Origin of the sequence: Hydrogenophaga sp. 5NK40-0174 (assembly GCF_040372165.1) — a bacterium.
GTDB lineage: Bacteria > Pseudomonadota > Gammaproteobacteria > Burkholderiales > Burkholderiaceae_C > Hydrogenophaga.
Map to the genome: position 1 here is coordinate 57,672 of NZ_BAABWG010000003.1, position 230,686 is coordinate 288,357.

Below are 230,686 nucleotides of genomic sequence, written 5' to 3' on the forward strand. Positions count from 1 at the left end.
CGCAGCACCTGAAGAATGCGCTGGGTCTCGCTGTGCGAGCGCACCGTCACGAAGTCGAACTGCCCCAGGGCTTTAGCCGCCAGACCCGACTTCTTCACCTGGCGCAGCAGGGGATGCCCTGCCCTCACCATCAGCGCGTAGCGGTCCTTGAGCAGCTCCACCTTCAACGTGCCCTGCACCAAGGGCAGATAGCCAATGGCCAGGTCCAGCGCCTGGCTGTGCAAGGCCTCGGCAATGTCGGGCTGTGGCCAGGGGCGGGTGATGACATGCACGCCCGGTGCCCGCTCCCGCAAAGTCGACATCAGCCTCGGCAAGAAGCGCATTTCGCCAATGTCGGTCAGGTGCAGCTTGAGTTCGGCCCGGCTGGTCGCCGGGTGAAAGGCCTCGGGTTCGCGAAGGCCTTCTTCGAGCATGGCCAGCCCGCCCTGCACCGAGCGGGCCAGCTGGTGCGCGCGTTCGGTGGGCTTGACGCCACCGGCTGTTCGCTCGAACAGCGGATCGTGCAGCAACACGCGCAGGCGCCCCAGAGCCTGGCTGCAGGCGGGCTGGGACATGTCGAGGCGCTCGGCGGCCCGGCTGATGTTGCGGGCCGCGTAGATGGCGTCGAACACCCTGAGGAGATTCAGATCGACATTCAACAGCGAAATCTATTATTGATAAATCGAATATGACTTAGTTGGCTCATTGTATTGGCGTATTGAATGCCAAAGCCGACACTGGCGCGGCTCCCCTTCACTCTTATCCCTTCTCCCTTCTCCCGCCTCCCTTCGCACGGCCATGTCAGAACCAGAACACGACAAGGCCCACAACACCCAGCCCCAGAGACAAAGGCGCCCGATGCCCTCCCCCAACACCCCCGCCCGCCCCACCGTCCGCGACGTCGTGCTGCAGCTGTTCCGCGACCTCGGCATCGACACCATCTTCGGCAACCCGGGCTCGACCGAACTGCCCCTGTTCCGGGAATTTCCGGAGGACTTCCGCTATGTGCTGGGTCTGCAGGAATCGGTGGTGGTGGGCATGGCCGACGGCTACGCCCAGGCAACCCGCAACGCCGCGGTGGTGAACCTGCACTCTGCCGTGGGCGTGGGCCATGCGATGGGCAACATCTTCACGGCGTTTCGCAACCAGACACCCTTGATCGTGACGGCCGGCCAGCAGGCGCGGTCCATCCTGCCCTACGACCCCTTCCTGTTTTCAGCTCAGGCCACCGAGTTGCCCAAGCCCTACGTGAAATGGGCTTGCGAGCCGGCCAGTGCTGCCGACGTGCCCCGCGCCCTGGCCCGTGCGTACCACATGGCGATGCAGCCCCCGTGCGGCCCGGTGTTCGTGTCCGTGCCCGCCGACGACTGGGACCAGCCCGCCGACTGGTTGCCCGCCCGTGAGGTCAGCCATGCCTTCGCGCCCGATCCGAAGGCCATCAGCCCGTTGGCCGCAGCCCTGAATGCGGCGAAACACCCGGCCTTCGTGGTGGGCGCCGGGGTGGACCGCGACGGCGCCGTGGACCGACTGGTGAACCTGACCGAACAGCACCAGGCCAATGTGTACATCGCCCCGATGAGCGCCCGCGGAGGTTTCCCCGAACGCCACGCATTGTTTGGCGGCTTCCTGCCGGCCATGCGCGAGCGCATCGTCGATATCCTGAACGGCCATGACCTCATCGTCGTGCTGGGCGCGCCGGCCTTCACGTACCACGTGGAAGGCAACGGCCCGCACGTGCCCCCTTCGGCCACGCTCTGGCAGATCGTCGACGACCCGCAGGTGGCGGCCTGGACGCCCGCTGGCAACAGCGTGGTCTGCAGCCTGCACCTGGCCGTCGATCACCTGCTGGCCCACAGCCAGCCTGCCCCCGGCCGCCAGGCCAGGGTGAAAGCCCCCCTGCCCCCGGCCGAGCCCAGCCTGCCCATGAGCGTGGACTACGCGCTGCAGACCCTGAGCGAGGTGCGCGGCACCGACGACGTGGTGGTGGAAGAAGCCCCGGGCTCGCGGGCGGCCATGCAGCGGCGCCTGCCCATGGCGGGTGCCGACAACTTCTACACCATGGCCAGCGGTGGCCTGGGCTATGGCATGCCAGCCGCCGTGGGCGTGGCCCTGGGCCGACAGAAGCAAAGCCTGCCGGGCCGCACGATCGGCCTGATTGGCGACGGCTCCAGCATGTACTCGATCCAGGCGCTCTACACCGCCGCGCAGCTGCAGTTGCCCATCACCTTCGTGGTGCTGAACAACCGGCGCTATGCCGCGCTGCAGGACTTCGCTCCTGTGTTCGGCTACGCACCGGGCGACATTCCGGCCGGCACCGCCCTGCCCGACCTCGACTTCGTGCAACTGGCCCAGGGTCAGGGAATGAATGCCTCGCGGGTGGAACAGCCCGCTGAACTGGCCGCAGCGCTTGCACAAGCCCTGCAGGCCGATGGCCCCTGTCTGATCGAACTCGTCGTCAGCTGATTCCGCTTCCAGCCTCGCTCCCCTCCATTTTTCGCTGCCTCTCTCATTCCAACCCAGGAGACAAGACATGACCCAATCGAACACCATTGCCATGCTCATCAACGGCGAGCAGCGCCAGGCCGCCGACGGCAAGACTTTTGAACGCCGCAATCCGCTGGATGGCGAAGTCGCCACCACTGCGCCGGCTGCCTCTGCAGCAGACGCTGTCGCGGCCGTGGACGCCGCCGCTGCCGCCTTCCCGGCCTGGTCGGCCACGTCACCTGGCGAGCGTCGCGCGTTGCTGCTGAAGGCTGCCCATGCCCTGGAAGCCCGTGCCGCCGACTTCACCGCTGCGATGGCCGCCGAGACCGGCGCGTCCGGCATCTGGGCCGGCTTCAATGTGCATCTGGCCGCCGACATGCTGGTCGAGGCCGCCGCACTGACCACCCAGATCAACGGTCAGGTCATCCCCTCCAACGTGCCGGGCAGTCTGGCCATGGGCACGCGACAAGCCGCTGGCGTGGTGCTGGGCATGGCTCCCTGGAATGCGCCGGTGATTCTGGGCGTGCGGGCTGTGGCGGTACCACTGGCCTGTGGCAACACCGTGGTCCTCAAGGGCAGCGAACTCTGCCCCGCCACTCACGGCCTCATCATTCAGGCCCTGCAGGAGGCCGGTTTGCCAAAAGGCGTCGTCAACTTCGTGACCAACGCCCCCGCCGATGCCGCCACCGTGGTTGACGCCATGATTGCGCACCCGGCCGTCAAGCGCGTGAACTTCACCGGCTCCACCCACGTGGGCCGCATCATCGCCGCGCGTTGCGCCGAACACCTCAAGGCCTCGGTGCTGGAGCTGGGTGGCAAAGCGCCGCTGCTGGTGCTGGACGATGCTGACCTCGACGCAGCCGTCAATGGCGCTGCCTTTGGCGCGTTCGCCAACTCGGGCCAGATCTGCATGTCCACCGAACGCATCGTTGTTGACAACGCCGTGGGCGACGCCTTCGTGGCCAAGCTCGCCGCCAAGGCCCAGGCCCTGCCGCTGGGCGACCCGCGCAAGGGACCGGTCGTTCTGGGGTCGGTGGTCGACATGGCCACCGTCAACCGGGTGAATGCCCTGATCGATGATGCACTTGCCAAGGGTGCCACGCTGGTGTGCGGCGGCAAGGCCGACTCCACGCTGATGCCGGCCACCCTGATCGACAAGGTCACGAAAGACATGCGCATCTACAGCGAAGAAACCTTTGCCCCGGTGAAAGCCATCGTGCGTGTGGATGGCGAAGAGGCGGCCATTGCCTGTGCCAACGACAACGCCTTTGGCCTGTCGGCTGCGGTTTTTACCGCCGACACGGCACGCGGCTGGCGCGTGGCGCAGCGCATCGAATCCGGCATTTGCCACGTGAACGGCCCCACGGTGCATGACGAGGCCCAGATGCCCTTCGGTGGCGTCAAGGCCAGCGGCTGGGGACGCTTCGGCGGACAGGCCGGCATTGAGGCCTTCACCGATCTGCGCTGGATCACGTTGCAGACGGCGGCGCGCCACTACCCGTTCTGATGGCAGCCCAACAGTCATACAGACAACAACATGAAGTACACGATTCTTGGCGCGGGGGCCATGGGCTCCTTGTTTGGCGGCAAGCTGGCAGCGGCCGGCCATGACGTCGAACTGCTGGACATCAATGAAGCCCACCTGGAGCAGATCCGCCAACACGGTCTGCGGCTCGAGACCGACGCGGGCAACCGGGTGGTCTACCCGGCGGTTGCCCTTCCCGCCGACGCCCGGCAGATGCCCGACTGGCTCATCGTCTTCACCAAAACCATGCACACCGAAACGGCCCTGCAAGCGGTTGAGCATCTGCTCGGGTCAAAGACTTGTGTGCTGAGCCTCCAGAACGGCCTCGGCAACCTGGAACGGCTGCAGGCCTGCGTGCCACTGGACCGCATTGCCATTGGCGTGACCACAGTGCCCGCCGACATGAAAGGCCCGGGCCACGTGGCATCGCACGGCTGGGGAACGAGCAAGTGCATGGCCGCCGATGTTGCATCGTCCGATGCAAAAGCCAGGGTGCAGCAACTGGTCGATGACTTCAACGCCGCAGAGCTGGAGACCACCGTATCGGCGGACGTAATGTCGGACATCTGGCGCAAGGTGGCCTTCAATGCTGCGCTCAACACCATCTGTGCGGTCACCGGTGCCACGGTCGGCATGCTCGGCCGTGTGCCATCGAGTCGAGAGCTGGTGCACCGCGCGTCGGGTGAAGTGATCCAGGTCGCACAGAAGCAAAGTATTGGCATCGACGCCGACGGGGTTCACCGGGATCTGGACGACGCCATGGACCACCACTTGCATCACCAACCGTCCATGCTGCAGGACCTGCTCGCCGGCCGTGCCACTGAAATCGACGCCATTGCTGGCGCAGTGGTTCGCGACGGAGAACGCCTCGGCATCGGCACACCGGTTCTTCGGGTGATGCACGCCCTGGTCAGGCAAAAGGAATCTCAAGCAGCAGTGACCCCAACCACAAGAACGATCGCGAACACGAACTCAAGCACAACGGCCACGGCCGCTCCCATTACGACGACCACCCACCACTGATCCGAGGAGACACCACATGACAACCAACCACACCCCATCCAAGCCCAAACCCAAGCACACAATCACCCGCCTGGCGCTGGCCACCGCCACCTTGCTTGGCGCCGCCCTGGCGCAGGCCGAACCCGTCACCCTGCGCGTGCACCACTTCCTGCCCGCGACCTCCAGCGCACACACCAAGCTGATCCAGCCCTGGTGCGACAAGATCGCCCAGCAGTCCAAGGACCAGCTCAAGTGCCAGATCTACCCGTCCATGCAGCTGGGCGGCACCCCTCCGCAGCTGTACGACCAGGTCAAAGACGGTGTTGTGGATGTGGTGTGGACGATCCCGACCTATGCCGCTGGCCGCTTCACCAAATCCGAGGTGTTCGAGCTGCCCTGGATGACCACCACTGCCAAGGGCGGCAGTCAGGCGCTGTGGACCTACGTTGACCAGTACGCGCAGGACGAATTCAAGGGTGTGCACCGCATCTTCATGCACGTGCACGATGGCGCACTCCTGCACTTCAAAGGCAAGACACCCAAGACGCTGGAAGAAATGAAAGGCATGAAGGTGCGTGCGGCCACGCGCTCCAACGCCAAGATGGTCGAGGCCCTGGGCGCGGTGCCGATCGCCATGCCCTTGCCGATGGTGCCCGAGGCCTTGTCCAAGAGCGTGGTCGACGCGGCTGCCGTCCCCTGGGAAGGAGTCCCTGCGATTCGGTTGGCCGATCTCACCAAGTACCACCTGGATGTGCCCGCTGGCGCTCCGCGCATCTCCAACACCATCTTCCTGTTCGGCATGAACGAAGCGAAGTACCAGTCACTGCCGCCCGAGCTGAAGAAGGTGATCGACGACAACAGCGGCATGGCCGTCTCGGCCTGGGCCGGTGAAACCGGCTTCGATGCAGTGGTCGAGCCTTTCCGCAAGGCGGCCATCGACGGCGGCGCCACGGTCTACACCATGCCCGATGCCGAATACCAGAAATGGGTCAAGGCCACCGACAGCGTGGACGACGGCTGGGTCAAGGATGTGAGCGCCAAGGGCGCGGACGGTCAGAAGCTGCTGGCCGCCGCCAAGGCACTGGTCAAGCAATACTCGAAATAGACCAGCAAGCCAGACAGCCAGCATGCAAAGGTCCGTTTCCAGGACCATCAGCACAGCCTGAACACAAAAAAACGCCCAGCACATGGCTGGGCGTTTTGACTGGTGGACTGTTGCGCTGCAGGCGACTGATCAGCCGCAGCTGCCCAGGTGTCCGCACGAGGTGCAGTAGTCGCAACCGTCCTTGCGGATCATGGCGTGCGCACCGCACTCGGGGCACTTCTTGCCGGCCATCACGCCTGAAGGCATGCCTGCCAGCTCGGGGGCTGCCGGCGCAGCGGCCACTGGCGCGGCAGAAGCGGCAGAAGCTGCAACAGCCTTGGCCCGCTGAGACAGGATGTTCTGGATGGCAAAGGCAATGGCAGCGACTTCGGAGTCGTGCCACATCGGCACATGGGTGCCATCCGCCTTCTGATACGTCCCCAGGCGGACCGGACCACGGTCCCATGCCACTTTGCGCATGTCCTTGAGCGCGCGCTCGAGGAAGCCGCCGCGAGCCGCCAGCGACAGAATGCGCATGGTGGAGGTGATCCACTGCTGCGACTCACCACTTTGGCCCACCGGCATGAAGAATTCGATGGCGCGCTCGATGACGCCTTCCTCATCGGCCGTCGGGATCGGCAGGAAGGACACCACGATGTACAGCGTCTGGTGGCCTTCCTGAGTCCAGTATTCGATCTTGTCGGCCACGGCAGACAGGCCGCCCTTGGGCCGGCTCTCGATCACGGTGCGCATCGGGTCAACCGGTGCAGGCGCTTCCACTTTCTGGGCGGCGTCGGTCGCCGCGCTGCCAGTGTCCAGCACCGAGCCCAGGATATTGTTCGGCCGGTAGGTGGCCATGCCCTTGAGGTGCGCCTTCCAGGCCTGCTGGTACAGGTTCTTGAAGTCGTCGTAAGGGTAGTCGGCGGGCACGTTCACCGTCTTGGAAATCGACGTGTCCACATAGGGCTGAACGGCTTCCATCATGGCGATGTGTTCGCCCGCCGTCATGGCCAGTGCGTTGACGAAGTAGTCGGGCAGTTCATCCACATTGCCGCCGAGCTCGCGGAACAGGCGCCATGCGTGGTCTTCCACGGCATATTCGCTGGTGGAACCGTCTGCCTCGCGCTTCTTGCGGCGGTAGGTCCAGGAGAAAGGTGGCTCGATGCCATTGGAGGCGTTGTCGGCAAAGGCCAGGCTCACCGTGCCGGTGGGCGCGATGGAGAGCAAGTGGCTGTTGCGGATGCCTTTATCCCGAATGAGCTGCTTGAGGTGCTCTGGCAGGCGGCTGGCAAACGTGCCTTTGCCCAGATAGCCCTTGGCGTCGAACTTGGGAAAGGCGCCCTTTTCTTCGGCCAGCGCCACCGATGCGGTGTAGGCAGCGTCGCGCATGCGCTCGGCAATGCGAGCGGCCATCACGCGGCCATCTTCACGGTCGTATCGCAAGCACAGCATGGCCAAGGTATTGCCCATGCCGGTAAAGCCCACACCAATGCGGCGCTTGGCGTGCGCTTCAGCCCGCTGCTGCTCCAGCGGCCAGAAGGTCAGGTCCAAGACGTTGTCGAGAGCGCGCACCTGCGTGGCCACCGACGCCTCGAAGGCTTCGAAGTCGAACGACGGCACGCCGCCGAACCCGAAGGGGTTTCGCACAAAGCGCGTGAGGACGATGGGACCGAGGTCGCAACAACCGTAGGACGGCAGCGGCTGTTCACCACAGGGGTTGGTCGCCGCAATGCCTTCGACATAGCGCAGGTTGTTGTCCTGATTGATGTGGTCCAGGAACAGAATGCCCGGCTCGGCAAAGTCGTAGGCCGAGCGCATGATGGTGTCCCACATGTCGGTGGCGGCCACGGTCTGATAGACCCAGAGACCGTCATCACGCTGGTAGGCACCACCATCGAGCAGTTTCTGGCCCGGCTTGGCGCGGTGCACCAGATCCCATGGCTGGTCGTCCTGAACGGCCTGCATGAAGGCATCGGTCACACCGACCGAAACGTTGAAATTGTTCCAGCGGCCGGGGGTGCGCTTGGCCACGATGAAATCCATCACATCAGGGTGATCGATCCTCAACACGCCCATTTGCGCGCCACGGCGGGAGCCTGCGCTTTCCACGGTGGAGCAGCTCTGGTCAAACACATTGATGTAGCTGCAAGGGCCCGACGCCATCGAGGCCGTGCCTTTGACGTAGGCGCCCTTGGGGCGGATACGGGAGAAGTCGTAGCCCACGCCACCGCCACGGCGCATGGTCTCGGCCGCTTCGCGCAGCGCTTCGTAGATGCCAGGGTAGCCTTCATCGTCTTCGCCCTGGATGCAGTCACCCACGGGCTGCACAAAGCAATTGATCAGGGTGGCCTGGATGTCGGTGCCGGCAGCGCTCATGATGCGGCCAGCGCCAATGGCGCCCGCATGCATGTTGGCCAGGAACTTCTGTTCCCATTCGGCACGGAGCTCTTCCTTTTCCACCGACGCGAGCGCCTGCGCCACGCGACGGAACAGGTCTTCCTGACTGTTCTCGCCGGCTTTGAGGTATTTTTCCGCCAGAACGTCGAGGCTGATGGGTTGGGTATTGGTGAGGTCTTGGGCGCGCAAAGGATTGTCTCGCTTCATGGCAGGCGTCAGGGGCTAGATAGGTCTTCAGTCAACAAACAGGTTCGATGGGGCGCAGGCACGGACGCCCGGATGGGAGGCATGGCTGTCTGGTCAGGCCACAGCAGAAGGCCTGACACCGGAGAGCAGGCACTGCAGCAAGTCCTGCACCGACCGGATTTCGCTGCCGAAAGGCAGCTGGCCGGCACCCCGAAAGAACAGACCTTTCTGGGCAGAACCGGCCCAGGCGTGCACCAACTGCTGGTTGATGCAGAACTGACCCATCTCGGATTTTCCGTCGCGCAGCCCACAGCGTAGCAGACAGTCGAAGGCCATGTTGCAACGATCTTTGACGTGAGCGGCCGCTTTCATCTTGGGCTCGATACGCAGGTACTTCTCCAGCCACGGGGTTTTCACGGCTCGGGCCGGCAGACCGGCCACACTCAGGAATTCCACCAGCTCGCGGGGGTCGGCTTCAGCCAGAACCTGTTTGAAAGCCGGGTCGGCGTCGCTTTCCCGGGTCACGGCGAAAGCGGTACCGAGCTGCACCGCGCTGGCACCAAGAGATTGCAGGCGCGCGATGTCCTCACGGCTGCCGATGCCGCCAGCGGCCACCAGTGGCACGGCGTTCTCAATGCCCGCTGCACGGAGACTCTCTCGCACCTGAGGGATCACCGTCTCAAACTCGAAGCGTCCGTCGTGTACCTCACTGATGCGGGCAGCGCCCAGATGACCTCCCGCCCTCCCCGGGTGCTCGATGATGATGGCATCAGGCAGGCGGCCCTTCTTTTCCCACTTGCGCAGCACCAGTTGCACGCCGCGCGCATCGGAGAGGATCGGTATCAGCGCCACGTGCGGATGGTCGGATGCCAGATCGGGGAGGTCCAGCGGCAAACCGGCGCCCACGACGATGGCATCAATGCCACTCTCCAGTGCCTGTTGCACGTATTCCTCGTAAGCCGACAGCGCCTTCATGATGTTCACTGCCAGCAGACCCTTGCCCTGCGCGATGGACTGTGCGCGCCGAATCTCGCGATCCAGCGCCACCAGATTGGCCTTGTCGATGCGCGCACGGGCATCAGGCTCTTTTTGCAAATGACCGGTTGCTTCCATCAGATCAGGATGCAGGCGCCGCAGGTCCACTGCAGAGACGGTTCCCACTGCGCCATAAGACGCCACCGTACCGGCCAACCCACCAGCAGAAACGCCAACACCCATCCCGCCTTGCACCAGTGGCAAAAGATCGCGCCCTGCCAGACGCCAGGGCTCGAGGGCCCCGTCAACATCCGGCTTGTCACTCCCTCCCGCTTTCACCATGCGCCACAAGCGCTCGGAAACCGATGCGGGAAATGCAGCAAGGCTGGATGTGTTCATGGTGAATACGTCTCCTGGACGAGGCAAAACCGGTCAACGCACGAAAGGCGCACGAACTCTGGAGCTTAGGCAGTGGCTCAGCCTTGGTCCTTGTCCTGGGTCAAATACCGGGCCATCCATCTCTCCTCATCCTGTATTTGCGCCACCTGTGCGACACCGTGTCTCCCTGGCGATTCACCTGGTGAAACACTGCTCAACAGAATGCGTCATGGACTTCTCACTCAGCCCCCTCGCCCTGTCGCTGCAGCAGCAGTTGCAGTCATTCATGCAACGCTATGTGCTGCCGTACAACGCAGCCTGGTACCAAGCCGTACAAGACGGCGATTTTCCGCCGCCGTTTGTGGAGGATCTGAAATCACTGGCCCGCGACGAAGGTTTGTGGAACCTGTTCCTCCCGGGCCTCAGGGACGACGAACCTGGCACCCGACTGTCGAACCTCGACTACGCACCGCTGGCCGAAACCATGGGGCGCCTGCACTGGGCATCAGAAGTGTTCAACTGCAGCGCGCCAGACACTGGCAACATGGAGCTGCTACACCGCTTTGCCACGCCAGTGCAACGGGAGCGCTGGCTGAGCCCTCTGCTTGAAGGTGAGATCCGGTCGGCGTTTGCCATGTCCGAGCCTGACGTCGCCTCATCGGACCCGACGAACTTGCAGACCACGGTGACCCGTGACGGTGACGATCTGGTCATCAGTGGTCGCAAGTGGTTCATCACCGGTGCTGCACACCCGCGTTGCAAAGTGCTGATCGTGATGGCACACAACGCCGACCACGACCCGGCAGACAAAACACCTGGCGCACGCCACCGCAGTCACAGCATGGTGCTGGTGCCCATGGACACACCGGGCGTTGAGCTGGTGCGCAATATTCCGGTGGTGCACCACCACGCACCCGAGGGGCATTGCGAGCTGGTGTTCAAACAGGTGCGCGTGTCCGCCGCCGAGCACTTGCTGGGCGAATGGGGTGCCGGTTTTGCGATGGCGCAGGCCAGGCTTGGCCCGGGCCGTGTTCACCATTGCATGCGCACCATCGGCCAATGTGAACTGGCGCTGGAGCTGGCCACTGAGCGCGCCCTGGAACGCCGCACCTTTGGCCACTACCTGAGCGACTACGCCAATGTGCAGGACTGGATCGCGCAGTCGCGCATCGAAATCGATCAGGCGCGATTGCTGGTATTGCGCTGTGCATGGCTGCTCGACCACCCTGAGCAGACCACTCCCGGCGAAGTGCGCGCCCAGGTGGCCGCCATCAAGGTCGTCGCCGCGAACTTGCAAACACGTGTGGTCGACCGCGCCATGCAAGTGTTCGGTGCCATGGGCTTGTCGCCCGACACACCGCTGGCCCACTTCTGGACCTGGGGGCGTGCGCTGCATTTGCTCGACGGGCCAGATGAAGTGCATTTGCGCAGCGTGGCGCGGTACGAGTTTGAGAAGGCGAAGAAGACGATGGGGGGGACAGCGGCGTATTTCACTACGCCGGAGCAGATGAGGGCGGAGCCGAGGATTAGTTGATTATTGGACCTCAGCCAAGGGCGTGGCAGGTCCGGGTTTCCCGGCCTGCACCATGCCGTCCCCCAGTGGGGGAAGCTGCGCACGCAGCGCAGGGGGCGTCTTTTCTTCCCCCCTATCCCCCCAGCCCCCTTTCCACCCCGCCGGGCGGAAAGGGGGAGCTCTCATTTGGTTTCTGGTCTCCGACTCGGCTTCTACGGCTCGATGCGTCGCCACCATTGCTTGGGGTACAGAGATTTCTCCACAGCTGTCGTAGATGCCTCTACCTTGTTCTTCACGCCCACGGCGCCCATCTGACTTTGCCGCTTCGCGGCTTGTCAGATGGGCGCTTGCTTCACGCGTTGCCAATCTCGATGGCCTGCAATGTCTCGCTCGCAGGCAACCGGCGAGCCGCGCAGCGGCAATGCTGGTCGACTGCCGTGGGCGCATCAAGGGCAGGCGAAGTCTCTACGACAGTGGCTTTTGCATGAAGCCGCCTCAGGTGAGGCGGCGCAGTCAAACCGAGGGTGCGGCGGATCCGGGTTTCTCGGTCCGCATCGCGCCGCCCCCTTGAGGGGGACGCGCGAAGCGCGGCGGGGGTGCTTCTCTCCATCGCCCCGGCGGGGGTGGAAAGGGGGTTAGGGGGATAGGGGGGGAAAGAAAAAGAAGAATGGAAGCAAAAACCTATGCGCCGCAGGCAAAGAAGAACAAGAAGAAGTGAACCGCCAGCCTTGCCAAGGCCAGCCTCAACGCTCACTTCACTCACACATCCTGAATCTGCCCATCATGCTCCACATAAGGAACATATGGCCCTGTGCCACTGTGGGGCGATTCGGAGGCTCTCAAAAATTCTCCGCGCAGGGCATCGAACACATACACCTCACCTTCCTCGATGACGTAATGCCAACCATGGAGAGAAAGCTTGCCCGCTTCAACCGTCCGGCGAACCATGGGGTACTCCATCAGGCGTTCAAGTTGCAACACGATGGCACGCTGCTCTGTCCGCCTCAAAGCCTCGGGCCCTGGTTGCACAGGAAGCAGTGCTTCATCGACCAGCTTGAGCCAGCTTTGCAACGCGACGGCTTCTGCTGGCGCACCTTCATACGCTGCTCGAATAGCGCCGCAGTGACTGTGACCACAGATGATGATGTGCTCGACCTTGAGTCCCAGAACGGCAAACTCGATGCCGGCAGTGGTGCCATGCAGGCCGTGCGTGCCATCGTACGGGGGCACCAACGCGCCCACGTTTCGAACAATGAACAGATCGCCCGCTGATGCCCCCGTCAGCAGATGGGGGACAAGTCTCGAATCAGAGCAGCCGATGAAGAGTGTCTTGGGATGCTGCCCTTGTGCAACGAGGTCCTGGAATCGTTGTTGATGGCGCGGAAAGTAGTCTTCGTGAAAGTCTCGCAAGCGAAGCAGCAACTCATCCCCGCCGTCGGCCCCTTCTCCCGTGCTTGCAGACGCCACCACATCAACCTCCCGCAGCAAACCTGAAGAACAGTGCACCATTGGACTCCTTGGTTGTCGGCACGAAGGGCGCCTATTGGACCAGTGGCGACGCACTGGCGTCGATGGCCACACCGTGAACGGCGGCCTGTCCTGCCAGCAACTGCATGTACTGACGAAGCGCCGTCACTTCGCACTGCGCTCTCAGGCGCTGAGAGATGCCAGCACGCACGTCTTCAAACCTTTGATGGGTACCCTTGCGTCTGCGCAAGACTTCAATGACGTGCAAACCATGACGCGTTCGCACCAACCTGGGATGGACGCCCATTCCGCCTCGAGAGTCGCGTTGATGAAAGAGCTCGTTGGCCAACTCGGGGGCACAGTCGTGCGGTGACACCCAGCCAAGATCTCCCCCTTGCACAGACGAAGGGCAGTTTGACAGCTCCGTGGCCAAGGCCTCAAAGCGACCTGCGGGTACGTCCTTGCGCGAGAGCTCCAGCAGGGCCTGCTCAGCACGGTGCGTGAGCGCATGCACGTCGACGCCAGGCGTCACCGCGAAGAGAATGTGGCGAACATGCAGGGCCTGCCCTTCGACGAAGTCTTTTTGGTGAGATTCGAAGTAGCGGCGACATTCAAGCTCGGTTGGCTCGGGCACGACAACTTCCTTGGCCAGCATCGATTCGATGACCGCATGGTCCTCGGCATTGAGCACGGGCGCTAGGGTGCTCGAGCACAAAGGCAGCAAACCCAATGCGACTGCCCGCTGGCGAAGCAGCTCGCCCCAGGCGCGCTCGCGCAACTCGGCTGAGTCCACTGCATCGCCAGGCGCATGCAGCCATACACCATTGATGGAAGCCACACCATCGATGGGTGCGGAACCGGAAGCACTCATCTGTGCTCCCTCAAAGTCCTCGGACAAGGCAGTCATTTCGGGTCTCCAGTGAAATCCACAAGCGGGAACGAACCGTCAGCAACATCGGCGCCAGTTTCAACGCCGCCCTTGCTCGCATCAGGCAGGGCGCCCTCCGCGTGAAGCAGGCTCTCGAGGTGTCAACCCGACCCGACGGCTGCGAACCACCTGATAGGGGCGAACCACATAGGCCAGGGTTCCAAATCCACTCCAGACATGGACCAGACGGGTGAAGGGGAAGATCAGGAAGATGCTCATGCCCAGGAACATGTGGGATTTGAACACCGGGCTGGTCTCCAGCAGCAATTCGGCGGCACCACTGCGGAAAGTCACCACACGTTGCGCCCACTCGGCCAGCTTGAGCATCTCGCTGCCGTCCAGATGCTGCGCCGACAGCGGAATGGTGGCCAGGCCCAGTGCAAACTGCGCCCAGAGCAACCAAAGCAGAACGATATCGCTTGTCTTGCTGGTCGCACGGATGCGGGCATCTGTCAGGCGACGGTGCAGCAACAGCGAAATGCCGATAAAGCCCAGCACTCCGAACAGACCACCAGAGACCATCGCCAGCACTTGTTTTGCACCCGCCGTCATAAAGGGCTCATACACGAAGTGCGGCGTGAGCATGCCCACGCTGTGGCCAAAGAACAGGAACAGGATGCCAAGGTGAAACAGATTGCTGCCCCAGCGAAGCTGTCCCTTGCGCAGCAGTTGCGAGGAGTCGCTTTTCCAGGTGTACTGGTCACGATCAAAGCGCAGCAGGCTGCCCAGCAGGAAAACGGTCAGGGCAATGTACGGGTAGTACCCGAAGATGAACTGATTGATGTAGGCCATGGTATGGGTCCTCCGAGCGTCAAGCAACGCGCTGCTGTTGCCCGGCAGCGTCGCGACGAACGATGTGAATGGGTTGTGTCTGTCCGGGACGGGCCTGTCCGCGCGAACTACAGCCGTTGAAGGCCTCCGGTTCTGCCCAGGCTTCGTCCAAGGGCTCATCGGCAGCGAAAGGCACGGCTTGCGCCTTTTGCCCCGCCAGTTCCAGCACGGCCGCCACCACCGAAGCGTAGGGGCTCTCGCGCTTGAGCAGCGCACTGAAAATGGCATTCAGAATGTGTGCCACCTCGCTCAGAAAGGCCTTGGCCAGCGCTGCCGGTTGCGTGGAGGCGAACTCCAGCACGGCTCCCAGGTGATCGGGCAGCTCTTCCGGTGACAGGTACAGGCCAGCCTTTTCGTAGGTCTGCACCAGGTCGATCATGGCCGGGCCGCGATCCCGGGAGTCACCATGCACATGCTCGAACAAGTGAAGGGATGTGGCTCGACCTCGGTCAAACGTCTCCACATAGCCTGACTCGATCTCCAGAGGATCGCTGCGCAGCATGGTGCTGACCAATGACCGCAGTTCCATCATCCGCGCTGCAGGCAACACGCCCTCTGATTCAATCGCATCCACGATAGCGACGGCCTGGCCTCGCCACTCGGCATCCGGGTATGACAGCAGGCGGGCCAGGGCACGCAGGGAATATTTCATGTCTTTCATGCTGGACTCCTCAGACAACGGACTTGATCGGGATCGTGCGGGGCTTGTCGCCACCGAACAGGCTGGTGTCGGTGCTGCCTTCGGAACAACCGTTGCCGAAGGAGAAGCCACAACCACCGCGCATGTCGAACGCGTTCTCGGCGTACTCCCGGTGCGAGCTCGGGATCACGAAGCGGTCTTCGTAGTTGGCAATCGCCATCACGTGGTACATCTCTTCGACTTGCTCCAACGTCAGACCGACCTGTTCCAGCACCTTGAGGTTGTCCTCGCCATCCACATGGCGGCCGCGCTGGAAGGCGCGCATCGCGAGCATGCGTTCGAGGGCCTTGACCACGGGTGCGGTGTCGCCGGCGGTGAGCAGGTTGGCCAGGTACTGCACCGGAATGCGCATCTGGGTGAAGTCGGGCAGCTCCCCGTTGACGCCCATGTGGCCCGCGTTGGCAGCGGCCGTGATGGGCGAGAGCGGCGGCACGTACCAGACCATGGGCAGCGTGCGGTACTCGGGGTGCAGCGGCAATGCAACCTTCCAGTCGATCGCCATCTTGTAGACCGGACTGTTGCGGGCGCCTTCCAACCACGACTCGGGGATACCATCCTTGCGGGCCTGTTCGATCACAGCCGGATCGTTCGGGTTGAGGAAGATATCGAGTTGGGCCTGATAGAGGTCTTTCTCGTCTTCCACGCTGGCGGCTTCGCCGATGCGATCGGCGTCGTACAGCACCACGCCCAGGTAACGAATGCGACCGACGCAGGTTTCCGAGCACACGGTCGGCTGGCCAGCCTCGATCCGCGGATAGCAGAAGACGCACTTCTCAGCCTTACCCGATTGCCAGTTGTAGTAGATCTTCTTGTACGGACAGCCACTCACACACATGCGCCAGCCGCGGCATTTGTCCTGATCGATCAGCACAATACCGTCGTCTTCGCGCTTGTAAATCGAGCCCGATGGGCACGAAGCCACACAGGCGGGGTTCAGGCAGTGCTCGCACAAACGCGGCAGGTACATCATGAAGGTGTTCTCGAACTGGCCCACCACGTCTTTCTGGACCTGCTCGAAGTTCGCCAGATTGGCGTCCTGGCTGCGCTTGCTGAACTCCCCCCCCAGGATCTCTTCCCAGTTCGGACCCCACTCGATCTTCTCCATGCGCTGACCGGTGATCAGGCTGCGCGGCCGTGCTGTTGGCGCAGCCTTGGTTTCCGGCGCCGACTGCAGATGGTCATAGTCGAAGGTAAAGGGTTCGTAGTAGTCGTCGATCTGGGGCAAGTTGGGGTTGCTGAAGATCTTCATCAGCAACGACCACTTGCCACCCTGCTTCGGCACGATCTTGCCGTCGGATCTGCGCTCCCAGCCGCCGTTCCACTTGGTCTGGTTTTCCCAGTCCTTCGGATAGCCAATGCCGGGCTTGGTTTCCACGTTGTTGAACCAGGCGTACTCAACGCCGGAGCGACTGGTCCAAACGTTCTTGCAGGTGACCGAACAGGTATGGCATCCAATGCACTTATCCAGGTTCAGCACCATCGCGATTTGGGCACGTACTTTCATCGTGTTTCTCCTAATTCTGTCTGTGCCTCAGGCCTCAGGCCTGAACGCTGTCGGTGCCTTCGTTGTCGAGCCAGTCGACCTTGCGCATCTTGCGCACGATGACGAACTCATCACGGTTGGTGCCGATGGTTCCGTAGTAGTTGAAGCCGTAGCTGAACTGGGCGTAGCCGCCGATCATGTGGGTGGGTTTGGTCACGATGCGGGTTACCGAGTTGTGGATACCGCCACGCGTACCGGTGATCTCCGAGCCCGGGGTGTTGATGATCTTCTCCTGCGCGTGGTACATCATCACCATGCCGTTCTTGACCCGCTGGCTCACCACCGCGCGCGCCGCAATGGCACCGTTGGTGTTGAACAGCTCCACCCAGTCGTTGTCTTCAATGCCGGCCGACTTCGCGTCGTCTTCGCTCAGCCAGATCACCGGGCCGCCACGGTTGAGGGTCAGCATGTGCAGGTTGTCGCTGTACGTGCTGTGGATACCCCACTTCTGGTGCGGCGTGATGAAGTTAAGCGAGATCTCCTTGTGGCCGTTGGGACGGCGATCGATCATCTCGTCCACCGTCTTCAGATCAACCGGCGGACGGTAGCTGGTCATGTTCTCGCCGAACGCCGTCATCCAGGGGTGATCGAGGTAGAACTGCTGGCGTCCGGTCAGCGTGCGCCATGGAATCAGCTCATGCACGTTGGTGTAGCCGGCGTTGTACGAGACCTTCTCGCTTTCCAGGCCCGACCAGGTCGGCGAGGAAATGATCTTGCGCGGTTGCGCCTGGATATCGCGGAACCGGATCTTCTCGTCTTCGCGGTGCAGGGCCAGGTGGGTGTGGTCTCGTCCGGTCTGCTTGGACAGAGCCTCCCAGGCCTTCACCGCCACATGACCATTGGTCTCGGGCGCCAGCTGCAGGATGACCTCACAGGCGTCGATGTCGCTTTCGATCTTGGCGAAGCCCTTGGTCACGCCTTCGGTCTTGACCTTGCCGTTGAGCTCCTTGAGCTGGCCGACTTCGGTCTGGGTGTTCCACGCAATACCCTTGCCACCGTTGCCCACCTTGTCCATCAGCGGGCCAAGCGAGGTAAAGCGCGCATACGTGTTCGGGAAGTCGCGCTCGACCACCGCAATTTGCGGCGCTGTCTTGCCCGGGATCAGTTCGCACTCGCCCTTCTTCCACTCGGCCACACCAAAGGGTTGTGCCAATTCGGCTGGCGAGTCGTGCATCAGCGGGGTCAGCACCACTTCCTTCTCGACGCCCAGATGACCCACGCACACTTCGCTGTACGCTTTGGCAAAGCCTTTGTAGATCTCCCAGTCGCTCTTGCTCTGCCACGCCGGGTCCACGGCCGTGGACAAGGGGTGGATAAACGGGTGCATGTCGCTGGTGTTGAGGTCGTTTTTCTCGTACCAGGTGGCCGTGGGCAGGACGATGTCGGAATACAGGCAGGTCGTGCTCATGCGGAAGTCGAGCGTGACCAGCAGGTCCAGCTTGCCTTCCGGGGCCTTGGCGTGCCACTGCACTTCGTGCGGCTTGGCCTCGTCCGGCCCCAGGTCCTTGCCCTGCACACCATGGGTGGTGCCCAGCAAGTGCTTGAGGAAATACTCATGGCCCTTGCCCGACGAACCCAGCAGGTTGGAGCGCCACACGAACAGATTGCGCGGCCAGTTGTTGGGGTGGTCCGGGTCTTCACAGCTCATGCGCAGCGAGCCGTCCTTGAGGGACTGCACGGCATAGTCCTTGGCATCCATGCCGGCGGCCTGCGCGTCTTTCACCAGCTGCAGCGGGTTGGTCTGCAACTGTGGCGCGCTGGGCAACCAGCCCATGCGCTCGGCGCGCACGTTGTAGTCGATCAGACTGCCGCCGAACTTGGATTTGTCGGCCAGCGGTGAAAGGATCTCTTCCACGCCCAGCTTCTCGTAACGCCACTGGTCGGTATGGGCATAGAAGAAACTGGTCGAGTTCTGCTGGCGCGGCGGGCGCACCCAGTCGAGCGCGAAGGCCAGCGCCGTCCAGCCGGTTTGAGGGCGCAGCTTCTCCTGGCCCACGTAGTGGGCCCAGCCACCACCGCTCTGGCCGATACAGCCACACATCATCAGCATGTTGATGATGCCGCGGTAGTTCATGTCGCTGTGGTACCAGTGGTTCATGGCCGCGCCGATGATGACCATGGACTTGCCCTTGGTCTTGTCGGCGTTGTCGGCGAACTGGCGGGCCACGGCGATCACCTGGTCGCGCTTGACGCCAGTGATCTTTTCCTGCCAGGCGGGCGTGTACGGCAGATCCTGGTCGTAGTGGGTGGCGGCGTTCTCGCCCGGAAGGCCGCGGGGCACTCCGTAGTTGGCCACGGTCAGGTCGAACACGGTGGCCACCAGGGCGTAACGCTCTTCGCCTGCCTTGCCCAGCTTGATGCGACGCACCGGCACCTTGCGCACGATCACGTCGTCGGTTGCGCTGGCTTGTTTGTTCGAGTCAAAGTTCGGTGTATCGATGCCGCCGAAATACGGGAAGGCCACATCGCCCACCTCGTACTCGCTGCCTTCGCCCTCCATCAGGCTGAGCTTGAGCTTGACCTGGTCGTTGTCGCGGGCTTCCTTGTCTTCCAGGTTCCACTTGCCCAGGTCCTCGCGTTCTGCAGCGCCCCATCGGAAGCCGATGGAACCGTTGGGCAGCACGATCTTGTCGGCCTGGTCCACTGCCACCGTCTTCCACTCGGGGTTGTTCTTCTGGCCGAGCTTGCCGTTGAAATCGCTCGCACGCAGGTAGCGGCCCGGCACGACCACCGTGCGGCCATCGGGCAGGGTGCGTTCTTCCAACTGCACCAGGTTCGGCATGTCGGTGTAACGACGCACGTAGTCGTCGAAGTACGCCGATCTGTAATGCCCCCCCTGCGCGCCTTCCGGCGCTTCCCCCGAGGGGACGGACGAGCTTGGGGCGGCCCTGCGCTCGTCCTGCTTGCCAAAGTAAAACTCCTTGAGGATCACGTGGCCCATGGCCATGGCGATGGCCGCGTCGGTGCCCTGCTTGGGGTGCATCCACAGGTCACACAGCTTGCTGATCTCGGCGTAGTCAGGTGTGATCGCCACCGTCTTGGCGCCCTTGTAGCGCACCTCGGTGAAGAAGTGGGCGTCCGGCGTACGCGTCTGGGGAACGTTGGAGCCCCACGCGATGATGTAGGTGGAGTTGTACCAGTCGGCCGATTCGGGCACGTCGGTCTGTTCGCCCCAGATCTGCGGGCTGGCCGGGGGCAGGTCGCAGTACCAGTCGTAGAAGCTCATGCACACACCACCGATCAGCGACAGGTAGCGCGAACCGGCGGCATAGCTGACCATGGACATGGCCGGGATCGGCGAGAAGCCGATCACGCGGTCTGGACCGTACTTCTTGGCCGTGTACACGTTGGCGCTGGCAATCAGCTGGTTCACCTCATCCCAGGTAGTGCGCACCATGCCACCCAGCCCCCGCTGCTGCTGCCATTCGCGGCGGGCGTCAGCGTTCTCGACAATGCTGGCCCAGGCATCGACCGGGCTCTTGGCCACGGCCAGCGCCGCACGCCAGTGCTGCAGCAGTTTGCCGCGGATCATCGGGTACTTCACCCGGTTGGCCGAATACAGGTACCAGCTGTAAGAGGCCCCACGGGCACAGCCGCGCGGTTCGTGGTTGGGCAGGTCGGCCCGCGTGCGTGGGTAATCGGTCTGCTGGGTTTCCCAGGTGACGATGCCACCCTTGACATAGATCTTCCACGAGCAGGAGCCCGTGCAGTTGACGCCATGGGTCGAGCGCACGATCTTGTCGTGTGCCCAGCGGTCGCGGTAGGCATCTTCCCAGGTACGGTCTTCACCCGTGGTGATGCCGTGATTGCCCGAAAAGTTCTCTTTGGGAGCCGTGAAATGGCTCAGACGATCGAGAAAGTGACTCATGTATGACCTCCAGAACGGAGCGATGGATTTCAGATTCGAGGCTTACCGCGGAACCGGCTTTGCCGGGCCGCTGGTAAGGTCCCCCTCGCAGGGGGAAGCCGCGAAGCGGCGCAGGGGGTGGTCAGGCTCTAGGGGTTCTTGAACTCAGCCTTCGGGCCAAGGTAGAACCACCAGTTCAGCAGCAGGCATACGCCGTAGAAAATGGCGAATCCATACAGCGCGTTCTCAGGCGTGGCAGCCTTGATCTGCTCACCAAACACCTGGGGAATCACAAAAGCGCCGTATGCAGCCACTGCCGAGGTCCAGCCCAGCACCGGGCCAGCCTGCTCCTTCGGAAACACCATGGCAATCGTGCGGAAGGTCGAACCGTTGCCAATGCCCGAGGCAGCAAACAGCACCAGGAAAAGCAGGAAGAAGGGAACGAAGAACACTTCAGGCGTGGCCGAGACGTAAGCGGCATGCATGTAGTAGGCAGTGCCCAGCGAGGCCACCACCAGCACCACCGACACGATCTGCGTCACCAGCGCACCACCGACCTTGTCGGCGATCCAGCCACCCACCGGGCGGATGAAGGCACCGATGAAAGGGCCCATCCAGGCATACATCAGCGCGCTGGGGGCGTTCGGGTTCACAGCGGTGTGCACCATCACGCCGTCAGCACCCATCACGTGAGTGAAGCCGAAGATCACCTTGATGGCCAGGGCGAACGCCGCCGAGAAGCCGATGAAGCTGCCGAAGGTCATGGTGTAGATCACGCTCATGACCCAGGTATGCCGGTTGCCGAAGATCTTGAACTGGCGCTGCAGGTTGGGCTTGATGTCGCCCGGGATGAGTTTCATCAGCAGCACGGTCGATGCGATCACCGCAGCCATGACGATCCACTTGGCCCAGCTCGGAGCGCCCAGACCGGTCGGTGCAGGCAGGATGATGTACAGGCCAATGGCGGCCGTCAGGAAGCCGATGGCCAGCATGCCGATGATCTTGGAAGCGCCGCCAATGAAAGAGCCAGGATTGGGTGTGACTTCATCGCTCTTGATGGTGTTCATACCGAACCAGCCGGCAAAGGCCAGCGGCACCAGGAGCAGCAGCCAGACGAAGCCGGCGTTCTGGATCCAGGTTTGCGAGCCAGCGGCGGCCTTGCCGATGAGCGAACCAGACGCCTGCACCAGTGTGGTGGACTCACCACCAAAGCTGCCGAACAGGCCGAAGGTCATGACCAGCGGCACCAGGATCTGCATCGTGGTCACGCCAGCATTGCCCAGGCCTGCGTTCAGGCCCAGCGCAAGTCCTTGCATCTTCTTGGGATAGAAGAAGCTGATGTTGGACATCGAGGAAGCAAAGTTGCCGCCGCCAAAACCTGAGAGCAGCGCCAGCAACTGGAACATCCACAACGGCGTGGTCTTGTCTTGCAGCGCAAAGCCCAGGCCCACCGCCGGAATCATCAACAATGCCGTGGTGAAGAAGATGGTGTTGCGGCCACCGGCAATGCGGATGAAAAAGCTGGACGGAATGCGCAGCGTGGCGCCCGTCAGACCTGCGATGGCTGCGAGCGTGAACAGCTCGGCCGGTTTGAACGGGAAGCCCGCGTTGAGCATCTGCACGGTGACCATGCTCCAGATCACCCACACGGCAAAGCCGCAGAGCAGACTGGGAATGGAGATCCAGAGGTTCCGCGAGGCAATGCGCTTGCCTTGTGCGTTCCAGAAGCGCTCGTCTTCCGGGCGCCAGTCGGTCAGCTCATGCGAGCCGCTGGCCTTGGGGGATGGGGTGTTCATGGTGTTGACTCCGGTTGCCATGGTTTCAGGCCTCCACTGCCAGTTGGTTGTTATTGCCGCCGCGAACCACATCGGTGCGACGGACTTCGGTCCAGTACATCCAGATCAGCGAGACCCAGACCACGCCGTACATCAGCATGAAGGCACTGGAGCGGATGCCTGTGTAGTCCAGCAGCGCGCCGAACATGATGGGAAGAATGAAGCCGCCCAGACCACCGGCCAGTCCGACGATGCCGGAGATGGTGCCGATGTTGCCGGGGTAGTCATCGCTGATGTACTTGAAGACGCTGGCCTTGCCAAAGGCCCAGGCCATGCCCAGGATGAACATGAGGCCGGTGAACACGTACACGTTCAAACCGATGTGGAAAGTCGTCGCGCCGTTGACCGTGTTGATGGTGAAATCGGTCTGGGGATAGGACAGGATGAACAGGCAGATCCAGCTCACCCACATGACCCACCAGGTCACACTGTGGGCGCCGTATTTGTCGGACATCCAGCCACCGATGGCACGCAGCACACCACCGGGCAAGGAGAAGCAGGCGGCCAGCAAAGCGGCCACGCGGATATCAAGGCCGTATTCGCCCACGTAGTACTGCACCATCCACAGCGACAAGGCCACGTAGCCACCGAACACGATGCTGTAGTACTGGCAGTACTTGAGCACACGGGGATCTTTCAGTGCCTTGAGCTGGTCCATGAACTTGGTGTTCGATGGCACCAGGTGGGCTGGATCGCTGGCGCTACCGAACCAGAAAATGATCAGCGTGCCGAGCATGATGGCGGCATAGACCTTGGGCACCATCGTCCATCCGAAGGCCACCAGAATGGCTGGCGCCACAAACTTGTTGAAGGCAGCGCCCGAGTTGCCGGCACCGAAGATGCCCATGGCCATGCCCTGGCGGTTCTTGGGGAACCAGCGGGCCACGTAAGGTGTGCCCACCGAGAACGAGCCACCGGCCAGACCCAGCACCAGGCCGATGACCAAGAAGTGCCAGAACTCGGTGGCATAAGCCATCAGCCAGATGGCAGGCACGGTGATCGCCAGCAACACGGCCATCACGATGCGTCCACCGAACTTATCGGTCCAGATACCTAGGGGCACTCGAACCAGAGCGCCCGATAGCACGGGCATGGCGGTCAGCAGACCGAACTCGGTGGCATTGAGACCCAGTTCTTTTTTCAGCGGGATGCCAATCACCGCGAACATCATCCAGACCATGAAGCACACCGTGAATGCCCATGTGCTCACGATCAGAACGGACCAGGCCTTGCGTTGGTTTCTCAGTTCAGAGGCCATTTCTTTCTCCAGAAAGTCATGGCATGTACTGTCCCGCGATGCGGCGCAGGCGACCATCCGTCAATGGTGTGGTCGAGTTTGATCAGAAGAACGATGCGCGCCCGCTGGCGCATCGTTCGAAAGAACTAGTCCGTCCGGAATTTCCTGATCAATTGATCTGGATCAACCCGATCCAGATGCGGATGGAGGCCGTCAGACCAGTCCGTGGTTCGTCGCGTAGACCGCGGCCTGCACGCGCGAATTCAGCTCCAGCTTGCGCAGTATGTGTTGCACATGGATCTTCACCGTGGTTTCGGCAATATCGAGCCCACGTGCAATCAGCTTGTTGCTCTCGCCTTTGGCAATGAGCACCAGAATCTCGCGTTCACGGGGAGAGAGGCTGGACAAGGCTTCATCTTCAGGACCATCGGCCGCCACTGCCGCAGCCCCGGCTCCCTGCGCTTGAGCCTCTGTCGCCTGTGGCGTTTGTGCCCCACCGACACCTCCTGGCGTCGACGCAGGTGACCGACGCGCCCGGAACACCGACACCAGCTTGGTCATCATCTCGGGGCTGATGACCGACTCCCCGTCAAGCACCTTGAAGATGGTGTCGATGAGCTGGTCCGATTCCACGGTTTTGAGCAGGTATCCGTCTGCCCCTGCCTGCAAGGCAGCCGCAAGATCCTTCTCATCTTCACTGACTGTCAGCATCAACACTTTGGCTGTCTGAGCAGATTCCTTGATGGAAGCAATGCCGTCCACCCCTCTGACGCCCGGCAGATGGTTGTCCAACAAGATGACATCCGGTTGGTCTTTTTCGAGGCAACGAAGTGCCTCGCCCACGTCCCCTGCCTCGCACACCACCTCCAGCCGGTCATCTTGCGCCAGCAGCGCGCGCAAGCCCCGGCGAAACAGGTTGTGATCGTCAACCAGCATCAGACGGACACAGGTTGGCATGGCGGCGTTGTTGGCAGCAGAGGTGTCAGCAGGAGGGAGCGGGCTCATGAGAGAAAAGCAGAGTCACGGAAAACGTCAATGCCCATGGTACCCACATTGCTCGCAGCAACGGGATAAGGCGGCAACTCCAGTGTCACCGAGGTTCCCTGCCCTGGTGCCGAAACCACATCGACCTTGGCGCCAATGCGCTCAGCACGTTCGCGCATGATCTTGGTCCCCACATGGGTTTGCGCCAGCGATTGCCCTGTATCAAAACCATCGCCGTTATCGCGCACGGTGAACACCCACTGCTCGCCTTTGACCACTTCCAGACTCACATGTGAGGCCTGGGCATGCTTGCGCACGTTCGACAACGCTTCCTGCACCACATGCAGCACTTGCACCTGAACGTCGGCAGGCAAGGGCAAACCTTCGCCTTCCACGTGCAAGCGTGTCGTGATGACGGTCTGGTGCTGGAATTTCTGGAGCGTTTCCTGCAGGGCCTGCTCAATGTCGTCGGTATTGGTGCGGGTACGGAAGTGCACCAGAAGCTCTCGCACGTCTCCGATGCTGCCCTTGAGCCCTTCGTCCAGCTCGTCCAGTGACTGCCTGACCTTCTCGCTCTGCCCCTTGTCAATGGAAGTGCGCAGCAACTGCGCCTGAATCTTCAAAAACGCCAGCGACTGCGCAATCGAATCGTGCAGCTCACGCGCCAGCAAAGAGCGCTCTTCGCCCACTGCTGCCTCTCGCTCCAGCGCAGCGGCGCGCAGACCCTCCAGTGCGCTCGCCAGATGGCTGGCCAGCGCATCCAGCAACTCCACCTCTTCTGCGGTCAGACTGATGTTCCCCCGATAGAAGAGATCGATCTCCCCGATGAGGCGTTGCTGCAAACGCACCGGAACGCTCACCAGCTGCTCATAGCCAATGCGGGCGCATCGTCGCAACGGCGCCTCCTCGGCTTTGTGGATAGGAATCACACGTGTCGTGGCATTCGGTTGCAGGGAGCCACAGGCACACGCACCCGCCATCAGGCTTTTTTCTTCATCGCGCAATTCACTGGGGAAGCAGTCCGAAGCCAGCATCAGGTAGCGCTGATTGGCCTCATCCGACCACCGCACGGCCACAGCATCGGCGCCCATGACGCCTCGCACCCGCCGGGCAAAACCGTTGGACAGCTCCTCAATCGAATTGGCCGTGGCCAGAAAGGCGCTCACCTCATAAAGCGCCTCCAATCGGGCACGCTGCGCTTCAATGTGCTGCGTCTTCTCCGTAACCTTGGCCTCCAGCCCCTGATACAAGCCCTGCAAAGTCACGGCCATCCGGTTGAAGCCATCAGCGACCTGCCCGAACTCGTCCTGAGTGTCCACGTCTACCCGTGTCCCGAAATCTCCCGCCTCCAGTTGCTGCAAGCCTCGATGCAAATGGGCCAGCGGGTTGATGACGTAAAGGTAGCCGGTGTAGAGCATGACCACGGCGCCGCCAATGGCCAGGGCCATCATCATGAACTGGAACAGGTTCAGTATCGCCGTGAAGCCAGAGAGCTGACGTTCGATCTCCAGAACAAGTTTGTCAATGGCGGCCACAAATTCGGTTGTCGGCCCCAACAAGCCAACGCCCGCGTCGGGCGACCAGTTCAGCAAATGTTCTCTTTGCGCGACCCAGCCTTGCTCCACCAGGAGAAACTCGCGTCGCACATCGGCATCCCAGGGCACGAACAACGGGCGTGCCGCATCACCCGAGCGCAACAAACTCAGGCTCCGATCAAACTGGCCAACGAGGTCAGCCACCTTTTCCTCGGGCAACTGTGCCTGAACCGCACTCGCCAGTCGCCATGTCTGCATGCGCATTCGGCCCGCCTCATTCACGGCCGCAGCCCCACCCTCGAGCTGATACGTCACCCACAAGGTCAGACCAATCGAGGCCAGAGCAGTCAAAAACAGTCCGGCGCCAATGCGGATGAGCTTGGTAGAGAGAGATGCCTTTTGGGTCACGAGGCGTAGCTTAGCGCCGAAGCGGTAGATGGGGAAGTTTGAGAAGGCGAAGAAGACGATGGGGGGGACAGCGGCGTATTTCACGACGCCGGAGCAGATGAGGGCGGGGCCGAGGATTAGTTGATTATTGGACCTCAGCCAAGGGCGTGGCAGGTCCGGGTTTCCCGGCCTGCACCATGCCGTCCCCCAGTGGGGGAAGCTGCGCACGCAGCGCAGGGGGCGTCTTTTCTTCCCCCCTATCCCCCCAGCCCCCTTTCCACCCCGCCGGGCGGAAAGGGGGAGCTCTCATTTGGTTTCTGGTCTCCGACTGGGCTTCTACGGCTCGATGCGTCGCCACCGTGGTTTGGGGTACATGCATTTCGCTGAGGCTGTCGTAGATACCTCGGCATCGGTCTTCTCGCCCACGGCGCCCATCTGACTTTGCCGCTTCGCGGCTTGTCAGATGGGCGCTTGCTTCACGCGTTGCCAATCTCGATGGCCTGCAATGTCTCGCTCGCAGGCAACCGGCGAGCCGCGCAGCGGCAATGCTGGTCGACTGCCGTGGGCGCATCAAGGGCAGGCGAAGTCTCTACGACAGTGGCTTTTGCATGAAGCCGCCTCAGGTGAGGCGGCGCAGTCAAACCGAGGGTGCGGCGGATCCGGGTTTCCCGGTCCGCATCGCGCCGCCCCCTTGAGGGGGTCGCGCGAAGCGCGGCGGGGGTGCTTCTCTCCATCGCCCCGGCGGGGTGGAAAGGGGGCTGGGGGGATAGGGGGGAAGGGCGAGGTCGTCGCAAGACAGCGCCGCAGGCAAAACGAGCCTGCATCGCAAATCGGAGATAGGGGGAAAGAGAAAAAGGTAGGAATGAAGGAGAAGTGGAAAAGCACACAGATGTGGAAGGTACAAAAGCCCAAAAGCCTCACCCCTTCATCACATCCCCTGCGATCGACAACGACCGCAACCGCAAATCCAGATCAAACACATCACTCACCAGCACAAGCTCATCCGCCTCCGTCGCATTCGCCAACTGCTGCAAGCCAGACTTCACCGTCTCTGGGCTCCCCACCACCGCACAAGCCAGAAAATCCGCAATCGCAGCACGGGCGCGCTCATCGAGTTGCTCCAGGAAACCTTCCAGCGGCTTGGGCAGCAAGCCACGTCGCCCGGTCAGAATGCCGAGCACGCGCTGATAAGTGCTGCTGGCCAGGTACTCGGCTTCTTCATCCGTGGGCGCAGCAATCAGCGGCACGCCAATCGCCGCATAAGGCTTGTCCAGCGTCGCCGATGGCTTGAAGTTGGTCCGATACACCTCCAGCGCCTGCAGCAGGTAGCGCGGTGCAAAGTGCGAGGCGAACGCATAAGGCAAACCCAGGTGCGCGGCCAACTGCGCCGAAAACAGGCTCGAGCCCAGCAGCCAGATCGGCACTTGCGTACCGGCGCCTGGCGTGGCCACCAGCGGCTGGCCCGGCTGTGCTGGCGAGAGCAAGTGCTGCAACTCTGCCACGTCGCGCGGAAAATCGTCTTCGCGTTCCACCCGGTCGCGCCGCAGTGCCCGCATGGTCATCTGGTCGGTGCCGGGCGCGCGGCCAAGGCCGAGGTCGATTCGGCCCGGGTACAGCTCGGCCAGGGTGCCAAAGGCCTCGGCCACCACCAGCGGCGCATGGTTGGGCAACATCACGCCGCCAGAGCCCACGCGAATACGCTGCGTGCCGCCGGCAATGTGGCCCACCAGCACCGCCGTGGCGGAACTGGCGATGCCGATCATGTTGTGGTGCTCGGCCAGCCAGTAGCGTTCAAAGCCAAGTGATTCAGCATGCTGCGCCGTCTTCATCGCAATGCCCAGGGCGTCGGCCACCGTGCCGCCTTCGCGCACCGCCACCAGGTCCAGCATGGACAGCTTGATCTCGTTCAAGGGCTTGTATCCGGTATTCATGCCCGAATTGTGGCCAAAAGCCTGGCGCTTGTGTGTCACCTTCCAATTGCCCCTTCGCACAGAAAGCAGTCATCCGTGTGATGGAAGGTCTTTGGGTTTCGGATTAGTCTGTGGTTTTCAAGGGCTCAATGCCGACATTCCGTTCCCCCTCACCTCACATCCCAACTGTGACAACCCGATCAACAGACAGACAGACAGACAGACTGATTGATTGATTGTTGATTGATAGAAAGATAGAAAGATAGAAAGCGAGAGACCTCTTCATGTCCACGACCACCACCTTGTTCGACCCCACCGAAGTCGGCGCCTGGCGCCTGCACAACCGCGTCGTCATGGCGCCGCTGACTCGCAACCGCGCGCCCGACGCCATTCCCACCGACCTGATGGCCACCTACTATGAGCAACGGGCCAGTGCAGGCCTTATCATCACCGAGGCCACCGCCATCAGTCCCACAGCGCAAGGCTATGCAGATGTTCCCGGCCTCTATGGCACCGAGCAGATCGACGGCTGGAAGAAGGTGACCCATGCCGTGCACAGGGCGGGCGGCAAGATCGTGACCCAGCTGTGGCACGTCGGGCGCATCTCTCATGTGGAGCTGCAACCTGATCACCAAAAGCCGGTGGCGCCTTCTGCCATTCGCGCCGAAGCGCAAACCGTGCTCATCAAGGAAGGCAAGCCCGAGTTCCAGCCCACCTCCGAACCACGCGCCCTGCGCTCCGAGGAGATCCCGGGCATTGTCCAGGACTACCGCCATGCGGCCCAGAATGCCATCGCGGCCGGCTTCGACGGTGTGGAGATCCACGCCGCCAATGGCTACCTGATCGACCAGTTCCTCAAGACCGGCGCCAACCAGCGCAAGGACGACTACGGCGGCCCCATCGAGAACCGAGCCCGTCTGCTGCTGGAAGTGGTGCGCGCCATCACGGAGGCCATCGGCGCAGATCGCGTCGGCATTCGCCTCTCCCCGGTGACGCCGGCCAACGGCATCGATGATGCCGACCCACAACCCCTCTTCGAATATGTGGTCAAGCAGTTGGCCCCCCTGCACCTGGCCTACCTGCACATCATCGAAGGTTCCACCGGCGGCCCGCGCGAGCTGCCCGAGCGCCCCTTCGACTACGGTGCACTCAAGACCGCCTACCAGATGGCGGGCGGCAAAGGCGCCTGGATGGTCAACAACGGCTATGACCTGCCGCTGGCCAATGAAGCGCTGGCCGAAGGCGCCGACCTGGTGGCGTTCGGCCGTTCGTTCATCTCCAACCCTGATCTGGTGGCGCGCCTTCGCGCCGGCGGACCATTCAACAAGGCACACCGGGTCACGTTCTACGGTGGTGGCGCAGAAGGCTACACGGATTACCCGACGCTGGATCAGGCAGGCTGAAGCGTGGGCGGCCGCAGATCGCCTCTGCCGGGCCGATGAAAAGAAATGGGCGTGAAAACACGTACAGTTGTTTTGGCGCCCGCCACCCTCACCGCCTATGATGGGGCCTCATACGATTCAATGAGGCCTCTTTTTTGTTCATCACACGCGCCTACCCGCTTGTCCACGACGCCCACGTTTTGCTGGTCGGTCTGAGCGGCGCGTTGTTCGCTGCTCGTGGCCTCGGGGTACAGCTTGGTATGGCCTGGGCCATGGCTCGAAAGGTGCGCATGGCCAGTGTCTACATCGATGTCGCCCTTCTGGCTGCGGGTGTCTGGCTATGGTTCATGCTGGGGTTTCACCCACTGCACGACACCTGGTTGGGCGTCAAACTGGGCTTGCTGGTGGTGTACATCCTACTGGGCACCATGGCGCTCAAGCGTGCCAAGGGGCGCTTGAACAAGGCCGCGTTTTTCTTGCTGGCCCTGGGTTGCTATGGGTGGATGATTTCCATTGCGGTGACCAAACACCCACTGGGCTTTTTCAAAGGGGTACTCGCATGAGTGAGCGCGAGAGCTCAACGGCCAACACCGTCTCTGGCTACGTGCCAGGAGAGTGTCCTGCCAAGCCACCTGCGCGCAAGCTGGTGCGGGTGCTGCTCGCGATCGCCGGGGGTATCTCGCTCGCACTCGGCGTCGTCGGCGTGGTGTTGCCCGGCTTGCCTACTACACCCTTTATTCTGCTCACAGCCTTCTGCTGGGCCAAAGCCTCACCACGACTGCACCGCCGGCTGCTCGATCACAAATGGACCGGCCCCTTGTTGCGCGACTGGGAAGCCAACCGAAGCCTCACTGTGCGCACCAAAGCCATCGCCGTCTGCTCGATGCTGGTGATGGTGTGTATCTCCGCCTGGGGCTTTCGCGAACGCCCGCTGGCCGTGGCCACGCTGCTGGCCTTGGCGGCGGTAGGTGCCTGGGTTGTGCTTCGGATTCCGACAAGAAAATAGGGCCCCCACGCTCCGCCGCTGCGCGGGTCGCTGCCCCCCGAGGGGGCGCGATTTGCCTTGGGGCGGCCCGGCGGCAAATCCTTCTTCCCCAACGCCACCGTTGCGCTGCGACGCCGACCGGGAAACCCGGATCGGCCGCACCCTCGGTTTGGGGTATTTCGCTCCGGAAAGTCGACTCCCCCGCCGCGCTGCGCGCGTCCCCCTCTAGGGGGCGCTACGATCCGGACCGGGAAACCCGGGTCCGCCGCACCCTCGGTTTGGGGCACTTTTCACACCAACAAAAAAGGAGCCTCCTGGCTCCCTTTTTGTTTTGCTGAAGGAATTCTTCAGCCTGCGCGGCGAGCCAGCACTTCAAATGCGGGCAGCGTTTTGCCTTCCAGCACTTCCAGGAAAGCGCCGCCGCCGGTGGAGATGTAGCCCACCTGCTTTTCGATGCCGTATTTGGCAATCGCTGCCAGCGTATCGCCACCGCCGGCGATGCTGAAGGCGTCGGATTCGGCGATGGCTTTGGCCACTTCCTTGGTGCCGTTTTCGAACGCATCGAATTCGAACACGCCCACAGGGCCGTTCCACACAACAGTGCCAGCGGCCTTGAGCTTCTCGGCCAGGATCTTGGCGGTTTCAGGGCCGATATCGAGGATCATGTCGTCCTCGGCCACGTCGGCAGCCTTCTTGACTTCGGCCTTGGCCGTGGGGCTGAATTCCTTGGCCGTCACCACGTCCACCGGGATCGGCACTTCTGCGCCGCGTGCCTTCATCGCTTCGATCACGGCCTTGGCGTCGCCCACCAGATCGGGCTCAGCCAGACTCTTGCCGATGGGCAGGCCAGCGGCGAGCATGAAGGTGTTGGCAATGCCGCCACCCACAATCAGGCCATCCACGTTCTTGCTCAGCGACTGCAAAATGGTCAGCTTGGTCGACACCTTGGAGCCAGCCACAATGGCCACCAGCGGACGCTTGGGATTGGCCAGGGCTTTGGAGATGGCATCCATCTCTGCCGCCAGCAGCGGACCGGCACTGGCCACCGGCGCAGTTTCAGCAATGCCGTAGGTCGTGCCCTCGGCGCGGTGAGCGGTTCCGAACGCGTCGTGCACAAACACATCGCACAGGGCACCCAGCTTCTTGGCCAGCTCAGGGTCGTTTTTCTTCTCGCCTTTGTTCAGGCGACAGTTTTCCAGCAGCACCACTTCGCCCGGTGCCACAGAGAAATCGCCGTCGATCCAGCCAGAAATCAGGCGTACCGAGCGATCGAGCAGCTGGCCAAGGCGGGCAGCCACAGGCTTGAGGGAATCTTCAGGTTTGAATTCGCCTTCCTTGGGGCGACCCAGGTGAGAGGTCACCATGACTGCAGCGCCAGCCTTCAGTGCCATTTCAATGGCCGGGACACTGGCACGCACCCGCGTGTCTTCTGTGATGTTGCCCTGATCGTCGAGTGGAACGTTCAGGTCGGCACGGATAAAAACCCGTTTGCCTTCAACTTTGCCCTGGGCGCACAGATCGGAAAAGCGAATGAATTGCATGAAGAAACCTTTTCGAGCCGGCATCGGCCGGTGCTGTGAGAAACACGTCAGTCCAAGCCGGCCATTGTAGGAAATTTGAAACGGCTAGGCACACGACCTTTGTCACCGCCAGCATCACAGCGCAACTCGCTCGAGTTCAGGTTTTCTCACGCTTGGGAAGGCTGCAACAAAGCACCTTCTCCATCATACCCCCCAGAGCATCAAGTCGGCCACCGCAGACCGCAGCCATTGACGATGTCGAGGTCTGGGTTGTAAGCCGTGGTTCGCACCCCGGTCAGCCTGAGGACCGTGTGAAACACGTTGTCGTGCGAATATGGCTCGTTGGCATGGCGTCTAAGGCACGGCCAGTCGTAGCCCCGATGATTGCGCGTGCTCTGTGAAGCCCACATCGCCATCGGCACATGGGTTTGCTCTTGCGGTGCAAACGCATAAGGCACACCATGCAGATACACGCCACCCTCACCCAGTGATTCGCCGTGGTCGGAGACGTACACCCATGTCACGTCGTTCAGGCCCCTGTCCGAACGCCGCTGCGCCCATTCCAGCGTTTTGCCCAGAAAGTGATCCGTGTAGGCGATCGAGTTGTCGTAGGCATTGCGGATGGATGACTCGTCACACTCGCTCAGAGACTGGCGATCGCACTCCGGCGCGAATCGTTTGAAGGCTTGCGGGCTGCGCTTGTAGTAGGCAGGGCCATGGCTGCCCATCTGGTGCATCACCACCACCACACCGCGCGCTGCGCGCACCGGGTCCAGTGCAGCGATCCTCTGCTCAAGCCCTTCGAGCATGATCTCATCGTGGCACTCTCCCGTTGCACAGTAGCGCGGGTCCTCCGCCTCTCGTGTGCTCACGTGGGTCACCCGGTTACAAACACCTTTGCAACCCGACTGGTTGTCCAGCCACAGCACGGCCAGTCCGGCTCGCTGCAACACATCCAGCAGGTTTTCCTGATGCTGTGTCTCGTCACCCCCGTTGTCCTTCGTCAGTGGTGAGAAGATGCAGGGCAATGACACATGCGTGTTGGTGCCGCACGATGACACCTGGTCAAAGTAGATCAGGCCACGCTGCGATCGCCACGTCTTGAGTTCAGGTGTCGTCGCGCGCTCATACCCCCCGATGCCGAAGTTGTCCGCGCGCGCAGTCTCCCCAACCACCAGTAGCAACATGGGCGGGGGTGCCAAGCTGCTGCCCGAGGGCACAACAAGCTCGGCATCCTGCCCGACAGGCGTCATGGCGATGGCTTTGCTCGGCCAGCTCTCGGCGAGCAAAACGCCCCCACCCCAGACCGAGTTGAGCGGGTTCATCATGAATCGAACAGGCTTGTGGTTGCGCATGAGCGACGCCACACCCTGGTATTGCACCATGACGGCTGCCACCGCCACCGCCAGTCCCGCCACCATGCCCAGCACATTGGTCAGACACTGCCGCCCCAGGGTAAGCCGCGCCACGGGACGGCGCCATATCCACCACAAGGGCAAGGCGCTCAAGAGGCCGGTGACCAGAAAGAGTCGGACGCTGAGCAGATCCTGCACTTCCCGGGCGTCTGTGTGAACCACATTGACCAACATGGTGCTGTCGATGACAACGCCATATGTCCACATGAAGTAGGAACTGAAAGCGGACGCCAGGACCAGGCCAGTGGCCACGGGGCGAAGCAGCCGCGACCAGTTCACTGCAGCCAGCAGTACCACGACCAAACCCGCAATGGCCACCGCCATAGAGGCCGTCATGGCCCAGCGTTGCACCGAAGACCCTGCAATCTCGCCGATACGCTGCCACAAGGGAAGATTCCCCGCCAAGGCCAGGTACGCTGCCAGCAAGGATGCAAAAAGCCAGAAAGGCGTTGAAGATGAGGGGGGCCGTGCCTCCCGGAAAGCAATGGACATCGACGGGACGACGCGAACAGCGTGTTGCCAGGGTCCCGGAAGTCTGTTGTCGAAACCTTAAATGAACATTAGGAAGCCTCAGCGCCCGGGCCAGCTCAGCCAGAAGCGGGTGGTCATGGGGGGCTGACCGGTATCGCGTCGCAATTGCGCACCGCAGGCGTCGGCCAGACGCTCCACCAGCCTCAGCCCCAGCCCCAGCCCTCCTCGCTCGGCGCGATCGGAGGCGGGTATGTGCGCGTCCTGACCGCGCTGTCCGTCATCGCTCACCGTCACGTGGGTGCTGCCGTCGTCCTGCCAGATGTCCACCCTGACCTGCGTCCCCTGCGGCGTATGGCGAACGGCGTTGTCAATCAGGTTGCGCATGGCCAGTTCCACCAGCAAGGGCGGAGCGGCCACCTTCACCGGCGCCTCTGGCGATTCAAGCGAAAGGTCATGCCCTGAGGCCATGTCTTTTGGCGCGATATCGCTGAGCAGCGCCACGGCGATCGCACCGAGATCAGCTTCTTCACGACTGTCTTCACTGGAGCGTTGTGCGCGGGCCAGATCGAGCAGCTGCTGGAGAATCCGGCCGGCCCGCAAACTCTGCTGCTGCAAGACTTCCAGCTGTTCGGGGGTGGGGTTCTGCTTCGCCGCCCGCGCCTGAAGCGCAATCGCAGACAGGGGCGTGCGCAACTCGTGCGCGACATCGGAGGCGAACGCCCTCTCGCGCTCGGCCTGCTCCTGCAAGGAGTCGACCAGGGAGTTGATGGCGTGAACTGTGCTGGCAAACTCCGAAAACGCCTCGCCTGTCTCAAGGCGCTCCCCTGACCGCAGATTCAACGCGGCAATCCGGGAAGATAGCCGGTCCAACGGCCGCAGCCCGCGACCCATGGCCCACCACAGCAAGGCAGCCACCAGAGGGAACAGGAGCACGGCCGGCTCGACCACATGCGAAGCAATTTCGTAGCCCACCTCATACCCGTGTTGCGTATCGAGCAGCACCGCCACTGCACGCACTTGACCAAGCGCATCCTGCCCTCGCGTCATGTACATGCGGTAGAGGACATCTCGTCCTGTGCCTGGCGATCGCCAATGCATGTCTTGCAAGCCCAGCGCCATGTCGGGCCGCAAACCCAGGCGGTCAACCATGCCATGGGAGTCACGCACCACCTGACCATCACGCCACTGCACATAGGCCAGGTCCAGCGCATACTCCTCGTGTTCCACCCGGTGGGCTTCCTCCGTGACGGAGATCGGCGCATCTTCTTTCGGCCAGGGAGCGAACAGAACGCCACGCCCCACCGAGATCAGCTGCCCGTCCGGAATTTCCTCATCGATTTCATGGTACGCCGTCCACCAGGCGAGCAAACCGGTCACCAGCCAGACCAGCACCACCGCACCCATGGCCCACCGCAACAGGTATCGCTTGAGGGACGGCAGGCGAAGGACGTCTGATGACTTGCCCAAGGCGCTTCACCCCTCATCGGGGATGAAGTAACCCACCCCCCGAACAGTCTTGATCAACTGGTCGCCCAGCTTCTTTCGCAAGTGGTGCACATGCACCTCGATGGCATTGCTCTCGACAGACTCGCCGAAACCGTACAGAGCAGATTCCAGGCGAGAGCGGGACATCACCCGTGGACTCGCCTGCAGCATGGCCAGCAGCACAGCGAACTCCTTCGCGCCGAGCGGCACGACCACGCCGCCTTTTTCGACCACGTGCGAAGCCGGGTCCACCACAAGATCACCTCGCTGGATCACAGGCCGGCTGCGTCCCGCAGAGCGCCGCAACATCGCCCGCATGCGCGCCTGCAGTTCATCCGCATTGAAGGGCTTGATCACGTAATCATCCGCACCCGTGTCCAGGCCGATGATCCGGTCTGTCACGCCGTCGCGTGCCGTCATGATCAGCACCGGCAAATCCGGGTGCGGCAATGCCTCCTGTACGCCACTCTTCGAGCCAGCCTGGCTTCTCAGCCTCTGAAGCAAGTCCAGGCCTTCGCCGTCGGGCAGCCCCAGGTCCAGCAGCACGGCATCAAAGGGCTCAGCCTGCAGGGACAGCCATGCGTCCTTCACCGTCGAGCAAGCATCCACCGCATAGCCGGCATTGCGAAGGTTGTCGCTCAGGCCTTGCGCAATGGCAGCGTCGTCCTCAACGATCAGAACCCTCATGGCTACAACACTCCTGTTCGGTCAACGGCTCAATGAGCCAGGATTCGCCAGCTGCCTGAATCACTCACCTGGCGATCCGGTGCGTGGATAGTATGTACGGTACCACTCGACAAAGCGCTTCACACCCTCTTCGATCGGCGTGCCGGGCACATCGCCGATCAACGCTTTGAGGGCAGTCACGTCGGCCCAGGTCTCCGGCACGTCGCCCTGCTGCATGGGCAGCATTTCCTTGATCGCCTCTGTCCCCAGCGCCGCCTCGATGCATTCGACAAATCGCATGAGCATCACGGGCGAACTGTTGCCCACATTGAGCACCCTGTGTGCCGGCTCCTTCCCCGATGCAACGGGAGGTCGCGACAGCACGCGCACAACCGCATCCACCACATCGTCCACATAGGTGAAATCGCGCCGCATCTGACCATGGTTGTACACCTGGATGGACTCTCCTGCCAGGATCGCGCGCACAAACTTGAAGATGGCCATGTCGGGACGACCCCATGGCCCATAGACGGTGAACAGACGCAACCCACTGGACGGGATCCCGAACAGGTGGCTGTAGCTGTGCACCATGAGCTCATTCGCCTTCTTGCTCGCAGCGTAGAGCGATACCGGACGATCGGTGACCTTGTCTTCCGACAGCGGCATGGTGTTCGATGCGCCGTACACAGAGCTTGACGAGGCATACACCAGATGTTTCACACCCTGATGACGGCAGCCTTCGAGCAAGGTCATCATGCCGGCCATGTTGCTGTCCACGTAGGCCATCGGGTGATCCACCGAGTAGCGGACCCCGGCCTGTGCCGCCAGGTGCACAACCTCATCGAATGGCTCCGCCTTGAACAATCGGGCCATGCCTTCCCGGTCGGCAAGATCGAGATGTGCAAACCGGAACCCCTCGCGCGCCGTCAACCGGGCCAGTCGATCCTGTTTCAGCTGCAGGTCGTAGTAGTTGTTGAGGCTATCGAGCCCCAGCACGTCAGCCCCCATGTCGAGCAACCTGTGCGCAACATGGGAACCGATAAAGCCTGCGGCGCCGGTCACCAGGACGCGCCGCTCAGGCCCGCTTGTTTGCTCTTTCATTCCAGAATATCCATTCGCTGCGGCGCATAGTGGTATCGCCTCGATGTCTCAGGGAGCTCGCAGGACTCCCGCATGGCCGACGCATCCAGCCACAGCCAGTCGCGTCGATGCGCATTGTCCAGCCGCTGAGAGCGGCCCATGTTGAAGCAGGAAAGCTTCAAACCATCAGGCACCACGATACCTCTGCTCGCGGGCGCTTCCTTCATCCATTGCCATGCGTTACGTTCCTGCGCTTGCACCGGCGCCAGATAGCTGAAGTGCGTCAGCGGCCGGTGCGTGAACAGCAGCAACTGCTCCTTGAACTCGATCAAACCCACTTCAGTTGATGCAGGCACCTTCTGCTCCAGCGCATCCATCACATTGCGCGGTGTGCGGTGAGGGTCCATCAGCGGCCAGATCCACAGTGCGACGAACACCCAGCAAAGCACGGACACCCATGCGAGTTGCTGAAACAGTCCTCGCCGCCAGGTCAATGCCACGGCGGCGAAGACGACCGCCCCCAGCACCATGAAGGGCCATGCCATGGACTGCAGCGCCTCGCCATACTCCCGGGCCTTGGCAACCAGTTCACCCGGACTGACCAGCAGCCATGCGCCCAGGCCCAGCAAAGCCGCCCCCAACAGCAACACGACAAGGCGCAACAGGCCTGCCGTCCAGCCGCCACGCCCGGCCATCTCAACCCGGTCCCAGGTGGCAGCCACCACCAGGCTCAGCATGGGCAATGCAGGGAAAATATAGACTTCACGCTTGCCGCTGCTGAGCGAGAAAAACAGCACCACCAGGGCTACCCAGCCCAGCAGCACGCGTGCACGCGCGTCTTGCCGCGAGAGTTGCCCCAGCATTCGCCACTGCGGCACCAGCAACAAGACCAGCGGCAGCCACACCACCGGGATGCCCTGGCTCAGGAAGTAGTGCCAGGGCCGGATGTGCCCCCATGCATTGGCGTAGCGCTGCGCGGTTTGCCTGAACAGAATGTTGTTGCGGTAGGCCTCCAGCTCTGCAGTGCCTTCGGCCTGTACCGTCAGCAGCATCGGCACCAGCCAGCAGGCCAGCGTCAACAGCAGCAAAGCCAGGCCCCACCAGGCGCGCGCCGACCAGACCCGACCCGTGGCGTCCGCACTGACCTCTCGACGCCAGATGGCCAGAGGTATCAGCATCAGGACTGGCAAGAAGCCCACGCCTTTGGTCATGATGCCCAGCGCCATGGCCACAAACGCCACACCGTACCAGCGCCAGCTCGGGCCAAGGACAAAATGGCGGATCAGCCCATAACACCCCAGGGTGATCCAGAAGCACACCAGCGCGTCAATCTGTGCCGCCTTGGCCTGCAACAGAAATTGCGGAGTGAACACCAGTGCCAGCACCGCCAGGGTGGCCACGCGTGTGCTCCACAGCCGGCGGCCAAGATCGAACACCAGCGCCGCCGTGCCCAGCCCGGCCAGGGCACTGGGCAGCAAAAAAGCCAGCTTCAGCGATCCGAGCAACTGATAGCACGCGGCCACCAGCCACATGAAGACCGGCGGTTTGTCGGGATAGTACTCACCACCACGTGTGGGAAACAGCCATTGCCCGGACTCCACCATTTCACGGGCGATCTGGGCAAAGCGTGGCTCATCCGCCGGCCAGGGTGCGCGCATGCCCATGCCGGCGAACAAGGCCACCAGGGCCAGGGCGAACAGCGCGACACTCCAGGCATCCAGACCCCGGTTTGCAGGTGTATCACCAGCGCGCAACTCAGACATCGGCCCGGGGCCTGCGCAGCGCACCCATGCGCTGCTTGAAGCCATTGTGATAGAGGTAGAGCGCCAGTGCACTGGACCCCACCAGCAAAGCCAGGCTGATGTAGATCTGCGAGCTGTCATGGAGCGCCACACCGGCACCGGCATAGGCAAACAGCAGGCTCTGCGGCAGATACCCCAGCAGGCTCCCCAGCAGCACCGACGATGTGCGCAGGCCAGCCAGCGCTGCCGCGACATTGGTCGCCAGGTTGCTGCCCACGGGCATCAATCGCACGATGCACACCCATAGCCAGGTGTCCTCCGCCAGGACTTCTCGAACGCGCTCGACTTTTTCTCCGTGTTTGCGCATCACCCAGTCCATGCCAACCTGTCTGACCACCATGATGGCCACCCAGGCGCCCGCGCCCGTCAGCAGAGCACTCACCACCCCACCGGCAAAACCGCCGAGCAAGTAACCACAACTGAAAGCCAGTACTTGCCTGGGCCCTCCCAGAGCGGTGTAGATGATCGAGCCAGAAACAAACACCGGCCAGGCCACCATCCAGTGCTGCGCAAACAGACTGCGAAGCAGGGCTTCTTCAGTCACATCGCCAAACCAGCCGAAATGCAGCGCAGCAAAGCCCACGGCCAGGACGACCGAGAGGAGAAAGGGTTTGAGAATCAGCTTAGCGCCCGACTTCACGAATCGATTCCGTCTTGGCCACCACCGGACACTTGCTTCGCTGGATGAGCCAGCGCACCCCGAACATGTCCACAATGCCGACCCACACCCGATTCCAGGCGGTGTATTTGGAGACCCCCGCCTGACGGTGGCGGTGGTTGACCGGCACCACAGCGATTTCCCCGCCAAGGCGACGCACCAGCGCAGGAATGTAGCGATGCATGTGATTGAAGTACGGCAGCAACACCCAGCTGGCACGCGGGATCAGCTTAAGGCCACATCCCGTGTCAGGCACGCCATCATCCAGGATTTGGCGCCGCACCGCATTGGCAATCTTTGACTGGATCTTCTTCCACTCCGTGTCCTTGCGCTTGTGGCGAAAGCCGGCAATGCAGAAATGCTCGGACCGGGCCGCCAGTTCTTCGGCCTGGCGCACCAGCGCCGGAATGTCGGCCGGGTCATTCTGGCCATCGCCATCGATGGTGACCAGGTAGCGCCCTTTCGCGTGGCGCGAAGCCGTCCACATCGCCGTGCTTTGTCCGCAGCTTTGCGCATGTGTGATCAGTTGGGCATTGATGCCAAGTTCCCTGCCATGCCTGAGAAACACGTCGGCGGTGCCATCCGTGCTTCCGTCATCCACCAGCACCACTTCAAACGTGCAGACCGGGCGCAAGGCAAGGGTGATCTCGTCCACCAGTGCGCCGATGTTTCCCGACTCGTCCTTGGCCGGAATCAGCACAGAGACCAAAGGCGTATCGGCGCTGAGGGCTGGTGATGGGTTGGCTGAAGACATGGTTTGGGGGGTTTCGGACCAGATTGAACACGGGGTCGCTTGTGGCGCCCCAGGTGGCAAAGCCCTATATTGTCGCTCCAAAATGGGGCGACCTGACCGACCCGGCACGCAGAAGCCCTCTTTTGCGTCACGATGAGCGCACTTAATCCGGATTTAAGCATGCCATGCCAGCATCGCCGGAAATGACCGTCGTCCGCCCTCACCCGCTCAGCCGACCCTGGGCGATTTTCCTTGCCTCCATGCTGTTGGCCATTGCCTGGGACCTGTCAGGCCTCGACATTCAGGTGGCGCATCTGGCGGGTACCCCCGACGGGTTTCCTCTCCAGCACGCCTGGTGGGCAGAACACATCCTCCACCATCGGTGGCGCCAGGTCTCTTTGGTGGGTGTGGGGCTGCTGGGCCTCTGGGCGTTCCGGCCCGGGCTGCGAACGGGTCAGCGACTGGAGCGCCGCACTGCCCTCACCTTGGTGGTGCTGTGTGTGGTGTCCATCAACATCATCAAATGGTTGAGCAGCACCAGTTGCCCATGGTCACTGGCTGTGTTTGGCGGCGAGGCGCAATACGTGTCCCACTGGGCTCTTGGCGCACATGATGGCGGATCTGGCCGTTGCTTCCCCAGCGGACATGCCACCACGGCTTTTGGCTTCCTCCCGTTGGGCCTGCTGTGGATAGCACCTTTGTCCGACACCAAACGAAAGCGCAGCACAGGTTGGCGTTGGATGGCCGGCTGTCTGTTGCTGGGCGCCGTGGCTGGCACGACGCAAGTGATTCGGGGCGCACATTACCCCAGCCATGTGGTCTGGACCGGCGTCATCTGTGCCGGCATCAGCCTGACCGGCTGGCACTGGCAGCTGGCCAGGCTGCGCCCCAAGGGCCTCACCACCCCAGTGCGAGATGCAAGGGAAGGTACACAGCCATCCCTGCAATGATGGTGCCCAGCACGCCGCGCCGCCAGAAGAACCAGGCGGCACCGGCCACGGCCGCAAACAGGCGGGCATCCTGCCAGGTGTCCACGAGTTGGCCCTTCACCGTGACGATCTCCGGTATGACCACCGCAGCCAAGGCCGCAATCGGCGCATACTGAAGGCCACGCTGAGCCCAGTGCGGCAGGGTCCAGTCGCGGCTGGAGATGAAGAACAGGCCACGCGTGAGCACCGTGATGGCGCCCAGCGCAATGAAGGTGACGAGGTTCCAGAAGTCAAGCTCAAGCATGGGCGCCCTTTCCACCACCTCCACCCATGGGCGTCTTCTCCAGCACCAGGCACAAAGCCACGGCACAAGCGATTGCGGCCAGGATGTTCAGCTTCAGGGGCAGCGACCAGGCAGCCACAGCCGCCGCGCCAGCGACCGCCGCCGAGACCACACGTAACGACGAGCTGGCCAGCGAACACAGCACGCCCAGCAGGGCCAGAATGCCGGCAAAGCCCAGGCCCCAGCTCAACGGGACAAAATTGGCCAGTGCAATACCCAGCAAGCTGGCGGACATCCAGGCCACGTAATTGACCAGACAGTTGCCCATCAGATAGGCCTGTTGCCGCTGGAGTGTCACTTCGTCCTGACCCGGGGCAGGATAGCGTTTGACGAAGAACACATAGCTCAGATCTGCAGTGAGGTACCCGGTGACCATTCGCTGCCACAGCGGCAGATGCATCACGTAGGGGCGCATGTGCGCCGAGAAAACGACGAAGCGCAGGTTCACGCAGAGCGCAGCGGCCAGAATCACCCACATGGGCGCTCCCGCAGCGAGCATTGGCAGCGCCGTCAGCTGCGCGCTGCCCGCATACACGATGAGGGTCATCAGTACCGCCTCCAGCGGTGACAACCCGCTTTGGACGATGGCGACACCCGTCATCAGACCCCAGGCAGCGATGCCCAGGCCCGTCGAGGACTGGTCACTCAGTCCTTCACGAAACTCGCGGTATTGGCGGTGTTGCGCTTGCCAGAACATACAGTCAACAAAAAAGAAAAAAACGGAGAAGAGGCAGCAAGACCACATACTGGCGACGGCCAGCATGCTCGGGCTCAGGACCCGGCGACCGCCCCCGGTGATGGCGACGACAGCACCTGACCAGTCGTCAATGCGAAGCCACGCAGGAATGCGTCAGCCGGCATGCGCTTTGCCCCTGCACGCTGCAATTCCGTCAGGCGAAGCTGGCCTTGGCCGGTCTGAACCACAATGCCTGACGCATCGGCCTGCAGGACCGCCCCCGGTGCGCTTTCGTCTGGCATGTCCCCAGCAAGCTTTTCCGCTTGCCAGACTTTGATCAATTCCTCGCCAAGGTGTGTCGTGGCTGCTGGAAACGGGTTGAAAGCCCGCACCCGACGTTCAATGACGTCGGCGCTCTGCGACCAGTCGATCTCCGCCTCAGCCTTGTCGATCTTGCTGGCGTAGGTCACGCCTTCTGCAGGCTGCGGTTTGGGCGCCAGAGCGCCGTCGGCAGCCAGGATCAGGGCTTCGACCATCATCTGCCCGCCAACATCGGCCAGCTGGTCATGCAAACTGCCCGTGGTGGCTTGACCGTCAATCGGCAGCCCCCGCACCAGCAGCATGTCTCCGGTATCGAGCCCCGCATCCATCTGCATGATGGTGACACCCGTCTCGGCATCGCCGGCTTCGATGGCCCGGTGAATGGGCGCCGCGCCGCGCCAGCGCGGCAACAAGGATGCATGGATATTGAAGCACCCCAAGCCAGCCAGGCCATGGGCGCGGCCACCTTCGGCCATTGTGTCGAGCACCCATTGCGGCAGGATCAGGCCATACGCGGCCACCACCATGGCATCGGCCTTGGCCGCCTCGATCGCCGCCTTGCCCGCCGCCGCATCGTCGGCAAATTTGCCATCCAGGCGCAGGCTGCGCGGCTGCGCGACCGGCATGCCATGGGCCACCGCATATTGCTTGACTGCCGACGCCTGAAGCTTCATGCCCCGGCCGGCCGGCCGGTCGGGCTGGGTCAGCACCAGTGCAATTTCATGACCAGCCTGGTGCAACTGCTCCAGGGCCACGCGCGCGAATTCGGGCGTACCCGCAAAGATCAGGCGCATGGTCGCATCAGGGCCGTGCAGCTTCGCGAGCGGCTTTGACCATTTTTGTCTTGATGCGCCCTTGCTTGAGCGGCGACAGGTATTCCACAAACACCTTGCCCATCAGGTGGTCCATTTCGTGCTGGATGCACACGGCCAGCATGCCCTCGGCCTCAATGACGCGGGACTCACCTTTTTCGTCCAGCGCTCGGACCTTGACGCCGATGGAGCGCTCGACACCGTCATAAATGCCGGGCACCGAAAGACAGCCCTCTTCGCCTTTGCGCTTTTCGTCGCTGGCCCATTCGATTTCAGGATTGATCAGCACCAGACGCTGATCCCGGCTCTCACTCACATCGATGACGATCAGCCGCTCGTGCACATCCACCTGTGTGGCCGCCAGACCGATGCCATGGGCGTCGTACATGGTGGCAAACATCTGCTCGATCAGGTCACGAATGCGCCCATCCACCGCCTCCACGGGCTTGGCGACTTTGTGCAGGCGCGGGTCTGGATAGCAGAGGATCGGGAGTAAGTCAGCTTGGCTCATAGGGAAATTGCTCATGTTGCAAGGCAGCATGCATGGCGTCCAGATGCATGGTTTACGCTCAGCACTTGCCGTTTTGTCGTTATTTTCGCCACTTTTGGGCTGCGCTGTGCGGCCAGAAAGCTATAAACATTGCCTAATCAAGGGCTTGGGCGCAAAATCAAAAGCGGATTGTCAAGAAAAACCGCCCTGGGTTTTGTCCGTCGAGTCCAGAATTCCGCCAGATGAAATGCAGGGCGCCTGCCCCAGGGGCCCCAACATGCCAATGAAGACAGAAATGACCGCATCCACACGCAAACAACACGCTGCCCGCACCTTGATCGGGGCAGCCGTTGCACTGACCGTGCTGACCACCGGCACCGCGTGGGCCCAGAAATACCCCATCACGGCCGGCCAGCGGGCCACCGCCAACCAGGTCGCCCAAGCGGGCGTGCCACTGAGCGAGCTCTCCCCCAGCGCACCTGATGAATACAAGGTCAAGCGCGGCGACACCCTGTGGGACATTTCCAAGGTCTTCCTCAAGAGCCCATGGCGCTGGCCTGAGCTCTGGGGCATGAACCTGGACGACATCAAGAACCCGCACCTGATCTACCCTGGCCAGATGCTGTATCTGGTGCGCGACGGCGATCGCGCGCGCCTGACGACACGCAAGGGCGGCACGATCAAGGTCTCGCCACGCGTGCGAACCGAAAGCCTGAAAGAATCGGCCATCCCGCCCGTCAACCTCCAGGCCATCCAGACCTTCCTGGACGAGCCTCTCATTGTTGATGAAGGCACCTTTGCCAAGGCGCCCCGCATTGTGGCCACCGAAGAAAAACGCGTCCTGCTCAGCCAGGGTGACCGTGCCTATGCCCGATCCGGCTACGGCCAGGAAGTCAGTGGTGAGGAACACCCGCTCCTGATCGGAAATGGTCTGCCACGCGACTATCGCGTGTTCCGCAACGCCGTTCCGCTCAAGGACCCTGAGACTGGTGAAGTGCTAGGCTACGAAGCGCAGTACGTTGGCAAGGCCCACCTGGTGCGCCCCGAAAGCAGCGAAAAAGCGCCTGTCGATCCGGACAAGCCGACTGGTGACGACGTCTACGAGTCCAACTACGAGAAGACCAGCCACAACGTCGAGCGCACCCAATTGCCCGATGCGAAGAAGGACAAGAAGGACGACATCCTCGTTCCTGCCACCATCGACATCCTCCACGCCAAGGAAGAGATGCGCACCGGCGACCGCCTCCTGCCGGAGCCTGACCGCGACTTCAGCACCTACGTGCCCAGCGCGCCAGATCCCGAGATGAAGGGACAGATCGTCTCCGTCTACGGAAACGGCGTCACCTATGCCGGACAAAACAACGTGGTGGCGATCAACCGCGGCACCAAAGACGGCATTCGTCAGGGACATGTTTTCTCCCTCCTGCGCGATCGCAAGATGATTGTCGACAAGACGGACGAGGCCCGCCCGGACATGCAGTTGCCAGGCGAGCTCAACGGCTTGATGATGGTTTTCCTGACGTTCGACCGCGTTTCCTATGCGCTGCTGCTGGAGACGTCGGATACCGTCGAGGTAGGCGACCACTTCGTCGCTCCCTGATAGCTGATGCCAGAGCGCATGGCCAGCGATGAGCTGGCCGCCTGGCTTCAAATGCTGTCGGTTCCCGGCCTCGGCCGGGGATACGCACGCCGCCTTCTGGCGGCGTTTGCGCTTCCACAGGCTGTATTTCGCCAGAACACAGATGCATTGACTGCCGTGGTAGGGCCCAAACTGGCCCGCGCCATGGTGCAGCACGTCGTTACCGAGGCGTCGGCCAGACTCATCGAACAGCATCAGGGATGGCTGACGGCCAGCGATGCCCGAGCCCCCAGACAAGTGGTGGCCATGGGCGACCCGGCGTACCCGACAGAGCTGCTCGAAACCGCCGACCCTCCGCTTCTGCTGTTTGTCGAAGGGCAGCTCGACCTTCTCAAGCACCCGACCCGCCTGGCGATGGTGGGCAGCCGAAACCCCACGCCTCAGGGCGTCGAGAACGCACGCGCTTTCTCGCACGCCTTGGCCAGCGCCGGCCTGTGTGTCGTCTCCGGGCTGGCCCGAGGCATTGACGGCGCTGCCCACGAGGGGGCACTGGACGCCGCTGGTCCCACCATTGCGGTGGTCGGCACAGGGCTCGACCAGACCTACCCCAAGCGCCACGCGGGGCTGGCCGAGCGCATCGTGACCCAAGGTGGCGCGATTGTCAGCGAGTACCTGCTCGGCACACCACCCCTCGCAGCGCACTTTCCGCAACGCAACCGCATCGTCTCTGGCCTCAGCCAGGGCACGCTGGTGGTGGAAGCCACCTTGCAGTCAGGCTCCCTCATCACCGCGCGGCAGGCGCTCGAACAAGGCCGGGAGGTATTCGCCATTCCGGGCTCGATTCACGCCCCCCAGGTCAAGGGTTGCCATGCCTTGATTCGGCAAGGCGCGAAATTGGTGGAGTCGGCACAAGACGTGCTGGAGGATCTGAGACTGGCCCCCGCCAAGGGCGCGAAGAATCAAGACCCGTCACTTGGTGACCACTCGCAGCCCTCCTTGCTACCAGCAGAAGCGTGCGACAACTCCATCCTCGAGGCCATGGGCTTTGACCCCATGGGACTGGATGCGATCCAGGCTCGCACGGGATTGGGAACAGCCAAACTGCAGGCGGATTTGCTGGAGCTGGAGCTGGATGGGGTGATTGCCCGGTTGCCAGGTGGGCTGTGGCAGAGGATGGGGACGGGCTGAGAGCTCTGGCCTTTCGCACGCTGAGGCGACTCGTAGAACTGTGCTACCTGCCGCTGCTGCCTCATTCTCAAGCATCCTCCTGTTTCACGTTTTTTTCTTTTCCCCCCCCCCTATCCCCCCAACCCCCTTTCCACCCCGCCGGGCGGAAAGGGGGAGCTTTCATTTGGCTTCTGGTCTCCGACTCGGCTTCTACGGCTCGACGCGTCGCCACCGTGGTTGGGGGTACATGCATTTCGTTGAGGCTGTCGTAGGCGTCTCGGTGTCGGTCTTCACGCCCACGGCGCCCAGCTGACTTTGCCGCTTTGCGGCTTGTCAGTTGGGCGCTGGCTTCGCGTGTTGCAAATCTGCTGGAAGTTGCGTCTCTCGCCAGCAGCGTGCCAACAAGCCGCGCAGCGGCAACGGTGGCAGGCTGCCGTGGGCGAACCATGAGCAGGCGAGGTCTCTACGACAGCGGTGGAGAAACCGTGGTGAGCCAGAAGCAGTGGCAACCTCCCGCCAGTAGCCACCCGTCCAACTCGCAGAAGTCGAATGTTTAAAGGCTCCCCTTTCCGCCCCGGCGGGGGTGGAAAGGGGCGGGGGGGATAGGGGGGGAAGAAAAAAGCAACGAAATAAGAAAGGGAGCTTGAAGGCAAACACCACGGCGGGGCAAGTCCGCGACTGGTTCACAAAGCTGAACCTTCAGGCGTCAACCCACCGCTGAAGGCAAACAAACCCCTCCATCCGAGATTGCGACGGATCCGGGTTTCCCGGTCCGTACGCAACGTCCCTCAGTGGGGGACGGCGCGCAGCGCCGCAGGGGGCGTCCTAGCTCAGTCAAACAGTCGTTCGGGATTCGCTTCCAGCTTCGCCATCGCATCCCGCGTGGCCCGCACGGTCAGGGTTTCTTCCTCGCTTGGCAGGAGCAAGCCCGCCTGGAGGTAAGACGCCACCCGGGTGGCCTGGACGAGATAGCAACGGCCGGAATTGGTCACAAACATGTACAGCTGCCCGCGCTCACTGCGCCAGGCCAGTTGCACGCTGTTCAGACGGCTGTTGTGGTCCAGGCTGAACCACGAACCGATCTGCAGCTCGGCCGCCCAGGCGCGCATGGCGGCATTGGGCTGGCTGCCACCCTGGTTGATGACCTCGATGTTGCTGGCATCGACACCCGTGATCATCTCGATGCTGTCGTTGTCGAGATCCAGGTCGCCCACACCGCTCTCGGGCAGGAACTCCTCGAGATTGGACAGGCGTTCGGCCAGGTGGTCCAGACTCTCCTGCGGGATCGGGTCAGTGCGTGACATGAAGGCCTCAGCCAACGTATCGCTGATGCGCTTGATGTGCCCGTCCTGCACACTGGGAGGCAGGCCCAGCAGGCCCATGCCATGTCGCATGCGCTGCAGCACGTTGGGCAACTGCTGGATCACACGGGCGCGATCATTGCGGTCAGGTTTGGCGCTCGCTGCCCAGAGGAGTTCGGACGCCACCTGCTTGAGGGACTGGGTCTCTTCATGCTTGAGGCCATGCTTCACGCTGGCCACCGCCAGCACATCCACCCAGACATGGAACAGGAAGTCGCGCACCTCATCTCGCACGGGCATGTCGTCGAGCAGCTTGCGCAGCTCGATGGTGTACTGAACAGAGAGCGTTTCCTTTTGCTCGATCTGCTGTGCCACAGACACAAACTTCTTCGCCGGTGTCTTTTCGCTCAGATAGGTCGACAAGAACTTCTGGAACTCGTCGTAGACAAGCTGGAAAACTCGGCGGCCGGTCTCCGGGTATTGTTCGATCACCTGCACGATGCGTTTGATCTCGGCCTCCAGGGCTTCCGAGGCGATGTCGGATTCAAACCCCATCACGCACGCACCCATGCGGTCGATCAGGCGTCGGGCCGGATGTTGCAAGGCGCTGAAAAATTCAGGTTCGGCCAGTGCCACACGCAGCACCGGAATCTGAAGACGCGCAAACCAGACCCGGACACTCGGCGGAATCCGCTCTTCGGCCAGGATGCTCTGGAACATCAGGGCCACCACTTCCACAATGGCCTTCTCAGAGTGGGTTTCTGCAGCTTCCTTGAGATCACGCGTCCGCTCACGCAGGGCCTCGCTGGCCTGCTTGACCTGCTGGGTGCCGATGACCATGGGCGCTGAGCCCGAAGCACCGCCCAGCGCAGAGGTGGACGTGCTGACCACGGGTTTGGCGCGCTGAATCGCCTGTTGCAGGCGCGGCGACGTTGGCAGCAGTTGGGTGGCTTCGAAGTCGTCACCGACCTTGTCAGCCAGGAAACGCCTCAAGCGCCCGACCACCCCTTGAGCACGCATTTTCGCGCGCGCCAGGGGCGAGGCACTGGTCATCAGCCGTGTCTCTTCGTGTACGCCAACGTCTGTGCCGCCCAGATTGGCCGGTGATTGAGCGCCGCTGCGGCGGCTGCCGGCGTTGTATGACGTGCCCCCCGAACCACGGGTGGACGACCCCATCACCGACTGCTCACCACGCCCAGATGCGACTTCGTCGGTACGCTTAGCCTGGTCGCGTGGGCTGGCCGGTTGTCCGCTCCCCGCCTTTCGGCGGACCATGTCCTGCAGGTTGATTTCCTTCATCACGCCGCTGGCGACGAGGAATTCATTGGCTTTTTTGTAGGACGTGAGCAGATGGCGGGAGAGGAAATCGGCAATCGTGTCCTGCACCAGCTGCCACGCTTCCCGGGACATGTCGCAATCGAGCCATTGGTCAACCAGCAGGCGGGTCACCACATCAGGCAGCAGCACATCGTCACGCGCGAGCTCCTGGCGATTCTCCAGATGCTGAACACGCAAGCGCAGATCGTTGAGTTCGGAGGATGCCAGATCGAGCACCTTCATGGCCAGACGAGAGGCCATGATCTGGTCGTCCATGGCCCCTTCAGCCAACAGCTCCAGTCTGCCTGGCGCGGAGTTGCGTGCACCTCCGGCACTGCGCTGAGGCAACAGCGTGCGTTGCAGCGCTTTGCGGCTCTTGGCCAGCCAGTCATTCTGCTGTTTCTGAAACGCCATCCAGGCATCGCGCCGCTCCTGAACCTCCGGAGCAGAACCCGGCATGTCGATCAGCTCGGACAGCTTGGCCGATACCACCTTGACCAGGTCAGGCAAACCGCGCCCGACATGGACAACAAAATGCTCACGCGCCTGCTTGGCGAGTGACGATACATGCTGATCGGTTGGCAAAGCCATTGTTTCAGTATGACACGAAAGGCGTTCGGACCCCGACTCTAACCCGGTTTCAGCGCCCTGTTATTTCTTCTTTTTGGCAGACTTGCGACAGGTCACACGACAGCGCCCGCGTTCGGATCATCTGGATCGTCCGCTTTGCGGGCAGCCGGCTGGATCAGGTCTTCCCTGCGAATGCCAAGCCACATGCCGATCGCCGCAGCCACAAAGATAGACGAATAGATGCCGAACAGGATGCCGATGGTCAGGGCCAGCGCGAAATAGTAGAGGGTCGCGCCGCCAAAAAGCAACATTGACAGGACCATGATCTGGGTCGAACCATGGGTGATGATGGTCCGGCTGATGGTCGAGGTGATGGCGTGATCGATCACTTCGGTGGTCGACATCTTGCGCTGGCGCCGGAACGTCTCGCGGATCCGGTCAAAAATCACCACCGATTCGTTGACCGAGTAGCCCAGCACAGCCAGCACGGCAGCCAGCACAGCCAGTGAGAACTCCCACTGGAAGAAGGCGAAGAAGCCCAGGATGATCACCACGTCGTGCAGGTTGGCCAGGATGGCCGAAACGGCGTACTTCCATTCAAAACGGAAGGCCAAGTAGATCATGATGCCAACGATGACAAGGCCCAGCGCAATCAAGCCGCTCTCGACCAGTTCAGAGCCGACCTGAGGCCCGACAAACTCGACCCGGTTCCGCTCGACATCCGGGTTCTGGGTCTTGAGCGCGGCCATCATCTCTTCACTCTGCTGGCTGGCCGTACGTCCTTCCACGGGCGGGAGTCGCAGCAGGACAGCCGTGGAAGAGCCGAAGTTCTGTACGGGTACCTCTTTGTAGCCCTGCGCTTCGACCACTTGGCGGATCGCGGGCAGGTCGGCCGCCTCTTTGTAGGCAAGCTCCATCACCGTGCCGCCGGTGAACTCGACCGACAGGTTGAGCCCGCGGGTGACAAGAAAGAAGACGGCAGCGATGAAAGTAAGCCCTGAAATCACGTTGAAGATCAACGCGTTCTTCATGAACGGGATATCGCTGCGGATTCTGAAGAATTCCATGGAAGTGTCCTGGCGAATTCGCTAATGAGGCTGTTGAAGCAAACGGGTCTGTTGCAGGCTGGCCGATCAGACGGCGCCCGGCGCCTTGGGTGTGTTTTTCCAGACGGTGCCGATGGAGATCGACTTGAGTTTCTTGTGGCGGCCATACCAGAGGTTGGCCAGGCCACGCGAGAACACCACCGAAGAGAACATGCTGGTGATGATGCCCACACAGTGCACCACGGCAAAACCCTTGACCGGTCCGGAGCCAAAGATGAACAGAGCGATACCGGCAATCAGGGTGGTGACGTTGGAGTCGAGAATCGTGCCCCATGCGTGCTCGTAGCCGGCGCTGATCGCGGTCTGCGGCGCAGAGCCATTGCGCAACTCCTCGCGAATGCGCTCGTTGATCAGCACGTTGGAATCGATGGCCATGCCCAGCGCCAGCGCCATGGCGGCGATACCGGGCAAGGTCAGCGTGGCCTGCAGCATCGACAGAATGGCCACCAGAAGAACGAGGTTCACCGCCAGCGCGAGGCTGGAGAACACGCCGAACATTGCGTAGTAGATGCACATGAACACCACGATGACCAGGAAACCCCAGATCACGCTGTTGAAGCCTTGCTCGATGTTCTGCTTGCCCAGGCTCGGGCCCACCGTGCGCTCTTCGATGATGTCCATCGGTGCGGCGAGCGAACCGGCCCGCAACAGCAAGGCGGTATCGTGCGCTTCTGCCGTGGACATGGCGCCGCTGATCTGCACTTGGCCTCCACCAATCTCGGTGCGGATGACGGGCGCGGTCACGACCTTGCCCTTGCCCTTTTCGAACAGGATGATGGCCATGCGCTTGTTGATGTTGGCGCCGGTCACATCACGGAAGATACGGGCACCCTTGGAATCGAGCCGGAGGTGAACAGCGGGTTGGCCGTTGTTGTCAAAGCCGGCTTGCGCGTCGGTGAGGTTTTCGCCGGTCAGAATGACTTCGCGTTTGACGATCACGTCACGGCCATCGGTCGAGGGGTAGCGCTCGGCCCCGAACGGCACCGGGCCCGTTCCACGCTCTGCCGACCGCCCTTCAGCGCTTTCGTCCACGAGCCTGACCTGCAATGTGGCGGTACGACCGATGATGTCCTTGGCCTTGGCCGTGTCTTGCACGCCAGGGAGCTGCACCACGATCCGGTCGGCACCTTGCTGCTGGATCACCGGCTCGGCCACGCCGAGTTCGTTGACCCGGTTGTGCAGCGTCGTGATGTTCTGCTTGAGGGCCTGCTCCTGAATGGTTCTGGCCGACTCGGGGCGCAGGCTGGCGACCACCGTGGCACCGCCATCGCCGGCTTGTTCGTCGAGCGTGAGATCCGAGAAGTCCTTGTCGATCAGCTTGCGGATTTCTTCTGCGGTTTCAGCGTCCCGAGCCTGGATGGTGATGGTCTGGCCCTTGAGCGTCATACCGTTGTTGCGGATGCGGGCCTCCCGCATCGCCGTGCGCAAGTCGCCGACAAACGCGTCCGAGCGCTGGTCCAGAGCCGCCTGCATGTCGACTTGCAGCATGAAGTGCACACCACCCCGAAGATCGAGGCCGAGGTACATCGGCTGCGCGTTCAGGGATCGCATCCATTGCGGCGCCAGTGGCTCCAGGTTCACCGCGACCAAAAAGTCAGGCTCCTGGCTGGCTTGATTCAGGCCGGCGTCGATCACGTCCCTGGCCTTGAGCTGGGTGTCTTCGTCGGCGAACCTCGCCTTGATCGAGTTGCCTTCGCGCGCGATGTTGACGGCCTGGATGCTCTTGGCTTCCAGCAGGGACGCCACCTGCGTCACGGTGTTGTCGTCCACCACGACGGTGGAGCTGGCACTCGAGACTTGAACCGACGGCGCCGAACCAAACAGGTTGGGTGCGGCGTACAAGAGGCCGACGACGAGCGCCACGGCGATGATGGCGTATTTCCAGAGCGGGTATCGGTTCATGGCGGGCGGGGACTGATGGGTCCGTACAAACGCGTGGGTTTCAGGTGCGGGGCCAGCCGGCTGGCCGGCACGCATTGCTCTCGCAAGCGAGGTTGGAGCGTTGCCAGCCGGTTTTGTTCAAACCAGCCGGTGCGCTCCGGCTTTCGCTCAGGGCTTGAGCGTGCCCTTGGGCAGCACCTGAACCACGGCGGTGCGCTGCATCTGCACCACCACGTTCTCGGCCACTTCAACGCTCACATAGGTTTCTGCAACCTTGGTGACCTTGCCCACAACGCCGCCAGCGGTCACGACTTCATCGCCTTTGGCCAGGGCTTCGATCATGGCCTTGTGCTCTTTCTGGCGCTTCATCTGAGGGCGAATCATGATGAAGTACAGGACACCGAACATGGCGATCAGTGGCAGGAAGCTCATCAGGGAACCGGCGGTGTCGCCACCGGCAGCAGCCGTCTGGGCGTAGGCAGAGGAAATAAACACTGGATAACTCCGTTGGACTTGAATCGTTCATTCACGACCCTGGCTGTCCGAGCGGCGCGCAGCAACGCACCGACCAAGCCAGCTTGGCCGAATCCAGCATTGTAAAGCGCGGGGCCCGACCGCCAACCGGCACGGCCCAAGAGTCCCGCGCATCAGAAAGGGCGAGGCGGGAGTGCTGCCTCGTCACTGGCCAGGCGCCCAGGCCTGCAACTGGGCATCCCGCTCCCGCCGTGCCGCTGCCAAGGCCCGGGCTTTGACATGCCCGAAACCCTTCACTGAAGAAGGCCAGCCCAGCAACGCCATGGCCTGGGCGTGCCGCTCCTCCGTGAGGCTGGCGACGACCAGATTCACGTCCGACAGGTAGTCTTCCAGGAGTTTGCGCTCACTTTTACGCTCTTCTGTGCGCCCAAAGACATCCCAGAAGGTGCCTCGCAGGCCTTTGAGGCCAGCCAGCCAACGCATGGCCGTGAAGGTGCCAGGGCCGTATTTCTTCTTGATGGGGTGGCCCGTGACAGGGTCGTGGCGGGACAGCATCGGCGGCGCCAGATGGACCGATAGCTTGATGTTGCCCTCGAACTGGCTGGCCACTTTCTCCAGGAAGGCCGGGTCAGTGTGCAGGCGGGCGACTTCGTATTCGTCCTTGATGGCCATGGCTCGGAACAGCTCGCGGGCCACCCGTTCGGTCAGCGCCGTTTTACCCATGGGGGCTTCCACTTGCCGCACCCGGTCCACCATGGACTGGTATTGCCTGGCGTATTCGGCGTCCTGGTAGTCGGTGAGGTAAGCGAAGCGGCGAGCCACCACGTCTTCCAGCGACTCGCGCTTGTGCACCTGAATCACCTGTGTCTGGCCACCGGCCTTTTCCAGCAGGGTTTGCATGGCGGCGGGGTCGCTCGCTGCGCGTCGCCCCCAGTCGAACGCCACCAGGTTTTGTGCCACCGCCACATTGTTCAGCTCGATGGCGCGGTGCAGGGATGCCAGCGACAGCGGTACCCAGCCACGCTGCCATGCGTAGCCGAGCATCATGGGGTTGGTGAAGATGGAGTCGCCCATCAGGCGGCTGGCGGCCACCTCGGCATCAAACAGCCCCACGGCGTCTTCGCCCAGCAGTTCGGTCACCGACTCGGTGCACTGGGCCGCCGGGTTCTGCCACTGCGGGTTTTTCACAAAGGCCGCGGTGGGCGTGGCGTCCACATTCAGTGCCACATGGCTGCGGCCGCGCCGCACGCGCAGCAGCGTCTCGCTGTTGGCCACCACAATCGGGTCGCAGCCGATCACCAGGTCGGCCGAGGCCGCTGCCACACGGGTGGTGCGGATTTGCTGCTGGGTCTTGCCAATGAGGATGTGGCTCCAGGTAGCGCCACCTTTCTGCGCTAGGCCAGCTGCGTCCTGCGTGACGATGCCCTTGCCTTCAATGTGCGCGGCCATGCCGAGCAACTGTCCGATGGTGATGACACCGGTGCCGCCCACGCCAGCGACGATGATGCCCCAGGCCTGCTCATCCAGTGCAGGCAAGTCCGGCTCTGCCGGTTCAGCGCCAGCCCAGGCAAAGCCCGCCGCATCTTTCTTGCTTTTCTTGAGCTGTCCGCCCTCCACACTGACAAAGCTGGGGCAGAAGCCCTTCACGCAGGAGTAGTCGAGGTTACAGGTGCTCTGGTTGATGCGGCGCTTGCGACCCAGCGGCGTCTCCAGCGGCTCGACCGACAAGCAGTTGGACTGCTCGCTGCAGTCACCACAGCCTTCGCACACCGCTTCGTTGATGACGATGCGCTCGGTGGGTGTGACCATGGTGCCGCGCTTGCGGCGGCGGCGTTTTTCGGTGGCACAGGTCTGGTCGTAAATGATGACCGTCGTGCCTTCGATCTCGCGGAATTCGCGCTGGATGGCATCGAGCCGATCGCGGTGCTGGATGGCAATGCCATCCGGGATGCCCACCACGCCAGCGTACTTTTCAGGTTCGTCGGTGACGATGGTGATGCGTGCCACGCCTTCGGCCCGCATGCTTTGCGCGATCTGCACCACGCTGTGGCCTTCGGGGCGCTCGCCCACTTGTTGGCCACCGGTCATGGCCACGGCGTCGTTGTAGAGGATCTTGTAGGTGATGTTCACACCCGCTGCAATGCTCTGGCGAATGGCCAGGATGCCGCTGTGGAAGTAGGTGCCATCGCCCAGGTTGGCAAAGATGTGTTTGTCTTTGGTGAAAGGCTGCTGCCCCACCCATGGCACGCCTTCGCCACCCATCTGGGTGAAGCCCTCGGTGCTGCGGTCCATCCAGATGGTCATGAAGTGGCAGCCAATGCCGGCCATTGCACGAGAGCCTTCCGGCACTTTGGTGGACGTGTTGTGCGGGCAGCCCGAGCAGAACCAGGGCTGGCGCTGGGCGTCGGCATTGCCCGAAACCACCACCTGGGTTTCGCGCTCCTGCGCGTCCAGCATGTTCAGGTGGCGCTCCATGCGCTCAAGCACATCCGCAGGTGGGTCGAAACGGCGCAAGCGCTTGGCAATGGCACGGGCAATCAGGCGCGGTGTCAGATCGGCATTGGCCCTTAGCAGCGTGTTGCCCGTGGGGTTGGGCATGGACCATTCGCCACCGGTGTGGTCAGCGCCGGCTTCGTCGAATTTGCCCAGCACGTCGGGGCGAACGTCTGAGCGCCAGTTGTAGAGCTCTTCCTTGAGCTGGTATTCAATGACCTGGCGCTTTTCTTCCACCACCAGAATTTCGCGCAACCCGGTCGCGAACTCGCGCGTGGTCTGCGCTTCCAGCGGCCAGACCACACCCACCTTGTGCAGGCGAATGCCCAGACGCCGGCAGGTTTCGTCATCCAGCCCAAGGTCGAGCAGGGCCTGGCGGGTATCGTTGTAGGCCTTGCCGCTGGCGATGATGCCGAAGCGATCGTTCGGGCCTTCGATGACGTTGTGGTTGAGGCGGTTGGCGCGGATGTAGGCCAGCGCGGCGTACCACTTGTAGTCGAACAGGCGGGCTTCCTGCTCCAGCGCGGCGTCGGGCCAGCGCACGTGCACTCCGCCGGGCGGCATCTCGAATTCCGGCACCACAATCTGCACCCGCTCCGGGTCGATCATGGCCGTCGCGCTGGACTCCACGATCTCCTGAATCGTCTTCATGCCGGCCCACACACCGGCAAAGCGGCCGAGGGCAAACGCATGCACGCCCAGGTCCAGGATTTCCTGCACGCTGGCCGGAAAGAACACCGGCAGGCCACAGGCCTTGAAGATGTGGTCGCTCTGGTGCGCAGCGGTGGAGCTTTTGGCCACATGGTCATCACCGGCCACGGCGATCACGCCGCCCCAGGGTGTGGTGCCGGCCAGGTTCGCGTGCTTGAACACGTCAGCACAACGGTCCACGCCCGGGCCCTTGCCATACCAGATGCCGAAGACGCCATCAAAGCGATTCGTTCCCGGGGGCGCAAAGCCCAACTGCTGGGTGCCCCACAGGGCCGTTGCCGCCAGCTCTTCGTTCACACCCGGCTGGAAAACGATGTTCTGCGCCTGCAGATACTTCTGCGCTTTTTGCAGTGCCTGATCGTAGCCCCCCAGCGGGGAGCCACGGTAGCCACTGATGAAGCCGGCGGTGTTCTTGCCAACCAGGGCATCGCGCTGGCGCTGCAACATGGGCAGCTTGACCAGCGCCTGTATGCCGCTCATGAAGGCGCGGCCGTGGTCGAGTGAATATTTGTCGTCGAGGGTGACGGTTTCCAGCGCTTTGCGGATGTGCTCTGGCAGTGGGGCATTCATGGGGCAACTCTCCTGTTGAGAAAGGTGGGGCTGTCCGCGAGCCACCTTGTGGGCAGGCGCGGCCTGTGCCCTACATGCAGCAAAGTTTATGCCGTGTGGGGCGACAAGAGATTGCGAAATCTCTCCGTGATTACCCGCCAATCAGAAATATTCTTTCTACAATTGGCCAATTATGGAAATATTGGATAAGTTCGATCTGGCCATCCTGCAAGAATTGCAAACCGATGGGCGCCTGACCAATGCCGAACTGGCCCAAAGGGTCGGCTTGTCGGCCGCACCTTGCTGGCGCCGCGTTCGGGCACTGGAAGAAGCGGGGTTCATTCAGGGATATCGCGCCATCCTCAGCCGCGACAAGCTGGGGCTGGGGGTGCTTGCATTTGTGAGGCTGGATGCAGAGCGCAACAGCGGAGACGTGACGCGGCGGCTGGAGGCCGCGATTCTGGCCATCCCCGAAGTGGTGTCATGCCATTACATCAGCGGTGCGGGCACGTTCGAGTTGCATGTGGTGTGCACCGACCTCGAGCATTTCAGCCGTTTGGCGCGCGAGGTGCTGATCAACCTGCCCAATGTAAAGGACATGCACACCAGCTTTTCGCTGGGCGAGGTCAAGGCTGGTGGTGCCTTGCCACTGGGGCATCTGGGCAGCTCCCACGGCGGCACGCGACGCTGAGCCCGTCTGGCCCGGGCATGGCCCCGGAACCGGTATCAGGCTTGTGCGAGTCCGGGCAGACCCAGCCCCATCCACACCAGTGCAGCGGCCAGTATGAACTGGCCCAGTTTGCGCCCCCAGTGGTTCTTTTGCGCGGTATAGATGGGACGGCGGCGCGCGCCATCCAGTGAGATACGTGTCATCTGGCATTCCCCGTCACTGCCTTGCAGTCGATGACCCAGACCTTAATGCCCGGGCAAACCCAGCAAAGCGCAGAAATACGCCGCAGAAACCACGCTGCTCCTCTGACAGCGCCGCCCATGCGGAGCCGGAAGGCACTTGTTCGGCCATTGCGCTGAAATCTTGAGCGCCGCAGTCAGGCGAGACAGGGTTTCGGCCATTGTTCATGTGAACAAAAAGTACCCGCGACGGCACGCAGAGGCTCAACTTGAGGATTTTTTTGTGCGACGCGTCACGAAACATCGAGTCATTTACCCGAATCCACTCCTAAGGCTTTGAAATTCGTGACTTTTTTGATTGTTCTGCAGCCACACCAGCCCTACTATCTCAACATCGAATGACCCCGGGGGCACCTCTCAAATGCCCACAAAAGTCTTCAATTCCGGACCAACTCCATTTTTTTGCACTTCCCGAAGGAGGTCACACCATGAAAAAGCACATCGCTCTCGCCGCCCTGGCCGCTGCCACCCTCGCAGCGCCCATGATGGCTTCGGCAGAGTCCACCGTTCGCAATGGCAATGGCGACGCCACCGCCCGCCTGAACTTCCGCGTGGTGGTTCCACGCGTCCTGTTCCTGGGTGTGGGCACCGGCGCCGGGAACATTGGCGACGCCACCACCCGCGTCAACACGGTCGACCGTCTGACCTTCAACATTCCGTCGGCTGACGTGGGCAACGGCGTCGGCACGGCAGCACAGGTGGTGGACGTGCGCGTCAAAGGCAACAGCGGCCAGATTGCTCTGGCGGCGAATTCGGGCTCTCTCGGCCCGACCAATGCCACGTCTGACGTGATTCCATGGGGCGACTTCACGATGAGTTCGTCTGACGCGACCAATCTGGCCGTGCCCGCCGTCGGCACTTCCATCAACGTGGCACCCGACTCGGCTGGCGGCAAGTTGACCGAACGTGTTGCGCAGTGGAGCTTCAGCTACAACAACACCGCAGCGATTCCGGCCGGCCGCTACGACGGACAGATCACCTACACCGCATCTGCACCATGATCGCAGGCAACGCCTGAACGACCTGAAAAGGGCTGCGCAAAGCAGCCCTTTTTTCATGGCATGGCTTGCCGCCTGTGTGACCTTTCACGCCCACTGTCGTTCTTGCGCAAAGTCAGTCCCTGCACACCGGGGAAACGCGCTATGGTTGAGGCAAAGGGTATTTCATCGGTGGGCTGACCGTGCCCGCCGCTTCCTGCGCCGCCACGTGACAACGCAGCTTGAGGTCTTGATCATTCGCCCCAAACGTCAACCGATTGCCCCCCAGCGCATACGCAGCAAGCCCGGACGCTCTCCACGCGTCTGCCGGCTGACGCTGGCCATCGGTTTTGCCGTCACTGTCGTGCTGCCCGGAATCGCTTCTGCCTGGGAAATACAGCTGCAGGCGGCGCCCCGCCGGGTCTTTCTTTCCGTGGGCAACGGCAGCTTCGAAGCGGACAGCGGCACGGTCAACCTGGTGCAGGTCGATATTCCCATGGGACAAGTGGGCAGCGGCGTGCCTCTGACCATGAGCAGCGACAGCACACAATCGCGAAGCCCGCTGGACAACTACCTGACCTGCCCGGACCCGAGCTCGCAAGTCCTCATCGGAGCGTCCTACCGACGACGCTTCGGCTTCGAACCTGCCGAGGCCACCTTGCGGGTGACCGCGCCGGCCTTCCTGGTGAACGGGGCCGGAGACACCATACCCATCAACGAAATCAGCTGGACGGTGTCAGCGCCGGGCAGCGGATCGCCGGGCATCATCCCGGCCGGTACTTTCACACCAGGCACACAGACCCTGACCACGGTTCGTGCCAACCGTTACATCGAAAACTGCCACTCGTTCCACTTCGCCAACAGCGCTTTGCGCGCCGCCGGCACGTACACCGGGCAGGTCACCTACACCATCAGCAGCCCCTGAGAATGATGACCATGCTCCAGACTCTCCGCCTTGCCTGCAGCCGCCTCCACCCCAAGCAGATGGTGGTGACCGCACTCGCTGCCATGGCATGGGGCCTGGCTGGCATGGGCCATGCAGCCAACCCCGTCACACTCGACGATTCGCGCACACAGACGGTACCGCCCGACGTGCAGATGCAATGGCGCCCGCAAACACCTGAGAATCCCACGGGTGGCATGCAGGCGTGGTTGCGCGTGAATGTGCATCTGGACACCAGCCAGTGGAGAGGGCAGAACGTGCGCGTCTACCTGGCCCTGCCCCCGGATGACCGAAGTCGCGTCGAAGCATCATGGACAGGAACCGGGCGCTTGCGCGATGGTACGGTTTATTCTGGCGAGCGAACCCTGATCTACGCTGGCACCATCAGTGCGAATGCGCTCACCGACCAGTGGACCCTGCGCCTGCGCACGGGCACCGACTGGCAAAGCAATGCACGCCGCCTGCAGTTCAGGTTTGAACTGGAGCCCAACTGAATGCCCGTCGGCGCCAAGCCTGCTTCGACCACTCTGCTCTTCCCTTGACTTTGCCCATGCTGACGCCCTTTGCCGCTCCTTTCGCCAGACGCCCGCATCTCCTTCGCTGCATGGGCCAGCCTTCCACGCCGCTCTTGTCCGTGCTCGGCAGTGGTCTGACGGCCTTGGCACTGTGCTTCTCGCCAGTGCCGGCCAAGGCACAGGGGTTTGCTGCCTATGTGTCGCCGCCGCGATTCGAGTTCGCTGTCGAGCCGGGCCAGCGCTCGCGTCAGGTCATCGAGATCCAGCATGTGGGACAGCAAAAAGGCAATTACCGCATCTACACGGCTGACTGGACGCTCGGACCCGACTATTCGGTGAATTTCTCCAACGAGCTGGCCGCGGACAGTTGCCGCCCCTGGGTGGCCATCGAGCGCAAGCAGCTCACCCTCAACCCGGAAGACAAATACCGGTACCGATTTGAAGTGGCCCCACCAGCCGACGCTCCTGCCCGCGAATGCCGGTTCGCCATCATGATCGAGGGCATCGACACCACGCAAGTTCAGCAAGGCGCCATCAGTTTTCCGGTCAGTGGCCGCATTGGCGTGATCGTCTATGCCCGCATCGGTGGTGCTGCCCCGGTGCTCGAGCTGGTCAGTGCCAGCGCGCTGCCTGGCAAAGACGCCGCAGGCGTGGCGCTGGCCGTGCGCAACACCGGTAACGCCCACGGTCGCCTGATCGGGTTCGTCAATGGCAGCGATGCCCAAGGGCAGTCGATGGAACTGGCGCCAGCTGATTTGCCGATCCTCCCTGGCGAGACCCGGACAATCCCCCTGCAGGCAGTCGCTTCCGAAGAAGGCAAGCGGGCACCCAGAATAGAGTTTCCGATCCAGATCCGGGGGGCGCTGGAATGGGGCGATGGACAGACATTGCCACTGGAGGCAACGGTCGCCCCATGACATGGGAAGGCGCTCTGGACATGCGCTTGCGCCGGATCTTCTGCGCGCTGGTTTGCCTGCCACTGAGCACGGTCGCTCTCGGAGACCAGAGCACCGCCAATGCATCGGCCTCCAGCCGCCCTCGCAGTGCCGATGCCACGGGGTCTTACGAAGACAAGGTCATCGAAGGCCTGGCGGACGGAACCGCCAGCAACCAGAATGATGAAGGCGACGAAGCGCCTCTCTATGACCGAAGCGGCTGGCCCCGGTACTTGCAGCTGGAGACCCGAATGGGCACCCGGCCATTTGACAGCCAGCACCGGTCCACTACCGGCTTCTCGGCTCAGGGCATGCTGGAGACGCCTGCCCACGGCGTCCTGACCGTCAATGGCGCATGGTCAACTGCCGACAGCAGCGGCTCAAGTGCCACCGGTGGCGGCACCGACCCCGGCACGCTGACCCTGCGTCAGACGGCAGTTCCGATGGGCGAAGGCGCACTGCTGAATCTGGAGGCGGGCATCGGGTACCCCAACCAGGTTCCCTTGATGCAGCTGCCTTCACGCATCACCCTGCCCTCTCCCGTTCAGCGAGGCGCACAGATCGAATGGGTCGGCAGCGACAACCGTTACCAGCTCGATGCACGTGTCGGCCAGCCGGGCATCCTCGGCACCGGCCCCAGCGAGAGTTTCACCCGATATCCCGGCCGGCGCACCGGTTTGGCGGCGCAGTGGCGCTGGGGGACGATTCATGCAACAGCACCCGGTGCGAGCGAAGCAGATGACGGCGGCAGCATACTCCCGTCTCCCTATGCACGCCTGCCCGGCTGGACAATGGCGTGGCAGCTTGAAGCGGCCCGGGGTGTGCTGGCACCCATCACGATTCAGGCGTCGCCCGCCAATGTTGCGGACGACAGCAGCCGACTGACCGACGCCCGTTCGCAGCTGGTGGCGCTTCGTCATGAGCAACGCAACTGGGCGGTGCAGGCCAAATGGCTTGTCGGCCAGTCAACCGCATTGGAGAGCAACAGCACAAGACAGGCCGCCTGGATCGACGCCGAATGGCGGGAAGGGCCTCGCAACCACAGCCTGGGCATTTACCGGCTGGACCCTGGTCTGTCCTGGGGGGGCCAGGGTCTGGCCAACGATTTGCAAGGGGTCTACTACCGGGGCGGCTGGCGTCGCCGGCAGTGGTCTGCCGATGGCTCCTTTGACTGGCTCAAATCCATCTCAGGCCTTCGAGACGATGGCTGGTACGTCACCCTCAGTGGACAGCGACGCCTCAATTCACGCCACTACATCAGTGGTGGCTTCAATGCCCGTCAGTTCAGTACCCGGGCCTGGGCAAGCTATGCCGATTGGCGAACGAGTCACGACTGGGGCAACTCCGGACTGCGGCTCGATCTCTACGGCGGCGAACCCGAAGCGGAGCACAGCACCACGCTCACCTACGATCAGGACTGGAAGACACCTGTGGGCTGGTCACTGGGGACTTCCCTTGGTGTTTCCAGAATTGAGGACAAAGTGCAGTTGACGCAGGACACCGTCACCGCTTTGGCGATCTCTGCGAGTGGCCCGTTGGGGCGACGTGCCGAATGGGGAACATCTCTCTCGCTGGAGCAGTCACGGCTCGACCGTCAACGCAACCACAACGTCAGCATCAACGCCAGCTGGGCCATCAATCATCGTTGGCGACTGACGGCCAACTACACGCGCCAGGTCGGGCAAAGCCGGGTTCGAAACAGCCTCGACCCCTTGGCCACGCCATCGTTCACCCGTCTCACCACCACCGATGACCTCACCTATTACGTCGGGTTGAGCTACACATTCCAGGCTGGCAGCCGCTTGCTTCCCATCGGCGGGCCGGCCAGTGACGGCGGCGGGCGCGTGGTTGGCGTGGTGTTCTTTGACGCCAATGGCAGTGGTCGTCAGGAGGCGAGCGAAGCCGGTGTGCCGGGCATACCCGTCATGATCGACAACCGCTACGCCGTGCTGACCGATGAGCAGGGCAAGTTTGAGTTTGCGCTGGTCTCGCCCGGCGCGCATGCCATCACGGTTCGCAGCGACACGTTGCCCCTGCCGTGGCGGGCGCCCGAGCTCAACGATGGGCAAGTCCCGGTTTCCGTACAGCTGCGCGGCGAGCACAAAGTGTTTGTCGGGGTGATCCGGGACTGACAAGGCCATGCCCGCCAACGCCCGCCCGACTCCCCGGCGTGAAGCGCTTCACGCTAGGCGGCCAAACATGTCCTGACGGCTGATGCACGGCAGAACTGGCGGCATTTCACGCTTCATTTCCTGCTTTAGCCTCCGATACAGGAGGCATGCCTGCCGTCTTTCGCTCCATTCTTGCCCGCATCCAGTCCGCCGCCGTTGGCTTGACGCTGGCGGTGCCGCTGAGTCTGGTCTTTGCACCATCCGCGCAGGCAGATGCCCAGCTCGCCCAGGGCGGCAACGGCAGCGCAAGCGCAAGCCTCAATATCCGGGTCATCATCCCCGCCGTGATGCGACTGCTGGAGAACAGCCACCCGAGGCAGTTGACCGTGGGCCCGGACGGTAGCAGCGCTGGTATGCAACGCCTGGTGGTCATGTCCAACATGAAACGCGGCTTCTGCGTCTCCCTCAGCCGCCCGGCCGGCATGGAAGGCGCCTGGCAGCTGCGCCAGCTCGACAGCTCACCCGTCTATGTACAGGCGGTGGCACAAGGCTACAAGGTCTGCACCATGCGCCCGGGGCGGTACACCCTGGAGCTGGAACACAGCTTCACGCCTGCCCAAGCCGATCCGGCACAGAAGATCGCCAGCCTGCCCTGGCCGGTCCAGACCGACGTCAACGCCATCTGAGGTCTCTCCGGGGTTTGAGTCGCTAATATTGCAGCGCACCATTTTGCGCGCGCCAAGCGCCCGAAACAGCCCCAGATTCGACCATCAGGCCCCTTCGTGGCGCACCACCATGCCCTTGCTTGCAGTTGACTCATTTCGTAAGTAGATGCTACGAATGACACAGCAAACAAACAAGTGAATTCGCAGTCTGAACGAGATTCAAATTTAAAAAATAACAAAATCAACAAGTTGAGATCACAGGAAATCTCAGCCTACAAATCGCCACAGTATCAAATAGTTCTTTAGAACTACTGTCTACGCAGGTTTCAGCGCTATTGTGTGCGTAAGTTGGCAGTTAGATGCCGATCTGGCACATCACTTGCAGAACAAATTACAACTAAAGGGTGCACCACATTGGGGAAAGGTGCCCATCACGGTTTGTGACAGTGCAAGGTAGAAGTTTTCAAGGTAAACGACTACGCTGCGATGCAACAAGCCATCAACTGCAAGTACCGGCCGCGAGGCCAGAGTTCACTCTGGAGGACCACCGTATGACTGCCACAGCACCACTGGCCACAGGCCATTTCCGCCCCCCCGGCCCATTGCGCCATCCGGGTTCCCCCTGCGATGCAGCTGCCCAAGCGCTGACGACAAAGCGTTGAGCCGCCGGCCGGGCAAGAGCCCCGGCCACACCATTCCCACTCACTCTCCGTACGAGCCGGATCGACCTTCGACCGGCTCGCGATGTTCTGTTTTTTGGTGAAAGAGGTATCGACATGAGCACGGTGCGCATCAGCAGAAAGCAAGAGGTCTTCAAGCGATCCGGCGACCGCGCGGCGCAGCGGGGCGAGACGGTCGTGCCGCTTCGCAATCATCAGGATCTCGCACGGGTACTGGCGCCATGCAAAGAGCTGGCAGCCCGGCAGCAATGGGTCAAGGCCTGGCTGATGCTCAATGACGTTCTGGTCATGGCCGCCTGCTTTGTGGCCAGTCGCCTGCCACTGGTGCTGCGCGGCGAAGGCTCCATGGCTGCCACATCGAGCGCCTGGTGGACCCACAACGGAGAGCTGCGCACCACGCTGTTTGCGGGCGTTGTGATGGCCATGGTCGCCTGGATGTGGGCGGTACAGGGCCAGTACACCGCTACCCGCCGCAAACCCTGGTGGGATGAAGTTCGCCAGATCATGAATGTGGTGGTGGCTGCCGCCTTGCTGGATGCCCTGATCATGTACATGGCCAAATGGCCGCTCTCGCGGCTCTGGACGGGGTTCACCTGGGCACTGATCCTCGTCATGCTGCCCATCTCCCGCCTGCTGGCGCGTCACTGGTTGCTCAAAGCCGGCATGCTGACCCAGCCCTATGTCCTGATCGGCAAGCCGCAGGACGTCGAACAGGCTGCTGCCGCCCTGGCATCCGAGCCGCTTATGGGGTACAAGCCGGTCGCCGTGGTCTGTCCCGATCCAGGTGAGCGAAGAGTGAGGCTCAAAGGAGGCAAGGTCTTCGCGCCCACAGCATTGACCCCCGAAGTTCGCTCGTTTCTGGCCACACCAGGCCACTACCAGATCGTCGGCGTCATGGGCGCGGAAGGCAATGCATGGCTTCGCGAACTGGCACAGGATCTCATGCTCACCCGAGATGACTTCGTCATCGTGCCTGCGCTCAATGGCCTGCCCATCTACGGCATGGCGGTGTCGCATTTCTTCAGCCACGAAGTGTTGTTGCTCAGGGCCAGAAACAACCTCAACCGACGTGCCCCTCAGGCGCTCAAGCGCATGCTGGACATCGTGGGGGCATCTCTGCTGCTCATCGCACTTTCCCCACTGTTCGCCTATGTGGGTTACCGGATCCGACGCGAAGACAAAGGTCCTGTCTTCTTTGTCCAGAAACGTGTCGGCCGGGACGGCAAGGAGTTTGACTTCATCAAGTTCCGCAGCATGGTGACCAATGCGGATGCCGCGCTGGAGTCGTGGAAAAAGACCAACCCAACGCTTTGGGAAGAGTACCGGCAGAGCAATTTCAAGCTGGCAGCAGACCCACGCATCACACCCATCGGACGCCTGATCAGGCGAACCAGTATTGACGAGCTGCCGCAGCTGATCAACGTGCTGCGGGGCGACATGAGCCTGGTCGGACCTCGCCCGCTGCTCTCGCGTGAGCTGGGCGAATACGGCAACAGCGTGGCCGCCTACAACAAGGCCAGGCCGGGCATCACCGGGCTTTGGCAAATCAGCGGTCGAAGTGCAAGCACGTTCGCACACCGCATTGCCATGGACCTCTGGTACGTGCGTAACTGGTCGCTCTGGTACGACCTGGTGATCATGCTCCGGACCGTCCGTGTCGTGCTCCGCCAGGAAGGCGCGTGTTGAGCCAGGGACTCTTGTCCTCTCCACCCGATGTCTTTTCAACTTCCTTGAAGAAAGCCCGCTCCATGATCATTCCTGTCATTCTTTGCGGCGGTTCGGGAACGCGCCTCTGGCCTCTGAGCCGCAAGAGCTACCCCAAGCAGTTCGTCCCGATCATTGGCGGCAAGAGCCTGCTGCAACTGACTGCCGAACGTGTCGCGCCCCTTGGGCCTCAGCTCATGCTGGTGGCCGCGGAGGCGCACCGCTTCCTCGTCGCCGAAGCACTGCAGTCCATCGACAGTCCGACCCAGGCGATCCTGGAACCGAAGGGCCGAAACACGGCTGCCGCGATGGCACTGGCCGCATTGCAAGCAGCCCATATCGGCCAGAAAGACGCCTTGCTGCTGTTCTGTCCTGCCGATCATCACATCCCCGATGCCGAGTCGTTCAGGGATTGCATCGGCGGCGCCATTCCTGCGGCAGAGGGCGGCGCCATCGTGACGTTCGGCGTTGGCCCCAGCTTTCCAAGCACTGCCTATGGCTACATTGAAGCTGGCGATCCGCTGCCTGGACAAAGCCATGCGCTCCGGGCCGTTCGCTTCATCGAGAAGCCGGATGCAGGCACAGCGCAAGACCTTCTCCTGCTAGGTTCGTTTCTCTGGAATGCCGGCATCTTTCTTTGCCGCGCAGACACGCTGATCGCGGCACTGCACCGGCATGCCCCCGACATTCTCGCGGCCTGCCAGGCAGCGTTGCCCGAGAGCGCACCTGCCGAGCAGTTACCCCAGTCGCAAAAAGACTTGTACTGGGTGCGGCCGGCGAGCACCGCCTTCGAAGCCTGCCGATCGCAAAGTTTCGACTACGCGGTCATGGAACATCACGACAGCGTGGCTGTTGTCCCGTTCAAGGGATCATGGAGCGACGTCGGATCATGGAACGCTGTGGCCGACCTGGCGCCGGCAGACGAGCGAGGCAATCGCATCGAAGGCATGGGATACGCCATCGACGCCAGCAACACCTTCGTCCATGCGCCTTGCCGACCAGTGGTGGCCCTTGGCACCCGCGACTTGCTGATCGTCGACACACCCGATGCCTTGTTGGTCACGGACCGCGATCACGCTGAAGCGGTCAAGACCGCCGTGAGCCTTCTGGAAGGTGAGGGATGCACGCAAGCCGTCACCCACCGCAAAGTGGCTCGCCCCTGGGGCTGGTACGACAGCATCGACATGGGTGAGCGGTTCCAGGTCAAGCGCATCGGCGTCAAACCGGGTGCCAGCCTCAGCCTGCAAAAGCATCACCACCGCGCCGAGCACTGGATTGTGGTCAAAGGCACTGCTGAAGTTCAGTGCGGCGAAGAGAGATTCCTGCTCACCGAGAACGAATCGACCTACATCCCCATCGGCGCCACACACCGTTTGCACAACCCGGGAAAGCTCGAGCTCGAAATGATCGAAGTGCAGTCGGGCGCCTACCTGGGTGAAGACGACATTGTCCGGCTCGAGGACACCTACGGCCGAACAGAGACCAGCAAGACATGAGCGCACAAACCTCTGCCGAACACGATTCACGCATTTACGTCGCCGGTCATCGTGGCATGGTCGGGTCAGCCATCGTGCGCCATCTCCTCTCGCACCAGGGCGTTTCACCCGAGCGCCTCGTCACGCGTAGCCACGCAGAGCTGGATTTGACCGACCAGGCTGCCGTGCGACGCTTCTTCGCACAGGAGAAGCCCGACCAGGTCTATCTCGCTGCCGCCAGGGTCGGTGGCATTCACGCCAACAACACCTACCCCGCCGCTTTCATCTACGAGAACCTGATGATCGAAGCCAACGTCATCGACGCGGCGTTTCGCAGTGGCGTGAAGAAGCTGCTGTTTCTGGGCAGCAGCTGCATATACCCCAAGCTGGCCGAGCAACCGATGGCAGAACAGGCCTTGCTCACCGGCGCACTCGAGCCCACCAACGAGCCATACGCCATCGCCAAGATCGCAGGCATCAAGCTCTGCGAAAGCTACAACCGCCAATACGGTGAAAGCCACGGCATCGACTATCGCAGTGTGATGCCCACCAACCTTTACGGGCCTGGCGACAACTATCACCCGGAGAACAGCCACGTCATCCCCGCCCTGATCCGGCGCTTTCACGAGGCCAGGATGGCAGGTGCCGCCAGCGTCGCGATATGGGGCACAGGAACCCCCCGCCGGGAGTTTCTCTACGTCGACGACATGGCTGCGGCCAGCGTACACGTCATGCAACTGACGCCTGACGCATACCGGCAGCAGACGCAACCCATGCTCAGTCACATCAATGTGGGGTGTGGCAACGACCTGACCATCTCCGAACTGGCCCGGCTGATCGCGCAGGTGGTCGGCTTCAAAGGCGATATCGCATTCGACACCAGCAAACCAGACGGTGCACCACGCAAGCTGATGAACAGCGCCCGGCTTCTTGCCCTTGGTTGGCAGCCTGCAGTGGATCTCGCAAAGGGGCTGGCTCTGGCATACGACGACTTTCTTCAACAAACCGGCGAGGCTCGATGACCATGACTGACACGACCAACGCGAAGCGTAAAGTGGCCCTGATCACCGGTGTGACCGGTCAGGACGGTTCCTACCTGGCCGAGTTCCTGCTGGACCAGGGCTATATCGTTCACGGTCTCAAGCGACGCTCGAGCCAGTTCAACACTCAGCGCGTCGACCACATCTATGAAGATCCGCATGTCGAGAACGCTCGCTTCAGGCTGCACTATGGCGACCTCACCGACACGAGCAACCTGATCCGCATTGTTCAGGAAACCCAGCCGGACGAGATCTACAACCTGGCCGCTCAAAGCCATGTGGCGGTGAGTTTCGAAAGCCCTGAATACACAGCCGATGTCGATGCCATCGGGACACTGCGCTTGCTGGAGGCGATCCGCATCCTCGGGCTTGAGAAAAAGACCCGCTTCTATCAGGCCAGCACGTCCGAACTCTACGGACTGGTGCAGGAAATCCCACAAAAGGAAACCACACCCTTCTACCCACGCAGCCCCTACGCAGTTGCCAAGATGTACGCCTACTGGATCGTGGTGAACTACCGCGAGGCCTATGGCATGTATGCCTGCAACGGCATCCTCTTCAATCACGAGTCGCCCAGGCGCGGCGAGACGTTCGTGACCCGCAAGATCACGCGCGGCATCGCCAATATTGCTCAGGGCCTGGAGCCATGCCTCTACATGGGCAATCTCGACGCCAAGCGCGACTGGGGGCACGCGAAGGACTATGTGCGCATGCAGTGGATGATGCTGCAGCAGTCACAGGCCAAGGACTTCGTGATAGCAACAGGCGTTCAGTTCAGCGTTCGCGATTTCATTTCCATGGCGGCCGCGGAAGTGGGCATCAGGCTGACGTTCCAGGGCAAAGGCGTTGAAGAGCACGCCGTCGTCTCTGCCGTCGAGGGTCGCATGGCGCCCGGCGTCAAACCGGGCGACGTCATCGTCCGGGTGGATCCGCGCTACTTCCGTCCGACCGAGGTGGAAACACTGCTGGGCGACCCTTCCAAGGCCGCTCGCGAACTGGGTTGGACCCCACGCATCACCCTGCATGACATGGTGCGGGAGATGATGTTCAACGATCATCAGGAAGCCTTGCGTCACTCGCTCTTGCGAGAGAACGGCTACAAGGTGCCCGTGATGACAGAGCACTGAGCCTGCACATCGGTGACTCACATGGATCACGCAACGCTGCGCCACAGGAAACGGGCTCTGCCTTTCCTCCACGGGAAGGAGGCACGCCAATGAAAGCACATGTCCAGCTTCTTCGCAGGGCAGGCGTCTTCCTGAGTGGCAATGTAGCGGCGCAAGCCATGTCTGCAGTCACCGGCTTGCTGCTGGCCCGCTGGCTGAGTGTTCCCGACTATGCGGTCTACACCGTCTTCATCACGGTCATGGGCGCCATCGCTGTGGTCACGAAGGGCGGCGTCCATCTGGGTTTTACCGGCATTCTGGGGCGTCACTGGCCCAACGCGCACAGGGCGGCGCAGGCGGTGGTCGCCATGACCAGAGTCAGGCGCCGCATCTCGTTCTGGCTACTGCCCCCCATCCTGCTGCTCTCGGCCCTGCTGGTCTATCGCGCCCAGCCAGTGTGGAGTCTGGTGCTGGGTGTGGTCGGCGCTTTGCTTCTTTTCTGGCTGGCGGACATGCGCTCACGCATTGTCGACCAGGTGTTGTTCTTTGCACAGCAGACGGGGCGTGTTCAATGGCTCGACACGGGCCTGGCTGCGCTTCGCCTGCTACTGATTGGCGGGCTCTTCCTGCTTGGCGGCCTGAACATCCATGCCGCACTGGCAGTAGGCGCGCTGATTGCCCTGTTGCGCATTCGTCCGATTCTGCGCTGGGTACAACGCATCGCACCAGCTGGCCCGGCCACTGCTCTTGACGAAGACGTCAGAGAGATCACCTCGAACGCCCGACGCCAGATTCCGGTCGAGCTTTTCTACATCATGCAAGGCCAGGCTGTTCTTCTCACCCTGGCGCTCTGGGGGTCGGCACAGGAAACGGCAGGGTACGGCGCGCTCACCCGGATCGCGCAACTGCTGCTGCCGGTACAAGCATTCACCTATGCCTTCTGCGTGCCCTACTTCGCCAAGGCCCAGGACCGGATCGTCAAACGCTTTTTTCAGCTCGTGTTCATGCTGTCACTGCCAGGCATCACGCTGGCGACCCTGGTGGCGCTGTTCCCCCAATGGGTGCTCATGATCATCGGCCCGAACTACGCCGGGCTGGAAAAGGAACTGCTATGGGCCGCGCTGGCGACCGGCTTCACCAGCATTGCCGGAAATGCATGGAGCCTGGTCGCACACCGGGGCTGGGTCCGCTGGAGCTGGATACAGATACCGATCGGCGCGCTGTGGTGCCTCGTTGCCATCCTCAACCTGCCCCTGGGCTCCATCGCCGGCGCCCTGATCTTCCAAGGTGGATTCGCCATCGGCCTGGTCGCTGCCACAGCTTTGGAACTCTTTTCGCAAACAGGAGCCACGCATGAACGACACAATGCGCAACACACTCTCGGCTAGCGTGATCATTCCCACCTACAAGCGCCTGGACATGCTCCAGCGCTGCCTCCCGGGTGTAGCGGCAATGGACACCACGCCGCGCGAAGTCCTGATCACCTACCGTCCGGAGGCCGATCCGGAAACCACCGCCTGGCTGCTGGATGAGGCCCCCAAACACAGCGACTGGGTGTTGGTGCCATCGCACGAGCCAGGCCAGGTGGCGGCGCTCAATCTGGCACTGAGGCGCGCCAGCGGCGACATCGTGGTGATTTTCGATGACGACGCCATTCCGCGTCGCGACTGGTTGAGCAAGGTCCTGAGCCACTTCCAGTCCGACCCGGGCGTTGGTGGTGTCGGCGGCCGGGACTTTGTCCATGAGCATGGTGGCACGACCCTGTCGCCCGAGCGAAAGGTCGCGGGCATCCGCAACCGCTGGGGGCAGTATCTGGGCAACCACCATCTGGTCGTGGGGGCGCCACGAGAAGTCGATGTGCTCAAGGGATGCAACTGGGCGGTCCGCAGGACAGCCCTGGGCTCGCTTCATTCCGACACGCGGCTGCTGGGCTCGGGCGCACAGTTTGCCAACGACTCCTGGTTCTGCATCAACCTGCGCCAGCATGGATGGAAGCTCGTGCTCGACCCTTCGGCCAACGTCGACCACTACCCTGCCGAAAAGCCCGACCATGCCCGGCACGGATGGAACCGCCTTAAGTGCCACGAGATGACCACCAACAAGGTGTTCTCCGAACTCTATTTCGCCACGTCCTGGGAGCGCACCAAGTATCTGGCCTATTTTGTTCTGAAGGGCACGCGCTACTGCCCTGGCCTGTATTTCCTGGCGCACGGATTGCTCAAGCGTCCACTGCAGCTGCCGGCCATCGCCTGGGGCGGCTGGACGGGCTATGTCAAAGGCTGGCGCATGTGTCACAGGTATGAGCCACCCGGGCAGCCTGCCACGCCCGGGTCGTTGAGCCACTCTGCGGCCTGATTCCATCCGCCACTTTCAGGAAAGTCATGCTTCCCCGCGTATTTGTCGCACACCCCATGTTGCAACACGCCCATCAGATGGCGATGGGTTTGTACGAGCATGGAATGCTGCAGGCCTTCTGGTCGGGCACACCGTTGCTCGGCCCAGGCGAGAGGCCGCCGGCCTGGATGCCGGCCGCGTTCGCACGTCGACTGCGCAGCGTGACCATACCGGCTGCGCTTCGCCGCCACGCCATCTGGACACACCCTGCAGCCAGAACGGCCACCTTGCTGGCCGGGCGCCGCCATGGCAATGAAGACGTGCACCGGATATTCCACGCATTCGACTACTGGGTGGCCAGACAAATCAGCCGCCTCAAGCCGGACATTGTGGTGGGCTTCGAGAACTCCGCCTTTCATACCTTTCGGGCGGCCCGCGAACTCGGTATCCGGTGCGTTCTGGACGCGCCATCACTGCATCACGGTGCAGCCGACGCCATGCTCGGCACCCCTCAAACACCGCTGCGCAAGGAGATCAACCGGCGCAAGAACGCAGAAGTGGATCTGGCCGATACGGTGATCACCTGCTCATCCCTGGCGGCCCGGTCCTACCTCGATCACGGCACGCCGGAGCAGAAACTGCAACCCATGCTGCTGGGCGCGGAGCTGTCAACGCACACAGCTACCGCCAGGCAAGGCGAAGCTTGTGTACCCCGTTTCATCTACGCAGGCGGACTCATTCCGAGAAAGTCCATCGACCTCATCCTCCAGGCCTTCGAAAATCTGCACGCCCAGGGCCATGCGTTCGAGCTGCAGTTTGTCGGCGGATGCCAGAACGCCGACTGGCTCGATCGCATCGATCGCTTGCCCGGCGCCAGCCACTTGCCACAGCTGGCGCAGTCGGAGTTGTTCGCCGAGTTCGCCAAGGCCGACTGCCTGCTGCTCCCCTCCCGGTTCGATTCGTTCGGGATGGTCGTGGCAGAAGCGATGGCCCACGGCGTGCCTGCTCTGGTCTCCACCATGACGGGCGCACGCGAGATCATTGAAAGGCACCCGGGCAGTGGCTGGATCACCGAGCCAACCGCGGTCGCGATTGAATCGTCGGTCAGGCAATTGCTGCTGAACCCTGCCATGCTTGCCGGTGCCCGACAGCAGGCCCTGGCGGCCTCGCGCGAGTTCACATGGGCGGCATACAGGGGGCGCATCGCCCAGCTGTTCATGAACCTGGGAGCGACCCAATGAGCAGTGTCGCCGTGCTCCCCATGCCGGGACTCTCTCTGGCCAGAGAGCGAGTGGCGCCTGTACGCCCGGGCGCACCTGCCTGGCGATTGCGACACGCTCACTGGGCATCGGCATCCCTGATCGCCATGCTGCTGGCGCTCACCATTGAAGGTGCGCTGCGCAAATGGATCTCACCATCCCTGACAGGTCCACTGATCGGCATTCGCGACCTGCTGGCCCTGGGGTTCGTCTTGCTGGCGATGCAGTTGGGCTACCTCTCGCCGAGGAAGCCTCTCAACGCCATCATGCTGCTCTGGATCTGTGTGGTCACGCTGTGGGGCATTCTTCAGGTGATTGCGGGCGTCAGCTCTCCGATGATGCTGGCAGTGGGGTTGCGTTTCTGGTGCCTGTATCTTGCATTTGGGCTGGCCGTCGGCCAGATGATGGACCGGGACGGATTGCTCCGCTTCATCAGGGTGTGCATGTGGATCGTCATCCTGACGGCACCCCTGGCCGTCTTCCAGTTCTTCTCACCACCAGCGGCTTTCATCAACAAGCAGGTCGACGGTGATGAATCGAGTGTGTTTCTCGTCTCCATGGGGGTGGTCCGAACCACCGGCACCTTCAGCTTCACTCTGGGCTACACCACGCTGCTGGCATTGGTCACACCCCTGATCATGGCGGCGTTCATGGAGCATCGCCGGCTCGGCATCCGGTTTCCCCTGGCACTCGCCTCGCTCGCCGCACTGGCCATTGCCACCGGCGTCTCGGGGTCACGCGCAGCCGTCGTGGCATTCGGTGGATTCGTCGTCTTCGGCGGCCTGTTCGCCTTTCTGTTCGGGCGCGGTGAGTTGAAGCTGCGCGCACTGTGGATGCTGATGAGCATCGGCCTGCTCGCCATGGTGCTGGTCTCCGTTTTGCCAGGAGCCGTGGACGCTCTGCTCAGCCGTTTCGAGCAGGCGGCTCGCTCGGAAGACTTTGTTGCCCGGTTGTCGGTGATGTTCTTCGGCGAAGACCAGGCCTACCGGTCTCTGTCCCTGCTGGGTCAGGGTCTCGGAGCCGGCTCGGGCCTGGCGTCAGTCATCTCCACCGGGGAACGTCTGTTCCTGGCAGGCGAAGCAGAAAATGCCCGGGTGCTGGCTGAAGGCGGTGCATTGGGCGTCTGCTACCTGGGATTCAAGATCATGATCATGACTTTCGGTGGATGGGTAGCCATCAAGGAGTCCGTTCGAACCAACAGCAGCTTGCCGGTACTTGTCTGGTCCGGACTGTTCCTGGCCCTGTTCACCTGGCCATCGATCGGGCAGCTCACCTCGCACGGAATGATGGGCGTCTACGTTGCCTTGGGCGTCTTCGTCGTCAGACAGGCCTGGTTTGCCGGGCGATTTGCTGAACTGGGGGTGCGATGAAAGTCGTTGTCTTCACCCACCCCCTGTTCGTGGACTCCACCAGCATGCCCCTGTTCGCCAGGTTTGTCCTGGACGGGCTCAAGCGTCACGGCGTCGAATTTCAGGTCCTCACCGCCAAGGCCTTCTTCCACCGGCTACCCGCCCCAAGCCGATTCAAGAAATGGCTTGGCTACATCGACCAGTATCTGGTTTTTCCATGGGTGGCACGCTGGCGCACGCGAAGCGCATCGCCGGACACCTTGTTTGTCTTCACTGACCAGGCACTGGGCCCGTGGATGCCCGCCCTTGCGCGCCGGCCTCATGTTGTGCATTGCCACGACTTCCTGGCACAACGCTCCGCCCGTGGCGAAATTCCCCAGAATCCGGTTGGCCGAACGGGGCGCATCTACCAAGCCTTGATTCAGCGTGGCTTCAGTCATGCGCGCCACTTCATCTGCATTTCCAGCCAGACGCTGAACGACCTGAACCGATTCCATCGCCGTCCGTCCGAGCTTCAGGCAAGAGTGGTTCTCAACGGCCTCAACGACACATTCGCCCGACTTTCCAGGTCAGAGGCGCTTGCATGCCTTGAAGCACACGACATTGCGCTGGATGATGCGCTACCGTTCGTCCTCCATGTTGGCGGCAACCAGTGGTACAAGCACCGAGACGGAGTGCTGGCTGTGTACGGAGCCTACGCAAAGGCAGCAACCAACCCGGTTCCACTGGTGATGGTGGGAGCGCCGCCCACTGAGCTCTTGCGTTCGCTCGCAGCAGCAGCACAGGCACAGGGAGGCCGGGTGCATTTTCTGATCCGGCCACCTGTCGAGGTTCTGAAAGCGCTCTACAGTCTCGCGGGCGCTCTGCTGTTTCCAAGCCGTGCCGAAGGTTTCGGCTGGCCCATTGCCGAAGCCATGGCATGCGGGTGTCCGGTACTGACCACCGGTATCGCACCCATGACAGAGGTCGGTGGCGAAGTCGCGACCTACTTGCCGGAGCGCGGACGGGACAACGAAGCGAGTTGGCTGGCGCAATGCAGCGAAGCACTGCTGTCGGTTCTGCAGCGATCAGAGGCTGAGCAGATGCACGCCCGGTTGGCGGCCATGCAGCATGCGCGCCAGTTCGATGCACAGCGCGTCTTCGAGCGGTACCTCGCCATCTACCAGGACGTTCTGGACGACGCGCTCTGTCGGGCGCAAGAGCGCGTCAAGCGACAAAGTGCGTGGGCCTCCAGTGTGAGGAGCGGTCCATGAAGCCTTCCAGTGCGATCCTCACATCCACCAGCGCAGATGCGCCTCACTGGGTCTGGCCGGACGTGTTTCGCGGCCTGGCTGCACTGGCCGTTTGCGCCAGTCATTTGCGCGCCAGCCTGTTTGTCGATCATGCGCAGACCAGTCGCGCCGATGCATTTGGTTCAGCTTTCTATGCTGCCACCGGACTGGGCCATCAAGCCGTGATGGTGTTCTTCGTGCTCAGCGGTTTTCTGGTCGGAGGCGCCGTCATGCGGCAGGCCGGCAAGCTCTCGCCGGCCCGGTATCTCACCGCGCGACTGTCCCGCCTGTGGACCGTGCTTCTTCCCGCGCTGCTGCTGACCCTGGTGGCGGACATGCTGCTTCAGGCGCTGGCGCCCCAGGTGCTCGACGGCAGTCTGCGCGCAGCGTGGGGGTCCACGCCGCTGGCGGGCAAGCACAATCTCGACTGGACCACTGCCCTGGGCAACGCCCTGTTCCTTCAGGCCTGGACGGTGCCGGTGTTCGGGAGCAACGGGCCACTGTGGAGCCTTGCCTACGAATTCTGGTACTACCTGGCGTTCCCGCTTCTCGTGGCAGGGTTTCACAAAGACACGCGGGGGCGTGTGGCCTTGCTTCTGTTCGCAGTCTGGCTGATGGTCGCTCCCCGTCCCATGCTGGCCGGTTTCCTGATCTGGCTGATGGGTGTCGGCGTCTGGTGGTCGAGCCGGCAGCCTCGTGCCTGGCTCCAGCACCCTCTGACAGCACTGATCGCATGCCTGATTTTCTTGCTGGCCTTGCTGGGCTCTCGCTGGCTGCCCGCACGCTTCACCGGCGACCTCGCGGATCAGGTCCTGGGTCTGGGTTTCGCTTTGCTGCTGGCCTCCTGCCTTCAGCAGCCTTGGCAGCCAGTGCTGGAAGGATTGGCCAGGCCGTTTCGCTGGCTCTCCGACATTTCCTACTCGCTGTATGCCACCCATTTCCCGCTCGTTCTGCTTCTCGGGGTGGTTTGGGGTACCGATGCCATGCAGTGGGAATGGTCTGCCAGTACCGCCGCGTTGTTTGCGCTGAGTCTTGCTGCTCTGCTGCTGGCTGGCTGGATGGTCTGGTGGTTGACCGAGCGCCACACGGCGTTGGTGCGGCAATGCATGCAATCGATGGGTCGCCTTGCCTGGCGCATCCCGGTCCAAAGCGAGGAGAGGCGTCCATGAAGCTGTTGAGAGTCTTGCCCACACTGGATCCGCGTGCAGGTGGTCCGGCCTCGGGCGCGCGAATGATTGATGCAGAACTCATCCAGAAGGGCAACGAAGTGACCGTCCTGACGCTGGATGCGCCGGACTGCGACTTTCTGTCGCAGCACCCGGGGCGCGTGCATGCCTTGGGGCCCTCACGGTGGGGCTACCGCTACAACGCCAACTTGACACCGTGGTTGCGCCGTCATGCCAAACAGTTCGACGCTGTGATCGTCAACGGCATCTGGCAATACCACGCCCTCGGCACCTGGCGCGCCCTGGCAGGCTCCGGGGTGCCTTACTTCGTCTTTGTTCACGGCATGCTCGACCCTTGGTTCAAGCGCGCCTATCCACGCAAACACCTGAAGAAGTGGCTCTATTGGCCCTGGGCTGACTATCGCGTCCTGCGCGACGCCGCCGCCGTGTTGTTCACTTGCGAAGAAGAACGCCGGCTGGCTCGTGAGTCGTTCTGGCTCTATCGTTGCCATGAGGAGGTGGTGGCCTACGGCACCCAGGCACCACCTCCCGCTGAAGACGGTCGCCTGGCGAGGCGTTTCGTTGCACGCCACCCGGAGCTGCAAGGCAAGCGCATATTTCTCTATCTCAGCCGCATCCACGAGAAGAAGGGGTGCGACCTGCTCATCGACGCGTTTGCCCGGATCGCCCGCACCCACCCCAAGGCCCATCTCGTCATGGCCGGACCGGATCAGAGTGGATGGGTCGCAGCCCTCAGGGCACAGGCCAAATCGCTGGGCATCGCCGGCCGAATCACGTGGCCCGGCCTGCTTCAGGGCGAAGACAAATGGGGAGCCATGCGCGCAGCTGAGGTCTTCTGCCTGCCCTCACATCAGGAAAACTTCGGCATCGTGGTCGCCGAGGCCCTCGCGTGCGGCACACCGGTCCTGATCAGCGACAAGGTCAACATCTGGCGTGAGATCGACGCGGACGGTGCGGGCATGGTCCATCCCGATACGGCACAAGGCACCTACGAAGCACTCGTGCGCTGGCTCGACCTGCCGCCTGAAGGTCAGCAACGCATGAGGATCATGGCCCGCCACAGCTTCGAGCAGCGCTTCCACATCGAGCGTGTCGCCAGCAGCCTGCTGGACACCATGCAGCGGTGCCAGAGCGCCACATCCCCTGTCTTCAACGGATCCATCGAAAGCGCACATGAGCCTTCTTGACGCCCGATTGAACAAACCCCTGGAAGGAGGCCCCAGCTTCAGCGTGGGCCATCGGACCTATCGCGCACTCTGGCGCCTTTGCTGGGCCCTGTTCGCCGCATGGACCCCTGCACCTTTGCACCGTTGGCGCAACGGATGGTTGAGGCTGTTCGGTGCCGAGGTACACCCCACTGCCCGGGTCTACGGCAGCGCTCGCATCTGGTATCCCCGCAACCTGAGCTTGCACGCCCACACCACCATCGGCCCCGGCGCCACGCTGTACTGCATGGGTCACATGGAGATTGGTGAGAAATCCGTGATCTCGCAAGGCGCCCATCTCTGTGGCGGCACACACGACATTCGCAGCCCCGATTTCCAGTTGCAGGTTCGACCTGTCGTCATCGGGCAGCACGCATGGGTGGCGGCAGAGGCCTTCATCGGGCCCGGTGTCACTGTTGGCGACGGTGCAGTCATCGGCGCAAGAGCGGTGCTGATGCGCGATGCAGAGCGCGCCACCGTCTATGCAGGGAACCCGGCTCAACGCATCAAGCACGTTCCGGAGCGCGCCAGATTTCAGGGGGAGGCCGCATGAAACCGATGAGGATTCTGCTCTACAGCATCAACTTCGCACCAGAACTCACTGGCGTCGGAAAATACACCGGCGAGATGGCCGAGTGGCTCGCGCTGCAAGGACATGATGTCCGCGCAGTGACGGCGCCTCCCTACTACCCGGAGTGGAAGGTGGCCAGTGGCTTCAGTGCCTGGCGATTCGCCCGCGAGCGATGGAACGGGGTAGAGGTGTTTCGAGCACCGCTGTGGGTGCCCGATCGCCCGGGTGGACTCAAGCGCCTGCTGCACCTGGCCAGCTTTGCCGCGTCCAGCGCCCTGAGCCTGTTCCCGCAATGGCAGTGGCGCCCCGACGTGGTGTGGGTGGTCGAGCCGCCGCTCATGTGTGCGCCGTCTGCGCTGGCCTTCGCCCGACTGACCGGCGCCAAGGCCTGGCTCCACATTCAGGACTACGAAGTCGATGCGGCTTTCGATCTGGGGCTGATCAAAGCACGCCCGCTCCGCCGAACAGTGCTGCGCGCAGAGCAATGGCTGATGCGACGCTTTGACCGCGTCTCCACCATTTCAGGTCGAATGCTCGAGCGCGCCACCGACAAGGGTGTGTCTGAAGAGCGGCTGGTGTCGTTTCCCAACTGGGTGGATATCGGCGCCATCGCTCCACTGGCTGGCGTCAGTCCGTACCGCAGTTCGCTTGGCATACCCGAGGATGCAGTGGTTGCCCTGTACTCGGGCAACATGGGCAGCAAGCAGGGACTCGAGGTGCTGGCGGATGCCGCGCGCGCACTGGCCGGGCATCCGGACATTCACTTTGTCTTCTGTGGCAACGGCGCCGGCAAGGCCGATCTGGAAGCCCGCTGCCAGGGCTTGAACAGAGTGACGTTCCTCGACCTGCAGCCGCTTGAAAGGCTCAGCGAACTTCTGGGGCTGGCCGATATTCACCTGCTGCCCCAGCGCGCCGACGCAGCAGACCTGGTCATGCCATCAAAGCTGACCGGCATGCTGGCCAGTGGCCGGCCGGTGGTTGCCACCGCCAGGCCCGATACCGAGCTCGGGCGAGTCGTCGAAACAGATGCCGCCTGCGGCCTGATCGTGCCTCCCGAGGATGGCCATGCACTGGCCAATGCCGTGCTGCAACTTGCCAGCGATGGCGCTAGGCGGCAGTCCATGGGCCAACGCGGCCGTCAGTATGCCGAACATCAGCTTGACCGGGATCAGGTGTTGCGGCGCTTTGAGCAGGCGCTCTACGCATGCACAGACCCCTTGTGGCAGGAGGCGCACCAGTGAAAACGGATCCGTGGCGCCTGATGTTCTGCGGGGCCGTCCTGATGATGGCCTACCAGTTCTCGCAGTGGCAAACCCTCAGGGAGGTGTATGCGCAGTGGGACAAGCCGGTACACGCCATTGTGTTCTTCGCGGCGTGGTGGCTCATGCGCTGGTGCCTGCCCTGGCGCGCATGGGTGGTGTCACTGGCGGCATTGCTGGGCGGAGCCGCCGTGGAAGTTCATCAGTACTTTCTTCCACGGTCCACGCCCAGCCTCACGGACTGGCTATCCGATCTGGTCGGTGTCGTCGCGGCACTGGCTGTCTACTGGGGCTGGCAGAGCGCCCAACGCTGGAACCTGCAGCGCAGGTCGCAACAGGCCGTGTAGGAAGGGCACAGGCGAATCATGCAACAGTCCACTGCCGCTTCACGCTCAATCGGCTTGCCTGGCGCAAGCCTCATCGCCTGCGTCTGCCTGTTTCTCTCGGCACCCTGGATTCGCGGAGGCAATCGGCACCTGGCGATGGCCGTGCTGGAGTGCATGGGACTGCTGGTCCTGACCGGCCTGGCCTATCGCGCCCTGCTCGGCCCACGAAACCTGAGGCGCTCGCACCCGGACGGCACTGGGACAAACTTGGCGACATGGACGCCCTGGCTGCTCGTCATCGTGCTCAGCTCACCCATCTGGATCACGGCACTGCAGCTGGCGCCCATCTGGAATGGTGTGCCACTGTCAGCCACCCCCCAGGCCACGTTGGCCAGCGGTTTGGTTGGCCTGCTGTGCGCCATCTGCATGCTGACGGGCTTGTCCGTCACCCATGATCAGGCACGTGTGCTCATGCTCGCCTGGATGCTTGGCGCCGTCCTGCAGGCAGGCATCGGTCTGCTTCAGCTCGGTGGCCTGTCCGCTCTGGACTTCGGCTTGATCAGTCCTGAGAAGGTCAAGGGAACATTCGCGAGCAAGAACTCGTTCGCCAATTTCCTCGTCTTGTCATTGCCCATGGTGTGCCTGTTCGGGTTGCGGGCACTGGACAGTCGCCGCGAGGCAAGGCCTTGGCTGCCTTGGGCATGGGGCTTCGCATTGATGGTGATTCTTGCGGCGCTTTTTGCCAGCGCATCCCGAACCGGAATCGCGACGGGCATCCTGGTTCTGTTCCTGTCTTTTGTCATGCTGACGCCATCTCGCCACCCTGCGCACGCATGGGTGAATGGGCGAGTCGCCGCGCTCGGCTTTGGCATCTTCCTGGTGCTCGGCCTGATCCTCGGCGGCATTGACTGGCTCGCCCGGTTCGATGTTCAGCAGCTCGCAGCCGACAGCTCCCTGCGCGCCATCAATCGGCAAGGAGCTTGGCTGGGTGCTGTTGACGCCTGGCCCACTGGTGTCGGTCTTGGCGGGTTTCGCAGTGCTTTCCCCCACTATCAGGCACCTGAGCTGGGCCTGTTTCTGGTAGACATGGCACACAACGATTACCTGCAATGGTTGATGGAAGCGGGCGTGGCATTCGTCGTGGTCGCGGTGGCCGTGATCATGCTCGTGGTCAGGCAGTTCATCTCCCTGACACGCCGGCCTTCGAACATCAGCCGCAACCACCTGATGCAAAGCACCCAGCCCATGGCCATCGCCGCCGGGCTGGGCTTGCTCGCCATCGCATTGCACGCCATGGTGGATTACCCGGCGCGCATTCCTGCAAACGCCATGCTCGCGTCATTCCTGATGGGGTTGTTCCTCAGGGGAAATCGCTTGCCCCAAGTGCGCGGCCGCGTCGCAACACCTGCTGCAACGGAGGCTCAGGCATGACGGCACCGACCAGTCAACGTCCCGTGATGCTCACCGGTGGCGCCGGCTACATCGGCAGTCACACCTGCGTTGCCTTGCATGAAGCCGGTCATCCGGTGGTGGTGGTCGACGATTTCTCCAACAGCCATCCGCGCGTGCTCGACCGGATTGAAACGATCTCCGGCGTCCGCCCGTCCCTCGAACGTGGCGACGTACTGGATACCGCATGGCTGTGCTCCGTCTTCGAACGTCACGACCCGGCCGCCGTCATACACCTCGCCGGTGTCAAGGCAGTGGGCGAAAGCGTGGCGAACCCCATCAAGTACTTTGACATCAACATTGGCGGCAGTATCAGTCTGATGAAGGCCATGCAGGCTCATCGGCAGCAGGTCGGTCGCTTGTCACCACTGGTTTTCTCCAGCACGGCCACCGTCTACGGAGAGCCCTCACGTGTTCCGATCACGGAGGACTTTCCCCTCACATTCGAAAGCCCGTACGCCCATACCAAACTGGTGGTCGAGCAGATGCTCGGCGCGGTCGGTCGGTCCGAGTCTTCATGGAAGGTCGCCGTCCTCCGGTATTTCAACCCCGTCGGCGCTCACCGCAGCGGCTTGATCGGCGAGGACCCCAGCGGCACGCCCAACAACCTCATGCCATTTGTATCGCAGGTGGCTGTCGGGCGGCAGGCCCACCTGAATGTCTTTGGCGATGACTACCCGACCATCGACGGCACGGGCGTCAGAGATTACCTGCATGTCATGGATCTTGCCGAAGGCCATGTTCGTGCCACGCAAGCGCTCATGGATGGATGTGACAGCTTCACGGTCAATCTCGGCACAGGCATCGGGCACAGCGTGCTGCAAGTGGTCAAGGCGTTTGAGGCTGCATGCGGCAAACCCATTCCCTATCGCATTGCAGCGCGCAGGCCTGGTGACGTGGCAGCCTACTTCGCGGACCCGGGCAAAGCACACAAGCTGCTGGGTTGGCAAGCCAGGCGCGACCTCGGGCAAATGTGCTCGGACGCGTGGGCATGGCAAAGCCTCAACCCCAAAGGTTACAGGGAGCAAGAGTGATGAAAACGGTCAACCGGAACAGCCCACCTGTTGGATTTGCAAACCAATGCTTACGTCCACAGGCACAGATCATGCTGCAATGCAATACGACAAGTTCAGCCCCCTCGAACTCAATCTCCCGTCAAGCGCGCACCGCAGCAGTGCGCCCGGCCCCGATGTTGGTCGCCCGTCACGCCTTTGGCCTGTCTTCCGTGCAGCGCAGCCTGAGAAGCAAGGAGTTGTCATGAAATCAGATGTCTTCCGCCGAATCACCGTCTTCTCCCCATTCATGCTCGCCCTGGCATGTGGCAGTGCATCGGCGCTGGCCCAGGCCACACCTGCTGCCGGCGCCGGTCATGCGGTTGTCGCGATCGATCCCGGACAGGCCCGAACCGACGTCAACCAGAGACGAAGCCCTCAGGTTCCGCGACCGGAAGCTGTCGGCCAGGATCCTGCCTTTCAGCAGCCAGTCCAGGAGCCGCCAGCCAGCGCCGCCGAACCGCTTCCCCTGGACTCACTGGCACAGGTCAACAACGACTACAAGATCACCGCCAACGACCTGATCGAGTTCGATGTCTTTGGCATCCCCGATATGCGCCGCGATGTTCGCGTCAACGCATCAGGCATGGTGACATTGCCGCTCATCGGCTCTGTGATGGTGGCGGGCATGACAGGCCAGCAAGCCGAAGACGCCATCGCTGCGCGATACGGCGAGCGCTACCTGCAAAACCCCCAGGTTTCCATCTTCATCAAGGAGTTCACCACGCAGCGCATCACTGTGGAAGGAGCGGTCAACAAGCCCGGCATCTACCCGGTCGTCGGCAAGGTGACGCTCTTGCGCGCGCTGGCACTGGCGGGCGGTCAGGCGAAGTTTGCCGATCTCGAGCAGGTGATGCTCTACCGATACGGCACCGATGGTGATCGCCGCGTCGCGACATTTGATCTGGAGAAGGTCCGTGCTGGCGAAGTGCAGGACCCGGAAATCCTGGCAGATGACGTCATTGTGGTCCGACGTGACCCGAGTCGTACCGCCTTGCGCGACTCGTTGTTCAGCGATGTGCTGGACACGATCAACCCGTTCTCTCGCTGAGTTGGCCTTGATACCGGAGTCCATGCCATGACCCACCCCAACCACCTCCCCGCCATGCCGCAGCCACCGGGCAGTGGCGCCCGTGCCCTGGCATTGCCGGGCGAAGCCGCCCTCATGCAACACGCCATGCCCGGGCACGAGCAAACCATGCTCTCTGGTGACAATATCCTGAGTTTCAGGCAGCTCTGGCGCTCCGTCCTGAAGCACCGGTGGATGATTCTTGGCATCACCGCCGTGTGCGGTCTGGCAGCGACGACCTACACCTTGAGGCAAACGCCGCAGTACCAGTCCGTGGCCGTGTTGCAGATCGACCGGGCCGCCAAGAAGGTGGTGGGCTTCAACACCGAGATGGAGGTCGATGAAGGGGCCTTGTCCGATCAGGTGCAACTGCGAACGCAAGTGGAGCTGCTCAGCAGCAGAAGCCTGGCTGAAAGAGTCATCGACGAGCTGGGCCTGTACCAGACCCGCTCCGGCGAGCCGCTTCCGGGCGAGCAGACGGCAGAGACCTCGCCTCTGCCCGGCGAGCCCTCCCAAGCCGAGAAAACGGGTTTCATGGACAGGATTGAGGCCAATGTCCATTCGCTGTTCAATCCGTCCGTGAGCGATCAGGAAGTGCTCGACCGGACCCAGACAATCGCCGCGTTTCAAAGAGCGGTCCATATCGAGCCCTTGCGGAACTCCCGCCTTGTCGAGATCAAGGTCACCAACAGCGATGCCACCCTCTCCGCTCGCATCGCCAACACCATGGCTCAGGCCTACATCGCCGCCAACCTCGAGCGCAAGGTCGATTCATCTCAGTACGCGCGCCAGTACCTCGAAAACCAGATCGCCAGCACCAAGGCCAAGCTCGAGGAAAGCGAGCGGGTCATCAACGACTATGCCAAGCGCAACGAAATTCTGAACCTGGGCGAAAACGAAAGCGCCACCACGCGCAACTTCGTGGACTTCTCCAGCGCGCTGGCCAAAGCCGAACAGGAGCGCATCCGTGCAGAGGCGCTCTACAACGAGGTTCGCACCAACCCGGACAGCGCGCCTGCCGTTCTCGACAATCTGGCCATTCAGGCTTACAAGGAAGAGAAGGCGCGACAGGAAGCGGAGTACGCCAAGAATCTGGCCATCTACAAGCCCGACTTCCCCAAGATGCAGCAAACGCGGGCGCAGATCGAACGGCTTGACCAGCGCATCCGTACCGAGGTGGCCATGGTCCTGCAGTCGATTCGCAGCCAGTACGTCGCTGCCAAGAGCCAGGAAGAGAAGCTGCGATCCAAAGTCAACCAGTCACGCGATGAGGTGCTCGCCGTGCAGGACCGAAGCGTTGACCTCAACCTGCTGCAAAGAGAGCTGGACACCAACCGGCAGGTCTATGACAGCCTGTTGCAGCGGCTCAAGGAAGTGAGCGTCACTGCCGGCATCACCACCAACAATGTGAGCATTGTCGATGAGGCCCAGGCTCCCCTGTTCCCAGACAGACCCCGGCCACTGATCAACCTGGGTATGGGCCTGGTCGGCGGCTTGTTTCTCGGGGTGATCGCCGCACTCCTTCGGGAGCAGCTTGACGACTCGGTCAAACGCGCGGACGAGATCGAGCAGACCTTCGGCATTCCACTGCTGGGCTGGATTCCCCAGACCAAAACCGACTCTGGCAAAAGCAATGAATCGGTGGCCTTGCTGGCACACACTGATCCGAGAAGCGCATTTGCCGAGGCCTACCGATCCATGCGGACCGCCTTGCAGTTTTCCACTGCCGACGGCGCGCCTCGTCGCCTGATGGTCACCAGCTGCGGCAAAGGAGAAGGCAAGACGACGTCTGCCCTGGCATTGGCCATCAATTTCGCGCAGCTGGGTCGCAAGGTGCTGCTGATTGACGCGGACATGCGCAAGCCCGCCATTCACAAGGCACTGCGCATGCCCAATGAGCGCGGCCTGTCCAATGCGCTGACGGGCAACCAGGTCGCTGACGGCCTGATCCAGCCATGCAAGGTACCCAGCCTGTCGGTCCTCACTTCCGGGCCTACGCCCCCGGATCCGGTGGAGCTGCTGATGGGCCCCAAGCTCGGCCTGTTGCTGGACAAGGCAGACGAAATGGGCTTCGACCATGTGATCATCGACGGCCCCCCCCTGCTGGGGATTGCCGATGCCATCGTGCTGGGCAACCAGATTCACCACATGGTCTTTGCCATCAAGGCGTCCAGCACCAAGAAGCAAAGCATCCGCGATGCGCTGCGCAGGCTTCGCCACGCGGGTGTCGTGCCGATGGGCGCCGTGCTGACACAAGCCCGCAGCGAACACCTGTCCGACTACGGATACGAGTCCTATTACGGCTACGGCGATCTCGCCGAAGCCGCGCCGGAAAAGCTTGCACAGCCCGCTGCGGGCGGACGTCAGCCGCTGCCCGAGCCGGTGGCAGGCTGAGCGACCTTTGTCAATGGAACGACGGCCCATGGACCTCGACCGCGACCTGTTCAGGCAACTGGTGCTGACACTGCTGGACTTTCAGCGGCGTCCGGGTCGTTACGCCGTGCTCAACCGCAACCCTCGCCTGCTGTTCGACAACCTCTACACCATCTTGCTGCTGGCCTCCGGGAAAGAAGTTCTCTTGCTCAAGGAAATGCGGCCCGGCCCAAAGCGAGAAGTCAGGGCCAGGCGTGCCGCCCGGTATTTTGTGCGGACCGTTTTGCTCAGACCTGGAGCCAGCCCTGAACTGCTGCTCGGATTGCCCGAAACCTTCGATGCCCGGACAGTGCGGGAGCACTACAGGCTGATGATGCGCATGACCCATCCGGACATGCATGCTGCCAGCGCCGCCACACCACCGTCTTGGCCAGCGGATGCAGCGCAACGTATCAACCTGGCGCATCAAGTCTTGTCGAGCGCTGCTCGAGGGCACACGCCTGATCGGGAAGCGGCTGGCGCACTCAATGTAAACCGCCCCAGAATGATTGGCACGGGGCTCGGAGCGCCACCAGCGCCATTGGACCTTCCCGATGCGGGCCCCTGGTCCCGATGGCGAGCATGGCAACAGCAATGGCAGGCCAGCCCGCCACTGGTACGGGCCACGACGATCGGCGCAGCGGCAGCCGTGGGCCTGACCGGGCTGGTCGTATGGGCGCCTTTCGACAATGCCGCCTCGCTGCAGGTCAGGCCGTCGGCACTGGCAGACCGGCCAAGCCTCAAAGTGGCTCAGAAGATGTCCATCCAGGAAGCAGTGGTCTCCACCGCCCAGCCACCGAGCGGCTCGAGCATTGCCAACGAAGAGACCCTGGTACTCATGACCAATCTCATCACAGGCCTGCACAGCGGACGCGGACAGCACTTGATGGAGTGGGTCGACCCTTCCTACCGGACCGCCCCCCACAACCAGGATTTCGTCGAACGCATCGATCAACTCACCGGTGGCCGCCCGGTCAGAAGAGTGCAGACACTGTCGATGACCGCCACGCCCATCGGCGAGGCATTGCAAGTCACCGCAGTGGTGGAGGTCGAGCTGGAGGATGCGGAACTCACTTCCGTGCGACGCAGCCTGCGCATCAACGCCCATTTCGAACGCAGCAACCAGCACGCGGCACTGGTGCGTGTATCAGCCATCCCACGCTGAATCACCATGCCCGAGTCCACCATGACGCCCACCCCTCCACAGGCCATCCGTCCTGCTGCCTGGCGGTACCTCGCGTTCCTGCTCGTCGTGGGCGTGTGTCTGGCAGGGGCGCGGCTTGCATGGAAAACCCATCTCGAGCTCTCCTGCTGGGGCGCCGAGTGGCCTCATCTGTCCGCATGTGGCGCCATGACCGGCGCAACACCACATGAACGATGGCAGGCACGCGTGCAGCGGCTGAGCAAAGAACCGGGCGAGACCCAGACATTGATCGAGGCACTGGTGTTTGCACAGGACGACAGCCTGACCACCAGCGAACAACGCTCGGCCATGCTGAAAGAAGCCGTTGACCGAGCCCCGCAAAACGTGGATGTGCTGCGGATTCAGGCCAACAGTGCCATCGGCGCGTCCGACTGGCCTGTCGCCCTGAGCGCCCTGACCCGGCTGGCGCTGTACCACAACGACCCCGCTGCCAGCCAGATGGTGGCAGGTCTCATCTCCCGCGCGGGCGAAGATGTCAGCCTGCAAGGTGCCCTGATCACTTCCATTGAAACCAACCCTGCCTGGCTTGACCCGGTCGTCTTTGCAGCGCCAAGGGCGGAAGTGCCCATGGCTGCCTTGCTGCCACTGGTCCAGTCGGTCATGTCCAGCCCCGGGCATCGTCTGTCGCCAAGGACCGGTCAGTTCCTGATCGAGCGGCTCAATGCAGAAGGCTGGTGGGAGGCTTCGCATGAGATTTGGCGTCACCTGTGGCAACGCTTCATCCCGTTTGTGTTCAATGGCGATTTCGAACAGACCTTTGTGCGCGGCGGATTTGACTGGGAGGTTGGCGACAGGGACAACGATCACCGATCTGGCGCAATGGTCGATCGCACCTATCGGCAGTCCCAACGCCACTCCATGCGTGTGCGGTTCACCGGAAAACCCATCCATTCACCCATCGTCTGGCAGTACCTCATGCTGCCACCCGGCCACTACCGCTTGCGCATCAAGTCGCAGACCGGAAGTCTGCACAGCGACAACGGCCTGAGCTGGCAGCTGCTGTGCCCTGAAGACGACACCGTGCTGGCGAGCATTTCGCCCAGGGGCGGCACCGCCCAACAGTGGCAAGAGGATGGCGTCGACGTGCTGATCCCCGAAGCCTGTGGCCAGCCAGCCCGACTTGTGCTGGTGCCAGCAGCCAGCTACGAGTCACGCACTGGCATGCGCGGCGAGGCGCTGTTCGACGACATCACGCTCAGCCGGCTGCCAGCCGAAACCGACACCGCCAAGGAGTCCCTGCCATGATTGATCTTCATTGCCACATCCTTCCCGGCATCGATGACGGAGCACCACATCTGGACGTCTCGCTCCAGATGGCCCGAATGGCTGTGGAAGACGGCATCCACACCACCGCGTGCACGCCACACATCTATCCGGGTATGTACATGAACGACGGCCCTGGCATACGAACGGCCGTCAGCGCCTTGCAGCAAGCCCTGGACGACAATGGCATCGCGCTTCAACTGGTCGTTGGTGCGGACGTGCATCTGGTCCCCGGCCTCACGGAAGGCATTCGCACCGGTCGTGTCCCGACCCTGCATGACTCCCGCTACTTCCTGCTCGAGCCATCACACACAACCCCACCCCCAGGCTTTGAGGATGCCGTTTTCAATCTCATTGCAGCCGGGTACACGCCCATCATCACCCACCCGGAACGCCTGACCTGGGTTGAACACCACTACGAAGCGTTCGAGCGCCTGGTCGAAGAAGGCGCATGGATGCAGATCACCGCAGGCAGCCTGACCGGCGCTTTCGGACAACGCGCGAAGCACTGGGCCGAGCGCTTCATCATTGACGGCCACACTCACCTGCTGGCATCCGACGCTCACTCCACCGGTCGGCGCTGCCCTCGTCTGTCGGACGCTCTCGAGTGCGCACGCAGACTGGTGGGCGAGGTCGAGGCACGACGCATGGTGGTCGATCGCCCGCAAGCAGTCCTACTCAATCAGACCCCCGACCAATGGCCGCCGGGTGAGCAGCGAAAGTCTTCACCCAAGGCACCTCAAGGCTGGCTTCGCCGGATCAGCGCACTGGTCGGCTCCTGAGGTCCGCCACACGCCACACACCACACGCCACCTGCACCGTCATGCTGTTTTTCCGTTCGTCAGTCCAGCTGACCCCGCCTGCGGTTGCATCAACGCACCGCAACATCAAACCTACCATTGCCATAACTTTTGGAGGGTTGTCTATGAAAGCACTTGCTATTGCACTGGCCGCCACGGCGGTCTCGCTATCCGCGCACGCCAGCTCGGATGCCAGCAAGGATGGGTACACCGCGTCCAAGGAGAGCGGGCGCACCTACTCCTGGTATTCACACGATCACAAGAAACCGCGGCATCACCGCCACCATCACTTCGTGGTTGACAAACCGACGAAGTGCCCACCGATCAGCAACAGCTGATCCTGCCGGGCTGACTGAACGGGAACGGAGCCCCTGGGGCTCCGTTTTTTTACGCGCAAGCCGGCTCAGTTTCGCGGCAGCAGCACCCACAGCTGCAGCGGCTGCTTGAGGCCAGCGGCGAGGAGGAAGGCTTCGTCCTGCTGCGTTCCCCACCCGGTGAACAGATCGGCGCGCACCGAGCCTTCAATGGCCCCACCCGTATCCTGCGCCAACACGAGCCTGCGGTCATTCAATGCCTCGCCCTGCGTGGCCATCCAGACAGGCGTGCCGTAAGGGATGCTCTTGGGGTCGACTGCAATGGAGCGCCCCGGCGTGAGTGGCACGCCTTGCGCTCCTCTGGGACCAAACTGAGCGTCCAGATCACTCAGGGCTTCCTCCCTGAAAAAAACTGTACGCGGGTTGCTCCACAACATCTCGTTGAGGCGTTGGGGGTTTCTGGCGGCCCAGTCCTTGATCGCGTCCCATGACCCTTCGGAGATGGCACGTTGACGCAGCAGCCATTTGCCCACGCTCTGGTATGCATGACCGTTGTGGCCAGCAAAGGCCAGACGCACTTCACGAACCTGTCCGTCAGGCTCACTGATGCGCACCCGGCCTGAACCCTGGATTTGCAGAATGAGTGCATCGATCGGGTCTTGCACCCAGGCAATGGCGCGGTCCTTCAATGCGGCCTTGGCCACCGCCGAGGTGTCAATCTCCTTGCGGCTGTACCAGCGCCGCTTGGCGCTCAGCCCGGGCGGAGGCGCATAGAGCGGCGTCCTGTGTGAGGCGGTCGGTTGGCGGCTGGCAGACATGATGGGCTCGTAGTACCCCGTGAGCAGTCCCGGTGGTTCGACGCCATCGCGCTGCACCACGCGGTAGGGACGAAACCGCTTCACCACCCAGTCCTGCTGTTCTGCCTGTGATGCGATGGAGAGCATGCGCACCTCATCGCACAAGGCCCCATGACCTTGCAAAGGCCGCTCACAGCCCTTGATCCAGGCGTTCCAGGCCGCGTGCAGATCATCCTGCCCCCAGCCAGGCAACTCGTTCCATCGAATGGGCTCCCACCGGCTGAGCCCGTGATGTTGCACCGGAGGCAGCGGCTCCACATCCACGATCGGCGCGGGCGCCCGTGCCGAAGGGGATGTGGGCGACGGCACGCCGCCGGGTGCCGGCCCGGTCGGCGTGGGCGTGGTGTCACAGGCGACCAGGGTGCCTACAATGGTCAGCGCGGCACACCAGCGCCACAGCCTCTTGTGCGTTCCAGTCCGGATTTGATTCATGCTTTTGTTGTTGCTCGAAGCGCTCGCAGCGCTGTTCATTCTGTTGTTCATCGTCTGGTGGACCATGTTTTCCGGTCGGGACAAGGGAGAGTTGCGACGGGAAGAACATCCCTCGGAAACCGGGGAAGACCGGTCAGAGGACGACGGCCCAGCTTCGCGTTGAGTTCTTTCACCTGGCCTCAGCTGCATCGCGCAGTGCGTTGGCCAGTTCCACCGCAGACTTCACGCCCATTTTTTCGAATACGCGGGCCCGGTGCACTTCGACCGTCCGTACGCTGATGTGCAGCGCATCGGCCACGAGTTTGTTCGGCATGCCATCCACCACCAGGCGCATGACCTCCCGTTCGCGCTCGGTCAATCCTTCGAGCTTGCGAGCCAGCTCCTGTTGTGCCCGCCGTTGCGCCAGCACCTCGCCCGACTTCGCCAAGGCCTGCTCCACGCGATCGACCAGCGCATTGTCGGAAAAGGGTTTCTCGCAAAAATCGAACGCTCCCCGTTTGACCGCATCCACCGCAGTGGGCACATCCGCATGACCGGAGAGAAAGATCACCGGCATTGCGGCCTGCCAAGGCTGTGCCAGCAACTGTTCGAACAGCGCCAGACCACTCAAGCCCGGCATCCGAACGTCCAGCAGCAGACAGCAAGGCGTCTTCGGTTCAGCAGAGGCCAGAGGATCGCCCAGCGAGGCCAAAAAGGACTCGGCACTCTCATGACAGTCGCTGAGCAGACGCCGCGTGCGCAACAGCCACGAGAGGGCGTCGCGCACGCTGCCGTCGTCGTCGACGATGTGGACACGGGCGTCTGATTGCGGCGTCATATCCGGATCATAATATGCGGAGCCGTGCGCGAGAGGGGAGGACGCACCCGGCAAGGGCATTTCATCAACCGATGAGGGGTGTTGCCCGGGCCAAGCCGAGCACCGCCTCGCGCCTGACCAGGACCCAATCTGGCACACACAATCACATAAATCCAAATACAACGACAGGCAGGACGGACAATCATGCTGGTAGGCATTGATCTGGGCACGACCCATTCCCTCATCGGGCGCTATGGCCCCAACGGCCCCGAGCTGGCACCCAATGCACTCGGTGAAATGCTGACGCCCTCTGTGGTGTCCATTGACGAGGCCGGTCATTTGCTGGTGGGTCAGGCGGCCAAGGATCGCCTGATCACGCACCCCGGCCAGACCGTTGCCGCGTTCAAACGCTGGATGGGCTCGAACCGGACCACTCAGCTGGGCGTGCACAACTTCACCCCTGAAGAACTTTCGGCTCTGGTATTGAGATCACTCGTTGCAGACGCTGAAGCCCATTTCGGAGAGCCCGTCAACGAAGCTGTGATCAGCGTACCTGCGTACTTTTCGGATGCCCAGCGCAAAGCCACCAGAACGGCGGGCGAAATGGCTGGCCTGAAGGTAGAGCGCCTCATCAACGAGCCGACAGCAGCTGCCCTGGCTTATGGCCTGATGGAAGGACACGAAGAAGCGCGTGTGCTGGTGTTCGATTTGGGCGGCGGCACGCTGGACGTATCGGTTCTGGAGATGTTTGAAGGCGTCATCGATATCCACGCCAGTGCCGGTGACAACTTTCTGGGTGGAGAGGATTTTCTGGATGCTTTGTTGACGGCGGCTTGCAAGGAACTGGAGATTGACCTGGAGTTACTTTCTCCGGACGTGCTCGCCCAACTTGAGCGCAGACTAGAAGCGGCCAAGCGGGAGCTGACACAAAAGTCAGAGGTGTTGGTCTCGCTACCGATCGCCATCGGCGACAGGGCGAACGATGGCTGGCTGATCACTCAAGACCGATTTGTCACGATTTGCGAACCTCTGATCCAACGCATGCGCCAGCCAGTCGAGAGGGCTATGCGCGACGCTGAATTGCAGCCAGGAGATCTGAACGAAATCATTCTGGTGGGTGGCGCTTCGCGCATGCCCATGGTCGCCCAGACACTGACCAGAATGGTGGGTCGACTGCCGCTGCGACACGTCAACCCTGATCTGGCGATTGCACTGGGTGTGAGCATTGCGGCGGGAATGAAGGCACGTGACGCGAGACTGGAAGAAACGGTCCTGACCGATATCTGCCCTTATACGCTGGGGACAGAGGTGGCAAAGACCAGCAGTGATGGACAACATTTCTCTGGTTATTTCCTGCCCATTATTCCGCGCAACACTACCGTGCCGGTGAGCCGGGAAGTGTCGGTGTTCCCACTCTATGACGGCCAAAAAGAAATGAAGATCGAGATCTTTCAGGGGGAGAGCCCTTGGGTGAAGAACAACATCAGGCTGGGGCGCATCACCGTGGCTTTGCCCCCCTCTGCCCAGCGCGGAGACTCAGGTGTCGACCTTCGATACACCTATGACATTGACGGACTTCTGCAGGTTGAAGCCAAGGAACAATGGACGAGCAAAGTGCACTCGCTGGTGCTTCAGCAGAGCGAACATCAGCTATCCGAGGCTGAGGTTCAAGAGCGGCTGAAAAAGCTGGCAGCCATCAAAGTGCACCCCAGAGCGCAACAGGCCAACCTGGCAGTGATGGCCAGAGCAGAGCGCGCATACATGGAGTCGATCCATGATCGCGAGGAAATCCAGCACTGGATGTCGATGTTTCAGCAGCTTCTCGAAACACAGGATTTGAAGAGAATCGAGTCTGCACGCAAAGAACTCAATCAACGATTGACAGGCGTGGAGGCGAACCTGTGAGCTCGCCTTATGAGGTCCTGGGTATTGGCCCAGAGGCTGACGAGCGCGACATCAAGCGCGCCTATGCACGGCTGCTGAAGAAGACGCGTCCGGACGACGACCCTGAGGGTTTTCAAAGGCTGAACGAAGCCTATCAAGCCGCGCTGCGTTTTGCTCAGACACGTTGGCCTGAGGCCGGCGATGAAGCAGTGGCCGGGATTGAGGCTGGGGAAGAGGTTGAAGCTGCGTCATACAAACCTGCCCTGCCAGAATTGGACGGCGATACGGCCCCGGACATCAATCCCGCGATCTTGAGGGTTGAGCCCCTCAGGACGTTCGAACCCGTCGAGCCGAAGCGAACACCGCAGTTCGGCCAGAACCCCGCCAACCCGGCCCGTTTTCTCTTCAAGACTCCAGAGCAGCAGGCGGGCGGGGGCGCCTCTTCACCCAAGCGGGTGATCCAACCCTATGAGTTGGCCAGGGAATGCGTGAGGCAAGCCGAGGAGGCTTCGTCGGCTCAGGCGTTGCTTGACCGGCTTGAAGACAACGAAGCGCTTTGGGATCTGACGGTCAAGGCAAATGTGGCCAAAGTGATCGAGAGCGCCGTGTACGCAGAGGCGAGTGCCATTGACGGTGCAGTCTTTGACGCTCTCTTGGCCTTCTTCGGACGCGACGGGGCCGAATGGTACAGCAACCCCTTCACAAGGATTGAGAAACGCGCACGGCTGGATTCGGAATATCAGTTGACCAAAGGTGACCAAAGCAGGTTGTACAAACGCTGGTACGAGGAAACCAACAGGGCAAACACGAGTGGAGAGGCCGCTTTTGTCGCCGCCGTCAGTTTCCTGAAAACCCCGTTTTCACAGCGGAAGGCCTTTCTGTACTCGATCGGTTTTCACGAGAAGCCAAGGCTGCTCTTCTGCATCCTGAAATGGATCACGCAAAACGGCACCAAACCGCTTCCCGCCAGCATTGACCAAGAGCACTATGACTACTGGACGGTGGTTGGAAACCACACCAGGATCTCCGTTGCCCGACTCAAGATGCACTTGACCAACTGGCTCATCATCTACGGAGCGATTTGGGTCCTGCTGTCGTTCATGATGTTGGCTTCTAATCAGCCCAAAGGGGTTCTCATCGTCGTGCACGGCGCGCTGGCATGGGCGTTCTCGGTGTGGGTGCTATGGACCTACGTATCGAAGCTGTTCTCTTGGCAAGCGAAGCCCGAACAAAAGCTATCCAGGAGGGAGAGCGTCTGGCATTGGGGGTTCCTCCCGTTCCTGCTTGCAGCTTGGCTTGTGCTGTACGCGACGGTCGATCACTTCTTCTGGCGAAGCATCCCGTTCGCCTTGTCGGGGCTGTTTTTTGTGATCCGCCTGGGTTCTCAGATGCTGTACCGGCATGGTCGCACGCTGACAGAAGGCGCGAGCCGGGCAGGCACGGCGTTCGGAGTGGTGTTGTTCGGCATCTACTGGATCGTCAAGGCGTTGGACCACCACGTCGGCATCGGAGACTTCCTCCCAGTCGTCTTCATGTCGGCCTTCATTGCGATCGACACCGCCTATCGTCGACCTTTGGCGATGTTGCGTCGAGACTCAGATCATTGAACGGCCCCTACGCCGCCGGCAGCGTGAACCTGAAAACCGTGCCGCGCGGCTGAGCCGGTTCGTCGATCAGCACTCCCCCGTGCTGCTCCACCACCGTGCGGCACAGGCTGAGACCCAGGCCCATGCCATCGGACTTGGTGGTGAAGAAGGGCGTGAAAATCTTGTCACGCATCTCGGGTGACAGCCCTTGCCCGTGATCGGTAATGCAAAACTCGACCCAGGATTTGGCGGTGGCATGGGTTGATGGGTGAGCCAAGCGAGCTTGCATCTTCAACGCTCGCAGGCCGGATGACGAAGCAGGGTCTCCCTCTGGCATCGCCTGCATGCCATTGCGCGCCAGGTTGAACAGCACTTGCTCGATCATCGTGTGGTCGCACAGCACTTCTGGGCAATCGGGTGACACGTGCATGTCGAGCTGAATGGCCTGCTGCCTAGCCTGCAGCGCCAGCAGCGGCTCGACCGAGTCGAACAGGGCCTGCGGGGAGACAGGTTCGCGCCGGCTCTCCCGGCGGCGGACAAAGTCGGCCACGCTGCGGATGACTCTTCCCGCCCGTTCGGCCTGCTCGCCGATGCGCTGCATGGCCAGCCGGATGTCGTCCATCGGTGGCGCAGTGTCCTGCGCCGGCTGGGACAACAGATTGGCTGTGCCGGTGACGTAGCTGGCAATGGCTGCCAGCGGCTGATTCAGCTCATGACTGAGCAGTGAGGCCATTTCGCCCATGTTGGCCAGTCGGGCCGTGTTTTGCATGCGCTCCTGCGTGGCGCGGTTGATTTCTTCAATGCGGCGTTGCTCGCTGATGTCGACCACCGCACTCATCCAGCCTGTCTGCTCACCCAAAGCGTTGATCAGCGGCGCTTCGAAGATGAGCACCGGAAAGCGGCGACCGTCGCGATGCATGAACTCGGACTCATAACCCACCCGTGGCAATGGCGTGCCCGAGATTCGCACTTCCTGACGGCGCTGGTATTCGTTGACCCGGTCAGGCGGCCACCAGGGTGAGGGCAGGCCCGAGCCCAGCAACTCATCGGCACTGAAGCCGACCATCTGGCAAAAGCCCGGATTCACATAGGTGATGCGGCTCTCCATATCCCTGGCACGCAAGCCCGTGATGAGCGAGTTCTCCATGGCCTTGCGAAAGGCCAGCGCCTCGGCCACCTCACGCTCTGCCCTCTGGCGCAGCCGCATGTCGCGAGCGAGCAGGAAGACCACCAGGAGCAAGGCGAGCGAGACCACGCTCACCACAGCGGTCAGGACATTGGGAAACAGGCCACTGATGGTGCGAGGGCTTTCCAGGCGCAGCATGAGAGCGTTGCCGGGCAGGTCCAGCAAACTGCTGGCCACTTGCGAGCGACGCGCACTCACCGTGCTGGCCACCGCCAGACGCGTGCCATCTGCTTCTGTAAAGGCCAGGCCCTGGCCCCGCACCCACTCTCGTGGTGCCAGTTCGGCCAGCATGCCTGGCAAGGAATAGCTGGCCACCAGAAAGCCCACCGGCTCACCTGCATGGCTCACCGGAATGCACATCTCCATCAGCTCCAGGCCCTGTCCGCCAGAAGTCGGCCAGAAATAGCTGGGCGAAAAGGCCGGACCAGACAATCGCTCGGCCTGGTTGCACGCCTGGAGCACATCTGGCCGGGCCTGCTGGCGACGGCGGGAGGCAAACAGATTGGCCTGATAAGCGCTGTTTTGCGCGGCGACCACATTGAGGGCCGGATCGCGCCATTCAAGGCGGACCAGTTCCCGGTGTTCTGCCATCACGTCAGGAGCGGCAGCCTCCCATCGAACCGTCTGGTTGTCGGCCTGGGATTGCAGTGCCTGAAGCGTCTGCACATTGCGCAGCAGTGCGCCGCGAATGTCCGAGACCACTGTACGGCTTTGCTGCTCGAGCTCCGCCTGATCCCGCCCTTCTTCGTATTCGCCAGCCAGAAACACCAGCACCGCCAGCAGCGAGAGCACAAGCAGCAGCATGGCCCCCCATAGCCACCAGCGCCCGTGGCCTGTCGACGGACCGGGCTTTGGGGTGGTTGCTGCAGCCGGCTCCGTCATCCCAGACGTCGGTGCTCGAGCGCGGGCAGTTGCTGACGAACCTCCTGCAATCTCGCCATGTCCAGATCGGCGACCACAACGCCCGGGCCTTCCGCGTGCATGCCCAGGACCTCACCCCAGGGGTCGATCACCATGCTATGACCCCAGGTGCTGCGTCCGTTCTCATGCCGGCCGCCCTGTGCACTGGCAATCATGAAGGCCTGACTCTCGATGGCGCGCGCGCGCAAGAGCACTTCCCAGTGCGCGCGTCCGGTGGTGTAGGTGAAGGCGGCAGGCATCAGGAGCACGTCGGCCGCCAGCTCACGGTAAAGCTCGGGAAAACGCAAGTCATAGCAGACGCTTTGTCCGATGCGCCAGGACTGCCCGCTGGCGTCGGTCACTTCGAACACCACCGGCGTGTCCCCGGCAGCCAGCACCTCCGACTCGTCGTAACGCTCCTTGCCATTGTCGTACCGGAACAGGTGAATCTTGTCATAGCGGCTGACACACTTGCCTTTGGGCGAATACACCAGAGAAGCATTGGCAGCATGGGTAGGGTCATCGGTGGCCATGGGCATGGTTCCGCCCACGACCCACAGCTTGTGGGCACGGGCGGCATCCGACAGGAAGTCCTGCACCGTTCCCAGCCCCGGCGTCTCTGCGATCACCAGTTTGTCGGCGTCCTGATGACCCATGAAGCAGAAGTACTCCGGCAGAACAGCCAGTTCGGCGCCAAGTTGCGCTGCCTGCCTGAGCAGGCGCATGGCTTCGTTGAGGTTGGCATCCAGACTGATGCCGGAGACCATTTGAATGGAGGCGACTTTCATGCAGAACTCCTCAACCGTGCTGACTGCCAGCGACGCAGCTGGCCATGAAAAAAACAATGTACCGCGAATTCACCTGCCCCATGCATCAGGGGCGTTATTCAGCGGTCGGCACGGGCGCAAGGGCTTCGCCGCCAGGCACCGTCGCGGTCACAGGCTTCTCCAGTTTGACCACCTGCGGATCGGCCCAGCTGCCGGTGACATTGAATACCTGCGTATTGGCGCTTTGCAGTGGCTCGCGCAAGATCAACTGTGCCAGGAACGTGCCCAGGCCCACCACCGGATTGACGGTGGCCGCCAGCAAGGAAAGGGTCCCGGCGTTGACCTCAGGCACCACCACCACCTCCAGCTCCTGGGTCTCTTCGGCCAGATCGGCAGAACCTGCCATCACCACTGCCGCGTTGACGCCTCTCATCTGCAGGTTTCGGGTATGAATGACGCCTTGCTCAATGGTGGCATCCCCGCGCACGGAATCGAAAGCAAAGCCCTCGGCAAACACATCCCGAAAATCAAGAAGCAAGCGCCGTGGCAGGGACTGCAAGCTGAGCACGCCCAGCAATTTGGCCGCACCAGGCTCAACCTTGAGAAACTGGCCACGTTCGATATCCGCGCGAAGTTTCCCGGACATGGACGGGTAGTCCACCTTGAATGGCGAACCCAGCCAACCGATCGTCCCCTGGATACGGCCCTTGCCACCACGCACAGTGCCTTCCTTGCCGAAGCGGGTGAGCAGGCGGCCGGAGTCCTGGATCTGAAGATCGAAGTCCAGACTGGCCCGCCTGGGTCCTGTCTGGTCACCCCCTGAAAACGCCCACAAGCCACTGCCGTTGAGCGTGGCTTCCGGCACCATGAGCGCCAATCGCCTGAGCAGCCATTGCGAGCCCTGATTGACGGCCTCAACCTCCACCCGCCCCAGCTTGCGATCCGAGACGGTCAGGTTCTCGACGGCAATATCCAGGGCAGGAAGACGCGTCGGCTGCTGCAACAACTCTTCCACGTCGTCCGTGTCGCTCGGCGAGAGCGACAGTCGCGCCAGGCGGGCGTAGACGCTGCCCGCAAAGTCGGCTTTCGGCTGACGAAACTCCATGTAGCCATTGAGCTCACGCGAATCGATATTGGTTCGCCAATGCGATCCTTCGCGCGATCCACCCACCACCACATCATGGAAGCTGCGTCCATCGCGCACCAGCTTTGCTGCGCGAACACCCATGACGGTGGGGAGGTAGCTCAGGCCGCTGTCGCTGGCGGCGTCCTCGCGAGCGGAGTCTCGCACGGCCTGTCGCACATCCACCCCGGTGGCCGACGACAGCACGCGCTCCCAAGCATCCATGTCGAGCGTATCGAAGCGTGCGTTCGCCAGCACCCCGGATGCAGGCATGGGCGCCTCTTCGCCACCTCTGAGCCCGATGGCGACACTGCCCCGCCGCACCACCGCTTCTTCACCGACGATATCGCGCAGGTACACAATGCGCGCAAGCGGAATGTCCTCGCGGGCAATGTCGATGCTCATGCGGTCGTTGAGCGCCACCGGGCCCTGGGCATCGGCCACCACGTTACCCACCGTGTTGATGAAACGCACGGCCACCCGCTCGTCTGCGCGTTTGGTGAACGGCGCAGGCAGGTTGACCGCCATGCCCTGAAGGTCGGTGCCGATATCAAACTCAGGGATGCCCGCCTTGAAGCCCAGTCGCATGTTGTAGCGGGCAGCGCCCTCAGCCTTGGAGAACAGCTGGGAGGCAAAGCCCAGGCCGGCCCGGCTCAGGCCCTGTGCCGTCGCTGTCCCTTCTCCGGAAAACTGCAAGATGCCCGCCCCGCCATCTTCGGGTACAGTCATCCCGCCCCGGAAACTGGCTTCACCACCGAACGCGATGGCCGTCGCTTTTTTGACTTCAAACCCGCGGTTTGAAAACGTCACCACCCCCTTGGACTTTTCCAGCAACGGGGTTTCCGGCCGGATGCGCACGTCGTTCCCGGCAAGGCGAACATCTCCCTGGATCTGCGTCCTGGCCGTATCGGCCAGCGGAATATCGATGTCAAACCCCACTTGCGCCGTGCCTGTCAGGGTGGCTTGATCCAGCGCTTCACTGGTGAGGTAGTTGATCGGGGAATCCTTGACGATGCGCAGCAACTGGTCACCAGGGCCATTGAGGCGCGCCGCCACTTCAACGTGCATGTTCTCCTTCAGCCTGGGCAGCACCACACTGCCACCGCTGAGCTCGACCTGTGGAACGTTTTCCACCCCTGTGACGATATTCGTCAGGGACAACCGGTCTCGGTCCAGCAACAGTTGCACCTTGGCGCCTTTCAACGCAGGCCATGGTTTGTCGCCAGACGATTGAAGGTAGGACGGGACGTACTGAAAATCCAGGTTCTTGAGTTGTGCGGCAATGCGGAAAGTGCCGGGCACTTTGGGGTCGCTGTAGGGGATGTCCCAGATGTTGCCGTCGATGGTGAAGTTCACACTCTCTGCCTGCCCGCCCCGCACGGCCTCCTGCACATAGCGCCTGGCGTCCGCCGAGACCCCCAATGGCATGTACCGGTAAACCGCAGTGGCATCAGCCCTGGACAGGGTGGCATTCACACTCAGCACACCTGGGAAACGCTTGCCCGAGGCCACATCGCCGGTATGCCAGTGGGCCTTGCCGCCGCCCTGTGCGTCGGCATTGACCAGATTCAGGGAGTCCACCCACACATCCAGCCGCTCACCTTTCATGGACCAGCGCAGCGCAGCGTCCAACGCATCCAGCGGCATATCTTCCTGCTCAAAGACGCCGGGCAACACCAGCTTGCCGTCAGTCAGTGCGACCGAAGCCTTGCCGCCGTTCTGTCCGATCTCGAAGACCACAGTGGCGTTGTCAATGCCTGGACGGCCGGGCAAGGCCCGCGAGCCATCTTCGGACTTTTCGGCACTGGGCTGCTCGTCCAGGTAGAGGTGTTCAGCCCGGCCAGAAGCCTGATATTGAACGGGCTTGCCGGGCGCAGTCCGCCATTGGCCCTCAAAGTCCTGCACCTGCCCGCGTGAATTGAAGCTCTCCAGCTGCTGGCGAACCTCGTCATCAATGGGCAAACGAATGGCCACATTGGTCAGGGCGGCGAGGTCAATGCGATCGGCGCTGAGGGTGCGCACGATCGCCTCGGCCTGCGCCTTGTCATGACGCTCTTCAAAGCTGATCGCACCACCGGGCCAGGCATCACCTTGCTGCGTCCTGAAACGCAAATCAGGGGTTGAAATCCGATAGCCGTCTTCGAGCCAGTCCACGTCCAGGCGCCCACTGGCTTCCGCCAGTGCCAGGTCTGGCAGATCAGGGCCCAGACGGGTCACGATGTCACTGAGCTTCCCCTGAGCCGTTACTCGCCTGGCCTGCCCCATGTCCAGATCAGCCCATGCCTTGAGCGCCCCCTGGCCGGAGCGGACATCGAGCTTCCAGCGCTCGAGATCCACATAGTGACGAAGCCGGGATACATCGACCTGCGTGAAATCCGCATACGCCTGCCCCTTCCAGCGCATCCAGGGCTGCTTGCGAGCCCGGCCCACTCGCGCCAGCTCCAGCAGAGGCTCACGGAACTTTGCCACGGCCGTGAAGCGTTCGCCCCAATCCGGCGGGGGCGTCGCATCCAGCCGGAAATCATGGCGCTGGGTGGAGTTGCGGATCACCAGATCGAGATCCGAGAGTTCTAGTGGCGGCTGGTCGCGCATTTCATCGGTCCAGCGCAACTCGCCTCCGTCAATCACGAACGAGCGCTGGGACAGGAACCAGTCGAGAACGGTGTAGTCTTCGCTGTGCGTGCCGCCCAGGCGCAGCCCGGCCACTTCGATCTCGCCACCCTTGGTGCGCCGGACGTCCAGCACGGGTCCGGCGATGCGCATTTCCTCAAACCCCAGCCGCCAGACCGAACGCACCGACAAGGCCGTGTCGACCAAGGGCAGCCGAAGTGCCTCCCTTCCAGCCTCGTCGAGCAGGCGGACATCCTTGAGCGCCATGCGAGGTACCATGGACGGCACAAATTTGGGCAACCAGGGGTGCCGAACGGGTTCGCTGTGGGCCTCGATGGAACCGACCCTGACCTCAACCCCGAGTGCCTTGGTCGCCCATCTTTCGAGGTCCGGGCGCCATTGGTCGACCCGGGGCACAATCCAGAAATGAATGGAGGCCCATGTGAGGACGAACAGGACCCACAGACTCACCACCAGCCACAGCAGCGCACGCGCCATCCCGGCAAGGAGTCGCCAGAGACGCGGAACAGCGTGGTAGGTATCGATGTCGTCCGAGTCGACGACGGCGTTTTGAGTCATGATCAGGTCAAATTATGACGGCCCGGGGTCCCACAGGTTCCGCACGGCACACATTCTCTCCATCATCAGTTGTAGACAGACCGAAACCCCAAGTCCCTGACATGAGTCAACTCGCCCCGGCAGATCATGCCCGTTTCGTTCAGCGCGTCCGGCGGCGCTACGGGTCAGAGCTGCCTTTGCTGCCGGCCGGCCAGCCTGACAAGGCGACGATGGCCCAGTGCCTTGACGCCCTGGCCGGGCAGGGTTACGAGTTGCCGGCCGCGCTTCGCGTGCTTCGCCACCTTGTGCTGGAACGGCTGGCCGTCGTCGATTGCGAGGAGCAGGCATCTTTGGAGGCGGTGACCGGCGCCATGACCGAGCTGGCCGAACTGGCGCTGGACCAGGCATGCCAGCTGGCATTCAATGAGCTTGACGAGCGGCATGGCGCGCCCATGGCCACCAACGATGCCGGTGAACTGACCCGGGCTCGGATGTGGGTCATCGGAATGGGAAAGCTGGGCGCCCGTGAGCTCAATGTCTCGAGCGACATTGACCTCATCTACGTCTACGACCTGGACGGCGAAACAACGGGCAATGCGCAAGGCCGTGGACACATCAGCATTCACGAGTACTTTGCCAAGGCCGTCAAGCACATCTACAACACCGTCGGGGAGACGACCGAACACGGCTGCGTCTTCAGGGTCGACCTGGCATTGCGGCCCAATGGCAATTCAGGGCCATCCGTGGCCTCGCTCAGTGCCCTGGAGGAATACTTCCAGGTCCAGGGGCGCGAGTGGGAGCGTTTTGCCTGGCTCAAGAGTCGGGTCATTGCGCCGCAAGCCGAAATCGACAATGGCGGTGCTCAGGCCTTGCGCGGCCCGGTACTGCCTTTTGTGTTCAGGCGCTACCTGGACTACAACGTCTTCGAGAGCCTGAGAAACCTGCACCGGCAAATCCGTGACCACGCCACCAAGCGCGCGGCGGGCAACCCCGGCCGCACCAACGATGTCAAGCTCTCCCGGGGTGGCATCCGGGAAATTGAGTTCACTGTTCAGCTGCTGCAGGTGGTGCGTGGAGGGCAGTTTCCCGAATTGCGGACCCGTCCCACGATCGGAGCGCTTGAGCGGCTGGCCAAGGCCGGACTGATGCCAGAGAAAACGGCTGAGGCCCTGGCCGCGGCCTATGTCTTCCTGCGCCGCGTCGAGCATCGAATCCAGTACCTGGATGACCAGCAAACCCATGTTCTGCCGACCCGGGACGACGATCTGGCCTGGATCGCACACGCCATGGGCCATGCCGACATCGCCAGCTTTCTTTGTGAGCTGGACAGCCACCGCGAAGTTGTCGCAGAGGAATTCGACATTCTGCTCGGGGCCGAGCAGGGCAAGCCTTGCCAGGGTCGCATGTGCAAACGCCAGCAAGGCGTCTCGCCCATGGAGGCACTGGAGCAGGCCTTGCCCGATTTGCCACCGGAGTTCAGGGACCGGGTTCGCCAGTGGAGCCAAGAGCCCAAGGTCCAGACCATGCGTGAAGAAGCGCAAATGCGCCTGGTCTTTCTCGTCGAGCGTACCGGTCAATGGGTGGCCAACGGCGAGGTCAGCGAGGAAGCGGCTTTGCGCCTGGTGGACTGGGCCGACAATCTGCTGCGGCGGGAGAGCTATCTGGCCCTGCTGCAGGAACGGCCGTCGGTGCACAAGCGCCTGCTTCGCATGCTGGGTGCGGCCCGGTGGCCAGCACGATACCTCGCCAAACACCCCGGGGTCATCGACGAACTGGCCAGTCGCGAGCTGATGGACGAGCGCTTCAACGGTGAGCAGTTTGAAGCGGAGCTCGAAGCCCGGCGCAAGGCATTGGCCTCGACCGGCGAAGACGACGAAGAAGCTTTGCTCAACCTGCTGCGACGTGCGCACCACGCCGAAGTGTTCCGGACGCTGGCTCGCGACATTGAAGGAGTCCTGCGCGTCGAGCAGGTGGCGGATGATCTCTCGTCGCTGGCCGATGCCGTGCTCAAGGTCACGGCCCGGTGGTGCTGGGGCCTGGTCAGAAACCGGCACCGGGAAACACCTTGCTTTGGCATCATCGGCTACGGGAAGCTTGGCGGCCGGGAGCTGGGTTACGGCAGCGATCTTGACATTGTTTTTGTCTACGAAGACGAGGACGACAGTGCGCCAGAGGTGTACGCCACCTTTGTCCGCAAGCTGATCAACTGGCTCACGGTCAAGACCGGGGAAGGGGACCTGTTCGAAATCGATACAGCGCTGCGCCCCAACGGAAACCAGGGGCTTCTGGTGACCAGCTTCGACGCATTCGCCAACTATCAGCAGAAGCGAGGCAGCAACACTGCCTGGACCTGGGAGCACCAGGCCATGACCCGGGCCCGCTACGTGGTGGGCATCCCGTCTCTGGGCCCACGTTTCGACGAGGTGCGTGAGTCCGTCGTGGCCGCCGAGCGGGACCAGACTGCACTGGCATCCGAGATTCGCAGCATGCGCGAACGGGTATATGCTGCGCACCCCGTGCGCCCGGGCGTCTTTGACGTCAAGCACAGCCGGGGCGGTATGGTCGATGTCGAGTTTGTCGTCCAGTACCTGGTTCTGGCCCATGCCGCCCGGTTTGAGACCATGCGGGCCAACCGGGGCAACATCACCTTGCTCGGCTTTGCCGAAGCGGCTGGCTTGCTGCCCAAGGGTCTTGGCCAGGAAGCAGCGGACGCTTACCGCGAACTGCGCTACATCCAGCACAGGGCCCGACTGGACGAGGTACCGACCCAAATCGAAGACGAACGCGCGGCGCCCATGGCCCGTGCGGTGATCAGCCTGTGGGATCACGTACTCGGCTCAAAGGACTGACTGGCCGCGGCGGCTGGCTGGTGCTGTGCATTGCCCACGGCACGGTGAGCATGATGCTGTGGTGGGCCGGGCTCGGGCCTGACAGTTTTCTCACCTGGCGGGCAGACCATTGGCCAGCCACACCATGGACTGCCTGGTCAACCGCATGGGTTCATCCTGGCGCAGCGCAACTCATTGTCAATCAGTTGGCGCTGGGCACCCTGACAGGCCTGGTGTGGTGGACGCGCCCAGGCGCACTCAGCGCCACCGCCTGGCTGCTGGCCTGGCCCCTGGCCCATACCAGCCTGTTTTTCTGGCCGCAGATCGGCTACGCCGTCGGGCTGGGTCCGGTTCTTCACGCCGGGTTCGCGGCCATTGCGTGCGACCTGGCGATCCGGGCGGATGCCTCTGGCCGATCCCGCCAATGGGGCTTGGCCCTGCTGGCCGCTCTGACCATCAAACTGGGCTACGAGCAAGGGTGGTCGTCACCCGTGGTCTGGGATGCTGCCAACGAAAGCTCCGTCGTACTGGCCGCTCGCCTGACCGGCGCCTTGATGGGCGCAGGCCTGACCCTGCTCCTGCACGCAGCACTGCGCAGACGCTGAGCTTCGCCACAGGCTGAGGGCGCCGGGCCGGCTAGCCTTTAGGACCTCTCTTTTCTTTTCCACACTGCCGCCATGGTTTAAGTGAAAATACCGAGGCCATTTTGTGACTGATCAGTCACACTATGACCATTAAGTAAATTTCACCCGCCTCAAAACCGCGCCAGACGCTGGAAAGGTAGATGACATGGAAGCCCTCATCCAACGGAACTTTTTTTGCAACGACACCCTCTATAAGTCGTGCAAGCTGCCGATAAAGCTCTTGCACAGCAAAAGTTTTCGACTGCGAAGCCTTCCTGTCCATCGGCGACAGGCTGAAAGCCCGGAGCGCTTTTCCTCCTCCTCCCTCCCTCCCTCCTTCGTTTCGGGGCGCTTCGCAGTCTTTTGTCCATCAGCCGTCCGGCTGCAAGAGGTCTGAGCCATGAGAGCAGACCCTCGCGGCAACGGTGTCTTCCCGCCTCCCAGCCCATCGCCAGCTCAAGCCACACGCCCCCGTGTGGCGGTGATCGGGTCTGGCATCGCCGGCCTGGCAGCAGCGCACACGCTCAAAGGCCTCGCCCACGTCACCCTGTTTGAAGCCGGCACACGCTTCGGCGGGCACGCGCACACGGTCGATGTGACCATGCCGGATCGCCATACGCTGGCGCCTGTCACCTTCGGCGTCGACACCGGCTTTCTGGTGCTCAACGAACGCACCTACCCCCACCTGCTGGACCTGCTCTCCGAGCTCAACGTCGACATCGCACCGTCGGACATGTCGTTTTCCGTGCAAGCAGCGGGTCAGGGATACAAGGGGGAGATGCTTGAGTGGAGCGGCAGCGACCTGAACACCGTCTTCAGCCAGCGTCGCAACCTCATCCGTCCTGCGTTCTGGCGCATGCTGTCAGACATCGTGAGATTCAACCGGATGGCCACCCAGCTGGCTCGTCAGGGCGCCGACCTGGGACACCAAAGCCCATTGCACCAGCCGTTACGCGACTTCCTTGCCCAGCACAGGTTCAGCAGCGAATTCGTCGACTGGTATCTGCTTCCCATGCTGGGCTGCATCTGGAGTTGTCCAACCGATCAGATGCTGGCGTTTCCAGTCGCCACCCTGATTCGCTTTTGCCACAACCACGGCCTGATCCAGGTCAGCCACCGGCCACAGTGGTTCACAGTTAAAGGCGGATCACGCAACTATGTGAACAAGATCATCGCCCAGGTTGATGACGCCAAGGCCGGGTCGCCGGTGCACCATCTGCAGCGATACGGCGGCCGGGTTCACATCACCACGGACACTGGCACCGAGTCGTTCGATGGCGCCATCCTGGCCTGTCACACAGACCAGGCGCTGGACATTCTTGGTCCGGGCGCCAGTGCAGCCGAGCGGACGATGCTCGGCGCCATCCGGTATCAGCGCAACCACGCTGTCCTGCACACCGACGCAAGCGTGCTGCCGAAGTCCCGCCGGGCCTGGGCGGCCTGGAATTACGAACGCTCTCCCCAGGCGCAGCGCGAGGAGGCCGACGTCTGCCTTCACTACCTGATCAACAAACTGCAGCCCATTCCCACCGATGAGCCGGTGGTGGTTTCGCTCAACCCACGCCGCACCATCGGCGCCAGCCAGGTCATTGGAGAGTACGAATACGACCACCCAGTCTTCGACCTTCGCGCCATCGAGGCACAAGGCAACCTGGCCACCATCCAGGGATCAGGACAGGTCTGGTTCGCCGGTGCCTGGGCAGGCTACGGGTTCCACGAGGACGGATTGAAGTCCGGCCTGCAAGCCGCTCGAAGCCTGATTCGGCATTTCGACCAGGCGCCGGCGCCGGCAGCAAACACAAGCTCGCCGTCGGCTCAAATGCGCGAGGTCGCATCCTCATGAAGGCGCAGGCGCACATCGGATTCGGGCAGGTCCGACACACCCGGTCGCGACCGAAACGACATGCGTTCGCATATCCGACCTTCTTTCTCTACCTGCCACTGCGCGCACTGCGGGCAAAGGCCGACCCGGCACTGGCCCGGAACCAGCGCGCAGCTTTTTCTTTCCACGACACCGATCACGGAGACGGCCGGAAAGACTGCCTGGCCTGGATAGACCAGTTGCTGGCGGGACACGGCATACAAGACGCGCAAGGGGAAGTCTGGCTTCAGACCTTCCCCAGAATCCTGGGCTATGTCTTCAAGCCCGTGAGCTTCTGGTACTGCCATCGAACCGACGGTAGCCTCCGCGCAGTGGTCGCAGAGGTCAACAACACCTTTGGTGAGCGACATTTCTATCTGCTCGACCAGCCCAGGGACGGCCAGCCCTGTCGCGCCGACAAGGCTTTTCACGTCTCGCCTTTCTGCCCCGTGACGGGACAGTATGAGTTCAACTTCATGCGAGCCCGCGATCGTGTGGTCATGCGCATCGACTACCACGATCTGTCGGCGTCCCCCGCACTGCTGCAAACCAGTGTCAGCGGACAACTCCAGCCGCTGAGCGTCGCCACCAAGCGGCACGCCCTGTGGCGATATCCGGCCATGACCCTTGGCGTCATCGCGCGTATCCACTGGCATGCACTGCAACTGTGGCTGAAGAAGACGCCGTTCTTCCGCCAGCCCGGAGCACCCGCCGAACCGGTCACTCGCGCCCGCCCTGACCCAGCCACCACCACTTCGGTCCCGCAGTCACAACCATCAGCAAGAGCATGAGCACGAACACCACCATCGCACCCCAGGTCAATGGCGCTGGCTTCTCTTCACCCCGCCACACGCCCGCCGCTGGCAAGGCGGTCCTGCAGCTGCTGCAAGGTCTCCAGACCGGCTCCCTGACTCTCGAGCTGCCCGACCGCAGCCATCGACAGTTCGGCAGCACAGCGGAAGGCGCACAGGGGCACAAAGCCCATTTGCGCATGAAAGACTGGTCGGTGTGCGCCTCGGTCCTGAAGTCCGGCGACATCGGTTTCGGGGAAGCCTATGCCGACGGTCTCTGGGACTCCCGCGACCTGGTCGACCTGCTGCGCATGCTGCTGGCCAACCGCAACACCATCGAACGGGTGGTGTACGGCCACTGGTGGGGCCGCCTCTGGTACCGCGTCCAGCACCTGCTCAACCACAACTCCAAAGCCAACAGCCAGCGAAACATCCACGCCCACTACGATCTGGGCAACGCTTTCTACACCCTCTGGCTCGACGAAACCATGAACTACTCGTCGGCCTGGTTCCAGACGCCAGAACAAAGCCTGCCCGACGCACAACGCGCCAAAGTCGAACGCGCATTGACGCTGGCCAACGTCGGTCCTGGCGACCGCGTGCTGGAGATCGGGTGCGGATGGGGTGCCCTGGCAGAGATGGGCGCCCAGGACTTCGGCGCCCACGTCACTGGCGTGACCCTCTCCACCGAACAACTGGCCTACGCCCGCCAACGCCTGGATCGACTGGGGCTTCTCATGGACGAGAGCGCAGGGGCAACGGACCTCGCGCACCGGGAGAGCATGGGGGCCACACCCGATGCGCAGCGGGAAAGCGTGGGGGCCAACAATTCCGGGGCCACATTCAGACTACAAGACTACCGCGATATCAAAGACGAATCCTTCGACGCCATCTGCTCGATCGAGATGGTGGAAGCCGTGGGCCAGGCCTATTGGCCCGAGTACTTCAACACGGTTGCCCGCCTGCTCAAGCCCGGTGCACGCGCCTGTATCCAGTCGATTGTGATCGACGACGCCCTGTTTGACCGCTACGTCTCCGGCACCGACTTCATCCAGCAGTACATCTTCCCTGGCGGGTGCCTGCCCAGCCCCAGCCGCTTCAAGCAGCAAGCTGAAAAGGCCGGGCTGGAAGTGATCGACACCTTCGAATTCGGCCACGACTACGCCCGAACGCTCAAGCTTTGGCGCGAGCGATTTCTCGAGCAGCAAGAGGCTGTGCTGGCGCAAGGCTTCGACCAACGTTTCATGCGGCTGTGGGAGTTCTACCTCGCGTACTGCGAGGCCGCCTTTTGGGAAAACAACATCGACGTCGTTCAGTTCACACTGCGCAAGCCCGAGTGAACGCACACAGGGCAACACATCATGCACCGCCTAACCTGCACTGCCCAAGCGCCAAGAAGGCGCTCTGCGTTGCTGATGGTTTGCCTGGTCACCATGCTGGCCAGCGTCTCTTCGTCACTGCTCGCCAAAGAGGCAACGGCTGAAACGCCACAAGCCGCAACGGCAGCCACAACACCGGTGGAATGGCCCGTTCGCGGTCGGACCTTGTTCAAAGTGTGGGGATTTGAAATCTACTTCGCCACGCTCAAGGCACCGCCCGGCTTCGTGCCTGATCTCTACGCAGAAACGCCTTTTTCGCTCACGCTGGAATACCGCCGCAGCTTCACCGGCGTCGACATCGCGCGACGCTCCATCGAAGAGATGCAAAAACAGTCTGCCCTCAGCGAAGAAGAGGCGAAGCGCTGGGGCTTGCAGCTGCAGCAGCTGTTCCCCGACGTCGCCAAGGGAGACAGCATCACGGGCCGCTATGTGCCCGGAAAGGGCGCCGATTTCACGCTCAACGGACGTGCGCTGGGGCGCATTGACGACCCCGCTTTGGCGCAGCGCTTCTTCGCCATCTGGCTCTCGCCCCGCACCAGCGAACCCGAAATGCGCCAGGCGCTCATCGGACCCAAGGGGAACGGACGATGAACGCGCCTGTGGTCACCACGCCCGCTTCAGCCTTCGGCTCGAGCGGAGGGTGGCGTCATGGCGTGCGCTACGGATTCATGGGTCTGCCCCTGGCCTTTCTGGCCCTGCCTTTGTATGTGATCCTGCCCAACCTGTATGCCACCCAGTTCGGCGTTCCTCTCGCAGCCCTTGGCGCGGTGCTGCTGTTGGCACGGCTGAGCGACGCCCTGCTCGACCCATGGATCGGCCGCTGGTGTGACCAATGGTTCGAGCACTCACATGCGCGCGTGCTGCGGGCGGCGGCCATCGGTGCTGTGGCCATGGCACTGGGTTTCTGGGCCGTCCTGCAACCGCCGTCACACCTGCAGCAGAACAACGAAGCGGCCTTGCTCACCTGGCTCACCTTGTGCATGGTCGCGCTCTACGCGGCCTACAGTGTGACCAGCGTGGCACACCAGAACTGGGGCGCCCGGCTCGGTGGTGACGCGCTGGAGCGTAGCCGCATTGTGAGCTGGCGCGAGGGTTTCACGCTGGTCGGTGTGCTGCTGGCAGCCGCTCTGCCCACCTGGCTGTCGGTGGACTGGATGCTGGGCAGCTTTGCCTTGCTGTTGACGCTGGCCTGGTGGCTTTGGCGACAGGCACCAGCGCCAGAGCCGACGCAAGCGGTTGGCGACGGCGGCGACCGGCGCATCAAGACCATCATGAACGCCGCGCCCTGGCAGGCCACCGGTTTTCGGCGCCTGCTACTGGTCTACGTGGTCAATGGCACGGCCGCAGCCATTCCTGCCACGCTGGTGCTGTTCTTTGTTCAGGATCGCATCCAGGCCACGGCCTCTCAGGAGCCGGCGTTTCTGGTGGCGTACTTCCTGGCTGCGGCCGCCTCCATGCCAGTGTGGTTAGCCCTGGTCAAGCGCTTTGGCATCGCACCCACCTGGTTGGCGGGCATGTGCCTGGCGGTGCTCAGCTTCGTGTGGGCCTTCGGCTTGGGCGCTGGCGACCAGACAGCTTTTCTTTGGGTGTGCATCGCCTCTGGCATCGCGGCAGGCACCGACATCGCTTTGCCTCAGGCGCTGCTCAATGGTTTGCTGGAGCGGCTGGGTGCGCGCGGCCGTCACGAAGGCGCCTACCTGGGGTGGTGGAGCCTGGCCACCAAACTCAACCTCGCGCTCGCAGCCGGCCTGGCGCTGCCCGCCCTGGCCTGGTTTGGCTATGAGCCTGGAACGCGCGAGCCCCATGGCCTGCAGGCCCTCAGCCTCGCTTACTGCTTGCTGCCTTGTGCCTTGAAACTGGTGGCAGCGGCCCTTCTCTATCGACTGGTCATGGTTTCACCGACCGCACGAAAGGACTTCTCATGAAACGCCGTGCCCTGCTGTTCAGCGGTGCCGCCGCACCCGTGGTACTCAGCCTTGGCGCCTGCTCCACGCAAGACATCAAGAGCTATGCCAGTGAGCAGCCCAGCCTGGATCTGCGAGAGTACTTCAACGGCACCATCGACGCCTGGGGCATCTTCACCGATCGCAGCGGTCAGGTCGTCAAACGCTTCATTGTCGTCATGGACTGCCGCTGGGAAGGAGACGCCGGTGTGCTGGACGAAGCTTTCACCTACTCAGACGGCACGACGCAACGGCGCATCTGGCGCCTGCGGCATCTGGGCAACGGACGCTACGAAGGCGAAGCCGATGACGTTGTTGGAAGGGCCAGCGGGCAGACCGTCGGCAACGCTTTCAACTGGACCTACACCATGCGGTTGCCCGTCGACGGCTCGGTTTACGACGTCGACTTTGACGACTGGATGTACCTCATGGACGAGCGCGTGATGCTCAACAAGGCGGTGATGAGCAAATTCGGTGTTCGCCTGGGTGAAGTCACGCTCTCTTTCACACGTCGCACATCATGAGCACCTCAGCCACCCACCACTCACCCCGGCGCGAATCGATGGCACAAGCCCAGCGTCCTGCACGCGCCTGGTACGGCCTGCGGCCGTTCAACACGCCCATCTCCAACTGGGCGGGCAAGACCGTGTGGCTGGTGGGCGCCTCTAGCGGCATTGGCGCGGCACTGGCCAGACAACTGGCCCATTCGGGTGCTCGCGTGCTGGCGTCCGCCCGTCACGCAGACGCGCTGAAAGCTGTTGCCCGAGACGCGCAAGGAGCGCCGGGCAAGATCCACGCTGTTCCCCTGGACACCACCGACCCGGCGTCCATCGAGCGCGCCATGGCAGACATGGCTCGTCTCACCGGTGGCAGCCTGGACCTGGTGGTGTACTGCGCAGGCCACTACCAGGGCATGCGCGCGACCGACATGGACCTCTCGCAGATGATCCGACACATCGACGTCAATCAGATCGGTGCCCTGCGGGTGCTCGATGCCGTTTTGCCCGGCATGCTGGCACGCCAACAGGGGCATATCTGCCTGATCAGCAGCGTTGCAGGCTACCGCGGTCTGCCACAAAGTCTGGCCTACGGCCCGACCAAGGCAGCGCTGACCAATCTCGCCGAAAACCTGTACCTGGACCTGCACGAGCATGGGATCGGGGTGAGCGTGGTGCATCCAGGGTTCGTGCAAACACCACTGACAGCGCAAAATGGTTTTCACATGCCCGCACTGATCACGCCCGAGCAAGCGGCTCAAGCCATGACAGAGGGATGGGCCAAAGGACACTTCAACATCCACTTTCCCAAACGTTTCACCCGCTGGATGGCCTTGCTTCGCATCTTGCCGCTGCGCCTGTACTTTCAGCTGGTCAAACGCGTCACCGGTCTATGAGCCAAGCCACCGCACCAGCCGCTTCAGGCACCGACGCCACACCCGCACACCTGCAGCGGATTGCCGCCTGGTTTGAAGCCATGACGCCCGAGACACTGACTGACATAGGCCAGTGCTATGCCGCACAAGCGCGCTTCAAGGACCCTTTTTCCGAAGTCCTCGGCCACGACGCCATTCGCCGCGTGTACGCCCACATGTTCGAAACCCTGGTTCAACCCCGCTTTTCGGTGAACCAGATCATGGGGCAGAACGGGCAGGGATTTCTCGTCTGGGAGATGCACTTTCAATTCGAGCGCTTCCACAGAGGTGAGGAGCAGTGCATCCGGGGCGTCTCGCATCTCAAGCTCAACGCCGAGGGGCTCATTGTGAACCACAGGGACTACTGGGATGCCGCCGAAGAGCTGTACGAAAAACTCCCAGGGCTTGGCGTCCTCATGCGCTGGCTCAAACGCAGGGCCACCACCTGAGGCAAATGGCCAGGAGCCAGGGGCTCAACTCGGCAGTGTGTCGGTAAAACTCTGGCGCAATGCGAGCTTGGTCGCCAGTTTCTCCAGCGCCGGGTGGCGGGCGCGCCAGTCCAGAGCAGGGAAGCGGAAGTCCAGATAACCGAGCGCACAGCCCACGGCGATGTCAGACAGGCTGAAATGGATGCCTGAGCAAAACGGCTTGTCGCCAAGCCCTTTGTCCATGGCGACCAGGGCCAGATCGATCTTCTCCATCTGACGGTCGATCCACGCCTGTGAACGCTCATTGGCCTGACGAGAAGGCCAGGTGGCTTCCAGCCGCGCCAGAATGGAGGCGTCGAGCAAGCCGTCAGCCAGCGCCTCCCAGGTCTTGACCGCAGCGCGATCGCGCCCGCCCTGAGGAATGAGCTTTCCCACTGGCGACAGCGTGTCCAGGTACTCGACGATCACCCGCGAGTCGAACATGGCTTCGCTGCCTTCCATGATCAGGCATGGCACCTTGCCCAGCGGGTTGGACGAAGCAATCTGGGTCTGCTCAGACCAGACGTCCTCGGCCTCGAAGCGGTAGTCCAGCTTTTTCTCGGCCATGACGATTCGCACTTTGCGAACGTATGGACTGCTTGTGGAGCCAATCAGTTTCATGCAGATGCGGCCAAAATGGACCAAAGCTGGTCCGGGCCAGCCATTTTATCCATAGCAGACGACCTGTGCCTGACTGGTCGGTCTTCAGGGCTCTCCTTCATCGCCGATGCCACGCCCCAAGAGCGCCGGGAAACAAGGTGCCAAACCCGGCGACCAGGGCTTCCAGGGGGCGATTGCCGGCGTTCCAGCCGAAGCGAACCATCCGCCAGCCCGCCACCGGCTTCGGTTTCGGGCCCAAACCGCAGGTTTCACCTGCTCGGGGGCTGACGCTCCTACAATTGCAGGATATGCGAGCCAATAACCCACCTGCAGGGGCCAGCAACCCCGCGCAAACCCTATCCCCGATTTCCGCCTTGTCCCCTCTGGATGGACGCTACGCCGGCAAACTGGCCAGCTTGCGCCCCTTCATGAGCGAACACGGCTACATGCACCGTCGCGTCCAGGTGGAGGTGGCCTGGTTCATCGCCCTCTCAGATGCCGGCTTCGACGAGTTCAAGCCACTCAGCCCTGGCGCCCGGACCTACCTGATGGGTCTGATCAAGAACTTCAGCGAAGACGACGCCCGCGCGATCAAAGAGATCGAGAAAACCACCAACCACGACGTCAAGGCGGTCGAGTACTGGATCAAGTCCAAGTTCGAAGCCCGTCCGGAGCTCGAAGCAGCGGCCGAGTTTGTGCATTTCGCCTGCACCAGCGAAGACATCAACAACACCAGCCATGCCCTGCAGCTCAAAGGTGGCCGTGACCAGGTGCTGCTGCCCGCGCTGGAGCAGATCATCACCAAGCTGCGCGAGATGGCACATGCTTTCGCCGCCGTGCCCATGCTCAGCCGCACCCATGGCCAGACCGCCAGCCCGACCACCGTCGGCAAGGAGCTGGGCAACGTGGTGGTACGCCTGTCCACCGCCCGCGACCGCATTGCCGGCGTCAAGCTCATGGGAAAGATGAACGGCGCCGTGGGCAACTACAACGCCCACCTGTCCGCCTGGCCCGACTTCGACTGGGAAAACTTCAGCCGCAAGGTCATCGAGACGGAAGAGCCTGTGGGCCTGGGCCTGACCTTCCAGCCCTACTCCATCCAGATCGAGCCACACGACTACATGGCCGAGCTGTTCGACGCCATCGCCCGTGCCAACACCATTCTGGTCGACCTCTCACGCGACATCTGGGGCTACGTGAGCCTGGGTTACTTCAAGCAGAAGCTCAAGGCGGGTGAAATCGGTTCGTCCACCATGCCGCACAAGGTCAACCCGATCGACTTCGAAAATGCCGAGGGCAATCTGGGCCTGGCCAATGCCGTGCTCAGGCACCTGTCGGAGAAGCTGCCAATCAGCCGCTGGCAGCGCGACCTGACCGACTCCACCGTGCTGCGCAACATGGGCGTGGCCATGGGCTACGCCGTGCTGGCCTATGCATCGCTGATGACCGGCCTGAACAAGCTCGAACTCAACGAAGAGCAACTCGCAGAAGACCTTGACGCCTCCTGGGAGGTCCTGGCCGAACCCATCCAGACGGTGATGCGTCGATTTGGTGTGCAAGGAGCCTACGAGAAACTCAAGGAAGTCACCCGAGGCAAGACCGTCACGGCCGAGGCTTTGCACCAGCTCATCAACGGGCTGGAGATTCCACAGGCAGAGAAGGACCGTTTGCTGGCCATGACACCGGCGACCTATGTTGGCAAAGCGTCCGAACTGGCCCGCCGAGTCTGACGCCACTGACGTTGACGACAGCACAAACAGAAAAAAGCCGCCCGGCAGACGCCGCGCGGCTTTTTTCTGTTTGAAGCTTGGCTAAAGCGCGGAGCGCACCTTAGAAGTTCAGTTCCTTCTCAACGTCCTGCACCTTGCGACGGGCCATGGCCAGGTTGGAGCGGGCCTTGTCCAGCACCAGGTAGATGAAGGTGCCTTCCTTGCGGGCCGATGGACGGATGATGTGATAGTGCTTGCCCAGCGTGATCAGGATGTCCTCGATCACATCGTTCAGGCCCAGTGCCTTCATGGTCTTGATCTTGGCACGGACGACTTCGGTGTTACCGGCAGCGGCCACTTCCAGATCCACTCCCGAGCCTGCGGAACCCAGCATCATGCCGCTGGTGCTGTCCACCACAGCGCCGCACAGAGCGCCATCGAGTTCGAGGAGTTCATCGAGGGTTTGTTTGATGTTTGCCATGTTTTTTTCCTTAGGGTGAGGTTCAAGAGCGCTATAAACGTCGGACCCCTGTTGCCTGCGCTCATCAAACAAGGCAAAGGGCATTGAAACTGAAACCGGTGCGAAGGCCTACAAATCGTTGACCCTCTCGGCAATCCGGGCGTGCAGGACCTTCCAGGTCTCCCAATCCACAGCACGCAGCTGGTCCATCACGGCGACGAGCAACATGCCTTTGCCACACTCGGAAATGATCAACTGGCCTTTTGCGTGCACCAGCATCACCAGGCGCAAATCCCCGAGTGCCGAAAAGCTCCCTTGCACCCGGCGATTGAGCCGCCAGTAGTCGGAGCAGGTTGAGCCGATGCCATCCAGGTCATCGATCTGCCCAACCGAATGCCAGGCCATGCCGGCATCCACATCCACCAGAACACAGGCGGCGACACCCGGTCGGCTTGCCATCTCCTCGATGGCCTCTCGTAGTCGCGCTGCTTTCATGCCGCCAGCACTCCTTTGACAAAGTCATTGGCCTGGTACATCACCTGCGCCAGCAGGGACTGCTCGTCAGCGACAGAGATCACCACCAGGTCGTGGCCATGAGCCGCAAATTGCCGAACCACCGCAAAACCTTTTTCGGTGTTGAGAATGACACTGGTGCAACGGCCAAGTCCGGCTTCCTGCGTGGCCACGGCTCCAATGCTGGAGATGGAGCTCGCCAGCGCCGCCATGCGTTCGCTGTCCGCGTCGTCCGGCAAGGCTTGCGCCACCGCAAAGCCATCCACGGTGGCAAGCACCACGGCACGGGTGCCGATACCGGCGTCAACCATCTCCCGCGCCTTGCGCGAGCAGAAGTTCAGAAAGGTAGGCGGAAAAAGGTCAGAGGGATTCATAGATCGGCTTCGAGTTGCGACAGCAGCACATCGATCAACAGGACAACATCGTCTGCTTCGCGGACATCAACGGGAACAACAGGAAACACATGGCCCATTGACTCCAGCACATCGGCATAGGCTTGCAGGTCGGGCGCCTGCGCTTCTTCGGTTCGCCCGACGCCAACCACGCAGGGCAACGCGTCCAACTCGGCCTCGAACCCTTTGAGGTAAACCTTCAGATCAGCCAGCGGATCTTCACGGGTGTTGTCCGAGAGGATCACCAGGCCCAGCGCACCTTTGGCCAGCACGTTCCATACAAATCGAAACCGCTCCTGACCCGGTGTGCCAAACAGTCGCACCCGGTCTCCGTTGTCGAGTGTCAGAAGCCCGTAGTCAAAACCCACGGTCGTCAGCTCTTTGTTGACCGAGCGGTCGTTGTTGGCCACATCGGTCATGATCGGCTCAACCTCGCTGACCGCGCGGATGGCCGTGGTTTTTCCGGCACCCATGGGGCCGGTCAGGATGATCTTGTGTTCTTTCATGCGCGGATCAGACAATGCCGAAACGTTTGCGAATGCTGCTGATCAGCGAAGCGCCAAAACCCATGCGGCCCTTTTTGGCTGCCGGTGTATCTCTCGCATCGCTGGCGGCGATGCCCGCCGGACTCTCTGGCGGGGCTGCAGGTGGCGCAGCACTGGTTTGCAGGTAACCGCTCTCACCCAGCGAGGCCAGAAAACCCTGGCACAGCGCCCTTGGCACCCGAGCCATGGACGCCACTTCCTGCACGCACATGGGCCGGCGGGAAATCATGGTGGCGATCCGAATCCTGCCGACATCCTTGCCCAGCAAGGTCGCCGATGGCCAACGCGCCAGTTTCACCGCGACCGACTCATCCGCCAGCTTCGTCAGCCATTCGCTCGAAGCGGCGGCTACCGTGGACACCGATCCCAGTGACATCGCAGGTCGCGAGTGTCCGATGCGTGAAGGTGCTGCGGTGGACGCAAAATGGTCGCCAGACCCATGCAAGAGGGTCACCTCGATCGCATTGAGCCAGTTCACCAGGCGATCAGAGCGCAGAGGGCGCGAGAGCTGGTCAGGGTCGGAAGTGCCATGCAAGGCCAGACGCTTGACCTGGGTACGGCTGCCGCACACAGCGGCCAGCGCCTCATCGGACACGCGGGCATCTGCCAGCACGGCGTCATACGGCTGCGCTTCGGACAAGCGCCATATGAACGACGGCTCCACCTGGTGCAGGCGGAACAGCGTGGCCACCAGACGCATCTCAGCGTCGGGCAATCCCAGCAATCCAAGCTTCAACCATTCCACCGCAATTCACCTGACGTTTTGTTCATTTCCAGCTCTTTCGAGCACGAGTTGCCTGCTTCCGGCCTGCCCTCTTTGCCTTTTCTTTTGCTTTTGCTTTTGCTTTTGCTTTTGCTTTTGCTTTTGCTCTTGGCAACGACCGGATCAAGTCAATCCACCCATCAAAAATTTCATCTCTTGTTCATGGAACGGTTGTCAGTATGAGGCGTCACCGCACATGCGAAAACACATCAAATAAGAAAAACGGATCTAATGTGAAATACGCCCACGACTGAGGTGACATACCGCACAGTCAGACATGCTCGAGCCTTCATAGCGCGCCGCACCAGACCAGCACTGCATCGTCTTCGCATGCCACCACAATTGCGGCATCGCACGAACAACTGAAAACACATTCGCGATGGAATCGCTCAGTAATCGGATTGACTGACATTTCCCATCCGGACCTGTTCTGCCCGCCACACACGCAGCACATGCCTGATCCGGCTTCGTTTGATCTTGCGCAAATTCCGTGACAGATGACACACGTACAGTGACGACCCTGCGTACGGCGGAGACACGCCAGGCAGGTGCACGAATCAGCAAGTCTTTTATCGGCACCTCGACAAAAACGTGAAGAATGGAGGAAGGAAAAAGCTGTGATTGGCGTGGAAATCCGGTGTTGATTTCGCTTTGACGGCACAGCAGCTATCGGCAAGATCAACAACACACCTGCAGCTTTGCGCTGCTCGGAGGCGCACCACCATGGCCATAGAACTGTTCAACCAAGGCGGACACGTTTGCCTGATGTTCTCCCACCTCGGCGACGAGGAGGGCAATGCGGTGCAGGCCAACCAGTTCCTCGTGATTGACGGCGACCAGGGCGCCATCATCGATCCGGGCGGCAATACCGCCTACAACGAGTTGCTGCTCACCATTGGTCGCTTCTTCGCCCCCCAGAAGCTCTCCAAGATCCTCGCCTCTCATGCCGACCCGGACATCATCGCTTCGCTGGACCGCTGGATGACCAGCACCCAGGCCCAGCTCTACATCTCGCGGCTGTGGGAGAGGTTTGCCCCTCACTTCTGCAAGCCGGGCAAGACCAAGGGCCGCATCGTGGGCATTCCCGACGCCGGCATGCGCATCCCGCTGGGCAAAAGTGAACTGATTGCCTTGCCCGCACATTTCATGCACGCCGAAGGCAACTTCCAGTTCTGGGATCCCGTCAGCCAGATTCTGTTTTCCGGTGATCTGGGCGTATCCCTGGGCACCTCAGCGCAGGCCGCCGAACGCATCGAAAGCCTGGGTGAGCATCTGCCACGCATGGAGGCCTTCCACCGCCGCTACATGGTCAGCTCCAAGATCCTGCGCCTGTGGGCCAACATGGCACGCCAGCTGCCCATCCGCATGATCGTGCCCCAGCATGGCGCGCCCATGCAGGGCAAAGCGGTCGGTGAGTTCATCGAATGGGTCAGCGATCTCTCCTGCGGGATCGATCACATGACCCAGGCCAACTACGCGGTGCCGGCCTGAGGATCTGCCGAGCCGGCGTCAGGCGAGCCTGATGCCGAGTCTGCTTCGGAGACTGGCGCCTCCTCCAGTGCCCGTTCGGCATAACGATTGAAGCGCCAGGCCTGCGCTTCCAGGGTGATCCGCCGCCAGGTGCGTCGTTTTTCGCCGGGGCTCATTTCGGTCCACAGCTGCACCTCGTCAAAGGTCCGCCCGCACCCCTTGCAGATGTCATCGCCCTGACTGGTCGAGCAGATCGCAATACAGGGTGTGTCCGGCAGGCTTTCAAACCAGTCCATCCAGGCCCGCCGAGCGTCGGGAGGCATCGAGTCTTCATCGGCCTCCGTCTCCCGGTAGAACACCAGCATGGCATACACCTCGGCCAGCGCGCGCAAGGGCGCCGCCAGCTCAACGCCGTCGGGAGATGGTGAGCGCGCACGCCAGAAGTTGATCGCCGCCTCGATATCAGCAATGTGAATACCGGCCATAGGGACTGGAATCATAGCCACTGATGCCCGGGCATGTCCGCGCCAGTCACTTGCCAGCGCTGGCACAGAGGTTAAGGGGTGCCCGATACAATCCACTGCAAGCCCCACTTTCGCCGCCTCCGCGGTCAGCTTCGTCCCGCCTGCCATTCATGGACTTCCTCACTTCGCCCGAATTCTGGATCGCCCTCGGCCAGATCATCATCATCGACATCCTGCTCGGTGGCGACAACGCCGTGGTGATCGCGCTGGCCTGTCGGCAGCTGCCACCGGCCCAGCGCACCAAGGGCATCATCTGGGGAACGGCGGGTGCCATTGTCCTGCGCGTCATTCTCATCACCATGGCCATGGTGCTGCTCGACATCCCGTTCCTCAAGGTCACCGGCGCCTTGCTGCTGCTGTGGATCGGCGTCAAACTGATCGCACCGGGGGACGAAGAACATGGCGATATCGCCGGCAATGACCGCCTGTTCGCCGCCATCAAGACCATCATCGTGGCCGACCTGGTCATGAGCATCGACAACGTCATTGCCATCGCCGGTGCCGCGCAGCACGCGGGCGAGCATTCGTTCCTGCTGGTGGTGCTTGGCTTGCTGATCTCGATCCCCATCATCGTCTGGGGCAGCCAGCTGGTCATCAAGCTCATGGCCCGATTCCCGGTCATCATCTTCGCTGGCGGCATGTTGCTCGGCTGGATCGCTGGCGGCATGCTGGTCTCCGACCCCGCCGTGGCCGATACCGGGCGCTGGACCTGGATGCTCAAGTTGCCGCAAAACGCCTGGGTGCACTATTCGGCAGCGGTCGCCGGCGCCCTGCTGGTGCTGGTTGTGGGCAAGATCACGGCCGCAAGACACCCGGCACCGTCCGACAACGAGCCTGAAGAACCCGCCGCCACCTGAGCACCAGCACCTCGCCCTGGCGAGGCTGCTTCATTTGGCCCGAGGTGCTATGCTGAACCCATGAAACTGATCCTGACCTGGTTGCTCGCGGCCTGCGCCTTGCTGATGGTCGCCTATCTGTTCCCCGGCGTGTCCGTGCAGAGCTTTGGCTCGGCCATGATCGCTGCGGCCGTCATCGGCCTGTTCAACATGATCTTGCGGCCGGTCCTGGTCATCCTGACACTGCCGGTCACCGTGGTCACGCTCGGCCTGTTCCTGTTCGTGATCAATGCGCTGCTGTTCTGGGCCGCCGCCAGCATCCTGGACGGCTTTGCCGTCACCGGCTTCTGGGCGGCCATGCTGGGCTCGCTGATCTACTCGGCCATCATGGTCGTGGTCAACGTGGCCCTTAAATCAGCGCTCGGCGGCAGCGACTGACTCCTTGCGCAAACGCTCGGCTTCTCTCAACCGGGCATCCACAATCGCCTGCTCCATCGGGTCGGCATTGCGCTCGGCCAGGGGCAAGGCCTGCGCCGCCTTGAAGCGAGCCACCGCACCGGCATAGTCCAGATACGCCATTTGCGCTTCAGCATCTGCCCTGACGCTGCGCAACCGCTGTCCCAGCGCAGCATAGGCTCGCGACAGCTGCTGCCAGATGAGCGCGTCACGCGGGTGCAGGCTGCCGTAGGCACGCAAGGCGTCCACCGCATCCTGGTGGCGCCCCATGGCCATCAGCGCCTGCGCCCCCAGCAGCACGGAGCTTCGGTCAGTTCGAGCGGCCATCTGGCGGGCCAGGCCTTCGTAGCCGGGCGAACGCGCAGCCGCGCCGGCACTTCGGGACGCGCCTATCTCCAGCAGCAGCCAGTCCACCACAGGTTCATCCACCCCCTTGACGCGCGACTTCAGGCGATTGGCCAGCGTCAGGGCATTGTCCAGTTGCCCCAGGCGCATGGCCGACAAGGCACCCGCATATTGCTCGGCCACACTGGCTTTGTCTGCCAGCCCCTGGGCCTCCCACGCGCGCCACAGGTCCGGCTTGCTCTCGGCCAGCACGCGCGCACGCGCAGCCATCAGCAAATGCTGCGCATCCACTGCCCGGGCAGGTGAGCCCCCCATGGCTTCAGCCGCCGCCCGAGTCGGACCCAGCTGCGCCAGCGGAATGCGCGAGCGCATGTCGGCCATCCGCTCGGACGTCAACGGGTGGCTGCGCAGATAGGGGAAGGCCCCGTCGTCGTTCAGCCGGGACGCTTGCTGCAGCTTGTCGAACATGCTGACGAAGCCCTCGCCCTCGTAACCTGCTTCCGTCATCACGCCAAAGCCAATGCGATCGGCCTCTCGCTCCATGTCCCGAGAGAAATTCAGCTGTGCCTGCACCGCCAGCGCCTGCGACCCCATGATGGCGGCATTGGCCACGTCCACATTGGTCCCGGCAGCGATGGCGCCCAGCACCATGGCACCCATCAGCAGGGGCGCGGTACGGTCCTGCTGCGTGATCATTCGCGCAATGTGGCGTTGAGACACATGGGTCAGCTCGTGGGCCAGCACGCTGGCCAGTTCCGAGCGACTCTCGGTCACCGCGATCAGGCCCAGGTTGACGCCCATGTAGCCGCCGGGCAGGGCAAAGGCATTGACACGCCGGTCCCGGGCGATCATCAGCTCCCAGGCCATTCGCCCGGAAATTTCGGCCGGCACATCCCCCCTCGCCTGCGCGGCCCGCACCAGCGGCATCCAGGTCTGCAAGAGATACTGGCTCAGGACCGGGTCATCCAGATAGTCCGGGTCCTTGTAGATTTCGCGGGCGATCTCGTCACCCAGGCGGCGTTCGGCCGAGATCGTCAGAGAAGCACCATCGCCCAGCGAGGGCAGGCCAGAGGGACTGGTGGCGCCAGGTGACTGCTGCGCCCACAAAGGCGCGGGAAGGGCAAAAGCGAGCGCCATGGCCGAGGCAATGGTCAGGCGGGTGGCACGAGATGAGAAGTTCATGTGCGTATGATGCCTGCAAACGGCCTCTGGTTCCGCTCCTGCGCTATGCTGTGGCCTCTCTCCAGTGTTACCACCTTCCGCCTGACGCGCCGCACGATGTCCAACGCCAAGACCCCGACGACCACTGCCCCCAGCCCCCTGACCCATTTCGACGCTGAAGGCCAGGCCCATATGGTGGACGTGGGCGACAAGGCGCACACGCGACGGGTGGCGGTGGCCGAAGGCCGCATCAGCATGGAGCCGGCCACACTGGCCCTGATTCAGAGCGGCACAGCCAAGAAGGGCGACGTGCTCGGCATCGCCCGCATCGCCGGTATCCAGGGCGCCAAACGCACGAGCGACCTGATTCCCCTGTGTCACCCCATTGCGCTCACGCGCGTGGCGGTGGAATTTGAGGTGGAAGCAGCCACCCACAGCGTGCGCTGCCAGGCCACGGCCGAATGCACCGGCCAGACCGGCGTGGAAATGGAAGCCCTCAGCGCCGCCACGGTCGCTTTGCTCACCATCTACGACATGTGCAAAGCCGCCGACCGCGGCATGACCATCAGCAATGTCCGCCTGCTGGAGAAATCAGGCGGGAAAAGCGGTCACTTTGTGGCGGGTGGCTGATCAGACGCGCACTTCAAAAGCTGTCGATGGGCAGGTAGCCCACAATTTCCAGCGAATCTGCCCTGAGCACTGCTGTCCAGATGGTCTTTGAGGCCGTCAACGGGAGATAGGTCAATTCTTCGATAGGTTGCTTGCTCTCCTGCAACCACTGGTTCACCAAGCGTGCATCTTCCTCAGATCGGTCGACCAAGACTTGCAAGGGTTTTGCACGTTGCCGTATGACTTCCCTATTGGCCTCGCTGAGGGGTTGCCAGTATTCGGGGCGCAACGAAAGATCCTTGCCAGCCAGCGCCAACTCGAATGACTTCATGCGCTCCTCACCGTTGCGGATGTCTCGCAAACCAATCAAGGGGACGCCAACAAAAGGGAGTTTGCGAAAGGCGGGTTCCGCATTGGGCAAATCTGCAGGGTCGACATCGGCAGCCGCCACCGCCACCAGCCGGTCCACCTCGTGAACCAGGTAGACCGGGCGAGATTCGTACACCGACCACAAACCATATGCCAGCGCGGCCATCTGAACGCTGCCAATAATGAAAAGGTCGCGAATCAGTTCCGAACGTGGCTTGCGCAGGTTGAAGACAACCAACGTCAGCATGGGACCAAGTACGACATCCACTGACACCATTAGCCAAAACAGGTCTTGCCCACCTGCGATGACACGGTAGGGGTATGGAAACCAGAACAGAAATACCAGGGCCGCAGCGAGGGTGGCCAACAGGGCGGAAACGGCTAAATGAATGCCGGCAGCGCGCAAGCGCGATGGCCAGTTCCAGCGCGCAATGGGAGCTTCGCTCATGATGGAGTGATGACTGTCAAGAAAGAAAAGGGCGCTCAAGAGTCACCCGGGGGCAACATCCGGCCCCCTATTCTCTACCAGAACGAAATCTGTCTTGTCAGCGGCATTCGCTGGGTGCGTATTTGGCAGGCAGAGTGCCAAGGCCGCCCACCTGAGGAAGGCCACGGCCACCTGACACTCCGTTTGTCGTCGAGGCGCACCCCCAATCGATGGAACCTGTTTGGTTGCCTGCCAATGCAGCCTGGAGTTGGGAAGGCCCTCCCGCCACATGAATGTACGGCGTGTATACCAGAGTCGATGCCGGTGGAATGGAGCCGATGTTGACCTGGTTGAACTGCACGGTCACTTCACCTGTGACCCCATCGATCTGCACTTGGCTCACATACTTGGACACGGCACCCAAGCCACCCACCTGCGCATTGAAGGTTGCGGAAGAAGCCACCAGATCGGCCTGCGTCGTGGCCTCTGTGGCCACCAGCAGACGGGCACCTTGAGCCACGGCAATGCCTTCTGTCACCCGCGAACGAACCGTATAGTCCTGATACGCTGGCAGCGCCACCGCTGCCAGGATACCGATGATGGCTACCACGATCATCAGCTCGATCAGCGTGAAACCCTGAGAACGGTGTTTGGAAAACATGACGGAACCCACCTCTCTTTGTCGCAGAATCGCCTAAGCCAGCGAAAAAATACCTATGGAAACAAAGAGCAGAAGCCATGCCAGTCGAGCCACCTGCATTAGTGTGAGGTAGGTCACGATCTAACGAAGATCTGTTGACAATTTGTGTCAGGTCCGTGTCGCATGCGACACATCTCGTCAGAACATTGACAGAGAGCGTACGACTGAGAGGTTGCCACAACAATGCCGCTCGGCTCCCACACTGGCACCCACCAGCGCTCCCAGTGGCAACACGGAATCAAGAACGAACAAAGCGACGTGTCTCACGACACGTCGCTTTTGTTACCGATTCGGAAAGGCGGCCGGTCAAGCTGCTCTATGGCAGCCCACCAAGGCACCTCTCAAGAGATCAGCGGCACTCGCTGGGAGCGTACTTGGCAGGCAAGGTTCCAGCGGTCAGGGTCGGCAGAGCACGGCCAGCCGATACAGCGTTGGTCACCGAAGAGCAGCCCCAGTCCATCGTACCCGTATCGATGCCAGCGTAGGAAGTTTGCAACTGCACAGGGCCACCAGCCAGTTGGATGTATGGGGTGTACACCAGGGTGGAGGCGGCAGGGATGGAACCGATGTTGGCTTCGTTGAAGGTCACCGTCACTTCACCGGTGTTGGGGTCAATCTGGGTTTGGGTAACGTACTTGGAGACAGCGCCGGCGCCACCGACCTGAGCGTTAAACGTATTCGCCAGAGCGGTCAGTTCGGCAGCGGTGTTGGCATCCACTTCGACTTGCTTCTTGGCGCCGCTAGCCAGCGCGATACCTTCCGTCACACGCGAGCGGACGGTGTAGTCCTGGTAAGCAGGCAGTGCGACAGCAGCCAGGATACCGATGATGGCCACCACGATCATCAGTTCGATCAGGGTGAAACCTTTTTGAATGGAACGCTTCATGTTGTGAACTCCTTGATTGGAATGAAAGAGGAGAAAAAGACTCTGACGTCTTGGGTAACGCACTTCGCGTGCCAACTCCTCAGTCAGAAATTCTGGCCTGTTTTTTGCGGCTTATTTCACAGATTAGGACTATCGGGTGACATTTTGTGACCCGGATTGTCGAATGTGGCTGACAAATTTGGTCACCGCCGATCTGTGCGACAAAAATTGTCACAGCTCAAACGTGTCGCCGGCGCTCAGCCAGCGGATGTCGTGGCGGACATCGTTGGCCCGGTTCGGGGTCTCGTCGAAGCGCTGGATCTCTTGCATGATCAGCCCGGTTTCGGCCGGCTTGGTGTGGGTGATGTACACCGGGAAACGCCGCCCGGGCCCAATCTGGTCCAGCTCCTCGGCCAGTGAAGCCGGTGCCAGGTGCAGGCTGCGCCGGGCCAGCTCGCGCTCGCGGTCGCTGAAGGCGGTCTCGATCACCAGCATCTGCACCGGTAGCTTGTTCACCCGCTCCCAGAAGGCCGGATTGCGCCAGGTGTCGCCACTGAACACCCAGCAACCTTTGTCGGCATGGACCGCAAAACCCACGGCCGGCACCGTGTGGACGGCGGGCAACACATCGACCATCTTGCCGCCCACATGCAGGCGCTCGTCCACCACAAAAGGAACGAATTTCAGCAAAGGCGTGTCGGCGCTGGGGATGGAGGCGAAGTCTGGCCAGATGACGTTGTTGAAGATGTGGGTGCGCAGCGCTGCAATGGTCTGCGGCAGTGCGTGCACCTGCAGCGGAGGGCGGTTGTCCGCCATGCGCGTGGACGCCACCGAGTCCAGCATCAGGGGCAGACTGGCCACGTGGTCCAGATGGGAGTGGGTCAGCAGCACATGGTCGATGCGCGCCATCTCTTCCAGCGGCAGATCGCCAACACCGGTACCGGCATCGACCAGCACGTTGTCGTCCAGCAGGAAAGAGGTGGTCCGGCAGCCTTGCGCAATGGCACCAGAACACCCCAATACGCGAACCTTCATCGGACTTTGAGTCAAATCTGTTGTTCCGGCGACGCGCCTGGTCAGGTCACATGGTCGAGCACCATGCCTGGCCCTGGCCCGTCATTTGGTTTCAAACACGCTGGTCCCATCCCAATTGTCTTGGGCCGGCACCTCCCTCATCGAGGCTAACCGCTGTGCATACAGACGGTAAAGCCCTTTTTGTCCATTGTGCTGCTGGAGCACACGGATGTGTTGCTCACAAGCGTACCAGTCACCCCGACGCCACGCCATGAGAAATTGCTCCCATACCAGCAATTCTTGCGCCAGCGCTGGTTCAGAGGCCGCTTCGGCGGCCAGGGGCGCGTAAATCGTCACGGCCTGATCCTTGCCTTTGACCTTGACCTTGTCCAGCTCCTGCCAGGTGAAGCCCGGGGCCTGGGCACGAGTGAACTCGCTGGCAATGATGTCCACGTCATAGACCCGCGTCAGCGCCTCCAGGCGCGAAGCCAGGTTCACCGAATCGCCAATCACGGTGTAGCTGCGGCGCACGTCCGATCCCATATCGCCCACACTCATTTCACCGGTATTCAGTCCGATGCCTACACCCAGCGGCTCCTTTTCCGGGTGCTCGGCGTTGAATTGCCGGATGGCTTCGACCATGGCCAGGGCCGACGAGACGGCGCGTCGGGCATGGTCTTCCAGTGTCACGGGCGCGCCCCAGAACGCCATGATGCAGTCACCCATGTATTTGTCGATCGTGCCCTGCCCGTCGCGAATGCAGCGGGTCAGGCGTGAGAAGACATCGTTGAGGAGCGACTGCAAGGCCATGGGTGCCATGCTCTCGGACAAGCGTGTGAAGCCCCGCATGTCGCAAAACAGGACCGTGAGCTCGCGTGACTTGGCCTCCATGCTGTAGCGCTGGGGGTCGCGAACCATCTTGCGCACCAGCTCCGGAGGCACATACGAGCGGAAAATCTCCGCCAGCTCGCGCTTGGCGCGGCTCTCGAACAGGTAACCATGGCTCATGTTCAAGGCCAGAGAAGTCAGCGCCACCAGCAGCGAAGCCGCCAGCGGGACCACCAGGTCATTGGCTTCGTACATCCAGATCGTCAGACCCACCAGCGCCACCACCACCGACAGGCCCAGTGCCATGCCTCTTTGCGCATTGAGGACGGGCAAGACCAGCCCCAGCATCAGACCCACCAGCACAACCGTGAGCAGCTCATACCCCGCGGCATAGTCTGGCCTGGACTTGATGCGTCCATCGAGCAGACCAGCCAACAGACTGGCATGGGTCTCAACGCCGGGGTAGACACGCCCCACCGGCGTGGTCCGCAAATCCAGCAGGCCAGGCGCGGTGGAACCGAGCAGCACGATCTTGTCGCGCAACATCGCCTGCGGCACATCGCCGTTGAGCACTTGCGCAGCCGAGACGTAGTGGAAGCTGCCACCTTCCGGCCCGCCCCGCCCGGGGAAGGGCACCAGCACCGACGCCCAGTCGTCGACAGGAATGTCCGTCGTGTCGCCCGCCTGGCGAAGGCGAACCGCACTGACCACACGGTGACCACCGATGGTCAGGCCACCCGGTGCCGGCACCACATCGACATCCGGCATGCCAAGCACCTGGCGGTACATGGCCAATGCCAGGGACTCGTAGTAGTGGCCGTCGAAACTGGCCAGCAATGGCAGCGAGCGCACCACACCATCCGCATCGGTGACCGAGTTGAAAAAACCCGACTGCGCCGCTGACCGGGCCAGCATGGGAAGGTTGGCGCCGTACCCTGTCCACTGTGTGGCCCGAAAGGACTCGCCTGCACCGGCTTGGATCACGGGCGGCGGAAGCACTCCCGACTGGTGACTCACGCCTTCGCTCGAAAAGTAGTAGCCCAGGACCACCGGGCGATTTCGCAGCGCCCGGGCCAGGCGGCCATCATGGTCCAGCACGGGCCGCAGCGACCGGACCTGCTGGACAAATTCAGGGTAGGCGGCCAGCTCCTTGCCCGCCAGTTGTGCCAGGCGCTCGAAGCCGGAGCTGCGGTCAGGCTCGGCCAACACCGTGTCCAGGCCCAGAACGGCAATGCCGTAGCGGTCAAAGAGCTGGTCGACCAGATGCGCCATCCGGTCGCGTGGCCATGGCCATTGGCCCAGAGTGGCCAGACTGGCCTCATCGATATCGACGATGACCACCCGCGCGTCAGGCTCAGGGGCCTGGTGGAGCCTCAGCCGCAGGTCGTAAATGAAATGGTCCAGGCGGCGAACGGGCTCGTCGGGCAACCAGCCGAGCAGCATGGCCAGCACCACCGCCAGCGGCAGGCATGAGAGCAGCCAGCGCGTCCCCTGTTTGCCTGCGATCCGCATGCGGAAGAAGGCCTCAAATCAGCAGCGGCGTCGGTGCAGGCAGGTCACCGCAGCCGCTGCAAGCTTCATCAGGACTGGATGAACTGCATCTGGGTGCCAGCCAGATCGATCAGGTCGCCGTTCTTGAGGTTGATGACCTCGGACCCGATGTCGTTGCCATTGATGGTCGGGCGCTGGGCACCCTCGACCAGAGCGATCACAAAACCGTGCTGGCGACGGGTGATGGCGGCCACCGCAACACCCGGCTTGCCAATCGTGGTGACAACCTTGACCAGTGGCACTTCACGGCCGGTTGCAGGGCCGGACATGACCTTGATGGCGGCTTTGAGGCTGCCACCACCAGTGGAGGCGCCGGCCGCGGCCTGCTCTTCCATGTTGCCGGAGTTGATGACCATGGTCTTCTCGGCAGGCGCACCAGCGCCATCATGGATGAACTTGATCTTGTACTTGCCAATCTCGACCGTGTCGCCGTTTTGAAGCTGCTGCTTCTTGATGGCTTTTCCATTGACATACGTGCCGTTGGTGCTGTTCAGGTCCTCCAGGAACACATCGGCACCCGACATCTGCAATACGGCGTGCTCGCCGCTGACGGCAAGGTTGTCGATGACGATATCGTTGTACGGACGCCGACCCAAAGTGGTCCTGTCCTTGGTTAGCTGAACTTCCTTGATGACGACACCATCAATGGAAACAATCATCTTCGGCATGGCCGACTCCTGTGGCACCGCTTGAAAACGGTTGCGAGTTATCAAAAATTACTACTGACCCAGCATCCGGGACAGGAAACCCCGGCGCGCTGGCTTTGCCCTGGCAGACGCAAGTATTACAGAAATGTTATCCCGGCCACCCGCTTCGTTGGCAGCATCTACCAGTGCAACCCCCTTGTCTTCCAATGGGGCACTTCCCCCGAGTATGAAGGCGATCTGCTCGTCCGAGACCATATCGGTCAGTCCGTCCGAGCAAAAAAGGTACAGATCGCCGTCATCAACCCGGAATTCGTTGACTTCTAACAACACCGTGTCTTCTACGCCCAACGCTCGCGTCACCAGATTTTTGTGCGTTGCAAACATGGCCTGTTCGGGCGAGATGAGGCCGGCATCGATCTGCTCCTGCAGCAGGGAGTGGTCCCGCGTGAGCTGCTGAACCTGGCCTTGCCGCAAACGGTAGCAGCGAGAGTCGCCCACATGGCCCACCAGCACTTTCTGGCCGATGAACAAGCCCATGACCAAGGTGGTGCCCATGCCGGCGTACATGGACGAAGCGTTGGCAGCGTTGAAAATCGAGCGGTTGGCATTGTCCACGCAGATTTCCATGGCGCGCTTGACCTCACGGCCTGACGCTTCTTTGCCGCCTTCAGCAATCCACTGGCCGAGTTCATTCTTGACGAAGGATGTCGCCATTGCGCTGGCGACTTCGCCAGCGTTGTAACCACCCATGCCGTCGGCCAACACCAGAACCTGGCGGTCGGCATCGACCGCCACGGAGTCCTCGTTGTTGTCGCGCACCAGGCCCGGATCGGTCAGGCTGTAAAACTCGAAATTCATGTTGTTGCCAGTGATAGCTGGTACTCGCCGCTTTCTTTCGGCAAAGCCTTTCAATTATGGCTTGTTGCAAGCCGCTCAGCGCCAGTTCGACTGACAAATTTCGACTTCCTGGAAGAGATTTTGCACACTGGGCCTGATCTGGCCGTATCAAAAAGAAAGGGTAGCCAAGCCTGGCTACCCTATCGGCACAAAACACGCTCAGTTAATCAGAGCATGGCTTTGAGCAGCTTGCCCATCTCGGATGGGTTGCGCGTGACCTTGAAGCCACACTCTTCCATGATGGCCAGCTTGGCGTCGGCCGTGTCGGCACCACCGGAAATCAGTGCACCAGCGTGGCCCATGCGCTTGCCCGGAGGGGCTGTGACGCCAGCGATGAAGCCAACGATCGGCTTTTTCATGTTTTCTTTGCACCACACGGCGGCTTCGGCTTCGTCCGGACCACCGATCTCACCGATCATGATGACGGCGTCGGTATCGGGATCGTCGTTGAACGCCTTCATGACGTCGATGTGCTTCAGACCGTTGATGGGGTCACCACCGATACCGACGGCGCTGGACTGGCCAATGCCCAGTTCGGTCAGCTGTGCCACAGCTTCATAGGTCAGCGTACCGGAGCGTGAGACCACACCGACGCGACCCTTCTTGTGGATGTGACCGGGCATGATGCCGATCTTGATCTCTTCGGGCGTGATCAGGCCTGGGCAGTTGGGGCCGAGCAGCAGGGTCTTCTTGCCGCCGGCGGCTTCCTTGGCCTTCATCTTGTTGCGCACTTCCAGCATGTCCTTGACCGGGATGCCTTCGGTGATGCAGATGGCTAGGTCCAGATCGGCCTCAACGGCTTCCCAGATGGCGGCAGCAGCGCCGGCTGGCGGTACGTAGATCACGGAGACGGTGGCGCCGGTTTGCGCGGAAGCCTCTTTCACCGAGCCGTAGATGGGGATGTTGAAGATGGACTCGCCCGCTTTTTTCGGGTTCACGCCAGCCACGAAGCAGTTCTGGCCGTTGGCGTATTCCTGGCACTTTTCCGTGTGGAACTGACCGGTTTTGCCGGTGATGCCCTGGGTGATGACTTTGGTGTCTTTATTGATGTAAATGCTCATGATGAATCCTGTTCCTGTCGCAATGGGGTGGGCGAACAAGGCCCCCTAGCCAGCGGCCACCGCAGAACCGGCTTTGCCGGGCTGCTGGTGGCGCCCCCTACAGGGGGAAGCGCCGCAGGCGATGCGGGGGTGGGTCATTATTTGACAGCTGCGACCACTTTTTGAGCGGCTTCGGCCATGGTGTCGGCGGAGATGATCGGCAGACCGGATTCGGCCAGCATCTTCTTGCCCATTTCTTCGTTGGTGCCCTTCATGCGGACAACCAGCGGCACGCTCAGGTTCACGGCCTTGCAAGCAGTGATCACGCCGGTGGCGATGGTGTCGCACTTCATGATGCCGCCGAAGATGTTGACCAGGATCGCCTTGACCTTGTCGTTCTTGAGCATGATCTTGAAGGCTTCGGTGACCTTCTCGGGGGTGGCACCGCCGCCCACGTCCAGGAAGTTGGCTGGCTCGGCGCCGAACAACTTGATGGTGTCCATGGTGGCCATGGCCAGACCGGCACCGTTGACCAGGCAGCCGATGTTGCCGTCCAGGGAGATGTAGGCCAGGTCGAACTTGGAGGCTTCGATTTCGGCAGGGTCTTCCTCGTCCAGATCGCGCAGGGCGACGATGTCGTCGTGGCGGTACAGGGCGTTGGAGTCGAAGTTGAACTTGGCGTCCAGGGCGATGATGTTGCCCTTGGAGTCGCGGTTCAGCGGGTTGATTTCCACCAGGGAAGCATCGGTGTCCATGTAGCACTTGTAGAGCTTCTGGCACACGTCGATGAATTGAGCTTCAGAGTCTGCTGGCAGCTCGATGCCCTTGGCCAGCTCCTTGCCTTGCTCGGTGGTGAAGCCGGTCAGCGGATCGACAAAGATTTTGACGATCTTCTCGGGGGTGCTGTGAGCGACTTCTTCAATGTCCATGCCGCCTTCGCTGGAGGCAATGAAAGCCACCTTCTGCGAGGCGCGGTCGGTCACGACCGACAGGTAATATTCCTTCTGGATGTCAGCGCCGTCTTCAATGTACAGGCGGCGGACTTTCTGACCTTCCGGACCAGTCTGGTGCGTCACGAGCTGCATGCCCAGGATGTCGCCGGCCAGCTTTTGCACGTCCTCGATGGACTTGGCGACTTTCACGCCACCGCCCTTGCCTCGTCCACCAGCGTGGATCTGGGCTTTCACGACCCAAACGGGACCGCCGAGCTTTTGTGCAGCTTCCACCGCTTCCTGGACCGTGAACGCCGGGATTCCGCGTGGAACCGGCACACCAAATTGACGCAAGATTTCCTTGCCTTGGTACTCGTGAATCTTCATGAGGCTTCTCTCAGACTGGGGGGTTGGTCATTCCGACTGGAAAGAATCGGCCAGTCACCGGGCGGATAGCGCCAGTGACAGCAATCGCGGACTGTATCATGTTGCGACGCGGCAACCGCCATTGGCTGCCATACCCAAGCGCGCCACGACCGCTTGCGGGTAATACATAATTATAGAAACTTTTCCCTTTACCGTCACTGACAGCGTGGCTCGCGAGTGCAAATTCGCTGGGAGATCGCCCCCTCATGGCCGGAAAAACGCGTCAGTCTGGCACTTGGGAAACCATGGCTCGTGCACTCTGATGTAACCTGCTTGCATTGCGCGTTGGCATAACAGAAAGTTCGGAAAAAAGGACAAACAGAGATGGTCAAGGTCTTTATTGACGGCGAAGCCGGCACCACCGGCCTGCAGATTCGCGAGCGGCTCGACCCGATGGGCGACGTCGAATTGCTGAGCATCGCGGCCGAGCGACGCAAGGACCCTGAGGCCAAGCGCGAGTTGCTGGCCCAGGCAGACATGGTCATCTTGTGCCTGCACGATGACGCTGCGCTCGAAACCGTGGCCTTGGTCGACGAACTGGAAAAGGCTTCCGGCCAGGCGACTGGCCCCAAGATCATCGATGCCTCCACCGCGCATCGCGTGGCCGATGGCTGGGTCTATGGCTTTCCTGAACTCACCCCCGACCACGCGAAGGCGGTCGCTTCGGCGCGGCGCGTGGCCAATCCGGGCTGCTATCCCACAGGAGGCATTGCCTTGCTGCGACCTCTGGTCGATGCAGGTCTGCTGCCACCAGACTACCCGGTGGTGCTCTCTGGCTACTCCGGCTATTCCGGTGGCGGCCGCCAGATGATCGAAGCGTATGAAGTCAGCAAGTCGGCTCCTCCCATGGAGGTCTACGGCTTGGGCCTGACGCACAAGCATTTGCCTGAGCTGCAGAAATACAGCCGCCTCACCCGCCGGCCGATTTTTGTCCCGACAGTGGCCAACTTCTACGCCGGCATGATCGACCAGATCCCGGTGCAGTTTGATCTGATGAGCTGCGTGAGCAAGACGTCTCAGCTGGAAGAGGCTCTGCGCGCCCATTACCAAGGCAGCGAATGGGTGAAAGTCGTGCCCCCTGCGGCAGGTGGCCGGCTGGAGCCGACGGGGCTCAATGGCACCAACAGCATGGAGCTGAGCGTTTTTGGCAATGATGAACTGGGCCAGGCGGTGCTGGTGGCCAGGCTGGATAACCTGGGCAAGGGTGCCAGCGGGGCGGCTGTGCAGAATTTGAAGTTGATGATGGGGATTTGAGGGGGTAGGGGGTTTAGCGCCCCAGGCCGCTGAGTCTGCAAAAGCCTGCCTTTTGGCAATTCGTTGCCTGAGACTAGCCTGCCGAGATAGGCTTTTGCCTGCGGCGGGCTTTTCTGTTTTTGAACTTCCTTTCTTTCCCCCCTATCCCCCCAACCCCCTTTCCACCCCGCCGGGCGGAAAGGGGGAGCTCTCATTTGGCTTCTGGTCGCCGACTGGGCTTCTACGGCTCGAACCGTCGCCACCGTGGTTGGGGGTACATGCATTTCTCCGAAGCTGTCGTAGGCGCCTCGGTTTTGGTCTTCACGCCCACGGCGCCCAGCTGACTTTGCCGCTTTGCGGCTTGTCAGTTGGGCGCTTACTTCGTGCGTTGCAAGTCCCTTTGCCCGCAATGTCTCGCTCGCAGGCACCCGGCGAGCCGCGCAGCGGCAAAGCTGGCTGCCTGCCGTGGGCGCACCAAGGGCAGACGATGTCTCTACGACAGCCGCTACCTCCGACAGCCGCCTCAAGTGAGGCGGCGTGGCCAAGCCGAGGGTGCGGCGGATCCGGGTTTCCCGGTCCGCATCGCGCCGCCCCCTTGAGGGGGACGCGCAAAGCGCGGCGGGGGTGCTTCTCTCTATCGCCCGGCGGGGTGGAAAGGGGGCTGGGGGGATAGGGGGGAAAGAAAAATGGATGAAAGAAGGGGAGTTTGAGATTCAGGAGCCAGGTAAGAGCTAAGAGAGAAGGAGAAGAACAGGAATGGTGAGACCAAGCCTCAAACATCAATCCTCATCCCCTCCACTCACCACTTTCCGAATCGCCCCAGGTGCAAACCCCCTCGATGCCAGAAACCGCATTTGCTTTGCCCGCCCCTGAGGGTCATCGGCGGGCTCGCCGAACTTTTTCTTCCAGACCGCCCGAGCGCGCTCGACTTCGGTCTCTTCCAGGGCAGACACTGCTTCGGCAATCGCCTCCTGACTCAGTCCCTTGGCTTGCATTTCCTGCCGGACTCGCCCTGCGCCCAGGCGCCTGGCTCGGCGGTTGACCACTGACTCCACCACGCGCTGCTCGTCGATGAAACCTTTGGCTTCCAACTCGTCCAGAATGCGGGGAAGGTCGTCGCCTTCCTCCACATGGCGGGTCAGTTTGCGCGTCAACTCCTGACGGGAGTGCTCCCGGGAGGCGAGCAGTTTCAGTGCCCGCCCCTTGAGGGACAGTTTGGCAAAGCTCACTCGGTTGCAGCGGCTTCTTCAGCCTCTGCTGCTTCAGCAGCAGCCTTCTTGCCTTTGGCGCCTTTTCCTTTGCCGCTACTGGCGGCTTCCTCTACAGGCAGAAGCGGCACACCCAGGGCTTCGCGAACCTTGTTCTCGATTTCGAAGCGAAGCTCGGGATTTTCTTTCAAGAACTCGCGGGTGTTGTCACGGCCTTGGCCGATCTTCTCGCCGTTGTAGGAGTACCAGGCGCCGGATTTCTCCACCACGCGTTGCGCGACGCCGAGATCCAGAATTTCGCCTTCGCGGCTGATGCCTTCGCCGAACATGATGTCGAATTCAGCGGTCTTGAACGGAGGGGCGACCTTGTTCTTGACGACCTTGACCTTGGCTTCGTTACCGACCGCTTCGTCGCCCTTTTTGATGGTGCCGGTGCGGCGAATGTCGAGTCGAACCGAAGAGTAGAACTTCAGCGCGTTACCGCCGGTGGTGGTCTCTGGGCTGCCGAACATGACACCGATCTTCATGCGGATCTGGTTGATGAAGATGACCGTGCAGTTGGTCTTTTTGATGGTGGCGGTGAGTTTGCGCAGTGCCTGGCTCATCAGGCGTGCCTGCAAACCGGGCAGGGAGTCGCCCATTTCGCCTTCAAGTTCAGCCTTGGGCGTCAGCGCCGCCACCGAGTCCACCACGATCAGGTCCACAGCGCCGGAGCGCACGAGGGAATCCACGATCTCCAGTGCTTGCTCACCAGCGTCCGGCTGGGAAATGAGCAGGTCAGACAAGGTGACACCCAGCTTCTGGGCGTACTGGATGTCGAGCGCGTGCTCGGCGTCCACGAAAGCACACTGGCCGCCCAGCTTCTGCATTTCGGCAATGACTTGCAGGGTCAGCGTGGTTTTACCGGAGGACTCAGGGCCGTAGATTTCCACCACGCGGCCGCGGGGCAGGCCACCAACGCCCAGAGCAATGTCCAGGCCCAGCGAACCCGTGGACACCACCTGAATGTCCTCCAGTTGCTCGCCCTCGCCCAGCCGCATGATCGTGCCTTTGCCGAACTGCTTCTCGATCTGGGCCAGTGCGGCCTGCAGTGCCTTGGCCTTTTCGCCGTTGATGTTCTTTGCTGCTGCGTCCATTTTTCGCTCCTGTTTGCGTGAGTGTGTGTTCGCTTCAGTCGGTGGGTTTTTGTACAGACTGGATGCTTGAACAGGAGTGTATGACGAAATACTTTTTATAAAAGCATATTTTTGTTCAGTTTACCTGACTATTTTTTAGAATGGACTTTTTGTTGTCTTCAGTTATGTGAGGCTTGCTTCCTTCAATCTTCTTCTCTTTCGTTTCATATTTCTTCCCCCCCTATCCCCCCACCCCCCTTTCCACCCCGCCGGGCGGAAAGGGGGAGCTCTCATTTGGCTTCTGGTCTCCGACTGGGCTTCTACGGCTCGATGCGTCGCCACCGTGGTTGGGGGTACATGCATTTCGCTGAGGCTGTCGTAGGAACCTCGGCCTTGGTCTTCGCTCCCACGGCGCCCATCTGACTTTGCCGCTGCGCGGCTCGTTAGATGGGCGCTCGCCTCATGCGTCGCCAATCTCGTTGGCCTGCAATGTCTCGCTCGCAGGCCCCCGGCGAGCCGCGCAGCGGCAATGTCGGTTGCCTGCCGTGGGCGCACCAAGGGCAGGCGAAGTCTCTGCAACAGCGGTGGAGAAACTGTGGTGAGCAAGACGCAGTGGCAACCTCCCGCTCGTAGCCACCCGTCCAATTAGCAGAAGCCGAATGTTTAAAGGCTCCCCTTTCCGCCCCGGCGGGGGTGGAAAGGGGCGGGGGGGATAGGGGGGGGGGAAGAAAAAGAAGAACGAAGGAAGAGAAGTTCAAAAACAGAAACGCCGCGCCGCAGGCAAAGGACCACCTACTCATGCCAACCGAAACCCAAAACCCCACCACTCCTGACGATCGTTGGCGCATCAGCCACCTCGGCCGCCTCATGGGCCTTGCCCTGCGGCGCTTCGACGAACGCGTCCTCTATCTCATGGCGCACGACGCCCAGGTGCCCTTGGCGCTGTCCAACCTGGCAGCCAGGGCGCAGGTCGGCGCAGCGCACGTGCACATCACCCGCCACCTGGACCTCAAAGGCTCACGCTTGAGCGAACTGGCACAGCGAGCCGACATGACCAAACAGGCCATGGGGGACCTGGTTGATCAATGCGAGGCCTGGGGACTGGTAGAGCGCCGGCCCGACCCCACCGACGGCCGGGCGCGCGTCATCATCTTCACGGACACGGGGCTGGCATGGCTCAACGCATTCCGAAAAGCGGTCAAACAGGCCGAAGCAGAATTTGCCGAGCAAGTGGGCAAAGAAGTGGCCACGGTCGTTGCCATCGGGCTGGAAGCCTACGGAAGCCCATGAGATCGACGGGTCAAGCAGAAGACCCGAGGTCTTCGCTCCGGGAAGCCCCGCAGAGAGCTACCGGCCAAATTGCCTAGAATTGAAACACGTTGAGGAGACTGATTCATGCGCATCCTGATTGCAGAAGATGACCAAGTGCTGGCCGATGGCCTGATGCGCAGCCTGCGCGCTGCTGGTGCAGCCGTTGATCATGTGGCCACGGGCACAGAGGCCGACGCCGCGCTGATGACCACCGACGAATTTGATCTGCTGATCCTGGACCTGGGCTTGCCCAAGCTGCATGGGCTTGAAGTGCTCAAGCGCCTGCGCTCACGGGGTTCGGCCGTGCCTGTGCTCATCCTCACTGCCGCCGACAGCATCGAGGAACGTGTGCAGGGGCTGGACTACGGTGCGGACGATTACATGGCCAAGCCGTTCTCGCTGCAGGAACTGGAGGCCCGCGTGCGTGCGCTGGTGCGCCGAGGCATGGGCGGCGCCAGCTCTACCATCAAGCATGGGCCACTGGTGTACGACCAGGCGGGGCGCGTGGCCACCATCGACGGCAAGATGGTCGAACTCTCGGCACGCGAGCTGGGTCTGCTGGAGGTGCTGCTGCAACGCGCAGGCCGCCTGGTCAGCAAAGACCAATTGGTTGAACGCCTCTGCGAATGGGGCGAAGAAGTCAGCAACAACGCGATCGAGGTGTACATTCACCGCTTGCGCAAGAAGATCGAGAAAGGTCCGATCCGCATTGCGACCGTTCGGGGTCTGGGCTACTGCCTGGAGAAAATTCCCGGCTGAACGTACCCGACGCCATGCGCACGCGCATCACAAGACCTCGTGAGAGCATGCGCATGGACCGGGCTTGTCCGGGCCTGACCATCATCACGACATGAACAGCAAACCTGAAGAGGAAGTCGCCAGCGACAAGACACAGGTTTCCTTCGGGCTGTTTCAGCGCGAACAGCGCAGTTTGTTCGGTGAGATTCTGGACTGGATGCTCACCCCATTGCTGCTGCTGTGGCCACTGTCCCTCGCATTGACCTGGTTTGTGGCTCAGGGCATTGCCAACAAGCCGTTCGACCGGGCTCTGGAGTTCAACCTGCAGGCCCTGACCCAGTACGTGGTGAGCGAGCAGGGACAGGTCAGCTTTCGACTCACACCGCAGGCGCGCGACCTTCTGCGCGCAGACGACAGTGACCTGGTGTACTACCAGGTGCTCGACCCGCGCGGTGACCTCATCAGTGGCGAAGGCGACTTTCCTTTGCCCCATGACGACCGCCCCGCTGTCCCGGGTCAGATTCTGCTGCGTGACGATGTTCTGCGCGGCGACGAAGTCCGTGTCGCCTATGCCTGGCTGGCACGCAATGATGACTCCGGTCGGCTGGTCCTCATGCAGGTGGCAGAGACCAAAGGGAAGCGATCCACTTTGGCCACTGAAATCATCAAAGGCGTGATGGTGCCGCAGTTTGTCATCTTGCCCCTGGCAGTGCTATTGGTATGGCTGGCCCTGGTGCGAGGTATCCGTCCATTGAACTCGCTGGAGCAGCGCATCCGCGCGCGGCGGCCCGACGACCTCAGCCCGATCGAGGAATCGTTCATTCCTCAGGAAGTGGCCCCTCTGGTCTCATCAATCAATGATTTGCTCACTCGCCTGAAGGCCTCGCTCACCACCCAGCGCCGCTTTCTTGCCGACGCAGCTCACCAGCTCAAGACACCGCTGGCCGGTCTGCGTATGCAGGCCGAACTTGCCCAACGAGAAACCGATCCTCAGGACATGGTCGGAACCTTGCAGCAAATCGCACGCTCGAGCACCCGTGCCACGCATACGGTCAATCAGCTGCTGGCGCTCGCCAGAGCAGAAGGCACAGGACGTTCGTTGCCCAGCGAACCACTCGACGTTGCCCCTCTGGTCACGCAGGTGGTGCAGGATTCGGTGCCACGCGCGCTTGAGCATGGCGTCGACCTGGGCTACGAAGGTCCGCAACAGACGCCCGACTCCTGTCGCCTCGAAGGCAACGCCACCTTGCTGCAGGAAATGACTCGCAACCTAGTGGACAACGCGATCAACTACAGCGGCAAGGACGGGGTCGTCACCGTCAAGGTGCTGGCTGACCGGTTCAGCGGTGTCGTGGTGCTGCAGGTGGAAGACAATGGGCCGGGCATTCCCGAACACGAGCGGGCCATGGTGCTGCAGCCCTTTTACCGCGCGCTGGGCACAAACGTCGACGGGTCAGGCCTGGGCCTGGCCATCGTCCACGAGATCGCCCAGCAGCATGGAGCGACGATGTCGATGGAAGATGCACACAATGACCCCGCCCGGCGAGGCCTTCGCGTGTCCATCCGTTTTGCCCCCTTGCCCCACGCGGACGCCAGCGCGGCCGAAGCGCAGGCGCACCACTGAAGCGACTCAGCCCTTGAGCATGTCCAGCTGAAGGCGCTCGCGCTCTACGGCGCGGGAAACCGCAGGCAGCGCGGCAAAACGCCGCGCAATGTCGCAAGCTGCCTTGAAAGGTGAGGTGTCCATGCCGACCAGCCCGCCCCAGCGCATCAGCACCAGGGTATAGGCATCGAGGGCTCCGGGGTGCTCTCCGCCAACCCACGGCGAAGCTTTGGCCGCCAATGCATCGATCTCGGCCATCAGGCCTGGATAGGCGCTCATGGCCTGAGCCTTGACCGCTTGCTGCGCGGCCTCGTCACCGGTGAACTTCTGGGGCATGAAGATATGGGTGAAGGCAGGGTGAACCGTGTTGTTCATCCATGCGAGGGTAGACAGCGCCCGGGTTCGCTCCATGCCGCCGGCAGGCAGAAAGTGCGCGTCAGGAAACTTCGCGTCCAGATGCAACACGATGGCCATGATCTGCGTGATGACTGTGCCATCATCCACCAGCACCGGCACTTGCCCGCGCGGATTGAGTGCCTTGTATTCCTCGGAGAGCTGCTCACCCTTGTGGAGCTTGATCAGCTTGGCCTCATACTCGGCACCGGAGAGCTCCAGCAAAGAGTGAGGGACGAAGGAACAGGCACCGGGGCCGAAATACAGTTGCAGACTCATGAGTGTCTCCTCGAATGGAATGGCGAGGGCCCACGATAGCGCAGCCCCAATACCCCGTCAGTCGCTCAGGTGTTTGCCGACAATGCCTGCAATCTCGAACATGGTGACCTGGTCTTTGCCAAAAACGGGTTTGAGCTTGTCGTCTGCATTGACCTTGCGCTTGTCAGATGCATCCTGCAGCCCGTTGGCCTTGATGTAGTCCCACAACTTCTTGACGACTTCGGTTCTCGCCACGGGCTCTGCCCCAATGACGGCGGCCAGCTCCGTGCTCGGCTTCTTGCCAGGCGCGCTGGAAGGCTTGCGGGTCTTCTTGGCTGCAGCCTTCTTGGCTGGTGCTGCCTTTTTGGCCGCTGCCTTCTTGGCTGGAGCCGTTTTGCCGCCTGCGGCCGTCTTGCGCGCCGGGTATTTGGATTCACGCTTTTCGAACTCGAATGCCACCTTGCCGGCTTCTCCATCCCAGACCAGAAACGCCTTGAACGGGCGTCGCGTCCGCATGGAGATGAACTTGTCGAGCAAGTCCGTCTTCCCTGTCTCGAGCAGTTTGGCGATCTGTTCGCGTTCCACCGGTTGCTGCAGGATGATCTTGCCGCTCTTGAACTTGCAGGACGGCGTGGGCTGTGCGGCTGTTGGAACAGCCTTTTCACACACATAGTTGCTGCCGTGCTCGAACACGCTGGCGCCGCATGACGGACATTTGCCCAGCGGATCGCGGTCGGAGAAGTCCACCAGCTCGCCGGACTCCTCTTCCTTGTCGTCGCCGAAATCGAACTCGAGCTTCCAGTTCTTGTCGTCTTCGCTGAACTTCAGCACCAGCTCAGCCGCGAAAGGCCAGCCGGCTTTTGACCGGAAGCCTTGCAACGGACCAATGTGCTTGTCGCGCAGAAAAGCTTCCGACTCCTCGATTTCGAATGTTCGGCCCGCGGGCGACTTGGTAAAGGAAAAGCCACAGCCTTCGCCACCGTCTGACTTTCCGGTACAGGCATAGCGACGGTAGTTTTCTTTCACAACCCCACCACAATTCGGACAAGGCGTCGCCAGCGTGGCGTAGTTGCCGGGAATGGTGTCCCGGTCATACTCTTTGGCCTTTTTGACCATGCGCTCCGTCATGGCAGCGATTTCGGCCATGAAGGCGTCCCGGCTCAATCGGCCCTGCTCCATCTGGGAGAGTTTGTATTCCCATTCGCCCGTGAGCTCGGGCTTGGACAGCTCCTCGACCTGCAAGCCACGCAACAAGGTCATGAGCTGGAAAGCCTTGGCTGTCGGGATCAGCTCACGGCCTTCACGCAGCAAATACTTTTCAGTGAGCAGGCCTTCAATGATGGCGGCGCGGGTGGCAGGCGTGCCCAGGCCTTTTTCCTGCATGGCCTCGCGCAGCTCGTCATCGTCAACCAGCTTGCCCGCACCTTCCATGGCACCGAGCAGCGTGGCTTCCGAATAACGTGCAGGCGGACGGGTTTTCAGCCCCTTGGCCTCGATGCTCTCGGTGCGAACCGTCTCACCGGGCTCCACCGGCACCAACACCTTGCCGCCTTTGTCACCGTCTTTGCCATCCTTGCCTTCGGTTTCGTCTGCCGCTTCCTTGCCGTAGACGGCCATCCAGCCCGGGCGGACCAGCACCTTGCCTTCACTCTTGAAGTGATAGACATGCCTTGCCCCCACGCTTGCCACTTCGTGTGCATCGCTGCCCCCCGAGGGGGCGCCTCCTTGCTTGGGGCTGCCCGGCGCGGCGGAGACCGAGCTGATGCGCGTGGTCACCTGGAACTCGGCGCTGGGGAAGAACACCGCGATGAAGCGGCGCACCACCAGGTCGTAGAGCTTTTGCTCCGCCTCGGACAGGTTTCCTGGCGCCTGGAGTGTCGGAATGATGGCGAAGTGATCGCTGATCTTCTCGTTGTTGAAGATGCGCTTGGACGGCTTGATGTAGTTGTTGTCCAGCGCGGTCTTCGCGTGCGGCGCCAAGTGCTTCATACCGCTGCCGGCCAGCATCTGGAACGTGTCCTTGACGGTGCCCAGGTAATCCTCGGGCAACGCACGTGAATCGGTACGCGGGTAGGTCAACGCCTTGTGCCGCTCATACAGGCTTTGAGCCAGTTGCAAAGTGGTCTTGGCTGAAAAGCCAAAACGACCATTGGCCTCACGCTGGAGGCTCGTCAGGTCATACAGCAGGCCGCACGCCTGCGTGCTGGGCTTGGACTCTTCCTTGACGCTGGCGGTTTTGCCTTTGACGGCCTCGACAATGGCCAGCGCTTCCCGGTGGTCCCAGATGCGGTCGGCCCGGACATCCGGGTCGGCATCGTCGCCTGTGGGCTTCTTGAAATCAGGGTTGAACCATTTGCCCGGGTATTCACCTGCATTGGCCAGAAAGCTCGCGTGCACTTCCCAATAGTCGCGCGCCTTGTGGGCGCGGATCTTCTCTTCTCGTTCAACGACGATGGACAGGGTCGGGGTCTGCACCCGGCCAACCGTGGTGAGGAAGAAGCCGCCATCACGCGAGTTGAAAGCCGTCATGGCGCGTGTGCCATTGATGCCCACCATCCAGTCGGCCTCGGACCGGCTGCGCGCGGCATTGGCCAGCCCCATCATGTCTTCGTCGGAGCGCAGTTGCTCAAAGCCGTCGCGAATGGCCTGCGGCGTCATGGACTGCAGCCACAGCCTTTTGGCAGGCTTTTCGAGCGCCTGATACTGGCCGGCCTTGACGCTGCCAGCGTACTGCTGGATCAGGCGGAAGATCAGTTCACCCTCGCGGCCCGCGTCACAGGCGTTGACCAGATCGCCCACGTCCTTGCGCTTGGCCAGTTTGACCACGGCCTTCAGGCGCGACTTGGTTTTTTCGATCGGCTTCAGATCGAAATAGGGGGGCAACACGGGAAGATGGGCAAAGCTCCACTTGCCCCGCTTCACGTCGAACTGTTCGGGCGCAGCGATTTCCACCAGGTGACCCACGGCGGATGTGACCACATAGCGGTCATTTTCGAAGTGGTCGTCCTGTTTGTCGAACTTGCCTGCCACCGGCGTCAGGGCGCGAACGATGTCTTGCGCCACAGATGGCTTCTCGGCGATGACCAGAGTTTTGGAAGAGCCTTCGGTTTTCATCTCTACAATCGGTTGACACGCGTGCACGCACGCGCAGGTGCACAGGCGCCCGCGCACGCGCGCACCTGCATGCAACAACCTTACCAAAATTTCCGACCGTGACGACAAACAACCGCCGCCCCAATGCCAAGCCCCCAGCGGGCCGACGCCTCCAGACCCGACGCTCAGGCGTCCACGGCAAAGGCGTTTACGCCGTTCAGGACATTGCAGCGGGTAACCGTCTGATCGAATACACAGGTGAGGTCATCACGTGGAAGGAGGCCTTGCGCCGGCATCCGCACGACCCCAAAGACCCCAACCACACGTTCTATTTCCACATTGACGACAAACATGTCATCGATGCGAAGTATGGCGGCAATTCTGCCCGATGGATCAACCACAGCTGCAATCCCAACTGCGAAGCCGATGTCGATGGCGGCAGGGTGTTCATTGAGGCACTGAGGGACATCAAGGCCGGTGAAGAGCTTTTCTACGACTACGGCCTGGTCATCGACGCCCCCCAGACACCTGAACTCCTGGCGGAGTACCCCTGCTGGTGCGGCTCGGCCAATTGCCGCGGGACCTTGCTATCACCACCCGATGAGGATGAGAGCAGCGTCGGCAAGGGCGATAAGAAGAAAAAGAAGAAGAACAAGACCAAAGACAAAGCCAAGAAAGACAAGAAGAAAAAGAAGTCCAAAGGCGGCAGCAAGGCCTGACGACTACTGCGACCATGCCGCCCACCCCCCTGACCCTCGCCCACCACGCCGAAAACCTCTGGCAGGCCCTTCACCCGCTCTGGCCCGACTTCTCGGTCGAGGTACTGCCCAGCATTGACTCCACCAACACGGAACTCATGCGCCGGGCCCGCCAGGGCCTGGACCGTCCCGAGTTGCTGGTCGCTGAGGTGCAGACCGCGGGGCGCGGCCGCCTTGGAAAGTCCTGGCACAGCGAGCCAGGGCAGTCACTTGCGTTCTCCCTGGCGGTGCCCATGGCTCCTCAAGACTGGTCGGGGCTGTCTCTGGCTGTGGGCGTCAGTGTGGCCCAGGCGCTGGGCGAAGACGTCATGCTCAAGTGGCCCAACGATCTTTGGTACCAGGGCAGAAAACTCGGTGGCATTCTGGTAGAGACAGCCATGCCGGCCCAGCCGGCAGCGAGCGGCTCGGCGCGAGTGGCCGTGATCGGTATCGGCATCAATATCGCCAGACCGCCCGGTACGGCCGTGCAGCTGGCGCCACACGCAAATGGCTTGCCACCCGTCGCTCCGGCAGGACTGGCGGAGATCCAGATGGGTGTCACGGCAGGAGAAGCGCTGGAAGCCGTCTGCAAGCCCCTGGCCACCGATATCGGTCACTTTGTCCAGGACGGCTTTGCAGCGTTCCTGCAACGCTTCAGAGCGCGCGATGCCCTCGCTGGATGCGACGTGGTACTGTCGGACGGCACCCAAGGCGTGGCATCCGGCGTCGATGCCGACGGCGCTCTTCTGGTGCGAACCGGTTCGGGCATGCGAGCCATCAACAGTTCTGAAGTGAGTGTAAGACCATGCTGAGATGGACGGTGGGGCTTCTTTTGGCAGCGAACGCCTTGTACTTTGCCTGGACTCAGGGGTACCTGGGCGGGCTCGGGTTCGCACCAGCGATCGAACGCGAACCCGAACGCATCAGCAATCAGGTCAACCCGGACACCATTCGGCTGCTCAACGGCATGCCTGCCGTGTCATCGGAAAGCAGCGCCGAGACCGGTTCCATGCCGGTGGCCCAGACTGTCGAGGCTGCCACGCCGGACGCTACTGCCGACTCCGCACCTGCTGAGCCAGACGATCCGCCTGCTCCGGCTGAAACCGGAGCGGTGGCCGGAGAAACCAGCATTGCCGCAACGCCTGTGTCCAACGTAGCCACGTGCTGGGTCGCTGACGGGCTGTCGGTAGAGCAAGGCAACGCTTTGCAGCAGGTCCTCGCCTCGCGAAGCGACCTGCAAGGGCTCTACGACTTCAAGTCGGAAAAGGGCGGCGGGCGCTGGATTGTGTACATGGGAAAACTGGGCGAGCAGACCATGCAGCGAAAGAAGAAGGAGCTGCGCGAGTTCAAGGTGGAGTTTCGCGAAGTGCGCAACTCTCCACTGTCGCCAGGGCTGGCGCTGGGCACTTTCTCGACCGAAGAAGCAGCTGAACGCGGCCTGGAGATCGTGTCAAAGAAGGGCGTACGGACCGCGCGGGTCGCCCAGGAACGCCCCGAAAGAGACTATGTCACGATGACACTGCCAGCCGTGACCAGTGACCAGAAGGCCAGGTTTGACGAAGTGCTGGCTGCTTTTGAGGGCACTGCACTGGAGCCGTGCAATCCGGCAGAAGAGCAGCAGTGATCGCTCGGGCTTCGGCCCGGCACGGCACCACCGCAGACCGCGCACCCTACCAGCCGGTCAGGCGAGCCCAGATACTGCGTTTCTGGTTTTCCGCCGCAAAGAACGGGTCGGCGCGCACCCGCTCGTCAACCGCTCCGCGTGATTTGGCCAGGGACTTGGCCGCTTCCACCATGGGCGGTGGCCCTGCGACAAACACACTCGCCCCGGACAAATCGGCGTGATCTTCGGCCACGGCTTCATGAAGCATGCCGGCACGCGCCGGGATGTCGCAGAAGCCATCGTCGGAGAGCACAGGCACGAAGGTGATGCCCCGGGTCTCCACGATTTTCTTGAGGTACTCATAGGCATAGAGGTCCCGCTGACCCCTGACGCCGTGATAGAGATGGATCTGCTCCCCCGGAACACCCTGCATCAGTGCGGCTTCCAGCACGCTGAGCATGGGCGCCAGACCAGTCCCGCCTCCGAGCAGCAACAAAGGACCTCCTTCGCTGGCGTGATGCGGCTCCCAATGCGCTTCTCCAAATGGTCCCTGCACCTCCACGGTTTCACCCGGCTCCAGAGCGGAAGCCACAAACTGACTGACTTGACCGTTGGGGACGATGCGCATGTGAAAACTCAGCTTCCCTTCGGCCCTGGCGGTCGCCATGGAATAGCTGCGGGCCGGCAGGCCGGGAAACCGCAACTTGGCAAACTGGCCCGGATGGTATTCAAAGCAAACACCCTCGGGCACGGCCACCTCGACAGCCACCACGTCGTGTGCCACCTTGCTGGCCGAAAGCACTCGCGACTTGAACTTCAACACCGGGTAGATGATGCTGGGGTTGTTCAGCCAGCGCAGCGCAATGTCTCCATCTGCTTTCGAGCGACAGGCCAGGATCTTTCCCTCCTCGCGCTCCTCGGGCGTGAGTGCCAGAGGGCTGTGCTTCTCCATCGTGACCTCGCCACTGAGGACCTGGCACTTGCAACTGCCACATTCACCGGTGCCGCACCCATGCGGAAAGGGAACGCCCGCATCCAGCGCGGCGTCGAGAATACGCTGCCCTTTCGTCTCAAACGTCTGTGGCCACTGATCGATCCGAACCGTACCCATGGTCTGGCTCCTCCCTGAACTGAACGATGCTGAAAAGGCCTGCCTGCGCGGCGGGCCACCCGAGGCGACAGGCCCGCTCAGGGCGCAACCGCGAGACGCAAGGGGTGAACGTGACGGGTATGGCGAACCTGGTTGTGATCGAACACCGCCACCCACATGAACACATCGCTGGCAATGGCCTGGTCATACTGGCTGCCCGTGTCCAGTGCTCGCGACGCTTCAATGGTCCACCACCCGTCTTTCCACTGGGCGTGGGCCTGGACGTCGCCGCGGTCGCCTTCGAATGGCTTGTCAGATACAACCGACGGAATCACTGTTCCAACGGGAATGTTGGCGTCGAGCTCTTCCGTATAGGGAACGAGTTCACCCTTTGGAATCGCGTACAACTCACCCATGTCGCTGACATCCGGGTTGGGATCAAACGAGCCCATTCTCTCCAGCACCAGATTGATGTCATTTGGCAGGGCCTTGAGCTTGACGTAGTCGCTGTCAGGAATTTTCTCGAAAAGCGATTCGAAGCCTCCGGCCGTCTTCGGGTCCTGGGTGTAGCCCGCGGTATAGCGGCCCGAAGGCTTGGGCTCCATCGGAGCCCCAAAGTAGTTGTCATCAAACTGGTTCAAGGTGCCTGACCGCACGCTCTTCCAGTGCCACACATCGGCCAGACTGCCATCGGTGGTGGCGTGCAGGCCCAGCCCGTTGCCCGGACCGGGTTTGTCCTTGAATGGCTTGGGGCCAATGTTCATGGTATTGCCGCCTGCAATCGGCGAAGGCGCCAGCATCACGGCGAACTTGTCTTCGTAATAGTCGTTTTCGTCGTTGATGAAATACTGAGAATGCATGAGCTTCCAGCCTTCAGCGGTTTTCTGAAGCGGAATGTGCTTCTGGCTGCGGGTGGCATCCTGCCAGCGGAACAGGAAGTAGGCGCGGTTGTCATCGCGCACCGCCTTCACGTGCACGGCCACCTCACCGCTGTCGTTGGCCAGATTGAAGCCACGCGACGTATGAACAATCGCCTCGGGCGCATCTGCCCAGGCCTTCTCTTCACCATTGCCATCGAGCACGGGCGCCGCCTCAGTGCGCACCACACTCAATGTGTCCTGTGCAGAGCGATCAGCCAGATAGGCCAGCGCCGTACCCGCCAGGCCGAGGGTCAGCGCCGTGACCGCCCCCATGCCATAAGCCATGCGAGGAGAGACGATCTTCAGCAGCTGACGCAATCCGCCCATGAGCAGCTGCGCCACAACGTGCAGAACGATGTAGAAGACGAATGCCCAGGAAACGAGCTTGTGCACCACTACCAGCGCTTCGGTGGGCAATGCGCCAGGGAAAAAGTACAACAGTGTCCCGGTGATGGCGGCCAACGCCAGCAGGGCCAGCGCACCCCAGTAGATCAGTTTGTTGATGGCTGTCCAGCGCGCGTGGCGATCAGGGCTGCGCAGACTGCTGCCGCGAAAACTCAAACGGCCGCCCAGACCCTGGGTCACCAGAAAGCCCAGATAAGCGATCACCAGCCCTGTGAGCAAGCTGGCGCTGACAAAGTGCCAGTGCTCGACGTTGCCCTGGAGCACAAAGAAATCCACCCACCGCATCCAGTTACCTGTATCGGTCATGCTGACGATGCGCCAGCCGGTGGAAACGCTCACCAGAAGCGCAATCACCATCCCCCAGTGCAGGACCATCGTGGGCAGGTCCGACTTCTTGTTGGTCAGATCGTTTTGGTAGTTCATATCCCTCTCACATTCCTCGCAAGGTTGCAACGCGTGACATATTACCGATTCGATCCGTAACAAGACGTACCTTTGTCGTCATTTCTGACAGGCCTCTATCCCAAAAATAATTCCTAAGTCCTATGAAAAACAATGATATTTGGCGAGATGACCACCGTTACAACTGGTTTGACGGTGTCAAATGGAACCTAACATTACCTCACATGAGCGACGCAACGGGCTGGCCGCAAGCACAAAAAAAGAGCGCCACTAGGGCGCTCCTTTATTTCGCAATGTCATCCGCCAACAGGCGGATCCACGAAAGTTGGGACCAACTTACTTGCTGACCACACGTGCCATTTCCAGGCACTTGTTGGAGTAGCCCCACTCGTTGTCGTACCAGCTCACGACCTTGATGAAGGTCTTGTCCAGGGCGATACCGGCTTCGGCGTCAAACACCGAGGTGCAGCTCTCGCCACGGAAGTCGGTGGCCACCACTTTGTCTTCGGTGTAGCCGAGCACGCCCTTCATGGCGCCTTCGCTCTGGGCCTTCATTTCGGCGCAAATCTCTTCGTAGCTCGCGTCTTTGCTCAGCTCCACGGTCAGGTCGACCACGGAGACGTCAGAGGTAGGCACGCGGAAGGACATGCCGGTCAGCTTCTTGTTCAGCTCGGGAATCACCACGCCCACTGCCTTGGCAGCGCCAGTGCTCGAAGGAATGATGTTCTCCAGAATGCCGCGGCCGCCGCGCCAGTCTTTGTTGGACGGGCCGTCAACGGTCTTTTGCGTGGCGGTGGCAGCGTGCACCGTGGTCATCAGGCCGCGCTTGATGCCCCACTTGTCGTTCAGGACCTTGGCCACGGGGGCCAGACAGTTGGTGGTGCAAGAAGCGTTGGAGATGATGGCCTGGCCAGCGTAGGTGCTGTCGTTCACGCCATAGACGAACATGGGGGTGTCGTCCTTGGACGGCGCAGACATGATGACCTTCTTGGCGCCCGCGTCGATGTGCTTTTGCGCGCCTTCCTTGGTCAGGAAGATGCCGGTGGACTCGATGACGACGTCGGCACCGATTTCACCCCACTTGAGCGCCGAAGGATCCTTCTCGGCGGTCAGGCGGATCTTCTTGCCATTGACGACCAGGTTGTTGCCGTCGACGCTGACCTCACCCTTGAAGCGGCCATGCACGCTGTCGTACTTGAGCATGTAGGCCAGGTAGTCGGGCTCGAGCAAGTCGTTGATACCGACGACTTCGATGTCCTTGAAGTTGGCAATGGCGGCGCGGAACACCATGCGGCCAATGCGGCCAAATCCGTTGATACCGACTTTGATGGTCATGTCCTCTACTCCTGTTGGATGGATGAATAAATGGGGAAGCGAAATAGGAATCCGGGGTTTCAGCGAGCCAGCGCGGCGCGCACGGTGTCGACCACGTTCTCTGCCGTAAAGCCAAAGTGCTTGAACAGGTCGCCAGCCGGCGCAGACTCGCCAAAAGTATCAATGCCGACCACAGCGGCGACGCCGTACTTCCACCAGCCGTCGGTGGAACCCATCTCGACGGCCACGCGTGGCAGGCCTTGCGGCAGCACGGACTTCTTGTAGGCCACGGTTTGCTGGTCGAACGTGGTCGTGCTGGGCATGGAGACCACGCGCACGGCAATCTTGTGTTCCTTGGCGAGGAGTTCCTGGGCCTTGAGCGCCAGCTGCACTTCGGAGCCGGTGGCGATGATGACGGCCTGGGCTTTCTTCTTCAGACCCACCTCGGCTGGCTCGGCCAGCACGTACGCACCTTTGCTAATGTCGGACAGATCCTTCTTCGGGGCATAGGGCAAGCCCTGGCGAGAGAGCAGTAGCGCGGTCGGCTTCTGGGCATTGCGCAGTGCCACCGCCCAGGCCACCGAGGTTTCGGCAGTGTCGGCCGGACGCCAGACGTCGAGGTTGGGGATCAGGCGCAGGCTGGCGGCGTGCTCGATGGACTGGTGGGTCGGGCCATCTTCGCCCAGACCGATGGAGTCGTGGGTGAACACGTGGATCACGCGCTTCTTCATCAGCGCTGCCATGCGGATGGCATTGCGGCTGTAGTCGGAGAACGTGAGGAAGGTGCCGCCGTAAGGAATGTAGCCACCGTGCAGCGCTACGCCGTTCATGATCGCGGCCATGCCGAACTCGCGCACGCCGTAGTTGATGTGACGGCCCACATGACCTTCTTCCGTCTTGACGACCTTGCCGCTCTTGTCCATGCGCAGGGCCGGCGTGGAGGGGGTGTTGGTCAGATTGGAGCCGGTGAGGTCGGCAGAACCTCCGAGCATTTCAGGCAGGTTGGCCGTGAAGTGGCCCAGGGCGATTTGGCTGGCCTTGCGGCTGGCCACGGTTTCGGCTTTCGTGTGGGCTTCGACGGCGGCGTCAACAGCGACCTGATCGAAGCTCTTGGGCAGATCCCCTGCCATGCGGCGGGTGAACTCGGCTGCCAGTTCAGGGTAAGCAGCAGCGTAAGCAGTGAACGCAGTCTCCCACTCGCCCTGTACGGCTTCGCCGGCGGCCTTGGCATCCCATGCCGCATAAACCTCAGCCGGGATTTCGAACGGTGCGGCCGTCCAGCCCAGAGCTTCGCGGGTCAGGGCAATTTCTTCGGCACCCAGGGGTTCGCCGTGGGCTTTGGCGGTGTTGGCTCGGTTGGGGCTGCCCTTGCCAATGTGGGTTTTGCAGCAGATCAGGGTGGGCTTGTCCGAGGCGGCCTTGGCTTTGGCAATGGCCGTGTCGACGGCGTCGACGTTGTGGCCGTCCACGTTGCGGATCACATTCCAGCCGCAGGCTTCGAAGCGCTTGGGCGTATCGTCCATGAACCAGGGGGCCACCTGGCCGTCGATGGAGATACCGTTGTCGTCATACAGCGCAATCAGCTTGCCCAGCTTCCAGGCACCGGCCAGGGCCACCGCTTCGTGGCTGATGCCTTCCATCAGGCAGCCGTCACCCAGGAACACATAGGTGTGGTGATCGACGATGGCATGGCCATCACGGTTGAACTCGGCTGCCAGCAGCTTCTCGGCCAGTGCCATGCCCACGGCGTTGGTGACGCCTTGGCCCAGCGGGCCAGTCGTGGTTTCGACACCAGGGGTCATGCCCACTTCAGGGTGACCGGCGGTCTTGCTGTGCAGCTGGCGGAAGTTCTTCAGCTCGGACATCGGCAGGTCGTAGCCCGTCAGGTGCAGCAGCGAATAGATCAGCATGGAGCCGTGACCATTGGACAGGACGAAACGGTCACGGTTGGCCCAGGCCGGATTGGTCGGGTTGTGTCGCAGGTGACGCCCCCACAGCGCAACGGCCATGTCGGCCATGCCCATCGGCGCGCCGGGGTGTCCCGACTTGGCTTGTTGCACGGCATCCATGGCAAGCGCACGGATGGCATTGGCTTGTTGGGTCGGGGTGGCGGTGGAGGTGGCGTCGGACATGTGGGCTGGCGAGGTCGTCGGGTGGTCGGGGCTGTCGGGCAGGTTGCGCAACAGGCGATAGGGGAAAACCCATGATTTTATCGGTCTCTGGATCGGCGTCGACCCCTGGGGCCTGGCGGCGCGCATTCCGCTCGGGCTTTGCGGCGGAGCCGACTGGGAAATAATGGGGGCTGTCACACCACTGAAGAAGACTCACACCCACAGCCATGAGCCAAGCCATGTCAACGGACGCCAGCATGAACGCGATCATCCTCGCCGCGGGCAGAGGCAAGCGCATGCGGCCATTGACCGACGCCACTCCCAAACCTCTGCTGGCCGTGCATGGACGACCGATGGTGCAATGGCTGGCAGATGCTCTGTCCGAAGGCGGCCTGGACCGACTGGTGGTCAATACCGAATGGCTGGGTGAGCAGGTCACGGCCTTCTTTGAGAGCTGGAACGTGGCGCACCCCAACGTAGCCCTGCAGTTTTCGCACGAAGGGCTGGATTTCGGCTACGCGCTGGAGACCGCCGGCGGCATTTCCCGCGCCTTGCCCATGCTCGGAGAGGTTTTCTGGGCCATGGCCGGCGACGTCTACGTGCCGGAGTTCGATTTCTCGTCGAGTACTGCGGCTTCGTTTGCCCAAAGCGACCAGCTCGCGCACTTGTGGCTGGTGCCCAATCCGGAGCACAACCCGGGCGGTGATTTCGGCTTGGATGACTCGGGGCGCGCCCTGAACGTCGATGCGGACCAGGCCCGGCAAGCCGGCATTCCCCGCTACACCTTCAGCACCATCGCCCTGTACAAGCGGGCTTTGTTTGAAGCGCCCTGGAGCGACGTGCTGCCCGGCAACCCTCAGGGCACATCGGCTCCGCTGGCGCCGCTGCTGCGCAAGGCCATGGATGCCGGCCGAGTCAGCGCGGAGCTGTTTGATGGCGCGTGGATGGACGTGGGCACGCCCGAACGGCTGGCCCAGATCAACGCAGCAGGACAATCCCATTTCTGATGACAGGGGCAGCGCAAAACGCTGACAATGGCCTATATGGATGCCCACAACGCTTATTCCGTCTATGCCAAGCGCCGTGCGCGCGTGGCAGCACAGCTTGGCCCCGGTGGGGTCGCCATCGTGCCCACCGCGCCCGAGCGCACCCGCAATCGGGACAGCGAATATCTGTTCCGCTTCGACAGCTACTTTTATTACCTGACCGGTTTCACCGAGCCCAATGCCTGGCTGGTGATCACGGCAGAAGGGCAGACCACCTTGTTTTGCCAGCCCAAAGATCTGGAACGCGAAATCTGGGACGGCTACCGGCTCGGCCCCGAGGCGGCTCCGGGCACGCTGGGTGTGGATCAGGCACTGTCTGTCGCTTCATTGGCAGCCGATATGCCCAAGCTGCTGGAGAACCGATCGTCGGTCTGGTTCCCGTTTGCCACCCATCAGGGCATGACGGCGCAGGTCGACGGCTGGTTGCAACAGGTCAAGGCCCGTGTTCGTTTTGGTGCTTTGTGCCCTGAAGCACAGCGGGACTTGTGCAGCGTGCTCGACGAGATGCGGCTGATCAAGGATGCGCACGAGCTGGCCATCATGCGCCGGGCCTCACAGATCAGCGCCAGCGCCCATGTGCGTGCCATGCAAACCTCGGCGCGGATGATTCGTGCTGGCGAGGATGTGCGCGAATACCACCTGGACGCCGAGCTGCTGCATGAGTTTCGCCGCCATGGATCGCAATACCCCGCCTACTCCAGCATTGTGGCGGCAGGTGCCAACGCCTGCGTGCTGCACTACCGGGCCGACAATGCCCCGGTGCGCGATGGCGAACTGGTGCTGATCGACGCCGGGTGCGAGCTGGATGGCTACGCCAGCGACATCACGCGAACCTTCCCGGCCAACGGACGGTTCAGCGGGCCGCAGCGCGAGCTGTATGACCTGGTGCTGGCCAGCCAGGAGGCCGCTGTCAAGGCTACCCGCCCGGGTGCGCGCTTCATCGAGCCCCACGATGCCACTGTGCGCGTGCTGGCACAGGGCATGCTCGATCTGGGTTTGCTCAACAAGAACGACGTGGGGCACCTGGACGACGTGATCGAGAAGCGCCATTATTTCCGTCACTACATGCACCGCACCGGCCACTGGCTGGGGCTGGATGTTCACGACTGCGGCAGTTATGTGGAGCCTTCGGAGCTGGGGCAGACCAGCGAACGGCTGGACCCTTTGTCCAATGAACTGATCAAGGATCGGCCCAGCCGCATCCTGCGCCCCGGGATGGTCCTCACCATCGAGCCTGGGTTGTATGTGAGCCCTTCTGAGGACGTTCCCAAGCAGTTCTGGAACACCGGTATCCGCATTGAAGACGATGCGGTGATCACCGAGACCGGGTGCGAGTTGATCACGCGCGACGTACCGGTCGATGGTGACGAGATCGAGGCTTTGATGCGTGGTTGATACTGCCCGCCAGATTCAGGTCGTGGCTGTCTGCACCGGTGAGGCTGCTCCGCTGAAGGTGAGCGACCGGGCGGTGCTTTCTGCCTTTCGCAAGACGGTTCGGCAGGGGCAGGTCGCGGTAGGTGCTTTGGGCCTGTCTGGCGACGAACAGGCCGACCTGAGCGTACACGGAGGGATTTCCAAGGCGGTCTACGTCTATCCGTCCGAGCACCTGCCGGGCTGGGCGAAGGCCCGCATAGAGAACAGCCTGGAGGTTCCTGACCAAGGTTTGCCGCCGGGCTTCATGGGTGAGAACCTGCTCATCAGCGGCCTGCTGGAAAGTGAAGTGTGGGTGGGCGACACTTTGCGCTTGCCTGGGTGCGTGCTGCGCGTGACCGAGCCACGACAGCCTTGCTACAAATTCAATGCCGTGATGGGTTATGCCCGGGCAGCGAAAGACATGGTTCAGCATTCAAGCAGTGGGTTCTATTGCTCGGTGGTTGAAGCTGGCGTGGTGGCGGCGGGCGATGCCATCGTCGTGGAGCCTGGCCAGCGAGGTCTGTCGATCAGCGACGCTTTCTCTGCCAAGAAGCTCAAGCATTTGCGCTGAGGCGCCGTTCGGCCTGCTCACCCCCGAGATCGCTGTGGTGTACAAACAGGCATGCGCCGACAAGCTTCCTCCTCCTCTTCTTCGTCCAAGGGCCCATCGCTGAGCGTTCTGACGCTCACCATGAACCCGTCCGTGGACCTTTCGACCGACACACCCAAGGTGGAACCAGTGCACAAGTTGCGCTGCTCCGAAGGCGTTCATGACGCTGGAGGCGGCGGCATCAATGTGGCTCGAGTGCTTCATCGGCTGGGAGCACCTTGCATCACGCTTTGCCCCAGCGGCGGGCCCACGGGCCACTGGCTGGAAACCCGCATGCGAGAGGAAGGGCTGGTGTGCCAGTTTGTCCCGATCGCGGGCGAGACCCGCGTCAGCTTTACCGTGCACGAAGCCAGTACCGGCCAGGAATACCGTTTCGTCATGCCCGGCCCCACCCTGAGTGAAACCGAGTGGCGTGCCTGTGTGCAAACCATCGAGAAGCTGCCGGCCATGCCCGACATCATCGTCGCCAGCGGCAGCCTGCCCCCGGGGGTTCCGGTGGATATCTATGCCCATCTTGCCGAACTGGCACGGGCCAAGGGCAGTCGACTGGTGCTCGACTCCTCTGGCCCGGGCCTGCAGGCTGCGCTGACCTCAGGCGGAGTGTTCATGGTCAAGCCCAACTTGCGCGAGCTGGGCGATTTTTGTGGTCGCAAGCTGCAAACACCCGAGGAAGGGCTGGCTGTGGCCAAGGAGCTGGTGGCCCAGTCAAAGGCTGAGGTCGTGGCACTCACGCTAGGAGAGCAGGGCGCCTACCTGGTCTGCCATGAAGGGGCCTGGTTCGCTCCGCCACTGAGTGTGCCGATCGCCAGCGCCGTCGGGGCTGGCGACAGCTTCGTAGCCGGCATGGTGTGGGGCCTGCGCAGCCAGCAACCCATTGAAGAAGCCTTTGCCTGGGGCGTGGCAGCGGGCTCAGCCGCCCTCATCACCACGGGCACCGGACTTTGCAAGACCGACGACGTGCAGCGACTGAAGCCGGCTGTGGCCCTGCAATCCCTGTAACTTGTCATTGACAAAGTTAATTTTGTTGCAAATAATTCGCATTTGCGATTAGAGCGCCGTTACGTCGCGGTCCAAGCCATCGGGTCGACCGCGATACCAATGCGCTCTCCTTCCCCCAGCCAGCCAAGGCACGGCCTCAGCGTCACCACCCGGTGACCGCCGGCACATTCGCCCTCGCCAGCCAGGTGTCATCCCAACCTTTGCTGACGAAACCATGTCGAATGTCGTTCTGGCCAAATCGGGCCGATCTGTTGCTTCCCCTGTTGCTTTCTCTCTGGCATCGCCCGTTGTGGCCGCCGCACTGATGGTGGTCCATCTTGGGTTCGGCTCTGCCGCCTGGGCCCAGTCGTCGGACGCCCAGGCACCGGTCGATGGCAGCGCCGAAGAGCTGCCCGCCGTGGTCATCAAGACCAAGCGCGAAAACCGCGTATCCAAAGGCGCGACCAATCTCCCCATCGAAGTCAAGGACACGCCACAGTCGATCAGCACGATCGACAAGGACACCTTGCGCAACTTCGGCGCTTCGGACAGCAATGATGCGTTGCGCCATGGCACCGGTCTGACGGTCGACGAATGGGAGACCAACCGGACGTCCTACAGCGCTCGCGGATTTGACATCATGCTCACCCAGATCGACGGGCTGGGCATGACCAATGACTGGGGCATTGCAGAAGGTCAGCTCGATACCTATCTGTTCGACAAGGTCGAGCTGATCCGGGGCGCCAACGGCCTGCTGACTGGCGTTGGCAATGCATCGGGCACCATCAACTACGTGCGCAAGCGCCCCACCAACACCGACGGCGGCGAGGCTCTGGTGACCTTGGGAAGCTACGGGCAAAAGCGCGTTGCCCTGGACTACAACAAGGTGCTGACAGAGGACGGCCGATGGGCAGGGCGCATGGTTCTGGCGCAGGAAGACAAGGACTCCCATCTGCGTGCCCTGTCCAACAAACGCACCGCTTTCTCTGGCATCGTCGAAGGGCAGGTGGGTGACAACGGGATTCTGGCGCTGGGCATGACCTATCAGGACGCAAAACAGCGCTCGCCCATGTGGGGCTCCCTGACACTGCCTTATGCCGATGGCACGCTGGCCGAGTTCGACGTTTCGGCGTCGACTTCGCAGGACTGGACACGGTGGGACAACGAGACCACCACGGCATTTGTTGAATACACCCACGCACTGTCATCCGACTGGGAAGCCAAGGTCACCTACAACCATGCCGAGACGAAGAGCGCAACACGCCTCTTCTACGCCTATACCGCCACGGGCTACCTCAACAACGACAACACCGGCCTGCTGGGCTGGCCGTATCGCAGTGAAGGCTCATCGAGCAGCGACATTGTTGACGCCAACCTCAGTGGTCAGTTCCAGGCCTGGGGGCGCAAGCATGAAGCGCTGGTTGGTCTGAGCCACTCCCGACAAGAGAGCCTCACCGAGTCCTACGCGGGCGCGACCTTCCCGGTGATGCCGGCATTTCCCTATGGCGGCGACGTCTACCCCGAGCCCGCATGGGGCGAGAAATCGGTGTCTGCCGATGGTGAACAGAGCATCACTCGCCTGTACACCGCCGGACGCCTGCAGATCACCGACCAACTCAAGGGGATTGCAGGCATCAACGCCATCAGGCTCGTGCGCGATGGCACAGCCATTTACGGCGGAGGAACCAACCTGGACAATGAAACCACCCAGAAGGTCAGCCCGTATGTCGGTCTGACCTATGACCTCACGCCGCACGCGCTGGCCTACGCCTCCTATTCCGATATCTATCAGGCACAGGATCAACGCGACATCCATGGCGCTTTTCTCAAACCCATGAAAGGGGTGAACACCGAGGTGGGCGTCAAGGCCGAATGGCTCGGCGGCAAGCTGCTGACCACGGTGGCCTTCTTCAATGCCGAGCAAAAGGGCCTGGCCACCGTGGCAGGCTTCGATGCTGTGGCCCAGCAGTCCTACTACGAGCCCAAGGACGTCACTACCAGAGGGTTCGAGATCGAGGCCACAGGCCACGTCAGCGAAGACACCAAGATCACCGCCGGCTTCACCTCCATGAAGCTCACGGGGCCTGATGGTGGCGACATTTATGAGTGGATTCCACGTCGCACCGTCAAGCTGCTGGCCGAGACCCGCGTGCCCGTGATGCCCAAGCTTCGTGTGGGGTCGGGCGTGCGCTGGCAGTCAGGTATCTCCAAGCTCGCCGGCGCCCGTCAGAGCGCCTATACCGTGGCTGATGCCTATGCCGCTTACGAGCTGAGCGACCAGGCCACCGTGCGCCTGAACGTGAACAATGTGTTCGACAAGAAGTACATCCGGTCTGTGACGTATGGCGCGATCTACGGTGCGCCGCGCACAGCGTCGGTCACGCTTGAGTACAAGTTCTGATCAACGGTGTGAAAGCACAAGCGAACATGAGCCACCCTCACGCGCCACTTCGGTGGCCAGTCATCACTGCCCGGGTTCTGACCGGTATCTTTGGCAGCTACGCCTTCACCTGGGGCTTTGCTGCCGCGAGCACTGCTGCTCTGGTCGGTCTGGGCACCGACTACCACGATGCTGAGCAAGGCGTGGTGATGTTCGCCTTTGTGCTGTTTCTCGCTCTGTTCCTGTGGTCATTCTCCGAACGCAGCCTGAAGCGTGTCGGGGTGGTACTGGTGGCTGGTGCGGCGCTACAGTTCACGGCGGCATGGGCCATCCAGCGCGCCATTCTGGCTTGAAGGGAAGGCACCATGCTACAGAATTTCCGGCTGTCCATGGCCTGGCTGCACACCTGGTTTGGCCTGGTGATCGGCTTTGTGTTGATGGTGGTGTTCTTCTTTGGTTCTCTCTCGGTCTTTGACCGCGAGATCGACCGCTGGGCCCTGCCCGAGACACGCTTCGACCCGCAGCCAATGCCCTCGTTTGACAAGGTGCTGCTGCCGGCATTGAACAAGATCGAGCCGAGCGAAACGGACTATGCGGCCAACATGCCGCTGCTCCACGATGCGGCCCGAGGGCCCATGACGCCTCGATTGCAGCTTCCGGCTGCGGAGTACTGGGCCTACACGACGCACCGCGATCCCGTGCTCCGCATGGGCGTGGGGTTTGGCGTTCCGCAGCCCAAAGACCCGGCGGCCCACAACCACATCCATGGCGACGCCACCATCGATCCGCGCAGTGGCGCTTTCGTGCGGGCCGACCAGCTCAAGATCGGCAGCGAGTGGTTCTACCCCATGCATTACAGCCTGAACTGGCAATGGAAGAACCTGGGGATTTTCATTGTCGGCCTGAGCGCACTGGTCATGCTCGCCGCGCTGGTCTCCGGCGTGGTGATCCACCGCCGCATCTTCCGTGAGTTCTTCACCTTTCGCCCGAAAAAGCACATTCAGCGCAGCACACTCGATCTGCACAACATGACCGGAGTGGTCGCGTTGCCTTTCCATTTTTTCTTCGCGTTCACCGGCCTGGTGATCTTTGGCGCTGCTTACTTCTTGCCGGTTTCGCAGTTCCAGCTCAAAGGGCTGCACGACCGGCATGAGGTCATGGAGGCCGCAGCCACCGGCTTGCCTCATCAGCCCTCCGGTGTTCGCGCACCACTGGCTTCGGTGGACGCCATGGTGGCCGACGCCAAGCGGCGCTGGGCCGCACGGGACATGGCTGGCGAGGTGGGCTATCTGGAAGTTCACCATGTGGGCGATGCCAACAGCTACGTAAGCATCTATCGCGCGGGCAGCGACCGGGTGGCGCTGGTCGGCGAGGGCATTCATTTCAAAGGGAGTACTGGCGAGCTGCTGCGCGAGGATCCACCCCGAAGCCCGGTGGCCAGCACGCACGAATTCCTCACAGGCCTGCATTTGCAGCATTTCGAACATTGGCTGCTGCGGTGGCTGTACGTGCTGGGTGGCTTGCTGGGCTGCGTCTGCATCGCAACAGGCTTTGTGTTCTTTGTCGAGAAGCGCAAGCGACAGCACGCCAAGGCCGGGTCGCAGGCCAGCCGCGTCGTTGACGCGCTCGCAGTCACAACCGTCACCGGGATGGTGATCGCCACGGTTGGCATGTTGGCGGCCAACCGTTTGCTGCCGGAGGAACTCGCGGGCAAGGGCGATTGGGAAAAGGGCGTGTTCTTCGGGCTATGGCTGCTGGCCATGGCTCATGCCTTCGCGCGCAGTGCCCCATTGGCCCAGGGCGGGATGAACCCTGCCTGGAAGGAACAGTGCTGGGCCATTGCCTGCCTGGGCTTTGTCGCGGTCATCGCCAATGCCCTGAGCACAGGTGAGCATCTGGTTCGCAGCATCTTCATTGAGACGAATTGGGCCGTCGCGGGCGTTGACTTGAGCCTGATGGCCACGGCTGTTGCGGCAGTCTGCTCGGCGCGCGTCATGGCCAGCCGGGAAAGTGGTCGCAGCCATGAAAGCACTTCAGAAGGCCAGGCGGAGGCTTCCCATGCCTGAGTTCGCCTACCTTCTGCTGGCCGCCGTATTCAACCTCTCGGGCATGGCCTGGCTGGCCTTGTCCATGGAGGTGCACTGGGAACAAGTCATGCACTCGGTCAGCAAGAGACGCTCTGCACGTCCACGCTGGACGCGCTTGGCAGGCGCTACTGCCCATGGCGGCTCGCTGATGGCTTGTCTGGCCGCCGACCGTCCATCCATGGCCGTGCTGGTCTGGGTCATGCTGCTGGCCGCCAGTGCCTTCGGCGTGGCCATGACACTCAGCTACCGACCCAGGTGGCTGACCTGGTGGGCCTCACTGCATTTTCAGGCATCGCAGGGGCACTCCCCGCAGGCCTGACGGACGCGCAGCGATGCGGCGGGAAGCCATGCTTCCTGCAGAAACTGACACGCCCTAAAATTGAATGTAAAATAGAATCATTCTCATTTGTCTTTGATTTACAGGAACTGACACGACCATGAAACTGCATTCCGTTGCTGCCGCTGTTCTGGCCGCCTCCACCCTGACCCTCGCGGGTCTTCCTGCCCACGCGCAAAGCGCCCAGCCAGTGGCCAGCGCCTCAAGCGCCAAGGTTGATCATGCGTCCGTGGCTCGCCACTATGCGGACGTGGTGTATGCCAACTACACAGACACCCTGGCTGGCGCCAAAAGCCTGCAAACTGCCATTGACGGTTTCCTTGCATCCCCTTCTGCAGAAGGCCTGGAAAAAGCCCGTCAGGCCTGGCGCAACGCTCGCGAGTTCTACGGCCAGACCGAAGCTTTCCGTTTCTATGGCGGGCCCATTGATGACGAGAACGGCCCTGAGGGTCAGATCAATGCCTGGCCGCTGGATGAAGCCTATGTGGACGCCGTGGAAGGCAAGCCCAAAAGCGGCCTGATCAACGATACGAAGTTCAAGATCACCAAAGCCAACCTCACCAAGTTCAACGAGCGTGGCGGCGAAGAAAACATCAGCGCCGGCTGGCACGCCATCGAGTTTCTGCTTTGGGGTCAGGACCTGAGCGAAACCGGCCCCGGCAACCGCTCCTTCGAGGACTTTGTCGATGGAAAGGCACCCAATGCCGATCGCCGCCGCCAGTACCTGTCAGAGGCCACCGCACTGCTGGTGGACGACCTGAGCGGCCTGGTCGACGCATGGGCGCCTGGACAAAAGAACTACCGCGCCAAGTTTGAGAAAGGTGGCAAGGAGTCTGTGCGCAAGATGATCGTCGGCCTTGGATCGCTCTCACGCGGCGAGCTCTCTGGCGAACGCATGGAAGTGGCCTTGAACTCCCAGGACCAGGAAGACGAACACTCCTGCTTCTCTGACAACACCCACCGCGACGTCGTGACCAACGCCAAGGGCATCCAGAACGTCTGGACCGGCAGCTATACACGCGCCGACGGATCCACACTCACCGGTCCATCCTTGCAAGGGCTTGTGGCCGCCAAGGATGCTGCGCTGGCAGAAAAGCTCACAGCGCAGATCGCCGGATCGGTGCAATCCGCCGAGAGCATTCCAGCACCGTTCGACCGCGCAATCGTTCAGGGTTCTGCCGGTCGCCCAGCCGTCGAGAAGACCATTGCCAGCCTGGTTCAACAATCCAAGCTTCTGGTCCAGTCGGCCGGTGCAGTGGGTATTGCCAAATTGACACTGGTCGAACCTTGATCGTCTGCCATGCCGCCGCGGCGGTATGGCTTGCATCATCAGGCGCCGCATGCGAACTTCCGGACCGATCCGGGGCGGTTCGTGTGTGTCGCGCACACTGCCCGGTCCTCTGGACCCACTCTCACACCGGCGATGCCGGTACAGCTTTCCATGCTCATCTCTCCCACAGCCATGCGCCTCGCGCTAGCCACTGGGGTTGTCACCCTCGCTGCGTCAGCGCTCAGCCTGCAGGCTGCAGATCAGCCAGCGTCCGACAACACCCCCGGCAAGTCGCTGGGCGAGGCCACTGGTGGCAAGACCACTGTCTGGGCCAACGGTCGCAACGCATTTTCGTTCCCTCTGGCCAATCTGACCGATCCTGAGCGGACGCGTTTCGTCATTGGCAACTCCTTTTTCAAGCGCAACTGGGTTGAAGCCCCGGCGTCCACCACCGCTCGCGATGGTCTTGGGCCTCACTTCATTGCGCGATCCTGTGGCGGCTGCCATGGCATGGACGGCCGCGGCGAGCCACCGGAGTGGGACAAGACCATTGGTCCCGAGCCCGACAAGACGGTCAGTCTTCTGATTCGCCTGTCGCTCCCAGGGAAGCCTGCGGCTCATGCAGGTGTCGTTCCAGAGCCCCGCTATGGCGACCAGTTCAACAACGCCGGCATACAGGGCGTACAGCCCGAAGGCCATGTAGAGATCCATCGTTCCAGCATCGAGCGCCAATTCGCCGACGGAACACGGGTGACGCTCTCCAAACCTGAATACCGACTCACCAACCTGGCCTATGGCCCGATGCACGAGAACGTGCTCATCAGCCCTCGCATCGCTCCGCATCTGGCCGGACTTGGACTCATCGAAGCCATCGACGAGCAAGACATCCTGACCAATGCCCGTGAACAATATGCGGCGAACGGGCCGATCAAAGGCATGCCGAACCGCGTGTGGGATGCTTTTGCCAAGAAGGAAGTCATCGGCCGCTTCGGCTGGAAAGCCAACACCGGCACCATTGCCCATCAAAGCGCCGGCGCTTTTCTGGGGGACATGGGCATCACCACCAGCGTCTTTCACCAGGAGGCCTGCACGTCTCATCAGACCGATTGTCTGAAGGCACCCCATGGGGGCGGCCGCACCAAGGGCAAGAATGGCATCGTGCCTGCCCGAGACGCCAAGGCTTCACGCCCGGAGATCGATGACAAAACGCTGGGGGATGTGATCTTCTATACCTCCACGCTCGCCCCTGCTGCCCGCCGCAAACCGGAAGACCCCCAGGTATTGCGCGGACAGGCGCTTTTCCATCAGGCACAGTGCGCGGTGTGCCACCGTCCCAGCTATCAGACCACTGGCACCCTGTTTCCACGCCTGACCAGCCCGGCTGTGAAAAACCAGACCATCTGGCCTTACACGGACTTGCTCCTGCACGACATGGGTGAAGACCTCGCCGATGGCCGACCAGATTTTCTGGCCAGTGGCCGCCAATGGAAAACGCCGCCTCTGTGGGGTATTGGCCTGATTCGGGCTGTCAACGGACACCAGCGCCTGATGCACGACGGCCGCGCCAACGGCGTGCTGGAAGCTGTGCTCTGGCATGGTGGTGAAGCCGAGGCATCTCGCCAGATGGTGGAGCAATTCACTGACGCTGATCGCCAGGCCCTCGTGGCATTCGTGGAGTCGCTGTGAGCCAGACCAACTTCAGACCTGGCCCTGCGCCGACATCGCAGCGTTTTGTTCGTTCGATATGTTGCGGTGCGCTTCTGCTCGCGGCGACCATGCTTGCTCCATTGCATGCGCAAACCCGGGAAGCAACGCCCATGCCCTACTACTCCGCCGCGCAAGCGGTCAAGGGCTTGTACGTTCACGATCTCCCGATCAGGGCACAAGCCTTTGCGAATGAAGCCCATGAGCTGGTGTCTGCCACACAAGGCTATTGCGCCGGCAAGGTACAAAACCAGGCCTTGCAAGAGCGATGGGTGACGGCGCTTGAGCTGTGGCAACGGCTGGCAACACCGGCCATCGGCCCTTTGGTGGAACGCCGATCGCAAAGGGCCATCGACTTTTGGCCCAGCCGAGACAAACTCATTCGGCGTGCTCTGAAAAAGGCTCCCAGAACGCTCCAGGACATGGGCATGGTCGGCACACCGGCCAAGGGCTTCGGCGGTTTTGAGCGGCTTCTCGCGCCAGCTGGCGATGCAGGTGCGGACTGGCCCAGCCTGCCATTGCGCGGCTCGGCCTGCAGCTACCTTCTGATGGTGGCCAAGGACATCGACCGGGAGGGCTCCGCCCTGCTGGAACGTTCCAACGCCATGGCTGCAAAGGACTGGTCGGATGCGGAGGAAGACGTCTCCCGTCTGTTTGCGGAGTGGGTCAATCAATGGCTGGGTGGGCTGGAGCGCTTGCGCTGGGCCTACATTGGCAAGCCGCTGGCACAGGCTGAGACCGCGCGTGAAGTCAATCCAGGGGCACCGCTTTCCCTTGCCCGATTCAACTGGGCGCACAACGTGCGGGACTGGCGAGCACAATGGGCGAGCCTTTCGGCGATGGCGGTTCTCTCTGATGCACAGCGTTTGATTCCGCCGACCGGCGACGATGGCGTACCGCCAATCGAGGCCCTTCTGCTCGGCAAGGGTTACATCGATCTGGCCGGCCGATGGCATTCTGCCGTCGCCCGGGTGTCTTCGTTGGTGACGGACCTGGACACCAGCCAACCCGCTTCACATGAGAAGCTCAAGACACTGACCGATGCCATGCAGGCGGTCGCCAACTTGTACCAGGATGAAGTCGCTTCGGCCCTGGATGTCCCATTGGGTTTTTCGGATGCCGACGGTGACTGAGAAATTGGGCATTTCCCGTCGCACGTTCACGCGGCTTTGTGCCGCCAGGTCCTTGGCGCTTGTTGGAGCAGCCCATGCTTGGGGGGGGCCGCCGGCTGTCGAAGCCGGGCAAGGCGTCTGGCTCGCCGCCACATGGCAGCTCGGACCGCACTGGTTTGCTGGCGTGATGGGCTGGGACGCTGGCGCGCCCGACAAAAAGGCAGTGGTGCGCGCTCAGCTACGGCTCCCATCAAGAGCCCATGGAGTACATGTCGAGCAGGATGGCAGCATTCTGGTGGCCGCGCGCCGGCCTGGCGACTGGTTGTTGCGGTGGAATCCATCGAGAGCGGACGATACTGCGCAGTGGTTCTGGATCGATGATGATCATCGTTTCACTGGTCACGTGCTCGGCTCGGATGATGGCAACATCTGGACGACCGAGACCCGGCTGGAAGACGCACGGGGCCTGGTCTCTCGTCGCGACCCACACACCTTCGAACGCCTTCAAAGCTGGCCAACCGGAGGCTTCGATCCGCACATGATGTTGCGGCTTCCGGTGGCGCTTGGCGCTCTGCCTGCCGGAACACTGCTGGTGGCCAATGGCGGCATTCCGACCCTCGCCGAGACTGGCCGGCTCAAGCGCGACCTGGATCGGATGGATGCTTCTCTCGCTGCCTTCCATGGCAGCACCGGCGAAGCGTTGGGGAGGTGGACATTGGGCGACCCTCGCCTGAGTATCCGGCATCTGAGTTTCGACTCACAGAGCCAACAGGTCGGGACCGGATTGCAGGCCCAGCATGACGCCGATTCACTTCGGCTCGCCGCTCCAGTGCTTGCGCTGTTTGACGGTTGGTCGTTGCGTACCGCCACAGGGCAGCCCGGTCTGGACGGGTATGGTGGCGACCTGTGCGCGCGGCCGGGCGGTGGCTTTCTGGTTGGTTGTCCGAAATCCAATCAATTGGCGGCTTTTGACGCTGAGGGTCGTTGGCTGGAGCAGTGGCCCATGGCGTCTGCGTGCGCCGTCGATCAACGCGACGGTCGCTGGTGGGCGGGCGGTGAGAATGCGGTATTTCATGGCGTTGATGCCAGTTCCGGCCTCTCCCGGCGAGTCAGCGACCAAAGCGGCTCAGCTACGTCAGTGCGTTTGGACAACCACTGGCGCCTGTGGTCGACCGCTTGATGCGGGTTGAGCAGCGTTGGCTGGCGTGGCGGCACACAAGCCGCGTCTCTCGTCACACGGTGAAGCGGTCCTTCACTCGTGCAGTCATTCGGAATGGTGCGACTCGGGGGTAGACGAGGCGGCAGTCACATGGCACGCGTCGCCCGTTCGGCTGCAGTTTCCGTCTGCCTCCAGCCAGGGATGCGCATGCCCGGCACATCCCGTCTGGCAGATGACTTGTTGGGCGGCTTGAGATTGGCGTGGCAGCGGCACCCGTGCGCGTGCTGGCGCGGTGGCTGAACGTTGCGGCACGGCTTGACCGAGGTTCCAGTACACCGCCGTTCGGATGATGAGCAGCTCCGCTCGCAGGCGCATGGCTTCTGCGTCAGCCGCGTCTGCCCTTTGCCTGAGTCGCTCAAATTGTGCGGTGACCTGGTGCTGAATGTTGCCCAGGTGCCTGACCAATGCAATGTGCTCGGCTTTGAGTTGTACAGCTCTTTCCTGCGATGCTTTGCGCTTGTCCTGCGTTGGCATGGTCCCTGGCGCGATGTTGAGCAATGATTTCACATTCGACTCCTGACGTTGACCTGGGCGAAAGGGGGCTGTTGTTCAATGAACGCTCTCTGGTGCCTGATGCCATAGTGGCGTCTGCTGCCTTGCCAGGGTATCGGACTTGCCTGACTCAGCCACCAGTTGCCATCGTGTGCGCAAGTTGGACAGCATGGTGCGCATTTGAGGCGTGATGTCCGGATGATTGGCGAGGAAGAACAGGTTCGAGATGAGTTTGCGGACCATGAGCTGCCGGTTGGGGCACGACTCCGCGCTCTGTGCGTAACCAGTCATCAATGCAAAGGTTCCCGCCATCAAAGCCTCGGTCGAAGGGAGAAGGTACTCCTCTTCGTCGTGGCCGCCTTGTCCTGATTGGGTGCTGGAATTCATGGGGTTCTCCAGTTCGGCGCGGATCACGCCGGAAAAAAGATACGGACCAGGAGCAAAAGGGCTCTCCCGGCATGCAGGCATTTGGCTGGCCCCCGTCCCAAAGGACCGAAGTGGGTTGGCTACGGACGAATTATATGCGAATGATTCGTATTTAGGAGAATTTTGGGTGACTTATTTGCAAGCTTCTGTTCCGAGTCAGGCACACTGAAGCCTGGAACCCGTTTTTTCTTCACGAGAGGTATTACCCATGAAAGGCGACCCACAGGTCATTTCCCATTTGCAAGCGCAGCTCAAGAACGAACTGACCGCCATCAACCAGTACTTCGTCCACTACCGCATGCTCAAGAACTGGGGTCTGGACAAGCTGGCCAAGAAGGAATACGACGAGTCCATCGGAGAGATGAAGCATGCTGACTGGCTGATGGATCGCATCTTCATGCTCGATGGCCTGCCGAACCTGCAGGACCTGGGCAAGCTCGGCATTGGTGAGACCGTGCCCGAGATCCTGAACAGCGATCTCGCATTGGAGAAAGGCGCGCAGGCTACCATCAAGGAAGGCATCGCCCACTGCGAAACTGCACGCGACTATGTCTCACGTGACCTGCTGCTCAAGATTCTGGATGACACCGAGGAGCACATCGATTTCCTCGAGACCCAGATCGACCTGATCGACAAAGTCGGCCTGCAGAACTACCAGCAGAGCATGACGGGCGACCTCAGCTAAGCCCTGTTGGCTGGCGCCAGCCCCGCCCCGGCACACCGTTTGTCAGGAACACTGCCGAGGGTGGGGTTTTCAGTTGCCAACGCGAATACGAGTGGTTATCATTTGGCTCATTAACCACTTTGAGGTCAGGTGTCACCATGATTGTCTGTGTCTGCCATCGCGTGAACGATCACACCATCGCACGTGCGGCTCGAATGGGCATGGACTTTGACGACCTGCAGCTGGAATACGGCGTGGCCACCCAGTGCGGCAAATGTGAAGGGTGTGCTCGCAGTATCTGGTCCGAGTGCGCGGCGTCCCAGAGCCTCGCGCACATCCGCAACGCCGTTCTCCCGCGCGAACCCAAGTCCTCTCAGCCAGCCTGAGAGCACCGCGAGAAAGCGGTGCCCCCATTGCCCTCCACGCTCCACTCCGGAGCGTTTTTTTTTGCCTGCGGCGCTCTCCAGCTCCACAATGACCAAAGGGATTGTGGTTACCCACATGTACGCGGACGCCTGCGCAAACTATAATGCGCAACTGCGTTTCATATCATAGAAGCAGGAGACTGGCATGAGCACAGATCAACACCAGACCGACGACAAGCGTGCTCAATTGCGGCGTTCCGCGCTTGAGTACCACGAGTTTCCGGTGCCGGGCAAAGTGGCCATCACGGCCACCAAGCAACTCACCAACCAGCGTGATCTGGCACTGGCCTACTCGCCTGGTGTGGCCGCCCCCTGCGAAGAAATCGTGGCCGACCCGGCCAATGCCTTCCGCTACACCAGCCGGGGCAATCTGGTGGCGGTGGTCACCAACGGCACGGCCGTGCTGGGCCTGGGCGACATCGGCCCACTGGCCTCCAAGCCGGTGATGGAAGGCAAGGGCGTCCTGTTCAAGAAGTTCGCTGGCATTGACGTCTTCGACCTAGAAATCAACGAGAAGGACCCCGACAAGCTGGTCGAGATCATCGCCTCGCTGGAGCCCACCTTCGGCGGCATCAACCTGGAAGACATCAAGGCGCCCGACTGTTTCTACATCGAGCGCAAGCTGCGCGAGCGCATGCAGATTCCTGTGTTCCACGACGACCAGCACGGCACCGCCATTGTGGTGGGCGCAGCCGTTCTCAACGGACTGAAAGTCGTGGGCAAAGACATCAAGGACATCAAGCTGGTGACCTCCGGCGCCGGTGCCGCAGCGCTGGCCTGCTTGGGCTTGCTCGTCAAGCTGGGCGTTCCGCGCGAGAACATCTGGGTGACAGACATCGCCGGCGTGGTCTACCAGGGCCGCACCGAGCTCATGGACCCTGACAAGGCCGTCTACCAGCAAGCCACAGACGCTCGTACTCTTTCTCAGGTCATTGAAGATGCCGACGTCTTCCTGGGCCTGTCCGCTGGCGGCGTGCTCAAAGCCGACATGGTGGCCAAGATGGCTGCCAAGCCGCTGATCCTGGCACTGGCCAATCCCACGCCAGAGATACTGCCGGAAGAAGTCAAGGCGGTGCGTGACGACGCCATCATGGCCACTGGCCGCACCGACTACCCCAATCAGGTCAACAACGTCCTGTGCTTCCCCTACATCTTCCGCGGCGCGCTCGATGCCGGCGCCTCCACCATCACGGATGAAATGGAAATTGCGGCGGTGCATGCGATAGCTGAGCTGGCACAAGCTGAGCAAAACGAGGTTGTAGCTGCCGCCTATGCTGGCGAAAAGCTTGCATTCGGCCCTGAGTACCTGATTCCCAAGCCCTTTGATCCGCGTCTGATGATGAAAATCGCGCCCGCCGTGGCGCAGGCAGCCATCGACAGCGGCGTGGCCTTGCGCCCGATCACGGACATCGATGCCTACCGCGAAAAGCTGCAGAGCTTTGTTGTCGCTTCCGGCACCATGATGAAGCCGGTCTATGCCGCCGCCAAGCGCGCAGCTGCCAAGCGCGTCGCCTATGCCGAAGGTGAAGAAGAGCGCGTGTTGCGTGCAGCCCAGGTCGTGGTCGATGAAGGACTGGCAAGACCGACCCTCATCGGCCGCCCCAACATCATTTCAGAGCGCATTCAGAAATTCGGCCTGCGCCTGAAGGAAGGTGCAGACTATGACGTGGTCAACGTCGAACAGGACGAGCGCTACAGGAACTTCTGGCAAACCTACTGGCAGCTGACTGAACGCAAAGGCGTGACGCAGCAGATGGCCAAGATCGAGATGCGCCGCCGCCTTACCTTGATCGGCTGCATGCTGCTGCGCAACGGGGATGTCGACGGGATGATCTGCGGCACCTGGGGCAACACGCAGCTGCACCTGCAATACATCGATCAGGTGATCGGCAAGCGCGACACGGCCCATTGCTACGCGGCCATGAACGCCTTGATGCTGCCGGGCAGACAGGTCTTCCTTGTCGACACTCACGTCAACTACGACCCCTCCGCCGAAGAGCTGGCTGAAATCACCGTCATGGCCGCACGCAAGATCATGCGCTTTGGCATTACCCCAAAGGCTGCGTTGCTCTCGCACTCCAACTTCGGCTCCAGCAATGCCCCCAGCGCGGTCAAGATGCGCCAGACGCTCGAGTTGCTGCAGCGCAATGCCCCCTGGCTCGAAGTTGACGGTGAGATGCACGGGGATCTGGCGCTGGACGCCTTGGCACGGGAGAAGCTCATGCCGAGCACCACGCTGTCTGGCGGTGCCAATTTGCTGGTCCTTCCCAACATCGACGCGGCCAATATTGCATACAACTTACTTAAAACGGCAGCAGGCGGAAACATCGCGATCGGCCCGATGTTGCTGGGTGTTGCGAAGCCCATGCACGTGCTCACTGCCAGCGCCACGGTCCGTCGGATTGTCAATATGACGGCCCTCACTGTTGCCGAGGCAAACGTGACAAATACAGACGCTCAAACGTAGCAAGCACTAACTCAAACACGCCTTGATTCACCCCCCACCTACGCCTTGATTCAATCCAAATGCTTGCTTTTTTTGCTCGCTTGATGCACACTTGCAGGCTTGGATTTCAGGGTTTTCCCGCCCGTCTGATCTAACCGGAGCCAAACCACCCGGAAAATGACAGCCGGGGGAGGAAAACCGGTACCAGGAGCAGGGTTTTCTCATGGGTCTGAAGCAGATCCGAACGGGATTCTGGGGGAGGAACAGTGCCAGATCGCTGGCTGCAGCAGCAGCCCTTCTGGTGGCCTACGGCATCAATCAATGGATGCCTTCCAATGCGCCACCGGTTGCGCCTGATCACCAGCAGGCGCAGGTCGGCACCACTTCTGAACAGAACGCGTCGTCAGTCGCTTCTATTCCGGTTGCGAGCCTGCCCGTCCAGGGGCGAACGGTGATGGATCAAATCCGCCAGGGTGGACCATTCCGCTACGACAAGGACGGCAGTGTTTTCGGCAACCGTGAACGCTTGCTGCCACGAGCAACACGCGGTTACTACCGCGAGTACACCGTCACCACGCCGGGATTGAACCATCGTGGTGCCAGACGGATCGTATGTGGCGGAGAGCGGCCGAGAAACCCTGAGGCCTGCTACTACACGGAAGACCATTACGCCAGCTTCCGGCTGATCGAACAGTGAGCCGGCCGTGATGGTCTGCCAGACACAGACAGAATTATTAACTTGACTTTGGAAAGAGACGCGGAGATGGACACGCCACTTCGTAACGTTCGCACCAACATTGTTCAGTCGATTCGTGCCCACAGCGTGCAGGATCTGCAGGTTGCCGCTGAACAACTGGGGCACCACTTCCTGTACGCCAACCTGGCCCAGGCCACCAGCAAACAGGACGTGCTGGAACTCATCGCATCGCAATACACCCTGCCGGCCCACTTCGGCAAGAATTTCGACGCCCTCTACGACTGCATGACCGACATGGTCAACAAGTCTGGCCCGCAGACCGGCTTCATCGTCGTGCTCGAGCACATTCCTGCCCACGGCAAGTTCGACAAGGAAGCTCGGGAGCAGCTGCTCGACATCTTCCGGGATGCCTCCGACTACTGGGGTGACCGCAAGATTCCGTTCCGCTGCTTCTACTCCTTCTCGGTGGCCCGCGCCCCAAAGGGTGAAGAGCCCATTGAAGTGGTTCCGACAGAAGACCCCATGCCCACGGACAAAATCCTGGACGTCACGCCTCAGGCCTTGCGCATGAGCAGCCCGTTCAACTCGGGTTACTGGCTCACGGCAGCTTGACAAGACGCCCCCTGCGGCGCCACGCGCCGTCCCCCACTGGGGGACGTTGCGTACGGGCCGGGGAACCCGGACCCGTCGCAACCTGGGATTTGCTGCGCCCCTCACTTGAGGGGCTTTTTGCTTTTGACAGGTCGCTTTTTGCCTGCGGCGCTGTCTTGCGACGACCTCGCCCTTCCCCCCTATCCCCCCAACCCCCTTTCCAACCCACCGGGCGGAAAGGGGGAGCTCTCATTTGGCTTCTGGTCGCCGACTCGGCTTCTACGGCTCGATGCGTCGCCACCGTGGTTTGGGGTACATGCACTTCTCTGAGGCTGTCGTAGGAACCTCGGCGTTGGTCTTCGCTCCCACGGCGCTTAGCTGGCTTTGCCGCTTTGCGGCTTGTCAGTTGGGCGCTTGTCTCGCGCACACAATTCCGCTGAGTTCAGCGTGCCTCGCTTGCAACCGGTCAAAAACCAGCGCAGCGGCAACGGTGGCAAGCTGCCGTGGACGCACCATGAGCTGGCGAGGCTCCTACGACAGCGTAGTTCACCCAAAGCCGCCTCAGGTGAGGCGGCGCCGTCAGCCCGAGGGTGCGGCGGATCCGGGTTTCCCGGTCCGCTTCGCGCCGCCCCCTTGAGGGGGACGCGCAAAGCGCGGCGGGGGTGCTTCTCTCTATCGCCCCGGCGGGGGTGGAAAGGGGCGGGGGGGATAGGGGGGGACAGAAGAAGTTGGAAAGAAGGAAAGAGCCTCAACGCTAAAGGCTACTTTCAATCACTGCAAAGCAATAGGAAAAGCGAACCTCACCCTGCCGCGAGCGCCAGCTCAACAAACTCTTTCGTTGAAACCTCTTCCGCTCTCCGCTGGAGATCAAACTCCCCACCAAACCCCTGCGCTTCCAGCCACTTCCCCAGCGTGTGCCGCAGCAGCTTGCGGCGCTGGCTGAAAGCCACCTGGACCATTTCGCCAAAGCGCTTGACGTCAATAGCGGGTGGATTGGCGACAGGGACCATGCGAACCACCGCGCTGTCGACTCGAGGTGGAGGATCAAAGCTCTCAGGCGGCACGAAGAGAAAATTCTCCATCGCATATCGCCATTGCAGCATCACCGACAAACGACCGAAGTCCTTGCTGCCCGGTTGGGCCACCATCCTGTCGATGACTTCCTTTTGCAGCATGAAGTGCTGGTCCTGGATGACGTCCACATGGTCGAGCAAGTGAAAGAGGATGGGAGACGAGATGTTGTAGGGCAGATTTCCCACCACGCGGATCTTGCGCGCGTCCTGCTCTGACTCTCCCGGTGCGCGGGGCACTGCCTGCCGCATCCGGTCCGCCAGGCCCGTGAAGTCCACGCGCAGCACATCGGACTCGACCACGTCGAGTTCTGGCCGCTCCCGCAACCGGACAGCAAGATCGCGATCGAGCTCCACCACCGTCAGCCGACCCAGTCGCTCTACCAGGGGCTGAGTCAACGCAGCGAGGCCGGGACCAATTTCGACCATGAGGTCGGACGGATTGGGGGCGATGCCGCTGACGATCGCCTCAATGATGGCGTTGTCGCTGAGGAAATGCTGGCCAAAGCGCTTGCGCGCCACGTGGGGCTTGCGGTGAGGCTTCATCAGCTCAAAAAGAAAGGTACTGGACGCAAGCGGCGAAGACGACAGCAGCGGCGGCCGTCATCGCCCGGGCCTCAGGGGCGAGGGGCCTCGCGATACTCCACATAGGCCCGGCTGCGCACATCCTGCGCCCAGGTCAGCAGCGCTTCCTGCGCCCGATCGTTCTTGAGCATGTTACGTGCCATGAGTCGTTGTTGGGACTGATCCAGTTCCCGCTCCCGGCGACCGTCGACACGGATCAAATGCACACCGAACCGCGAAACCACAGGCTCGGATATCTGCTCCAGAGGCAAGGTATTCATGACGGATTCGAACTCGGGCACGAACTGGCCCTGCCCGACCCAACCGAGGTCACCACCATTGGCGGCCGAGCCGTCCTGGCTGACTTCACGCGCAGCCGCCTCGAAGCTGGTCTTGCCCGCCAGGATATCCTCTCGCAACTGCGTCAGGCGCTGGATCGCGCTGGCCTCTGTGGTCTTGCCTTCGACCCTGAGCAGGATGTGACGTGGATGGGTCTGCACAACGCTGATACCCCCACTGCCTTGCTGCTTGTCGTTGACCTTGAGCACGTGAAAGCCGGCCGGGCTGGCCAGCGGACCTGCAATTTCGCCCCGCTGGAGTCCGCGCGTCGCCTCGACAAACAGCGAGGGAAGTCGGTCTGCGGTGCGCGGCCCGAAACCACCTCCCCGTGCGCCCTCTGGCGCGTCAGAAAACTCCCGTGCCAAGTCTTCAAACGGCACACCCGAACGAGCCTTGTCGGCCACCGCTTGTGCCCGCGCCTTACGCTCAGCGCGAACATCCTCGGAAGCGCCCTCCGGCACCATGACAAGCACATGCGACAAGTCCAGCGTGAGCTTGCCCAGGTCGTTACCGCCCTGACGGCGCAGCAACGCGTCGATGTCCGACTCTTCGATTCGGACCCGCGCATCGACCTCACGCTCCTGTACCTGCTGGAGCAGCACCTGCTGGCTCAATTCCCTGCGGAACTGGGCCAGGTCGATGCCCTCAGCCTTCAGCCGTTCGCGGAAAGCAGAAACAGACAGCTTGTTGTTTGCCGCCACCCTGGCCTCGGCATCATCGAGGGTGACCTCATCCACACGCATGCCGCGTTCGGTGGCGTACTGGATCTGAGCACGCTCGTTGATGAGCTGCTCAAGCACTTCCTTGGCCAGAATGTCAGGCGCTGGCAGCTGTGAAGCCTTTCCCTGCTCCTGAGCCTTGCGCACGATCTGCACCAGGCGTTGGCGTACTTCGTGATTGGTCACTGGCTCGGTATTGACCACTGCCACGATGTAGTCGGCGGTTTGCGCATCCTCCACGCCTTTTGGCAATGTGTCGACAGGCAACTGAAGCTTGGGCGTGGCCTTGAGCTTTTGTGCCATGACTGGCGCAGGCATGGACAGACACAGCGCCAGACTCAGCGCAAGAGCGCCGCTGGCGATGGGGGTCATGAAGATTCGTGTCAGAGGAAGAGAGGAGCTGTCAGTCATATTGTTCGAACCGGCTGGGCATGGGTTTGTCGCCCCTCAGGTCCTGGTAGCGCGGCACGTTCTGTCGCAATCTCTGCAACGACCCTGCGCCAATCCTGGAGAAATCGGTGAACTCCAGCTGGAACAGGATGCGGTGGTTCGCAGAAGACGTCGTCGTCTGCTCGCGCTCAACCACCATGCGGCCGATCCAGCAGCCTGCGTCATATTCGAGACCAGCTACCAGATCCACCACTTTTCGGTCAGGCAGGCTGTAATTCACCCGTCCAACGGTGTACCACTGACCAGGACCCAGACCACCGCCGGGCACCGCTTCAGGCGAGCTGCCGGTGAGGGCCGAAAGAGGCCATTGCCAACCCAGATCCAATGACTCGCTCACGTCCTTCTGGATACGGTACGCGGCACTGAATGAACGGTAAGGCCCCGGCGTATAGCGACCACCAATGGTTGTGCGCACCGATTCCTTTGTGTCCGGGTTGTACTGCACGTTGGAGTGCATGGACCAGCGAGAGTTCCAGTTGACCCGGGCAGAGAACAGCATGTCGCTGAAGCCCTTTTCCACTGGCGTGCCGCCAGGCAAAGTCACGTTCTGGTCATAAGCGAGATAGCGCTGCGCCACGCCCATGCGCAACAACTCGGCACCATCATTGGGGTCAATCAGGCGCGAATTGACGCCCAGCGTCACCCCGCGTGTGTCGGAAATGCGATCGTTGCCACTGAACGCACTCTCCGCGAACATGGTCGAGAGGTTGAAATCGCGACGGCCGGAATCGAAGTTCGGCAAGTCGGACTGATCCTTGTAGGGCGTCCAGGTGAAAAACGCTCTGGGCTCCAGGGTCTGGGTAAGAGAGCGCCCGAAAAAGGCCGCGGGACGCTCAAACACCAGGCCGCTGTCCACACTCACTGTGGGCAGTGATCTGGTGGTTGACTTCTCGATGCCAGTCGCATCCACGTACTTGTAGCTGGTGGCGTGCAGACGAAGCTTCGGCTCGACATACCAGCCTGGCGCTTCCCAGCGGCGAGACACCTCTCCGATGGTCAGGACCCGGTCGCCACTTTCGGCAATCTGGGCATCCGAAACGTCATAGGCAGACCGCCGGAAACGGGTCACGCCCCCGAAGAAGCTGACTCTCCAATTGTCTTGACCCAGAAACTGGTGATTTGCGCGGTCGTACGCAAGGCGCAGGCTGGGCAGGCGATCATACGGAGGCGTAATGATTGAGCCTTCGTTTTGCAACGTCTGGTACTTGTGAGCACCCACGCGAGCCGCCCAGTTGCCAGAGGACCAGCTCAGGACGGCATCGTTCTTGAGCAGCCGAGAGGAGGTCGATGAGCCGAGGCGATCGAAATCACTCCAGTAATTGTCGTCACTGACCCGGTTGAGGTTCAGGCGCAGGCGCCACGGCCCCACCAGCGACTGTCGGTCGGTCAGGCGGTGCACGTGCTGCAAGCTGTAGAGCCAACGGTCATCGTCGCGCAGCTTGTCCGAAGGCATGACGGCAGCGGTCACCTGACCAACATATGAAGAGCTCAGGTAACGAAACTCACCCTCCATGTCCACCCCACGCTTGGTCATGGCCGTCGGGGTGATGGTGGCGTCGTAGTTGGGGGCGAGATTCAGGTAGTAGGGCGCAGTGACCTGGAACCCGTTCTGGTCATCCAGACCAAATGAGGGCGACAGGGCGCCCGTCTTGCGGGCATCCGAGAGTGGAAAGGTGAAATAGGGTGCCGCGATGATCGGCACACCCTTGAACTCGAGCACCCCGCCTCGCGCCGTGCCCACGTCTTCGGCCGTGTCCAGATCGATCTGCTTGGCACGCACCAGCCAGTCGGGATTCCATTCTTCGGACCCCAGCGGACGGCGGCAGGTAGAGTAACGTGCTTCATGGGCCTGAAAGTTGTCAGGGCCCTGGAAGTCGATGCGCTTGGCATCGCCGGTGCCATGGTTCTTGAGCAGGTCGAACTTGGGCGATTCGAAATGGCCCTCACGGGTATTGAGGTTGATGTCCAGCTCCGGGCCTGAAAAGCGGTCGCCCTGACTGTTGATCACCACGTCGCCCTTGGCGTTGGCATCGCCGGTGTTCTGGTTGTATTCGAGGCGATCGGCCTTGATCACGGTGTCATGTCGACGCAACTCGGCGTGACCTTCGATCACCGTGGCTCCGTCGAGCTTGCCTTCAATCGCATCGCCGGAGACAAAGGTCGGCAGTTGCTGGCGCACCTCTGCAGGCAGATGCTCCTGCATGAGCGCGCTGCTTTGGAGGGGAATCTCGCCGTACCCGCCGAATTCGCCTTCGGCGGACACGGCCTGGGCCATCACCATGGAGGCGCCGTAGGCGGCACCGAGGGTCACACAGGCGGTGAACGCCTGCAGACAGAAGGTGGCACCCTGCAGCAGCCGCTGGCGGTGATCCTGTTCAAGGGTTGGAAGTACGGTAGGTCGCAGTTTCCGCTGACGAGGGAGTAGGTTCTTCTTGGTCACGTTGGGTAAGGACGGTAGACGCGGAAACGGGTTCTCCTGGGGTCATCAAAGTCACTGGCGAGGCAGACTCGGGGGACTGTCGCCATGCCGAACAGCACCCTCGAGCGCAATGCCCGAACAGTAGAATCCAAGCCTATTATCCTACGACGACGCCGAATCCCCGCAAACCCGGTGTCACCCTCGGCTGAAATCCCTGATGAGCTCCCACCCCCAACCCACCGTGGCCTGGTCGGACCCGGCCCGCCTGCAAGCTTTCGAAACCTGGCTCAACGGCCTGAAGACCGCATACAGCCTTGACCCGGCGAGCCTGCGCCCTGCATCGGCAGATGCCAGCTTTCGCCGGTACCTGCGGCTCGACAACGCCTCCGGCCAGTCTTTTGTGGTGATGGATGCCCCCCCCGAAAAGGAGGATTGCGCGCCTTTTGTGCGGGTCGCCGGCCTGCTCAAGGAGGCCGGTCTGCTCGTGCCGGACATCATGGACTGGGACCAGGTCAACGGGTTCATGCTGCTGACCGATCTGGGCCAGCACACCATGATGGAACAGATTGACCCGGCAAACCCCGGCGCCAATCATGAGCGCTACCTGCAAGCGGTGGACACCTTGCTGGCCTGGCAGGCAGCGTCAAAGCCGGGCGTACTGCCAGCTTATGACGAGTCCTTGATGCGCCGGGAACTCGACCTGTTCCCTCAGTGGTACTTGCAGCAACACAAGGGGCTGGCGCTGTCAGAAGCTCAGTCCCAGACGCTGGAAAAGACATTTGGCACCATTGTTGAGCGCTGCTTGGCCATGCCCAAAGCGTATGTGCACAGAGACTTCATGCCAAGGAATCTGATGATCCCCCACGCTCCGCCGTTGCACGGGTCGCTGCCCCCAGAGGGGGCTGATCCGGCTTGGGGCGGCCCGGCGTCGGATCGTCTGATGATCCCCCACGCTCGGCCGTTGCATGGGTCACTGCCCCCAGAGGGGGCTGATCCGGCTTGGGGCGGCCCGGCGCCGGATCGTCTGATGATCCCCCACGCTCGGCCGTTGCATGGGTCGCTGCCCCCAGAGGGGGCGAGTTTCACCTTGGGGCGGCCCGGCGGCAAAACTGTTGCCCCCCGCGCTCCTGTCGTAGCGGGGTCCACTCCCGCCACGCAATTGGGCGTTCTGGACTTCCAGGATGCGGTCTATGGGCCCGTCACCTACGACATCGCCAGCCTGATGCGCGATGCCTTCCTGACGTGGGAAGAGGATTTTGTGATCGACATCACCGTCCGTTACTGGGAAAAGGCCCGAAAAGCGGGCCTCATGGACTTCGAGGACTGGCACGCAGACTTTGGCGCCTTTTACCGGGCCGTGGAATGGATGGGCATCCAGCGCCATCTGAAGGTTGCTGGTATTTTTGCCCGGCTCACCTTGCGCGACGGCAAGCCCAAGTACCTGGCCGATGCGCCCCGTTTCATTGACTACATTCGCTCGACAGCGCATCGCTACCGCGAACTCACGCCTCTGCTGCGCCTGATTGACGACATCGAAGGCTTTCAGGCGGCCAGCGGGTTTGCTTTTGGGCGAGTCTGATACCGGCCAAGAGTCCGTTTTGCGCCTCAAGCCCCCATGCCACGCTTTTTCTGCCCTGTCCCGTTAAGCCCTGGCGCCGACCTGTCTCTGCCCAAAGGCGCTGCTCGCCATGTGCAGGTGCTGCGCATGCAACCTGGCCAGACCCTCACGGTCTTCAATGGCCAGGGAGGGCAGTGGAACGCCTCCATCCTCTCGATGGGGCGGTCCGACGTCGTCGTTCGGATCATGGACCACGAGCCGGTCGAACGTGAAGCTTCCCGGCAAGTCCACCTGGCCATGGGCATGCCGGCCAATGACCGCATGGACTGGCTGATCGAAAAGGCTACCGAACTTGGCGTGGCCAGCGTTCAACCCTTGATGACGGCACACGCCGTCGTCAAGCTCGACGGCGCGCGAGCAGAAAAGAAACGCTCGCACTGGGCCGCCATCGCGGCTTCAGCCTGCGAGCAATGTGGCGGCAACCGCGTACCGGACATCCATCGCCCCATGACCATGGGCGAATGGCTCGCGACGGATTTGCCGGCGATCGAGCGCTTCGTCCTCTCGCTGGCACCGGGCAGCCAGCCATTGGCGACAGTCATGCCGCCTCCTGGGCAGCCACTCATGTTCCTCAGTGGCCCGGAGGGCGGGCTTTCTCCGCAGGAAGAGCAGGCAGCCATCAGCCATGGTTTCTCTCCCGTCGGACTCGGGGGCAGAACGCTCAGAGCCGAGACTGCGGCACTGGCGGCACTGGTCCAGGCTGTGGCCTGCCCGGCAGGTTGAGGCGGGCGGACCAGGCAGATTGATTGATCAGCGCTGCTGATCAAAGAATCTGAATATCACGTCATTCGCCGAAAGCGCGTCTGAGCCGGAGCGTCGGCCGATCACGCTACGGCCTCCAGGCCATGAGTGCCCCCCTTCGTCAGTGACACAGAGCTGAAGCTGCGCGCCAACGCGGCACTGCTGGTAGAGATCACAGTGGGCGCCCGGCTGCTCCAGTACCCGCTCCGCCTGGGTCGAGCACTTCAAACGGGTTTGCCACCGGCGCATGGTCTCAGGCACCGACACAAAGTCCACTCTGACCAGGGATTTCGGTCCGATGCCACCCTCAAAAGGCACTCTCGGGTCGTCCTTGGCATGGATGTGCAATACGGAAACGGGTTGAGCGTCTCCGCATTGGCTGTTGCCATCCGTCCCCGCCACGGCTGCCACGGCGCGAAACACATCTGGGGCTTCGCAGGCCAGCCTGTGACTCATCATGCCGCCATTGGACATGCCGGTCGCAAACACCCGTCCCTCCCGCACCCGCACGTGCCGACGCACGTCATCGACCACGGCTCGCAGGAATCCGACGTCGTCTACCTGCCGCTTGTGCGCATAGCCACAGCAAATGCCCGCGTTCCAGGTCGCCATGCGAGCGGCGCGGGCCCTCGCAGACCCGTTGGCAAATACCACCACATAGCCATATCGACGTGCAGCAGCCTTGAGGCCGTAGTAATTGTCGTTGGCCTGAATGTTCATGTTGCCACCGCCGCCATGCAGGGCCAACACCATGGGCATGGGCTTGCCCAGGTCAAAACCAGTTGGGACAAATAGCCTGTATTGGCGTTCGACCCCGGCGTAGGTCAAGGCATAAGCGAACTCGCCCGCCTGCACAATGGTCTCGGGACCCGGCCGGGCCTCAGCCTGCCGCCTGGCCTGCAAGGGAGACGCGCAGGCACTCAGGCCGATGAGCAAGCCCAGAAGTGCAGCGAAACGACGGAGCATTGGAGACATCCTGATGACAATGAGACGTCAGTCGATTTCGCGCTTGTCGTTGAGACGAAGAATGCCCTTGATGAGCCGGTAAGCCCACCAGGCCAGATTTCCCACTGCGATCAAGACGCCAACGCCGGCCATGGCCCAGGATCTCTGAAAAACGCTGAGAACCAGAATGGCACAAACGCCGAGACCGGCCAGCAAACTGAACCAGAAGGTGTTGATCTGCCAGTCGAAGTGGCTCTCCAGCCATGTTCCGCGCACATCATCTCTCTTGACATAGTTCATGATGATGCCCACCAGTGCCGTGACACCCACAAAGATGGCCAGGCCATACATCACGTAGATCACCATGGCCAGCTGGGCATCATCGCCCGAAGACGGCCCGCGTTGCGAGCGGGAATCCACATCAGCCTTGATCAACTCACTCATTCCTTACCTCCCTCGACTGCACAGGTCGCGCCCGGGCATCAGGCGAATTCTTCCACGACTGGTGACGTCACCAGGCTCCACACGACCCACCCATGCAGCAACACGAACAACAGGCTGGAACCGATCGACGCCCAGATCATGTTTCGGACCATTTGATCGAGTTCGGCCAGAAGATCCGCCGGGATGTCGTTGCCCAGAATGGCCTGGGGCGAAGGAATGAAATCCGGCAGGAAGAACAAGCCCACCAGGTTCCAGACCGAGCCGACAGACAGTGCGACGACAAAGAACCAGCGCGCCCAATTACGCCGCCTCAGCAAACCGACGGACGCCCAGAGGGTCAACCACACGACGAGCATGGCAGCCAGCGATATTTCGCGCAGGTAGCGCACAACGAACACCACGCCAGCCGGCATGCCCGGGCCGAGCCGCTCAGGCGACAGCGCCTCTGGGGGGACCAGCCAGAAAAGCGTGACCAGCTCCAGTGCCAGCCCCACCGCGAGCAGGGCGCAGGCCACGATCGACACCCATGCGAGTCCCGTCACCAGATTGGAGCGCACTGGTTTCAACGCGCCGTCTCTGGCCGAGAGATCACCCATGGGCACCAAACTCGTTGATGTTCAGCGAAAAATGCTCCCCATCCGTGGCCACCAGCCCGATACCCTCTTCGTAGTGGTAGTCGACACTCACCAGGTCGATATCAGCATCGATCAGGTTCACAACGTAACCACTGTCGGCCAGATTCATCAGCGTTGCCCTGCGCTCGGGCTTCTTGACGAAGACGCCTTTCTTGGGTGCATAGAGAAACTCGTACCCCTCCAGGCGACATAGCGCTCCTTCACACGCCATGACCTCGCCCAGAAAGTGGCGGCGGTTGCCATTCTCGTGCAGGGTCCTGTACATCACGTGAACCTTCTCACCATTGCGAATCAGCATGTTTTTCTCCAGGCAACGATGGCCAATGCCATCCAGTGTTCATGTTACCCGCTTGCACACGAGGGGATGCGCAAGCTGTATCTGTCAACCGAGCAGCTTGCGGTAGACGGCCAGGTCTTCTTCCGAGAAACAGCAGAAAACAACGTACTCCGGCATACCGGGCTGGCCGGCAAGCCCGACCACGGCGTCGACGGCAATGCAGGCAGCCCGTTCGATGGGGTAACCATAGACACCCGTGCTGATGGAGGGGAAAGCCATTGACCGCACCCCATGTCCGGCAGCCAGGCGCAAGGACGAGACATAGCATGAGCGCAGAAGATCAGCTTCGCCCTGCTCACCGCCTGTCCAGACGGGGCCAACCGTGTGAATGACGTAGCTTGCCGGCAGCCGGTAGCCCGCGGTGATCTTGGCTTGACCGGTCTCGCAGCCATGAAGAGCGCGGCATTCTTCAAGAAGCTCGGGACCGGCCGAGCGATGGATGGCGCCATCCACTCCGCCACCACCGAGCAGGCTGTTATTGGCGGCATTGACAATGGCGTCGACCTTGAGGCGGGTGATGTCGGCCCGCAGCGCTTCAAGTCGCACGCAGCGGGTCAGCCCAGCCCCATCCAGGCACTGAACAGGTGGGAGCGCTCTTCCAGCTCCGCCGGCTCGGCTGCAAGACTGGATTCAAAGCTCTGGGTGTCGCGCCAGCGCTGGACGGTCTCACGCAGGTCGTTGAGCAACACGACGCCCCCCGTCGTTGTCTCGAGACACAGCAGCTGGTGGCAATCACCCTGGAAAGGCACCAGAGAGAGGGGTACATCCCACTGCTCACGCAATTCCAGGCCGTTGAGGATTTCTCCGTATGACCAGAAAGGAAGCATGAGGCTGCGCAATTTCCCGTCGACGCGGATCGACGCGTAGCGCTCGTTGAACGATTCGACAGACTGCAAAAAACTCTTGCTCATTCGAACCGGCGCGTGAACACGCGCACAGAAAATCAAGGATGTGGGACATCTTATTCCTGCCGCACCCTCAAAACAAGGGATGGCATGCCAATGTCTGCAAGACTGACCACTGCGCGGGCTACGCGCGGGCCGCCTCCGGCAACACAGATGCCGCGAGAAGAATCTGGGCAACGTAATAGGTCGGCAGCCCCCAGGCGCGATTGATCCACGCGGAGTGAACAAATCGCTCGCGTGCCACTGCGATGTCCGAGGCGGCAAACAGAAGTGCTCCCCACAGCGGCAAATATTCGCCCGCCGCCGCTACGCGTCCTACAGCCGCGGCGCACATCAGCAGGATGACCGCAACATAGGCAAAGACTGGCCAACGGTCTTGGGCTGACAAATGCGGCCCCAGCCAGCGGACAATGAAAACGCCAGCCACCATGGCTGCGACCAGCCCCATGGCGGCGACATCGGCTTGCCAGGGGCCGGATGCAAACGCAGTGGCAAAGCACAGATGCGAGAGCAGGAAAGCAAACAATCCCGCCGTGAACGCTGAGCGGCTGCGACCGAGCAAGCACGCATCGCCGGCCCACCCCAGTACCAGGGCGGCCATGATCCACTGGCCATACAGGCTGTGCAGACTCCCCCACGACACGGCCAGGGCGAGGAAAGCAGTGCTCGCCAGCATCTTGGCCATGGCCCGCACGCCGGGCCAGTCACGGTATTCAGCCAGCACCAGTGTCAGGACCGCCAGACCACAGCCAGCCAACAACAGCGAAGAAGCCTCATCTACCACAGCACACCCGACACCACACAGTGTGCCCATTGTCCCCGTCGACTCTGCTCGGCGCAAGCGTCGCTGATGCGCCCCGCCCCAGAAAGCCGTACGACAGTCAGGTCAGGCGTCTTGCCTGTATAAAGCAACGCTGATGAATCGAAATTTGTGGTTGTTGGCCGCCGCGCAAGGCCTGTTCCTGACGAACAATGTGGTGTTCATTGCCATCAACGGGCTGGTGGGACTGGCGCTGGCGCCCAAGGGCTGGATGGCGACCTTGCCCGTGATGGGCTACGTCGTTGGTGGCGCCTTGTCGACTGGCCTGGTGGCGCGCGCCCAGCAACGGTTTGGGCGCAAGGCTTCATTCCAGCTGGGTTTGCTCGTGGCGCTGGGATCGGCCGCCCTGGCCGCCTGGGCAGCCTTCGAGCACAGCTTCTGGCTGCTGTTGCTGGCCACCGTGGTGGCTGGCTACTACAGTGCCAACGGACAACTCTACCGGTTTGCTGCAGCTGAGCTATCTGCGCCGGCCTACCGTGAAAAGGCAGTGTCGCTGGTTCTGGCCGGAGGACTGGTCGGTGCGGTCCTGGGCCCCAACCTTGCCAGCCGAACGCGAGACCTCTATGAGGTGCCTTTCACCGGTGCCTACGTCGCTCTGGTCGTGGTGGCACTGGTCTCCATGATCGTCATCAGCTGGATCGATTTTCCTGCTGTGCAGAAGCGAAGCACGGGTGAAGACAAAGGCAGGCCGCTGAGCGAAATCATGCGTCAGCCCGTCTTCATCGTCTCCACCATGGCCGCTGCGCTGGGCTACGGCGTGATGAACCTGCTCATGGCAGCCACACCTCTGGCCATGCAGGTGTGCGGCTATCCGTTCGAAGACACGGCACTGGTGCTCGAATGGCACGTCATCGGGATGTTTGCCCCCGGCTTCTTTACCGGTCACCTCATCAAGCGGTTTGGTGTGCTGCCCATCATGGGCGTCGGCGTCGTTCTCAACGCTGTGTGCATCGCCATTGCACTCAGTGGTGTCGACCTGCACCAGTTCATCATCGCCCTGTTCTTGCTGGGCGTTGGCTGGAACTTCCTGTTCACGGGGAGCACAACGTTGTCGCTCCAGGCCTACCGGCCTGAAGAAAAAGATCGCGCGCAGGCAGCCATCAATTTCTTTGTGTTCGCCACTCTGGCTGCCACGTCTTTCGCATCGGGCGCGCTTGTCACGACGCAGGGCTGGCAATGGCTGAATATCGGGTCACTGCTGCCCGTGGCCTTGACTGGCCTGGCTTTGCTCTGGCTTGCATCGCGTCGCAAACTTGCCCACAATGGAATTTGATACTTTTGTGTGCCAGCCGGCCTGTTTCGGGTGTCCCCTGACATTTCCTGGCTGGACGAACCAATCCAACGAAGGAGGTTGATATGGGATTGCTCGATTCTGTGATCGGTAGCGCGATGGGCGGCGGCGGACAAGGCGGCCTGAGTCCCGAGGTGCTGATGAATGTGGTCAGCACACTGATGAACGAAGAAGGTGGGCTGTCGGGCCTGATTCAGAAGTTTCAGGCCGGCGGTCTGGGCGAGATCATTCAGTCATGGATTGGATCTGGCGCCAATCTGCCCATTTCAGGCGACCAATTGAGCGGTGTGCTCGGCGGCGACCTGATGGGCAAGCTGGCCGATCAGATGGGCACCGGCCAGGAGCAGGCTGCCGGCACTCTGGCTGGTGTGCTGCCTGGTCTGGTTGACCAGCTCTCACCCGATGGCGGCGTTCCTGCGGACAACGGACTGGGCGGACTGGGTGCCCTGCTCGGCGGTGGCGGCGGCCTCGGCGGCATGTTGGGCGGCATGCTCAAAGGCTGATTTCCGCCACCCTCTCCCTCAGCTGAACAGCCCCGTCATGCGTCGGGGCTGTTTGCTTTTCGGGCGACGCACAGCCTGTGCAATGTGCCCGCCCTGTCAGGCTGGAGCAATGGCATCGAGCCAATGCCGAAGCACCCGGTAGGTCTCCGACGGGTCGGTTTCGTTGAATATCTCGTGGTACTGCCCTGCCAGGCAGTGGCTCGTCACATGCTGGGTGTTGGCATGCCGTGCAAAAGCTTCGCTGCCTTCGGGCAGCACCAGATGATCGTCGCCTGCATACATGAGCAGGGTCGGCACATGCCAGCGCGCAGCCTGGGCCAGAACCGTTTCGCCATTGGATGAAATGAACCTGGCCAGCCGTGCAGAGATGCGGTCGTGCACCAGCCGGTCCGTCTGATACGCCTTGACCACCTCGGGGCTGTGCGAAATCCTGGTGGCATCGAGACCATTGCCCAGGGTCAGATTTGGCGCCCAGCGGTGCAGCAGCGAGATCAGGCCACGCTGAATCGCCGTGGTCTTGACCATCAACGCAGGAGACGAAAGAACCAGTGCATCCACCGACGCAAGTCCTCGCGCCACGGTCAGGGATGCCACCAGGCCACCCATGCTGTGGCCCAGCAGGATCAAAGGGCAAGCCCATGGGGCTGAAATATGGCGGCGGGTGTCATCGATGATCTCGGCCAGATCATCAAGCAGCGCGTCGTCATAGGGAACCGTTCCCCGTTCGCCGCCGCTCTCACCATGACCTCGCTGGTCATAGGCCCGCACACAGAATCCCCATTCGTTGAGTACCCGCGCCACTGAGTCATACCGCCAGGCATGCTCGCCCAGCCCATGCGCGATCAGCACCACCCCTCTCGGCCGGAGTCGCCGGGGAAGTGGCCAGTCATACAAGGCGATGTTGAGACCGTCGCGCAGCGTGAACGGGGCTTCTGTGGTGTCTGTCATGGTGGCGAAGACCAGCGCCCAGCGCCGGTAGACCACTCAAGCATAGCAGGCAAAACGCCCACCGGTCAGCACACCAGGAGCCCTCCGCGGCCGGCTGTCCCGTCAAATCGCCCGTTCACCTGAAGCGCACAGACGCGGGAAATTCACGCACACCAGACGGCTGCTTTGCGGGAGAGGGTGTGTGACACCTGCCCACCTGCAGAACAAACAAAAAAGCGTGCCGGACATGCCGGCACGCTCTGCGCCTGTCTTTCTTCGACCAGTGGAGATCAGGTAGGTGCTGATCAGGCCTTGAAGACGGAGATCGCTTCGTTCAGCGAGATCGCCTGGTCCTTAAGACTCTCTGCAGCTGCGCTGCTCTCCTCAACCAGTGCGGCGTTTTGCTGGGTCATCTGGTCGAGCTGGCTGACAGCAGAGTGAACCTGGCCGATGCCGCCAGACTGCTCATTGGTGGCTGCGGTGATTTCGCCGATGATGTCCGCCACGCGCTGCGCATTGGAAACTATCTCGCTGATGGTGGCGCCTGCCTCGCCGACAAGCCGCGTGCCGTTCTCCACCTTCTCGACGCTGGCACCGATCAGGCCTTTGATCTCTTTGGCCGCCTCTGCGCTGCGTTGCGCCAGCGATCGCACTTCGCCCGCCACCACAGCAAAGCCGCGCCCTTGCTCACCCGCTCGCGCAGCTTCCACCGCCGCGTTGAGGGCAAGGATGTTGGTCTGGAAGGCAATGCCATCGATCACGCCAATGATGTCGTTGATCTTCTGGCTGCTCTGGTGGATTTCTTCCATGGTCGAGACCACCTGGCTGACCACCTGGCCGCCCCGCGTGGCCACATCGGCGTTGGCCGCTGCCATCTGGCTGGCCTGGTTGGCCGCATCGGCACTTTGACGCACCGTGCTGTTGATCTGCTCCATGCTGGCCGCCGTCTGCTGCAGGCTGCTCGCGGCTTGCTCGGTTCGGGAGGACAGGTCCTGATTGCCCGAGGCAATTTCGCGACTGGCCGCCTCGATATGGCTGGACGAGGCCTGAACGGCAGAAACAGCATTCTGCATGCGCAGCAAAGTGCTCTTGAGAGCTTCCGCACGTGGCGTGCTCACTGCGATGGCGGACACATTGAGCGCAATGCCATCGGCACGGTCGACTGCAGATACCAGCTTGGCCAGTTCTTCGCCTTCCTGAGCCCGGCGGCGCATGCCCGATACCAGTACGATCTCCAGCGCTGTCTGCACCACCACGTACCCGGCATGCAGCAGCACGCGCATGAAGTTGGCCTCCTGCATGCAGTAGAAGCCAAAGCCAGCTGCCTGCAGGCGATCAAACAGAACATGGTGAACCGCGAACAATCCTGCCGCGTACACCACAGGCTTCCAGTCCATGTAAACCAGCAGCAAGGCCAAAGTGACGAATACGCCGAAGTGGTACTCGAGTTCGCCGTGGGCCAGCTGGATATGCAGCGCCACCTGAGCCACTTGCACCGTCGCCAGGACGAACCTCGAGATGGCCGTGCCCTTGAACATGGCATAGACGCCGGCGCCCAGTGCAGCGCCTGCTACTGCACCGATCAGGCCAACTGTTGGCTCGTAGTAGAAGAACCCCAGACCGGCCGAGAACGCCGAGCTGAGCAATACCGCCATGAGCATGACCTGATCGCCCAGAACCTTTTGACGGGGCGTGTGCTTCCCGCCTCTTTGTAAGTCAGATTTCGCTGTCATTTCATTCATCCCTTGCCTGGACTGCCGTTTCGGCAGTCAGTCATTCAGAACGACTCCCAGTCGCCATCATCGCCCGCGGCTCCTGCCGGTGCCGCTTTGGGCAATGCTGGCGCTGGCGCCTTTTTGGCCGCTGGCGGCAGCTGCTTTGCTGAGCCAGAGGAACCTGCATCCAGTTTCTTGGTTTCCTTTGTGGTTTGCTGCTTGGGCAGCGCCCTTTTCACCGGCACATCCACAATCGATTCGTCGGACGATCCGCCGCTGATCCGGAAGGCCTTGATCACATCAGACAGACGATGTGCCTGCCCTTTGAGGCTCTCCGCTGCAGCCGTGCTTTGCTCCACCAGCGCTGCGTTTTGCTGCGTCATCTGGTCGAGCTGACTGACAGCCACATTGACCTGATTGATGCCATCGCTTTGCTCGCCGGCCGCCGCTGTGATCTCGCCAATGATGTCGGTCACACGCTGGACCGAGCTGACGATCTCGCCCATGGTGGACCCGGCTTCGCCCACCAGGCGGGAGCCATCTTCCACCTTCTCGACGCTCGCGCCGATCAGGCCCTTGATCTCCTTGGCCGCTTCGGCGCTGCGTTGCGCCAGCGATCGCACTTCTCCTGCAACCACGGCAAAACCTCGGCCCTGCTCGCCGGCCCGTGCCGCCTCCACGGCTGCATTGAGCGCCAGGATGTTGGTCTGGAAGGCGATCCCGTCAATCACACCGATGATGTCGCTGATCTTCTGGCTGCTGCTGTTGATCTCGTTCATGGTGGCGACCACCTGGGAGACCACCTGACCACCACGCTGGGCTGTCTCGGCTGCACTGGCTGCGAGCTGGTTGGCCTGGCGCGCGGCCTCGGCGCTCTGGCTGACCGTGCTGGTCAACTCTTCCATGCTGGCAGCCGTTTGCTGCAAGTTGCTGGCGGCCTGCTCGGTCCGGCCGCTCAGATCCTGGTTGCCGGCCGCAATTTCGCTCGATGACGAGTTGATGCTCTCGGCAGCACTGCGCACTTGCGTGATCGAATCATGCAAGGAATGCTTCATCTTGGACAAGGCATTGAGCAGGTCGCCCAGCTCATCCTTTCGCTGAGAGCTCAGGCTGCGCGTGAGATCGCCGTTGGTCACTGCATTGGCTGCTTCCACAGCGGACTTGAGCGGACGCGTCACAGAGCGGGTGATGATGAAAGCCAAAGCCACTGCAATCAGCATGCCGACAACAGCCGCGGCAATCAGCTCGCCGATCAGGAACTGGATGTCCTGAACAGACTCTTCAATGGCAGCGTCAACGATCGCCGCTTCGTGCGCCTGTAGCGCTTCCATCGCACCCAGGTAATCGTTGACCGCCGGCAGCACTTTCTGCTCCAGCGCTTCAGTGGCCGTGGGATCGTAGATGGCCACCAGCTCGAAGTAGTCGCTTCGGGCCTTGCGGTACGCCGCACGCTTCTCACCAATGTTCGCCAGCATCGCAACGCCCTCTGGATCGGTGATCTTCTCGGTGAGCACGGTCTGCAGTTCACTGATGCGGGCGCTGGTTTCCTTGATCAGAGGGCTGAAGTATGACTGGACCTGCGGATTGTTGTCCGACTTGCCGATCGCCAGCATCCGGGTCGCGTTCAGGCGGGTGCTCATCACCCACTCACTGACCATCGCGGCACGCCTGTCTACTTCGATCTGTTCGCGTTCATCGGCTGCGGCATGCTGCAGACCCAGCAACGCCAGCACCGCGACGACCAGCAGTGCAGCCATCACGGCACCGAAGCCGATACCGAGGCGAACGCCTACCTTCAAGTTGTCAATTGCTTTCATTTCGATTTACCCGATGCAGATAAGAACTCAGCTTCGCACGCCCTTGTCAGAAGCTCTCCCAATCACCTTCGTCCGAGCCTGAGGCGGTGGACTTGGCAATGGGCTGTGGCGCTGGAGGCGTCGGCGCCTTGGCCTTGGCCGCGGCGGCCGGTGGCGCTTCAACGGCCGGCGCCCCCGATTTCGGTGCGGAGGAGCCCAGCGCAGCCACCTTCTTGGGCGTTGCTGCAGCCGGCTTCATGGCTTTGATTTCGACCGTCTCCACCGCTCCTGAATCTGCGCCCGCGCCATCCACACGGAACACACCAATCACATCGGAGAGGCGACGCGCCTGATCTCTCAGGCTTTCTGCGGCAGCCGCGCTTTGCTCCACCAGCGCTGCGTTTTGCTGCGTCATCTGGTCGAGCTGGCTGACAGCCACATTGACCTGATTGATGCCGTCGTTCTGCTCACCCGTTGCAGCGGTGATCTCGCCAATGATGTCGGTCACACGCTGGACCGAGCTGACGATCTCACCCATGGTGGACCCGGCTTCGCCTACCAGGCGGGAGCCATCTTCCACCTTCTCGACGCTCGCGCCGATCAGGCCCTTGATCTCTTTGGCCGCTTCGGCGCTGCGTTGCGCCAGCGATCGCACTTCTCCTGCGACCACGGCAAAACCTCGGCCCTGCTCGCCGGCCCGCGCCGCTTCCACGGCCGCGTTGAGTGCCAGGATATTGGTCTGGAAAGCGATGCCGTCGATCACACCGATGATGTCGCTGATCTTCTGACTGCTGCTGTTGATCTCGTCCATGGTGGCAACCACCTGGGAGACCACCTGACCACCACGTTGGGCCGTCTCGGCTGCACTGGCGGCGAGCTGGTTGGCCTGGCGCGCGGCCTCGGCGCTCTGGCTGACCGTGCTGGTCAGCTCTTCCATACTGGCAGCCGTTTGCTGCAAGTTGCTGGCGGCCTGCTCGGTCCGGCCGCTCAGATCCTGGTTGCCGGTGGCAATCTCGCTCGAAGCGCTGTTGATGTTGCCGGCCGCATGCTTGAGGTCGGTCACCATGCTGACATAACGGCCCCGCATGTTCTCAATTTCATTGACGACCAGACCCACCTCATCCTTGCGCTGGCTGCCAAAGGCATGCGACAGGTCGCCAGAGGAAACCCGCGTGATCATGGCCACCAGGTCCTGAAGCGGGCGACTCACATGACGTCGCACCAGCCAGAAAATGCACATGCCGGTGATCAGCGTGGCACCCGCCAGAAGCGCCCAGAAGGAGTAGATGGTTTCCCAATGGGTCGCCATGGCTTCGGTGTCAGAGACCTCAGCCACAACCCACCAGCCGCCCGCCTCGGCCTCTCGCTTGACCAGCCAGGGGCTGCTCAGGTCAGGCTTGATCAGCGGATACCCGGGGTCGATCCAGGCGGACTTCTCTGATCGCATCGCAGCCAGCATCGGCCCAGCCTCGGGCAGTGCCTCCAGAACCTTCTTGCCCGTCAGCGTGGGGTGAATGACAAACACGGCGTCTTCGTCACTGGCGCGTGGGTCGATCACGGTCACGGCACCCGACTGGAAGAAGCGGGTTTCGTCCACCAGCTTGTTCAGCGACGCGCGGAAGTCACTCGTATCGAAACCGATGAACAGGATGCCCACCACCTGACCGGCGTCATCCTTGACAGCCTCGTAATGGGTCATGTACTGCTTGCCAAACAGGGTGGCCGGGCCTGTGTACGTACCGCCATCGAGCATCATCTTGTACGCCGGGTGGTTTCGGTCAAGCGTCGTTCCCATGGCGCGCGATCCGTCCTGCTTTTTCAGCGACGTCGTCACACGAAGAAAGTCGTCTCCCGTGCGCATGAACACCGTGGCGACACCGCCGGTGTTGGCACTGAATTCGTCCACGTCGAGCAAGTTGTCGTTGATCACCATCAGCTGGTTCGACAGTGTGTTGTTCTCGACGTCCAGCTCGAAGGAGTGGGTGAACTTGTTCCGGAATGGAATGTAGGCCTTGGCGGTCATCTCCCGCGCGGTCTTGTCAAACGCATCGATGGAGTGGGCCATCGAGTCGACCTTGTCTCCCACCCAGAGCACGATGCGGTCGCGGGAGCGGTCTTCGGCGACCAGCGCCATGACTGCGCTGATGCTGATCAGCACAATCGCCATGGCCGCGGCGGAGAGCAGCGCTACCTTGCGTGCGACCGATGCCTTCAGCGTTTTCGTGCCGCTCGAGGTTTCTTTGGAATTGCGTGCCATTCGGCTACCCTCCGAGTCAGATCACTGCAGTTGCTGGGACATGTCGATCAGGCCCATGTCGGCGCTGGACATCAACGCGGCAATGTCCATCAGGATGAGCATGCGTTCGCCGACACTGGCGATGCCGGTGATGAAAGTCGTGTCGACCGAGGTATTCATCTCAGGAGAGGGCTTGATGGACTCCTTGTCCAGCTCCAGCACATCAGAGACCGAGTCGACCACTGCACCCACCACGCGTCCATGCACATTGAGCACGATCACCACGGTGAATCCGTTGTACTCCACCGACTCGCACCCGAGCTTGATGCGAAGGTCGACCACCGGCACAATCACGCCGCGCAGGTTGACCACGCCTTTGATGAAGGAAGGTGCGTTGGCAATACGGGTCGGCTCCTCATAGGAGCGAATCTCCTGCACGCGCAGTATGTCGATACCGTACTCTTCGCCTCCCAGGCGAAAGGTCAGGAATTCTGCGTGGCTGGCATTGTGTGCCGCGATGGCTCTTGTGCCGTCCTGACGGCCCACAGAAGCTGCTTCGTTCTGCATGTCCATGGTTGGAATCCTCAAAAAACACTGTCAAGGTCCTAGGACTATCGGCCGAAGTGTTCCATCCTGAAGCGCAGAAAAACAGCCACTTGTCGGTACTCCAATGCGCAAAAGCCTCCAATTGCATACCGAAGTACGCACTCGGAGGCTCTGCGATTCATCGCGTCGCGTGATGAATTTCCGCGACGCCATGCGACGTCGGGAGAGGGTCAGTTCAGTGTCATCTGGCGGGTCTTGAAGACAGAGACCGCCTGCACCAACAGTTCTGACTGGTCTCGCAAGCTGCTGGCAGCCGCCGCACTTTCCTCGACCAATGCGGCGTTCTGCTGCGTGGTCTGGTCCATCTGACTGACAGCCTGGCCCACCTGGCCCATGCCAGTGGCCTGCTCCCGACTGGCGTGACTGATCTCTGCCACCAGATCGCGCAAGCGCTGAACAGACTCCACAGTGCGCGACATGGTCTCGCCTGCCTGATCCACCAAAGCGGTGCCCTGCTCGACCTGACCCACGCTGGCCGAGATCAGCTCCTTGATCTCCTTGGCAGCTGCCGCGCTGCGCTGCGCCAGGGTACGCACCTCGCCCGCCACCACAGCAAAACCCCGGCCTTGCTCCCCGGCCCGCGCCGCCTCGACCGCGGCGTTCAATGCCAGGATGTTGGTCTGGAAAGCGATGCCGTCAATCACCCCGATGATGTCGTTGATCCGGCGTGACGACTCTTCGATGCCGCGCATGGTCTGCACCACATTGCCCACCACTTCTCCGCCAGTCACGACCTCATTCGTGGTCTGAACGGCCAGGCGACTGGCCTCCTCGGCGTTGTCTGAGTTGTTCTTGACCGTCGAACCGATCTGCTCCATGGATGCCGCCGTCTGCTGCAAGGCACTGGCCTGCTCTTCGGTGCGCTGGCTCAGGTCGTGATTGCCGGTGGCGATCTGCGAGCTGGCGGTTGCGACCTGCTCAGCGTTTTCGCGAACCCGTCCCACCAGCCGATTGAGCTGGCTGGCCATCTGCCCCATGGCCGCCATCACGCTGTTCCCGGCGTGGGATGGCACCCGGATTTCGTGAGACAGATCACCATCAGCGATAGCCCTGGCCACGGCACTGACTTCATGGGGCTCACCGCCGAGCTGACGCTGCAAGCGCCTCGAGAAGAACAGGACACCGGCTGTACCGATCAGCAAGGACAGACACAACACAGCACCATTCAGGGCGATCAGGAAGCCGATCTGATCTTCACCATCGTCGTGAACCTGTTTTGAGACATCGAGCTGCACCTGAATGAGATCACCGATCACCCCTTGCAAGGGATCGAAGCCCGGGTACATCTGATCGGCGGTATAGCGGGCCAGGCCCTCCCTGTCTCCGTTCGCAATCAGCTGCTCCAAAGTGGCGGCCGAGGCGTCGGTCACCTCGCGCGCGGCCTCGAATTTCGTGACCAGCACCCGCTCCTGCGGCACCAGGTTGTTTCCGGTATAGGCTTGCCACTCGGCGTCAACGACTGACTTGGCGTCTGCCATGGCCTTCAGCGCTTCTTCCTGACTCAGTGCGCCATCACGGTACTTGTGGGCAGTGTCCACCATGTTGACCGCGTACATGTCGGCAATGCTCTTGAGTTGCTTGAGCGGCACCACCCGATCCTCATACATGCTGAGCATCGCCTTGTTGCGCTCCAGGCTCTCGTAGATTCCGAGGCCTGCCACCACACACAGCAGGCCGACAAACACAGCGCCCAGTGCCATCAACTGGGTCTGCACTCGCATGGGAGACTTCATGACCATCCTCCGGATTTGAAGATGCCTGATCCCGCCAGCCCTCACCCTTCAAGAAAGGCCACAGGTTTCACGGCGAGACCAAACGAAACACCAGAGAGGCCGAACGACACCGCATCGAGCATCAACTGGTACTGTTGGGTATTTCGACAATGGTCTGCGATTTCTTGAGCCCTTAGTACAAAAAAAAGCCGACTCAATGCCGGCTTCTTTGGTCTTCAGCGTCAAACACTGAATCAAGTATTAATGCGCTGCTTTCATTCAGTTCGATAGCTTGAAGACTGCGGTACTGGCCAGCAAGTTGGGCCATTGACGCACCTCCTGGCCTTCGTGAAAGCCAAAGCTGTCGACAATCTTCAGCCCACAATTGCGCGCCAGCACCCCGAAGTCTGCATACGTGCCGACGCGGATGTTGGGCGTGTCATACCACTGGTATGGCAGCCGCTTGGTCACCGGCATGCGCCCTCGCAAGACATCCATTCGGTTGGGCCAGTGAGCGAAGTTGGGAAAGGCCACCACGCCAATGCGCCCGACCCGCGCAGTTTCGCGCAGCATGGTTTCGGCATTGCGCAAATGCTGCAGCGTATCGATCTGCAGAACCACATCGAAAGCCTTGTCCTCAAACATGGTCAGGCCATCTTCAAGATTGAGCTGCAAGACATTGACGCCCCGGCCCATGCAGGCAAGCACCTTCTGGTCGCTGATCTCCACGCCGTAGCCTGTGCACTGGCGCGTTTGCTGAAGGTGAGACAGCAATGCACCGTCACCGCAACCGAGATCCAGCACATGCGAGCCAGCAGGAACAAGCTGGGCAATGCGTTCGATGATGGACAGATGGCTCATGCTGCCGCCTCCTGCAGCCCTGCCAAGCCATGGCTCACGGTCTTGTCAAAGAAAGCTCGCACGGCCTGGTGATAGCGTTCGTCATTGAGCAAGAAGGCGTCATGCCCATGCGGCGCATCAATCTCCGCATAGCTGACCGAGCGCCGGTTGTCGAGCAGCGCTTTGACGATTTCGCGGCTGCGCTCGGGCGAGAAGCGCCAGTCCGTAGAGAAGCTGACCACCAGAAAGCGGGCCGTGGCCCGCGCCAGTGCCGCCGACAGATCCCCTCCGAAAGCGCCGGCGGGGTCGAAATAGTCCAGTGCGCGCGTGATCAGCAGATAGGTATTGGCGTCAAAGTACTCGCTGAACTTGTTGCCCTGGTGCCGCAGGTAGCTCTCGATCTGGAATTCGACATCCTGGGTCGAGTAACGATAGGGCCAGGGTTGTGTCTGCGCCTGCTCTGTGTCCCCCCCCGAAGCGACCGCCGCCTGCGCCGCAGATCCCACATCGGCCGGCCGAAGCTGGCGCCCGAACTTGGCATTCATCACGTCATCGCTGAGGTAGGTGATGTGCCCGATCATGCGCGCAATGCGCAAGCCCCGGCGGGGCAGCGTGTTGTGCCGCAAGTAATGCCCCTCATGGAAATCCGGGTCGGTCACGATGGCTCGCCTGGCGACCTCATTGAACGCGATGTTCTCCGCCGTCAGGTTCGGCGCGCTGGCCACCACCACGGCATGACGCACCCGATCCGGGTATTGCAGCGTCCAGGAAAGGGTTTGCATGCCTCCCAGGCTGCCCCCCATCACGGCGGCCAGCGTGTCGATTCCCATGGCATCGAGCAGTCGGGCCTGGGCATTGACCCAGTCCTCCACTGTGACCACCGGAAAGTCCGCGCCCCACGCCTGCCCGGTCGCCGGGTTGATGTGGGTGGGCCCTGTTGAGCCAAAGCACGATCCCAGGTTGTTCACGCCAATGACAAAAAAGCGGTCGGTATCCACCGGCTTGCCCGGCCCCACCATGTTGTCCCACCAGCCCTCGCTCCTGGGCAGGGCATTGCCGGATTCATCGGCATGGACACCTGCGACATGCTGGGAGGCGTTGAGGGCATGGCATATCAGCACCGCATTGGATCGGTCGGCATTGAGTTGGCCATAGGTTTCCACCACCAGCTCATACGCTGGCAACACCGCGCCACTTTGCAAGGGCAGCGGCTCTTCAAATCGAAAGGTCTGGGGCGTGACGATCAACGGTACGCTTTCATTTCGCCCGTGGCCTCGAGCCTTCTCTGGGCAACAGACAACAAAAAACCCGGCGCCGCCGTGGTGACTGGAAGGTCACTCAAAGGCGAGACCGGGAATCTCCCCTTTAGCGGCATTTCTAAAGCGCCCGCAATCCGGAACAAATCGGCGCTGAAGGCACAGTATATCGATTTCCGGGAAGCCAAGGGAGTGCCCGCCTCCGTGGGATACCAACCCTTGCCAGCCAGCAAGCGCATGTTTCGCAGAATCAACAAAGCAAGCCGTTCATTGACATTCACACGACATTTCCGGTGGCCCTACCCCAATGCAAGGGAAGTGACCATGCTTTGCAGTGGCGCAACCGCTACGGTTTCTGAAGCATTCGCACCACAAATGTTGTAGTTCAACCATGCGTGAAGGCCTGACAAATTGCGTTACGAAAAAAGTCACACGCGATGAAATTCGCAAGCGCATAATGCGAATACGAAACCGATTTTCGATCGGCTTTCGTGTGTCGGTGATTGGAAGGTTTCGCGCGCTACAGACCTCTTGTGCTAACGGGGCTCCATCGCTTTATTTTTTTGTGTTTCTAGGAGTCCCAACAATGGGCAATAAACTGTACGTCGGTAACCTCCCTTACTCCGTGCGCGACGATGACCTGCAACAAGCTTTCTCGGCTTTTGGCGAAGTCGGCAGCGCCAAGGTCATGATGGAGCGCGACACGGGTCGCTCCAAGGGTTTCGGCTTTGTCGAAATGGGCAGCGATGAGCAGGCGCAAGCCGCTATCGAAGGCATGAATGGTCAGGATTTCGGCGGCCGCAACCTCGTGGTCAACGAAGCCCGTCCCATGACCCCACGTCCTCCCCGCACTGGTGGCGGCGGATTCGGCGGTGGCCGTCGTGAAGGCGGCTTCGGTGGTGGCGGTGGTGGCGGCCAGGACGGCGGCTTCCGCAGCCCCTATGGCAACGGCGGTGGCCGTCGCAACCAGGGCTACTGATCCGTCAGCCCAATCGATCACCAGCCGGTGATCAAGACAAAAAAAACCTGCCGTTTCCGGCAGGTTTTTTTTCGCCCATTCACGAACGCTCTTCCGGCTCCCGGCCTTCGCCCTGCCGGTGTTTACGTGGGCGCCCGGCAAGCAGCTTGTCGAAAAGGCCATTGGGCAATAGCCGCAGCAGCTTGGCGACCACCCCCATCTGCCAGGGAATCACCCTGTAGCTCACCTGCGCCCGAATGGCCTCATAGGCTTTGTCTGCGAACCCTTCAGGCGTCATGAGGAACGGCATCGGGTAGCGGTTTTCCTTCGTGAGCGGCGTGTCGATATAGCCCGGCAGCAGCGTCACCACTCCCACGCCGGATCCTCTGAGTTCGCCACGCAGGCACTCGCAATACGCCACCACACCCGACTTGCTGCTGCAATAGGCGCCGTGCCCTGGCAAGCCCCGAATCGCGGCAACACTGGCGATGCCGACGAACGTCCCCGAGCCTCTTTGGCGCATCAGCTGGAGAAACGGATGGAAAGTGGCCGCCATGCCAACGTTGTTGACCGCAAAGGTTCGCGTCATGACATCAATGTCTTCCAGCGCTGCGGTATCCATGCCAACGCTGATCCCGGCATTGGCGATCACCACATCGGGCAAGCCTTGTCGCTCGATACAGCGCTTGCCGGCCTCCACGATGTCCGCCACGTCGGCCACATCGGCGCCATACACCTGACAGCGCTCGGGACCAAAACCCTGCTCATCAGCCCAGGCCTGCATGGCCTCCGTGCGCCTGGCCACCAATGCCAGCCGCCAGCCAGCCGCCGCAAATCGTTTGGCCAGTGCCTGCCCGATCCCGCTGGAGCCTCCCGTGATGAGAACCAGCGGCTGCGACTGGGTATTCGGGTTCATGCCGGTATCTCCTCTGTCAAAAGCTTGGCCCAGATGCCTGAGAGCAGACAGGCGCATCACGCGCGTCGTCCGCTCCGCTGTTCGGGCTATTTCTTGCCTGGCTGAATCGTGGCCTGCACTCGGCCTTTCATTCGCACCAACCGCCTGAGATCACCCCAATAGCGGAGCGAGTCTGCCTTCATCTGGTCGGTGCCGCGAATGATGAGGACAGGCTGATCCGAGAATATCCGTTCGGGCATCGTGGTCAGATGCAGATATTCCCCGTGAAATTCCATGCGCGGTGTGGGTATGCCATCCGGGTCCACACCTGCCTGACGTATCACCACGCCATTGCCCCGCAACTCGAACTTGGTTCCCGGGGCATTGCTGGTAATGGTGTCTGCGTTCGCCACCGTCAGTTGACCGTCTTCGGTGTAGGCCCTCACGCGAGCGCTGTCCACTTCCGTCTCGCCATTGTCCGGATAGTGACGGGCTTCTGCGCCATACACTTCTGATCGCATCATCCCGCTGGCATTGAACACTCGCACCGAAAATCCGCGCATGAAACTGTCGGGTTCGTGCACGAGCTCGCGTTCGGGTTCAGGGATGACGGGCTCGGGCGTCGATCTGAGCAACCAGTAGCTCCCCAGCGCCACCAGCAACATCAAGACCACCGGCAGGTAAATGGATACCTGATCGAACAGGCGCGAGAGCCGGTCCCGCCTGCGCACACCCGTCGCACCTGCGGAGGATGCAGCCAGCGGCAACTGGTCTGCCTGGTTGGGCATGGCCATGTGCTGATGCTGCCCGGCACTCATTCGCCGGCCTCCTCGAGCAAGGCCGCATAGTGCCCGCCGGCCATCAGCAACAGGTCACACATTTCGCGCACCGCGCCAGCACCACCTGCTGCCATGGTCACCAGATGGGCCACCGCAAGCGCTTCCGGATGCGCTCCCGGCGGTGCCACGCTCAATGCCGCTCTGCGCAACATGGGCAAGTCAGGCCAGTCGTCCCCCATGGCGCCAGCTTCCGCCCATGTCAGGCCAAGCTCCGCCAAGAGTTCTTCCGCCGCTTCAAGCTTCGCTTCCGTGCCCAGGCGCATGTGCGTCACCCCCAAAGCACTCAGGCGTTTGCGCAGTGGCTCGGAGTCGCGCCCACTGATGACCACTGGCGTGATGCCTGCCCGCTGAATCAACTTTAACCCATGTCCATCGAGCGTATGAAACCGCTTGGTCGTCTCGCCCTCGGCGGTGAAATACAAACCGCCATCGGTGAGAACGCCATCCACATCAAGAAACACCACCTTGACCGGCTGGGCACGCAAAAGCAACGCCGGCGGGAACTGGAGCGCCGGACGCAAAGGAGGCAAAGACTGAGACGGTTCTGGAGACATTCCTTGATCGTAACCGGAGAGAGGGGAGGTTGGGGGGTGAGGGGGCATCCCCGAATGGGAGTTTGGCCTTTTTGACGTTTGCTTTGCGTAAGACTCTGTCTTGCTGACGACGTTCAACTCAGTTCGGACCTCATTGCGTTCTCTTCTTTCATACTTCTTTTCTTTCCCCCCTATCCCCCCTATCCCCCCAGCCCCCTTTCCACCCCGCCGGGCGGAAAGGGGGAGCTCTCATTTGGCTTCTGGTCTCCGACTCGGCTTCTACGGCTCGATGCGTCGCCACCGGGGTTGGGGGTACATGCATTTCGATGAAGCTGTCGTAGGAGCCTCGACCTTGTTTTTCACGCCCACGGCGCCCAGCTGACTTTGCCGCTTTGCGGCTTGTCAGTTGGGCGCTTGTCTCGCGCACACAATTCTGCGGAGTCCAGCGTGCCTCGCTTGCAGCCGGCCAACAAGCCGCGCAGCGGCAAGGTTGGCACGCTCCCGTGGGCGCACCATGAGCAGGCGAGGCCTCTACGACAGTGGTTGTTCCCAAAGCCACCTCAAGTGAGGCGGCGCAGTCAATCCGAGGGTGCGGCGGATCCGGGTTTCCCGGTCCGCATCGCGCCGCCCCCTTGAGGGGGTCGCGCAAAGCGCGGCGGGGGTGCTTCCCATCACCGCCCCGGCGGGGTGGAAAGGGGGCTGGGGGGATAGGGGGGGAAAGAAAAAAAGAAACGAAAGAAAGGAAACTTGAAAGAGGAAAGCGCGGCGTAACCGTCAGATTGGCATTGATTTCCAACAGGGGCCAACGGGGGGAAAGCCCCCGTCAAATCACCTTCGCCCTCATCAAATCATTGCTATTGAGCGCCCCACAAAGCCTTCCACTCTCATCCACCACCAGCACGCTGGTGATGCGATTGGCTTCCATCAGGTCTGCCGCTTCCACGGCCAGCGCTTCGGGACTGATCCGGCGTGGTTCTTTGTGCATGATCTCGCCCGCCTTGAGCGCTCGCAGATCCACACTGCTGCCGCTGCCTTCGATCAGTCGCCGCAGGTCGCCGTCCGTGAAGATGCCGACCACACAGCCCTGGGCATCCACCACGGCGCTCATGCCCAGGCCCTTGGCACTGATCTCGCGCATGACCGTCATCAGGTCGGCGTCGGCCGGTACCTGAGGCACGTCTGCGCCACTGCGCATCACGTCTTCCACGTGCGTCAGCAGCTTTCGCCCGAGCGACCCACCTGGATGAGAGCGGGCAAAGTCATGTGCCTTGAAGCCGCGCACATCGAGCAGCGCCACCGCCAACGCATCCCCAAGTGCCATTTGCACGGTTGTGCTCGCGGTAGGTGCGAGGTTGTTCGGGCAAGCCTCCTTGGCCACCGAGGTATCCAGAACCAGATCCGCATGGCGTCCGAGCGTCGATTCTTCTCGGCCGGTGAAACCAATCAGCTTGACCCCCATGCGTTTGATCATGGGCAGGATGGCCGAGAGCTCATCGCTTTCGCCACTGTTGCTGATCGCCAGAACCAGGTCGACTGGCGTGATCATGCCCAGGTCGCCGTGGCTGGCCTCCGCCGGGTGAACAAACATGGCCGGGGTACCGGTGGAAGCCAGGGTTGCCGCTATCTTTCGGCCAATGTGACCACTCTTTCCCATGCCGGTCACGACCACCCGGCCATGGCATTGCAGCATCAGCTGCACCGCCTGGACGAATCGATCGTCCAGACGGGCAGCCATGGCAGTCACAGCATCCGTTTCAATGGACAACGCTTCACGGGCCAGGGCCAGTATTTGTTCGCCGTCCAGCGGCGTGGAGATCGGGGTCTGAGACATCCTGCAATTATCGCCCGCCCCCGAACTTCTGCGGTTTTGCGTTGCGGCAGCAGAAAACAAGCCCCAGCCCGGATAACATCGAGGCATGAATTCTCTGGACATCACCTTGCTGTACCTGCTGGCCGCCGTGCTGGGCGTGGTGGGCTTCCGCATGATGCGGCTGCCGCCCATGCTCGGCTATCTGGTCGTCGGCGTGGTCATCGGCCCGAATGCACTTGCACTTGCTCAGGACTCGAGCGGTGTGCGCTACCTGGCCGAATTCGGCGTGGTGTTCCTGATGTTCGTGATCGGCCTGGAGTTCAGCCTGCCCAAGCTCAGGGCCATGCGGTTTCACGTGTTCGGGCTCGGCCTGTCACAAGTGACACTGACGGTCATCATCACCACCATGGCATCGCTGGCCCTGGGCTGGCTCATGCCCGAATGGTGGAAGACCTCCTGGCAGATCGCCGTGGCGCTCGGTGGCGTCATGGCGATGAGCAGCACGGCGATCGTGATCAAGCTGGTGGCCGAGCGCCTGGAGCTCGAGTCAGAACACGGCAAACGGGTCATGGGCATATTGCTGTTCCAGGACCTGGCCGTGGTGCCCTTGCTGGTCCTCATCCCTGCGCTTGGCTCCAGCCCGGAAGACCTGTTCAAGGAGCTTGGTCTGGCCCTGGTTAAGGCGGTGGTTGTGCTCGGTATCTTGCTCACCGGTGGTCAAAAGCTCATGCGCTGGTGGCTCACGATGGTGGCCCGTCGCAAGAGCGAAGAACTGTTCATGCTCAACCTGCTGCTCATCACACTGGGCCTGGCCTGGCTGACCGAGCACGCCGGCCTGTCGCTGGCGCTGGGTGCGTTCATCGCCGGCATGCTGATTTCCGAGACGGAGTTCAAACACCAGGTGGAGACCGACATCCGGCCTTTCCACGATGTGTTGCTCGGACTGTTTTTCATCACCATCGGCATGGCGCTGGACTGGCGCCTCGTGCTCGAGCGCTGGCCGCTGGTGCTGCTGCTCTTTACCTTGTCGGTCGGTTTCAAGCTGGCACTCATCACCGGCCTGACCCGATCATTTGGCGCCCCCATGGGTGTGGCCCTGCGCACCGGCCTCTACCTCTGTCAGGCCGGCGAATTCGGCCTGGTGCTGCTGACACTGGCCAGCCAGCACGACCTGGTCCCGCCGCAGTTGTTCAACCCCATCCTGGCGTCCATGGTGATTTCCATGCTGGCCACGCCGTTCATCATCATGTTCACCAACGACATCGTCACACGAGTGGTTGGCAGCGACTGGCTGATGCAATCGGTGCAAATGACCAGCATTGCCCGCACGGCCATCAATGCTGACAAGCACGTGATCATTTGCGGATACGGACGATGCGGCCAGAACCTGGCACGCCTGCTGGAAGCTGAAGGCATTCCCTACATGGCACTTGACCTGGACCCGGACCGGGTTCGCCAGGCAGCGGCGGCCGGCCATTCCGTCGTCTTCGGCGATGCAGCGCGACTGCAGGCACTCATGGCCGCCGGTCTGCACCGGGCCAGTGCGGTCGTGGTGACTTACATCGAGACCGCCAGCGCGATCAAAGTGTTGCACCACACGACAGAGCATGCGCCCACCGTCCCCGTGGTGGTCCGCACCATCGACGACCTGGACCTGGAGAAGCTGCGTGTGGCCGGCGCCACCGAAGTCGTGCCCGAGGCCATCGAAGCCAGCCTGATGCTTGCCTCTCATGCGCTGGCCCTCGTTGGCGTGCCGATGCGCCGCGTGATCCGCGTTGTGCAGGAGCAGCGCAGTGCCCGGTACAGCTTGCTGCGCGGCTATTTCCATGGCTCCGATGACTCCCTCGCAGACGAAATGGGCCACGAACGTCTTTCATCGGTGACCGTGCCCCCTGGCGGAGGGTGCGTGGGGGAGGCAGTCGGAGAGCTTCACCTCGAGCCCATGGGCGTGCTGCTGGTCAATCTTCGCCGCGCCTCCGGTCGGGCCGAAGCCTTCACAGACGAGACACTGATCGAAGGTGGTGACACGCTGGTGATCAGTGGCAAGCCCGAGTCGCTGGCTCAGGCCGAGGCGAAGCTGACATCCCGCTAAGCGAAGACGTGGCCGCCACGTCTTCGCGTGATAATGGGCGAATGGATACATCGGCCTACCTCAAGTCACACATCCGCACCGTGCCCGACTGGCCGGCACCGGGCGTGCAGTTCCGTGACATCACGCCCCTGCTTCAGGACCCCAAGGTCTTTCGCGTGCTCATCGACGCGTTCGTGCACCGCTACATGGACCCCGAACTGAGGCCGGACATCGTCGCAGGGCTTGATGCCAGAGGCTTCATCATCGGCTCAGTGGTGGCCTATGAGCTGGGGCTCGGGTTTATTCCCATCCGGAAGAAAGGCAAGCTGCCTTTCACCACCGTTGAGGAAACCTACGAGCTGGAATACGGCAGCGCCACCGTCGAGCTGCACACCGACGCGGTTGCACAAGGTGATCGCGTGTTGCTGATCGACGACCTCATTGCCACCGGTGGCACCATGATGGCTGGCCGTCGCCTGCTGGAGAAACTGGGGGCCATCGTGACGGAAGGCGCTGCCATCGTGGATCTGCCCGAACTCAAGGGTTCGGCCCGTCTGCGCGAGAGCGGTTTGCCTTTGTTCACGCTGGTGGATTTCGAGGGCACCTGAGCGGCTGGCGGTCTGCCGCAGCTGCTTGTTCAATGACCAAAAACCCAACACGACAAAAGGCGCCCTGAGGCGCCTTTTGTCTGTTTGGTCATCTGTATGTTTGCCGGGCAGAGCCTTTGCAGCCCGCCAATTATTCGAGCTTGCCGTACTGGGTCTCGCTCAACTCGTCAAACGCGCTGACCGATTCTGGCTCGTGCTCTTCCTGGGGAGGCAGACGCCCTGGCTGACCCTGTTTGGGGTTCATGCGGTCAGGCAGTGGCTGCCCGCCGTCAAGCGCCTTTCGAAACGCCTGCACTTCATCCGTGCGCACTGGCTCCGCTGCCTGCCTGGGCTTGCTCTTGGGCGGAACAGGAATGGCTGTCGGGTTCTCGGACTTCTCATCGCTGGCGGAGCCACGTCGCTGTTGCGCCGCGATCGCCGCCCGCAGGGCAACGCCTTGCTGGTCCTCTTCGAGTTTACGGCGCCAGTAAACCGAGCGCACTTTCATGCTGTGACGGGACTGTGCAGCAATCTGGATCCATCGCTCAATCTCGAGCAGGTACTCGTCTGGCATCGTTTGCGCAGGCAGCGCCAGATCGACCAGAACCAGAAAGCTGTCGCCATTGGAGTCGAGCGCCAGCACCTTGAATTCGTAGCTGGTCGAGAGCACGCCTCCACGGATCAGGGACTCCCTCACCACGGAAAACAACTGCTCACGGCGCAGCAGCCGCCGCCCGCGACGCGGGGAAATCAGCGGCAGCGTTGTTTCGCGGAAGGCATTGCGAAGGCCACCCTTCTTTTTCTTCTTGCCGCCGCTGTCGGGTTTGGTCTGGAGCCAGTTAAACATGGACATGTGATTCAGTTTGATGCGAGCCCGCCTGGGGCGGTCCTTGGATTACCGGTTCAATTCCCGGCTTGTTCTGCGATCTCCCTGACGTTCATCTCTCTTCTTCTTCATGTCACTGCCACCCGCTTGGGTTTGTTGTACATGCGCTTGGCCAGCACGCCGGCCATCGCAGTGATCAGGTCAACGGCCACGCCTGGCTGACGAGCTGCCAGTTCGCGAAATCGCAACGGCGTCAGACTCCAGACAATGCTCTCTTCTGTCGCATTGACGCTGGCGCTGCGCTCCAGATGGCTGAAAAACGCTCCTTCACCCACAATCGAACCCGGCTTGATCTGGGCGATTCGAATGCGGTCCTTGCTGTCTTCAAAGTGCACGGTCAGCAAACCTGACTGCAAAAAGTAGACGGTTCGGTCCGCGACGCCTTGCTCGATCAGCAGCTGCCCCCTGCGCACCATCGCCGGCTGCATGTAACTGGCAATGACTTCCCACTGCAAGACCGGCAGGCGCAACTCCAGCGCATCAACTGCCTCCGAGGCCTGAACAGCCTCAGCGAGCAGCTTGATATCAAAACGTACCGGATTGTTCTTTGGTGTTTCCATGTGACTTTTCACCACGATAACCGGCCCGCGTCAGGCTTCGCAAGGTGCTAGTAACATTTACTAACCTACTAAATCCAAGCGGTAGGTTTTGAATGGCCAGCGGTCTCGAAACTGCTACTTACCGATGCAAAAACGTTGAAAGATCTCACCCAACAGATCGTCGGCCGTGAATTCACCCGTGATTTCACCCAAGGCCTGTTGAGCTTGTCGCAACTCCTCCGCCAGCAGGTCCAGGTGCTCCGCCTGGGCTTTAAGCCACTCATCTGCCAACGCCAAATGCTCCCTGACCCTGGCCAGGGCGGTCAAATGTCGCTCCCTGGCCATGAACAAGCCTTCTGATCCGGGCTGCCAGCCCGCCAGCGACAAGAGCCGCTCGCGCAGCGCTGCCAGGCCATCGCCTGTTTTCGCTGACAGCTGAAGAACCTCATCCCCACCCGCCTTGGCGCTGGCATTCACTGCCGCCAAATCCGGTGGAGCACCATCTGCCAGCCGATCCCACTTGTTCCAGATCGACAATACTGGCACACCCGCAGGCAGCGCTTCAGCAATCGCAGCGTCAGCGGCCCGATACGCCACATCATCGGCACGAGTGATGTCGTGAACGAACAACACGGCGTCGGCCTTGGCAATACGTTGCCAGGCTCGCTCGATACCGATTTTCTCCACCTCATCCACATCGGGGGATTCACGCAAACCCGCAGTGTCGATCACATGCAACGGCACACCCTCGATCTGAATGGTTTGCTGCACCACGTCGCGTGTCGTGCCCGCCACTGGCGTGACAATGGCCAGCTCGGCGCCGGCCAGAGCGTTGAGCAGCGAGCTCTTGCCCGCGTTGGGCTGCCCGGCGATCACCACTTGCAGTCCATCGCGCAGCAACGCGCCCTGACGGGCCTGGCCCTGCACTTCTTCCACGCGCGCCATGAGGCTTTGCAACTGGCCTTGCGCATCGGCCTTTTGCAGAAAATCGATTTCCTCTTCCGGGAAGTCCAGCGTGGCCTCCACCAGCATGCGCAAACGCACCAGGTCTTCCAGCAAGGCATTGACCAGGCGAGAAAAATCACCTGACAACGATCGGCCCGCACTGCGCGCTGCCGCTTCCGTGCTGGCATCGATCAAATCCGCCACAGCTTCTGCCTGTGCCAGATCGAGCTTGTCATTGAGGAACGCCCGCTCGGTGAACTCACCCGGGCGCGCGGGCCGCAGACCCACCAAACCATGGCCACCCGCTTTGCCAGCGGCTTCCAGACAGCGCGCGAGCAACAATTGCATCACCACCGGCCCGCCATGGCCCTGCAGTTCCAGGACATCCTCACCCGTATAGGAGTGCGGCCCCGGAAACCAGATCGCCAGCCCATGGTCGATGGCTTGCCCCGACGCATCGGGGAAGGGCAGATAGGTGGCCTCCCTGGGTTTGAGCTCTCTGCCCAGCAAACCCTTGACGTAAGGCGCCAAGCCTTTGCCTGAGACCCGCACGATGCCGACGGCGCCCCTGCCAGGGGCGGTGGCGATCGCGACGATGGGGTCTTTGGAGGCGGCGAGCATTTGAAGGGCTTTCTTTTTTTCTGTTCCACAGAAAGGGGTTGGAGGGATTATCCCTTGGGTACATCGAACTCCAATGCGCAAAGCCTTTGCCTTGGTGAGGCTCGCAGCTTCCAGCAGGCATCTTGTTTTTCGAAATTTTCTTCATCCCCCCCTATCCCCCCCGCCCCTTTCCACCCCCGCCGGGGCGGAAAGGGGAGCCTTTAAACATTCGGCTTCTGGTTTCTGGACGGGCGGCTACTGGCGGGAGGTTGCCACTGCTCCTGGCTCACTACGGTTTCTCCACCGCTGTCGTAGGAACCTCGCCTGCTCATGGTGCGCCCACGGCAGCCTGCCAACCTTGCCGCTGCGCGGCTTGTTGACCGGCTGCAAGCGAGGCACGCTGAACTCAGCGGCATTGTGTGCGCGAGACAAGCGCCCAACTGACAAGCCGCGAAGCGGCAAAGTCAGCTGGGCGCCGTGGGAGCGAAGGCCAACGCCGAGGTTCCTACGACAGCCTCAGCGAAGTCCATGTACCCCAAACCACGGTGGCGACGCATCGAGCCGTAGAAGCCCAGTCGGAGACCAGAAGCCAAATGAGAGCTCCCCCTTTCCGCCCGGCGGGGTGGAAAGGGGGCTGGGGGGATAGGGGGGAAAAGAAGAAACGAGAGAAAGAAGAAAAGCTTGAGGGAAGAACGCCCCGCGCCGCAGGCAAAGCACCCCCCCGTATTCCTCATACGCCACATGACAAGAAAAGAAAAGCCACCCCATTACGAGGTGGCCTCTCTCAAATCATCAATCCATCACACCTACCTTCCCCAGCGGCGCAGCCCCAAGGAAAAAGATGGAATGACCAGGCTGATCGTCAGCTGAACTTCGGCAAATTGAACTTCACCGGAACACCCATCTTGTGATTGATGAAAGCCTGCTGCGCAATGGTCAGCACGTTGTTCGTGATCCAGTACAGCACCAGGCCGGACGGGAAGAAGAAGAACATCACCGAGAACATGATGGGCATCAGCCACATCATCTTGGCCTGCAGTGGGTCAGGTGGCAGCGGGTTGAGCGCCGTCTGGAACACGGTCGTCAGGGCCATGACGATGGGCAGCGGACCAATGGGCAGGTTGATGCCCGGGATCACGCCAAACAGTGCATCAGGAGTGGACAGGTCCGTCACCCAGCCAATCCATGGGGCATTGCGCATTTCCACCGTCGCCAGCAACACCCAGTACAGGGCGATGAACACGGGCATCTGAACCAGGATCGGGAGGCAGCCACCCAGCGGGTTGACCTTCTCGTCCCGGTACATCTTCATCATTTCCTGCTGCATCAGTTGCGGCTTGTCTTTGAGACGCTCGCGCATTTCCTGAATGCGGGGATTGATGGCCTTCATCTTGGCCATGCTGCGATACGCATTGGCATTGAGCCAGTAGAACGCCGCCTTGATCAGCACCACCAGCAATACGATCGACCAGCCCCAGTTGCCCACGAAAGAATGGACCTTCTCGAGCAGCCAGTACAGCGGCTTGGCCAGCATGGCCAGCCAGCCATAGTCCTTGACCAACTCCAGGCCTGGAGTCAGCGACTCGAGCACTTTCTCTTCCTGAGGGCCAACAAACAGCGTTGCCGAGATGGATTCGCTCTGTCCTGGCTCGATCGCCGGGAGCGTTGTCAAGGCGCCAGCAGAGTAGAGGTTGCCGCCGATCTGACGCGCAAAGCGCTCGCGCGAAACGCCCTGCCCCAGAATCCATGCGGAGGCAAAGTAGTGCTGGACCATGGCCACATAGCCATCGCTGGCCTTGGCTTCAAACTTGGTGTCTTTCTCGCGGATGTCTTCAAAGCTGACTTTCTGATACTTGCCTTCCTCGGAGTAGAGTGCAGGACCGGTAAACGTCTTGTAGAAGGGTGTATCGCTTTCGGGTTCGCTGCCATCACGCACCAGCTGGACATACAGCTGTGGCGTCACAGCAGAAGACCCCTGATTGATCACCTTGTGGTCAACCTTGATGTCGTAGTGGCCGCGGCGCAGCGTATACGTCTTGACCAGCTTTACGCCATCGGTCTGGACCGTTTCGAAAACCACCTTCAACTCGTCCTGCCCATCAGCAAGAGCGCGCTCCGAAGACACCATCAGCATGGGCGTCTTGTGCGTCGGCAAACCTGAGGCACCCACCAGACCGGTCTGGGCCACGTAGATGTGTTCGCCGTTTTGGCGCAGCAGTTCAAACGGAGCGCTGTTGTCTGCACTCCTCTGATGCTTGAGCAAGTCTGCACCCACCAGTGAGCCGCCTTCGGTGTTGAAGGTGAGCTTGTACAGGTCGGTGGTGATCTCCACCATCTCTCCGGCTGGTACTGGCACGGCAGGCGTGCCCGGCACGTCGCTGGCATTGGCGGCACCCGCAGAAGCAGCGGCGACTGGCACATCGGACGAGGTGGCAGCTTTTGGCACTTCACCACCGATGGTCGGTGCGTTGGCGGCAGCATTGGCTTCCGACTGGGCGGCGGTCTGGGCCGTGGGGAAGAAGGTGGCCTGTTTACCGTTGTGAACCTGCCATTTGTCCCACAGCAGGATCATCGAGAGACCGAACACCACCCACAGGATGGAGCGTCGAATGTCATTCATGACGGAAGCTTGCCTTGTTCAGAAATTGAGGAAGGGTGCGAAGAGCTGACCGGACCGCCACTGACCGCAGAAGCGTCGCGGGTCCAGCGAGAGAACAGGCCTGCAGTTGAAGAGGCTGACTCAGGTACCGGGTCATGACCGCCCTTGCACCAGGGTTGGCAGCGGACAATGCGAGCCGCCGCCAGGTAGGTGCCGCGAACAGCACCATGGCGCTCAAGGGCGCCGATGGCGTACACGGAGCAGGTGGGTTCGAACCGGCAGGAATTGCCCAGCCAAGGGCTGAGCACCAGTCGATAGGCCTTGACCAGACCGATGAGCGCGTTGCGGGGCCATTCACGCCACATGGGCGGCTCCCCCTGTATCCGCTTCTCGTCCGGCCTGATCCTTTTGCTGCAAGCGCTCCAGCCCACGGGAAAACAGCTGGCCCAGTTCTTCACGAGCGGCTTGCTTGAGCGCCACCGATGTGGAGCTGATGAACTGCTGCCTGGAGAAAGGCGCCTTGAGGCGGACCACCCACGCATCGGCCGGCAGGTTCTCACCCAGGTCGGCCGCCACGGCGTAGATCTGCCTACGCAGCGTGTTGCGGGTCACCGCCCGCTTGGCGCAACGTTTGGGCTGCACAACGCCCACCCAGGCCTGATCGACCACGGGAAACAGCGCACGGCCATCCTGCGAACGGGCGTTGGCCCGGGACAGCGGTGCGCGATGCAGTGCGAAATGCTCGGTCTTGGCCACAGGAGCACTCGCCATGACGGCCTGGAATTGCGATCGATTGCGAAGGCGCAGCATCAGGCGTCGATTGCCGGGGGTGACCAGACATCCGCCCCAGAAATGCAGGAGCGGCGCAGGCAAACCAGAAAGTCGGTGAGACTCTGGTCCAGAACGGGTTGCGTGTGGTCAGCCCGGCCGGCACGGCGGCGAATGGACTGAAAGCTCAGACAGCCAGACGCTTGCGGCCCTTGGCGCGGCGTGCCTTGATCACGGCGCGACCACCGCGGGTCTTCATGCGAACCAGGAAACCGTGGGTGCGAGCACGACGGGTCTTGGAAGGTTGGTAGGTACGTTTCGTTGCCATGGCAATCTCCCCACTCCATCAAGGGCGGGGCTCCTTCGGTTTGTGAATGAATCAGGGAAACCCGCAATTATCGCAAGAAATCGGGGTTTCAGGCAAGCCGGCTGGCAGCTGAGAGATGACTGAGCATACCAACGCTACTATTTCTGAAGCTAACAGAGGCTCAGGCAAAGCTCATGACACCCGCTCAGACCCAGTGCCGCCGGGCCATGGCAGATATTCGCCCACTGGCCAGTCGCTTTGTTCTCCCGCCGGATCAAGGGCGCCCATGTGCTGCCGGCCTCAATTGAGGAAGACGCGCCGCCATCAGCCAGCGCATGAAGCTTGCGCCGCGATTCGCAGCCAAGGTGATCAAGCATGTCTTAATCCCTTGGTATTCATATTTTCCCGCACCTTTCCTCCCCGAAACGCGGGTTTTTCGCCGACAGTCTCGCTGTATCACCTTCTTTGCGGGGGCGCAATAGGAGAGTTGGGGAGAATTTTCTGCTTGTGGATAACTGCGAGCTGGGCATACAATGAAGGGCTCCTCTGGACAAACTTGTCCACAAGAAAAACAGCGAGCTGAACACAAATGATCGAGGGACAGGCCCAAGCAAGCGCAGCCACCGTCACACGGGCTGCAACCGATTCCCTGTGGCAAAACTGCGTGGAGCGCATGGCCCAGGAAATCCCGGAACAACAGTTCAACACCTGGATTCGCCCCCTCACTGCCTCAGTCGCCAGCGACAGCAGCAAGGTCACGATTTCGGTGGCCAATCGCTTCAAACTCGACTGGATCAGGGCCCAGTACGCCCAGCGCATCACAGCTCTCCTGGAAGAGGAAAACGGCTCCCCCGTCATTCTTGAGTTAGCAATCACTCCGCGTGGGGCACCCGTCAGGCGTGCTGCACCTGTGCGAAGCGTTCAAGATCAAGTGCTGTCGGAACTGCCCGAAGTGGCGCCGGTCGAAGCCGCGGGCGTGACTTCGGCACCTCGCAGCCGTCTCAATCCGGCCCTGACGTTCTCCACTTTGGTCGAGGGCTCGGCCAACCGCATGGCGCGCGCTGCCGCCATGCACGTGGCCGGCAGCCTGGGACAGCTGTACAACCCGCTGTTCATCTATGGTGGCGTCGGTCTGGGCAAGACCCACCTGGTCCACGCCATCGGCAACCAGCTGCTGGCCGACAAGCCCAATGCCAAAGTTTTGTACATTCACGCCGAACAGTTTGTTTCGGATGTGGTCAAGTCCTATCAGCGCAAGACCTTCGACGAATTCAAGCAGCGCTACCATTCGCTCGATCTGCTGCTGATCGACGATGTCCAGTTCTTCGCCAACAAGGAGCGGACCCAGGAAGAGTTTTTCAACGCTTTCGAGGCCTTGCTGGCCCGAAAGAGCCACATCGTCCTGACCAGCGACACCTATCCCAAGGGACTGGCCGACATCCATGAGCGCCTGGTCTCGCGCTTCGATTCAGGCCTCACGGTGGCCATCGAACCGCCCGAGCTGGAGATGCGGGTGGCGATCCTGATCAACAAGGCCACGGCCGAAAACGCGGTCATGCCCGAGGAAGTGGCTTTCTTCGTGGCCAAGAACGTGCGCTCCAACGTGCGTGAACTCGAAGGCGCGCTGCGCAAGATCCTGGCATACAGCCGCTTCAACCAGAAGGAAATCTCCATCCAGCTGGCGCGCGAGGCCCTGAAAGACCTGCTGTCCATCCAGAACCGCCAGATCAGCGTCGAGAACATCCAGAAGACCGTGGCCGATTACTACAAGATCAAGGTCGCGGACATGTATTCCAAGAAGCGGCCCGCCAGCATTGCCCGTCCGCGCCAGATCGCCATGTTCCTGGCCAAGGAGCTCACGCAGAAAAGCCTGCCGGAGATCGGCGAGCTGTTCGGTGGGCGCGATCACACGACGGTGCTGCACGCGGTTCGCAAGATTGCAGCAGAACGGCAACAGATGACTGAACTCAATCAGCAACTGCACGTGCTGGAGCAAACCCTCAAAGGATGAGCTGCCTGGCCGCCGTCAGCCCGGATCGGCAGCTGTGGCGCCACCTCCAGCGCCACGGCGGTACCACTCAAACGCCGGGACCATGTCGGTTTGCTGCGGCGCACAAAGGCACAGAGGACAATTCATACGATAAAACAGGGGCAGTTCGGCCGAAATGCCTCATAAACAGGCGAAAATAGACCGATTTTGTGTCGTTGCGTTCAGCGCGCGAAAAAGATGCATCAAGGCCCAACCCTGAGACATTGACTGAGAAGAGAGACTGACCGTCATGATCGTTTTCAAATCGACCCAGGACAAAGTACTGGCTGCCCTGCAATCGGTGGCCGGCATTGTGGAGCGGCGCCATACGCTGCCCATCCTGGCCAATGTGCTGCTGCAAAAAAACGGCTCCCAGGTTCAGCTGACCACCAGCGACCTGGAAATCCAGATCCGCACCAATGCGGAACTTGACGGCGACAACGCGAGCTTTTCGACCACGCTGGGTGCGCGCAAACTGATCGACATCCTGCGCACCATGCCAGGCGACCAGACGGTCAGTCTGGAAAACACGGGCGGCAAGATCATTCTCAAAGGTGGCAAGAGCCGCTTCACGCTGCAAAGCCTGCCGGCCGAGGACTTCCCGCTGGTGCAGGAAGCACCGAGCTTCGGCCAGGTGTTCAGCGTGCCCCAGAAGACCCTCAAGAGCCTGCTCTCCCAGGTCTCGTTCGCGATGGCGGTGCACGACATCCGCTACTACCTCAACGGCATCCTGTTCGTCGCCGAGGGCAAGAGCCTGTCGCTGGTCGCCACAGACGGTCACCGCCTGGCCTTTGCCAGCGCCGAGCTGGACGTCGAAGTGCCCAAGCAGGAAGTCATCCTGCCGCGCAAGACGGTGCTCGAGCTACAACGCCTGCTCTCCGACAAGGAAGGCGCCATCGAGCTGCAGTTTGCGTCCAACCAGGCCAAATTCAGCTTCGACGGCATGGAGTTCGTCACCAAGCTGGTCGAGGGCAAGTTCCCCGACTACAACCGTGTGATCCCACGCAATCACTCCAACATCGTGAGCCTGGGCCGAGCCCCTCTGCTGGCATCGCTTCAGCGCACGGCCATCATGACAAGCGAGAAGTTCAAAGGGGTTCGCCTCAATGTCGAGCCAGGCGTGCTGCGCGTGGCATCGAGCAACGCCGAGCAGGAAGAGGCGGTGGACGAGCTGGACATCGACTACGACGGCGACGCCATCGAAATCGGCTTCAACGTGACCTACCTGATCGACGCCCTGCAGAACATGAGCCAGGAAATGGTTCGCATCGAACTGCAGGACGGCAACAGCTCTGCGCTGGTCACCAACCCGGATGACAACGCCTTCAAATACGTTGTCATGCCGATGCGAATCTGACGCTCGCTGCAGCGCCACGCCTCACCCCAGAGGCACACTGACCCGATGGCTCAACCCGCAGGCTCTGCGGGTTTGGCCTTTCTAAAGAACCGAGAATCCCTACATGTCCGACGCCAACGAACCCGTCAACCCGTCTGAAAACCAGCCGAAGGGTGACGAAAATCAGCAGCCCGCGACCCCGAAGATCGACACCAACCAGCCCGGCGCCAGCGCTGGCTACGGCGAAGGCGCCATCCAGATCCTCGAGGGCCTCGAAGCTGTGCGCAAGCGTCCCGGCATGTACATCGGCGACACCTCCGACGGCACCGGTCTGCATCACCTGGTCTTCGAGGTGGTGGACAACTCCATCGACGAAGCGCTGGCTGGCCATTGCGACGACATCGTCGTCACCATCCACACCGACAATTCCATCAGCATCACCGACAATGGCCGTGGCATCCCGACCGGCGTCAAGATGGACGACAAGCACGAGCCCAAGCGTTCAGCCGCCGAAATTGCGCTGACCGAATTGCACGCCGGTGGAAAGTTCAACCAGAACAGCTACAAGGTTTCGGGCGGCCTGCACGGCGTGGGTGTGTCCTGCGTGAATGCGCTGTCCAAATGGCTGCGTCTCGTCGTGCGGCGCGATGGCAAGGTTCATCAACTCGAGTTCGCCCGCGGTTTTCTCCAGAACCGTGTGGTCGAGACACAGAACGGCGTGGAAATTTCGCCAGCCAAGGTCATCGGTGACACCGAGAAGCGTGGCACGGAGGTGCACTTCCTGCCCGACACCGAGATCTTCAAGGAGAACAATGATTTCCATTACGAGATCCTCTCCAAGCGCCTGCGCGAGCTCTCCTTCCTGAACAACGGCGTGCGCATTCGCCTCATGGACGAACGCAGCGGCAAGGAAGACGATTTCTCCGGCGCCGGCGGCGTCAGGGGCTTTGTCGATTTCATCAACAAGGGCAAGAATGTCCTGCACCCGAACATCTTCCACGCGCTCGGCGACCGCGAGAGCGACCAAGGCACCAACATTGGTGTGGAAGTCGCCATGCAGTGGAACAACGGCTACAACGAGCAGGTGCTCTGCTTCACCAACAACATCCCGCAGCGTGATGGGGGTACTCACCTGACCGGCCTGCGTGCGGCCATGACCCGCGTGATCAACAAGTACATCGAAGAGAACGATCTGGCCAAGAAGGCCAAGGTCGACATCAGCGGTGACGACATGCGCGAAGGCCTGTGTTGCGTGCTCTCGGTGAAGGTGCCTGAGCCCAAGTTTTCCAGCCAGACCAAGGACAAGCTGGTCTCCAGCGAAGTGCGCGGCCCGGTGGAAGACGTGGTGGCGCGCCTGCTGACCGACTACCTGCTGGAGAACCCGAACGACGCCAAGACCATCTGCGGCAAGATCGTGGAGGCCGCCAAGGCCCGCGAGGCGGCCCGCAAGGCGCGCGAGATGACCCGTCGCAAAGGTGTGCTCGATGGCATGGGCCTGCCGGGCAAACTGGCCGATTGCCAGGAGAAAGACCCCGCCCTGTGCGAGATCTACATCGTGGAGGGTGACTCCGCCGGCGGCTCGGCCAAGCAAGGCCGCGACCGCAAATTCCAGGCCATCCTGCCGCTGCGCGGCAAGATCCTGAACGTGGAGAAGGCGCGCTACGAGAAGCTGCTGACCTCCAATGAGATTGTCACCCTCATCACCGCACTGGGCACTGGTATCGGCAAGGCCGGCGCGGGCGAAGGCAAGGACGATTTCGATGTGGCCAAGCTGCGCTATCACCGCATCATCATCATGACGGATGCCGACGTCGACGGCGCCCACATCCGCACGCTGCTGCTGACCTTCTTCTACCGCCAGATGCCCGAGCTGGTGGAGCGCGGCCACATCTACATTGCGCAGCCACCGCTGTACAAGGTCAAGAGCGGCAAGGAAGAGCTGTACCTCAAGGACGCGCCAGCGCTCGACAGCTTCCTGCTGCGCGTGGCGCTCAAGGACGCCAAGGTCGTCACCAATGGCCAGCCAGGCGCCACCGTGCTCGACGGTGACACGCTGACCGAACTGGCACGCAAGCACCAGATCGCCGAGCGGGTAATCGACCGCCTGTCAGCTTTCATGGACGCAGAAGCGCTGCGCGCCATGGCCGATGGCGTGGAAGTGAAGCTCGACACCGTGGCCGAGGCTGAGGCTTCAGCTGTGGCCATGCAGGCCAAGCTGGCCGAGCTGTCCACCACAGGTACGCCGCCTGAAGTGGCTGGCGAATTCGATGCCAAGACCGACAAGCCGATTCTGCGCATCAGCCGCCGTCACCATGGCAACGTCAAGAGCAGCATCATCACCCAAGACTTCGTGCACGGTGCGGACTACGCCGCCTTGGCGGAAGCGGCCAACACCTTCCGCGGCTTGCTGGGCGAGGGCGCCAAGGTGCAGCGCGGCGAAGGCGACAAGGCCAAGGAAGAGAAGGTGAGCGACTTCCGTCAGGCCATGGCCTGGCTGATCAGCGAAGCCGAGCGCACCACCAGCCGCCAACGCTACAAGGGTCTGGGCGAGATGAACCCCGAGCAGCTGTGGGAAACCACCATGGACCCCACCGTTCGCCGTTTGCTGCGTGTGCAGATCGACGACGCCATCGAAGCCGACCGCGTTTTCACCATGCTGATGGGCGACGAGGTGGAGCCGCGCCGCGACTTCATCGAGAGCAACGCGCTGCAGGCGGGCAACATCGACGTTTGATCGTCAGAGCTGATCGGTCGGGTCGATGGCCGCGGGTGGCAAAAGCAGAGGCAAGGGCGCTGGGGGTTCTTCAGCGTCTGACGATCATCAGCGGCTGAGTAAGGACCGTGTTGCTCAGGCAGCTGTAGAGCTCTTGGATGCCCATGGCATCAAGGGCTTTTCCATGCGCAAGCTCGCCGAGCATTTGGGCTCTGGCGTGATGAGCGTGTATTGGCATGTGGCCAACAAGGAAGCCGTTTACGACTTGGCGTTGGACACCGTGTTGGCCTACAAGGCTGAGCGCCCGATCCCTGCACGGGGGGCGACACACCCGAACTGGTCTGATCGCGTGCTGGATGTTTTGGTCGATTGGCGTGCCTGCATGTTGCGCCACCCCTGGTCCGCACCGCTGCTGCCGCAACGCATGTTGGGTCACAGCACATTGGCCAGGCTCGAGATTCTGGCTCAGGCGCTGATCGACGGCGGTGTACCTGAGAAAGAGATCAAGGGCGCCATCTGGTCGCTCTGGAACCACTTGATGGGTGCCACGTTGACCTTGGTCAGTTTCATGGCCATGCATGAACCGGATGGCAGCGCCAACCCCAAGGAGGCGCCTCCTGTCGCAGGCGCCACTGCCTATCCCAGCCTTGAGCGCCTTGATCTGCTCGCGGATGACGACTGGGATGGTGCATTTGAGGCGGGCATCCGGCTCATTCTTCGCGGCGTCACCGCCCATCCCTGACGGCACGGCCGCACGCCCGGCCATCCCTCATTTCCACTGAACGCAACATGCTGGCGCGACTTGGCCTGCGCCTGCTTGACAGGCAGACTCGTACACTGTACGATTCAATCCAAGTCATTCATTGGAAGCGTTGTTCTGGTTGACGCCCGGGCGTCGCCAGGAACAACCAACCATCCACGGAGAAGCCCCAATGTCCACGTCCACGCCAACGTCTGTTGCCATCAAATCATTGTTTATCGGAGGAATTCTTGCCATGACCGCACCAGCTTTTGCAGAGCAGAGCGCACCCAGCTCACAAGCATCGAACCAGTTGCCGAAAATCGTGAACCCCGCGACCCTTTACGACCCAACCCCCAACGGCTACAGCACGGCGGTGATCACGCCCAGCACCGGGCGTGTGGCCTATATCTCTGGTCAGGGCGGGCAAGATGGCCGTGGACAACTCTCACCCGAATTCGCCGACCAGGTGAACCAAGCCTATGCCAATCTGAAGTCGGCGCTGGACGCCCTGGGGGCCAAACCCGCTCAGGTGGTCAAGCTCAACATCTATGTGGTGGACCACGACATGTCCAAGCTCGGCGTACTGACCCAGGCCGTCAAACAGATGTTTGGCGAAACCTTGCCCGCGCAAACACTGGTGCCCGTGCCCAAGCTGGCCATCGACCCCATGCTGTTTGAAGTGGATGCAGTGGTGGCTCTCGATTGAGCACACCGCTGGGTTTGCCCAGGATCAGGACAGTGCGGTTTCCACAAAGTTCAGCCTGTCCTGTCCCCAGTAGAGTTCGTCGCCCACGAAGAAGCTGGGCGCGCCGAACACACCACGTTCCACTGCGCTCTCGGTGTTTGATTTGAGCCTGGCTTTGACCTCGGGCTGCTGCGTCAAGGCCAGCAACTCTTGTGGGTCGAAGCCCGCATTGGCCAACACCGAGCCCAGCGTTGCGGGGTCGTTCATGTTGCAGGGCTTCTCGAACATACCGGTGAACACCGCCGCCAGATAGCGCTGTAACGCTTCATCACTGCGCATCTGCATGGCCACTGCGCCACGCATCAGCATCAAGGTGTTGATGGGAAAGTGCGGGTTGGCGGTATAGGTCACGTCGTAGTGCGCGGCCCAACGTTGCAGGTCGATCTCCAGGTGCTTGCCTTTGGCTGGCGTCTCGACCGGGCTGCGGTTGCCCGTGGCCTGGAAGATGCCGCCCAGCAGCACGGGCGTCCAGACAATACGCGCATCTTTGTCAGCAGCGATCTTGGGCAGCGCGTGAAAGGCGAGGTAGGTATAGGGGCTGCCCACATCAAAGATGAACTCGACGGTCTTGTTGGTTGGGTCTTGGCTCATGATGTCTCCGTATCTGTCGGGGGTAAGTGGCTAAGTAAGTGAACGCGCTCACCAGCGCTCCATGTAGGGACGCATCTCCAGCTCGTGCGTCCAGGCGTCGCGCGGTTGCTGATGCAGGTACCAGTAGGTGTCTGCAATGTGTTCGGGGTTGAGGATGCCGTCCTGTTCTTTGAGTGCATAGCGCTCGGGGAAGTTGGTGCGGATGAAGTCGGTATCGATGGCGCCGTCGATCACCACATGAGCCACGTGAATGTTGCGCGGCCCCAACTCGCGGGCCATGCTCTGGGCCAGTGCACGCAACGCATGCTTTGCGCCGGCAAACGCGGCAAAGTTGGCCGCGCCGCGCAGCGACGCGGTCGCGCCGGTGAAGAGGATGGAGCCACGCCCGCGCGCCACCATGCGTTTGGCGACTTCCCTGCCGTTGAGAAAAGCGCTGAAGCAGGCCATCTCCCAGATCTTGAAGTACTTGCGCGCGGTTTCTTCAAGGATGCTGCAAGGCACGTTGGCGCCGATGTTGAACACCATCACCTCGATGGGTCCGACGTCGCGCTCGATCGTGTCGATGAGTTGCGCCACGTCTTCTTCCTTGCGGGCGTCCGACGCATAACCAATGGCTTGCCCGCCCGATGCCTTGATCTCTTGCACCAAGGGTTCCAGCTTGTCAGCGCTGCGCCGGGTCACACAGGCCGTATAGCCTTCCTTGGCAAAACGTTTGGCAATGGCGCCACCGGTCGCGTCGCCTGCGCCGATGACCAGAGCAACCTTGGCGGTCTGCTTGTCTGCATTCAAATCTGTCTCCTTTTCAACCGTTCAACAGGTGGTACCTCCACCACGGATCTGGCGCAGCATATTCTTTTTGGTTGCGTTATGCAACCATTTGCAGGACAATCGCCTACATGGGACGCAAACGCTTCAACGACATGACCTGCAGTGTGGCTCAAGCGCTCGACGCGTTTGGCGACTGGTGGTCCTTGCTCATCATCCGCGATGCCTTCTTCGGCATCCGGCGCTTCAGCGACTTTCAGCAAAACCTGGGCATCGCCAAAAACATCCTGAGCGAACGCCTGGCCTGGCTGGTGGAGCAAGGCATTCTGGCGCGTGTTGAAGTGGGCCAGGCAGGCCAGCGTTTCGAATACGAACTCACGCCCAAGGGTGAGGCCCTTCTGCCGGTGCTCACCGCCTTGCGCGAATGGTCAGACCAGTGGGTTTACGGCAAAGGCCATGAGCCTTTGGTAGTGACCGAGCGCAAGACCGGCAAGCGGGTGCCTTCTCTGAAGCTGAAGAACGCAGCGGGGCGCTCGTTGCAACGCGCCGACCTGCGGTCGATGCCAGGCCCCGGCGCCGATGAGAGTGTGCACGCCTTGTTTGCGCGTCTCATGCAGATGCGCGCCGACGAACGCACGTGAACGTTTCGCGCCCGTCGCCTCACGCCCTCTCACGGGCATGTGCCCGTTCTGTTGAAGTAATACTCGGTGCGCGCGCGATAGGGCTGCCCCGGCATCACGCGCAGAACCGGAAAGGGTGGACAGTTCATCGCATTGGGGTATCGCTGAGGCTCCAGACACAGCGCCATGCGGGGCCGGTGAAGCCGACCTTGTTTGCCCACATCCGGATTGGACCCTGCGCCCAACGCTGCACAGGTGTACACCTGCAGCACGGGCTCGGTGGTGTGGATGGAAAGGCTATGGCCCGAAACCTTGCTGTGGACACGGGCTGCCCATCGGGGTTCCGGCAAATCCTGGGTGCTGCGCAATTCGAAGGCATGGTCCACGTCGGGCATGTCTGCCAGACATCGCGGCTGTCGCAGATCGAGGTGATGGCCGGCCAGCGAGAGACAATCACCCGTGGCCACGCCGTCAGCATCGCAGTCCAGAATCTTATCGGCCATCACCTCAAGGCTGTGCGCATCGACGGACGCACCTTCAGAGCCGTCGAGATTGAAAAACAGATGGGGCGTGAAGCTCACCGGCGAGGGCACGTCGCTGGTTTCCTGATTCTCTGGTGCCACTGCTTCATGCTCGATGACCAGTGTGCCCTCTTCCGTCAGCCGATAGGTGAGCGTCAGATCCACCACGCCGGGATGCCCATCAAGCGAGGGCTCGAACCGCAATCCGAGCACCAGCGAGTCTGAACTGTGCTGCAACACATTGAAGACCCTGTGGCGCGATCCGCGTGGACCACCATGAATGCTGTGTTCGCCAGCATTCGCTGGCAGGTGGTAGTCAATGCCGTCGAGGGTGTAGCGGGCTTGCCCGATGCGGCCGGCATAGCGCCCGATGAATGCCCCCATGGAGGGCGAGCCAGCGAGTACGCCAGGCAAACTGTCGTAGCCCAGCACCACGTCCGTCTTTGCGCCGTGACGGTTGGGCACCCGCCATTGCAGAACCTTGGCCCCCAAGTTGCAGATCGCCACCTCCATGCCGTTGGCGTGTTGCAGGCGATACAGGCTCACGGCTTGGCCGCCCACGACACCGATGAACTTGCGCGGGTCCAGGCGTTCAGCGGCTTCAGACAAACGCAGCATTGAGCGGCCGGTCAGGTCACTGGCGCCGGGTTGAACAGCACGAGGGCGTTCTCGATGCCCCATTGCTCGGACCAGGTGCGTTTGCCGCTGGCCACTTCTAGCATTTGCCGAAAGAGCGTCCAGCCGGCTTCCTCGATGCTCATTTCGCCATCAGCGATCTGACCGGCGTTGAGATCCATGAGATCATGCCAGCGGCGGGCGAGGTCGGTGCGGGTAGCGACCTTGATCACCGGGCAGGCCGCCAGTCCATAGGGCGTGCCGCGGCCGGTGGTGAACACGTGCAGGTTCATGCCGGCGGCCAGTTGCAAGGTGCCACAGATGAAATCGCTGGCAGGCGTGGCCGCGAAGATGAGGCCCTTCTGGGTGAGCTTTTCACCGGGAGCGATGACACCATGAATCGGGCCGGTGCCGCTCTTGACGACCGATCCCATCGCCTTTTCGACAATGTTGGACAAGCCGCCCTTCTTGTTCCCGGGCGTGGTGTTGGCACTGCGGTCGGCTTGACCGCGAGCAAGATAGGCGTCGTACCAGCCAAGTTCGTGCACGATGCGCTGGGCCAATTCGGCATTGGCGGCGCGGGTAGTGAGCTGGTCGACCGCGTCGCGCACTTCGGTGTTCTCGCTGAACATCACGCTGGCACCGGCACGCACCAGCAAGTCGGTGGCAAAGCCGACGGCGGGGTTGGCCGTGACACCCGAAAAGGCATCGCTGCCGCCACACTGCACACCCACCACCAGTTCGCGCACATGGCAGCGTTCGCGCCGACGCTGGTTGAGGCGTTCCAGGTGCGTGCGGGCCTGCTCGACGATGTGATCGATCATGGAGGCGAAGCCGATGTGCTCGTCGTCTTGCAGGCAGACGACATCGAGTGCGGCCGTCTGACTTTGATGAATCGGGATAGAGCCCAGCGGGAACAGCCGTTCGGGTTGCAGCTTCTCGCAACCCAGGCTGACCACCATGACCTCACCGCCGAAGTTGGGATTGCTGGCCAGGTTGCGCAGCGTGCGAATCGGAACGATGGCGTCTGGCGCATCAATGGCGACCCCGCAACCGTAGGTGTGCTCCAGCGCCACCACGCCATCGACATGCGGATACTGCGGCAACAGATCGGCCTTGATGCGGCGCACGGCCACATCCAGCACACCGGCCACACACTGCACGGTGGTGGAGATGGCCAACAGGTTGCGGGTGCCGACGCTTCCATCGGGATTGCGGTAACCGTCGAACCAGAAGTCTTCATCCAGTGGCGGCAGATCAGCGGGGGGATTGGGTGCTGGCAGATCGTCCAGCGAGCAGGCCTCCGGCATGCGCAGGCGCTGCTCATTGACCCAGCCCCCGGCTGGAATATCTGCCTTGGTGTGGCCGATGATGACGTTGTATCGACGGACCTCGCTGCCATCGGGCAAGGCCTGCAGCGCCACCTTGTGGCCTTGCGGCACGCCTTCGACAAGAACCAGACCGCCAGGCAGGGTGGTGCCCGCAGCAAGGCCGCCGGCGTTGACCACGATGGCCACGTTGTCGGCATCGTGCATGCAGATGACGCGTGGTGAGGCGGTCATCACCCCGCCTCCATCAGCAGGGCTGTCCATGGCGCTCCTTGAGCCAGGCGGGGGCATCTTGCAGGCAGACCGGGCGCACGAAACGCTCCAGAGCGGCATCACCGACGGACGTCGTCATCGGCGCAGTGGATGCAGGCCATGGGCCGCCGTGCTGCTGAGCTGCGGTCACGGCCACGCCCGTGGGCACACCTTTGAACAGCACGCGCCCCGCAATGGCCGTGGCCGCACGCACCAGACGTCGGTTGTCAGACGTGTCGGCATCTACCCCCAGCAAGGTCACGGTGAGGCTGCCTTGTACAGACCGAAGCACCGCTTCGATCTCGTCGAGTGATCGGGTGCGAACCAGCAGGCTGGAGGGGCCGAACACCTCTTCACGCAGCTCGGGTTCGGCCACCAATCGGGCGGCGTCTACCTCGGCGAGGAAGGGCATGGGTGCCACCGATGCATCAGCGCCATCGTTCACCAAGGCCCTGGCGCCATGGCCAAGCTGCCGGGCAGTGCCTTTGGCAAACGCCTGGCGCATGCCAGCGGTGAGCATGGCGTGGGGTTGTTGCGAGGCCAGTGCGGACTTCAGCGCCGTCACCAGGCGATCGGCGTCCGGGTGTGCCGGCAAGACGATGAGACCCGGGTTGGTGCAGAACTGCCCGCAGCCGAGTGTGATGGAGCTGGCCAGCGTGTCTGCCAGCGCTTCCGTGTTCGCACCCAGTGCAGCGGGCGTGACCACCACCGGGTTGATCGCACCAAGCTCGCCGTAAAAAGGAATGGGAACTGCCCGCGCCTGGGCTTCGGCCAGCAAGGCCAGGCCACCGCGCGTCGAACCGGTGAAGGCACCGGCGGCAATGCGGGGGTGGCGAATGAGCGCCACGCCAATGTGCACGCCGGCGCCTTGTACCATGCCGACCAGACCAGCGGGTAGTTTCAGCCTGGCCAGCACCGCCTGAATGATCGTGTAGGTTTGCTGGGACAGAAGCGGGTGACCTGGATGCGCCTTGACCACCACCGGACAGCCCGCAGCCAGGGCACTGGCCGTGTCGCCACCCAGCACCGAGAACGCAAACGGAAAATTGCTGGCAGCAAACATGGCCACGGGCCCCAGCGGCACCCACTGGCGCTGCATGTCTGGGTGACCCGCCGGCGGCCCGCCAGCCACCGCCGGATCATCGACGAGCCGAAAGGCTGCACCTTCTCCGGCCAGCGTGGCAAAGCGCCGCAGCTGAAAGCAGGTGCGATCGAGTTCGCCATTGAGACGTACCGGCCCCAAAGCGGTTTCGGTGTCGGCCAAAGCCACCAGGGCTTCACGTTCGGCTTCGAGCGAATCGGCCAAGGCGCGCAGCAATGTCGCACGGTCGCCTCCGCTGCTTGACGCCCACGAGGGAGACGCATCAGCGGCAGCATTGACCACCGCGTCCAGCTCAGCCATGGTTGATGCCGCCAGGGCGTTGCCGTGAGGTTCGCCGGTGCGGGCGTTGAATGACTGTAGGGTTTGAGGGTTCATGAGCAGGTGCGAGCAGATAGGCGCGAAGGCCTTCTGTCCGTTAGGGGAAACAAGTACAAAAAGGCGCAGAACGGCACATCAGGAACGGACACGCATCATTGCGGGCCCAGTGCCTCGATCAACGCGTTGAGCTCGTCCATCTCGGCAGGCTTCAGATCGCTCAGCGGCGGGCGCACCGGGCCGGCGGGATGGCCCACCAGCGCGGCACCGGCTTTGACAATGGACACCGCATAGCCTTGCGTGCGATTGCGAATTTTCAGGTAGGGCATGAAGAAGCCGCGCAGCAACTCATGCTGGGTGGCCATGTCGTCGTCGCGCACCGCCTCATAAAAGCGCATCGCGGTCTTGGGGATGAAATTGAACACGGCAGATGAGTAGACCGGCGTGCCCAGCGCCTTGTAGGCGGCGGCATAGACCTCGGCCGTGGGCAGGCCGCCCAGGTAGGCAAAGCGGTCGCCCATGCGCATGTAGATGGACGACATGGCCTCGATATCGCCCACGCCATCCTTGAAGCCGATCAGGTTGGGGTTGCGTTCGGCCAACTGGGCCAGCGAATCGGGGGTGAGCTTGCAGACGTTGCGGTTGTAGACGATGACGCCGAACTTCACGCTCTTGCACACCGCCTCCACATGGGCCATCAGGCCTTCCTGGCCGGCCTCGGTGAGGTAGTGGGGCAGCAGCAGAATGCCGTGCGCGCCCTGGCGCTCTGCTTCCTGTGCGCACGCGATCGCGAATCGCGTTGGCCCGCCAGCACCAGCGATGATGGGCACCTTGCCCTGGCAAGTCTGCACAGCTGTGCGGATGATCTCCGGGTACTCCTGGCCAGTGAGGGAGAAGAACTCACCTGTGCCGCCGGCGGCAAAGAGCGCCGTGGCGCCGTAAGGCGCCAGCCATTCGAGACGGTCGGCATACGCACGGGCATCAAAGTCACCGTGGGCATCGAAGTCGGTCAGCGGAAAGGACAGCAGACCCTCTGACATCACTTGTTTGAGATCCTGGGGAGTGAACGACGTTTGCATGGTGTTGGGCTCGCGTGGTGTGTACAGAAAGATGAGGGTTGGGACGACATGCTTGTCGTCGTATGAGTGGATGCTCAGAAGCGTGGTTGCTGACCTGAGAAATCAGGGTCGTACTTGCGCATCTGCGCCAGGTCATCGCGGTGACGGATAGTGGTGTTCAGATAGTTGTCATGCAGACGGCTCAGGGCCTCGCGATCAAGCTGCACGCCCAGGCCTGGCGAACGCGGCACACGCATCGAACCGGCTTCGAAGCGCAGGCGCCCGCCTTGCACCACCTCGTCGTCCTGCCAGGGGTAGTGCGTGTCGCAGGCGTAGGACAGGTGCGGGACGGAAGCCGCCAGGTGGGTCATGGCCATCAGGCTGACGCCCAGATGCGAGTTGGAGTGCATGGACAGGCCCAGACCAAAGGTCTCGCACATCAGCGCCAGGCGCTGAGTGGCGCGTAGTCCGCCCCAGTAGTGGTGGTCGGAGAGCACGATCTTCACCGGGCAACCCATCTCCGCGTTGCGTCGGAATTCCTTGAGATCGGTGACCACCATGTTGGTGGCCAGCGGCACCTCGCAGGCCTGTGCTACCGAGGCCATGCCATCCAGACCGGGGGCCGGGTCTTCGTAGTACTCCAGCACGCCGCGCAGCTTCTCGACCACGCTCAGACTGGTGGCAACTCTCCAGTTTCCATTGGGGTCGATGCGCAGCGGGGCGCCGGGAAAAGCTTTGGCCAGCGCCAGCACCGCGTCGGCTTCCAGCTCGGGCAGCAGGGCACCGGCTTTGAGCTTGATGCTCTTGAAGCCGTAGGCGTCCGTCATGCGTCGGGCCTGCCCGACGATCTGCTCGGACGTCAACGCTTCACCCCACGCATCGGGTGCGTAAGGTCGGTCGATGTGCTCTGCGTACTTGAAGAACAGGTAGGCGCTGTAGGGCACCGAATCGCGCGCCGCACCGCCGAGCAAATCCACCACCGGCGCGTTGGCGAGTTGCCCCTGCAGATCCATCATGGCCACTTCGAACGCACTGATCACCTTGGCCACCGTCTTCGAGACATGGGTGCCTGGCGCCAGCGAAATATGTGTGCCCTGAAACTCGGACGCAGCGTTCGAGGTGTCCGGTGCCAGCAGTGCGGTCACGCGCGCTTCCATCTCGTTCAACGCCCAGGGCGAAAGCCCCTGGAGTGAAGGCGCTGCCTTGGCCATGGCCGCGAGCATGGGCTGGTCGCCATAGCTTTCGTTGATGCCAACCAGACCCGATTCGGTCTCAAGCTCGATGATGGATCGCAAGGCCCATGGCTCGTGGATGCCGGCTGCATTGAGCAGGGGCGGGTCGCGAAACGCAATGGGCGTGATGCGGATGTGGGCAATGCTGTGCTGGGTCATGGCTTGTCTTTCAGCATCAGTTCGCCAGCAACAACTCGGGCAACCACAGCGACAGGCCGGGAATGTAGGTCACAGCGATCAGCACGAGCAGCAATGCGCCAAAGAATGGCAGCAAGGCTTTGACCACTTGTTCCATCGGCAGCTTGCCCACGGCAGCGCCCACGAAGAGCACGCCCCCGACCGGCGGCGTGATCAGGCCTATGCCCAGATTGATCATCATGATCATGCCGAAATGCACAGGGTCCACACCGATGCCGTGAATCACCGGCAGCAAGATGGGCGTGAGGATGAGAATCAGGGGAGCCATGTCCATCAGCGTGCCCAACACCAGCAACAGCACATTGATGAGCGCGAGGATCACGTAGCGGTTGTCCGAGACTGTGCTGAGCGCGGACGTAATCTTCATCGGAATCTGCATCAAGGTCATGATGTATCCGAAGCTGGCCGCAAAGGCGATCAGGATCATGACGATGGCCAGCGTCTTGACCGTGCGATGCATCAGCTTGGGCAGTTCGTTCCACCGGTAATCGCGGTAGATGAACATGGTCACAAAGAAGGCCCAGAGCACCGCAATGGAAGCTGACTCGGTGGCGGTGAAAACGCCACTGAGAATGCCGCCGAGGATGATCACCATGGTCATCAGACCCCACAGCGCGTCGGCGCAAATCTTCAACGCTTGCTTCAGGGGAATGACTTCACCCTTGGGGTAGTTCTTTCTCTTCGCAGTCCACAGGCACAGGGCCGCCAGCGTGGCACCCAGCAACAGGCCGGGCAACACGCCAGCGACAAACAGCGCGGC

194 protein-coding genes, 2 pseudogenes and 1 riboswitch (2 of these 197 only partly in view) are annotated in these 230,686 nt (G+C 61.9%); of the genes and pseudogenes, 95 read left to right on the top strand and 101 right to left on the bottom strand.

The features are described 5' to 3' along the window. Nucleotides 1–638: the 5' portion of a LysR family transcriptional regulator gene (locus tag ABWV89_RS09870; RefSeq protein WP_353396143.1), read on the bottom strand. The gene continues 271 nt to the left of window position 1, outside the view; 638 of the gene's 909 nt are visible here — the first part of the coding sequence; it begins with the start codon at nucleotides 636–638; the stop codon falls past the left edge of the window. 199 nt (nucleotides 639–837) lie between these two features. On the opposite strand from ABWV89_RS09870, the gene mdlC reads away from it, so the two are divergent. From mdlC to ABWV89_RS09890, 4 genes are all read left to right on the top strand, one after another. After that, nucleotides 838–2,442, top strand: coding sequence for a benzoylformate decarboxylase (gene mdlC / locus ABWV89_RS09875; RefSeq protein WP_353397474.1), 1,605 nt, complete (start codon nucleotides 838–840; stop codon nucleotides 2,440–2,442). A 67-nt stretch (nucleotides 2,443–2,509) separates the two neighbouring features. After that, nucleotides 2,510–3,970 carry an aldehyde dehydrogenase family protein gene (locus ABWV89_RS09880; protein WP_353396145.1) on the top strand — a complete coding sequence of 487 codons (1,461 nt, stop codon included), beginning with the start codon at nucleotides 2,510–2,512 and terminating at the stop codon, nucleotides 3,968–3,970. 30 nt (nucleotides 3,971–4,000) lie between these two features. Then, nucleotides 4,001–5,011, top strand: a complete 1,011-nt coding sequence (locus tag ABWV89_RS09885) for a ketopantoate reductase family protein (RefSeq protein WP_353396147.1) — start codon at nucleotides 4,001–4,003, stop codon at nucleotides 5,009–5,011. Nucleotides 5,012–5,027: 16 nt separating this feature from the next. Next, a complete protein-coding gene (locus tag ABWV89_RS09890; RefSeq protein ID WP_353396150.1) occupies nucleotides 5,028–6,095 on the top strand; it encodes a TRAP transporter substrate-binding protein in 1,068 nt (355 codons plus the stop codon). 129 nt (nucleotides 6,096–6,224) lie between these two features. Here ABWV89_RS09890 and ABWV89_RS09895 read toward each other — a convergent pair whose 3' ends face one another. Then, a complete protein-coding gene (locus ABWV89_RS09895; RefSeq protein ID WP_353396152.1) occupies nucleotides 6,225–8,678 on the bottom strand; it encodes an adenosylcobalamin-dependent ribonucleoside-diphosphate reductase in 2,454 nt (817 codons plus the stop codon). Nucleotides 8,679–8,771: 93 nt separating this feature from the next. Further along, nucleotides 8,772–9,974 (bottom strand): NAD(P)H-dependent flavin oxidoreductase, encoded by a 1,203-nt coding sequence (locus ABWV89_RS09900; protein ID WP_353397477.1) that lies wholly within the window; start codon nucleotides 9,972–9,974, stop codon nucleotides 8,772–8,774. Nucleotides 9,975–10,239: 265 nt separating this feature from the next. Here ABWV89_RS09900 and ABWV89_RS09905 point away from each other — a divergent pair, with 265 nt between their 5' ends. Continuing rightward, nucleotides 10,240–11,544 carry an acyl-CoA dehydrogenase family protein gene (locus ABWV89_RS09905; protein ID WP_353396154.1) on the top strand — a complete coding sequence of 435 codons (1,305 nt, stop codon included), beginning with the start codon at nucleotides 10,240–10,242 and terminating at the stop codon, nucleotides 11,542–11,544. A 738-nt stretch (nucleotides 11,545–12,282) separates the two neighbouring features. Here ABWV89_RS09905 and ABWV89_RS09910 read toward each other — a convergent pair. From ABWV89_RS09910 to ABWV89_RS09960, 11 genes are all read right to left on the bottom strand, one after another. Next, a complete protein-coding gene (locus ABWV89_RS09910) occupies nucleotides 12,283–13,032 on the bottom strand; it encodes a carbonic anhydrase (RefSeq protein WP_353396155.1) in 750 nt (249 codons plus the stop codon). A 31-nt stretch (nucleotides 13,033–13,063) separates the two neighbouring features. Continuing rightward, nucleotides 13,064–13,897, bottom strand: a complete 834-nt coding sequence (locus ABWV89_RS09915; RefSeq protein WP_353396157.1) for a peptidylprolyl isomerase — start codon at nucleotides 13,895–13,897, stop codon at nucleotides 13,064–13,066. 81 nt (nucleotides 13,898–13,978) lie between these two features. After that, on the bottom strand, nucleotides 13,979–14,710 hold the full coding sequence (narI, locus tag ABWV89_RS09920) for a respiratory nitrate reductase subunit gamma (RefSeq protein ID WP_353396159.1): 732 nt from the start codon (nucleotides 14,708–14,710) through the stop codon (nucleotides 13,979–13,981). Between the two features lie 19 nt (nucleotides 14,711–14,729). Then, nucleotides 14,730–15,410 (bottom strand): nitrate reductase molybdenum cofactor assembly chaperone, encoded by a 681-nt coding sequence (gene narJ, locus ABWV89_RS09925; RefSeq protein ID WP_353396161.1) that lies wholly within the window; start codon nucleotides 15,408–15,410, stop codon nucleotides 14,730–14,732. Nucleotides 15,411–15,420: 10 nt separating this feature from the next. Beyond that, nucleotides 15,421–16,953 (bottom strand): nitrate reductase subunit beta, encoded by a 1,533-nt coding sequence (gene narH / locus ABWV89_RS09930; RefSeq protein WP_353396163.1) that lies wholly within the window; start codon nucleotides 16,951–16,953, stop codon nucleotides 15,421–15,423. A 34-nt stretch (nucleotides 16,954–16,987) separates the two neighbouring features. Further along, a complete protein-coding gene (locus ABWV89_RS09935; protein ID WP_353396165.1) occupies nucleotides 16,988–20,860 on the bottom strand; it encodes a nitrate reductase subunit alpha in 3,873 nt (1,290 codons plus the stop codon). A gap of 128 nt (nucleotides 20,861–20,988) precedes the next feature. After that, complete coding sequence (locus ABWV89_RS09940) at nucleotides 20,989–22,635, bottom strand: MFS transporter (RefSeq protein ID WP_353396168.1); 1,647 nt, start codon at nucleotides 22,633–22,635, stop codon at nucleotides 20,989–20,991. Between the two features lie 25 nt (nucleotides 22,636–22,660). Further along, nucleotides 22,661–23,932: an MFS transporter gene (locus ABWV89_RS09945; protein WP_353396170.1), complete on the bottom strand. Its 1,272-nt coding sequence runs from the start codon at nucleotides 23,930–23,932 to the stop codon at nucleotides 22,661–22,663. Nucleotides 23,933–24,124: 192 nt separating this feature from the next. After that, complete coding sequence (locus tag ABWV89_RS09950) at nucleotides 24,125–24,916, bottom strand: response regulator (RefSeq protein ID WP_353396172.1); 792 nt, start codon at nucleotides 24,914–24,916, stop codon at nucleotides 24,125–24,127. Next, nucleotides 24,913–26,838 (bottom strand): type IV pili methyl-accepting chemotaxis transducer N-terminal domain-containing protein, encoded by a 1,926-nt coding sequence (locus ABWV89_RS09955; protein WP_353396175.1) that lies wholly within the window; start codon nucleotides 26,836–26,838, stop codon nucleotides 24,913–24,915. Before ABWV89_RS09955 ends, ABWV89_RS09950 begins: the two co-directional genes overlap by 4 nt. An 896-nt stretch (nucleotides 26,839–27,734) precedes the next feature. Next, the gene (locus tag ABWV89_RS09960; RefSeq protein ID WP_353396177.1) at nucleotides 27,735–28,748 is read right to left on the bottom strand and encodes an LLM class flavin-dependent oxidoreductase; all 1,014 of its coding nucleotides are present in this window, start codon (nucleotides 28,746–28,748) and stop codon (nucleotides 27,735–27,737) included. Between the two features lie 263 nt (nucleotides 28,749–29,011). On the opposite strand from ABWV89_RS09960, the gene ABWV89_RS09965 reads away from it, so the two are divergent. The 3 genes from ABWV89_RS09965 to ABWV89_RS09975 all read left to right on the top strand — a co-directional run bounded on the left by ABWV89_RS09965 (nucleotide 29,012) and on the right by ABWV89_RS09975 (nucleotide 31,115). Next, complete coding sequence (locus ABWV89_RS09965) at nucleotides 29,012–30,130, top strand: alkene reductase (protein WP_353396179.1); 1,119 nt, start codon at nucleotides 29,012–29,014, stop codon at nucleotides 30,128–30,130. A gap of 134 nt (nucleotides 30,131–30,264) precedes the next feature. Next, nucleotides 30,265–30,672, top strand: coding sequence for a SirB2 family protein (locus ABWV89_RS09970; RefSeq protein WP_353396181.1), 408 nt, complete (start codon nucleotides 30,265–30,267; stop codon nucleotides 30,670–30,672). Beyond that, nucleotides 30,669–31,115, top strand: coding sequence for a YbaN family protein (locus tag ABWV89_RS09975; RefSeq protein WP_353396182.1), 447 nt, complete (start codon nucleotides 30,669–30,671; stop codon nucleotides 31,113–31,115). Before ABWV89_RS09970 ends, ABWV89_RS09975 begins: the two co-directional genes overlap by 4 nt. Nucleotides 31,116–31,441: 326 nt before the next feature. Here the strand turns inward: ABWV89_RS09975 and ABWV89_RS09980 are convergent, their stop codons facing one another. The 8 genes from ABWV89_RS09980 to ABWV89_RS10015 all read right to left on the bottom strand — a co-directional run bounded on the left by ABWV89_RS09980 (nucleotide 31,442) and on the right by ABWV89_RS10015 (nucleotide 40,945). Then, complete coding sequence (locus ABWV89_RS09980) at nucleotides 31,442–32,635, bottom strand: phosphoglycerate kinase (protein ID WP_353396184.1); 1,194 nt, start codon at nucleotides 32,633–32,635, stop codon at nucleotides 31,442–31,444. A gap of 200 nt (nucleotides 32,636–32,835) precedes the next feature. Then, entirely contained in the window at nucleotides 32,836–34,521 is a 1,686-nt protein-coding gene (locus tag ABWV89_RS09985; protein ID WP_353396186.1) for a phosphoethanolamine transferase, read from the bottom strand. Nucleotides 34,522–34,599: 78 nt separating this feature from the next. Continuing rightward, nucleotides 34,600–35,967, bottom strand: coding sequence for a sensor histidine kinase (locus ABWV89_RS09990; protein WP_353396188.1), 1,368 nt, complete (start codon nucleotides 35,965–35,967; stop codon nucleotides 34,600–34,602). Between the two features lie 6 nt (nucleotides 35,968–35,973). After that, nucleotides 35,974–36,672 carry a response regulator gene (locus ABWV89_RS09995; RefSeq protein WP_353396191.1) on the bottom strand — a complete coding sequence of 233 codons (699 nt, stop codon included), beginning with the start codon at nucleotides 36,670–36,672 and terminating at the stop codon, nucleotides 35,974–35,976. 60 nt (nucleotides 36,673–36,732) lie between these two features. Beyond that, nucleotides 36,733–37,752: an NAD-dependent epimerase/dehydratase family protein gene (locus ABWV89_RS10000; protein WP_353396193.1), complete on the bottom strand. Its 1,020-nt coding sequence runs from the start codon at nucleotides 37,750–37,752 to the stop codon at nucleotides 36,733–36,735. Further along, nucleotides 37,749–39,494, bottom strand: coding sequence for an ArnT family glycosyltransferase (locus tag ABWV89_RS10005; protein ID WP_353396195.1), 1,746 nt, complete (start codon nucleotides 39,492–39,494; stop codon nucleotides 37,749–37,751). Before ABWV89_RS10005 ends, ABWV89_RS10000 begins: the two co-directional genes overlap by 4 nt. After that, the gene (locus tag ABWV89_RS10010; RefSeq protein ID WP_353396196.1) at nucleotides 39,487–40,173 is read right to left on the bottom strand and encodes a TVP38/TMEM64 family protein; all 687 of its coding nucleotides are present in this window, start codon (nucleotides 40,171–40,173) and stop codon (nucleotides 39,487–39,489) included. Before ABWV89_RS10010 ends, ABWV89_RS10005 begins: the two co-directional genes overlap by 8 nt. Beyond that, the gene (locus tag ABWV89_RS10015) at nucleotides 40,157–40,945 is read right to left on the bottom strand and encodes a glycosyltransferase family 2 protein (protein ID WP_353396198.1); all 789 of its coding nucleotides are present in this window, start codon (nucleotides 40,943–40,945) and stop codon (nucleotides 40,157–40,159) included. The genes ABWV89_RS10010 and ABWV89_RS10015 overlap by 17 nt, the downstream gene beginning before the upstream one ends. Nucleotides 40,946–41,109: 164 nt before the next feature. Between ABWV89_RS10015 and ABWV89_RS10020 the strand changes: the two genes are divergently transcribed. Next, entirely contained in the window at nucleotides 41,110–41,874 is a 765-nt protein-coding gene (locus ABWV89_RS10020; RefSeq protein WP_353396201.1) for a phosphatase PAP2 family protein, read from the top strand. Here the strand turns inward: ABWV89_RS10020 and ABWV89_RS10025 are convergent. From ABWV89_RS10025 to def, 4 genes are all read right to left on the bottom strand, one after another. After that, the gene (locus tag ABWV89_RS10025; protein WP_353396202.1) at nucleotides 41,822–42,157 is read right to left on the bottom strand and encodes an AzlD domain-containing protein; all 336 of its coding nucleotides are present in this window, start codon (nucleotides 42,155–42,157) and stop codon (nucleotides 41,822–41,824) included. The genes ABWV89_RS10020 and ABWV89_RS10025 overlap by 53 nt on opposite strands. Then, nucleotides 42,150–42,893, bottom strand: a complete 744-nt coding sequence (locus ABWV89_RS10030; RefSeq protein WP_353396204.1) for an AzlC family ABC transporter permease — start codon at nucleotides 42,891–42,893, stop codon at nucleotides 42,150–42,152. The genes ABWV89_RS10025 and ABWV89_RS10030 overlap by 8 nt, the downstream gene beginning before the upstream one ends. Before the next feature lie 74 nt (nucleotides 42,894–42,967). Then, entirely contained in the window at nucleotides 42,968–43,987 is a 1,020-nt protein-coding gene (fmt, locus tag ABWV89_RS10035) for a methionyl-tRNA formyltransferase (RefSeq protein ID WP_353396207.1), read from the bottom strand. A gap of 7 nt (nucleotides 43,988–43,994) precedes the next feature. Continuing rightward, nucleotides 43,995–44,516 carry a peptide deformylase gene (def, locus tag ABWV89_RS10040; RefSeq protein WP_353396209.1) on the bottom strand — a complete coding sequence of 174 codons (522 nt, stop codon included), beginning with the start codon at nucleotides 44,514–44,516 and terminating at the stop codon, nucleotides 43,995–43,997. Between the two features lie 274 nt (nucleotides 44,517–44,790). Here def and ABWV89_RS10045 point away from each other — a divergent pair, with 274 nt between their 5' ends. Then, nucleotides 44,791–46,095, top strand: coding sequence for a LysM peptidoglycan-binding domain-containing protein (locus ABWV89_RS10045; protein ID WP_353396211.1), 1,305 nt, complete (start codon nucleotides 44,791–44,793; stop codon nucleotides 46,093–46,095). An 18-nt stretch (nucleotides 46,096–46,113) separates the two neighbouring features. Continuing rightward, complete coding sequence (gene dprA, locus ABWV89_RS10050) at nucleotides 46,114–47,262, top strand: DNA-processing protein DprA (RefSeq protein ID WP_353397479.1); 1,149 nt, start codon at nucleotides 46,114–46,116, stop codon at nucleotides 47,260–47,262. 809 nt (nucleotides 47,263–48,071) lie between these two features. Here dprA and ABWV89_RS10055 read toward each other — a convergent pair. The 5 genes from ABWV89_RS10055 to ABWV89_RS10075 all read right to left on the bottom strand — a co-directional run bounded on the left by ABWV89_RS10055 (nucleotide 48,072) and on the right by ABWV89_RS10075 (nucleotide 57,664). Continuing rightward, a complete protein-coding gene (locus ABWV89_RS10055; protein WP_353396213.1) occupies nucleotides 48,072–50,450 on the bottom strand; it encodes a DUF1631 family protein in 2,379 nt (792 codons plus the stop codon). Between the two features lie 92 nt (nucleotides 50,451–50,542). After that, nucleotides 50,543–51,496 carry a protein translocase subunit SecF gene (gene secF / locus ABWV89_RS10060; protein ID WP_353396215.1) on the bottom strand — a complete coding sequence of 318 codons (954 nt, stop codon included), beginning with the start codon at nucleotides 51,494–51,496 and terminating at the stop codon, nucleotides 50,543–50,545. A 66-nt stretch (nucleotides 51,497–51,562) separates the two neighbouring features. Next, complete coding sequence (gene secD, locus ABWV89_RS10065; protein WP_353396217.1) at nucleotides 51,563–53,437, bottom strand: protein translocase subunit SecD; 1,875 nt, start codon at nucleotides 53,435–53,437, stop codon at nucleotides 51,563–51,565. 147 nt (nucleotides 53,438–53,584) lie between these two features. Then, the gene (gene yajC, locus ABWV89_RS10070; RefSeq protein WP_353396219.1) at nucleotides 53,585–53,911 is read right to left on the bottom strand and encodes a preprotein translocase subunit YajC; all 327 of its coding nucleotides are present in this window, start codon (nucleotides 53,909–53,911) and stop codon (nucleotides 53,585–53,587) included. A 183-nt stretch (nucleotides 53,912–54,094) separates the two neighbouring features. Then, nucleotides 54,095–57,664, bottom strand: coding sequence for an indolepyruvate ferredoxin oxidoreductase family protein (locus ABWV89_RS10075; protein WP_353396221.1), 3,570 nt, complete (start codon nucleotides 57,662–57,664; stop codon nucleotides 54,095–54,097). A gap of 172 nt (nucleotides 57,665–57,836) precedes the next feature. Here ABWV89_RS10075 and ABWV89_RS10080 point away from each other — a divergent pair, with 172 nt between their 5' ends. Beyond that, nucleotides 57,837–58,334: an Lrp/AsnC family transcriptional regulator gene (locus ABWV89_RS10080; protein WP_353396222.1), complete on the top strand. Its 498-nt coding sequence runs from the start codon at nucleotides 57,837–57,839 to the stop codon at nucleotides 58,332–58,334. 35 nt (nucleotides 58,335–58,369) lie between these two features. Here ABWV89_RS10080 and ABWV89_RS10085 read toward each other — a convergent pair whose 3' ends face one another. After that, nucleotides 58,370–58,516 (bottom strand): hypothetical protein, encoded by a 147-nt coding sequence (locus ABWV89_RS10085; protein WP_353396224.1) that lies wholly within the window; start codon nucleotides 58,514–58,516, stop codon nucleotides 58,370–58,372. 464 nt (nucleotides 58,517–58,980) lie between these two features. Between ABWV89_RS10085 and ABWV89_RS10090 the strand changes: the two genes are divergently transcribed. The 28 genes from ABWV89_RS10090 (at nucleotide 58,981) to ABWV89_RS10225 (ending at nucleotide 91,051) form a co-directional block, all read left to right on the top strand. Next, nucleotides 58,981–59,553 (top strand): hypothetical protein, encoded by a 573-nt coding sequence (locus tag ABWV89_RS10090; RefSeq protein WP_353396225.1) that lies wholly within the window; start codon nucleotides 58,981–58,983, stop codon nucleotides 59,551–59,553. A gap of 205 nt (nucleotides 59,554–59,758) precedes the next feature. Further along, nucleotides 59,759–60,454: a hypothetical protein gene (locus ABWV89_RS10095; protein ID WP_353396226.1), complete on the top strand. Its 696-nt coding sequence runs from the start codon at nucleotides 59,759–59,761 to the stop codon at nucleotides 60,452–60,454. An 11-nt stretch (nucleotides 60,455–60,465) separates the two neighbouring features. Next, nucleotides 60,466–60,966, top strand: a complete 501-nt coding sequence (locus tag ABWV89_RS10100) for a hypothetical protein (RefSeq protein ID WP_353396228.1) — start codon at nucleotides 60,466–60,468, stop codon at nucleotides 60,964–60,966. 110 nt (nucleotides 60,967–61,076) lie between these two features. Beyond that, complete coding sequence (locus ABWV89_RS10105) at nucleotides 61,077–61,904, top strand: fimbrial biogenesis chaperone (protein ID WP_353396230.1); 828 nt, start codon at nucleotides 61,077–61,079, stop codon at nucleotides 61,902–61,904. Continuing rightward, nucleotides 61,901–64,054, top strand: a complete 2,154-nt coding sequence (locus ABWV89_RS10110; RefSeq protein ID WP_353396232.1) for a carboxypeptidase-like regulatory domain-containing protein — start codon at nucleotides 61,901–61,903, stop codon at nucleotides 64,052–64,054. Before ABWV89_RS10105 ends, ABWV89_RS10110 begins: the two co-directional genes overlap by 4 nt. Nucleotides 64,055–64,200: 146 nt before the next feature. Beyond that, nucleotides 64,201–64,719 (top strand): hypothetical protein, encoded by a 519-nt coding sequence (locus tag ABWV89_RS10115; RefSeq protein ID WP_353396233.1) that lies wholly within the window; start codon nucleotides 64,201–64,203, stop codon nucleotides 64,717–64,719. A gap of 755 nt (nucleotides 64,720–65,474) precedes the next feature. Continuing rightward, nucleotides 65,475–67,064 (top strand): undecaprenyl-phosphate galactose phosphotransferase WbaP, encoded by a 1,590-nt coding sequence (gene wbaP / locus ABWV89_RS10120; RefSeq protein WP_353396235.1) that lies wholly within the window; start codon nucleotides 65,475–65,477, stop codon nucleotides 67,062–67,064. A gap of 62 nt (nucleotides 67,065–67,126) precedes the next feature. After that, a complete protein-coding gene (locus ABWV89_RS10125; protein WP_353396237.1) occupies nucleotides 67,127–68,578 on the top strand; it encodes a mannose-1-phosphate guanylyltransferase/mannose-6-phosphate isomerase in 1,452 nt (483 codons plus the stop codon). Continuing rightward, entirely contained in the window at nucleotides 68,575–69,579 is a 1,005-nt protein-coding gene (fcl, locus tag ABWV89_RS10130) for a GDP-L-fucose synthase (RefSeq protein ID WP_353396239.1), read from the top strand. Before ABWV89_RS10125 ends, fcl begins: the two co-directional genes overlap by 4 nt. Then, the gene (gene gmd / locus ABWV89_RS10135; RefSeq protein WP_502903191.1) at nucleotides 69,576–70,724 is read left to right on the top strand and encodes a GDP-mannose 4,6-dehydratase; all 1,149 of its coding nucleotides are present in this window, start codon (nucleotides 69,576–69,578) and stop codon (nucleotides 70,722–70,724) included. The genes fcl and gmd overlap by 4 nt, the downstream gene beginning before the upstream one ends. Before the next feature lie 89 nt (nucleotides 70,725–70,813). Further along, entirely contained in the window at nucleotides 70,814–72,091 is a 1,278-nt protein-coding gene (locus ABWV89_RS10140; RefSeq protein ID WP_353396242.1) for a polysaccharide biosynthesis protein, read from the top strand. Further along, complete coding sequence (locus ABWV89_RS10145; protein WP_353396244.1) at nucleotides 72,057–73,058, top strand: glycosyltransferase family 2 protein; 1,002 nt, start codon at nucleotides 72,057–72,059, stop codon at nucleotides 73,056–73,058. Before ABWV89_RS10140 ends, ABWV89_RS10145 begins: the two co-directional genes overlap by 35 nt. Before the next feature lie 26 nt (nucleotides 73,059–73,084). Next, nucleotides 73,085–74,278: a glycosyltransferase family 4 protein gene (locus tag ABWV89_RS10150; protein ID WP_353396246.1), complete on the top strand. Its 1,194-nt coding sequence runs from the start codon at nucleotides 73,085–73,087 to the stop codon at nucleotides 74,276–74,278. Further along, nucleotides 74,275–75,666, top strand: a complete 1,392-nt coding sequence (locus ABWV89_RS10155) for a hypothetical protein (RefSeq protein ID WP_353396248.1) — start codon at nucleotides 74,275–74,277, stop codon at nucleotides 75,664–75,666. Before ABWV89_RS10150 ends, ABWV89_RS10155 begins: the two co-directional genes overlap by 4 nt. Next, the gene (locus tag ABWV89_RS10160) at nucleotides 75,663–76,898 is read left to right on the top strand and encodes a glycosyltransferase (protein WP_353396250.1); all 1,236 of its coding nucleotides are present in this window, start codon (nucleotides 75,663–75,665) and stop codon (nucleotides 76,896–76,898) included. The genes ABWV89_RS10155 and ABWV89_RS10160 overlap by 4 nt, the downstream gene beginning before the upstream one ends. Then, nucleotides 76,895–78,085: an acyltransferase family protein gene (locus tag ABWV89_RS10165; RefSeq protein WP_353396252.1), complete on the top strand. Its 1,191-nt coding sequence runs from the start codon at nucleotides 76,895–76,897 to the stop codon at nucleotides 78,083–78,085. The genes ABWV89_RS10160 and ABWV89_RS10165 overlap by 4 nt, the downstream gene beginning before the upstream one ends. After that, nucleotides 78,082–79,290, top strand: a complete 1,209-nt coding sequence (locus tag ABWV89_RS10170) for a glycosyltransferase (protein WP_353396253.1) — start codon at nucleotides 78,082–78,084, stop codon at nucleotides 79,288–79,290. The genes ABWV89_RS10165 and ABWV89_RS10170 overlap by 4 nt, the downstream gene beginning before the upstream one ends. Continuing rightward, nucleotides 79,277–79,861 carry an LbetaH domain-containing protein gene (locus tag ABWV89_RS10175; RefSeq protein WP_353396255.1) on the top strand — a complete coding sequence of 195 codons (585 nt, stop codon included), beginning with the start codon at nucleotides 79,277–79,279 and terminating at the stop codon, nucleotides 79,859–79,861. The genes ABWV89_RS10170 and ABWV89_RS10175 overlap by 14 nt, the downstream gene beginning before the upstream one ends. Nucleotides 79,862–79,866: 5 nt before the next feature. Continuing rightward, on the top strand, nucleotides 79,867–81,120 hold the full coding sequence (locus ABWV89_RS10180; RefSeq protein WP_353397482.1) for a glycosyltransferase WbuB: 1,254 nt from the start codon (nucleotides 79,867–79,869) through the stop codon (nucleotides 81,118–81,120). Further along, nucleotides 81,117–81,485, top strand: coding sequence for a VanZ family protein (locus ABWV89_RS10185; protein WP_353396257.1), 369 nt, complete (start codon nucleotides 81,117–81,119; stop codon nucleotides 81,483–81,485). The genes ABWV89_RS10180 and ABWV89_RS10185 overlap by 4 nt, the downstream gene beginning before the upstream one ends. Before the next feature lie 18 nt (nucleotides 81,486–81,503). Then, the gene (locus tag ABWV89_RS10190) at nucleotides 81,504–82,895 is read left to right on the top strand and encodes an O-antigen ligase family protein (RefSeq protein ID WP_353396259.1); all 1,392 of its coding nucleotides are present in this window, start codon (nucleotides 81,504–81,506) and stop codon (nucleotides 82,893–82,895) included. Then, nucleotides 82,892–83,947, top strand: a complete 1,056-nt coding sequence (galE, locus tag ABWV89_RS10195; protein WP_353396261.1) for a UDP-glucose 4-epimerase GalE — start codon at nucleotides 82,892–82,894, stop codon at nucleotides 83,945–83,947. The genes ABWV89_RS10190 and galE overlap by 4 nt, the downstream gene beginning before the upstream one ends. A gap of 223 nt (nucleotides 83,948–84,170) precedes the next feature. After that, complete coding sequence (locus ABWV89_RS10200; RefSeq protein WP_353396263.1) at nucleotides 84,171–85,016, top strand: polysaccharide biosynthesis/export family protein; 846 nt, start codon at nucleotides 84,171–84,173, stop codon at nucleotides 85,014–85,016. Nucleotides 85,017–85,043: 27 nt separating this feature from the next. Further along, nucleotides 85,044–87,428, top strand: coding sequence for a GumC family protein (locus tag ABWV89_RS10205; RefSeq protein ID WP_353396265.1), 2,385 nt, complete (start codon nucleotides 85,044–85,046; stop codon nucleotides 87,426–87,428). Between the two features lie 28 nt (nucleotides 87,429–87,456). Then, the gene (locus ABWV89_RS10210) at nucleotides 87,457–88,611 is read left to right on the top strand and encodes a J domain-containing protein (RefSeq protein ID WP_353396267.1); all 1,155 of its coding nucleotides are present in this window, start codon (nucleotides 87,457–87,459) and stop codon (nucleotides 88,609–88,611) included. Nucleotides 88,612–88,617: 6 nt separating this feature from the next. Next, the gene (locus ABWV89_RS10215; protein WP_353396269.1) at nucleotides 88,618–89,895 is read left to right on the top strand and encodes a hypothetical protein; all 1,278 of its coding nucleotides are present in this window, start codon (nucleotides 88,618–88,620) and stop codon (nucleotides 89,893–89,895) included. Next, nucleotides 89,892–90,695 (top strand): tyrosine-protein phosphatase, encoded by an 804-nt coding sequence (locus tag ABWV89_RS10220; protein WP_353396271.1) that lies wholly within the window; start codon nucleotides 89,892–89,894, stop codon nucleotides 90,693–90,695. Before ABWV89_RS10215 ends, ABWV89_RS10220 begins: the two co-directional genes overlap by 4 nt. A 143-nt stretch (nucleotides 90,696–90,838) precedes the next feature. Beyond that, a complete protein-coding gene (locus ABWV89_RS10225; protein WP_353396273.1) occupies nucleotides 90,839–91,051 on the top strand; it encodes a hypothetical protein in 213 nt (70 codons plus the stop codon). Nucleotides 91,052–91,116: 65 nt separating this feature from the next. Here ABWV89_RS10225 and mltA read toward each other — a convergent pair whose 3' ends face one another. Further along, complete coding sequence (gene mltA, locus ABWV89_RS10230; protein ID WP_353396275.1) at nucleotides 91,117–92,316, bottom strand: murein transglycosylase A; 1,200 nt, start codon at nucleotides 92,314–92,316, stop codon at nucleotides 91,117–91,119. On the opposite strand from mltA, the gene ABWV89_RS10235 reads away from it, so the two are divergent. Continuing rightward, nucleotides 92,315–92,479: a hypothetical protein gene (locus ABWV89_RS10235; protein WP_353396277.1), complete on the top strand. Its 165-nt coding sequence runs from the start codon at nucleotides 92,315–92,317 to the stop codon at nucleotides 92,477–92,479. The two genes, mltA and ABWV89_RS10235, sit on opposite strands and share 2 nt — an antisense overlap. Nucleotides 92,480–92,485: 6 nt before the next feature. Here ABWV89_RS10235 and ABWV89_RS10240 read toward each other — a convergent pair whose 3' ends face one another. Beyond that, nucleotides 92,486–93,133 (bottom strand): response regulator transcription factor, encoded by a 648-nt coding sequence (locus ABWV89_RS10240; protein WP_353396279.1) that lies wholly within the window; start codon nucleotides 93,131–93,133, stop codon nucleotides 92,486–92,488. A 183-nt stretch (nucleotides 93,134–93,316) separates the two neighbouring features. Here ABWV89_RS10240 and ABWV89_RS10245 point away from each other — a divergent pair, with 183 nt between their 5' ends. Then, nucleotides 93,317–95,017, top strand: a complete 1,701-nt coding sequence (locus tag ABWV89_RS10245) for an Hsp70 family protein (RefSeq protein WP_353396281.1) — start codon at nucleotides 93,317–93,319, stop codon at nucleotides 95,015–95,017. Then, on the top strand, nucleotides 95,014–96,603 hold the full coding sequence (locus tag ABWV89_RS10250; protein WP_353396282.1) for a J domain-containing protein: 1,590 nt from the start codon (nucleotides 95,014–95,016) through the stop codon (nucleotides 96,601–96,603). The genes ABWV89_RS10245 and ABWV89_RS10250 overlap by 4 nt, the downstream gene beginning before the upstream one ends. A gap of 7 nt (nucleotides 96,604–96,610) precedes the next feature. Here the strand turns inward: ABWV89_RS10250 and ABWV89_RS10255 are convergent, their stop codons facing one another. From ABWV89_RS10255 to ABWV89_RS10265, 3 genes are all read right to left on the bottom strand, one after another. Beyond that, on the bottom strand, nucleotides 96,611–98,572 hold the full coding sequence (locus tag ABWV89_RS10255) for a two-component system sensor histidine kinase NtrB (RefSeq protein WP_353396284.1): 1,962 nt from the start codon (nucleotides 98,570–98,572) through the stop codon (nucleotides 96,611–96,613). A gap of 74 nt (nucleotides 98,573–98,646) precedes the next feature. Further along, nucleotides 98,647–99,456: a carbon-nitrogen hydrolase family protein gene (locus ABWV89_RS10260; protein ID WP_353396285.1), complete on the bottom strand. Its 810-nt coding sequence runs from the start codon at nucleotides 99,454–99,456 to the stop codon at nucleotides 98,647–98,649. 94 nt (nucleotides 99,457–99,550) lie between these two features. Then, nucleotides 99,551–103,747: a YhdP family protein gene (locus ABWV89_RS10265; RefSeq protein WP_353396287.1), complete on the bottom strand. Its 4,197-nt coding sequence runs from the start codon at nucleotides 103,745–103,747 to the stop codon at nucleotides 99,551–99,553. A 101-nt stretch (nucleotides 103,748–103,848) separates the two neighbouring features. On the opposite strand from ABWV89_RS10265, the gene glnE reads away from it, so the two are divergent. The 10 genes from glnE (at nucleotide 103,849) to ABWV89_RS10315 (ending at nucleotide 115,011) form a co-directional block, all read left to right on the top strand. Next, nucleotides 103,849–106,575, top strand: coding sequence for a bifunctional [glutamate--ammonia ligase]-adenylyl-L-tyrosine phosphorylase/[glutamate--ammonia-ligase] adenylyltransferase (gene glnE, locus ABWV89_RS10270; RefSeq protein WP_353396289.1), 2,727 nt, complete (start codon nucleotides 103,849–103,851; stop codon nucleotides 106,573–106,575). Beyond that, the gene (locus ABWV89_RS10275) at nucleotides 106,545–107,159 is read left to right on the top strand and encodes a rhomboid family protein (RefSeq protein ID WP_353396292.1); all 615 of its coding nucleotides are present in this window, start codon (nucleotides 106,545–106,547) and stop codon (nucleotides 107,157–107,159) included. The genes glnE and ABWV89_RS10275 overlap by 31 nt, the downstream gene beginning before the upstream one ends. A gap of 418 nt (nucleotides 107,160–107,577) precedes the next feature. Continuing rightward, entirely contained in the window at nucleotides 107,578–109,020 is a 1,443-nt protein-coding gene (locus tag ABWV89_RS10280) for an NAD(P)/FAD-dependent oxidoreductase (protein ID WP_353396293.1), read from the top strand. Further along, nucleotides 109,017–109,829 (top strand): DUF1365 domain-containing protein, encoded by an 813-nt coding sequence (locus ABWV89_RS10285; protein ID WP_353396295.1) that lies wholly within the window; start codon nucleotides 109,017–109,019, stop codon nucleotides 109,827–109,829. Before ABWV89_RS10280 ends, ABWV89_RS10285 begins: the two co-directional genes overlap by 4 nt. After that, a complete protein-coding gene (locus ABWV89_RS10290; RefSeq protein ID WP_353396297.1) occupies nucleotides 109,826–111,169 on the top strand; it encodes a class I SAM-dependent methyltransferase in 1,344 nt (447 codons plus the stop codon). The genes ABWV89_RS10285 and ABWV89_RS10290 overlap by 4 nt, the downstream gene beginning before the upstream one ends. Before the next feature lie 75 nt (nucleotides 111,170–111,244). After that, nucleotides 111,245–111,799 (top strand): chalcone isomerase family protein, encoded by a 555-nt coding sequence (locus ABWV89_RS10295; protein WP_353397485.1) that lies wholly within the window; start codon nucleotides 111,245–111,247, stop codon nucleotides 111,797–111,799. Next, nucleotides 111,796–113,133, top strand: coding sequence for an MFS transporter (locus ABWV89_RS10300; RefSeq protein ID WP_353396299.1), 1,338 nt, complete (start codon nucleotides 111,796–111,798; stop codon nucleotides 113,131–113,133). Before ABWV89_RS10295 ends, ABWV89_RS10300 begins: the two co-directional genes overlap by 4 nt. Further along, nucleotides 113,130–113,675: a DUF3833 domain-containing protein gene (locus ABWV89_RS10305; protein WP_353396301.1), complete on the top strand. Its 546-nt coding sequence runs from the start codon at nucleotides 113,130–113,132 to the stop codon at nucleotides 113,673–113,675. Before ABWV89_RS10300 ends, ABWV89_RS10305 begins: the two co-directional genes overlap by 4 nt. Nucleotides 113,676–113,713: 38 nt before the next feature. Further along, entirely contained in the window at nucleotides 113,714–114,544 is an 831-nt protein-coding gene (locus ABWV89_RS10310; RefSeq protein ID WP_353397488.1) for an SDR family NAD(P)-dependent oxidoreductase, read from the top strand. Next, on the top strand, nucleotides 114,541–115,011 hold the full coding sequence (locus ABWV89_RS10315) for a nuclear transport factor 2 family protein (RefSeq protein ID WP_353396302.1): 471 nt from the start codon (nucleotides 114,541–114,543) through the stop codon (nucleotides 115,009–115,011). The genes ABWV89_RS10310 and ABWV89_RS10315 overlap by 4 nt, the downstream gene beginning before the upstream one ends. 24 nt (nucleotides 115,012–115,035) lie before the next feature. On the opposite strand, the gene ABWV89_RS10320 is transcribed toward ABWV89_RS10315, so the two are convergent. Beyond that, on the bottom strand, nucleotides 115,036–115,650 hold the full coding sequence (locus ABWV89_RS10320) for a glutathione S-transferase N-terminal domain-containing protein (protein WP_353396303.1): 615 nt from the start codon (nucleotides 115,648–115,650) through the stop codon (nucleotides 115,036–115,038). 287 nt (nucleotides 115,651–115,937) lie between these two features. Here ABWV89_RS10320 and purB point away from each other — a divergent pair, with 287 nt between their 5' ends. After that, complete coding sequence (gene purB / locus ABWV89_RS10325; protein ID WP_353396306.1) at nucleotides 115,938–117,359, top strand: adenylosuccinate lyase; 1,422 nt, start codon at nucleotides 115,938–115,940, stop codon at nucleotides 117,357–117,359. A 100-nt stretch (nucleotides 117,360–117,459) separates the two neighbouring features. Here the strand turns inward: purB and ABWV89_RS10330 are convergent, their stop codons facing one another. From ABWV89_RS10330 to ABWV89_RS10350, 5 genes are all read right to left on the bottom strand, one after another. Next, nucleotides 117,460–117,819 carry a hypothetical protein gene (locus ABWV89_RS10330; RefSeq protein ID WP_353396308.1) on the bottom strand — a complete coding sequence of 120 codons (360 nt, stop codon included), beginning with the start codon at nucleotides 117,817–117,819 and terminating at the stop codon, nucleotides 117,460–117,462. A gap of 108 nt (nucleotides 117,820–117,927) precedes the next feature. Further along, the gene (locus tag ABWV89_RS10335) at nucleotides 117,928–118,293 is read right to left on the bottom strand and encodes a roadblock/LC7 domain-containing protein (RefSeq protein ID WP_353396310.1); all 366 of its coding nucleotides are present in this window, start codon (nucleotides 118,291–118,293) and stop codon (nucleotides 117,928–117,930) included. After that, nucleotides 118,290–118,685 (bottom strand): roadblock/LC7 domain-containing protein, encoded by a 396-nt coding sequence (locus tag ABWV89_RS10340; protein ID WP_353396312.1) that lies wholly within the window; start codon nucleotides 118,683–118,685, stop codon nucleotides 118,290–118,292. The genes ABWV89_RS10335 and ABWV89_RS10340 overlap by 4 nt, the downstream gene beginning before the upstream one ends. Then, complete coding sequence (locus ABWV89_RS10345; RefSeq protein ID WP_353396314.1) at nucleotides 118,682–119,209, bottom strand: GTP-binding protein; 528 nt, start codon at nucleotides 119,207–119,209, stop codon at nucleotides 118,682–118,684. The genes ABWV89_RS10340 and ABWV89_RS10345 overlap by 4 nt, the downstream gene beginning before the upstream one ends. 7 nt (nucleotides 119,210–119,216) lie before the next feature. Continuing rightward, entirely contained in the window at nucleotides 119,217–119,993 is a 777-nt protein-coding gene (locus ABWV89_RS10350) for a hypothetical protein (RefSeq protein ID WP_353396315.1), read from the bottom strand. 741 nt (nucleotides 119,994–120,734) lie between these two features. On the opposite strand from ABWV89_RS10350, the gene ABWV89_RS10355 reads away from it, so the two are divergent. Next, the gene (locus tag ABWV89_RS10355; RefSeq protein ID WP_353396318.1) at nucleotides 120,735–121,502 is read left to right on the top strand and encodes an oxygen-binding di-iron domain-containing protein; all 768 of its coding nucleotides are present in this window, start codon (nucleotides 120,735–120,737) and stop codon (nucleotides 121,500–121,502) included. On the opposite strand, the gene ABWV89_RS10360 is transcribed toward ABWV89_RS10355, so the two are convergent. After that, entirely contained in the window at nucleotides 121,484–121,966 is a 483-nt protein-coding gene (locus tag ABWV89_RS10360; RefSeq protein ID WP_353397491.1) for a DUF3717 domain-containing protein, read from the bottom strand. The genes ABWV89_RS10355 and ABWV89_RS10360 overlap by 19 nt on opposite strands. A 149-nt stretch (nucleotides 121,967–122,115) precedes the next feature. Here ABWV89_RS10360 and ABWV89_RS10365 point away from each other — a divergent pair, with 149 nt between their 5' ends. Together ABWV89_RS10365 and ABWV89_RS10370 are read left to right on the top strand one after the other, a co-directional pair. After that, complete coding sequence (locus ABWV89_RS10365; RefSeq protein WP_353396320.1) at nucleotides 122,116–122,862, top strand: TerC family protein; 747 nt, start codon at nucleotides 122,116–122,118, stop codon at nucleotides 122,860–122,862. 60 nt (nucleotides 122,863–122,922) lie between these two features. Beyond that, nucleotides 122,923–123,279 carry a phage holin family protein gene (locus tag ABWV89_RS10370; RefSeq protein WP_353396323.1) on the top strand — a complete coding sequence of 119 codons (357 nt, stop codon included), beginning with the start codon at nucleotides 122,923–122,925 and terminating at the stop codon, nucleotides 123,277–123,279. On the opposite strand, the gene ABWV89_RS10375 is transcribed toward ABWV89_RS10370, so the two are convergent. Continuing rightward, nucleotides 123,256–124,824, bottom strand: coding sequence for a M48 family metalloprotease (locus ABWV89_RS10375; protein WP_353396325.1), 1,569 nt, complete (start codon nucleotides 124,822–124,824; stop codon nucleotides 123,256–123,258). The genes ABWV89_RS10370 and ABWV89_RS10375 overlap by 24 nt on opposite strands. 96 nt (nucleotides 124,825–124,920) lie before the next feature. On the opposite strand from ABWV89_RS10375, the gene moaC reads away from it, so the two are divergent. Next, on the top strand, nucleotides 124,921–125,433 hold the full coding sequence (gene moaC, locus ABWV89_RS10380) for a cyclic pyranopterin monophosphate synthase MoaC (protein WP_353397494.1): 513 nt from the start codon (nucleotides 124,921–124,923) through the stop codon (nucleotides 125,431–125,433). Nucleotides 125,434–125,446: 13 nt separating this feature from the next. On the opposite strand, the gene tfpZ is transcribed toward moaC, so the two are convergent. The 9 genes from tfpZ to sucC all read right to left on the bottom strand — a co-directional run bounded on the left by tfpZ (nucleotide 125,447) and on the right by sucC (nucleotide 135,069). Continuing rightward, a complete protein-coding gene (tfpZ, locus tag ABWV89_RS10385) occupies nucleotides 125,447–126,229 on the bottom strand; it encodes a TfpX/TfpZ family type IV pilin accessory protein (RefSeq protein ID WP_353396328.1) in 783 nt (260 codons plus the stop codon). Nucleotides 126,230–126,326: 97 nt separating this feature from the next. Next, on the bottom strand, nucleotides 126,327–126,869 hold the full coding sequence (locus ABWV89_RS10390) for a pilin (protein WP_353396331.1): 543 nt from the start codon (nucleotides 126,867–126,869) through the stop codon (nucleotides 126,327–126,329). A gap of 388 nt (nucleotides 126,870–127,257) precedes the next feature. After that, nucleotides 127,258–127,794, bottom strand: coding sequence for a pilin (locus ABWV89_RS10395; protein ID WP_353396334.1), 537 nt, complete (start codon nucleotides 127,792–127,794; stop codon nucleotides 127,258–127,260). A 210-nt stretch (nucleotides 127,795–128,004) separates the two neighbouring features. Next, nucleotides 128,005–128,808 carry a 3',5'-cyclic-nucleotide phosphodiesterase gene (locus ABWV89_RS10400; RefSeq protein ID WP_353396336.1) on the bottom strand — a complete coding sequence of 268 codons (804 nt, stop codon included), beginning with the start codon at nucleotides 128,806–128,808 and terminating at the stop codon, nucleotides 128,005–128,007. Between the two features lie 81 nt (nucleotides 128,809–128,889). Continuing rightward, nucleotides 128,890–131,127, bottom strand: coding sequence for a CHASE2 domain-containing protein (locus tag ABWV89_RS10405; RefSeq protein ID WP_353396339.1), 2,238 nt, complete (start codon nucleotides 131,125–131,127; stop codon nucleotides 128,890–128,892). A gap of 68 nt (nucleotides 131,128–131,195) precedes the next feature. Next, nucleotides 131,196–131,834 carry an FHA domain-containing protein gene (locus tag ABWV89_RS10410; protein WP_353396342.1) on the bottom strand — a complete coding sequence of 213 codons (639 nt, stop codon included), beginning with the start codon at nucleotides 131,832–131,834 and terminating at the stop codon, nucleotides 131,196–131,198. 51 nt (nucleotides 131,835–131,885) lie between these two features. After that, nucleotides 131,886–132,671 (bottom strand): Stp1/IreP family PP2C-type Ser/Thr phosphatase, encoded by a 786-nt coding sequence (locus ABWV89_RS10415; protein ID WP_353396345.1) that lies wholly within the window; start codon nucleotides 132,669–132,671, stop codon nucleotides 131,886–131,888. Nucleotides 132,672–132,877: 206 nt separating this feature from the next. After that, entirely contained in the window at nucleotides 132,878–133,771 is an 894-nt protein-coding gene (gene sucD, locus ABWV89_RS10420; protein ID WP_353396348.1) for a succinate--CoA ligase subunit alpha, read from the bottom strand. Nucleotides 133,772–133,908: 137 nt separating this feature from the next. Continuing rightward, nucleotides 133,909–135,069, bottom strand: a complete 1,161-nt coding sequence (gene sucC, locus ABWV89_RS10425; RefSeq protein ID WP_353396350.1) for an ADP-forming succinate--CoA ligase subunit beta — start codon at nucleotides 135,067–135,069, stop codon at nucleotides 133,909–133,911. Nucleotides 135,070–135,432: 363 nt separating this feature from the next. Here sucC and argC point away from each other — a divergent pair, with 363 nt between their 5' ends. Beyond that, nucleotides 135,433–136,362, top strand: a complete 930-nt coding sequence (gene argC / locus ABWV89_RS10430; protein ID WP_353396352.1) for an N-acetyl-gamma-glutamyl-phosphate reductase — start codon at nucleotides 135,433–135,435, stop codon at nucleotides 136,360–136,362. Nucleotides 136,363–137,120: 758 nt separating this feature from the next. Here argC and recX read toward each other — a convergent pair. Both recX and recA read right to left on the bottom strand, forming a co-directional pair. After that, nucleotides 137,121–137,570, bottom strand: a complete 450-nt coding sequence (gene recX, locus ABWV89_RS10435; protein WP_353396355.1) for a recombination regulator RecX — start codon at nucleotides 137,568–137,570, stop codon at nucleotides 137,121–137,123. Then, nucleotides 137,567–138,685, bottom strand: a complete 1,119-nt coding sequence (gene recA, locus ABWV89_RS10440) for a recombinase RecA (protein WP_353396358.1) — start codon at nucleotides 138,683–138,685, stop codon at nucleotides 137,567–137,569. The genes recX and recA overlap by 4 nt, the downstream gene beginning before the upstream one ends. 777 nt (nucleotides 138,686–139,462) lie before the next feature. On the opposite strand from recA, the gene ABWV89_RS10445 reads away from it, so the two are divergent. From ABWV89_RS10445 to ABWV89_RS10455, 3 genes are all read left to right on the top strand, one after another. Beyond that, on the top strand, nucleotides 139,463–139,954 hold the full coding sequence (locus ABWV89_RS10445; RefSeq protein WP_353396361.1) for a MarR family winged helix-turn-helix transcriptional regulator: 492 nt from the start codon (nucleotides 139,463–139,465) through the stop codon (nucleotides 139,952–139,954). A gap of 105 nt (nucleotides 139,955–140,059) precedes the next feature. Beyond that, entirely contained in the window at nucleotides 140,060–140,734 is a 675-nt protein-coding gene (locus tag ABWV89_RS10450; RefSeq protein WP_353396364.1) for a response regulator, read from the top strand. Nucleotides 140,735–140,825: 91 nt separating this feature from the next. After that, nucleotides 140,826–142,337 carry a sensor histidine kinase gene (locus ABWV89_RS10455; RefSeq protein ID WP_353396367.1) on the top strand — a complete coding sequence of 504 codons (1,512 nt, stop codon included), beginning with the start codon at nucleotides 140,826–140,828 and terminating at the stop codon, nucleotides 142,335–142,337. A gap of 6 nt (nucleotides 142,338–142,343) precedes the next feature. On the opposite strand, the gene ABWV89_RS10460 is transcribed toward ABWV89_RS10455, so the two are convergent. Then, entirely contained in the window at nucleotides 142,344–142,988 is a 645-nt protein-coding gene (locus ABWV89_RS10460) for a glutathione S-transferase family protein (protein WP_353396370.1), read from the bottom strand. A 57-nt stretch (nucleotides 142,989–143,045) separates the two neighbouring features. Continuing rightward, complete coding sequence (locus ABWV89_RS10465) at nucleotides 143,046–146,081, bottom strand: DNA topoisomerase III (protein ID WP_353396372.1); 3,036 nt, start codon at nucleotides 146,079–146,081, stop codon at nucleotides 143,046–143,048. A 98-nt stretch (nucleotides 146,082–146,179) separates the two neighbouring features. On the opposite strand from ABWV89_RS10465, the gene ABWV89_RS10470 reads away from it, so the two are divergent. Genes ABWV89_RS10470 through ABWV89_RS10480 form a run of 3 tightly spaced genes read left to right on the top strand, consistent with a single transcriptional unit; the run spans nucleotide 146,180 to nucleotide 148,421 of the window. Further along, nucleotides 146,180–146,779, top strand: a complete 600-nt coding sequence (locus ABWV89_RS10470) for an SET domain-containing protein (protein ID WP_353396374.1) — start codon at nucleotides 146,180–146,182, stop codon at nucleotides 146,777–146,779. Nucleotides 146,780–146,793: 14 nt separating this feature from the next. Next, complete coding sequence (locus ABWV89_RS10475; protein ID WP_353396376.1) at nucleotides 146,794–147,609, top strand: biotin--[acetyl-CoA-carboxylase] ligase; 816 nt, start codon at nucleotides 146,794–146,796, stop codon at nucleotides 147,607–147,609. Continuing rightward, on the top strand, nucleotides 147,603–148,421 hold the full coding sequence (locus tag ABWV89_RS10480) for a hypothetical protein (RefSeq protein ID WP_353396378.1): 819 nt from the start codon (nucleotides 147,603–147,605) through the stop codon (nucleotides 148,419–148,421). Before ABWV89_RS10475 ends, ABWV89_RS10480 begins: the two co-directional genes overlap by 7 nt. A 46-nt stretch (nucleotides 148,422–148,467) precedes the next feature. Here ABWV89_RS10480 and ABWV89_RS10485 read toward each other — a convergent pair whose 3' ends face one another. From ABWV89_RS10485 to tkt, 4 genes are all read right to left on the bottom strand, one after another. Further along, nucleotides 148,468–149,511 (bottom strand): 2Fe-2S iron-sulfur cluster-binding protein, encoded by a 1,044-nt coding sequence (locus tag ABWV89_RS10485; RefSeq protein WP_353396381.1) that lies wholly within the window; start codon nucleotides 149,509–149,511, stop codon nucleotides 148,468–148,470. 77 nt (nucleotides 149,512–149,588) lie between these two features. Then, on the bottom strand, nucleotides 149,589–151,238 hold the full coding sequence (locus tag ABWV89_RS10490) for an ethylbenzene dehydrogenase-related protein (protein WP_353396383.1): 1,650 nt from the start codon (nucleotides 151,236–151,238) through the stop codon (nucleotides 149,589–149,591). Between the two features lie 315 nt (nucleotides 151,239–151,553). Beyond that, nucleotides 151,554–152,552 carry a type I glyceraldehyde-3-phosphate dehydrogenase gene (gene gap / locus ABWV89_RS10495; protein WP_353396386.1) on the bottom strand — a complete coding sequence of 333 codons (999 nt, stop codon included), beginning with the start codon at nucleotides 152,550–152,552 and terminating at the stop codon, nucleotides 151,554–151,556. 59 nt (nucleotides 152,553–152,611) lie between these two features. Beyond that, nucleotides 152,612–154,663: a transketolase gene (tkt, locus tag ABWV89_RS10500; protein WP_353396388.1), complete on the bottom strand. Its 2,052-nt coding sequence runs from the start codon at nucleotides 154,661–154,663 to the stop codon at nucleotides 152,612–152,614. 218 nt (nucleotides 154,664–154,881) lie between these two features. On the opposite strand from tkt, the gene ABWV89_RS10505 reads away from it, so the two are divergent. From ABWV89_RS10505 to ABWV89_RS10560, 12 genes are all read left to right on the top strand, one after another. Further along, the gene (locus ABWV89_RS10505; protein ID WP_353396389.1) at nucleotides 154,882–155,649 is read left to right on the top strand and encodes a nucleotidyltransferase family protein; all 768 of its coding nucleotides are present in this window, start codon (nucleotides 154,882–154,884) and stop codon (nucleotides 155,647–155,649) included. A gap of 36 nt (nucleotides 155,650–155,685) precedes the next feature. Continuing rightward, complete coding sequence (locus tag ABWV89_RS10510; RefSeq protein ID WP_353396390.1) at nucleotides 155,686–157,083, top strand: aminopeptidase P N-terminal domain-containing protein; 1,398 nt, start codon at nucleotides 155,686–155,688, stop codon at nucleotides 157,081–157,083. Further along, the gene (locus tag ABWV89_RS10515; RefSeq protein ID WP_353396392.1) at nucleotides 157,076–157,672 is read left to right on the top strand and encodes an MOSC domain-containing protein; all 597 of its coding nucleotides are present in this window, start codon (nucleotides 157,076–157,078) and stop codon (nucleotides 157,670–157,672) included. The genes ABWV89_RS10510 and ABWV89_RS10515 overlap by 8 nt, the downstream gene beginning before the upstream one ends. A gap of 51 nt (nucleotides 157,673–157,723) precedes the next feature. Further along, entirely contained in the window at nucleotides 157,724–158,710 is a 987-nt protein-coding gene (locus ABWV89_RS10520; protein WP_353396393.1) for a 1-phosphofructokinase family hexose kinase, read from the top strand. Nucleotides 158,711–158,924: 214 nt separating this feature from the next. Continuing rightward, nucleotides 158,925–161,090, top strand: a complete 2,166-nt coding sequence (locus tag ABWV89_RS10525) for a TonB-dependent siderophore receptor (RefSeq protein ID WP_353396395.1) — start codon at nucleotides 158,925–158,927, stop codon at nucleotides 161,088–161,090. Between the two features lie 26 nt (nucleotides 161,091–161,116). Continuing rightward, entirely contained in the window at nucleotides 161,117–161,422 is a 306-nt protein-coding gene (locus tag ABWV89_RS10530; RefSeq protein WP_353396398.1) for an iron uptake protein, read from the top strand. Between the two features lie 12 nt (nucleotides 161,423–161,434). Beyond that, a complete protein-coding gene (locus ABWV89_RS10535; RefSeq protein ID WP_353396400.1) occupies nucleotides 161,435–163,135 on the top strand; it encodes a PepSY-associated TM helix domain-containing protein in 1,701 nt (566 codons plus the stop codon). Further along, the gene (locus ABWV89_RS10540) at nucleotides 163,128–163,475 is read left to right on the top strand and encodes a DUF3325 domain-containing protein (RefSeq protein WP_353396402.1); all 348 of its coding nucleotides are present in this window, start codon (nucleotides 163,128–163,130) and stop codon (nucleotides 163,473–163,475) included. The genes ABWV89_RS10535 and ABWV89_RS10540 overlap by 8 nt, the downstream gene beginning before the upstream one ends. 118 nt (nucleotides 163,476–163,593) lie before the next feature. Continuing rightward, the gene (locus ABWV89_RS10545; protein ID WP_353396404.1) at nucleotides 163,594–164,784 is read left to right on the top strand and encodes an imelysin family protein; all 1,191 of its coding nucleotides are present in this window, start codon (nucleotides 163,594–163,596) and stop codon (nucleotides 164,782–164,784) included. A gap of 150 nt (nucleotides 164,785–164,934) precedes the next feature. Further along, nucleotides 164,935–166,449 carry a di-heme oxidoreductase family protein gene (locus tag ABWV89_RS10550; protein ID WP_353396405.1) on the top strand — a complete coding sequence of 505 codons (1,515 nt, stop codon included), beginning with the start codon at nucleotides 164,935–164,937 and terminating at the stop codon, nucleotides 166,447–166,449. A gap of 89 nt (nucleotides 166,450–166,538) precedes the next feature. Next, nucleotides 166,539–167,600 carry an imelysin family protein gene (locus tag ABWV89_RS10555; protein WP_353396407.1) on the top strand — a complete coding sequence of 354 codons (1,062 nt, stop codon included), beginning with the start codon at nucleotides 166,539–166,541 and terminating at the stop codon, nucleotides 167,598–167,600. Continuing rightward, the gene (locus tag ABWV89_RS10560; RefSeq protein WP_353396409.1) at nucleotides 167,593–168,759 is read left to right on the top strand and encodes a DUF1513 domain-containing protein; all 1,167 of its coding nucleotides are present in this window, start codon (nucleotides 167,593–167,595) and stop codon (nucleotides 168,757–168,759) included. Before ABWV89_RS10555 ends, ABWV89_RS10560 begins: the two co-directional genes overlap by 8 nt. An 84-nt stretch (nucleotides 168,760–168,843) precedes the next feature. Here ABWV89_RS10560 and ABWV89_RS10565 read toward each other — a convergent pair whose 3' ends face one another. Next, entirely contained in the window at nucleotides 168,844–169,305 is a 462-nt protein-coding gene (locus ABWV89_RS10565) for a hypothetical protein (RefSeq protein WP_353396411.1), read from the bottom strand. A gap of 42 nt (nucleotides 169,306–169,347) precedes the next feature. Further along, nucleotides 169,348–169,677, bottom strand: coding sequence for a hypothetical protein (locus tag ABWV89_RS10570; RefSeq protein WP_353396413.1), 330 nt, complete (start codon nucleotides 169,675–169,677; stop codon nucleotides 169,348–169,350). Between the two features lie 247 nt (nucleotides 169,678–169,924). Between ABWV89_RS10570 and bfr the strand changes: the two genes are divergently transcribed. The 5 genes and pseudogenes from bfr to ABWV89_RS10595 form a co-directional block, all read left to right on the top strand. Continuing rightward, nucleotides 169,925–170,401 (top strand): bacterioferritin, encoded by a 477-nt coding sequence (gene bfr, locus ABWV89_RS10575; protein WP_353396415.1) that lies wholly within the window; start codon nucleotides 169,925–169,927, stop codon nucleotides 170,399–170,401. 200 nt (nucleotides 170,402–170,601) lie between these two features. Next, on the top strand, nucleotides 170,602–170,766 hold the full coding sequence (locus tag ABWV89_RS10580; protein ID WP_353397497.1) for a (2Fe-2S)-binding protein: 165 nt from the start codon (nucleotides 170,602–170,604) through the stop codon (nucleotides 170,764–170,766). 184 nt (nucleotides 170,767–170,950) lie between these two features. Then, the gene (locus ABWV89_RS10585; RefSeq protein ID WP_353396417.1) at nucleotides 170,951–173,272 is read left to right on the top strand and encodes an NADP-dependent malic enzyme; all 2,322 of its coding nucleotides are present in this window, start codon (nucleotides 170,951–170,953) and stop codon (nucleotides 173,270–173,272) included. 202 nt (nucleotides 173,273–173,474) lie between these two features. Continuing rightward, a complete protein-coding gene (locus ABWV89_RS10590; RefSeq protein WP_353396419.1) occupies nucleotides 173,475–173,948 on the top strand; it encodes a guanyl-specific ribonuclease in 474 nt (157 codons plus the stop codon). A 66-nt stretch (nucleotides 173,949–174,014) separates the two neighbouring features. Then, a pseudogene (locus ABWV89_RS10595) lies at nucleotides 174,015–174,410 on the top strand (barstar family protein); the annotation flags it as partial. 929 nt (nucleotides 174,411–175,339) lie between these two features. On the opposite strand, the gene rsmA reads toward ABWV89_RS10595, so the two are convergent. From rsmA to ABWV89_RS10610, 3 genes are all read right to left on the bottom strand, one after another. After that, nucleotides 175,340–176,155, bottom strand: a complete 816-nt coding sequence (gene rsmA, locus ABWV89_RS10600; protein ID WP_353396421.1) for a 16S rRNA (adenine(1518)-N(6)/adenine(1519)-N(6))-dimethyltransferase RsmA — start codon at nucleotides 176,153–176,155, stop codon at nucleotides 175,340–175,342. A 71-nt stretch (nucleotides 176,156–176,226) separates the two neighbouring features. Next, entirely contained in the window at nucleotides 176,227–177,603 is a 1,377-nt protein-coding gene (locus ABWV89_RS10605) for a peptidylprolyl isomerase (protein ID WP_353396424.1), read from the bottom strand. A gap of 31 nt (nucleotides 177,604–177,634) precedes the next feature. After that, the gene (locus ABWV89_RS10610; RefSeq protein ID WP_353396425.1) at nucleotides 177,635–179,992 is read right to left on the bottom strand and encodes an LPS-assembly protein LptD; all 2,358 of its coding nucleotides are present in this window, start codon (nucleotides 179,990–179,992) and stop codon (nucleotides 177,635–177,637) included. Nucleotides 179,993–180,317: 325 nt separating this feature from the next. Between ABWV89_RS10610 and ABWV89_RS10615 the strand changes: the two genes are divergently transcribed. Next, on the top strand, nucleotides 180,318–181,679 hold the full coding sequence (locus ABWV89_RS10615; protein ID WP_353396427.1) for an aminoglycoside phosphotransferase family protein: 1,362 nt from the start codon (nucleotides 180,318–180,320) through the stop codon (nucleotides 181,677–181,679). A gap of 36 nt (nucleotides 181,680–181,715) precedes the next feature. Then, nucleotides 181,716–182,441, top strand: a complete 726-nt coding sequence (locus ABWV89_RS10620) for a 16S rRNA (uracil(1498)-N(3))-methyltransferase (RefSeq protein ID WP_353396429.1) — start codon at nucleotides 181,716–181,718, stop codon at nucleotides 182,439–182,441. A gap of 27 nt (nucleotides 182,442–182,468) precedes the next feature. Here ABWV89_RS10620 and ABWV89_RS10625 read toward each other — a convergent pair whose 3' ends face one another. The 7 genes from ABWV89_RS10625 to ABWV89_RS10655 all read right to left on the bottom strand — a co-directional run bounded on the left by ABWV89_RS10625 (nucleotide 182,469) and on the right by ABWV89_RS10655 (nucleotide 186,539). Continuing rightward, nucleotides 182,469–183,425 carry an extracellular catalytic domain type 1 short-chain-length polyhydroxyalkanoate depolymerase gene (locus ABWV89_RS10625; protein ID WP_353396431.1) on the bottom strand — a complete coding sequence of 319 codons (957 nt, stop codon included), beginning with the start codon at nucleotides 183,423–183,425 and terminating at the stop codon, nucleotides 182,469–182,471. 27 nt (nucleotides 183,426–183,452) lie between these two features. Beyond that, entirely contained in the window at nucleotides 183,453–183,848 is a 396-nt protein-coding gene (locus tag ABWV89_RS10630; RefSeq protein WP_353396433.1) for a DUF4870 family protein, read from the bottom strand. A gap of 38 nt (nucleotides 183,849–183,886) precedes the next feature. Further along, complete coding sequence (locus tag ABWV89_RS10635; RefSeq protein WP_353396435.1) at nucleotides 183,887–184,444, bottom strand: YbjO family protein; 558 nt, start codon at nucleotides 184,442–184,444, stop codon at nucleotides 183,887–183,889. Beyond that, a complete protein-coding gene (locus ABWV89_RS10640) occupies nucleotides 184,437–184,781 on the bottom strand; it encodes a hypothetical protein (RefSeq protein WP_353396437.1) in 345 nt (114 codons plus the stop codon). Before ABWV89_RS10640 ends, ABWV89_RS10635 begins: the two co-directional genes overlap by 8 nt. Before the next feature lie 84 nt (nucleotides 184,782–184,865). Continuing rightward, on the bottom strand, nucleotides 184,866–185,366 hold the full coding sequence (locus ABWV89_RS10645; RefSeq protein WP_353396438.1) for an O-acetyl-ADP-ribose deacetylase: 501 nt from the start codon (nucleotides 185,364–185,366) through the stop codon (nucleotides 184,866–184,868). Nucleotides 185,367–185,374: 8 nt separating this feature from the next. Then, a complete protein-coding gene (locus tag ABWV89_RS10650; protein ID WP_353396441.1) occupies nucleotides 185,375–185,731 on the bottom strand; it encodes a hypothetical protein in 357 nt (118 codons plus the stop codon). 118 nt (nucleotides 185,732–185,849) lie between these two features. Beyond that, complete coding sequence (locus tag ABWV89_RS10655) at nucleotides 185,850–186,539, bottom strand: lysoplasmalogenase (RefSeq protein WP_353396442.1); 690 nt, start codon at nucleotides 186,537–186,539, stop codon at nucleotides 185,850–185,852. Between the two features lie 103 nt (nucleotides 186,540–186,642). On the opposite strand from ABWV89_RS10655, the gene ABWV89_RS10660 reads away from it, so the two are divergent. Both ABWV89_RS10660 and ABWV89_RS10665 read left to right on the top strand, forming a co-directional pair. Then, entirely contained in the window at nucleotides 186,643–187,818 is a 1,176-nt protein-coding gene (locus ABWV89_RS10660; RefSeq protein ID WP_353396444.1) for an MFS transporter, read from the top strand. 83 nt (nucleotides 187,819–187,901) lie between these two features. Next, nucleotides 187,902–188,339: a YidB family protein gene (locus ABWV89_RS10665; RefSeq protein WP_353396446.1), complete on the top strand. Its 438-nt coding sequence runs from the start codon at nucleotides 187,902–187,904 to the stop codon at nucleotides 188,337–188,339. Nucleotides 188,340–188,435: 96 nt separating this feature from the next. Here the strand turns inward: ABWV89_RS10665 and ABWV89_RS10670 are convergent, their stop codons facing one another. The 8 genes and pseudogenes from ABWV89_RS10670 to metX form a co-directional block, all read right to left on the bottom strand. Beyond that, the gene (locus ABWV89_RS10670) at nucleotides 188,436–189,287 is read right to left on the bottom strand and encodes an alpha/beta hydrolase (protein ID WP_353396448.1); all 852 of its coding nucleotides are present in this window, start codon (nucleotides 189,285–189,287) and stop codon (nucleotides 188,436–188,438) included. Nucleotides 189,288–189,580: 293 nt separating this feature from the next. After that, nucleotides 189,581–190,210, bottom strand: a pseudogene (locus tag ABWV89_RS18880) (methyl-accepting chemotaxis protein); the annotation flags it as partial. An 833-nt stretch (nucleotides 190,211–191,043) separates the two neighbouring features. Next, nucleotides 191,044–192,798, bottom strand: coding sequence for a methyl-accepting chemotaxis protein (locus tag ABWV89_RS10680; protein ID WP_353396452.1), 1,755 nt, complete (start codon nucleotides 192,796–192,798; stop codon nucleotides 191,044–191,046). A 46-nt stretch (nucleotides 192,799–192,844) separates the two neighbouring features. Then, complete coding sequence (locus tag ABWV89_RS10685; protein WP_353396454.1) at nucleotides 192,845–195,034, bottom strand: methyl-accepting chemotaxis protein; 2,190 nt, start codon at nucleotides 195,032–195,034, stop codon at nucleotides 192,845–192,847. A gap of 21 nt (nucleotides 195,035–195,055) precedes the next feature. Next, the gene (locus ABWV89_RS10690; protein ID WP_353396456.1) at nucleotides 195,056–195,586 is read right to left on the bottom strand and encodes a chemotaxis protein CheW; all 531 of its coding nucleotides are present in this window, start codon (nucleotides 195,584–195,586) and stop codon (nucleotides 195,056–195,058) included. Nucleotides 195,587–195,789: 203 nt separating this feature from the next. Further along, nucleotides 195,790–197,352, bottom strand: a complete 1,563-nt coding sequence (locus ABWV89_RS10695) for a methyl-accepting chemotaxis protein (RefSeq protein WP_353396458.1) — start codon at nucleotides 197,350–197,352, stop codon at nucleotides 195,790–195,792. Between the two features lie 258 nt (nucleotides 197,353–197,610). Continuing rightward, nucleotides 197,611–198,192, bottom strand: a complete 582-nt coding sequence (metW, locus tag ABWV89_RS10700) for a methionine biosynthesis protein MetW (protein ID WP_353396460.1) — start codon at nucleotides 198,190–198,192, stop codon at nucleotides 197,611–197,613. Then, entirely contained in the window at nucleotides 198,189–199,418 is a 1,230-nt protein-coding gene (gene metX, locus ABWV89_RS10705) for a homoserine O-succinyltransferase MetX (protein WP_353396462.1), read from the bottom strand. The genes metW and metX overlap by 4 nt, the downstream gene beginning before the upstream one ends. Nucleotides 199,419–199,515: 97 nt before the next feature. Continuing rightward, nucleotides 199,516–199,591: riboswitch (SAM riboswitch) on the bottom strand. Nucleotides 199,592–200,013: 422 nt separating this feature from the next. Here metX and rbp point away from each other — a divergent pair. After that, nucleotides 200,014–200,406 (top strand): RNA-binding regulator, encoded by a 393-nt coding sequence (gene rbp / locus ABWV89_RS10710; protein ID WP_353396464.1) that lies wholly within the window; start codon nucleotides 200,014–200,016, stop codon nucleotides 200,404–200,406. A 79-nt stretch (nucleotides 200,407–200,485) separates the two neighbouring features. Here the strand turns inward: rbp and ABWV89_RS10715 are convergent, their stop codons facing one another. The 4 genes from ABWV89_RS10715 to ABWV89_RS10730 all read right to left on the bottom strand — a co-directional run bounded on the left by ABWV89_RS10715 (nucleotide 200,486) and on the right by ABWV89_RS10730 (nucleotide 204,483). Continuing rightward, a complete protein-coding gene (locus ABWV89_RS10715; protein WP_353396466.1) occupies nucleotides 200,486–201,301 on the bottom strand; it encodes an SDR family oxidoreductase in 816 nt (271 codons plus the stop codon). A gap of 86 nt (nucleotides 201,302–201,387) precedes the next feature. After that, on the bottom strand, nucleotides 201,388–202,098 hold the full coding sequence (gene lptC / locus ABWV89_RS10720) for an LPS export ABC transporter periplasmic protein LptC (protein WP_353396468.1): 711 nt from the start codon (nucleotides 202,096–202,098) through the stop codon (nucleotides 201,388–201,390). Continuing rightward, complete coding sequence (locus tag ABWV89_RS10725) at nucleotides 202,095–202,673, bottom strand: KdsC family phosphatase (RefSeq protein ID WP_353396469.1); 579 nt, start codon at nucleotides 202,671–202,673, stop codon at nucleotides 202,095–202,097. Before ABWV89_RS10725 ends, lptC begins: the two co-directional genes overlap by 4 nt. Before the next feature lie 802 nt (nucleotides 202,674–203,475). Continuing rightward, nucleotides 203,476–204,483, bottom strand: a complete 1,008-nt coding sequence (locus ABWV89_RS10730) for a KpsF/GutQ family sugar-phosphate isomerase (protein WP_353396471.1) — start codon at nucleotides 204,481–204,483, stop codon at nucleotides 203,476–203,478. Nucleotides 204,484–204,568: 85 nt separating this feature from the next. Between ABWV89_RS10730 and ABWV89_RS10735 the strand changes: the two genes are divergently transcribed. Then, the gene (locus tag ABWV89_RS10735; protein WP_353396473.1) at nucleotides 204,569–206,554 is read left to right on the top strand and encodes a monovalent cation:proton antiporter family protein; all 1,986 of its coding nucleotides are present in this window, start codon (nucleotides 204,569–204,571) and stop codon (nucleotides 206,552–206,554) included. 41 nt (nucleotides 206,555–206,595) lie between these two features. Then, the gene (locus ABWV89_RS10740) at nucleotides 206,596–207,141 is read left to right on the top strand and encodes an adenine phosphoribosyltransferase (protein ID WP_353396475.1); all 546 of its coding nucleotides are present in this window, start codon (nucleotides 206,596–206,598) and stop codon (nucleotides 207,139–207,141) included. A 130-nt stretch (nucleotides 207,142–207,271) separates the two neighbouring features. Here the strand turns inward: ABWV89_RS10740 and ABWV89_RS10745 are convergent, their stop codons facing one another. The 7 genes from ABWV89_RS10745 to rpmH all read right to left on the bottom strand — a co-directional run bounded on the left by ABWV89_RS10745 (nucleotide 207,272) and on the right by rpmH (nucleotide 213,785). Continuing rightward, nucleotides 207,272–207,973, bottom strand: coding sequence for a hypothetical protein (locus ABWV89_RS10745; protein ID WP_353396477.1), 702 nt, complete (start codon nucleotides 207,971–207,973; stop codon nucleotides 207,272–207,274). A gap of 101 nt (nucleotides 207,974–208,074) precedes the next feature. Then, nucleotides 208,075–208,566: a Crp/Fnr family transcriptional regulator gene (locus tag ABWV89_RS10750; RefSeq protein ID WP_353396480.1), complete on the bottom strand. Its 492-nt coding sequence runs from the start codon at nucleotides 208,564–208,566 to the stop codon at nucleotides 208,075–208,077. Nucleotides 208,567–208,680: 114 nt separating this feature from the next. Continuing rightward, entirely contained in the window at nucleotides 208,681–210,111 is a 1,431-nt protein-coding gene (gene mnmE / locus ABWV89_RS10755) for a tRNA uridine-5-carboxymethylaminomethyl(34) synthesis GTPase MnmE (protein WP_353396482.1), read from the bottom strand. Between the two features lie 841 nt (nucleotides 210,112–210,952). After that, on the bottom strand, nucleotides 210,953–212,710 hold the full coding sequence (gene yidC / locus ABWV89_RS10760; RefSeq protein ID WP_353396484.1) for a membrane protein insertase YidC: 1,758 nt from the start codon (nucleotides 212,708–212,710) through the stop codon (nucleotides 210,953–210,955). Next, the gene (yidD, locus tag ABWV89_RS10765; protein ID WP_353396487.1) at nucleotides 212,707–213,054 is read right to left on the bottom strand and encodes a membrane protein insertion efficiency factor YidD; all 348 of its coding nucleotides are present in this window, start codon (nucleotides 213,052–213,054) and stop codon (nucleotides 212,707–212,709) included. The genes yidC and yidD overlap by 4 nt, the downstream gene beginning before the upstream one ends. Next, the gene (locus ABWV89_RS10770; RefSeq protein ID WP_353396489.1) at nucleotides 213,044–213,562 is read right to left on the bottom strand and encodes a ribonuclease P protein component; all 519 of its coding nucleotides are present in this window, start codon (nucleotides 213,560–213,562) and stop codon (nucleotides 213,044–213,046) included. Before ABWV89_RS10770 ends, yidD begins: the two co-directional genes overlap by 11 nt. A gap of 82 nt (nucleotides 213,563–213,644) precedes the next feature. Next, entirely contained in the window at nucleotides 213,645–213,785 is a 141-nt protein-coding gene (gene rpmH, locus ABWV89_RS10775) for a 50S ribosomal protein L34 (RefSeq protein WP_353396490.1), read from the bottom strand. A 568-nt stretch (nucleotides 213,786–214,353) separates the two neighbouring features. On the opposite strand from rpmH, the gene dnaA reads away from it, so the two are divergent. The 5 genes from dnaA (at nucleotide 214,354) to ABWV89_RS10800 (ending at nucleotide 221,290) form a co-directional block, all read left to right on the top strand. Beyond that, entirely contained in the window at nucleotides 214,354–215,775 is a 1,422-nt protein-coding gene (gene dnaA, locus ABWV89_RS10780; protein ID WP_353396493.1) for a chromosomal replication initiator protein DnaA, read from the top strand. Nucleotides 215,776–216,043: 268 nt separating this feature from the next. Then, nucleotides 216,044–217,150 carry a DNA polymerase III subunit beta gene (gene dnaN, locus ABWV89_RS10785; protein ID WP_353396494.1) on the top strand — a complete coding sequence of 369 codons (1,107 nt, stop codon included), beginning with the start codon at nucleotides 216,044–216,046 and terminating at the stop codon, nucleotides 217,148–217,150. A 103-nt stretch (nucleotides 217,151–217,253) separates the two neighbouring features. Then, nucleotides 217,254–219,863, top strand: coding sequence for a DNA topoisomerase (ATP-hydrolyzing) subunit B (gene gyrB, locus ABWV89_RS10790; RefSeq protein WP_353396497.1), 2,610 nt, complete (start codon nucleotides 217,254–217,256; stop codon nucleotides 219,861–219,863). Nucleotides 219,864–219,888: 25 nt separating this feature from the next. After that, nucleotides 219,889–220,584 (top strand): TetR/AcrR family transcriptional regulator C-terminal domain-containing protein, encoded by a 696-nt coding sequence (locus tag ABWV89_RS10795; RefSeq protein ID WP_353396499.1) that lies wholly within the window; start codon nucleotides 219,889–219,891, stop codon nucleotides 220,582–220,584. A gap of 253 nt (nucleotides 220,585–220,837) precedes the next feature. Then, nucleotides 220,838–221,290 carry a RidA family protein gene (locus ABWV89_RS10800; protein ID WP_353396501.1) on the top strand — a complete coding sequence of 151 codons (453 nt, stop codon included), beginning with the start codon at nucleotides 220,838–220,840 and terminating at the stop codon, nucleotides 221,288–221,290. A 24-nt stretch (nucleotides 221,291–221,314) separates the two neighbouring features. Here the strand turns inward: ABWV89_RS10800 and ABWV89_RS10805 are convergent, their stop codons facing one another. Then, entirely contained in the window at nucleotides 221,315–221,920 is a 606-nt protein-coding gene (locus ABWV89_RS10805) for a 2-hydroxychromene-2-carboxylate isomerase (protein WP_353396503.1), read from the bottom strand. A 48-nt stretch (nucleotides 221,921–221,968) separates the two neighbouring features. Further along, the gene (locus tag ABWV89_RS10810; RefSeq protein ID WP_353396505.1) at nucleotides 221,969–222,709 is read right to left on the bottom strand and encodes an SDR family oxidoreductase; all 741 of its coding nucleotides are present in this window, start codon (nucleotides 222,707–222,709) and stop codon (nucleotides 221,969–221,971) included. A 107-nt stretch (nucleotides 222,710–222,816) separates the two neighbouring features. Here ABWV89_RS10810 and ABWV89_RS10815 point away from each other — a divergent pair, with 107 nt between their 5' ends. Then, nucleotides 222,817–223,326 (top strand): winged helix-turn-helix transcriptional regulator, encoded by a 510-nt coding sequence (locus ABWV89_RS10815; RefSeq protein ID WP_353396507.1) that lies wholly within the window; start codon nucleotides 222,817–222,819, stop codon nucleotides 223,324–223,326. Between the two features lie 29 nt (nucleotides 223,327–223,355). On the opposite strand, the gene ABWV89_RS10820 is transcribed toward ABWV89_RS10815, so the two are convergent. The 6 genes from ABWV89_RS10820 to ABWV89_RS10845 all read right to left on the bottom strand — a co-directional run. Beyond that, a complete protein-coding gene (locus ABWV89_RS10820; protein ID WP_353396509.1) occupies nucleotides 223,356–224,444 on the bottom strand; it encodes an aldose epimerase family protein in 1,089 nt (362 codons plus the stop codon). Between the two features lie 11 nt (nucleotides 224,445–224,455). Then, the gene (gene garD / locus ABWV89_RS10825; protein WP_353396512.1) at nucleotides 224,456–226,003 is read right to left on the bottom strand and encodes a galactarate dehydratase; all 1,548 of its coding nucleotides are present in this window, start codon (nucleotides 226,001–226,003) and stop codon (nucleotides 224,456–224,458) included. Between the two features lie 13 nt (nucleotides 226,004–226,016). Beyond that, on the bottom strand, nucleotides 226,017–227,498 hold the full coding sequence (locus tag ABWV89_RS10830) for an aldehyde dehydrogenase (NADP(+)) (RefSeq protein ID WP_353396514.1): 1,482 nt from the start codon (nucleotides 227,496–227,498) through the stop codon (nucleotides 226,017–226,019). A gap of 95 nt (nucleotides 227,499–227,593) precedes the next feature. Then, a complete protein-coding gene (kdgD, locus tag ABWV89_RS10835; RefSeq protein WP_353396516.1) occupies nucleotides 227,594–228,517 on the bottom strand; it encodes a 5-dehydro-4-deoxyglucarate dehydratase in 924 nt (307 codons plus the stop codon). A 74-nt stretch (nucleotides 228,518–228,591) separates the two neighbouring features. After that, on the bottom strand, nucleotides 228,592–229,887 hold the full coding sequence (locus tag ABWV89_RS10840; protein ID WP_353396517.1) for a glucarate dehydratase family protein: 1,296 nt from the start codon (nucleotides 229,885–229,887) through the stop codon (nucleotides 228,592–228,594). Nucleotides 229,888–229,903: 16 nt separating this feature from the next. Further along, a protein-coding gene (locus tag ABWV89_RS10845; RefSeq protein ID WP_353396519.1) for a TRAP transporter large permease crosses the window boundary here: on the bottom strand, nucleotides 229,904–230,686 show its 3' portion. The gene runs 507 nt beyond the window's last position; the window shows 783 of its 1,290 coding nt (coding positions 508–1,290); the start codon falls outside the window, past its right edge; its stop codon occupies nucleotides 229,904–229,906.

Excerpts from the sequence above, each read along its gene's own strand:
- mdlC (WP_353397474.1), top strand. The coding sequence starts at position 838 with ATGCCCTCCCCCAACACCCCCGCCCGCCCCACCGTCCGCGACGTCGTG.
- ABWV89_RS09880 (WP_353396145.1), top strand. The coding sequence starts at position 2,510 with ATGACCCAATCGAACACCATTGCCATGCTCATCAACGGCGAGCAGCGC.
- ABWV89_RS09885 (WP_353396147.1), top strand. The coding sequence starts at position 4,001 with ATGAAGTACACGATTCTTGGCGCGGGGGCCATGGGCTCCTTGTTTGGC.
- ABWV89_RS09890 (WP_353396150.1), top strand. The coding sequence starts at position 5,028 with ATGACAACCAACCACACCCCATCCAAGCCCAAACCCAAGCACACAATC.
- ABWV89_RS09895 (WP_353396152.1), bottom strand. The coding sequence starts at position 8,678 with ATGAAGCGAGACAATCCTTTGCGCGCCCAAGACCTCACCAATACCCAA.
- ABWV89_RS09900 (WP_353397477.1), bottom strand. The coding sequence starts at position 9,974 with ATGGTGAAAGCGGGAGGGAGTGACAAGCCGGATGTTGACGGGGCCCTC.
- ABWV89_RS09905 (WP_353396154.1), top strand. The coding sequence starts at position 10,240 with ATGGACTTCTCACTCAGCCCCCTCGCCCTGTCGCTGCAGCAGCAGTTG.
- ABWV89_RS09910 (WP_353396155.1), bottom strand. The coding sequence starts at position 13,032 with ATGGTGCACTGTTCTTCAGGTTTGCTGCGGGAGGTTGATGTGGTGGCG.
- ABWV89_RS09915 (WP_353396157.1), bottom strand. The coding sequence starts at position 13,897 with ATGACTGCCTTGTCCGAGGACTTTGAGGGAGCACAGATGAGTGCTTCC.
- narI (WP_353396159.1), bottom strand. The coding sequence starts at position 14,710 with ATGGCCTACATCAATCAGTTCATCTTCGGGTACTACCCGTACATTGCC.
- narJ (WP_353396161.1), bottom strand. The coding sequence starts at position 15,410 with ATGAAAGACATGAAATATTCCCTGCGTGCCCTGGCCCGCCTGCTGTCA.
- narH (WP_353396163.1), bottom strand. The coding sequence starts at position 16,953 with ATGAAAGTACGTGCCCAAATCGCGATGGTGCTGAACCTGGATAAGTGC.
- ABWV89_RS09935 (WP_353396165.1), bottom strand. The coding sequence starts at position 20,860 with ATGAGTCACTTTCTCGATCGTCTGAGCCATTTCACGGCTCCCAAAGAG.
- ABWV89_RS09940 (WP_353396168.1), bottom strand. The coding sequence starts at position 22,635 with ATGAACACCCCATCCCCCAAGGCCAGCGGCTCGCATGAGCTGACCGAC.
- ABWV89_RS09945 (WP_353396170.1), bottom strand. The coding sequence starts at position 23,932 with ATGGCCTCTGAACTGAGAAACCAACGCAAGGCCTGGTCCGTTCTGATC.
- ABWV89_RS09950 (WP_353396172.1), bottom strand. The coding sequence starts at position 24,916 with ATGAGCCCGCTCCCTCCTGCTGACACCTCTGCTGCCAACAACGCCGCC.
- ABWV89_RS09960 (WP_353396177.1), bottom strand. The coding sequence starts at position 28,748 with ATGAATACCGGATACAAGCCCTTGAACGAGATCAAGCTGTCCATGCTG.
- ABWV89_RS09965 (WP_353396179.1), top strand. The coding sequence starts at position 29,012 with ATGTCCACGACCACCACCTTGTTCGACCCCACCGAAGTCGGCGCCTGG.
- ABWV89_RS09975 (WP_353396182.1), top strand. The coding sequence starts at position 30,669 with ATGAGTGAGCGCGAGAGCTCAACGGCCAACACCGTCTCTGGCTACGTG.
- ABWV89_RS09980 (WP_353396184.1), bottom strand. The coding sequence starts at position 32,635 with ATGCAATTCATTCGCTTTTCCGATCTGTGCGCCCAGGGCAAAGTTGAA.
- ABWV89_RS09985 (WP_353396186.1), bottom strand. The coding sequence starts at position 34,521 with ATGTCCATTGCTTTCCGGGAGGCACGGCCCCCCTCATCTTCAACGCCT.
- ABWV89_RS09995 (WP_353396191.1), bottom strand. The coding sequence starts at position 36,672 with ATGAGGGTTCTGATCGTTGAGGACGACGCTGCCATTGCGCAAGGCCTG.
- ABWV89_RS10000 (WP_353396193.1), bottom strand. The coding sequence starts at position 37,752 with ATGAAAGAGCAAACAAGCGGGCCTGAGCGGCGCGTCCTGGTGACCGGC.
- ABWV89_RS10005 (WP_353396195.1), bottom strand. The coding sequence starts at position 39,494 with ATGTCTGAGTTGCGCGCTGGTGATACACCTGCAAACCGGGGTCTGGAT.
- ABWV89_RS10015 (WP_353396198.1), bottom strand. The coding sequence starts at position 40,945 with ATGTCTTCAGCCAACCCATCACCAGCCCTCAGCGCCGATACGCCTTTG.
- ABWV89_RS10020 (WP_353396201.1), top strand. The coding sequence starts at position 41,110 with ATGCCAGCATCGCCGGAAATGACCGTCGTCCGCCCTCACCCGCTCAGC.
- ABWV89_RS10025 (WP_353396202.1), bottom strand. The coding sequence starts at position 42,157 with ATGCTTGAGCTTGACTTCTGGAACCTCGTCACCTTCATTGCGCTGGGC.
- ABWV89_RS10030 (WP_353396204.1), bottom strand. The coding sequence starts at position 42,893 with ATGTTCTGGCAAGCGCAACACCGCCAATACCGCGAGTTTCGTGAAGGA.
- fmt (WP_353396207.1), bottom strand. The coding sequence starts at position 43,987 with ATGCGCCTGATCTTTGCGGGTACGCCCGAATTCGCGCGCGTGGCCCTG.
- def (WP_353396209.1), bottom strand. The coding sequence starts at position 44,516 with ATGAGCCAAGCTGACTTACTCCCGATCCTCTGCTATCCAGACCCGCGC.
- ABWV89_RS10045 (WP_353396211.1), top strand. The coding sequence starts at position 44,791 with ATGACCGCATCCACACGCAAACAACACGCTGCCCGCACCTTGATCGGG.
- dprA (WP_353397479.1), top strand. The coding sequence starts at position 46,114 with ATGGCCAGCGATGAGCTGGCCGCCTGGCTTCAAATGCTGTCGGTTCCC.
- ABWV89_RS10055 (WP_353396213.1), bottom strand. The coding sequence starts at position 50,450 with ATGGCTTTGCCAACCGATCAGCATGTATCGTCACTCGCCAAGCAGGCG.
- secF (WP_353396215.1), bottom strand. The coding sequence starts at position 51,496 with ATGGAATTCTTCAGAATCCGCAGCGATATCCCGTTCATGAAGAACGCG.
- secD (WP_353396217.1), bottom strand. The coding sequence starts at position 53,437 with ATGAACCGATACCCGCTCTGGAAATACGCCATCATCGCCGTGGCGCTC.
- ABWV89_RS10075 (WP_353396221.1), bottom strand. The coding sequence starts at position 57,664 with ATGAATGCCCCACTGCCAGAGCACATCCGCAAAGCGCTGGAAACCGTC.
- ABWV89_RS10080 (WP_353396222.1), top strand. The coding sequence starts at position 57,837 with ATGGAAATATTGGATAAGTTCGATCTGGCCATCCTGCAAGAATTGCAA.
- ABWV89_RS10085 (WP_353396224.1), bottom strand. The coding sequence starts at position 58,516 with ATGACACGTATCTCACTGGATGGCGCGCGCCGCCGTCCCATCTATACC.
- ABWV89_RS10090 (WP_353396225.1), top strand. The coding sequence starts at position 58,981 with ATGAAAAAGCACATCGCTCTCGCCGCCCTGGCCGCTGCCACCCTCGCA.
- ABWV89_RS10100 (WP_353396228.1), top strand. The coding sequence starts at position 60,466 with ATGCTCCAGACTCTCCGCCTTGCCTGCAGCCGCCTCCACCCCAAGCAG.
- ABWV89_RS10105 (WP_353396230.1), top strand. The coding sequence starts at position 61,077 with ATGGGCCAGCCTTCCACGCCGCTCTTGTCCGTGCTCGGCAGTGGTCTG.
- ABWV89_RS10110 (WP_353396232.1), top strand. The coding sequence starts at position 61,901 with ATGACATGGGAAGGCGCTCTGGACATGCGCTTGCGCCGGATCTTCTGC.
- ABWV89_RS10115 (WP_353396233.1), top strand. The coding sequence starts at position 64,201 with ATGCCTGCCGTCTTTCGCTCCATTCTTGCCCGCATCCAGTCCGCCGCC.
- wbaP (WP_353396235.1), top strand. The coding sequence starts at position 65,475 with ATGAGCACGGTGCGCATCAGCAGAAAGCAAGAGGTCTTCAAGCGATCC.
- ABWV89_RS10125 (WP_353396237.1), top strand. The coding sequence starts at position 67,127 with ATGATCATTCCTGTCATTCTTTGCGGCGGTTCGGGAACGCGCCTCTGG.
- fcl (WP_353396239.1), top strand. The coding sequence starts at position 68,575 with ATGAGCGCACAAACCTCTGCCGAACACGATTCACGCATTTACGTCGCC.
- gmd (WP_502903191.1), top strand. The coding sequence starts at position 69,576 with ATGACCATGACTGACACGACCAACGCGAAGCGTAAAGTGGCCCTGATC.
- ABWV89_RS10140 (WP_353396242.1), top strand. The coding sequence starts at position 70,814 with ATGAAAGCACATGTCCAGCTTCTTCGCAGGGCAGGCGTCTTCCTGAGT.
- ABWV89_RS10145 (WP_353396244.1), top strand. The coding sequence starts at position 72,057 with ATGAACGACACAATGCGCAACACACTCTCGGCTAGCGTGATCATTCCC.
- ABWV89_RS10150 (WP_353396246.1), top strand. The coding sequence starts at position 73,085 with ATGCTTCCCCGCGTATTTGTCGCACACCCCATGTTGCAACACGCCCAT.
- ABWV89_RS10155 (WP_353396248.1), top strand. The coding sequence starts at position 74,275 with ATGAGCAGTGTCGCCGTGCTCCCCATGCCGGGACTCTCTCTGGCCAGA.
- ABWV89_RS10160 (WP_353396250.1), top strand. The coding sequence starts at position 75,663 with ATGAAAGTCGTTGTCTTCACCCACCCCCTGTTCGTGGACTCCACCAGC.
- ABWV89_RS10165 (WP_353396252.1), top strand. The coding sequence starts at position 76,895 with ATGAAGCCTTCCAGTGCGATCCTCACATCCACCAGCGCAGATGCGCCT.
- ABWV89_RS10170 (WP_353396253.1), top strand. The coding sequence starts at position 78,082 with ATGAAGCTGTTGAGAGTCTTGCCCACACTGGATCCGCGTGCAGGTGGT.
- ABWV89_RS10175 (WP_353396255.1), top strand. The coding sequence starts at position 79,277 with ATGAGCCTTCTTGACGCCCGATTGAACAAACCCCTGGAAGGAGGCCCC.
- ABWV89_RS10180 (WP_353397482.1), top strand. The coding sequence starts at position 79,867 with ATGAGGATTCTGCTCTACAGCATCAACTTCGCACCAGAACTCACTGGC.
- ABWV89_RS10190 (WP_353396259.1), top strand. The coding sequence starts at position 81,504 with ATGCAACAGTCCACTGCCGCTTCACGCTCAATCGGCTTGCCTGGCGCA.
- galE (WP_353396261.1), top strand. The coding sequence starts at position 82,892 with ATGACGGCACCGACCAGTCAACGTCCCGTGATGCTCACCGGTGGCGCC.
- ABWV89_RS10200 (WP_353396263.1), top strand. The coding sequence starts at position 84,171 with ATGAAATCAGATGTCTTCCGCCGAATCACCGTCTTCTCCCCATTCATG.
- ABWV89_RS10205 (WP_353396265.1), top strand. The coding sequence starts at position 85,044 with ATGACCCACCCCAACCACCTCCCCGCCATGCCGCAGCCACCGGGCAGT.
- ABWV89_RS10210 (WP_353396267.1), top strand. The coding sequence starts at position 87,457 with ATGGACCTCGACCGCGACCTGTTCAGGCAACTGGTGCTGACACTGCTG.
- ABWV89_RS10215 (WP_353396269.1), top strand. The coding sequence starts at position 88,618 with ATGCCCGAGTCCACCATGACGCCCACCCCTCCACAGGCCATCCGTCCT.
- ABWV89_RS10220 (WP_353396271.1), top strand. The coding sequence starts at position 89,892 with ATGATTGATCTTCATTGCCACATCCTTCCCGGCATCGATGACGGAGCA.
- ABWV89_RS10225 (WP_353396273.1), top strand. The coding sequence starts at position 90,839 with ATGAAAGCACTTGCTATTGCACTGGCCGCCACGGCGGTCTCGCTATCC.
- ABWV89_RS10235 (WP_353396277.1), top strand. The coding sequence starts at position 92,315 with ATGCTTTTGTTGTTGCTCGAAGCGCTCGCAGCGCTGTTCATTCTGTTG.
- mltA (WP_353396275.1), bottom strand. The coding sequence starts at position 92,316 with ATGAATCAAATCCGGACTGGAACGCACAAGAGGCTGTGGCGCTGGTGT.
- ABWV89_RS10240 (WP_353396279.1), bottom strand. The coding sequence starts at position 93,133 with ATGACGCCGCAATCAGACGCCCGTGTCCACATCGTCGACGACGACGGC.
- ABWV89_RS10245 (WP_353396281.1), top strand. The coding sequence starts at position 93,317 with ATGCTGGTAGGCATTGATCTGGGCACGACCCATTCCCTCATCGGGCGC.
- ABWV89_RS10255 (WP_353396284.1), bottom strand. The coding sequence starts at position 98,572 with ATGCTGCTGCTTGTGCTCTCGCTGCTGGCGGTGCTGGTGTTTCTGGCT.
- ABWV89_RS10260 (WP_353396285.1), bottom strand. The coding sequence starts at position 99,456 with ATGAAAGTCGCCTCCATTCAAATGGTCTCCGGCATCAGTCTGGATGCC.
- ABWV89_RS10265 (WP_353396287.1), bottom strand. The coding sequence starts at position 103,747 with ATGACTCAAAACGCCGTCGTCGACTCGGACGACATCGATACCTACCAC.
- glnE (WP_353396289.1), top strand. The coding sequence starts at position 103,849 with ATGAGTCAACTCGCCCCGGCAGATCATGCCCGTTTCGTTCAGCGCGTC.
- ABWV89_RS10280 (WP_353396293.1), top strand. The coding sequence starts at position 107,578 with ATGAGAGCAGACCCTCGCGGCAACGGTGTCTTCCCGCCTCCCAGCCCA.
- ABWV89_RS10285 (WP_353396295.1), top strand. The coding sequence starts at position 109,017 with ATGAAGGCGCAGGCGCACATCGGATTCGGGCAGGTCCGACACACCCGG.
- ABWV89_RS10290 (WP_353396297.1), top strand. The coding sequence starts at position 109,826 with ATGAGCACGAACACCACCATCGCACCCCAGGTCAATGGCGCTGGCTTC.
- ABWV89_RS10295 (WP_353397485.1), top strand. The coding sequence starts at position 111,245 with ATGGTTTGCCTGGTCACCATGCTGGCCAGCGTCTCTTCGTCACTGCTC.
- ABWV89_RS10300 (WP_353396299.1), top strand. The coding sequence starts at position 111,796 with ATGAACGCGCCTGTGGTCACCACGCCCGCTTCAGCCTTCGGCTCGAGC.
- ABWV89_RS10305 (WP_353396301.1), top strand. The coding sequence starts at position 113,130 with ATGAAACGCCGTGCCCTGCTGTTCAGCGGTGCCGCCGCACCCGTGGTA.
- ABWV89_RS10310 (WP_353397488.1), top strand. The coding sequence starts at position 113,714 with ATGGCACAAGCCCAGCGTCCTGCACGCGCCTGGTACGGCCTGCGGCCG.
- ABWV89_RS10315 (WP_353396302.1), top strand. The coding sequence starts at position 114,541 with ATGAGCCAAGCCACCGCACCAGCCGCTTCAGGCACCGACGCCACACCC.
- ABWV89_RS10320 (WP_353396303.1), bottom strand. The coding sequence starts at position 115,650 with ATGAAACTGATTGGCTCCACAAGCAGTCCATACGTTCGCAAAGTGCGA.
- purB (WP_353396306.1), top strand. The coding sequence starts at position 115,938 with ATGCGAGCCAATAACCCACCTGCAGGGGCCAGCAACCCCGCGCAAACC.
- ABWV89_RS10330 (WP_353396308.1), bottom strand. The coding sequence starts at position 117,819 with ATGGCAAACATCAAACAAACCCTCGATGAACTCCTCGAACTCGATGGC.
- ABWV89_RS10335 (WP_353396310.1), bottom strand. The coding sequence starts at position 118,293 with ATGAAAGCAGCGCGACTACGAGAGGCCATCGAGGAGATGGCAAGCCGA.
- ABWV89_RS10340 (WP_353396312.1), bottom strand. The coding sequence starts at position 118,685 with ATGAATCCCTCTGACCTTTTTCCGCCTACCTTTCTGAACTTCTGCTCG.
- ABWV89_RS10345 (WP_353396314.1), bottom strand. The coding sequence starts at position 119,209 with ATGAAAGAACACAAGATCATCCTGACCGGCCCCATGGGTGCCGGAAAA.
- ABWV89_RS10355 (WP_353396318.1), top strand. The coding sequence starts at position 120,735 with ATGGCCATAGAACTGTTCAACCAAGGCGGACACGTTTGCCTGATGTTC.
- ABWV89_RS10360 (WP_353397491.1), bottom strand. The coding sequence starts at position 121,966 with ATGGCCGGTATTCACATTGCTGATATCGAGGCGGCGATCAACTTCTGG.
- ABWV89_RS10365 (WP_353396320.1), top strand. The coding sequence starts at position 122,116 with ATGGACTTCCTCACTTCGCCCGAATTCTGGATCGCCCTCGGCCAGATC.
- ABWV89_RS10370 (WP_353396323.1), top strand. The coding sequence starts at position 122,923 with ATGAAACTGATCCTGACCTGGTTGCTCGCGGCCTGCGCCTTGCTGATG.
- ABWV89_RS10375 (WP_353396325.1), bottom strand. The coding sequence starts at position 124,824 with ATGAACTTCTCATCTCGTGCCACCCGCCTGACCATTGCCTCGGCCATG.
- moaC (WP_353397494.1), top strand. The coding sequence starts at position 124,921 with ATGTCCAACGCCAAGACCCCGACGACCACTGCCCCCAGCCCCCTGACC.
- tfpZ (WP_353396328.1), bottom strand. The coding sequence starts at position 126,229 with ATGAGCGAAGCTCCCATTGCGCGCTGGAACTGGCCATCGCGCTTGCGC.
- ABWV89_RS10390 (WP_353396331.1), bottom strand. The coding sequence starts at position 126,869 with ATGTTTTCCAAACACCGTTCTCAGGGTTTCACGCTGATCGAGCTGATG.
- ABWV89_RS10395 (WP_353396334.1), bottom strand. The coding sequence starts at position 127,794 with ATGAAGCGTTCCATTCAAAAAGGTTTCACCCTGATCGAACTGATGATC.
- ABWV89_RS10400 (WP_353396336.1), bottom strand. The coding sequence starts at position 128,808 with ATGAAGGTTCGCGTATTGGGGTGTTCTGGTGCCATTGCGCAAGGCTGC.
- ABWV89_RS10405 (WP_353396339.1), bottom strand. The coding sequence starts at position 131,127 with ATGCGGATCGCAGGCAAACAGGGGACGCGCTGGCTGCTCTCATGCCTG.
- ABWV89_RS10410 (WP_353396342.1), bottom strand. The coding sequence starts at position 131,834 with ATGCCGAAGATGATTGTTTCCATTGATGGTGTCGTCATCAAGGAAGTT.
- ABWV89_RS10415 (WP_353396345.1), bottom strand. The coding sequence starts at position 132,671 with ATGAATTTCGAGTTTTACAGCCTGACCGATCCGGGCCTGGTGCGCGAC.
- sucD (WP_353396348.1), bottom strand. The coding sequence starts at position 133,771 with ATGAGCATTTACATCAATAAAGACACCAAAGTCATCACCCAGGGCATC.
- sucC (WP_353396350.1), bottom strand. The coding sequence starts at position 135,069 with ATGAAGATTCACGAGTACCAAGGCAAGGAAATCTTGCGTCAATTTGGT.
- argC (WP_353396352.1), top strand. The coding sequence starts at position 135,433 with ATGGTCAAGGTCTTTATTGACGGCGAAGCCGGCACCACCGGCCTGCAG.
- recA (WP_353396358.1), bottom strand. The coding sequence starts at position 138,685 with ATGGACGCAGCAGCAAAGAACATCAACGGCGAAAAGGCCAAGGCACTG.
- ABWV89_RS10445 (WP_353396361.1), top strand. The coding sequence starts at position 139,463 with ATGCCAACCGAAACCCAAAACCCCACCACTCCTGACGATCGTTGGCGC.
- ABWV89_RS10450 (WP_353396364.1), top strand. The coding sequence starts at position 140,060 with ATGCGCATCCTGATTGCAGAAGATGACCAAGTGCTGGCCGATGGCCTG.
- ABWV89_RS10455 (WP_353396367.1), top strand. The coding sequence starts at position 140,826 with ATGAACAGCAAACCTGAAGAGGAAGTCGCCAGCGACAAGACACAGGTT.
- ABWV89_RS10460 (WP_353396370.1), bottom strand. The coding sequence starts at position 142,988 with ATGAGTCTGCAACTGTATTTCGGCCCCGGTGCCTGTTCCTTCGTCCCT.
- ABWV89_RS10465 (WP_353396372.1), bottom strand. The coding sequence starts at position 146,081 with ATGAAAACCGAAGGCTCTTCCAAAACTCTGGTCATCGCCGAGAAGCCA.
- ABWV89_RS10475 (WP_353396376.1), top strand. The coding sequence starts at position 146,794 with ATGCCGCCCACCCCCCTGACCCTCGCCCACCACGCCGAAAACCTCTGG.
- ABWV89_RS10480 (WP_353396378.1), top strand. The coding sequence starts at position 147,603 with ATGCTGAGATGGACGGTGGGGCTTCTTTTGGCAGCGAACGCCTTGTAC.
- ABWV89_RS10485 (WP_353396381.1), bottom strand. The coding sequence starts at position 149,511 with ATGGGTACGGTTCGGATCGATCAGTGGCCACAGACGTTTGAGACGAAA.
- ABWV89_RS10490 (WP_353396383.1), bottom strand. The coding sequence starts at position 151,238 with ATGAACTACCAAAACGATCTGACCAACAAGAAGTCGGACCTGCCCACG.
- gap (WP_353396386.1), bottom strand. The coding sequence starts at position 152,552 with ATGACCATCAAAGTCGGTATCAACGGATTTGGCCGCATTGGCCGCATG.
- tkt (WP_353396388.1), bottom strand. The coding sequence starts at position 154,663 with ATGTCCGACGCCACCTCCACCGCCACCCCGACCCAACAAGCCAATGCC.
- ABWV89_RS10505 (WP_353396389.1), top strand. The coding sequence starts at position 154,882 with ATGTCAACGGACGCCAGCATGAACGCGATCATCCTCGCCGCGGGCAGA.
- ABWV89_RS10510 (WP_353396390.1), top strand. The coding sequence starts at position 155,686 with ATGGATGCCCACAACGCTTATTCCGTCTATGCCAAGCGCCGTGCGCGC.
- ABWV89_RS10520 (WP_353396393.1), top strand. The coding sequence starts at position 157,724 with ATGCGCCGACAAGCTTCCTCCTCCTCTTCTTCGTCCAAGGGCCCATCG.
- ABWV89_RS10525 (WP_353396395.1), top strand. The coding sequence starts at position 158,925 with ATGTCGAATGTCGTTCTGGCCAAATCGGGCCGATCTGTTGCTTCCCCT.
- ABWV89_RS10530 (WP_353396398.1), top strand. The coding sequence starts at position 161,117 with ATGAGCCACCCTCACGCGCCACTTCGGTGGCCAGTCATCACTGCCCGG.
- ABWV89_RS10535 (WP_353396400.1), top strand. The coding sequence starts at position 161,435 with ATGCTACAGAATTTCCGGCTGTCCATGGCCTGGCTGCACACCTGGTTT.
- ABWV89_RS10540 (WP_353396402.1), top strand. The coding sequence starts at position 163,128 with ATGCCTGAGTTCGCCTACCTTCTGCTGGCCGCCGTATTCAACCTCTCG.
- ABWV89_RS10545 (WP_353396404.1), top strand. The coding sequence starts at position 163,594 with ATGAAACTGCATTCCGTTGCTGCCGCTGTTCTGGCCGCCTCCACCCTG.
- ABWV89_RS10550 (WP_353396405.1), top strand. The coding sequence starts at position 164,935 with ATGCTCATCTCTCCCACAGCCATGCGCCTCGCGCTAGCCACTGGGGTT.
- ABWV89_RS10555 (WP_353396407.1), top strand. The coding sequence starts at position 166,539 with ATGCTTGCTCCATTGCATGCGCAAACCCGGGAAGCAACGCCCATGCCC.
- ABWV89_RS10570 (WP_353396413.1), bottom strand. The coding sequence starts at position 169,677 with ATGAATTCCAGCACCCAATCAGGACAAGGCGGCCACGACGAAGAGGAG.
- bfr (WP_353396415.1), top strand. The coding sequence starts at position 169,925 with ATGAAAGGCGACCCACAGGTCATTTCCCATTTGCAAGCGCAGCTCAAG.
- ABWV89_RS10580 (WP_353397497.1), top strand. The coding sequence starts at position 170,602 with ATGGACTTTGACGACCTGCAGCTGGAATACGGCGTGGCCACCCAGTGC.
- ABWV89_RS10585 (WP_353396417.1), top strand. The coding sequence starts at position 170,951 with ATGAGCACAGATCAACACCAGACCGACGACAAGCGTGCTCAATTGCGG.
- ABWV89_RS10590 (WP_353396419.1), top strand. The coding sequence starts at position 173,475 with ATGGGTCTGAAGCAGATCCGAACGGGATTCTGGGGGAGGAACAGTGCC.
- rsmA (WP_353396421.1), bottom strand. The coding sequence starts at position 176,155 with ATGAAGCCTCACCGCAAGCCCCACGTGGCGCGCAAGCGCTTTGGCCAG.
- ABWV89_RS10605 (WP_353396424.1), bottom strand. The coding sequence starts at position 177,603 with ATGACCCCCATCGCCAGCGGCGCTCTTGCGCTGAGTCTGGCGCTGTGT.
- ABWV89_RS10615 (WP_353396427.1), top strand. The coding sequence starts at position 180,318 with ATGAGCTCCCACCCCCAACCCACCGTGGCCTGGTCGGACCCGGCCCGC.
- ABWV89_RS10620 (WP_353396429.1), top strand. The coding sequence starts at position 181,716 with ATGCCACGCTTTTTCTGCCCTGTCCCGTTAAGCCCTGGCGCCGACCTG.
- ABWV89_RS10625 (WP_353396431.1), bottom strand. The coding sequence starts at position 183,425 with ATGCTCCGTCGTTTCGCTGCACTTCTGGGCTTGCTCATCGGCCTGAGT.
- ABWV89_RS10630 (WP_353396433.1), bottom strand. The coding sequence starts at position 183,848 with ATGAGTGAGTTGATCAAGGCTGATGTGGATTCCCGCTCGCAACGCGGG.
- ABWV89_RS10635 (WP_353396435.1), bottom strand. The coding sequence starts at position 184,444 with ATGGGTGATCTCTCGGCCAGAGACGGCGCGTTGAAACCAGTGCGCTCC.
- ABWV89_RS10640 (WP_353396437.1), bottom strand. The coding sequence starts at position 184,781 with ATGCTGATTCGCAATGGTGAGAAGGTTCACGTGATGTACAGGACCCTG.
- ABWV89_RS10650 (WP_353396441.1), bottom strand. The coding sequence starts at position 185,731 with ATGAGCAAGAGTTTTTTGCAGTCTGTCGAATCGTTCAACGAGCGCTAC.
- ABWV89_RS10655 (WP_353396442.1), bottom strand. The coding sequence starts at position 186,539 with ATGGGCACACTGTGTGGTGTCGGGTGTGCTGTGGTAGATGAGGCTTCT.
- ABWV89_RS10660 (WP_353396444.1), top strand. The coding sequence starts at position 186,643 with ATGAATCGAAATTTGTGGTTGTTGGCCGCCGCGCAAGGCCTGTTCCTG.
- ABWV89_RS10665 (WP_353396446.1), top strand. The coding sequence starts at position 187,902 with ATGGGATTGCTCGATTCTGTGATCGGTAGCGCGATGGGCGGCGGCGGA.
- ABWV89_RS10670 (WP_353396448.1), bottom strand. The coding sequence starts at position 189,287 with ATGACAGACACCACAGAAGCCCCGTTCACGCTGCGCGACGGTCTCAAC.
- ABWV89_RS10680 (WP_353396452.1), bottom strand. The coding sequence starts at position 192,798 with ATGAAAGCAATTGACAACTTGAAGGTAGGCGTTCGCCTCGGTATCGGC.
- ABWV89_RS10685 (WP_353396454.1), bottom strand. The coding sequence starts at position 195,034 with ATGGCACGCAATTCCAAAGAAACCTCGAGCGGCACGAAAACGCTGAAG.
- ABWV89_RS10690 (WP_353396456.1), bottom strand. The coding sequence starts at position 195,586 with ATGGACATGCAGAACGAAGCAGCTTCTGTGGGCCGTCAGGACGGCACA.
- ABWV89_RS10695 (WP_353396458.1), bottom strand. The coding sequence starts at position 197,352 with ATGAAGTCTCCCATGCGAGTGCAGACCCAGTTGATGGCACTGGGCGCT.
- metW (WP_353396460.1), bottom strand. The coding sequence starts at position 198,192 with ATGAGCCATCTGTCCATCATCGAACGCATTGCCCAGCTTGTTCCTGCT.
- rbp (WP_353396464.1), top strand. The coding sequence starts at position 200,014 with ATGGGCAATAAACTGTACGTCGGTAACCTCCCTTACTCCGTGCGCGAC.
- ABWV89_RS10715 (WP_353396466.1), bottom strand. The coding sequence starts at position 201,301 with ATGAACCCGAATACCCAGTCGCAGCCGCTGGTTCTCATCACGGGAGGC.
- lptC (WP_353396468.1), bottom strand. The coding sequence starts at position 202,098 with ATGAGTGCCGGGCAGCATCAGCACATGGCCATGCCCAACCAGGCAGAC.
- ABWV89_RS10725 (WP_353396469.1), bottom strand. The coding sequence starts at position 202,673 with ATGTCTCCAGAACCGTCTCAGTCTTTGCCTCCTTTGCGTCCGGCGCTC.
- ABWV89_RS10730 (WP_353396471.1), bottom strand. The coding sequence starts at position 204,483 with ATGTCTCAGACCCCGATCTCCACGCCGCTGGACGGCGAACAAATACTG.
- ABWV89_RS10735 (WP_353396473.1), top strand. The coding sequence starts at position 204,569 with ATGAATTCTCTGGACATCACCTTGCTGTACCTGCTGGCCGCCGTGCTG.
- ABWV89_RS10740 (WP_353396475.1), top strand. The coding sequence starts at position 206,596 with ATGGATACATCGGCCTACCTCAAGTCACACATCCGCACCGTGCCCGAC.
- ABWV89_RS10745 (WP_353396477.1), bottom strand. The coding sequence starts at position 207,973 with ATGTCCATGTTTAACTGGCTCCAGACCAAACCCGACAGCGGCGGCAAG.
- ABWV89_RS10750 (WP_353396480.1), bottom strand. The coding sequence starts at position 208,566 with ATGGAAACACCAAAGAACAATCCGGTACGTTTTGATATCAAGCTGCTC.
- mnmE (WP_353396482.1), bottom strand. The coding sequence starts at position 210,111 with ATGCTCGCCGCCTCCAAAGACCCCATCGTCGCGATCGCCACCGCCCCT.
- yidC (WP_353396484.1), bottom strand. The coding sequence starts at position 212,710 with ATGAATGACATTCGACGCTCCATCCTGTGGGTGGTGTTCGGTCTCTCG.
- yidD (WP_353396487.1), bottom strand. The coding sequence starts at position 213,054 with ATGTGGCGTGAATGGCCCCGCAACGCGCTCATCGGTCTGGTCAAGGCC.
- rpmH (WP_353396490.1), bottom strand. The coding sequence starts at position 213,785 with ATGGCAACGAAACGTACCTACCAACCTTCCAAGACCCGTCGTGCTCGC.
- dnaA (WP_353396493.1), top strand. The coding sequence starts at position 214,354 with ATGATCGAGGGACAGGCCCAAGCAAGCGCAGCCACCGTCACACGGGCT.
- dnaN (WP_353396494.1), top strand. The coding sequence starts at position 216,044 with ATGATCGTTTTCAAATCGACCCAGGACAAAGTACTGGCTGCCCTGCAA.
- gyrB (WP_353396497.1), top strand. The coding sequence starts at position 217,254 with ATGTCCGACGCCAACGAACCCGTCAACCCGTCTGAAAACCAGCCGAAG.
- ABWV89_RS10795 (WP_353396499.1), top strand. The coding sequence starts at position 219,889 with ATGGCCGCGGGTGGCAAAAGCAGAGGCAAGGGCGCTGGGGGTTCTTCA.
- ABWV89_RS10800 (WP_353396501.1), top strand. The coding sequence starts at position 220,838 with ATGACCGCACCAGCTTTTGCAGAGCAGAGCGCACCCAGCTCACAAGCA.
- ABWV89_RS10805 (WP_353396503.1), bottom strand. The coding sequence starts at position 221,920 with ATGAGCCAAGACCCAACCAACAAGACCGTCGAGTTCATCTTTGATGTG.
- ABWV89_RS10815 (WP_353396507.1), top strand. The coding sequence starts at position 222,817 with ATGGGACGCAAACGCTTCAACGACATGACCTGCAGTGTGGCTCAAGCG.
- ABWV89_RS10820 (WP_353396509.1), bottom strand. The coding sequence starts at position 224,444 with ATGCTGCGTTTGTCTGAAGCCGCTGAACGCCTGGACCCGCGCAAGTTC.
- garD (WP_353396512.1), bottom strand. The coding sequence starts at position 226,003 with ATGACCGCCTCACCACGCGTCATCTGCATGCACGATGCCGACAACGTG.
- ABWV89_RS10830 (WP_353396514.1), bottom strand. The coding sequence starts at position 227,498 with ATGAACCCTCAAACCCTACAGTCATTCAACGCCCGCACCGGCGAACCT.
- kdgD (WP_353396516.1), bottom strand. The coding sequence starts at position 228,517 with ATGCAAACGTCGTTCACTCCCCAGGATCTCAAACAAGTGATGTCAGAG.
- ABWV89_RS10840 (WP_353396517.1), bottom strand. The coding sequence starts at position 229,887 with ATGACCCAGCACAGCATTGCCCACATCCGCATCACGCCCATTGCGTTT.